Here is a 164089-nt window from a genome sequence, read left to right as displayed (position 1 = left end):
TTCCCGGGAGAGCTGTTTTTTCGTTCACACGAGCAGCAAAGTTTCATTTAGAACATTCCCGATTCGCTTCATGCCCTCAACAATTTTCTCTTCAGGCATATTTGAATAGTTCAATCGGAACGCGTTGATTCTCGCATCATTTGGAAAGAACGAATTGCCCGGCACGAAGGCAACCTTGTTGTCCAGGCACTTCTTAAATAAATCTTGGACATCAATGTCCTTAGGAAGCTCCACCCAAATGAACAGTCCGCCTTCGGGAGCACTGTGCTTGAGTTGTTTTGGAAAAAACGCATCAATACATTCCATCATTTTTTCTCGACGCGCGCGGTAGACATCCTTAATTTTTTGAATATGCTCCTCCAGATCAAAAAGATCCATATATTTTGCTGTGATTCTTTGCGCGAAGCTATCCGTATGCAAGTCGGTCGCCTGTTTAAATGCGACGTATTTGCTAAGGATGGATTCATCAGCGCAGAGCCAGCCAAGACGCAGGCCAGGAGTAAATATCTTGGAGAAGGTACTCAGATAGATCACTCTGCCCTCGGTATCAAAATGTTTTACAGGCGGCAGGTCCGCACCAGCAAAGCGAATTGCGCCGTACGGATTGTCTTCCAAAATCACAACATTGTATTGATTCGCCAGTTCGACCAGCTTTATTCGTCTCTCAAGCTTCATCGTCCGTCCGGTCGGATTCTGGAAGTCGGGGATCGTGTAGATGAATTTCGCATTGGGATTCGCTTGGAGTGCACGCTCAAGTTCACCCATTCTCATACCGTCATCGTCCATCGGCACTTCAACAAATCGAGGACTGTACGCCTTAAACGCATTGATCGCCGCGAGATAAGTGGGGCTCTCGCAGATGACAACATCTCCTTTGTCCAGAAACAGCTTACCAGTCAAATCAAGCCCTTGCTGCGATCCCGTGATGACAAGTAACTGATCGGAAGTCGTGTTTATACCAATGGCGCTCATCCGATCGGCAATCGCTTCGCGCAGTGGAAGAAAGCCTTCAGTCGTGCTGTATTGCAATGCTTGTTCACCCGTTTCATCGAGCACCGCCTCACATGCGGCTTTAATCCCGTCCACTGGAAATAGCTCAGGTGCCGGAAGCCCACCTGCAAAGGATATAATCTCAGGCTGCTCGGTTATTTTTAATATTTCTCGTGTTGCTGAATTGGCTACACTTCTCGCGCATTCTGAAAAATTAAGTTTCATTACCAGATCTCCCCTTCTCTTTTTAAACGATTGGACGTACTCCGGTTGCCTCATCCAGTGGCTCATTCTGCACACTTAGCCTCTTTATTGCCTTAATAAGCAGGTTCAGCCCTTCAGTCAATCGTTCCAACGTCTCATAGGTATAATTCAATCGCAGCCAGTGCTCCCCATCGCTTTCTTGAGGGAAAAATACGGTTCCCGGTGTATAAATGATTCCTTGATCCGCGCATAGTGCGAGCAATTTCTTTTGCGATACAGGGTAAGGAATTCGGCACCATAAGTAAAAACCGCCCTCAGGACGTTTAAAATGAACGAGCCCGTTTTCTTTACCCAGCACGTTAATCGCAGTATCCCTTTTCTTTTTGTAGATGGGCAAAATCTTTTTGAGCTGGGATTCATAAAGTCCTTTTCTGAGATATCGGTAAATCAAAATCTGACTATCCGTATTCACATGCAAATCAGTAATCTGCTTGAGCAGCATAAATTTTTTCATGACCGGCTCCGGAGCCACGACCCAACCGATTCTTAAGCCCGGAAAGAGAACCTTCGATAAGGTACTGAGATAGATCACATAACCATATGGATCCAGCGCTTTGAGCGGCGGCAATTTTTCTCTGCCAAACGTAATATCCCCATATGGATCATCCTCCAGAATGGGCACTTGAAATTGATAAGCAAGCTTAAGCAAGCCTTTTCTTCGTTCCATGCTCATCGTGATCCCTGTCGGATTATGGAAGTTGGGGATTGTATAGATAAATTTAGGCTTATATCGCGCCAACTGTGCCTCAAGAATGTCTAGCCGAATACCTCCCTCATCCATAGGAATGCCAATAATTCTTGCGCCTGTTGCTCTAAAGCATTGAATGGCCTGTAAAAAGGTGGGTTCTTCAACAATAACCGCGTCACCGGGAGACAAGAAGGTTCGCGCCGCGTAATCAATGCCCTGCATCGATCCGGTCAAGATCATGGTTTCTCTTGCAGTAACGGATAAGTTACGAAAACGCATCAATTGGGCAATGCTTTCGCGCAGCGGATAGTAGCCTTCAACAGAGCATAAATTCAAGTGATCACTGTCGATCGGCCGCTCATTTTGAATTTCTCGAAGCTCATCGACCGGATACAAACGCGGGTCGCCGATACCGGCAGCAAGAGAAATCATATTGCCCTGATTGCCAATGTACATGATCTCACTCACCGTATCGCTGACATTAGCGGTTTTTTTATCGAAGAGCGGGTACCAGGACATCGGGAAAATGGGTGGGTCCGATTCATTCGTTGCAGGAAGCTTGCGTTCTGTGACCACAGTTCCCTGCCCAACCCTGGACATCGCAAGTCCCAATGATTTGAGTTCTTCATAGGCCTTGATGACGGTTGTTCGACTGACATGATGGTCGTCCGCCATCTTTCGCTCAGGCGGTAAGACAAAGCCTTCTGGAAGAATCCCCGACAGTATTTGTTCCTTAATTCGATTAGCCATTTGCAAATAGACAGGCATTGCCTCTTCCCGGTTAATTTCCAGTCTCATAGCTGCCTCCTTCTCTATTCGTATGAAGATTGATTATCCTTATCATATCCATACCAATGTCTGCTGAAAAGATCCAATTGGATCTATCAATGTAAATCCAATTTCAAAATTGATGAGAACGACATCTTTTGACAACTCGGCTGAATTTTACTTTGTTACTATTTTGGGTTACAAAAATCACGCAGATTAATAGTCTGCGTGATGCGTTTTTCCTTATTAAATGGTATTTTAAACGATTCGATGAGCTGCTTTTCTGTAGATCTTGAAATTCTGTTTTCTATAAAACCGTTCCGCTGTTTCATTGTCCGACCAGTAATTAAGATCAATCTCTTTTATTCCTTTGTTTTTTGCAAATTGGCAGATGTCATTCATCAAAAAAGTTCCACAGCCTTTTCTGCGTGCCGCCTGCATAATGCTGAACTGATGAATTTCCAGCACCGTCCGAGCCTTTTTAAACGGATTTTCTTTTCGATTCAAAACCTGAATCCAAGCATAACCTGTAATTTGGTCTTCATCTTCAATTACTAAGAACGTTGAATCGGGATCACTGGCAATGACCCTTTCAAACCATTGACGAATCTCAGCAAAGCAGTAAGGCTTGAAGTACTCAGGGTAAAGTGCCGCATGCAATGCCTGAACCGGTTCATTCAATTTCGCGATCAGTGCGGCATCCATCGTCTGTTTGATTTCCATAAGCCGGCCTTCTTTTCAGTTTTCTACAGCTACTTGATTGACTTGATGCTCACTTCGACCTGTTTTCAAAATCGCAAGCACATCATTTAAGCTGATTTCAACCATGTTCTGAACGGCAAGGTTGGTGTAAAAACCGATGTGTGGTGTAATGAGCACGTTGGGCATCGCGCGAAGTGCCTTGAGCTGCTCGCTTGGGATATCCTTGCCGCGAAGATCCTGATTGAAGAAATGCTCTTCACCGTTTAATGTATCCAGCGCAGCTCCGGCAATCTCTTTATTCTGAAGCGCCGTGATCAATGCATCCGTATCAACGACCGGGCCCCGCGATGCGTTCACAAGGAACGCGTCGCGCTTCATCAATGCAAGCGCTTCGGCATCAATCAGATGGGTGGTTGCCTCCATTAGCGGAACATGCAAAGTGACCACATCCGCCGTCTTCAAAATTTCTTCTTTTGCCACATAGGTGAGTATCTCGCGCAAATCATCCCGCTCCACAATGTCGTTAGCGATCACCGTTGCGCCGAGCGCTTTAAACAGACGGGCAACCGTACCGCCGATTCGTCCGGCACCAATAACACCGACAGTCAGTGAACGGATTTCACGCGCCATCAAACCTGACCAGCGAAAGTCCTGTTGCCTGCCGCGTTCATCGAAAAGCGGCAGATTACGAATCAGCCGCATCGTCTGCGTCACTGCCAGTTCGGCAACAGAATTCGGTGAATAGGCCGGAACATTGGTTACTGCTAGGCCATGTGCCGTCGCTTGTTCGATATCGATCATATCAAAGCCGGCGGTTCGCGATGTAAGCTGCTTCAAACCGAACTTTTCCAACGTTTCATAAATCACTGGATCACTGATGCGATTGCGCTGCTGAATGACAATGCCGTCGTAACCCATGGCCTTCCGCACTGTCTCCGCATCAAGTTCCAGATTATTAATGTCTACTTGAACACCGATTTTCTTTTCCCACTCCCTAATCGCCGCTTCCTCATCATCTCGAACAGTGAACATAATAATCTTCATCGCCGCAGGCTCCCTTGTTCTTCTTTAAGCGATGCCGCATAGGCTGCAATCCGCCTCATTGCTTTCCTCAGCTGCTCCATGCTTGCCGCATAGCTGATTCGAATGTAGCCCTCTCCTCCGGGACCGAATGAGCCGCCGGGAATGGCAGCAACTTTAGCTTTATGCGCCAGATCCGTACAGAAATCAAGACTTTTCTGAATCATGTTTTCCGGAATTTTGGCGAACAGATAAAACGCGCCCTCTGGTTTCACGCAAGCAAATCCGGCCTTGCACATTTCTTCATAAACGAAATCACGCCGCCTCTCATATTCCACGCGCATATTTGCACCGTCGTCCATTCCGTTTTCAAAGGCTTCTTGAGCTGCATCCTGTGCCATCGTTGTCGTTGAAGTAATCGTGAATTGATGAATTTTACTCAGTTCCGTTGTAATCGCGGCCGGCGCGCAAATGAAGCCGATCCGCCAACCGGTCATCGCATGCGATTTGGATACGCCGTTAAGCAAGATCGTTTGCTCCGGCAGGTATTCAGCCATCGAGACATGGTGTTCACCATAGGTCAGTTCACTGTATATCTCATCACTAATGACAAAAAGATCATGTTTTTCCAAAATCGCGGCCAGCGCCTTCACATCTTCTCTGCGATAGGTCACGCCGGTTGGGTTGGTCGGAAAATTGAAGACAATCGCCTTAACCGACTCCCCGTGCTTTGCAAGTGTTTCTTCGAGTAATTCAGGCGAAAGGACAAAACCATTCGACGAGGTATCCATGAATACCGGTTCCGCCTTAGCCAAAATCGTATCCGGAATGTATAGAGGAAAAATCGGTGTCGGAATCAGCACCTTGTCGCCGGGATTCAAAATCGATGTGAGCACGGTGTAAATCGCTTCCGTCGCGCCCGCGGTCACGAGAATTTCGTGATCCGGATTGTAAAATAAATTGTATTTTTTCTTAAGAAAATTGCTGATCGCTTTCCTAAGGGCTAGTGTGCCGGCGGACGGCGCATAGTGACTGCAATTGTTGTCAATGCTGCGCTTCCCAGCTTCTTTAATGTGCTCAGGTGTGTTAAAATCCGGTTCGCCAAGTGTCAGTTTAATGATATCCGGAATGTCTGAAATGTCCTGATCGAATTTCAAAATGTCCGAAGGTTTGAGCAAGCTCAGCTCCGTTTTCATCTTGCCAACTAATGAATGTGCCATCGTTAAATTACCTGCCCTCTTTAAATTATTTTGGAAAAAAATCACCCACGGCTTCAATAACCGTGGGTGATCAGAATTTCTCGCGATATTAAAAACCACACGGATTATTGATTCTCAATCCATGTGGTTATTTTTCCAAGTCAAATCGTACCGCCTTGGCTTCCGCATGGATGCAACCTTCTGCTGAAGTGTTTGCACCCAGTTGAAGCGAATGCAAACACTAACGAAAGAAACCAAAGTAGTAATAAAAGTTATTCAATTGGAGTTTGCCTGTTTGTTTCATGATCAAGGACTCCTTTTGAACTGGTGATTACATTTATATCAGATTTTTTAAAAAGTGTCAACTTTATTTTGTACCGACTCAAAACATTTAATGCCGCATTTGTTTACTGAATTCCTATTGACCAAGCCTCTTTTAAAAATTGCCTCAACATGGGATTGATTTGAAAAAAGGCATCAAAAAGAATCATTTTCAAAAATAAAGAAATACTAGCAACAAAAAGGTTGTCGAGGTGTTTCCATGTTTGTTTTAGCAACTGTCTATAGTCGTTTCAGTGATAAAGCCATAGCATTGAATCAAGAAAAATTTGATATCTGGTATCAACATGCTTTTTTAAATTGGCGCTGGTGGCTCGGTGTTATTTTCATCATTGCTCCTATTCTCATTTGGTTCAGATGCCGAAATAAAAAAAGTGCTGATCGCTTGCAATACGCAGGTTTATTTGTCGCGCTTACCTCTTCCTATCTGGATTATGTCGGCATCTTTTTAGGGCTATGGAGATATGACTATGAGGTGATTCCTTTTACCGCTAATTATTTCCCCACCAGTTTCACGATTTTACCCATATCAATCATGCTTTTATTACAAACCAATCCGCACGCGAACCCTTTTATTAAAGCAGCGATTTTCTCTTTATTCTCACTCGCCGCACTTCTATTTATCCAATGGATCGGTCTCTACCAGCCGCTCCATTGGAACTATCTATACTCCATGATCATTCAATTCTTTTTATATCTGTTCGCCCATTTTATTTGTACACGAAGACATTTTGAGCCGCTGGGATAATTAGTGCTGTGCCCGCCTACAAGTCCATGAGATAAAATGCTGTCCGGTATGCATCTTCATGTCCGCCGGTAAATTCATTTCAATGCAACGAAAGTGGCCTCAATTGAATATGTAAGTATTCAGTGCCTTCTTATTTTTCTGCTGTGACCAATGTGCTTAACCAACAATACATGGTGAATCCTTCAAGTCTCTATTCTCCGGCGCGAGTACCGTACTTTTATTATATTTTACAAAAAATAGCTTCATTCTCATACACCATGTTACCATTTGAGGAAGTAATTCGGCCAAATAATCAGTCTGCAGGGAGGGCACCTATGAATCGGAAACACAGAAAATATCTTATTTTGTTGCCAGTCTGTTTAATTTTTTTAATTCCCTTGATCTTTTTTGTATCAAAAACAGCTAATGATCAGGAAAAGAATCGATTGTCTGAGAATGTCCGCTTTACAAGACATTACTATAATGGAGAACGTTTATTGCTTTATCCGCAAGTTTATGGAATAAGCAAAAAAGCCGCTGACAAAATTAATGCTGTATTAGAAAAAGCCGCTCAAAGTTCTTACAAGACAGCCTATAATTTAAAAAAAGCGGAACAGATTTGTAAAAAGAAGAACAAAAAATGCAACTACTCATACAATACTTCCTTTAGATTCATGTACCATAAAAACGGTAAACTAAGTCTGCTCTATAACGACTATCTCTATACCGGCGGACCAGGTGGGGCCCTATATGTGACCGCTTTTAATTTTGATCTTTCGACAGGCAAACAATATGAAATTAAGGACATCATTAAAACATCTTATAAAAAAGTACAAAAATACGCGTTTGACTATATGAGGACACATGAACCCTATTCTCACTATGTAACTCAATTAAGTGACGTTCCGGTTAATAAGGACACTCAATTTATGTTTTATGACGATTCAATATTTCTCGTATTTCAAGATGATGTCATTAAACCATACCCTGAGGGCGCCCCTGACGGTGATCCATTTATTAAAATTCCAAAATCTGTCTATGAATAAATGAAACCATTTCTATCTCCAATGTTGGATGATATTTTTCATCAAAAACGCTCCGGGTTATCAATTTTTATTATCGTATTTCAATAATCGAGCTTGAACCCTTTTATACTCAGGAATTCGAGCTTTTTTCATGTTTTTTTGGAGAAATGCCATATCACTCCGTTCTTTAAACGCCTGACTCTGCTCATGAACAATCACTTTTTGCTCAGATGATACGGCAGGCTTCCGGGTGAAGAGGTTCATCATGAACAGAACTTAAAGGAGGTTGCTCTTTTGCTCTTTCTTCGTCACCTTCTTGCCGAACAGATCTCTTGTCTGATCGTAGGCATTGCCTTTCCGGCCACTTCCACTGCGCGCCGTTTGTAGAAAGTCGGCCGCCCCGCTTATTTATCCACTAAGTAAAAAAACACCTTATAACAGTGCTTATATACTGCTTTATTCGCAAAAAAAAACATATTGCCATATTGAAGGTCCATTATCTATATTTTTAACTTCAAAGTTACCAAATGGAAAATTATGTAGCCCTATGCAGCAAATCCTATTTACGGAGAATGTGCAAAACATAAGGTTAATCAATCAAAAACACATTAAATAACCTAACTCTTCCATTAACCATTGTTTGTACAACATCCTTTTCCCAGAAAGGTGGTAAATTTTACTGTCATGATAAGCTTGCGCGTTGAAGCGCATCGGCTGCACGTCTGCACCTTGCCGCGTGGCGTTGATCAGCTCGCCATACAGCGACGCAATGTGCAGGTCTTCGTTCACTTGTCGGTATTCATTGGTCAGCTTCTGATCAAGGTCTTGAACGTCAAGCACCGTTTGCGCGCGCTTTTTATCAGCAGCATCCAGCGCCTGATCCACTTCCTGATTGGAGAAGACGTTGATTGGGAGCAAATCGGAAATGTTATAATGGATTTCCTATGAACATAAAAAAAGCATTCAACGACCGATTTCGATCATCAAATGTTTTTAAGATCATGCACAAAATCCAATTTGACAAAATACGTAAAGTCAACAACTAATTGGATTGGAAAAATGTTATCAGCTTAAAAATTCTAGTATTGTTTTATAAAAATAATTACAAGCCTCATCTTCTGAATTAAATTTCTTTAACTGTGATTTTAAACCACGCTCACTATAATATACTTCCCAAACATTATTTTCTTTATTGTTATTTAAACAAAATGCTTCGTTAGGCAAACCTCCATTTAATTTGTATAAATCTACAGGAATATTAGCAGCAGTTAACAATTTTTGTAATTCATCTTTTTTCATAATCATGTTCCTATCCTTCCAATTATTCCTTTATCTATTAAATTTTTCACTGATTGATTGAGCTCATATTGAGTGCCAAGACCTAATTCATCAAACCATGGAGTAATTTTTCCAACTTGCACTTCTATTGGTTTTTTAATTACATAAACATTATATGGTTTTAAATAAGTTTCAGGAGCTAACGAACGCATTTCATAGGGAACTCCATACGGTGAAACAAATGTTCCAGCCTCGTAACCAAATCTATCAATAATTGTACCAGGCTCTATTGTTTTAGTTTTGGAACTTCCAAGTACACCCTGATTAGGTGGCCAAATAATTTCACCCTTAGAATTATAATAATTAGGATTTGACTTGACATGTTCATAATTTTTCGTATTAATAATTGGTTTGGGGTAATTAGTTTTTATACGCCTTTCTCTATCCCAGCTCTTCCACTGTTCTCTTGTCATTGTTCGTTCACTAGAAGCGGGTTTATAACCTTTAGTTGCGGAACTTGTTAAACCTTCAATTGTATTTTTGACCAATTGATTTGCCTTGGCAACATCCGATTCACTTTTCGCCATACGATGTGTCTTCGCTATATCTTCGGAACCGTTGCTCACTTTTGCAAAGTCATTGGATCCTCCGGCCATTGCCGGTTCCCGTTTGCTTGAGTTGACCGCCTCTCTTGCATTGTGCACAATCTTAGTCACATGCTCTTTAAACGCCTGACTCTGCTCATGCACGATCGCTTTTTGCGCAGGTGAGGTGGCGAGCTTCCGGGTGAAGAGGTTCATCATGAACACGCCTTGCAGGAGGCTGTTTCTTTGCTCGTCCTTGGTCAGCTGTTTGCCGAACAGATCTCGACCGGTAGCGGCTTGGGTGATGCCATTTGCGGCGGACAGCGCGTTGATTCCTTTTTCACTCTGGCTGAGGACTTTGAGCGTTCGGTTTGCTTGGTCGTAGGCATTCAGCGCCTTCCCGGTCGCTTCCATACTGCGCGCCGTTTTGTAGAGAGCCGCGCCGCCCTTGGCAATCCGTCCACCCCAGCCGATGATCGGGATGAACGTCGAAGCGGCCATAGCTCCGGCGGTGATGCGTTCGCCGGCGCTCAGTTTTCGCCCGGTCTCCGGATCAATACCTTCGACCGCTCTAAGATAATCATAATAGCCGGAGAGCTCACCGGCAAATGTGGCAACAGCGGAACCCACCTTTTCGTACCAAGGCCGATTGACTTCCGCTTCTCTCTGCTTCTCCATCTCACGAACCGTTTCCTGCTGCTGCTTATAGTGGAGGTAGTTTTGTGTCTCCTTTTCCATCTCATCTTGAACCTGAACAATTTTACTGTCATGATAAGCTTGCGCGTTGAAGTGCATCGGCTGCACGTCTGCACCTTGCCGCGTGGCGTTGATCAGCTCGCCATACAGCGACGCAATGTACGGCAGGTCTTCGTTCACTTGTCGGTATTCGTTGGTCAGGTTCTGATCAAGGTCTTGAACGTCAAGCACCGTTTGCGCCCGCTTTTTATCGGCGGCATCCAGCGCCTGATCCACTTCCTGATTGGAGAAGACGTTGATCGGGACAAGATCGGAAATGCTGCTCAGGATTTTGGAAATGTCTGCGCGCTGCTCGCGTACCCTTTCCTTAGACCGCGCATACCCCATGGACAGATCTTCATTCAGAAAAGGTACCTGAATCTGCGTGTCTCCGCCTAATTTCTTATCGACAATCGTGCCGGCCACGCCCTGAAAATAGGCAATCTTCTTATCAATCAGACGCAGCCAGGCATCAATCACATTCACTTGCGCGGCATAGAACTGTTTGATCGCTTTGGCGCCGTTTCCCTGAAAGTCAGGGCCAAGTCCCTCGATTTGCCCGAACGCGTGACGCAGCGTCTGAAATTGACCGCGCAGCGTTTGATAGTGTCCAGCATGTGCTTTAGCGGCCGTGATCAGAGCCTCAGCTTCATACGTTTGTGTATCGGTGGCTGAACCGGAACCGCCGCTTAGATTTGCTCTCATTTAATCGCCTCATCCTGTCGTTGCAGAAGCGCAACGTTCGCCTGCGTATCGGCAATGTTTTTTTGTACACCGGCGAGGTAGGCGGATAAAAGCTGTTCCATCATCTGCTCGCCCTCCTGATAGGCGGCGGTCGCGGCGAGACGATTCCGTCCGCAGGAGACGGATTTGATTGGCGTCACCCCTTGGCGCGCCTGCTCTGCCGCCGCAATGCGTCCTTCTGTGACATGCGTCTTGAGTTCAATTTGACCCATTAGAACAACCGCCCTTTAATTTTAGATAACTGGTGTTCCAAAGCATCTGCTGCCTTCTCACCTTTATGAACGAGTGCGCCGGCCTCATGCGCCATCGCGCTCGTTCCGGCGAGAAAATCGCGCTTCAGCTGCAGCTCATGGATTTTCGCCTCGATGCGCTGCTGATAACCGTCCACACGTGTCGTGAGCTTCTCCCGCATGTTGTCCTGCGCAGCATCGCGTTTCTTTTGGAACGCGCGCGCCTTGGATCCGCTCCAATTGGCGCCAAGTTCCGGTTTCGTCAGGGTTTGCAGCACATGCATTCCTGCCGCCTGTTCTTGGCCGAGTTTGCGATTCGCTCGCTTCAACCGCTCAATTTGATCCTCAACCGCCGCCGACTGATGGGCCAGTGTACGGAAAATCGCGTTTAGTGTTGCCGATGCGCCCATGCGACGCGCCTCCTTTCTTGACTTTGAACCCTGGATTCACAGGGTACATAGGTGCCTCATTAAGTAACGCAAAATAAGCGTAAATTTTCCGTTTATATGCGTCATGGTGCTTGTTTCACAGGTAAATAAGGGTAATTTTTCCGCTTATGCCTTGCAAAACCCGCTATTTTCACGTTTTTTCGATTCGATAAGCGGAATTTCTCCGTCTATTTACGCTATTTTTTCGTTCATTTTCTAATTAAGCGGAATGTTTCCGTTTATTTCAGATTGGGCGCTTACCTGATCGCTCAATCGAATCCTATGACCTTATCGTGGCAAAACGAGAAACGTTCCTTACCTATATGAAAAAACCGGACTCTTCCTCGAGCCCGGTCCTTTTGCTTGCCTTGCGTTAGGCGTTAATCTGTCCGGCAATCTGGCTGTCGGTATCCTCAAGGATCGTCGCGCTCTTCGCTAACTGATGATTCACGTCTTCCAGAAGCTGCTGCATCTGTTGAAACGATGGGCGAAGCCGTTCATATTGATCCTTGAACGCGCGGCTGGACGCCCCTTCCCAAACCTGAGCCAGCTGATTAATCATTCCATCGAGCCTGCCGATCAGTTCGCCTGTGTTTGATGATTCCTGACCGTATTTCGCTGCGTAGCTGCGCAACTCTTCCGGAGTTAATCGAATTTGTCCTGCCATGAGTAAAAAACCTCCTTGTTTTGTCGCATGCTTTAGGCACGCATGGTGAACCTTCACCGAATCGAACGAAAAGAGCCTTCATGAATCGTCATTCGTCAATTATATGGAACCGCCTTAAGGCGGTTTTCCGCTTCGTCAGATTATGCTTGAAAGAAAAATGAAGAAAATCTTGAGGTGTTTCGTGTAATGGATCTCACCGGAGCTGTTTTTCTTGCTTGACCCTATCATACAAAATGTGACGGTTTCTTGAACACGGCCAAAACTCCTGAATTAGCAGTGAATTTTCATCAAGCAAAGCGTATTCGACCCATTTCGATAAAAAACACCGTGTCTTTTTTACTAGTCAAGAAAAAAATGTTTTATAATGATGCGCTATTTTGACCATCACTGAACATCCTATTAGACAGATTATCATTCTTATTGTTCATTTAAGACCATACTGAAAAACTCTATGAATTTCCTTTTGAATATTTATACCGATGTACTTTGAAAATGACATAGTCTGCAAAAAACAGACCTAAGCTGTGAAAATCATAGTTGCTATTGCTTATAAACAGAAAAGATTTTGCTTGTTCTTTTTTATCATTATTTTAAGATCGCGATCGACCTGCCATGTTAGCACGAGGCTGTCCCAAAAGATGCGCCAGAAAGAAGCGCAAAAGGCAAATTTTCCTCTGTACTTAATTTTCGAAGTATTTACGTGGTTATCTTCAAAAAGATACCTGCATTGCGGGGGTTGGGATTTTCTGATCTCATCAATCTGTTTCCAGATTTTATTAGTCTGTTTGATTCTCTAGCAATCACAGACGGATCGTCAGAAATTCAAGCGGCATTTTTAATTGAATACTCACAACGGTAAATCAAATATTTTCTGCCATTTAACAGTTTGATAGCCAATTTCATTGTAAAATCTATGTGCGCCCGTTCTGCTTTCTCCTGAGCGTACCCTGATCCTTGGATAATTATGTTCACGCGCCCATTGCGCACACTTCTCCATCAGCTTGCGGCCAATCCCCTGCTTTCTGAACTGACTGTCGACAACCAGGCCGCCGATCTCCGCGCAGATCCCTTCCAATGTATATCTGCCGAAAATATGTACCCAACCGCAAAGCTTCTTTTCGGAGTTCTCATAGACGAAAACCGCATGATCTGAATCGTTCATTATGTGCTGCAGGCGCTCGCCAATCTCCTGCTCAGTCGCCTCATAACCGAGTTGGCCGCATAGTTTGGCCAGTTTCCCTGCATCTTCACTTTTTGCCAATCGAATCATTTTCAATCGCTCCTCAATCCTTGACTTTTGTTCCTTGGTGAAAGTCCATCTGCCATTTCTGATTTTTATAAATCCAGATCGAACTGCGTAATGTCCGAGCTTTGCTCTCAACATTCAGTGCTTGGTAGGTTGCTAAAACAGCGTTGTCATCTAAACGCCGTATTTGGAAATCACTTATGCGCATCGTTACTTTTCCGATCCCAAACTCATTCAAGTAATCCGTTCTGTGCCAGACCGTTCCCGAACTGCCGAATTCAAAGAAGTCATCAGATAGTAGCTCAGACAGTCGATCCGCCGAACGGCGAACCTCATCTGACAGCAGACTTAATTCCAGCTTGCGTATATGCTCCTGCAATTCAGTTTTTTTCAATGACCTTCCTCTTCCCGCTGTTTACTCAGACGCTCGTCGTACATTTTAAATTTCCGCTCAATCACTTCAAGCGCTTGACTTAATTCGGCCTTTTCCTGCAGAATCCTTTTTTGATGGTCACGCAAAATGCTTTTTCGTTCGGGGATCGTCTCATCCCCACGTTCCATTAGGTCTGCATAATATTTGAGACTGTTTATCGGCATCCCGGTCTTCTTCACTTTAAGTAAAAAGGTGATCCATTCCAGATTCTTCTCACTATATTTTCTGTACCCGTGTTCATCACGAGCAATATTTTTAAGCAAATTCTCTTTTTCATAGTAGCGCAGTGTGTACTTAGACAAACCGGTCATTCTGCTGATTTCATCAATTGAATACGAACGGTTCAAATCATCACCAACTTTCCTCTTGCATTAGAGTATACTCTAAGATTTATACTCAATCCATTGTTAAAGGAGGCTTTCAAGTGACTAACAAACTCTATTTACACACCTTCATTTATTTCATGGCAAGTATCAGCATCGGAATCAGCATTTACGAAATGATTCCGCTCTATGCTTTCATTGCTGATTCATTTGGCACTGATCATGCGGTATGGGCAGGCAGCATTTTTTCACTTGGTTATGCGATCGGATTTCTGATGGTCGGTTGGTTGATGAGCAAAATTCCCCATAAACCGCTGCTGCTCACCGCGCTCGGCATGCTCATCCTTAATACTTTACTCATTGGCTTTACGCATTCCTTCTCTGCGTTGATTGTCATTCGTTTTTTCCAAGGCATCTTCGCAAGCGTCTTTGCACCGATTGTGTTCTCTATCATTATCCGATCCTTTCCAAAGAATCGCATTCCGCTTGCAAACAGCGCAGTCACCTCGGGATTCGTCATTGCGGGTGTCATTGGTCAACTTTTTGCCTCATTCTTGTTTCAATTCGGCGGATGGTTTTTCATCTATGGCGTTCAAGCGCTCATTTACTTCCTTATTGTTTTGCTGCTTTCTTTCACCGTACCAGGCACAACTCGTCTGTCAGAAATTCGCACTTCATTTCGTTCTGATTTGGCACAGATCGTTCGGAACAAGAGGCTGTGGCTGTGCTTCATTATAACGTTTACATTACTTTTTGCATTTGTCGGTATGTATACCGCGATGGGAACTTATTTTGCAGACGGTCATGCTGGGCGAGCAAATTTTTTGATGACATTTCGCAGTTTCGGATTAATTGGTATCCTTTTCGCTATTTTCCTGAGTACAAAAACAAGGACATGGTCGTTATCGCGTTTGCTGTCGCTCGGTCTCGCATGCGCATCTTTCGGTATTTTTCTCATGGCATTCGTTCAGTCGCTTGTGTTACTTACTTTTTTCAGTATTGTTTTTGCTTTTGGTATTGCTCTGACACTTCCAATGGTTGTTTCCATAATTGGCAGAGTTGGCGGAAGCCAAGCAAGCACGGCCATCACACTCTATACATTCATTCTTTTCATCGGTGCAACGATCGGGCCGCTTGTGATCAGTCCGTTGCTGGGACAAGCTCACTCATACACTATTCCTTTTTTAGTGATTGCTGGTGTGCTGCTTGTAAGCTTAATCTGTTCGTTCATTCTCGCAATCGATCACAAAAATGAATATTAATGAAGGTTAATAAATTTAGAAAGGGAGGTTTTACGACAGGTCATACCGGATAAGCAAATTTTCTGATGAAATTCCACAGTTTCGATTTAACTAGCATTCTTTTCACTATTTTCCGGTTCCTTCACTCTCAATAAATCAAAGCAACACCCGAACATAATGGGTGTTGTTTTTTTATAATCAGTCTACTGATCGGGTAGATCGTTGTCACAATGTTTGTCCATTGTCTACAGTAATCACTTGCCCTGTGAGTGACTTTTGCACAAGGGCGCAACAAATAGCTTCGGCAATATCTTCAGGAGTGGATATTCTTTTTAAAAGAATTCGCCCTGCCATGGCTTTCATTTTCTCTTCATTACCTTTCCACCATCTTGTATCCACGGCACCAGGTACAATACTATTGATTCTAACTTTCGGGGCTAGTGAAAATGCCAATGACTTGGTTAATCCATGAACCGCCGATTTTGTCACCGCATAGGGAACCGAGGATCCTAGTCCAGTAATACCGGCCACACTCCCGACGTTAACAATTGCAGCATCTGTGCTCTTCTTTAAATAAGGAACCGCTTCTTTAATGCAGTGAAACGTTCCTTTAACATTCACATCCCAAAGTTTATCCCAAACTTCGTCAGTTGCGCCCTCAAAATCATCCATGGCTAGTTGATGTGTAATCCCGGCATTGTTTACGAGATAATCGAGTTTCCCGAACTTTTCAATGCACGCATGAACCATTCCTTTAACCTGCATCTCATCGCTGATATCTGCCTGATACAAGAGTCCTTTATTGGTTAACTGATTGTACGTTTCTCGTGCACGTCCAGCAGTATTGGGTTTTAAAAGAAAATTGCTTCCTTTAAGAGTGCTTTCAATTCCTCCCTTTATGTCAAAACTGGGATTGAATGTTGACTTCCTACCGAATGTTGAGTTACTCCCATGTCTCATTAAAATATGCTCAGTATATACTTTGTCATCAAGATTATAATCATCAGCTATATCAAATACTTTCTGAAGCTGAGAATCAGGATTTTCTTTAGGTTCGCTAACTTTTTTACTTATGCTGTTAACTTCCTGACTGGTTGCCGCATTCTTATTGCTAGCGCTCCCACATCATCGGTCAGTTGGGAAACTTTCTCAGATTCTCCTGCCAGCGAAAGCTTTAACTTGCGCCGTTTTATGTTTTCATTTGTTTGCTGAATGAGGTGGTTTACGTCGTCTTTAAACGCTTTGGCCTGTTCGTCCACAGCGATTTTCGTTTCATTAGAAACAAGTTTGCCGCGGCTGACGGCATGCATCATCATGATCCCTTGCAGGAGACTGTTTTTACGTTGCTCTTCGGTCAATGGGTTTGCCAAACATGTCCCTGCCGGTTGAGGCCTCAATGACACCATTTCCAGCGAGGAGTGCATCGATACCCTTTTCGCTTGTGCTAAGCACTTTCAAGGTTCGGCTTGCTTGATCATATGCTTTTAATGATTGTCCCGCCGTTTCAAAACCTTTCGCCGTTTTATAAAGGGCCTCGCCGCCTTTGGCAATTCTGCCGCCCCAGCCAATAATCGGAATGAAGGTCGAAACCGCTAGGGCTCCGGCTTCCACACGTTCGAACCGCTCTAAGATAATCATAATAGCCGGAGAGCTCGCCCGCAAATGTGGCCACCGCAGACCCTGCCTTTTCATACCACGGTCGGTTCACTTCTGCTTTCCTTTGTTTCTCCATCTCTCGCACAGTTTCCTGCTGTTACTTATACTGCAAATAGCTTTGCGTCGTCTTCTTCATCTCATTCTGAACGTGATAGATCTCACTGTCATGATACGCTTGGGCATTGAAATGCATCGGCTGAATATCGGCACCTGCCTGGTGGCGTTGACTAGTTCTCCGTAAAGGGCAGTGATATACGGTAAATCTTCGTTAATCTGCTGGTATTCATTGGTTAAGCCTTGATCGAGATCCTGAACATCGAGCACCATTTTGGCTCGCTTTTCTTCAGCTGCATCGAGCGCTTGATCAACCTCATGAGTTGAGAACACGTTCATGGACACAAAGCGAAGAGACTGCAATAGCCTAGAGCGTGATATAATCAATGCATTGGTTCAGTTTACCTACCCGTTTGTAAAAAGGAGCAGATATATATTATGAACGAAACGATCAGAACTCTTTTGAATCACCGAAGTATTCGCAGTTTTACCGACGAACGGATTCCCCAAGAACGAGTCGATTTGCTCATCAGCGCCGCGCAGCACGCAGCAACAAGCAATTTTTTTCAGCAATATTCAATCATTGACGTGACCGACCCGGAAAAGAAAAAGACATTAGCCAAAATCGGCAACCAGTATTACATCGCGGAAGCGGATCGCCTTTTTGTACTTGTCATCGACATGCACCGCAACGCAAAAATTGCTGAAGCAAAGGAGCAGCCGACCGATGTTTTGAGTTCAACTGATTTCTTTTTCAGAGCATTCAGCGACACGGTCATCGCGGCACAAAATATCGTTGCTGCCGCTGAAAGTCTGGGCCTTGGCACCGTATACCTCGGCAGCATCCTGAATGATCCTCAAGCCGTGATCGATCTTTTAAAATTGCCAAAGTTTACCTTTCCAGCCTTCGGTATCGCCGTTGGCTACCCAAATCAATCGCCGCAGCTTAAGCCGCGTCTGCCAAAGGAAGCCGTCTATTTTGAAAATGAGTACCGGTCTGCGGAACAATCACTTGAAACTTTGAAGAATTATGACCATGACGTGAATCAATACTATGATCTGCGCGACGCCAATCGACGTGTCGACACCTTTACGAACCAAATTGCCAAAGCCGTTTCCGGAAAACAGTCGGAAGCAAAGAAAAAAATGTTGGAGACATTAAGAAGTCAGGGCCTTGTTCAGTATTGATTCAAGAAAGGGGTAACTATATGAGTTCAAAACCCGTCTACAAAACATGGATACGAAAACGGCTGTTAATCATATTTCTAGTCATTAGTGTTTGTTTGCTTGCGGTCGCGTTTACTCCCATAAACATGTATCTTCGAATTTTTTCAGGGCTGCTTGCGCTTCCGTTTTGCTACATTACCTTTATTGTTTCCCGTACGTCCTATCAGTTTTCGCCAATAGGAAACAATTTTCAATCAATGATCCATGATTTAATCATTGATCAATTAAAATGGGACGGAGACGGAAAGCTGCTTGATATCGGTACGGGAAGCGGCTCCCTGATCATCAAGGGGGCGAAGGCATTCCCCAAAGGACAATTTGTAGGAATTGATTATTGGGGCAGCAACTGGGAATATTCGCAAAAGTTATGTGAGCGTAACGCTGAAATCGAGGGCGTTTCAGATCGCGTTTCATTCATTAAAGCGAGTGCATCGAAGCTTCCGTTTTTAGATAATACGTTCCATGCAATGGTTAGCTGCTTGACGTTTCACGAAGTTAAGGATGAAAAAAATAAAATAAAGCTTTTAAAAGAGGCTTTTAGAGTATTAGATTCAGATGGTGTCTTCGTGTTAATGGATCTATTTATGGACAATAAAACATACGGAAATTACAGCGACTTTTTACCCGAAGTAAAAAAATTTGGAGTTTCCGAACTTGAGGCGATTCAGCTCAGTGATTTGATAAAATTGCCTCACGTCCTTCGAAGTAAAAAATCTTTGGGGAATGCAGTGCTTTTAATTGGGAGAAAAGGATCATCTTAATAATCACCGAACTAATAAATACTTTAGAAAGAGGCGCATGCAGATGTCGTTTGCGAAAACACCCGCCCCACCTTATTACGCAGTCATTTTCACCTCGAAGCGAACTGAGATTGAGGAAAAAGAATATGGCATTACCGCCGATCAAATGGTCACTCTCGCAAGTAAGCAGCAGGGCTTCCTTAGCGTGGAAAGTGCGCGTGACGAACAGGGTATCGGTATCACTGTCTCCTATTGGTCTTCACTCGATGCAATCAAGCAATGGAAAAGGAACGCCGAACACCAAATGGCTCAGAAAAAAGGCAAAGGTGACTGGTACGAATCATTCATCACACGAATTAGCAAGGTTGAGAAAGACTATTCATTTACCCGCTGATTAAAAACGCGCGCAGATTATACAAGGAGATGTTTTATTGATGTCTGAATGGAACACCCATTATCTGGATTTAAGTGAAGAAACACGTCAAGAATTATTGCTCTATCTTGGAAAACATGAGGATACCTATGAACGACGCTGGACACGGATGAGCGACAAAAAGCGCAGTTTTTCTTGGCATTGGCCGGCATTTTTCGTCTTTACTTACTGGGCCGCTCACCGAAAAATGTACATGATCGCTTACGGGTATTTAGTGATCTCGACGATTCTCGAACTGATTTTCAAAGATTTACCTAATAGTTTCGCTTGGAGCTTCAGTCTCGTAGTTGCTATTATCTGCGCGCTGTACAGCAACCATCTATGCTTCCTGTATTCCCTTAAAGAAATCCGAACATTAAAAGCGCAGATCCCTGACCGCGACGAACGTATCCATCATTTGAGAACTTGTCCCGGCTACAGCTGGCCGGCATTTTGGCTTTTCTTTGTGATTGATTTCGGTGTAACTATTATCCTGAACTTCATATAATTATTGATCAATCGATTTACTCGTGGTTTTTTCGCAACGAGCCTTTGGCGATCTGCGAACACAAGCAAATTGCTAACGATTCGTGCCAGCATTTACGTTGACTGCGTAGGCAACCGCTGCCCGCATGTTCATTGCTTTTTCTCGTCATACAAAACGAAGGGATCTCATTGTCCCTAACACTAGGCGTTCGTAAATTTTATTTTCTCATTTTTCCCAGTTTCTCCCTATCAGCATCGCAAGCTCACGCAGACGGTCATACTGCCATTTGCGCTCTTTTTCGACCGCTTCCGTTTCACCGCCCGAAGCATAAAATGCGCTTTTTGTCGCATAGGTCGATGCATGAATCGCGTGGTCAACGCTTCGCGCAATCGATGCAGCTTGGCCCGCCGCCTGCGCGGAAGCAATGGCGGCTTCTTCGGTTGCTTCGCGCGCCGCTGCATCTGCCGCAATTTCGGCTTTTCGCACTTTATCAGCCCTGATCCTTCCTCTTGCCCATAACCTAGTTGCCGCAATCGCTTGCCACGGCCGATCATCTTGGGGACGTTCCCGTTCAAAATATCGAATAACATGATCAGAACAGACAGCCGCCCACAAGGCAGCTATCTGTTGATTCACCAATTTAAGTTTTTCCTCGATCTCTTTCTTAATGGATTCGAAATCCACGAAGTTCATTGACACATCATTTCATCCTCTTCATAAAGGTCACGGTCTGTTTCAGTTTTTTAAGTATTGTTACCCATTTTTCCCTTACTAGTATATGCAACCGCATCCAGCTGCAGCAACGCAGGCAAGTGCAGATCAGGCAGCTCAATAGAGACCGATCCATTTCATTTTTTCAATCAGCTTATTGCGGCTGTCTGTGCAAGTCCTCGTCCGGAGCCGTTCTAAACCAATTTGTAAAATGAACGACAAAATCACTGCTTTTTGGTGCGCACAGGAACGGACCAGCATATATTTTTTTATCCGTATCAAAGGGGCAGACTCGCACCGTTCGCCACTCTTCCTCGCCTGCTCTCGCTCGCAGAATTAATGCATGATTGAAAAATGAGGCACGCACGGTGACTACCCCCTTATTTTTCCAGTCAGGGACCGGGGCTAAAGACCAGTCTGAATTCTTGTTGGTGACTACCGCACCTAAATGAGGGACACCATCGTTCATCTCAATGCCGCTTTTGACCCATTGATGATCATTCAGCCAAATCATCACTCCGGCCTGATCATAGAGATTATTGAACGTATTGAGAGAAAACGACACTTCAATGGCTTCCGACGGATACCATTCTTTTAACAAAGCATGTCCGTCTTGATGCCGGAAATTGTAAAATGTATGCGCCCAATAATCGCTTCCCTGTCTGGCTTTTACAGTTAATATACCTCGTTCAATCGTGACATGTTCCGGCTCATTGCTCCACGAACCCTCTCGCCAGTTCACTGACGTTCTTTTCATTGATCTGAACACTCCTCTGTGAAAAAATCAGGCAAAAAGCGCCCGATTCTTTTTTATTTAGAGATAATCTTTCTGTACTCCCGGCCATGTACCTATCCGGATACATTTCTCTGAAAACTTTAAGAAGAATCGCTTCACGCTCATGGCAAGTTATACAGATGAACGGTACGTTTTTCTTATTCCCATTCCGAATAATCTTCTTTATTTAACTGATTTTTTATGTCCATCGCTCGTATCATTTTATTAAATAATTAGCGAAAGCCAGCTAGAAGTTCTTTATTGATATGGACTCCGATCCTTTATATAAACTTCCGAAAACCTAAGCAAAATCCTTTGTCCGGCTGATCTTGGTATTTTAGCTGTCCTATTTGATTCAATAATGTCCAATACTGCCCATTTTCCGTGCTTTACGTGAGGCAACACTGAACAGTCGATACCAAGAGTACATGACCAGACAAAATATTTATTCCGATGAATCAACCATCTGCGCCAGTGCGTTGACTGTCTTGCCTTGTGTTTTCTTTCTTAATGAATTCGTATTGAAAACATCAAACAGTATACTGACAAAATCACTACACTTTTTCATAGTCTGCAAATAAACGAAAACGATTGTGCGGCTGCAAAAAATTAAGCGCCATTATTTGAATAATCCTTGAGTAACCGACAGATCATTTAGCCGTTGATTCTTCCTTTCAATTATTCGTCAAAAAGGATAAACTCGCGATACTTTCGCGCAATCACGTCGAGGATCACCTCTAAACCAATAAGTGAATGAATCGATTGATAATGCTCTTTACTCGGCAGTGGGGTGGCTTCGTAGAAAAATGAGTAATCGGCATTTTCACTCAAAAAATTGCTGCCGAATCGAGTAATCGTTGCCATCGGTATATTCCTCATTTTGAGTATGCGAACCGTATCCTTGATCCCCGGTGTTTCGCCACTGAATGAAGTAAATAGAATCAAATCCTCTTTCGTCAAGATCGAGCTGCTCATTGCCAAATTGGTCTCTCCGGAAATAACCATGTTTGCCCGTTTTGCCAGCATCAAATCCTTAGAAAATTCCTTCGTAAAGTTATTCTGGGAAAAACCGGTAGCGTACAAAAAAACCATCCGCGCGTCTTTTAATTTCTGCAAAAATGGTTGGAAATTCGTTTGTTCCACATAGCGAAACATCCAATCCAAATCCTGTTTTAACAGCTGTGTTAAGTCGGAGGGCTCTTGATTAGAAATCGTCATGGATTCTCGAATGACGTACTTTAAATCTGAAAATCCATGGTAGCCCAGCTTTTTAGCCAAACGAAGCACCGAGCTTTTAGAACTAAGCATCGCCTTGCCTAATTCAACAATATTCATATTAATCACGTCTTGTGGCCGATTCATCATAAATTTAACCATTTCTTTTTCAGAATCGGTCAGTTGATCATAATGCATCTTTACGCTTAACTCGAATTCCATACTGTTCCGCCTTGTGAAATCACTATTTTCAAATAAAGCAAAGAGATGACTTTTAATCACATAAATGACTCATTTGATTTTTTCATGCTTCAGCTTGCTGAAATGAATGCAGTTCTGTTCTTGTTCCCTCTCAGTATAACCCCAAAAAAAGACCGGTAAGAAAAGATTTCCCACCGGTTATGGATGCAGTTCATCCATCAATAAGGTAAATAACCGCTTCATACGGGCGAAGCGTTAAGTCGTCCAGTTTTTTCTTTGTATCATGATAGTTTGACAGCAGCAATTTTCCTGAAGATCTACTCAATTCTTCGGGCAACCTATAGTTCACTTTATGTTCCGAAAAAGAACAAATCACAACTAATTTTTGTTTTCCGAGCATGCGCATATAACCATAGACATCGGAATCCGTGGGATTAATGAGTGCATAGGTCCCGTCAACCACCACCGGCAGTTCCTTACGCAGACGAATCAGTTGCTTATAGTGATAGTAGACGGAGTCCTTATCTTCCAGACAGCTTTCCACATTGATCGTTCCATTATCCGGACTGAAATCGATCCACGGTGTTCCGGTCGTAAATCCGGATTTCTCACTCCCGTTCCAAGGCATCGGTGTCCGCGCGTTATCCCGAGACTTTAAAAAAATTGATTTTTTTATATAGGAATCCGGAAGCCCTTTCGCTTCAAAGTCATTCTTTACACCAATGGTTTCAATGTCCTTATAGTGATCAAGGGAATCAAAGCGAACATTGCGCATGCCTAGTTCCTCTCCTTGAAAAATATAGGGGGTGCCCTTCATCATATGAAGAAGTGTACCCAGCATTTTCGCCGATTCCGCGCGATACTTTGTGTCATTGCCAAAACGGGTGACTGCGCGCGGCTGGTCATGGTTGCTCCAATAAAGCGAGTTCCATCCGCGGCCCTCCAGCTTACTCTGCCATTCTGTCATCACGTCTCGCAAATCACTCAGCTTAAAACGAACATCGGAAAATTTTCCATACGGTCCATAATCCAAGTGCATGTGATCAAAATGAAAGACCATGTTTAATTCTTCGCGATCCGGGTGCGTATATAAAATGGCCTGATCACTATTTGTATTCGCCGTTTCACCTACGGTCATGATGTTGTATTTGCTTAACACTTCCTGATACATTTCATGGAGAAATTCATGAACACGCGGTCCATTGGATGCGCCAATATAATAAGATTTGCTATAAACCGCGTCATCCGGTGCATCCGGCCAATCCTGGCGTTTGCTGATCAGGCTAATGACATCCATCCGAAAACCGTCAATGCCCAGTTCAAACCAAAATTTCATCATATCATAAATGGTTTTACGAACCTTCGGATTCTCCCAGTTTAAATCAGGTTGCTCTTTTGCAAACAAATGAAGATAATATTGGCCGCGGCTTTCCACATAGGTCCAAGCGGGGCCGCCAAAGGTGGAGCCCCAATTCGTTGGCGCGCTTCCATCTTCTTTCGGATCTTTCCAAATGTAAAAATCAGAATACTCGTTATCTCGCGACTCAGATGATTTTTTAAACCATTCATGCCGGTCACTCGTGTGATTCACGACTAAATCCATAATAATCTTAATACCCAGTTGATGTGCTTCGTTCAAAAGTCGTTTGAAATCGTCCATCGTTCCATATTCAGGATTAATTTTAAAGTAGTCTGAAATGTCGTATCCGTTATCGACCAACGGCGACTGATAGATCGGATTCAGCCAAATGACATCAATCCCCAAGTCAGCTAAATAAGAGAGTTTTTCACTAATTCCGTTTAAATCGCCGATTCCGCTTCCCGTTGTGTCTTTAAAACTTTGCGGATAGATTTGATAAACGACGCTTTTCTTCCACCAGTCTTTTTCCATTGCTTCCTCCTTACTCATCATCTTCAGACATGTTGGTTGCAAGGTCATTCACATAAGTGAGTTGCTCTTTAGCTTCATTGAGTGCCGCGCGGATCTGATCCGCAGTTAAATAGGCGGAATCAGGATTCAAAACCAGAGCCATAATAATCGGTAAATTCATCCCCGTAATTACATGGACATGTGGACGAGTGATATATCTTGAAAAAGCTTGATTAACCGATCCGCCGAGTAGATCAGTAAAAATGATAACCTCGTCTTCCTCTTTTACCTCTTTGAACAGTTCGTCAATTTCTTCCTGAATTGGTGTGTTTTTCAGATAGGCAGACAGCGCGTAAACATTGCCTTGCCCGCCGGTTATATAATTGAGGGTATCCTTGACTCCCTCTGCCATTTTATGATGACTGGCAATGATAAATTTTCGCATGTGCGTACGTTTTCCTTTCTCTAACAGAATGAAACAAATGGCCTCACTCATCGTTTTTAAACACCTAAAATACCAAAGAACGAGCAAACAAGCGCTAACCCGATAACCATGAAAATAATTTGCGTTACGCTGAATTTCTTTGAAGCAAGCAGTTTATAGACGACAAAGGTCAGCACCGCCGGAAGTAATGCCGGCATAATTTTGTCCAGAATTTCTGTTTGAATCGGCAAGGACACCTTACCGGTTTTAAACGCAATTGGAATCGTCATTTTCACAACGGAAGGAATCAACGCGCCGATGACCGTCAGACCCATGATTGACGCCGCTTCTGTGAATACGTTTAGCTTGTCTCCTAGAGCTGTGATTAACTTCAATCCGGATGTGTGACCCAAATCGAATAATTCCACACGGAAAAAGAAGAAAAACACATTTAAGAGCAGCCAGATAATGGCACCAGTCGGGTTTCCTTGCAGCCCCATATACCCGGCAATCGATCCCATAATCGTCGGATAAAGCACCCAAACCAGTGTGTCACCGATGCCTGCCAGCGGTCCCATCATCCCCGTTTTAAATGCCTGGACGGCATCCTTTGACTTAATACCGTCCTTTTCTTCCATCGCCACCGATGCGCCTAAAAGTAAATTGGCCATCCATGTTGTCGTATTGAAATAGTTAAAATGATTATTTAATGAAGCTTTATAGTCTTCATCTTTTTTATGGATTTTTCGTAATACCTTGCTTAACCCATACACGACTGCAGGCGCCTGCTGATTTTCATAGTTAAAGGTGTTGCAGGCCATAAACATGTAGCGGATGGCTGCTTTTCGAACGTCTTTTTTCGTTACCGCATCGCTTGTCTTCTCACTCATCAAAGTCATCCCCTTCATCCAGTGCATCCGTACTTGCGGCCCCGGCTGTCGCCGCTGCCGGTGTCTTTTTCATATTTTGCGTAAAGTAGTAATAAGCAAAAGCGAAGCCCAGAATTGCAATGCCCAAGATTGGTAATTTAAGATACGCAGAAACCACAAAGCCGATTAAGAGCATGGTCAAATATTTTTTAACAGGCATGAACTGAAGTAATAGGGCAATACCAACGACCGGCAGCATCGATCCGGCAATGGATAAACCGTCGGTAAACCATTTCGGCACGACATCGAGAATCAGCCGAACGAGCTTATCGCCAAATAACACACAAAGTGCGGTCGGCAGCGCGGTCGTTAAGCCAAAGATTAGCGGCCCAAGCCAAAAAATACGCTCCATTTTCTTAAATTTTCCTAAATTTAACGCTTTTTGAGCCGCATGCGAAACATATGAATTCAACAATTTCCCTAAAACATCTAATTGAATGCCCAGCATGCCGACAGGTACGCCCACTGCTAAAGCAACAGCCTTTGCATGTTCCACATCGTGAGTCGTACGAATCGCCACATAAATGCCTACAAGCGTTGCAAGGCCATAGTTTGGTACGGATGAGCCGCCGATATTGGCTACCCCTAAAGCCATCAATTGGAAGGTTCCGGCAATAATCATTGCCGTGGTCATATCTCCCATAATAATGCCGGCAATCATCCCAATAATGGCCGGAAACCACGTTGTAATGACAAACCCTTGCTGGTCAAGAACCATCCAGAAGGCAAGCGCGATGATGAGTATTCCCTGAATAATTTCCATCTTTTCTCCTCTTCCCGGTCTTATTTCAATTCTCATAAAACGCATTCATAACGAATGAATCATTTAATATAGGTTTCTAATGGTTCCTCTGCTTCTCCAGGTACAAAATGGAACGTAACCGGAATTCCTTTTTTCTGTAGGACTTTTAAATCAGAAACTTCCTTTTCATTTACAGAAACCATTTTCTTCAGCGTTTTTTTGCCTTCACCATCAAAGATGATGCCTACGTTAACTTTTGGTATGTGAACGCCTCCATCGGCGAGTTTCAATAATGTTTCCGGTTCACGAACAATTAATAAAACATTGTGGCTGTCGTATTTCCCGCTCTTGAAGTTGGTGATAGCCGTAGGCGTGTCAATGATCGACATCCCCGTTCCTGCGGGCTTACTCATACGCATCGCTGCTTTTTGCGTCTCATCTTTGCTCACTTCATCATCAACGACCATCAGCCGTTTCGCTTTTGTGTGCGCCGCCCACTGTGTAACGACAATGCCGTGAATCAGACGCTGATCAATTCGTGCCAATACTAATCCCATTTTCAAGTCCCCTTTTTGAATGCGTTTTCTTTTGATACATAGAGATTATCATCATGTGAAAGCGCAAACAATAGATTCCAAAGGTATCGGGAAACGTATAGGGACAACGAGAAAAGCGTCAATCGAATGGGAAATTTCCCGAATCTTGGTTAAAGGTTGCTTTGCGAGTATAAATCCAGAATCAAAAAAAGCTCGGTAGTCAAAGTCCGATTATCGATCGAATTTCAACCATCGAGCAAGTGGCTTAAAAGGTAGCCAATTTAGGTGACATTATAGGGCATTTGATCTAAACATGTCTCTTTGGGTATCGGTTGGTGGTTCACAGTGTCGGCCTTCATTAATCGCCAGACATGATCTTTTCCAGTGGCTTTCTCAAGCCCCATGCAGTGGCCTTTTGTCCAAAAAATAAATCGTTACTTATGCCTTAAACAAACATTTATATGAAATTCATGTTTCCTTTTTTCTTTGCATAAACCTTAAATAGGTAGAAGTAGAGGGCCATGCTGATTATTGAAAAAAGCAGCAACATGCTGAAAACACCTATTGGAGGTACCCATGCCGATATAAAAACGGCGAGCGGCGCGAGAAAACGGCCAATTGTAAATTGCAGATTGGATGCGCCCATATATTGCGCACGCGCATCGGTTGGTGCGTAATGACTGACGAAGCTCTCTGTCACGGGTGAGCGTACGATCTCACCGAGTGTGAACACAACCGGAATCACAAACAACAGATACCAAAGGTTTGAATTCAACCCCACAGCGAACGTTCCAACGCCGGAAAGAAGACATGAAAGCAGCATGATGTCGCTCGCTCCAATTTTTTAACCGACGGCTGATCGGCAGAATGAGCAAAACAAACATGAGACCATTCAGTCCGAGCAGCCAGCCGAATACCTCTGAGCTTGATAGCATGAAACGCCAGTCATCCCAACTGATGAGCGGCTGCGCAGGAACGTAATTGATGACATAAACCGCTAAGTACAGGTCGAGCTGCATGATGGTGAAAATCGCAAACACTACTGCAAGAATATAGAGACCGAACACCTTGTCCGAAGCAATCAGTTTCATGCTGCCCCAAAGCGACCGGAACACCAGTTCAATAAGTTTCACGTTCCTCTTTTCACTTTTTTTCGGAGGCTTCGTTTCGTGAATCATAAAAAACATGGCCAGCAGATAGATAAAAATGATTAAGGCGCATGTCCATAAAAGCGCGCTTTGGTATTTGAAAAACAAAACTGCGCCAAGCGCCAGCGCGGCAAACATTACGGTTTGAACAGCCGCGCCAAGCAGCATAATCGGACGCCGGCCGACTCGATCCGCGAGTCCTCCGCTTCACCGAGTAAGCGAATTTGTAAATTATGATCCCATTTCTCGCATTTGCGTCCAAGCAAATGCATGTCATATCGGCCGGGTAAATTAAGAATAGAAGAATTCGTGGAGAAAATAGAGACTTATATTTTATGATAATTTATACTATTAGTATAAAAATTGAGGTATAGCCTCGTTAATTCAGATGTCACGCAATCCGAACATATATTCGATTATTTGTAAAATGGCTCACTCCATTATGGATATGAGTCATTTTTTGTTAAAAAAACAAAACCGTTCCTGTGTTTTCTCAGTCTAATAGATACAGAGCAAACAGAAAATTGGTGAACTTAATGTTTTCACACCCTTTAAGTGCCGCAAAAAAACGCGAAGAGCAATTTACAAAACTGCTGACCTCTTGTCATAGCGAACTCTACCGTACAGCCTGGCGCTATCTGAAAAATGAACAAGACGCGCTGGACGCATTGCAGGAAGTGGTTTGCCGCACCTACACACATTTTCACAAGATCAAAAAAACGAACTACGCGCGCACATGGATGATTCGTATCATGATCAATTATTGTTTGGATGAACTGCGGCGGCGAAAGCGTTTCATTCCCGTTGATTCCATTCCCGATCAAACCGGCGATGTTCGTGATCCGGCAGCTAGTCTTGATTTCGAAATATTGGTCCATCAGCTGTCAGTCAATGATCAAATCATTATCATTCTAAAATATAATCATCAATACACGTTGTCGGAAATCGCCGAAGGTCTTGATCTTCCGCTTGGGACAGTCAAAACAAGATTGAACCATGGGTTGACCCAGTTGCGGAGATATCTGGCCGGAGAGGAGAAACGTAATGCGCATATTAGAAAATGAATTGGAAAAAATGACAGAGCAGTTCAACCAGACATCGGATTCACCCAAGTCATTGGATGCCGCCCTCTCTGGCATCAGCAAAGCAAAACGAAGAATCAAAAAAAGGCGACGAATCATGCAAATCGTGAGCGCAGCAGCTGCGATTCTTCTACTCTTTTTATCGTTGGTTAAAATATCGCCCGCGTTCGCCAGCTATGTCTCCCATGTACCCGGCATGAAAGCGATCGTTAAGCTTCTGAACGGTGATCACGGACTCGAAGACGCGGTTGATCATCATGGCTTGCAAAAGCTCAATTTATCGCAAACAAAGAACGGAACAACAGTCACCATCAATAGCATGATTGCCGATTCACATCAAGTGATCTTTTTCTACACAATCAAGCAATCGGAGAAAAAAATTCAGCCCGAGTTGAAAAACTTCGATATTAAGAACAAATACAAACGTTCCGTCATGGGAGCAACTGAGTTTAACTATGGACTGATTGGAAAAACGAAGAAGCAACTAACGATCAGGCAATCAACTTTTCATGACCGGATCTCAATGTCGTTGAATGAAAAGAAATTAACCGATCCGCTCTATCTGTCGCTTACGTTTAAAATGGGAACTTGGATATTCAAAATTCCTTACAATATAACAAAGTATGAGAAGATGAAAATCAGCTATCCCTTAAATCGAACTGTTTCGCTGGAAGATCAAAAGCTGACGATCCAATCGGTCACCGTCTATCCGACACGAATTGCCGTCCATATTACCTACGATCCGAAAAACACCAAGCAAATCACACACTTAGATGATTTGCAGCTCAGTGACAAACAAGGGCGTGGTTGGACTCCGCCACAAGGATTCACCGCTACCGGCTCAAATGAAAATGATCAAACTTTTTACCTGCAAAGCAATTATTATGCGCATCCGCGCTCATTGTACCTAAGTCTGACCCGAGCGCGCGTCATCGATAAACGTGATCGTTATCTCACAGTCGATTTACAAAAGAAGAAATTGATTGGAAATCCCGTCGCTGATCGTATGACGCTCAAGTCCATTCGTACCGACAGTGAGCATAAATCGGATCTCATCTTAAAATTTGCTGTACACATACCGAAAATCGACCATCGTTCAGGATACGGAATTTTCGACTCAACGTTTACCGATCAAAGTGGCAAGCATTATCAAACGCGCTCAGAAGGATCGGCTGCCCTAAATTCAAGCATTCACGAGGAAATGCTGAGCATCCCGAATCGTCATTATAAAGAACCAATCAAATTGAAGATCATCGACTATCCCGAGCGCGTTCACGGCAATGTTCGGATGAAAATTAAATAAAAATCAGATCATACAAAATGCCCATTCTAAGGTGGGCGTTTTCATCTTTATTGGTACTCGAGCGGGTTCTTCATTTGCTGTTTCTCAGCTTTTTCCAAGCTTGACGTACTTCCCCAATTTTACGAGTTTTGTAACGCAGTCTCTGAAAGATTATGTTTGCTAAGAAATTGGTCGAGTATTTCATTAAATCGATCGGCATATTCCCAAAATAACAGATGATTGCCAAACGAATGCACTTCACTATTGGGGAGCTCTTTTTGTATATAAGGCTTGGCGGTATCTGCACGCGCCGATGAAGTAACTATTAACGAGGGCACTGCTTCATCAACCGTTTTTGCCGCTGCTTTTTTGTCTGTTAGCCAGCCATCGACATAAAGAGCATCGGCAATTTGATGCGGGAGACGCAGGCTCGGCGCTGTAAATCGACTTTTTTCCTCATCAGTAATCGCGTGGTCGAATAATAGATTTTCAGCAAATGAATCAATAAACTGACGATAATGTTCTGCAGAATCCAGAGAATGATTATGGACAGCGATGAGGTCTTCAAGTGTTCCGGCTACCCACTCATCAGAATCCGAGCTAAGAGTCCGCGGAGATACATCAATGGTAACAGCGGCTGAAATATTTTGAACGCCAAATTGCTCTACATAGGACCACAGCGTCAGACCGCCAAATGACCAACCGATCAATACGGCATCCTTTAGTTCAAGGTGATTGATTAGTTTTCCGAGATCCGCTCCTTGCACATCGTACGTATTTCTGTTTACACTGATCGTTGATTTCCCATGATTTCGCGGATCTACTGCAATCACGCGATAATGAGTGGAGAAGTAAGCAATCTGCTTTTCAAATACATCAATGCTGAATGTCCAACCCGGAATAAACACAAGCGGTCTTCCGCTCCCCACGTCACGATAGTGCAACTCAATACCTGGTTCTACTTCAAAATAACGTTCTGCCAAATTCATTCACCCTTTCTCGTTTTTTAATCATTTGCATTTTCTCAAGTTGGGTTTTGGCTCTTTATCCAATTATTCAGACAAACAAAAAAGAGATTTCCCATGTACAGAAAACCTCTTTGCAAGGTCCGCTGTTGAGGCCAGACCCTTTACCCTCTCTGGATAAACAAGTATATAGCCAAGTATTTAGATGTGATTTTAATGTATTATAGCATTATTTACATCTATGTCAATTGAAAAAATGACGTTCCCATGATCCTTTCGTTCCGTCTCATCGAAAAAAAGTGCACAAAATGAGGAACAGCATCAATGCTGTCCCTTATGCCTATTGCTAATCTGATTCATATCAACGATACTTGTCATGGATCGGGTGAAACAAATCCTCATCTGCGCTCCTGACAAGCGAAAAATGGTCGTCATTATCATATCCGTGCAACACTCGATTATGATGATTGATGATCTGCTCGGCTGACAAATCGGATGAATCCGAGGTACCGTGTGCATCGCCAACCAGCGTCGCATCGAATCCGTTGACCGTAGCCATTCGAACGGCTGTGTCAATACAATATTCGGTCTTGCATCCTGCAATCACTAGATGCTCAACACCGCGCTCTTGAAGATAGTTCAACAATGGTGTGTGATAAAAAGAGCTCGTCGCACTTTTATTAAATATCGTCGCGCCTTCCGGTATATGAATCGCCGGATGAATCTGGAATCCTTCTCCGTTCCCATCGGATACACTCGTATCGCGAATAAAGATTACGGTTATTTTGGCTTGTAGCGCTTTTTCAATCACAAAATTAATCTTTTGAAGCAGTTCTTCTTTATTGGGAACACCGGGTTCCTGAGCATCGCCATCGATTAACGCCTGCTGCGAATCAATGACAAGTAAGGCTTGGTTCACACGCAACGCCCCTTTCATTTTTTCCATTGTAACATGCCTGGTGCTCTTAACCAATATTATTCAGTTGTTTCATGTATTTACAGTAGCCAAGTTTATGAAAATGGTACCAGTCATCAGCCTCCGCTTTATTCTTAATGCCCAACGCCACTAAGACTTCTTTTGAAAATTCTAACGCGGCAGTGCCATTAGCGGTGATCCTGTTGCCATCTCGGACAGCTTGTTGATTGATGTACTCTTTTTCGCCGCTATAATTTTTCCCCGCAGCTTTCTTCAATTCCTCTAACTGATTGCTTGTATGCTTGCCTTCATTGAGAAATCCGTTCATTCCCAAAAATACCGTAGCATCACAAATAGCACCTAAGACAGCATTATTTTCTAATGCTTTTTTTATGAGCGGTATGACTTTTTTACTCGATTCCTTTCGCCATGAGTTTCCTCCGATAAGAATTAACCCATTGAAATGATTATCTACTGAATCGATAGCATAATCGGGTAGCGTAGTGAATCCGCCAATCGAATGAACCGGTTCCTTTATCAAGGATACGGTTTTAACACAGTAATTGTTTGATTCCTCATTTGAACTTCTCATAATTTCAGAGGCAAGATAGGCACCTTCCCAGTCAGCGTACTCTTCCAAAAGTACAAATAATATCCTCTTCTCCATCTCTACTCACTCTTTTCTGCTCGTCTTACCTGCGTGAAGTATATTAATCAAGAACGTATGTTCCCATAGTTAAAAGTATATCAGATTTATGTCCACTTCACAACTGCAATTGATCTCATATCCTTTTAAATTTCTTTTTTCATTGATTTTAAAAGAAACAGATATAAAGCCGTAATAAAGAGAACTGCTTTTGATAACAGTCCATTTATCTTCCGCACCATCCTTTAATCAAGTTGTCCGTTCTCTGAAATTGTGACCATTGCCATGTTCCGGAGCTGCACATCATAATATCCATAAATCAGCAGCATGAAATCGTCCGAGTCATCGGTCTCTCCATAAAATGGTTCAACATCACGCATCACCTTCTGTACTCATATTCCGGATACTGAGCAGAATGCAAAGTTCTGCCGATAACACATCTTGGCGCTCAACACTTATCGAGATCAATGTAAATTCTACCCCGACCGGCAGATTTGGCACGCCGCTCACGATACAAACGATTCAGCAAACGGCTGACCGTCTCCGGCGCCACCCCAATATACGCGGCCATATCCTGCTCAGTCATTAGATTCGGGATGAGTACCCAACCGTTCGATACGCGCATACCCGACTGTTGTGCCAATCGTTTAAGCAGGGAAACGAGCTGCACAAGTGCCGGTTCTAGAACCGAATCAGAGTATCGATTGATTAGTTCCTGACTTTTCATCGCCAAAAAGGCGGTAAACTGCTGCTGAATCACCGGATATCGGTGCAAGAGCTGTTGCATGACGGTTTGTTTGATCGAAAAAAGAGTCGTTGGTGCCAATGCTTCTGCACTGGCGGGATAAACGGCTGCATGATCTGCGAGTCCGACATGCGGGAACAAATCTCCTTGTGAAAACAGACTTACAATCCATTTTTTTCCTAATTTATTCTGATGAAAGGCACGGACAAGACCGTTTACAACAAAGAAATAGTGGGTCAGTACATCGTCCTGTAAAAAAATAATTTCTTTTTCTTGAAAAGTTCTGAACGTTCCGCTGCTTTTGATCTGATTCATTGCTTCTTGGGAAAGCCCTTGAAACCATCCGGTTGCCTTCAACTCAGTCAATTGTACCCCTCCTTTCCTAAAGATCGTTTCTGTATTTACAGCAACTTGATCTGAATCATGTTCGCTTTTTCTATTTATCTATAGTATAGATGATAGAATTTCTCAATTAAAGCAAAGGTATAGTCACTCATTTTTTATACATTAGGGAGCGATGATTCATGCAACTGTTTACGTGCGAAAATCGAACAACACTTAAGGAACGTCTTTATCAGGATGACTGCCAGACCGTCATGCACTTGTCTTTGCAAAAAGGACAGGAAATTCCCGAACATCATGGCGGTGACGCAGAAGTGACTGTGGTTCCCGTACGCGGTTCAATCATATTCACAGCATCCGGACAATCGGAACATCTTGTACCCGGCAAGCTTGTGCACCTGAATGCAAAGGAGCTTCATTCGGTACGAGCTGAAGAAGACAGCGATGTCATCTTGGTCAAATCGGCATGTGGCGACATCGTGCGCGGATGCTAAGAAACAACGTATGGGGAGATGATCTCTGTGAACACTCAGCCGAAAGAGAACAAGTATACACGTGTGGATAAGGAGACCTGTATTTCCTGCGGAGCATGCGAAGCAGCCGCACCAGATATCTTCAACTATGATGATCAAGGGCTTGCCTTTTCAATCATCGATGGAAATAAAGGGATTAAACCAATTCCTGATGAACTGCTCATGGATCTCGAAGATGCCTATGACGGATGTCCGACTGAATCAATCCTTGTATCTGACCATCCCTTTGACGAGCTCATTCAATCGGAGAATAATAAATAACGAAGATTGATTTAAAAGAAGGCATCACATTGACCATTCAGATAAAACAGATTTATGAACCCGTGCAGGATTCCGACGGTTTACGCATTCTCGTCGATCGTATGTGGCCGCGCGGGATATCAAAGGAACGTGCCCGGCTTGATGACTGGATGAAATCTGTCACACCAAGTCCTGAGCTGCGAAAATGGTTCAACCATGAACCAGCGAAATTCGCGCGTTTTCAAGAAGCTTATCAAAAGGAACTATCCGAGGATGAGGAGAAACAGCACGGTGTCGAGAAATTAATAAAACTGAGCCGCACTCAGACGGTAACCCTGCTTTATGCGGCAAAAAGTCCGACGTGCAATCACGCGTTGGTGCTGGTTGTTTTTATTAAAAGCAAGGAGAATCGCCATGACAATTAACGTGATCGGCATACTCGGCGCGTGAATCCTGATGGCCTGACGGCAAATGCTTACCGCCGTCTTGGAAGGTGCAAAAGAACAAGGATGCATCATTCAATGCATCGATCTGAATACCGATACTTTAGATCAAATCAAATTCGGGGGCGACGATGAGCTAGTCGCAGCCCTACGCGAAGCCGAATGCCTTGTTCTCGCCTCGCCAACCTATTGGGGCAATGTTTCTGGATCAATGAAACTGTTTCTGGACAATCTCCGTTCCGAATTGGTCCATTATTCTTCAAAAGGTGACCTGCTTCCCGGCAGCTATCAAGGCAAAGGGTATGTGCTGATCACAAGCTGTACGGCGAAAAAATGGACCAATCGACTCAGCGGCATCACCGATCAAACGTTTAAAGCCATGGACCTGCCGCTCAGCACCGCAGGGATGCATCGTCTCTTTGAAGCGGTCTGCGCCGACACATATGGCGTTCATACTTTGCCGCCTGCCAAATATGAAGCATGTAAAAAGATCGGCGCGCAAATTCCAAAACAAATGCAGAGAGGGGGATTTACATTGAAACGCTACATTCAGCTGTTTTTCATGCTTGCTGTGACCATACTGATCGTCATGGGTATCCAGCAAGGACTCAGTGCCCTGCACATCATTCAGCTGCATCAATTCTGGATCAATTATCTCTCGTTTGTTGTGCTGAGTTACCTGTTCCTATCCATAATGCTTCGTTATTTTGCCGTATTAAAACACCGACGTTCTTAACAACTGCAAAGGGCTGTTCTGCACATGATCGCCAGGGCAGGCTGTCTTATTGTTCCATTTTTTGCTCGCATCGCTGATCTACAATCCAGAACACCACACCGACCAGCATCATCAGTGTCATGAGTAGCGTGTAAAGAAGGATTGCTCCGTTTAGACCGATCCAATGCGCTACGATACCGAGGCCAAGGATCGGCAGACTGACGCCGAGATAGGTCAGCACATAGAACGAAGCAATGATATCCCCGCGTGATTCATCGGGTGAAATATGGTTGGTCAGCGCAAGACTTCCGGCAAAAGCAGGACCGTGACCAAAACCGACCAATACGGTAGTCAGGAACAAAAAGATCAGTGATTTTGTTTCCAATACGACAGCCAGTGATGCAAGACCGGCGGTCATCACGATAAAGCCGATAATCGACAGCTTTTGAAGTGCGATGCGTTTAAGAACAATTTGGCTGATCGTTGAAATACTGAGTACAAGGGCAACAATCGCGCCGGCCACCGCCAAGTTTGAGCTCCCTACTAGTTGATTCGTGTAGCTCGGAATGATCGACAGCATCAGGCTCATGATCGACCAGGCAATGAACGAGGTCATTCCGGAGAGATAGAAACGACCAATAATGGCACGCGGAACGGCCGGCCGATGCACACGAATAGCGGTGGAATGCTTTACCTTTTCGCTCATGTAAAACAAGCCGATGAAACATGGAATTGCCAGAAGCATATGCAAAAAATAAGCGAGCTGCATGGGAAAAGGGGCGTATTCACCCAGAACACCGGACAGGATGGGACCAAGTGCGTTACCCACAGTCACAGCCATTGAACCGACAAACGCTGCCTTAATCCGATTTTGTTTTACGTCCAGATCGGTTAATGCGGCGACTGCGACTCCATTCATCATACCAACCGATATGCCTTGAAAAATCCGCGAAATAAACAGCATTGTGAAATTTGTAGACAGGATAAATAATATTGAGCCGACTATAATGAAAAAAACTCCGGGAATCAGCAGCTTTTTTCGTCCCAATTGATCGGACATCTGGCCGGAAATAATAATCGTTGGGATGACGACAACTGCGTAAATCGCGAAAAGCAGCGTCACCATTCCCGGTGACAGATGCCACTGAACGCGATAAAGAGCGAGCAGTGGCGAAGGTATATTTGTTCCAAGAAGAGTGACGCACAGACTGTAAGCGACAAGCCAAAATGCGACCGAGCGTTTCGAAAAGAGTGCACTCAATTTTCCGCTCACTGAATCTCGTGACCGAACAGGCCGCGCGACATTGACCTGAAGAACATCAGCCAGATTATTAAGTTGGCTGATCACCCTTTCAAGAACCGTAGACTCGGATTTCAGCAGGATTTTCATTTTAGATGTATGCATTTCTTTATAAGTGCCGACTGTCATCGCATCGATATTCAAGCCGGATTGACTAAAAAGCTGGGAAACCTGTGCTAAGATGCCCGGCTGATTTTTAACAATGACTGAAATCTGTTGGGTCTTCATCTTCTTCCCCCTTTTTGACTTCCTACATTTTATGGTATCATTCGATTATCCATATAGAAAATATCCGTTTTGTTTGTTTATCATACTTTGTAGGTATACATAGGGAGGGACATCAATGGATATCCGCCAGCTTCGTTACTTTCTCGCTATTGCCCAGGAAGGACAGATCACGCGTGCCGCCAAGAAACTGAATATCGAGCAGCCGCCTCTGAGCCGGCAATTAAAACAGATTGAAGAAGAACTTGGTGTCATCCTGTTTGATCGTCAAGGAAAAGGTATGGCACTTACCGAGGCCGGTTCCGTTTTTCGCGTCAAAGCTGAAGCAATTCTTCAGCAATTGGATGAAACCATTACCGAGATTAAAGAACTCGATCTGGGCATTCAAGGCACACTGAAAATTGGTTCGGTTTTCTCCTGTGTTTCCCTGCTGCCGGAGAAAATCGCCTATTTTCGCGAACGCTACCCGCAGGTCACTTTTAAAATTTTAGAAGGCGATCATGTCGTCTTGGGGGATTACTTGGAGAATCGAAACATTGAACTGGTCGTCACAAGATTGCCTTTTGAATCCAATCAGGATCCAATCAAATACGAAACGCTAAGACTTCCCTCCGACCCGTTTGTCATGATTGTCCCTACAAGCGGGAACCTGCATGGAAAATCCACCTTTTTATTAAAGGACCTGGCCACAACCCCGCTTATCGCACTCAAGAGCGACAAAACAGTGCAGCTCAATAAGAAAATTGTCAATGAATGCCGCCGATTAGGCTTTGAACCGAATATTGTTTGCGAGTGTTCGAGTGTCTCGATTACGATTGCCTTAGTGACCGGCGGAATCGGTGTAACAATCCTTCCCAAGTCCGTGCTTTCCGCCTTTTCTGTCGCGGACATTAAAATGTTTGAACTTCCCGACATTACCATTCAGTCGGATGTCGGTATTATATGGCTGAGAGACCGCTACCTGACAAAAAAGGCGCGTCGATTTATTGACCTATTTAAAGACACAAAGTAAGAAAATGATCCTGAGAAATATATTCCGTCAAAGACACAGGGGAGTGAAACAGATCCCCAAAAACGATTATAGCCAAAGTTTAATTGAATCATTATTTCTGTTTTTCGTTTGGATCAATACGTACTTTAAATCCTTTTAGATTCACCTCGTCTCCTAAATAAAAAACGTTCTGCCTCTTCTTGATGAAGGCAGAACGTGTTCGATCATTTTTAAGAAATCAATAACTACTCAGAGCCGGAAGTAATTGATTTGCTTCCGGACTGCCAATTCCTGTAACCAGATCATAGCCTGATGCTGCAAGATAACCGCCATTGCTTCCTGAAATAATATCATGAAAGTCCGTTGTGTAACCCACGCTTCCGGATTGTCCCGCCGTTGCATATATTGCGTTTAATGCCTGCGTGCTGGACAACGGCTGCGTACGCAATTGATTTGACAATGCAATCATGGCACCCCACGCTGGTGCGCTGAAACTGGTTCCGCCAACTTGAAACCATCCTGATTGCCCTTGATCCGGGGTACTTGTGTAAACATAGACACCGGTGTTTGGATCCGCATCAAAAGCTATATCTGGTATCCCACGCTTTGTACCAACAATACTTGCCCAATTGGATTGAAAAGAAGGTCTGCTTTCATAAGAGCTCGTAGCGCCACCTGAACCCGACCAGGCACTTTCACCATTATAATTACCTGAAATGTCTGTACTTAGAGATGTTCCGCCAACTGAGACAATATAAGGAGAAGAAGCCGGCCACGAACTTCCCGAGCCGTTGTCACCGGAAGATGCCAGATAGGTTATCCCTGAATGATTAAAATGTGTGTTATAAGACGTTTCTCCTGAAAATTCCGAGCCTCCCCAACTATTCGAGACTATGGTCGCTCCATGGCTCGTTGCATAATCCTCAGCCTTTAATAGATTGGCAGTTGACGCAGACTTTGCCGCAACGACCATGATTTTAGCATCCGGTGCAAGGGCATGCGCCCATTCGACATCTAAGGCCGTTTCAAGTGCCCACCCTCCATCTGTCTTAGGCTTCCCACTTGGATAATCAACTTCAATGTTTGCATCAGGAAGACTGAATTGCTGATCAAAGGTATCAAGATCAGCTTGTATAGTCGGACTTCCATATGCCTCGATCAACGCAATTGTTTGCCCCGCTCCTGTTTGCCCCAGATGATCAATACCATATGCCTTTTTGATCTGTGTCGGTGAATAGACATTAGCCACTGCTTTTGGTTTAATCCCTTTAGAAATTGGTTTGTAGTGAATTGGGTTATGCGCCTTCCACCCTTTAGGCGGTGCAGCAAGGCTTTCTGACTTTGCACTGGCAAATGCATACGTGGCAAAAAAGGCAACAAACACAATGAGAACAGCGATAATGTTGCGAGTCGTTCGTTTGACTAGTTTATTCATAGATTTTCCCCCTGATTCATAGATTGTCTCTATACTAACAACTTGTTATTTATTTTTTTGTCAGATTTTGTTGGAAAATGAGTGAATAAAATGATGCAATATTGCATAATATTTTTCGATAGCAGGGGCGTATAATAGTCTAATAGATTGAACCATCTTCATTCCTTATGGAGGCGTTCTCGATGAAAAAAGCGTTGATTAAGTGCAGCTTGATCATGTGTCTCTTAACGTTAACTCTTTCTTTGACTGCTCTCCCGCAAGACAAGTCCGATCTGCCATTCGAAGATGTCCTATCGCCAAAATAAACTGGCAGATCAAAAAACAACCAAGCCGTCTGGTCACGATGGCCTGGTTGTTTTTGTTGCTTGGTTTGTAATTAATCTGCCGTGTTTATCCTATCGTTCAGGTAATTATATTTCTTATAAACGATAATTTGTCTATAAAAATCGAGGTGCAGCAGATCAAAAAAAACGTATGCTTTTTGATATAATGCCGCGATCTGATCATTTGAATCATTCAGCCTTTCCATACATTCTGCTTTTTGGTAGTACAGTTGACCTAACAGGGCCATGTGATCGAGACGAATCGAAAGCATGATGGCATGATCAATATGCTGAATGCTTAATACATACTCCTCGCGTTGAAAAAGCAGTTTGCTGAAATTATATAATGCCTTAATTTTTAGCTTAACAAATTTTTCCTCAAAAGAATCATACTGAATGATTTCTTTATAAAGGCGAGCACCTTCTCTGATCTTATTCTGTTCTGCAAAGATATTAGCAATAGAATTTTTTATGAAATAATCCAGATGGAGATAAATCACGGACGGTGTTTTATCCAATAATAACAACTTAAGCTCTGTGATACAGGTAAGGCCGTCAACCTTGTTCAATCGATACATCGCTAACCAATAGTGCCACGACAAAATTTTACTGTAATCACCGTATCCTGAACAATCATCTTGCTCATGAACAATACAGTTCAAAATTGCGTCATACTTCTTTCGCTTGCTCAGTTCAAAGAGCCTGTCCACAATTGTTTTCTTATTAGCAAAATCATCATAGATCAGCACTTTAAAAAAATAAGAGACAGGGACTTTTAATTTCGATGAAAATAATTGCAGCAAATCAATACTTGGATAAACTTCCCCATGTTCAATTCTGCTGATTTCAGATTGATGGCAAATGTCTTTTGATAGCTCATTTTGTGTCATTCCACGTTTTTTTCTCCATCTTTTGATTTCTTTCCCCAATCGATATTTATCCAAGCTGCTCACCTCTTTCGCACAATATTTCTTTACGGGATTCATTACTTTGAGCGTTTGATTGGCAAGTGAATTGCTGCATCGGTCAACTGCTCCCAACTTAGGAGCTCTAGTGTTCTTTCCACAGCGACTCTGCATTTTCCTTCCGCATAACCCTGTTATAATGGTTATAAACCGATTCGAAAGGAATCTTTGTTATGATCTTTAGACAAGTCCGTAAAGAGGATTTAGAGCCGCTCGTCATCCTTGAAAATAAAGCATTCACACCCGAAGAAGCAGCGACGAAGCAGGCATTCATCAATCGAATTGAGACAATACCCGACACCTTTATCATTGCAGAGGAAAAAAATCAAATTATTGGTTACGTGAATGGTCCGGTCCTATCTGCTCCCTTTATCACCGACGACCTTTTTGATCAAACGATGCCGAATCCGGTAAGCGGCAGTTATCAAAGCATTCTGGGTATTGTCGTCGCTCCTGATTATCAAAAAAAGGGTATTGCAGGTATGCTTCTCCGTGCCTTCGAAAAACAGGCACGCGCGAAAAATCGATTGACCGTCACGCTCACCTGTCGAGAATCACTTATTCCCTTCTATCAAAAGAATGGCTATGTCAATCACGGCATTGCAGAGTCCCAGCATGGAGGTATTGAGTGGTTTAATATGGATAAAATGCTGTAAACAGCAGATTTGTTCATTACTCTTTTGTAAAAAGCGGGCAGACCTGTGTCTACCCGCTCCTTCATTAATTTTTTCATTTTTCCGGTTTAAACGTCTTGCAATCTGTTTCCTCGACGTTTGAGGCCTGCTTGCCTTTATGACTAACGACATAAATAGCGTTCGCAGAACAATGGTTTCCTTCATCCCAAAACGTACAATTGTTTACCTCACAGAGCACATCTTTAGCCAAAGTCGCTCACCTCCTCAGGAACTAGTATGAGCAAGCTCCGGGGGATCAATACGACAACGAATCGGTTTCATTCACTGTTTGTTAAGGCACCATTACATGTTCAGGCTATGATGTTCCCGGTTCTGACTGCTCACTTGGCTATGATCAATATTCTGATGCTTAAGTGTCGGGAACACCGTTCTATCGAAGACACCAACCAACGAGCCCTGAAACAGGAGCGCGAAAATAGTGCCGACATTGATGGCATAAAGTTGGTGCAAATCGATCCAGCAAAAAAGGATGATCACAACCGGTGGTGAGAACGTAACAAGCTGAGCGACCGTCGCGTTGCCTTTAAAAAATTTAAAACGGATAATCTGCATCAAATCATCACATGGATGAAGCATCAGATTCACACGTTGATAAATTGAAATCGCCAGTGAGATAAAGCATACACCAACGATGTCCAATACCACACGCACAATAAGCGGCAGTTCATTAATCCCTACAGCAACGAGATAAGTACTGATAATCCCAATTAAATAGCTGAACGGAATCATGAAAATTATATTGCCGATAATGCGATGCCAGTCGACTTTACCAATAATCAGGGCATTGATGATTATGACCAGAACACCTGAGGCAAACAAAATTAAACTCAGTGGAATGCTTGTCAGCGCTGTAAAATTAACAGCCGACGCTGTCCAAAGTGCGCTTCCCAAATTCAGTGAAACGGTCAGCGCATTTCCAAATGCATTAAAAAAAATTGAAATCATGAAATACAGCAAATTCTCATTATGACTATGAGTGCGAGCGGGCAGTACATGCTTAGCGTACACGAACATTTCCTTCCTTTTCGTTCATTCTTTTTTAACTGATGAATACATAAAACACCGGTGAAGAATATTCAGTAAGACAGCACATTCTTCATTCAATTCGTTTCATTTTAACTCTTACTCAATATATATTCAATGAAAAATTAATGTCGAAATGTCCTCAAATCAAATAAAGTTCTGCCCATCATTTTCTTCTGTTCTTGTTCACGCCTCACCAATGGAAACAGCTTGTTCTTCTTGAACAAAAAGCGCCCGATTTTTACTCCCGCAGAATACGGTGGCTTTCACGTTGCATACAGGACATACTTTCACAGAATGTGATGGCTTTCGTGTCGCATACAGGACGTATGCGTATTTAGCGAAAGCTCCTTTACAGTTAGCGAAAGTTCTTTCGCTCCAAATACGGCGTTGATCGACTTCTTTTGTTGCATCATTTTCATTAAGAGTTCTGGTCCTTAATAAAATAAGCGGAATTTTTCCGTCTATTTATCCGATTTGACGCTTAACCTGCTCGTCCAACCAATAAGTGCAGATTGGTAATCAGCATCATATGAAGTTTATCGTCGTACCGACAAGCCAAAACACAAAAAAGGCTGCCGCTTATTTTTTGCGGCAGCCTTTTCATTACAGGTATACTTAATTATCAGAAATCGTCAACTTGTCATCCGGATAGATGAGATCCGAGGACAGATTGTTTGTTTTCATTAATTGCTCCACTGTTGTACCGTGTTTTTTGGCAATTGACCACAGCGAGTCACCTGACTTAATCGTATATTGCTCAGACGGATCCTGCAGGTTGATTTTCTGTCCCGGATAAAGCAGTGTATCCTCAAGTTTATTTATTTGTTGAATCTTCTGTACGGAAATTCCGCTCCTATTCGATATTGCCCACAAAGTATCCCCTGTCTGCACAATGTAAACACCGTTGTTAATTGTTGGCGATGAGCTTGTCTCATTTGAAACAGAACTTGAGTCATCCGTCTTAGGTGCAGTCGCCTGTGACGTTTGACTGTTATTTGCAGATGCCTGGTCATCACTTTGTGTTGATTTTGTCTGATCGGCTGTTGATGGTTGATTGCTCTGTACCTTATTTATCCTGTCGGTTGCTGATGACTGACTGCTTTCTGTTGCATTCGTCTGATCAGTTGTTGAAGATTGATCGGTCGACGCACCGGTTTGTGTTTGGCCGTTTGATGAATTCTGAGTTGTTGAAGACGATTGAGACACAGCTGATTCTTGTGTCGATTTTTGCGACTGCGCGGTCTGTTGCGTATTTGTTGTGATTCTTCGAGCAGTTACAAAACGCGGTTCCCAGTAACTTGAAGCGCCTCCGCCGAAAATTTGCGTTTCGCGAACGCCTGTTTTTTCCGTTTCCGCACTAATCATTCGATTATTGCCAACGTAAATCCCGACATGAGAAATACCTGAACCTGATGTGTTAAAAAAGACAAGATCGCCGGGTTGAAGATCAGAACGGTTAACCGCAGTACCATAACCGGCTTGAGCGGCCGAGCTATGAGGCAGTTGAATGCCTAAACGTGAAAACACGCGCATTGTAAATCCCGAACAGTCATTCTGTCCCCAAGAATAAGTGGAACCCATTCCCTGTTGCGCCAATGAAACCACCGATGATGCCGACGCCGCATCTGCCTGATGCACCCCGAGACCTGTTACCGTCAGTCCACCGATTAATGCAAGTGATACTATACTTTTTTTCATCATAATTCCCTCCATTGTGTGCTCCCAAAATTTCTCTTTTTCAGTCATTGTTCTATGTAACGTCTGCCAACACATCTCATCATAGGCCTCTGAGGTTGCATTCCAATAACATCCTATTGACAGCATCAATACATTCTGATGACAAAAAGTATCAATAATTTCATATTCAGACTATATATTAGTATCACTAGCATCTGAAAACAGTTATGGAATAATATGGGTAGAACATAAAGGCTCAAGAAGGTCATACTTGTCAATGTATCAGTCATAGCTTATAAGAAACGGCTGTTAAAAAATTGGGCTGTGAAGCATAGCATCACGCATATTAGGGAAGATACATTAAATAGAGTCAAAAATAGAGATAAGCGGATTCTGATGATCAGTAAAAGAGATGTAGATTCCGCTGCTAATCAGTCATTGAGCGGTTATCAATCTAACACGTGCGAGAAGGGGGTATTCACATGCTGCATGAACTTTCTGCATTAAATCCGGTGCTGCTGGCTTTGCTTGCCGGACTTTTCACGTGGGGCTGCACTGCAGCTGGTGCATCACTTGTTTTTTTCTTCAAGGATTTAGACCAGAAAATGGCGAACGTTATGTTTGGTTTTGCTGCAGGCGTCATGATTGCTGCCAGCTTTTGGTCGCTTTTGGCACCGGCCATTGAGATTAGTGCCGGTATGGGGAGATTCTCGTTTGTCCCTGCTCTTATCGGTTTTTTGCTAGGCGGCGCCTTTTTAAGACTCGTCGATCGTCTCATTCCTCACTTGCATTTCGGTTTTCCAATCGCACAAAAAGAAGGCCCGAAGACCAAGCTGCGTAAAATCATACTGCTTGTTCTTTCGATTACCATTCATAATATCCCGGAAGGTGCCGCTGTCGGGGTTGCTTTTGGTGCCATGGTTACTGGAGATACAGAATTGATGATCGCGGCACTTGCCCTTGCGTTCGGTATCGGTATTCAAAATTTTCCGGAAGGTGCCGCCGTATCTATTCCTTTACGTGGTGAAGGTCTTTCAAGACGCAAAAGCTTCTGGTATGGGCAGTTGTCTGCAGCTGTTGAACCGATTTTTGCTGTCATCGGCGCTTATCTAGTTGTTCATGTCTCCCCTATGCTTCCCTATGCCCTTGCGTTTGCGGCAGGAGCGATGATCTTCGTTGTTGTTGAAGAACTCATTCCGGAGTCGCAACGCACAGGTTCAACCGATTTAGCCACTGCTGCAACCATGTTTGGTTTTGCCGTAATGATGGTACTTGATGTCGCGCTCGGATAATTGACACTCAATGGCGAATCAACCGGTTAAACAAATGTTTGTTTTAAAACCTGAATGGAGCGCTTGCCACGAATTTTCTTAGTTTACTATGCTGGCAATCCGCTCGGCCGCCTCGGTCGCGGTCAAATCGCTGACATCAATTTTTACAGTATTCATTTCTTTATAGCATTGCATTCGAACAATACTCGCTTCGATTGAATCGGCCGTTCTCATTCCCTTCCGAACATCCTGCATGATACGGGATCTGAGCACATCTTCGGAACAGATAAGTGAGATTTTGTGTAGCTCATAGTCACCATGGAGGCGGCTCAAAATCTCTTCAATAATTTGTTCTTGGTGCATAACCCAGCAAAAAATAATGTAGCGAAAACCGGAATTGGAAAGATAGGCATTTAAAAGATAGGTGATGTTGCTGATCACCATTCTTTTATTTTCTTCTGTGAACGCCCATGGGTTCATCTTCCAGCACCAGTCTCCATCCAAGTAAACACTGGGCATGAGTCGGTCGGCTAATTTCTCAGATATGGTACTTTTGCCGACGCCCATTATGCCGTTGACCATAATCAATTTTTTCATCTTCCCTGCTCCTTTTGAGGATGAACTCTATTGCCAGTGAGACGGGCGATTGAACATGGAAGGCAGTTTGGTCGATGCACTACCCTTCGCCGAGTTCAGCTGCGCCTGCGTCAAAAAAATACTGCCGGTCAAATCAGCGCCGCGTAAATTGGTATCTCGCAGATCAGCGCCAATAAAATCGGCAGCCGTTAAGTCTGTTTCACTCAGGTCGGCAGCAATTAAGTAGGCGCCTCTAAAATTTGCCCCCACAAGATCCGCGTCGTTCAGCTTCTTCCCAATAAGATCGGCGCCTCGGTAATTTTTCCGCTTTCCCCGACCCGGCACATCATGTCGTTGCGTTTCCTGCCACACAAGTTCGCTCGTTCTCAAAAAAAGATCATTTAATTTCTCATGCTGTGATTGAAGATCCAGATCTATAATGGAATCCGCACTCAATTGCGTCAACTGCTCGATTTCGTTCAATGCCTGGGAAAGTTCGCTGTGAATTGATCGTGGCGCAATGCAGGACAGCGCCATCTGAAGATACCAAAGCAATTCATGAAGCATAATCATTTTTGGGAACACTGTAAACATTTTGCTCGCCACTTCCGCACGCACACGCCAGTCCACTCCATGAAAAGTAACTTGAGAAACCTTTTGTCCCGCTCCAAAGCATTCAAAAGCTGTGCAGCCTTTAAATCCTTTTTCCCTCAATCCGCTATGAATGCGACAGTGAAAATCTGATCGCAGATTTGGGCATGGTTTCCCCGCCTGTTTATTAAAGGCAAAATCCTCTGAATCTGAAAAGGGCAGCGCCACGCAGCAGAGACCGAAGCATTTCTCGCATTCCGGCCGAAGTTTCTTTCGAATCGCCTGAGTATTTCGCGGCTCACGCACAATCAGCACTTCCGTTCCTATCAATTAGTACAAGTATACACGATTCATCGTCCATTTGTTCATCAATCATGAGCAGAAAAAAAGATCCTCTCCAACTCTGGACGGATGAAATGGTCCACTTATTGGACTAAACTTTAATTAGCGAATATGAGGGGCTGTTCAGATGAGACACTGTGCATTCAAGAAATTTGGAAAAGGACAAGAAACGATCTTGTTTTTTCCCGCCGCCGGTTTTTCCGGAATGGAAGGCAAAGTCATTGCCGATTTTTTTCAAGAGGATTATCAAGTATACCTCTGCGACACACCTGGATATGGGAGAAGTACCGGATTTGACCACACGATTAAACCAAAAGATCTTGCCGATTGGATGATTGATTTTCTTAATAAAGAAAAAAAAGAAGCGGTTCATTTGATCGGGCATTCGGCCGGCGGCTTTGTCTGTCTCTGCGCTGCCTATTATTACCCGAGTCGGATAAAAAGTCTCATTTTGCTGGATACCTGCCACTTTAATTTGCCACGCTGCCTTCAGAAATGGGCAAGGCGGCCATCCTTATGCCTTTGTTTAGTCTGCTGTCCCATATTTTCAAGAAAAAAGTATACAGTTTTGCCGGGCATCATATTCTTCCGGCTATAGAGGACTCGGAGACAAGCACCACAGAAGCCGACTTCTCAGCTTTTTGCAAGTGGATGCGGCTTGATCCCTCAAACCAATATGTTGCCAAGTCCTTTTATCATGCCCTGCTCCCTTTAAAACAAGAAGCGCTTCCTTTCCATCTTTGCCATTATCAAACGAACGTGAAAAAGATGCTCGCTCAAACGCGGCTTCCTGTCTGTCTCTGCTACGCCTCTTATGAAGGCATTGATCAAAAAAGAGCGCATTTTGAGCAGAAAAACAGTGCATCGGCCGCCGCTCAATCAAACATTGACATTATAAAGGTTCCCGGCGCGCATTATGTACTGTGGGCAAAGGAATCACCGCTGTCGAAGATCGCCAAATTCATTAAGTCCGTTTCATTTATAAGTTCTTGATCCTATTAAAAACCTGCTATAATGACTATGCAAAGACCTCGAAACGTCTTGCACAATCAAAATTCTCTCTGTGAGGTATCCATGAAAACACTCTATGTATCGGATCTTGACGGTACACTGCTGAACAGTCAATCTAAGCTTTCCGAGTACAGTACGAAAACACTGAATCGGTTGACCGAGGACGGAACGGCCTTTACCTATGCAACGGCACGATCACTTATTTCAGCTTCCGTTGTTACAAAAAATCTGAGAACACCGATCCCGGTCATTATCTATAACGGCGCATCCATCGTCGACACGCGCTCCGGCAGGAGGCTCGACTCTGCCTCATTCAATAAGCAGGGTATACGCGAGGTCGCAGAGTGGCTAACGGAACGGCAAACCTATCCTCTCGTTTACGCCTTTATTGACGGCGTAGAACATGTAAGTTGGCTCAAAGGTTACGAAAATGACGGAATGCTTCATTACTTACACTCCAGAAAAGGTGACCCGCGATTGCGCTCTGTTACCAACATTCATGACCTGTATGCAGGAGATGTCTTTTACTTTACATGTATCGGTGATCAAGATCCCATGACTGAGATTCATCAACGGTTCAGCCGAAACGGCAGATATCAATGTATTGTTCAGCAGGAACTTTACCGTCAGGAATACTGGTGCGAACTAATGCCCGCGCAGGCAACGAAGGCCAATGCCATTGTCCGATTGAAAAAAATCATGGGCTTTGATCGCATCGTGTCCTTCGGCGACAGAGTGAATGATCTGTCGATGTTCTCAATATCGGATGAGGCCTATGCTGTCGAAAATGCGGTGGATGAGTTAAAAGAACGGGCAACCGGAATCATTAAGTCAAACGACGATGATGGTGTCGCCCGGTGGCTGGATCGGCACGTTCATTCAAATGATTGAATGCTTTTTCCAATCGTTTCAGCCAGTCCCCGCGGATTCTCCCATGCCATTGAATGCCCGGCATTTTCTACGATTTCAATGGATACACCGTGTTCCTTGAGTACCTGCGTGTCCGAGTCCGGCAATGACCGTTCACCAAAGATAAAAGTTTTGGGACAATCGAGTGCGTATAAAAGTTCTCTCCATGAAGGCTGTTGTCCTTCCGCGGCAGATTTAGAGATTAAATAAGCTGCCTTGGGCGACCATAGAGATAAGCATGCCGCCCACATTTGATTCCCGCTCTCCCGACTCTCCTCAACGAGTCTTCTAAATCCATTCGTCAAAAAATCATTTTGGTCAAAGTCCGCAATATATTTGCTGGCCGATCCTTCATCGCTTTTATCCAGATTTGCTTCGCTCAAAATGATTCGCTCGACATGTTCTCCGCATTGATCTGCTAAAGACAGAGCCACCGCGCCTCCTAAGCTATGCCCGAATAGGATAAACGACTTAAGTCCTAACGATTCAACAAAATCTTTAAGATACGCTGCATGGTCTTTAACTGTGTAAGTGAAGTCATTCGGCTTGTCACTATAGCCCGCGCCCAAAAGATCAACTAGCACGCAGCGATGATTTTTCAGTGACGCCTGAGCTGCCACTTGCGGATAATCAAAAGAACCTGCGCAACCAAGTCCATGAATAAACAGGATTGGTCGCTCTGGGCCTGGAAAATCGTTATAGCGAAGGACGGCATTCGCCTTTTTCACAAAATATTCGTTCATGAAATCACCCCTCTAATGTCAAAATTGCTAAAGCTTGTCTCCCTAAAAAAAACGGCTATAGCCAAAGTCCAATAATTTTTGCTTTTCATTTGGATCGATACGCACTTTAATTCTTTTTGGAAGTTCACATCTTTTCATAAAACAATCATAGCACATGTGTTCGCCATCGGCAAAAAACAACATTAGCTATTGATCCAAATTGATAATGAATAATCGAATTTTCTTGGGACTTCCTCTATAAACCTTCCACTTGAGAACCAAACCGTGCTCTCCATTTATTTCTGCGTATACTTCGTCTCAGTCACCTTCAGATTTTCCTGCTTTCATGCCCGGCTCAAATTTTCGGTTCTGATCAAGTGGCTTTTCTTTAGCCGTCAAAACTTCAGGATGCAAACAAAATACCGCAGTCGTGCTCCCCATAGACGAACGGTACTTTTTAACATGGTTTCGCGACAATGCTCGATTGTAGTAGCCGGGAACATACTTATCCAGCAATTTTTGCATGGCTTCCGTCGCTTCATTCCAATCCGTTAAATGCGTTACCTTGCCGAAAACGATAACACTCATATAAGCCGTATCCGTATGTGCGGGTACAGGATGGGCCATCGTCCCGTACTCTTCACAAACCGTAAAGCAAATGTTCGCATTCGTTTTCATTAAATCTGCCTTTTTGCCCGCATCCGCTCCATGAAAATAAATTTTATCGTTGTACCAAACAAAATTGAGTGGCACCACATAGGGATAGTCCTTATCCGACAAACCCAAGAATCCAATCCGTGCGTGTATCAGAAATTGATTGATTTTCCCCTGATCCTTGCATTCCAGCATTGATTTACGTAACGGTCTCATAATCTTTTCCGCCTTTTCTTTTATTTAGTGTTTATAATGTATTATAAGAATAATTGTATTGTTTAAAAGGCACAAATCATCAGATTTCAGCCAGTACAGAAGTGGGGAAAACACCATGGAAATTATTCCGAAACTCGATGAACGGTCAAAGGATTCATTGTATATTCAGTTGTATGGTTACTTCAAACAAGAGATTGAGGAAGCTGTCCTAAAAAAAGAAACACGTCTTCCTTCCATCCGCTATCTCGCTGATCGTTTAAAAGTAAGCAAAACAACGGTACAAATGGCTTATCAGCAGCTGGTTGCAGAGGGTTATATTGAGAGCAGATCGCGCAGCGGTTATTTTGTGGCAGAGCTGGACAGCACATTTGGTGAAGCATCGGTTACTGATTATCCGCCTCGCACGCATGAGGAACCCTCACTTCAGAAAAAAGGTTCGATTTCTTTCGACTTTTTTATGTCGGATATTGATACCACACATTTTCCACTGGATGCATGGCAGAAATGCGAGCGCAAACTGCTGAATCAAGGGCGGGATTTGCTTAAATATGGCGACTACCAAGGAGAGATGCGGCTGCGGAGAGCGTTGTCCGACTATCTGCATCGCTCTCGCGGTGTCCGTTGCACTCCTGAGCAGGTGGTGATTGCAGCTGGTACACAATCCATTTTGACCATTCTCTATCAGCTCATGAACTGGCGTTTTCATCGATTGGCAATGGAAGTGCCGGGTTATCAAGGCGTCCGCCGATCATTGCAGAAAACGAGCATTCAACTGGTACCTGTTTCTGTTGAAGAAGACGGACTGTCCGTAGATGAACTGAGCAGAATTCAAGCAGATGCGGCCTATATCACACCTTCACATCAATATCCGCTCGGCATGGTAATGCCGATTGCCAAACGAATGAGGCTGCTTTCATGGGCTTATGCGCATAACGGCTGGATTATTGAGGATGACTATGACGGCGAATTTCGTTACAGAGGAAAACCGATCCCTTCTTTGCAAGGGATTGATGAACACAATCGTGTTATTTATGTCGGGACCTTTTCGAAATCCCTTATGCCCGCAATTCGAGTGAGCTATATGGTCCTGCCTCCTGTTCTGCTTGAGACCTATCATCAGCTTGAATGGAGGCAAACTGCTTCGCGCCTGCATCAGCAAACTCTGGCACTTTTTATTGAGAACGGGCAATGGGAGCAGCACATTCGCAAAATGCGGACACTCTATAAGAAAAAACAGGGAGTACTTTTAGAAACAATTAAGGCTGAAATGGGAGATCATGTTCATATTGGCGGACAGGACGCGGGACTGCACATTGTCCTTCATGTAAAAAGCAGTAATTCGTCGGAAACACTGATTAAGCAAGCAAAGAAGGCGAGCATAAACGTGTATGAACCCGCCTCATCTCTTAAGAATATAAAAAATGCAGTAATTTTACTCGGGTTCGGAGGACTGTCACCGGAAGAAATTAAACAGGGAATAAAGCTTTTGCACAAAACCTGGCTGCCCTATTACTCATAATCCGATCCGCATCGTAAAATGAATGACCTTGTTTCTTTATTTGATAAGAAGTTAATGAACATGAAGTGATCTTTATTGGAGATTCATACGCACACCAGTATGACGGGTAAAAAGCCATAAATTTTATCTGGAGTGCTCATTAAACAGTTCCGAAATCGCCATAAATGCTTTCGGTGTTTTGTCTTGCGCGGCTTCAATCTTTGAGAGCCGGACATTGGTTTCAATTTGGGCTGTTTCCAAATTGCCGATGCGGTGATTCATGACCGACTGCTGCGCACTCAAATTATCCAAACGTTTGTCCACTGCGTCAAAACGCTGATCCATTGAGTCTAAGCACTTGTCCACCCCCTCCTTAAAATCCAGCATAATTTTTCTCGTGTCCGTGAGCGTCTCAAACAATTGATGAAATTCACTTTCCTTATTGGGCATTTTATCGCCTCCTTTCACGTGATTGTTTTCATTATACAATGGTTTTGGTCTAATCAAAAATATTTTCGGAATATTCCATAAATTTATAGACTAGGTGAAACTGCGGTCGAAAAAATCAAGGCTGCATACCTATAGATTAGGATTAATTATTAGTACTGCACGCCGGATAAGCCCGTCACTTGGGAACAAATACGGAACAATGTACAATTGAGACCGGAGGCGAGAATATGCATACGTTGAAGAAAAACCATACAGCTTTTATGGCAGCTGTTTTATCTGGCTCTGTTCTTAATCCACTAAACTCATCAATGATTGCACTCGCGCTGCATAGCATTCAGCGAGACTATCATCTCACATTTGCAACGGTATCCTGGCTCGTCTCCGCTTTTTATCTGGTCAGTGCTGTCGGTCAACCCGTTGCCGGAAAAGCGGGTGATCTCATCGAGCGTAGAAAGCTGTTCATCAGTGGCCTGTTGCTTTCCGCAGTTGCTTGCTTTTTTGCTCCGTTGGCACCAACTTTTCTCATGCTGCTCTTGATGCGTCTGCTTCAAGCAGTCGGCAACAGCACCATTTATCCATCTAGTGTCGCGCTGGTGCACCAGTCCGTCAGACAAGAGCGTCAAGGTTCAGCGCTTGCTGCTCTGGCAATCTGCGCATCGGTCATGACTGCGTTTGGGCCGACGGTCGGCAGCTTTTTAATCGTCTGGGGCGGCTGGCCAAGTATTTTTTACGTGAACTTTCCTTTTATCGTTATCAGTCTCATTCTTGGTCTGATTGTCTTTCCCAAAAACATCAAGAATCCTTCTTTTCATCTGAAAAACTTACTGAAACAATTGGATATTCCAGGAATCATCCTTTTTTCGGTCAGTATTGTCTGCTTGCTTTGGTTTTTACTTACGGTCAAAGAACATGCGAATGCTCGAGCAATCCTTGTGGGTCTGGTCGCATTTGTTCTTTTTATCCGGAGAGAAGGCAAAATCCGTGATCCCTTTATTAATTTACATCTACTGAAAACGAATCATCGGCTGACCTTAGTCTACCTGCTGTTTATTTTGTTGAACGTCACCAACTACTGTCTTTTTTATGGCATGCCGGCCTTTTTCCAAAGCGGCATGCACTTAGGTATCCGTTTAAGCGGAGCCATGATGCTGACCATGTCAATGGCCAGTGTCGCGGCATCACTGATCACCGGGCAGCGAATCGATCATTCGGGACCTGTCGCACCGCTCAAACTGGGCGCTCTGCTGACTACGAGCGGATCACTGCTGCTCATGATTGTCGCTTTTGACCGCTCACTCCTTCTCATCGGTCTTTTCCTGCTCTTAATCGGTTGCGGCTACGGCATCGGTAATGTTGCCTTGCAAACCATGATGCTACGCGAGTCGCCTGATAAGATGATCGGTACGAGTGCCGGTCTGTTTCAAACTTGTCGGTTCGTCGGTTCCATTGGCGCTTCAGCCGTGCTCGGCGTCATCTTTGCCAAAACGATTACATCAGTGGATTTCCTGATTCTGACCTGGGTACTCGGTGCGGTCAGCATCTCTGCATTTTTTATCAGTGTGCTTTCTTTCCGAGCAGACCGCGCAGCTTAAACCAATAGCGCAACACAGAGCTCAATTCAGCAATCGGGCGACATCACGAACCTTCCATTTTTTATGCAAATTCTCCCTCGTGTAAATTTTTTCAGGACTCGCGGATACTTCATCATAGGTGCCATCCTTATGTGTACCGACAACAAGTGTGGCATGATATCTGCTGTAAAAAACAATATCTCCGATTTTTGGCTTCGATGCCCGGCGAACAAGCATTCCATTGGCTTTTGCATAATCATACACATTGCGTACCCGACGATAAAAGTATGGTGTCGCAGGCGTATTGGTTCCATTTTGAGTCTGATAGTGATTGGGGTGCTGCGCGTAATCATTTTTGAGGAGCTGATCAAGTGAGATGCCCGCATCCGCATAAGCAATCCGCGGAACATCGATACAGACAATAAATCCCATCTTTCCGCCTATATTTCCATGACCACCTTTAAGCGGATCGTAGAGGACACCTGCGAGGCGTTTCGCTCCGGAAACAATATCCTGTTTATTGGATTTTCCGTTGTTGTTCGCATCCGTATCTTTTAAATTCACGTTTCCATCACCGTCTGTATCCGCATCAAATTCATTGCTGATGTGATCACGGTCCATATCGCCGGCAAAGATCTTTTGATCATGAAAACCGTGAAACTGATAGAGAAAATAACCGACCATTAGAAAAATAACAAAAAGTGCCGCAACAGATATAATCAAAATGTGAATCTTGCTCACCGTATCGCCCCTCACATGATTTTTTTGGATCGTATACATGAAACAAAAGCCAATCTATTTTTTAAAGAAAAATTTTCCTGTAAAATGCAATCATTTTGTCTATTTATTCGTCTACTATTTATAAGAACGCGGGGTGGGGACAAACGGTGGCAAACAAAAAAATGATCTCCGACTGGTTTTATCTTTATTGCGATGATCTGAAACACGATCTGATTTATTTTAACCATTGCGGAAACGGCAGAGATCTTAAACTGGAGCAAGAGTAAAATACGTTCCATCTGCCACCATGCTCGAACCGTATTGCAGAAGAGGTTGAAGGAGGCTAATTATGAATAAGCTTGATCACTTATTGAGACAGATGCCGAAGCTGACTATTTCGGATAAACGCAAACAAATAATGTACCAATCCGTCATCAACCATTGGTAAAAGAAAGGTGAAAAAGCACTGCGCCCTGCCTGGCACAGAACCTTAACCGTATTGATAAACAGCGTTGCCATTCTTGCACTTGTTTTCCTGATCGCAATCACTGCATTTAATATCCGGGCGGATCACGACAGCAGAAGTGTCAACAATGCTCATCCAAGCATCCCTAAGCAGCAGTCACATAAAAAACAAAGTAAAGTCGTGTCAAGGTGCCGATTGATCCGATTTAATGTCACGCTAAGGCTTCCAAATGAAAAAATCGTTACGGAAAGGCATCCGGGAAAGTGGAACGATCTGTTCATCCAGTTTACCGCTGCAGATATTCCAAAGGGCAGCTCCAATTCCGATGTGCACGCCTACACGATCAGTAATCATTCGTCGATTGTCAGTGATGAAACAATAGCTACTTCAGCAGGAAAAGCAGATCTGAGTCTCAGTAAACGCGAGCAACCGGCGGCCGCCCATTCTTCGGCTGCTGCTTATGAATTTTGGGTGATCATTTACGGACAGGAGCACGCCTATGCCATTGAGGCGGTATTTAGTGGCCGCCAATCAGCCGCTAAGAACTCGCTCTTAAACCTCTTGCAGAATTGGCATGTACCGAAGGACGGATTGAAGTAAACGAGTCGCCTGTTCATTTGAGTTTTCATTTTGTTCTGAATCCCGTTAAAATTGATATTCTGCTGTTTCTCAACATAAAAATACATAAAAAAAGAAGAGCCACCGCAAGGGAAGACTCTTCTCTAACTATTTTTCTCACACGCGCACTTCAGCAAAAAATTCATGATACAGTGCCTGGACAGCTTTCCTCTCAACAGCTTCCTTTACACTGAACATCATACTCGTTTCGGAGGAGCCCTGATTAATCATTTCAATGTTAATCTTTGCATCAGCGAGCGCCCGCGATGCTCTCGCCATTGTCCCAACCTTTTGACGCATTCCCTCACCAACCAGCATGATAAGGGCAAGATCATGCTCAACCCGAACCTCATCTGCATCAAGATCGGCCATAATCCTTTGCATAATCTTTTTTTCAACCTTTTCTTCCATTTGATTCTGCCGGACAATAACCGTCATATCGTCAATGCCTGATGGAATATGTTCAAAGGATAGGCCGAATTCCTCTAAAATCAATAGAATTTTCCGTCCGAATCCAATTTCTCTATTCATTAAATATTTTCCTACATAAATGCTGCAAAATTTATCATCGCTGGCAATCCCTACAACGGGACCGTCTGTATTCTTCCTTGCACTCACAATTCTTGTTCCCGGCGCCTCCGGGTTATTCGTGTTTTTCACATTGACCGGAATACCCGCGCGAAATGCCGGGATAAGCGCTTCGTCATGAAAAACAGAAAAGCCTCCATAAGAAAGTTCACGCATTTCACGGTAGGTCAGTTCGCGAATTTCCTTTGGATGATGCACAATATTCGGATTCACTGCATGCACCGCATCAACATCTGTGAAATTCTCATAAAGTTCGGCTTTAACCCCATTTGCCAGAATCGATCCGGTAATATCCGAACCACTGCGGGAAAAAGTTACGACATCACCGTTTGTGTTGTAACCGAAAAATCCTGGAAAAACGGTAATGCCCGGTCTGTTTCTTAACTCATAGAGCCGTTCATACGATTGAGACAGTACTCGAGCATTACCCGGATCATTGCTCACTAGAAGTCCGGCTTCCTTAGGTGAAACATAATGCGCATCCAAACCTTTATGTTTCAGGGCTGCCGCGATCAGTTTGGCGTTATTGTCCTCACCACTCGCCTTCACTGCTTCAATGAACGATGCGGGATTCGATTTGTCACCGCTCAGCAAGGTTAGAAGATCATCCGATATTTTTCTAATCACTTCATTTGAAAGATGCAGTTCTTGAGCGATGCTTTCATATCTGCTCAGTATCGCTTCAACCAACTGATGTGCATCCTGTCCTTTAAGATATTTTTCTGCACAGCCGATTAATAAATCGGTGACCTTAATATCATCCGAATAACGTTTTCCCGGTGCCGAAACAACCACGATTTTCCGCTCAGGATCAGCTGCGATAATATGATAGACTTTCTCAACTTGTGCTCCGGAAGCGAGTGAGCTTCCGCCAAATTTAACGACCTTCATTTTTCCGGCAACCCCTAATTTTAGTAAATGTCTGAAAATGTACCCCTAGTATTACTTATTTTAGAAAAAGAATCAAACCTTTTTTCATACTTTTTTAAAATTCACTTTCAATTTCCGAACGACCCGCCAATGCTTGGGCTGCTTCAAACGGCTATCGTAACACGACGGATGCTTTGAATTCCTGAAAAAGTTTATCATTGTCTGCGGATAAACGTTTCAATCCGATCCATTCCTTCGCTGATTTTCTCCATGGATGTAGCGTAGGAGATGCGGATGTATCCGGAAGCATTGCTGCCGAAGTTATCTCCAGGTACCACAGCAACATGCTGCTCGTCCAAAAGTCGGTCGCAGAATTCCTTCGCTGAAAGACCTGTATCCTTGATGTTTGCAAAAAGGTAAAACGCACCCATTGGTTTAATGCAGGAAATTTTATCCATCGTGTTTATTCGTTCATAGATATAATTACGCCTTCTTTCATATTCTTTAACCATCATTTCCCGATACTCCGCACCATTCGTAAAGGCCTCAATCGCCGCATACTGGGCAGAGGAATTAACACAGCTCCAGACATCCTCAGTAATTTTAGTCATTTCATCAATTAAATCAGCAGGTCCGGTGGCAAAACCTACTCGGAACCCGGTCATCGCATGCGTTTTCGAACAGCTGTCGACAATGAGTGTTCGCTTCTTCATACCAGGAAAAGAGGCAATGCTCGTATAGTCCTGACCATCGAAAAGGATGTGGCGGTACACCTCGTCGCTGATAACAAAAAGGTCTTGCTTCTTAGCAATTTCTGCGATCTCACGGAGCAAATCCCTATTCATCACGCTACCGGTCGGATTGCTTGGAGAATTAAGCAGAATCACTTTCGATTTTGGTGTGATTGCTCGACGCAAGTCATCCGCCGACATAACAAATTCATTTGCTTCCGATACATCGATACAAACCGGAGTGCCTCCGCAAAGAACAATTTGCTGACCATAATTGGTCCAGTACGGCGAGCTGAAGATGACCTCATCACCAGGATTCAGAAGTGAGGTCAGGCCGAGAAATAGCGCACCCATACCACCAGTTGTCACAAGGCAGTTTTCTATATCATAGGAAACGCCGATTGTCGCTTCTAAATAACGTACATAGACCTCTCTAAGCTTGGTCATGCCTGCTCCCGGTGCGTATTTTGTTTCACCCGCATCAAGAGATCGTTTCGCTGCCTCAATAATGTTTGGAGCAGAAAGAAAATCCGGTTCGCCGACTGCAAACGAAATCACATCGTTGATCTGTGCCGCACGCACCATCATCTCTCGAATCGGCGAAGACTGAATCGCCGCCACTTTATTTGAATACTTCAAAGTTATATCCTCCTCTAAGATGTACCTATTTATTTTGATAAAGTAAAAATAGCATAGAAACGTGTTCTGTAAAATAAAAAATTCCAGTAATGACATGAAATCCGCTGACAATTATTTGTTTCAGTTCAATCTTGTGTTAATTATTCCTTAAGCTATTATTATTATAATAAACTGATATTTGATTTGAGCCTTTATGTCGCTTCGCTTTTGCGCACCTCTTCAATCGGAGTGATCTAAAAAGCTTTCAAGTATACAAAAAATAATTTTTCTGCCATTATCTCATTCCTTGAGAATGGACGAACAAAAATAGGTGGGGAGTGAGACCATGAAAAAATACCGCTGGCTCATGTGGCGGAAAGTATTAATTTTCTTCATTGTTGCCGGGATTATTGTCACAGCGATTTGGGCGGGAGGACAGGTTGCTCAGAATATCGCTATGACAGCATTTAACCTGATTTTTCAATTGTTCTTTGCTGTCCTCTTTATGATCATTCAGTTTGTTGCTCTCTTTTGGTTCCTTGCAAGAGGCCGAACCTATTGGATCATGCCCGGCGAGACCGGATCAAACTGGAATGACTACCGAGGCAATCCGGAAATTGTCGAAAATGCCAAACGCATTGTTACCTTGCTCAGAGGGGTAAAAGATTTTAAAAAAATGGGCGGTCAGGCAATCCGCGGAATGCTGCTTTGCGGGCCACCGGGAACCGGAAAATCTTATCTCGCTCAGGTGATTGCAAATGAAGCTCAGGTTCCTTTCGCCTATGCTTCGGCGCCAAGCTTTCAAAATATGTTCTTCGGTATTGGCAACCTTAAAGTGATGAACCTCTATAAAAAAGCTCGCAAGCTCGCAAAAGCTTATGGTGCCTGCATCATTTTCATCGATGAAATTGACGCAATCGGCATGTCGCGGCAAGCAAACGGAGGCGGAGGAGGACTTGGCGCGATGTTCGGCATGGGCGGTTCCGGTCTGCTCAACGAACTTCTGCTGCAAATGGACCCACCGAATATTGATCATTCACGGTTTGCCAAACTGTTTCGCGCGCTGGGACTCCGGCACAAAAAGGCAGAACGCCGAGCTGTTCTGACCATCGGCGCAACCAACCTGCCGGATGTGCTGGATTCCGCTTTACTTCGCCCCGGCCGATTTGACCGCAAATTGTGGGTTTATCCGCCTGACTATGACGGCCGCGTCGATGTATTTGACTACTACCTCAAGAAAGTCAATCGCGACAGCACCCTGACTCCGCAAAAAGCGGCATTAGACACCATTGGCTACAGTCCGGCACAAATCAAACATATTGTGAACGAAGCGATTGTCCTTGCGCATCAGCGCGGCGCAAAAAGTGCCAACTATGATGATTTCAGAGCGGCCATGGAAACCTATGAGTGGGGGCTGAAACAGCCGCTCCGCTCAATGAATGACGATGAGAAACGAAACGTTGCCTATCACGAGGCGGGCCATGCGGTTGCCCAGTACTTACTGAAGCCTCATGAGCGCGTTTGGAAAGTCACTATCATTCGTCGCGGCAGCGCGCTCGGTTTAGCGGCTACAAAACCGACTCATGAGCGTTACAATCAAAGTGACAGCGAAATGCTGGCCGAGATTCAAGTGTGCCTGGCCTCGCGTGCTTCCGAAGAACTCTTTTTAGGGAAAAAATTAAACGGGGTTACCTCCGATCTGCAGCAGGCAACCCAGCTTGCTGGCGCCTATCTTGGAGCGGTAGGGATGGGCGATGAACTGTTCAGCTGGCTCTCAGTCGGCTCCCAGCAGGATGCGCTCAAGCAGCTGCGTCCAAAAATCAACAAACTGCTGAATGATCAGATGAGTCAAGTGAAGTTATTAATTGAAGACCACACTGAATTCGTTCATGCCATTTCCAGAGAACTATTAACACGCGGCGACCTCACCGGTGAAGAAATTAATGCCCTCTATGTTAATCTATATGGTCACGAACGACCTGCGGCACCTGAAATCAAAGCATTAGTAGAAACATCCGACGACACGAAAAAGCCGATTAATGAGAAAGAATAAACATCAAACACCGACGATTTCTCTCATTTAGGAGAACTCGTCGGCGTTTTTTATTTTAATTCAGATTGGAGGTTGTTCATTGATCCAGTTCCCTTTTCTTTCTCAGAAGCTGCTGAAATTCCTTTTCCAGTTCTTCTGACGGCTCGATACTTAAGCGGCCGATTACCGCTGCTATTTTCGTTTCGAGCACAAGGCGTTTGTCTTGCTCGGTGTCATGCCTTTTTCTAGGTTTGTTCTTTTTGAATTGACTGTAGCTTCCTTCAAACACCCGAATCTGTTGCTTGCGGATTTCCACTATGCGCGTGGCAATATTTTCAATAAAACGACGATCATGTGAAACGAAGATGACGCTTCCTTCATACTCTTTAAGCAGCGATTCCAACGCGGTAACCGTTCCCATGTCGAGGTAATTTGTCGGTTCATCAAGAATCAATGTATTCATATCGCTTAGAAAGAGCTTGGTCAGTGCCACTTTTACTCGCTCGCCGCCGCTCAATACTCCGACCGGCTTGTAAACATCGTCCTTGAAAAAATGCATTCTCGCGAGCACCGTTCGAATCAGTGTTTCTTCCTGTTTTGATGTCGAGCGGACGTTCTCGATGATCGGTTTCTCTTCGTCCAGGATATTGAGATTTTGACTGAAGTAGGCAATCCTCATAGATGGAGACAGCGTGATCCCCGGTTCCTGATTGATTATTTTCTTGAGCAATGTCGACTTCCCGCTGCCATTGGGACCAATTATGGCCAGTTTGTCGCCGCCCCGAACGAGAAAACGAGTTTTCTTCCAAAGAATACGGTCGCCAATCATCCCCGACACATCCTCCATGCGAAGAATAATTCGATTCTTGAACGTCTCTACATTGGGCAAGTTCATCTTAAGCAGCTGCGTTTCCTTAACCTTTTCTACCTTTTCCAGTTTTTCCAATCGTGTTTCAATTGCGTTCGCTGTTGTCTGCAATTTTTTTTGCTTTTTAGCGAAATAAGGCTTTGCTCCTGTAATCCTTGCTTCGGAGCCACTCAAATTTTTTGGCTTTTTCGTCGCCCGTTCCGCCTTTTCCTCTTTTAATTTCAACGCTTCTTCGAGCTGTCGCTTCTTTTTCTCATAATTCTCGTATGCATGTCGCTGCTCGGCATGCATCGCTTCTTTTTGCTTTTCGTATGAGCTGTAATTGCCGGTATATAGACTCAGCTTGCCATCTTCAATTTCCCATATTGTCGTGCACAACGCATCTAGAAAGGCACGATCATGCGAAACGATCACCAGAGCGCCTTGCCACGTCTTCAGTTTCTTTTCCAGCCATTCAATGTGATCCGTATCCAAATTCGTTGTCGGCTCATCCGCGAGCAACAGCTCTGGATTGCGTAGCAGCGCCTTTTGAATGTACTCCTGAGTGACTTCCCCGCCGCTTTTGGTCGTATCCGTCCGCTTTAACTGCGGCAACAGTTCACATGACACGTGTCGAATGACCGTTCCCTTTTCAGGTACGATTTCCTCTGCTAAGATATTGAGCAATGTTGTTTTCCCGCATCCGTTTCGTCCAACAAGTCCAATCCGATCCTTTTGTTGGATGCGCAGCTGATCAATATCGAGTAACAAACGGTCCTTAACGTAGTGTTTTATGCTGTGAGCTTCTAACAAGATCATCCAATCATCCCCATCTTTCCGTAATCAGAGGGACACAAAAAAGCCCTCTATCCACAATCAGAATAGGAGGCTGCACATATAGGCGAACACCAAAAAGACACTAGGATCTTTTCAAGCCGACTACGAATCACCAATCCTATTCCGAACTCCGTTTGAAGGCATAGTCGCAGTACGGTTTCCCTGCCGCTCATGACCTTCAATTGGCGGTTTCAAAAAATAGGATTAGTTTTTCATCGGCCCTTGGTTCACCCCTTCCGTTCATTCGATTACATTCAATGTAATCAAATTAAGCGCTGTTGTCAAACGGCAGAACATCCAATTAAAAAGCGATAGTCGCTGCTTCAATACTTTTTTCTTGAAAATGGATCGTTGGTTTTGTCGCTGTTCCAGACATACTCAATACCGTGAGCAATATCCGAAGCCTGTTCAGAGCCATATTGGTCGGCAATGAAGCCCAGCGTCATATCAATACCTGCAGAAATGCCAGAGGATGTATAATATTTTCCATCGGTAACCCACCGCGCGTGCTCTATCCAGTGTACCGCCGAGTTCACACTTTTCACCCAATCGAAAGCTATTTTATTGGAAGTCGCTTTCCGGCCATTGAGCAGCTCTGTCCGTGCTAAAAGGGCGGAACCGGTGCACACGGTTAAGCAATGGGCTGCTTGTTCAGCCGCATACTTCAATTTTCCTATAAAATCTTCATCCTGAACGAGCGGCCGTGTTCCTTGTCCGCCCGGGATCAGAAGAATTCCCGCTGCATTCGCTTGATCCATCGATTCGGTCATTATTGGCGTCTTCTGCCTGCTGGTCACTAAACCGCCACCCATTGATACAAAATGGAGCGCATAACCGCTGACCCTCCCAAGAACCTCAACCGGACCAAAAGCGTCCAGCGTTTCAAAATCAGGAAAAAGCAAAATGTTTATATCCATGCAGACTCCCCCCGTTCTTCCTTTTAACAGACATGAGTGGTAAAACAACGATTATAAAGGATAATCGTGATTAATGATATCGATCAGGCGTCCCGACTTTTCTGATGAAACAATTTCAGACAGTCTTGCCGCTGCTATGATCGGCGCCCATTGAAAAATGTCACACTCAGACCATCCACTTTGTTCGCAATAAAAATGCACATACATTTCTGCTAACTCAGTTGAAAATTGACAACATAAAAGATAGGTCCGATAGACATCGGCACGCATATCTCCTGAGCTGGCGTCCACCCAATCGATAACCCTATTTTTGTGGTCACCAACAATTATATTAAATGGATGATAATCCCCATGGCAAAGTCTATTTGCAAATGAGATTGAATCTAACTTTTGTAGTAAAGCAGTCTTAAGCCTTTCATCCAGATGATGTGCTGAACGAATTTGACGGCGTAGCTTTTTAGACATTGGTTCAAGATCATCTGCAATAATCTGATGAATGTTTTGTTGTACATCAACAAATACACTTATATACTCTTTTGCGTGCTTCACATCGTTCTTGATAAGTACGCCTAAAAGTCTTCCTTTGATATACTCCATTATAATTGTCTGTTTCCCATTGATTTTCGTGACATCGATTACTTTAGGAACAGAGAGTCCGCACGAGTAAGCATATCCTTGCTTATTTGCTTCATACGATGATTCCGTATTGGGCAAATAATCATTAAAAAGTTTATAAATCTTATTCTCGTGAAGGTAAATTTTCGCTGTATTTCCAATAGCTATAGGAGTTCCTAGTTCCACTGACTTGATCCCCCCAACCCTACAGATCGACACTTCGTTCGGCAGCGGATCAATCGAAAAATCACCGAAGCGGTACATCCAACCGGCAGTTGCCCAATTCGAGTGAATAACGCAGATCCTGATTGCCGCGTACGGTCATTCCAAAGTCTGTCGCGTACACAACCAGTCCCAACTGATGTCCGGCGGCTAATCGATGGAAGGTCGGCTGCAAATCTACATCAATACTATAAAATTGATCCGGTTTTAATTCGTCAACCTTCCAGGCATTTTCTCGATTCTGCAGGTTGATATGCCCCTTTGAAATCATTTTGAACGGTGTGGCAAACTTGGCCAAGGTAAATTCACGAAGCTGATCCTCACGCCAACGATAACCCAGACCTATTTTTCTCATAGGAATTGGCGTTGGAGATACGTTGAATCGTTTTGCTTCTCCGTAATCGACCAGCTGGAAGCTCAGCATACCAAAGGAATGGTTCGAGGACGCCTGAACATGAACGCGCACCCGTCCGTCAATGATCATGTCCTTATCTACAGGAACCGTTTTGAACAGCAGGCGATTTGCGCTCAAATCATTTGGTTCCTCAGCCAAGATATCGCGTTGCCATTGGTCAAGATGCTCCGCATAGCGCTTAAAGTGATCGAACGGAAGACTGTCTTTGAAGGTCACCACTTTGTAACCAGTTGAAGCAATGTCTAACTTTCCTTCAGAAAAGTGATAGGTTTCCCTCGCCATGCTCGGCTCAGACCAATCTTGATAGACCGTCCATGTCTCAGGAATCACATTGTCCTGCACAATCACGTTGGGTAAAAGCTCCTTCGCCCCGTTTTGGACACCGTAGAGTTCATGACTGATCCACAGGTTGATCATGTCTGTGTAATCAATCGAACGAAAAGCATTAATGTAGATGTGCTGCCCTTGGTGCAGAATGATTTTCTTCGTCACCGGCACGTCCCGCAGCGCCTGCCAAAGCTGTTCCACCTGACCCGGTTTCACATTCCAATCATTCAAACCGTGAACCATCAGCACGTCGCATTTAATGTTCTTCACCTTTTTAAGATAGTTGCGCGCGTCCCAGAACGTATTATAGTTGCCGGATTCACGCTCCATGTCGCGTGCCATCTTCTTCATCTGCATGTCAAAGTAATCTTTGATGTGCAAATGATAATCGGCAGCGGCCTTCATCCGGCTCATCGTTTCAATCGCCAGAACATCGGCATCTTCACCTGGATAACCATCCGGGGCGATCATTAGCCCGCCTTCGCGGTAATAGCCATACCATGAAGAGATCGCCGCTTCGGAAATGATCGTCTTTAATCCCTCAACTCCGGTTGTGGCGGCAGCAGTCGCTAAGGTTCCCAGATATGAGCGGCCAGTCATCGCCACAGAACCATTGCACCACCATGCGGTGATCGCGATGTGATCTGTTCGATTCGTATACGCGCACCGTTTGCCATTGAGCCATTCAATGACATTAATTGTGGCTTCTGTTTGCTGCGGATTGCCGCAGGTCTGAATCCCGTCCGAGTCTAGAGTGCCAATGCCCGCGGAATATACAGCCGCAAACCCTCGCGCCAGGAAATAATCGTTCAATGTATAGGAATATTCGCGGCTGAACGTCTCCGCTGCGTATTTTGTTTCTCCATTGATCGAGCGAGGATCAGGCAGCTCCATTTTTTCATCATGATACGCGATGTCTTTATAGCTGAGATTATTCGGCTGCTTTTCGGTCAAGGGGACATTAACTTTATGCATTGCTTTAGCTCCGGCTTCATCATTCGTATCCTGATTGTAAGGACTGGCCGTAAAAAGTGCCGGAACCTTCAATCCATTTTCCGTATCCGCCGGACGTATGATTTCAACCTTTAACAGATCCCTGTTGCCGTCATGATCCGAATCAACAGAAGACTCGACATAAACGACCTCACAAATCAGCTTGGATGTATCAAACACAGCTTGGGATTTACCATTGAAAAAAAGCGGCTTCTGCCGCGCGGACAGGTCATAAAACGGAACAAAATAGCCCTGATTCGTCAGCAAATCGAGAAATGTCTGCCCATCCTTGGTGTGCGTGGTCAGCAATAAATACCAGGCGTCCAATACCTGTGCCCTGGTCCATGCTCCGACGGCCTCAAGCATCGGCAGCTGCATCTCTTTCATCGCGGCAAGCGGTTCATCCATCGAAAAATCGTCCCCCGGCAAAAAACCGCACAGCTGCAGCACGACTAAATAGAAGACTTCTGCCGTAATCGGTTCGCCAGCATTCAAGTAGTCTTTGAGATCAGTATCGGGAGTCGCTAAATAGTTTCGCAGTTTCGTATCAAATCCATGTTCGCCCTGCACGTTTACACATGCTTTTCTGAGCAGCAAACGATAGGCTGCTGCCGATGTCGATGCCTCGTTAACTTCATTATCCATAAAATGAATCTGCTGTAATTCATCGATCACAGTCTGGTGATCGGCGCTTATCCGTGCAAATTGATTGTTTTTCATCAACAAAACTCCTCAGTAAGTAACTGCAATCATTATAGCACTCACTGAGGATGTATTTGATCTATTGAAACGGCAGCTATGAATCGTTCTACTGAATATTAATCCCTCTCCAGTTCAGTAATTGTCGGTTCATCATAGGAAACAATATCGATTATGTGATTTAAGCAAGGGATTTGATAGTGAGTAAACTGTTCGTCGGGAACTAATTCCTCAGCGATCGTTCCGCGTTTAACAAAATCCAAATATCTGGACTTGGAATAAATACGGAATATCTTTCCTTTGAATTGTTCATAGTCATCTATTACAGTAAATGATTCGTTAATAACGGAGTAGGATACATAGGTGTCAAAATACAGTTGCAAAATGGGCTGATGCGTATCAGCCTCAATAGCGAAAGTTTCAATCTGCTGATCGCCAAGGTCAGCCAATCCTTTTTTATCGTTAACCATGCATCGATCAATGCGTACACACAGTGCATTTTCTTCGGGTTCAAACAATTGATTTAAATAGATGTAACCCTCAATACCCATCAAATATCGATAATCCATTAACTACAACTCCTCGTCAGCAAAAGTATGTTTCATTCACTATAAAGCAAAGACAAACTTTTTAGTCGAATACATGAATCAATGTGCAGAAGCTGTTTCATGATTTCTCCAAATCGCATCACCTATTTTTGACGATTTTCAAACGATCTCCAGATAACTTGTATCATCCAATAATTTTACAGATATATGATGCTGTAGGGAGCTCATCGAAGTGCGTGCTGCTCATAAGCCCCGTTGGTCGGAATGTGACCAAATTCTAATCAAAGAGATGATCTGTATAAACCCGGATAACCGAACAGAAAGGATGATTGAAGCATGGAATCTAATGGAAGAACGCTGCGGTGCCAATCTGCAAACGTTATCTTATTTAATAATTTTAAGTATTTGGTACAGTCCAGCTTTCAAAACGCTCATAACCTCCACCGACATCCTTTGGAAAATGTGCATCAGATCCGAAAACAAGCGGAATATGTTTTTGAACGATTTTAATCATGCATTCATCAGAAGGGTAAGGCTCGCCACACCATTCTTTAAACATACCGGACGTGTTGTAATCGAGCATATATTCACCAATAAGTACCTCATTCAGAAAGCTATCAATAAGCCGTTCTGTTTCCGCAGAAAAGCCGGTATCTTCTTTTGTAAAATAATTTTTAAACTTTCGGCATAATGTCATATGACCAATTCGCTTTGGTTTATAAATGCCGAGATCTGCTTTTACCATATGACGCATCATCTCGAAATACGCCTCTTGGGCAAATTGAAAGCTGCCATAAAAGGCTGCGATTCCTTGCAGATAGTCTTCTGCGCTATAGTCAATGGCCCGATAACCTCCGCTTCCTTGAAGAAAATGCAGGGAAAGGATACTGTTGTCACTGTATTGACCATATTCATTTAAAAAGGCTCGCGTCCAATCTTCGTAATCACTGAGATAATCGATTTCAAAGCCAACATGAATATTCAGATGAGAACGATACTTCTGTTTTAAACGATTCATTTTCTTTAGGTAGGGCTCTACATCATGAATCGCTATACCCGCTGTATCAATTGCTCTTTGGGCACCAGCGCACCGAGCTAAGAAATCAGGCGGAAGCGGCGCGTGTTCCGTAATCGAATAATCGGTCATTCCCTGCTTTATTGCCGATCGGATGAATAGTTCTGTATCCTCGCCCGATCCATGTGGACAAAATTCACTGTGTGTATGCCCATCCCATTTCATAGCTGTCTTTCCCCTAACTCGGTCTAAAATTTTGGTGGTTGTTATTGATGCAGTGTCACGACATCCTCTTGACGAATAAAGAGCGTGACATCTTTTGATTCATCCAATTCTGCTTGTCCTTGATTTATCCGGTCAACCCAAAGTGTCCCATGCTGTGTTTGAACCGTGCAACGAACCACATTTCCAAGAATATGCCGCTCTATGATTTGTCCCACCACTGAAACAGCATGAGCCTGAGGTGTGAAGTCAATGGCCTCCGGACGCAAAACATACGTACTTCCATCCTTGTCCAGAGAGCCAAATAGTTGCTCAACCTGCATTTTATTTAGTTTGTTGTAATTACCGATAAAACCGGCAACAAATTCATTTTGCGGATGGAAATAAACCTCGCTTGGTGTACCTTCTTGAGCAATTTTTCCCTTGTGCATGACAAAGATACGATCGGATATCGTCATCGCTTCTTCCTGATCATGCGTAACAAAAATCATCGTGATGCCCAGCTTTCTTTGCAAGCGGCATAGTTCGAGCCGCAATTGCCTGCGGATCTGCGCATCGAGTGCACTGAGCGGTTCATCAAGAAGAAGAACCTTAGGCTCAACAACAATAGATCGTGCAAGAGCGACACGCTGCTGCTGCCCACCCGATAATTCACTCGGGTACGACTTAGCCTTATCTTCAAGTCCTACTAATTCTAAGATTTGAGCGACCTTCTTGTTCACCGCATCCTTCTTGACCCTTTTCATAGCTAGACCGAACGCTACGTTATCGGCTACAGTAAGGTTGGGAAACAGGGCGTAGGACTGGAAAACCATTCCTACTTCCCTTTTTTTAGGTGCGAGCTTCGTTATGTCCTGTCCATCGATCATAACTTTTCCGCTTTTAATTGAGTTAAGGCCGGAAATTCCCCGCAACAAGGTCGATTTCCCGCAACCGCTTGGACCGAGAAGCGAAATTAATTGACCCTTTTCAATCGATAGATTAAGATCCGTAAGAATCATTTTTCCGCCAAGCTCCAGATTCAAGTTTTCAATGGTTAAGTAGCTCATTTGCCGGGCTCCTTTTTACATTAGAATTTAAAGCAGCTTCATCGTGAGGTACAATGATACGTTTTCGGTTAATATTGGTCACTTTCACAATCAGCGCACTGACCATGATCAGCAGAATTAAGTAGGTCATGACCACGCTGCTCGACAGATGGCCATTAACTTTCATCACACGAAGCATATAAATACGAATGGTTTCAAAATCGCCGCCAAGAATCATATTCGTCAATTGAAATTCACCAAAAAATGCGGAAAAGGTCAGCAGGCTTCCGACCATGATGCCGATCTTGATGTTGGGGAGCAGAATGCGAATGAATGCGTAAACCTTTGAAGCGCCCAGCACTTCCGCTGCCTCCATTAAACGCGCGCCATCAATCTCCTGCAAACTACTGCGCACGCTTTGATACATAAAGGGCAGCGAATAAATAAAGAGTCCGCCGGATAAAACAGCAAACAGCGGAACAAAACCATTTGTATACGTCCGCATCAGACCCGTAGCCAGCACAACTCCGGGAATAGCATACGGCAACAGGACGGTTGGTTTAAAAAAACGATCATATTTAGGCAGATAGATCGCAACAAGTGCAATACTCGGGACGAGAATCACAAGTACGGCACCAAGTGTGACCACAGTCAACAGCAATGAACGTAAAATAGCTGCAATAAACTGGGGATCTTTATAGAGCTGGAGATACCATTTGAATGTATATCCTGAAGGGAAAATGGATTTACCCCATTCAGTGGCAAATGAATAGACGAGCGTAATCAAAATCGGCAGGCACATAAAGGCAACAAATAGGCTGATAATGAGCCGGTTCACATTTCTCATTTAAGATCCCTCCTAAAGAGACGCAGTAAATACTGATTCGCAATCAGAACAGCAATCATCAGTATCGAAAACAGAACGGCCATCGCACTGCCAATCTGAGGCTGGGCAAAAATATCACCGGATACCGAACTGGCAATGCGTGTGGTGACCAAGCTAACTGTGCCCCCAACCAAGGCATAGGCCGTTTCATAGGTCCCCATTCCATTCGCAAACAGAATAATGAACGTCCCAAGAACACTGGGCAAAATATGAGGGATGCCAATACGCGCCCAAAAGGAAAAACGGCTGGCTCCGAGCAATGAAGCTGCCTCAGCCCAACGCTGATCCATCCCTTTAAATGCAGGATACAAAAATAACACACCAAGAGGCACTTGAAAATAGACATACGTTAATGCAAGACCCTGCCATGAATACAAATTAAAAAAGCTCTGTAAAGAAATGCCCATATGCTGCAAAACCAACGTCACAAATCCTGCGTTGCCCAGCAAAATAATATAAGCAAAGGCAAGCGGTACACCGGCAAAGTTTGCCGTCATGTTAATAAATAAAATGATCCGTTCCTGTGCTTTCTCATTCATCCGGGCAAGTGCCGCAGCCACGAACAGTGCTAGAACAAGACCTGCAAGTGCAGAATAGATTGAAATAAAGAAGCTGTTGCGAAACGCGTCATAATAGAACGGCTGACTCAGGATCTGCATGAAATTCGCAAACGAGAATCCAGCACCGCTTTGATCACCGAAACTTTGCCGAATCATAATGACAAGCGGTACCGTAAGAAATAAAAGCAATACGGCCGCAAGCGGCAAAAGACAAGCTTGAGCTTGTCTCTTCCAATGCTGCTGCAAATTTCTTCACTCCTTTACTAAATAGATTCTGAAGATGTGCGCAATCCGGGAAATTCAAGACGTTCCATATCCCGTGTGGATTCAATGTTCATTAGATGACAAGCAAGCGGCGCGACCATCAGTTCCGGTATTTGTTCCTCAACAATTTGCGGAACTACTTTGTCTGATATTATGAACAGTGGTACTTGGCGAACACCGGTACGTGTTCCTCCGTGATGCCCGAATTCATCCATACCATGGTCGCTCGTGACGATGACTTGATAGCCTGCCCGTATCCATGCGGGCAGACATTCGGCAAGGATCAAATCCGCCTTATCAACAGCTGCGCGATATTCCTTGGAATCTGCCGTGAACTTGTGGCCCGTATCATCTATATTCATTGAATGAATGTAAAGAAAGTCAGGCTGGTAGTTTTCAAGCAGATAGTTTGCTTCTGCGAAAACATGCGAATCAGGATATTGGTCTTCAAAATAGAAGATCCCATGCTGAATCGGCAGTTCGCTGTTATGCTGAATACGATCCTTTTGAAAAGAAAACGGTGCGTGTTGATAAAGTTCACTCACCCAGTAATAGGCAGCTGCCGCGGTTACTCCCCCCGCTTCACGAACACGATGGAACAAGCTTTCCTGTCCGGACAAACGGACACTTAAATTGGAGACAATCCCACTCTTATACGGTGGGGTACCGGTCAAAAGAACTTGATACATCGGACGTGAATTACTCGGCAATTCGGAAAGTACCTGATACCGAGCCGCTTGACCTTTCTCAACGAGATGGCCCAAGAAACCAAGTTCCTCTACCGCCGTATCGTAACGACAGCCATCAAGTGTGATCATGACCAGCTTATTGCTTTGCATTGGCAAGAACCTCCTGCTGCCATAACTGCGGTAAGGTTTCCGCTGTCTTTGTCCATGTCGCAACATCTTGAAGTGGAACAACATTCTTGTATTCATCTTCAGGAAGCAGCTTATCCTTAATGGATGCAGGAAGTTTTACATCGGATCGGATCGGCTTTGCGTACCCCTTAGCCAAGTTCGCTTGTCCTTCATCAGAAAGAATGTATTCACGCGCGAGCTTTGCGGCATTCGGATGTGCAGCATTCTTATTAATTATTGATGAATAACCGAACATCAGTGACTTATCTTCAGGAATGCTAACCGCAAAACGGCTCTTGTAAATTTGATCGCGATAGCCTAGGCCGAGGAAGTCCCAAATAACGGCAACATCTACTTCACCTTTTTCCAAGTTCGGAATTGATGAATCAATTGTAGACAAACGGCCTTGTTTTGCAATTTTTTTGAAAAAATCAATACCCGGCTGAATGTCGCTTGCGCTTCCACCGTTTGCCAAAGCTGCCGCTAGTACCGTCATCTGTGACATTGCGCCCTTCGTCACATCACCAATCGATATCTTATAATCTCCATTCAACAGATCATCCCATGTCTTCGGAGGATTTTTCACATTTTTCGTATCCGTTAAGAAAGCGAGTGTTCCTGTATAACTGGCAGCGTAATAGCCGTCTTTATCCTTCGCCCATGATGGAATGCTTTTCCAAGTTGTCGTTTTATATGGAATCGTCAATTTTTTATCTTTTGCAAGTACTCCAAAATTCAGACCGACATCACCAATATCTGCTGAACTGTCTGACTTTGGTGTTTGAAACTTGGCCAATTCTTCAGCACTGGACATGTCTGTATCCGTATGCTTAATGCCGTACTTTTTGGTGATGTCATCCCATGTATCTTTCCAATTTGCCCATGCATCAGGCATACCGACGCTGGAAATCTTTCCTTCTTTCTTCGCCGCTTTTGTAATAGAAGAAAGAGATTGGTTATTATCCGTTGAAGCAGTTCCTGAAGATCCGCAAGCCGCTAAACTGGATACAAGCAGAACACTCGCCGTGCATCCGACAACACATTTACGCAGTTTTTTAAAGGAATTCTGATTAATCATTACCATGCTCCTTTTGTTTATTTATTTGTTTTATTTGTATTAGCACTTTAATCATACATACAAAATGTAAACAAACATCGTTACACAGATTAAAATGATGTAAATATCAAAGACAAGCATGGAAAATGATGTAATAATAAAAAACAGGTAGGAGATGAACATGATGAACTCGTCATTTGATTACAGAAAAGCGTTTATTTTAAATACCTTGGCAGCTTCCAAACGTGTCAGTGTCACTAAGCTTGCCGAAACACTTGCTGTAACCCCTGAAACCATACGCCGTGACTTATCTGCATTAGAAAAACAAAAACAGCTGCTCCGTGTACATGGAGGCGCGATCTGCTATGAAAAACAAGTTACTGAACCCCTATTCGTCAGGAAAACAAACATTAAGAAAAAAGAAAAACGGCGAATCGGTACGTTCGCCGCTAAATTAATAAAGAATGGAGACACCGTCGTCCTCGATTCGGGAACAACAACATTAGCATTATGTGAATGTCTTCAACAGGTTTTTGATGTCACCTTTTTGACTCATTCACTAGCCGCCGCCTGGTGTCTAAATAAAAAAATTGAGCAGAAACAGCTGATTGATTGCCAATTGATCGTTTTAGGCGGTGCTGTCTATCCCGAACAACGGTCAATTAAAGGGACATTAACCGAGCGTATGCTCTCATCATTTAAAGTTAATAAAGCATTTATCTCCTGTGGCGGTTTAAACGAGCAGGTAATCAGCGACTATGACTTAGAAGAATGTCAGATTTCGTCAATGATGATCGACGCGGCGGATGAGAGCTATTTACTTACCGATGCCACAAAGCTGAGGAAACAAAACTTCTGCACCATAAAACCTACCTCGAGCATCGATCACATTATCTGCGATGCCGAACCCGATGAAGGATGGAGAGCACTGTGTGAGGAAGAACGTATTTTTTGGCACCGTGTGTAAGTCAGATTATTCATTTCTAAACTGCATCGGATGAACCCTTGCCCCTTCGTATACTGCCTATTTTTTCTCGACCTGATAGCGAAGAACCGTCTTGACTTTTTCAGGCGCAGTTCGCCGCGGATCTGAAAGATAGATCTCACGATGTGTTTGGGTCGTTCTCAGATAGCCCTGTTCGCTGCAGAATTCAGCCATCCGTTCAAAACTGGCCGGCTCATCATCATAGCTTCCCTTATGAAGCATTTGGCAGCAGAGTCCTTCATCCATTGCAGAGAATCTCACTTTGTCTAAAAGAGGATTAGGCTTTTTCTTTTTTGTTTCAGACAAAAATCGCTCAAATAATTCATTGGTGAGAAAATCAGGCTGACGAATCATCAAAGTGTATTTAAAATTACTTTTTACGGTTGTCGGCACGGTTTTATCTACCAAATCCCAGATACCTTCAAGCGGAAAAACAATATATTCATAATAACCTTCAGGGACCAGCTTGCTCTTATAGGACATTTTAACCGCATAACTCAAACTGTAGAGAGCGGCTGTCGCCTGAGAAAATCGCTCACCATTAGGATCGCCGCTCCCCTCAATCATGGCAAAACGAATCTCAGGAACGCGTACAATAACCGGTTTTTGTTTGGGCAGATATAATTCTTTAAAATCTTTCTTATAGTCTACTTTATTCATGGGCTTCTCCCAGTTCATTTAGTGAGATGTACACATGTATTTCGGCATGATTCATATCGCTGTCCCCCTGATATTCCTCAAAGTCACAGCTGTATTTTCTGTCTAAATCCATAGACCAAAGCTCCGCCCAAAAGGCTCCGACAGCAGTTTGAACATTCCCACGCACAATGAACTTGGCGTATCTTCCCGCAGGAATGGTATGAACCTTAATGTTTTCAGTGAGTCCTTTTGTTTCTTCCACTTCACAGCACACCATGACATCGTATGTTCCATTCACGTCACTCTCATAATTTGTATAAAGACCTATTGTATTCTCATTTTTTTTCGTGGATATCGTTTGATAAACGCCGTCCCCAAGAAAATTTTCCCATAGCGCTCCGATGTCTCGCCCCATATTCGCATCATCATTACTTGTCCGGATTTTCAGACCGGCTACCGTTTTTTCTTCTAACTGCACAACTTCATAACTCATCATCTATACCTCGTTTCATTCAATAATGCACTCAGTATAGCAGTGTTAATATGACAGCTGTCTGTCATATTATAGATACCGATTTAAACCTTCTTTGAATCTTGTTTTTATGAATTTACGAATATGTTTTGGCTCTAAGACCTCGGCATGGCGGCCATAGGATAAGATGTAGCCATACACCCATTCACTTTCAGGAAAAGTCACGGTAACTGTAAAATTTCCATCTTCATGTTTTCGAATGCATGTCGGATCGAATTCATCATAGATTCTGTAAGCAACCGCTTCGTCAAATTCAATTTTGAGTGTGACCTTAGGGACTTGATCCGATTTGAACTTGCTCCAAATATCATTTGGAACTTCCCTTTCAAAGATTTGACCCAGCGTATTGAGATTTTTCATTCGCGTTATTTTAAACAGCCTAAAATCTTGTTTCAGCTGACAATAACCATACAGATACCAATTCTGTCCTTTAAAAATGATCTTTAGCGGTTCTGCTTTTCGCTGCGTTTTTTCACTATAGGAACTGAAGTAATCAAAAGTCACTAATTGGTGTTTTAAAATAGCAGCCTTTAATTCAGTAAATTTTCGCTGTTCATCATCACTGCTGCCCCATTGAGAAAAATCAATAGCAATCCAATTCGCGCTTTGCTTGTTAAAAAATGCGCTTAATTTATTCAGCACTCTATCTGTATTTGGAACGTTCAAGGCGCTTAGGCTCTGAAGGCTCATCAATACTTCATTCTGCTCCTGTTCGCTAAGCAATGATTTATTGAGCACAAAATTTTCGAGAAGCCGAATCCCGCCGCCCTTTCCTCGATCCGTATAAATCGGTATCCCGGACGCCGATAAAAGTTCAAGGTCACGATGGATTGTTCGAACAGATACCTCAAATTCAGAAGCCAGCTCCTTAGCTGTAACCTTCTTTTTATCAAGCAAACGATACACGATCGCAAACAGCCTGTTGATTTGCATGGCAATACCCCACGATTATTATATGTAAGCTGTCCATCCAACAGTTTTAATCAATAGAAAGGACCATTGAAATGGATTACTGCATCATTATCCTTAATTTTTCCTCAGTAGCTGTTTCCGGAACAGGTGTGTAAATACTCAGTCTCAAGTCATCGTTCCCCTGCACATCTAAAGAGGCTAGATTAAATTCCATTTTACCTGCTTTTGAATGCCGGAATTCAATTAATACCTCGGGTGCGGTATTCACGTCACTCTGCTGCCAAAGCGTTTGAAATTCAGGATAGACTAGATTCATATTGTCAATAAACTGTTTATACCAGTCGTCCTCGACATACCGCCCATAGTAAACACGAAAGATGGCCAGAAATCCTCTGACAAAATGTTCCCAATTTACAGCCAGCGATTTTAATTCCTTACGAGAAAAGAGCAAACGAATGAGGTTGCGCTGCTCAAACGGAATCTTTTCAAAATCGAGAAACACATAGGCAGCCGCACGATTCCAACCGACAATCTGGCAATAGCGATCTGTGACAACGGCGGGGCAATAATTCAATGATTCTAGAATTGCCCTTATGGATGGGGTCATTTTTGTTTGCACCGCTTTTGTCTGCGAAAGTTTGGCATTCACATTCAACGACAGATTGTAAAGATAAGTCCGCTCGTCTTCGGTCAATTGCAATGCGGAAGATATAGCATCGAGCACACTTGATGATACTTTAATATTCCTTCCCTGTTCCAGCCATGTATACCAGGTTGTGCTCACGTTGGCTAACTGAGCGACTTCCTCTCTCCTGAGCCCCGGCGTCCGGCGTCTGATCCCTCTTGGAAAGCCTACAGACTCCGGTGAAATTAATGCACGCTTCTTTTTTAAAAAACTTGAAAGCGCCTCATGCCTTGACTTCTCACTCATCTTTTATCCTCTTTTATCTTATTCTATTATTAATTATACCAGTATAAACAGCAACTTGTAATAGGATAAATAAGGAGTGAAAATGTAAGCAACAATCAAATTCGAGGGGGAATCTCAATGGAACGCGTTGTTGTTACCGGAATGGGCGTCATTTCACCACTAGGCAATGATGTGGCTACGTTTTGGAATCATTTAATTAACGGAAAATCAGGAATTCGAAAAATCGATACATTTGATACCGAACAATATAAAACAAAGATTGCCGGTCTTGTTAAGAACTTCAACGCAGCCGCGGTGATTGGCAGAAAAGACGCGAGAAGACTGGATCCCTTTTGCCATTATGCATTGGCCGCCGCTGCTCAGGCTTGGGACGATGCTAAACTTGAATTCGATAGGATTGATCCTGACCGTGTCGGTGTTTATGTCGGTTCAGGGATTGGCGGCATTCAAACGTTGCTTAATAACGCTGAAAAGCTGCGCGAGCGTGGCCCGCGACGAGTCAGCCCGATGCTTGTGCCTACAATGATCGCCAATATGGCGGCTGCCAAAATAAGCATCAAGTGGCATGCGTCGGGCCCGTCCATGGCTCCTGTAACCGCCTGCGCGATCGGCAATACATCCATCGGTGAAGCATTTAAATTGATTCGCAGTGGTGAAGCAGATGTCATGTTCGCCGGTGGAACTGAAGCCGCGGTCAACGAGCTCTCGCTGGCAGGGTTTGAGAATGCGACCGCACTCTCCGCAAGAAACGATGAACCGGAAAAAGCGAGCAGACCTTTTGACGCAAACCGAGATGGATTCGTCATGGCTGAGGGTGCAGGAATCATTATTTTAGAGTCACTCACCCATGCTTTAAAAAGAAACGCACCCATTTACGCTGAGATGATTGGGTATGGAGCAAGTTCAGATGCTTATAATATGGTAGCCCCTGACCCTGAAGGAAAAGGTGCATATTTGGCAATGAAAAACGCCCTTAACGATGCCAAACTATCGGCGGATGCAATCGATGTGATTAGCGCGCATGCAACCAGTACAAAACCGGGAGATTTGTCTGAGACATCGGCTATTAAACGTTTGTTCGGAAAAAAATCCTACGCTATTCCGATCATAGCGAACAAATCGATGACCGGACATATGCTTGGCGCAACCGGTGGTGTTGAAGCTGTAGCGCTTGTTAAAAGCCTTCAAGAAGAGATCATTCCTCCAACTATTAATTTGGAGACGGCGGATTCTGAGTGTGATCTGGATTACACAGCAAATGTCGCACGCAAACAACACCTCAACATTGGACTCTCTAACTCTTTTGGCTTCGGAGGACACAATGCGGTGCTGGTCATAAAAAAATATACCGCCGCGCGTGAATGAACCACTGATACCACGATTTTCCCAAATTTGATGCTGGACAACCCGATTCGAAAAAATCATAATTGTTGGTAATCAATGCTCTGCCACTGGATGCATGAAGACTGGAGGCTGTCAAACAGATGGAACAAATTAAGGATAAGGTTGTTGTCATTACCGGCGCTTCAAGCGGAATTGGCGAAGCCACTGCCCGAAAGCTTGCTCAAGAAGGAGCCAAGCTCGTTCTCGGCGCGCGCAGGACAGAAAAACTAGAAGCATTAGTTTCTGAAATCATCGGCAATGGCGGAGACGCCTGTTATCAAAAAACAGATGTTACAAATAAGGAAAACGTTCAATCACTGATTGATCTTGCTATTGAAAAATATGGCCGAATTGACGTGCTCTACAACAACGCCGGCCTGATGCCGCTGTCCCCGCTTCGCGATTTGAAGGTTGATGAGTGGGAACGGATGATTGATGTCAACATCAAAGGCGTGCTTTATGGCATTGCGGCCGCGCTTCCCATAATGCGTCGTCAAAAGTCAGGACACATCATCAATACCGATTCAGTTGCCGGTTTCGCTGTCAATCCGGGCGGATGGGCCGTTTACAGCGGTACGAAATTTGCCGTTCGGGCGATTGCCGAAGGCTTGCGGCTGGAGGAATCTCCGTACAGCGGTATTCGCGTCACCGACATTTCCCCCGGTGCCGTTCAGACGGAACTTCCTACGACAATTACCGACCCGGAACTCAAGAAACAAGTCGAGGAAAAGGAAAAATTCAACGGCATTAAGCCGGATGCGATTGCCAATGCGGTTGCCTATGCAATCAGCCAGCCGAGCGATGTATCGATCAACGAAGTGATCATACGCCCGACCGCGCAGAGAAATTGATTGAATGCAGAGTCATGCAAACAAAATCGAACATCAAAAGAATCGGAGAGGTATCCTTTATGGATTTCCTTCGATTCTTTTTTCAATGCTCGGCATTTCCAACATCATGATTATCTAAAGGTAAACGTCCGTTTTATATTCTTCCGGTTTAATATCGCTTTGATCAATTGTCTACCTGATGCCGCCGGCCATAAAATGATCTTTTGGGGACATCGCACGCATAAATTCCGTTCTTCAAGAAGCGAAAACACAGAGTTATCCGGTATACGGCTTGATCTGGATCATGGTATCTTACCTGCTCCCCGTCTATGATTAACAGAGGAACACCGGTGTTTTTCTCAATTCGGTCGCGTCAAACTTGCTTCATCGGCAGTGATACAGGATGAATCTAGAAAACCTTGAACTGGAGGAATGGACGATGGAAAGTACGATGTTTTGCTACCAATGTCAGGAAACAGCAAGAGGCAGGGGATGTACGTTAGTCGGTGTCTGCGGGAAAAAGCCTGAAGTAGCTGCCGCACAAGATTTACTCGTATACGCCACAAAAGGACTCTCTGCGGTAATCACGCGGCTGCGTGCTGAAGGCAAGACAATTCCCTCCGATATCAACCATTTAATCACAGAAAATCTTTTTACAACCATTACAAACGCTAACTTTGATGAACAAGCCATCCGTTCACAAGTCACGGCAACTTTGACAGTAAAAACGAAGCTGATTGACCAATTAGCAGATAAGAAGAATCTCCCGGATGCGGCGCTCTGGACGTCTTCCGATTATCAAAGTGTTAATCAAACGCATTTAGGCGTTCTCTCGACAAAAAATGAAGACATCCGCAGCTTACGCGAACTGATTACCTATGGCCTGAAAGGACTCTCCGCCTATATCAAACACGCGAACGTACTGCAAAAGGGCAGCGAGAAAATTAATGAATTTATACAATACGCATTGGCAGCAACTTTGAACGACCGTCTAGACGCAAAAGCGCTCACAAGTCTGCTACTTGAAACCGGACATTTTGGATTAAAGGGCATGGCTCTGCTCGATCAGGCAAATACGGATGCTTACGGACATCCAGAAATAACGGAAGTTAATCTTGGCGTGAGACATCATCCGGGAATTTTAATTTCAGGACATGATTTGCGCGATATTGAGATGCTGCTTGAGCAAACGCAGGAAACAGGTGTCGATGTCTACACACACTCTGAAATGCTTCCCGCGCATTATTACCCCGCATTTAAGAAGTATCCGAATTTTGTGGGAAACTATGGAAACGCATGGTGGAAACAGAAGGAAGAATTTGAACGTTTCAATGGCCCGATACTCATGACAACGAATTGTATCGTTCCGCCAAAAGCCAGCTATAAGGATCGATTATACACAACAGGTGCCGCAGGTTATCCGGGATGCACACATATAGCCGGAAAAATTGGCGAGCAAAAAGACTTCAGCAAACTGATCGCACACGCTAAAAAATGTTCGCCGCCTACTGAGATTGAAACCGGAAGAATTGTTGGCGGTTTTGCCCACGAGCAAGTCTTTGCACTCGCAGATAAAATTGTCGCTGCGGTCAAGTCCGGCCACATTAAAAAATTCGTTGTCATGGCCGGATGCGACGGGCGCACCAGATCACGAAACTACTATACCGACTTTGCCAAAGCACTACCTAAAGACACCGTGATCTTAACGGCAGGTTGTGCAAAATATAAATACAATAAACTCAACTTAGGCTCCATTGACGGCATTCCGCGCGTACTTGACGCCGGTCAATGCAGCGACTCCTATTCTTTGGCTCTGATTGCCCTTAAGCTAAAAGAGATTTTCAATTTAAATGACATCAATGACCTGCCAATCGTTTTTAATATTGCTTGGTATGAGCAAAAAGCAGTCATTGTACTCTTGGCCCTGCTGTACCTTGGCATTAAGAACATTCATCTCGGACCTACCCTGCCCGCTTTTCTCTCACCGGCCGTCGCCGACCTGCTAGCCGAACAATTCGGGATCACCGGTATAGGATCTGTTCAGGATGACTTGGAATTGTTAGTCAACTAATCAGCTTCGTTAAATAAAACCGCGATCCGCTTTATTGGATCGCGGCTTTTTATACGCCCGAACTTCGTTTACACATCAGCGTCCTGCTTCACTTGTTTGCCGCTTCAGAAAACCAAGCTGCATGCATGTTATCCATGTCACTAGGAATGTGCAGTCACCGCTGCCTGCCTGCTTCATGCGTTCCTAAGTAGATTTTATTAAACGGAGATTATCTCAACCGCTCAAGGTGCAGCGTCACCGGTTGATTGTTTCCCATCGTTGCACGATACAAACGGATCGTTCCAGTAGTCGGTTCGGAAGCATCCGAATGAACCTCAAAGTCTTTATTCAATGCCAGCGTCCAAACAGCTTGATCGTTTCTCTTTAGTACTACGGCCAGTGTGCCATACTGAACAATACGGTTCCACTCAAATAGTTCGTTTGCGCCATCTTCAGTCACCAAAATGCCTTTCGTACCGCTGATCACCAATGCGCTTCCACCCTGCCATTGTCCATGAATTTCCGCACCTACATAATAGTAGGATCTGCCTCCTCCGCGATCTCCATACGTACCGATGAACTGCTGAATTTTATCATCTGCATCCGTGTACGTCAGCGCGGCAATATCATTCGCTAACCACTTTACTTTATATCGGCCCTTTAAATCCTGTGGAAGAACTTTTTTGGGGCGGCAAAAAATACCATAGTAGCTCCGATAATAAACGGTCGCTCCAATCGCCGGATTTTCTTTAACAACGAACACATGCTTCCGATCCGGCGATATGCTGGTGATGTTGGTGACGTTCCGATCACTTTCAACAAGCAGAATTCCATTCACAATAAGAAACAAAATGGCCGCTCCGGAAAGCATCCATATCATTCTTCGTGTGAGTGCAAGTAAAAGCAAAAGAGACAGGGTTATGAAAAAAAAGCACAGACTATTGATGATGAAGAAGAGCTGATGATCAATATATTCGACTTGAAAAAAACGATGCATGAATAAATAGCCAATCTGCAAACAAAAAAAACCGATAGCAAGCAATAATGAGCACCAGCCCAAGACCGTCGTCCATTTATTCCTGTTCACTCTCATCCGGCTGCACCTCCTCAGAAAAAGCCCATGTTCTTCCATTATCTTTTGAAGTGAATTTTCCTTTCACTTTTCCGCCCTCATAGTCACCGTTTGGACCTTGATTCACAAAAACGGTTAAATGATTCCCATCTTTTGTCGGAATTTCCGCTGAAACAAAGATCTTCAAGTATTTATTGGGGAGCGTGAATACCGCCCTTGACCAGGACTTTCCTCCATCTTCTGTCACGTAAAGCTGCGGATGCTCCGGATTAATCGTTCCAAAGGACAAGAAGCCGATGGATTCATTAACAAAGCCGCCATCCGAAATTAACGCTGTAACCCCTGTAGAAGCAGTTTCCTTCCAGCTGCGCCCTCCGTCCTGTGTTAAAAAAACTCTTGAGATTTCCTGAGCCATCGTTCGATCGCCGGATAAAATAACATAGCCAAAGCGCTCATTCAGAAAACCTACTTTTCTAAAACGCAGGGAAGCAAAAGAGGTCGTTACTGTGGAATGGTGCCACGTTTTCCCTTGATCAAGGGAATAGGTGAGTGCAGTGCTTTTATTTTCCGAATCTGTACCGTCCAAATGCAGGAATGCCGCCCGATGTTTGGTAAGCAGATAACTGCCGTCAATTAATTCCCGTTTGTTTCCGCTATAGTCTCCGCCAAATAACTGATCCTGATCAACCGGAACCTTGACCCAGCTCTTCCCATGATCGTAAGTTATGTTCAACGCTTCTTTTTGTAACGAGTAGCTTATGGTGTCATTTGTGAAGGGGCTCAGCCGCTCAGACTGCGCGTGTCTAGGCTTGTTCTGTGCGCCAATGAACTGACTTTGACTGCGTGCCGGTATGAGGCGAATAAGATTTTCATAGTTAAATAGTGTCATAATCAGAGCGATTAGCATAAACCCGCATATGCTAAGCAATATTGGTTTCAAAGAAAGGACTCCTTCTATTGAATGTGGAAAAATTCCGGAGATTTTCTTCAACAATACCAAAGGCGCTCTTATTATTCAAATTCAAGGAGAAAATCATACTCTCCTCCGCTGCCTCTCGTGACGCATTTTTATTGACATCGCCAAAAGTTGTAACTATAATGATTACATCGTGTAGAAAGACTTCTATTGAAAATCTTTTATTATCTATTTGTTGTAACAAAAACAGTTATAAATAATCTTTTTAAATTGGAGGGATTTTTTATGAAATTGTTAGTGACCGGAGCCAGCGGAAAACTTGGTTCAAAGGTTGTTGCAACACTCTTGAGAACGGTCCCGGCAAACCAAATTGCTGTCAGCGTCCGTAACCCAGAGAAAGCAGACCATCTTCACACTCAAGGTGTGGATGTTCGTTACGGGGATTTTGACAAACCAGAAAGCTTGGATCGCGCTTTCGCAGGCATTGACCGGCTGCTGATCATTTCGACAACCGGCGACACTGAAACCCGCACTCGTCAACATGCAAATGCCGTATCAGCGGCAGAGCGTGCCGGCGTAAAATTTATTGCCTACACGAGCATTGTCAATGCTCAGAAAAGCACCAATGCGCTCGCACCAACCCATCAGGCAACAGAACAGGCCATTTTAAAAACCGGCATTCCATACGCCTTTCTGCGCAACAACTGGTATTTGGAAAATGAACTGTCGTCGATTCAGGGTGTGCTCGCCGGCGCCCCTTGGATAACCTCCGCAGGAGACGGCAAAGTCGGCTGGGCATTGCAGCAGGATTATGCGGATGCCGCAGTGGCAGTACTCACCGGCAGTGGCCATGAAAACACAATCTATGAGCTGTCGGGAAAACTGCGGACTCAAGAAGAACTGGCATCTGCGCTTGGTGACGTCATTGGCAAGAACATTTCGGTGCGGCACGTCGATGACAAGACCTACACGAAGCTCACGGAACAAGCCGGAGTGCCCGAATTTCTTTTACCCATGCTTGAAGGTATTCAAAAGGACATCCGCGAAGGCAGTCTTGAAGTAACAAGCAATGATTTTGAAAAGCTTCTCGGTCGTCCGCTTGTGCCGATCAAACAGGCCCTTACAACACTGATTCAAGAGCATTCACAAACAAAATAAATGCGTAGTTATACCGGCCGGTCTTTCTAAATGCTGAAAGACCGGCTTTTTTATGCGAAAATTGTCATCGTTTTCAGGAGCCGTGAATTTCATAAGTCAATTGATCCGACACGTTAGGCCGGCTAATCTGAATAGAGACATCCACTCGCTTCGTATCTTTAGGTACTTCAAATTGTGTCACATGCGAAAAATCCACCCCCGCTATATTGTGAAATAGTGCCGGCTGCTTCCAGTGAACAAGATAGGAATGAGATGCATGTGTAGCCGCACTGTCGTCCATGAACTTTTCTTCAGATCGATTGTCCGGCAAAGCAGATGGTGTGTAGGATTTGTTTCCAACGGAAAGCTGATGCAGGACAAATGCCGATGTGTTGGCCCATGTCTGCACGGCATCATTCGATATTTGATCGAATTCCTGCCGATACTGTATGGAGATCGCCGTCGGCTTCATGTTTGCGGGACTGTAGTCAATCCGCTCACTCCCCACAAAGGCAAAGGTTCGTTGTCCTTCATGAATGAGATTCAAGCTGACCCGCATGAATTTTACTCGTTGCGGTACTTTTGATTGCACCGCTTGAGACAATGCCTGAGCGTAATCCCTTTTTGAAAGTTTCTGCGAATCACTTGAGGTAACTTTCAGATACGTCATTGAGTGAGCAACAATCTCGCCTTTCAACTGTTCGAGGTGCCGCCGTTCTACATCGGACAGATGCGCAACCGCAAAATCCGATAGGCCGTATGTTTCCAAATTCACGGCGCTCCGACTCTAATTATCTGCGTTCAATGCTTGGTGTTTTGTCTGCAACGTTTCAGGATTTACAATAACGGAAGATTGATAAAGCTGATCGAGGAACGTATAGCAAGTATAAATGAGCAGCAAAACGATAATCGCTGTACAGGTCATTAATATTCTTTTATTAATCAGGTAACTCTCCCTTCAAGAACGGCTGATGTTTAAGTATAATAATACCAGCAATACGTAAAAAATCGAATGGATTGGGGATCTTTTCTGTGGGATTCAATCAAATAATCATAGGGTTTGTTTTTATCTTTTTCCATTTCACCATCAGTTCGATTGATATCCTGCCTGATTTCATTGGCTACCTCTTTATCTTTTACGGAACGCGCAGCTTATTATCTCATTTTCATAATGATCGGTTCATCAATGTAAAATGGTCGAGTCTGCTACTCATCGTTCTATCCGCTCTTGATCTCTTTATTCATCATTCTGCGGTTCTAAATGGCGTTATTGATAACAATCAGCTAAGCGGCAGGCTGTTTTCATTTATCTCGTTTATCGTCACAGCTACCCTGCTTGCTTTCAGTATTTATCATTTGTGCAAAGGCATTGAACTTGAAGCCCGGCGTATCGAAAATGCCGAGCTCACTTCAAAAGCAACGTGGACCTACAAGTTCTTTTTTTCCTACCAACTCGTAACAGTCATTTTCCATACAACAGCTCTTTTCATTGCAAAAAGATCACTGGAACTCAATCTTACCGGAACGACGGGAACGATACTCTTTATCGCACTCTTTTTTTCATGATTTCTGCTGCCGCTCAAATATTCCTTCTGTTAAATAATGCGAAGAAAGTGCTTGCAGAAACAATTGAAAACAAATCATGAGTATTAACTGAGTATATAAAATACTCAATGCAATCTTTTGTGTGAAACAGTGGCAATTTGCCTTATAATTGATACGCAATAGTAAGCGCTTACCACATTTTTTAAAGGAAGGCGGACTTAGTTATGGTGATCACGGAAATTATTAAAAATGAGAATCCGCATTGTCCTTTGACTGACGAAGAAGTAGCACAAAAATTGTTAATTTCTCGAGTGGCAGTCACGAAATTAAGAAAAAAGTTTCAGATTGCTGATTCACGAGCAAGAAAGAGAATGTACATGATTAACGACCTCAAAGCAATTCTTAACGAGAATAGCAGCCTCTCAGATCGACAGATTGCTAAACGTCTTCAGAAGCTGGGCTACGACACCACCCGTTACCTTGTCGCTCAGTTAAAAAAGAAAGTGCAACCAAAGAGCAAGATAGCTGCAATTTCTTCAAAGAATTCTGCGAATATTGAAGAAAACAATGTTTTTCACAGCTTGATCGGCCATGATGGCAGCTTAAAACTATGTGTCGACCAAGCAAAGGCAGCCCTGCTCTATCCACCGCATGGACTGCATACGTTATTAATTGGAAATTCAGGTGTTGGAAAAAGCTATTTAGCAGAAAAAATGTATCAATTCGCGCTAACAACCGATAATTTCAATGATGATGCTCCTTTTCTCGCTTTCAACTGTGCTGATTATGCCGATAATCCTCAACTGCTTTTGGGACAATTGTTTGGTTATCAAAAAGGAGCTTTTACAGGTGCTGTATCTGACAAAAAAGGAGTCGTCGAGCTTTGCAATGGCGGCATTCTGTTCTTAGATGAAATACACCGTCTTCCTGAAGAAGGGCAAGAAATTCTTTTTCAATTGCTCGATAAAGGTCACTTTAGACGAATGGGCGCAGCTGGCGATACAAGAACAAGTCGAATTATGCTGATCGGCGCGACAACAGAGAAGCCTGAGAATTCACTGCTGCTGACGTTCAGGCGACGAATCCCAATGTCAATCACAATTCCTTCATATACAGAACGCCCGATTCAAGAGCGAGAAGAACTCGTCCACTCCTTTTTCCAAAGAGAAGGTTTGCGTCTGAAAAGAAATCTAATCATCAGTCAAGATGTCTTTAATACATTTGTATCCTACAGCTACCCCGGAAATGTCGGTCAATTGAAAAATGACATCAAAGTATGTTGTGCTAAGGCACTGCTTCAGGCTGTTACACATCACGCCGACAGTGTACGTATAACTTTTCAACATATGACTGAACAGATCCGTAATGATGTACTTAATGGACAGATTGCTTTTGAAGAAAATTCGTGCGGCTCCGATTTGCAAATTCAATATAACAATCAAATGAAACCAAATGACGTAGCCTCCTCTCAGCAAGAAGATATCTATCAATATATTGAAAATATGCATATGAATTTGAAGTATGAAGGTTATGATGATGACCGAATTATTAAGCTATTGGGCGGCTTAGTCGAAAAGAAGCTTGCCTACATTGCACGGTCGACCAGAAGCAATCGCCCACAAATCAGTTCTCAAACCATTGCAGACATTGTTGGTAAACGATTTATGACTTTAGCTGATTATTGTTTTGAGCAAGCAAAAAAGAAACTGCCGTTATTGCGTCAAAGCGTCATCTATCCACTCGCATCACATATGAAATCAGCATATGAACGAATTATTGCTGGAAAACGCGTGAAGTACCCGGATTTTGATAAAGTGAAAAAGGAACATGAGAAAGAGTATTTCATTGCTAAAGAGCTTACACAAACATTAGCAAAAAAATTGGAAATTACTATTCCTGACGATGAAGCTGGTTTTATCGCCATTTATTTATGTCATTTTCAAATATCTTATCAAAAAAAACATGAAAAAAACATCGGAGTTGTCATTCTCAGTCATGGTCACGTCGCTTCAGGAATGGCGGAAGTCGTCAATCAGTTACTAGGAATTAAGCAGGCAATCGGTGTCGATATGGCACTGAGCGACTCGCCGAACTTTATGCTGGAGAAAACAATTATTGCAGTGAAAAAAGCCAACCAAGGCAAGGGCTGCATTCTTTTGGCCGATATGGGTTCATTGTTAAGCTTCGGTCCAATCATTCAAAGCCGCACGCAAATTCCGGTAAAAGTAATCGGTAGAGTCGATACGCTGATGGCAATGGAATGCGTACGAAAATCAATGATTCCTGAATACACATTGGAAAATTTATTATTGGATACTAAATTACAAAAAAATACAGAATCAGTATCCCTCTTACCACAGACAGCTGACAATCAAAAACAACCAGCTATTCTGACCCTCTGTTTAACAGGAAAACGCTCTGCGATTAAAATTAAAGATTATTTGCACTCCTTAAATTTTCCTGAGTTGAATGCAGTGCATGTTATTCCAGTTGGTCTCGTATCATGCAGTGGTATTGAAGCAATAGTCAAACACTATCAAATATCTTATTACGTGGCTGCAATTGTCGGTACCGTTAATCCACAGCTTGCAGATGTCGCCTTTTTATCTATGGAAGAACTAATGAGGCCCGCCGGAAAATTAAAATTGAAGCGACTTTTGCATATCGCATTACCAAATAATAATCAACTGCATGAAGTCATCGATGAACGTTTCATTCTTTTTGATTCGGATTCCATGACCAAAGAAGCAGTGATTGATCGGATGGTAGCAACCTTATTAAAAAACAAACGTGTATCGGAAGGATTCTCGCTCAGTGTTTATAAACGGGAAACTTATGGGGACACCCTTTTAAAAGGGGGAATTGCCATTCCTCACGGAAATCCGTCATTCGTTACAAAACCGACCATCGTTGTTACAAAATTAGACCACGATATTTCTTGGACGAATAATCAAACCTGTCATTTGGTCTTTTTGCTTGCATTGAATGAAGATTCAAGACCTTATTTTGAGCAGTTATATTCACTTATATCGGATCAAAGTAAGATGGAGAAGCTGCAGATATTAAATGATCGAGAAACTATAAAGCAACTGCTTTTAAATTAAAACAGGTTACAGAATTTAAAAGATCAAAACATTATTCGCCAACCGCAACAAAATAAAAGAGCATGCGCAATTTAAAGCAGCAAATAAAGCGATTACATTATTTGCCGCTGGGTTGGCATGCTTTTTGCTTATTAAAAAGTAAAGGAGGAACAAAAAATGAATGTAACTGATTATCCTGAAATCACAGTCATATTAAGAGGCTACTCTCAAGACCAAGCGGAGACAGTGATGAGCATACTTACATCAACTAAAAGACACTATGCAGTTGAAGTCACCATGAATACAGTCGGTGCAACTGAGATAATCCGCCACGGTGCAGCATCTTTCGGCGACAAGCTTCTTATTGGAGCAGGAACAGTGATGACCGTTCAAGATGCTAAACAAGCAATCGATGCTGGAGCCAGATTTGTGCTGTCACCGACATTATTGCCGAAGGAGGTCCTCTCACTCTGCAAATCAAACGGCCTAACTACAATTACCGGAGCTTACTCACCAAGCGAGGTTGTTGAAGCGTTTGACCGAGGAACAGACATCGTCAAAATTTTTCCCGCACATCTTAACGGACCAGGTTATTTCCAAGACATTCAAGCCCCGCTTGGCAAAAAGCCATTAATGGCAGTAGGTGGTATTAACAAACAGAATGCTCGTTCCTTTTTAAACGCTGGAGCCACTTACCTGGGTATCGGATCAGGCATTTTTGAAAAGAAAGATATCCTTTCAAAAAATACAGAGCACCTAAGCAAACAGCTTCTGGCATTTGAGAAAGAGTTAGAAGGTGAAAAACAATGAGGAAAGGCATGATCATTTCAAAACAGTGTGTTTTTAAAGGGGTTGATTGCAAGGATAAATCCGAAGCATTATCCTTTTTGGCTGATAAGCTTTACGTCGAAGGATTTGTTAATGAGAAGTACAAGGAAGCAATTCTTACACGGGAGCAAAACTATCCGACGGGGCTTCCCGGCAGTGAATGGAACATCGCTATCCCACATGCAGATTTTCATTTAGTTAACCGTACAACAATCGCCGCGGCAATTCTAAAACAACCGGTACTCTTCCATTCAATGGATAATATAAAAAAAGATATCCCGGTTCAAATTATCTTAATGCTGGCAATCAAGGAACCACACGGACAAATTCAAATGCTGCAAAACGTGATTCAATTCATTCGCAACCACGAACTTCTAAAGAAAATTGTTGATGAGTACACAGAGCAACAAATTGTGGCTGTTCTTCAAATGCAGCTAAATCAAAAAATGGGGGCTTAAAAAATGAAAAGAATATTGGTCGCTTGTGGTAACGGTATTGCAACATCAACGGTTGTGGCAACAAAAATCAGAGAGGCAGCGAGTGAACGGAATCTACCGGTAACGGTAAATCAGTGCAAATTGATGGAGGTTGAATCCATGGCTTCCGATTATGATCTGGTGGTCACATCCGGACAATTCGGCGGCACCGTCACTGTTCCGGTCGTTACGGCCATTTCGTTGTTAACCGGCATTGGTGAAGACGAAACGATTGAAGAAATTATGAATTTTGTCAAACAATGACGAGGAGGGAATCCTATGTTTATCTTTGATTTTTTCATTAAAGCAGGACCGATTGTAATGATTCCTGTTATTATCACAATTATTGGCTTGGTTTTTCGATTGCCCCTGACGAAAGCGTTTAAATCAGGGCTGATTATCGGAATTGGCTTTGCCGGAATCAACTTGGTCATCGGATTATTAACGTCAAATCTTGGACCCGCCGCCAAAGCCATGGTCAAAAATTTTGGTATTAAACTGGATGTACTTGATGTCGGCTGGGGATCAATTGCAGCCGTCACCTGGTCATCGCCAATCATTCCTATCTTAATTGGAACCATTTTTGTGGCGAACATCATTTTGTTAATCCTTAAAGCCACAAATACGCTGGATGTAGATATTTGGAATTATCACCATATGGCCATTGTCGGCGTCATGACTTATTTTGTAACCGAGAACATTCTTGTGAGCATATTAGCGGCTGCATCAATGGCCATAATCACCTTTAAACTTTCAGACTGGTCTCAGCCACTGGTCAGCAAGTATTTCGGCATACCTGGAGTGTCCTTGCCGACAGTTTCGGCGATGTCTTCTTTGATTATCGCAGTACCGCTCAATTGGCTGATCGATAAAATACCCGGTGTAAATAAAATCAACCTTGATATGAAAAATGCCAAGAAGTACCTTGGTTTCTTTGGTGAGCCAATGATCATGGGTTTATTACTCGGCTGCGCAATCGGAGCATTGGCAAAATATGATTTAACACGAATCTTTCAAGTTGGTGTGAACATGGCAGCGGTCATGGTCTTGATTCCAAAAATGGTTGCATTGTTTATGGAGGGGTTAATGCCGATCTCTGAAGCCGCGAAAAAGCTGACAAGCAAAAAATTCAAGGGACGGAAATTCTTTATTGGACTTGATGCGGCGGTTGTTGTCGGCAATCCTGAAGTCATCACGACAGCACTGATCCTAATTCCTCTAACCATTCTTTTAGCTATTGTGCTTCCCGGAAACCGTTTGCTGCCTTTTGCAGATCTGGCTGTTATTCCATTCCGTGTAGCACTTGTTGTCGCACTGACCAATGGAAATTTGTTTAAAAATATTATCATTGGTCTCGGAACGATGTCAGCAATCCTGCTTGCCGGAACTGCGACATCGCCCGTCCTTACTGCTTTGGCAAAAACAGTCGGCATCAACGTCGCGGGCGGCGGCCTGATCTCGTCCTTTGCATCGACAAGCTTGACTGCCAGCTTTCTAGTATTCAAGGTTTTCACGAGCAATTTATGGATTACACTGCCCGTTTTCATTGTTATCTTTGCCGTCGTGTGGATTTATATGGATGTTATTCGCCCGAAAAAGACGCATCAATCAGGAGATGAAGTTTCACTATGAAAATAAAAGATATTAAAGTCTATCAAGTCAAGCCGCGCTGGATTTTTGTACGACTATTTACAGATGAAGGCATTGAGGGCTGGGGGGAACTCATTTCAGGAACAAAAACCGATACGGTTGTCGCCGGAGCTTACGAAATGGGAAAACGTATTATCGGCCGCAATCCCTTTGAAATTGAGCGACTCTGGCAAGAAATTCATCGTTCGTTTTTCAGAGGTGGTCCGATCAACAGCACAATTCTTTCGGGAATCGAAATGGCCCTTTGGGATATTAAGGGTAAAGCTTTTAATTGTCCGGTCTACGAACTTCTAGGCGGAGCCGCACGTGATCGGATTATGGTTTATTCATGGATCGGTGGTGACCGGCCTTCCGACGTTGCTGCACAAGCAAAAGAACGACGAGAGCTTGGATTCAAAGCAATTAAAATGAACGCAACCTCTGAACTGCATTATATCGACTCATTCAAAAAAGTTCAGGAAGTTCTCGATCGAGTGGGATCTATTCGAGAAGCAGTCGGCGATGATTTGGAAATCGGTGTTGATTTTCACGGACGTGTTCATCGCCCGATGGCAAAGGTTCTCGCCAAGCAGTTGGAAGAATACCATCCGATGTTTTTGGAAGAAGTCGTCCTGCCCGAAAATCCGGAATCATTCCGCGAGGTTGCCAACCACACATCGATTCCGCTGGCGACAGGCGAACGGCTAAATACACGTTGGCAATTTAAGCAATTGTTCGATCAGAAAGCAGTCGATATTATTCAACCGGATCTGGCTCTTGCAGGAGGCATACTCGAATCACGCAAGATTGCTGCAATGGCCGAAGCCTACGATATGGCTGTTGCGCCTCATGCACCGTACGGACCGATATCACTTGCCGCCACGCTTCAGATGGATGCATGCACGCCAAATGTCTTTATTCAGGAACAGAGCCTTGGTATTCATTATAATAGAGGATTTGACCTGCTGGATTTTGTCAAGAATAAAGAGATTTTCCAGTACAAAGACAGCTATGTTGAACTGCCTAAAGGACCGGGTCTCGGTCTTGACCTTGATGTAGATAAGATTGAACAAATTTCTCAGGAAGGTCTATACTGGACCAATCCAAAATGGAAAAACTATGATGGCACCATTGCAGAATGGTGATAGCGATCAGCATTAGAAAAATAAAATCTACAATGTCTAAAAGTAAACCGAAGTGAGCTAATTCTGCTCACTTCGGTTTACTAATGTCATGTTGCTATATGATCCACCTATGAAATTCCCTCTGATGCCTTGATCATTCCCATCTTGGTGGAAAAAGTAATTCTCAATTGTCTTGTATACTATTCATCTGCCACAGCGTCATTGATTTGCTGCTGATCATAAGCCTGTAAGGTTAGAAACATAATGACGTACAGCACGAGCGGAATCCACACGTAGTTCACATTAATCATTGACAGCGTCGCCGCGTTTTGCGCGTGATTGGAGACATATCCGGACAGGTGGAACAGTCCGGCAGTAATCATGCCGCCGATTCCAAGTCCCATGTTGACACCGAAATCATCGGTTGAGGCGAGAATTCCTTCAGCCTGTACACCCATGGCCGCGCCGTAGCGAATCGTGTCGGCAATCATAATGGAAACAAGACCGATAATGATTCCATGGCCGACAGAATTAATAAAGGTCCCGGCAAACAAGGTCGCCAAAGAATGCGCATAAACGCCGACTGTCAGGATTGCCTGACCGACAAAAGCAGTCAGCATACCGATCAGCATCGTTTGCTTCTTACCAAGCTGTTTCACCAATTGTATAATCAGAATAACACCAATCAGGGCCGCCAAAGTAAAGCCATTTGCCAGCGGAACTAAATCCTCCCGACCGAGCGTATATTTGAAATAGTAAATCGTGGTTTGATTTTTCAATGCAGTGACCAGCCAATACAGGAAAATCACAACAGAAATGACCAGCCACGGCCGATTCCTGCGCAGCATGCGCATCACAACCTTAAACGGCTGGTGCGTAGCTTCAGGCTTGCTGACCCGCTCATGAACATTGAAAAATGTATTGAGAATCAACAGCAATGAAATCAAACCAAACGCGCAAATGGTGAACAGAAATCCCTTTTGCTGATCGCCCCGTCCGAAGAAGGCGACAAACGGCAATGTGAAGACTGCAACAATAATTTGGACCGAACTGCCGAAGAACTGCCGAATCACGCCAAGCAAAGTCAACTCCTGATCATTTTCCGACAATGACGGCAAAATAGACGTAATCGGCAGATTGACCGCGGTGTAAAAGAACCCTAATCCCAAGTAGGTCACGTAGGCCCATACCAGTTTGCCTGACTGCGAGAAATCGGGCGTCATAAATGTCAGAACGGCAAAAATAACATAGGGCAGAGCATACCAGAGAAAGAACGGCCGGCTTTTGCCCCACCGAGAGTGCGTATGGTCGATCATCACCCCAATGATAAAACTTTCTACAACATCAGCAATGCGCGCAACAATGAACAGAATCGCTACCGCACCGGGATTTAATCCATAAACATCCGTATAAAAGAACAACAGGTACGTGGTTAACATTTGAAAGACCAGATTGTCGGCCGCATCACTTAATCCGTAGCTGATGCGTTCCGGCCAATCCGTTTGCCATTTTCGTTCCATAAGCCATCTTCTTTCCAAAGATAAAGACAAACTTGGCTTGGATAAGTTTTGACACCAGCCAGGTCTTAGCTTTTCTTATACGAAGCTTCCGCTAAATTCCTTATCTTCTATGCTTTCTTTTTGTAGAACAAGAAGGCGCCAAATGGATCGGCGCCACCTGATACCTTTCATTTTATTGTATGTGCTTGATAAGCCGATGGTAAATTTCATCGCCTATAACATCATTGGTCCACATCCAGACGATGTGTCCCAATGCTTCGGAAATATGTTCTTCCATCGGCTGATCCTTCGCCGCCGGAACGGTTTTCATTGCCGGCATAATACCTAAGTGAAAAGCTGACCAAATAGTTAGACCAAATACCGATCCTCCGCCTGCTTTGATTTTCGGCTCATATTGAGCGAGCACCTGATAAAGTACAGCGAACGACGCAGAAAAACCGAAGTGGACTAAATAACTGACCCACGGCATGTCTTGTTCCGAATATCGATAGGCAGCGTGTGTGGCAGATTCAGAAACGCCCATTTGCTGCAGTAATTTCTGAGGTGGATTCGTTGCATCACGTTCCGGTGTTCGCGGAGGCAGAACATTCTCCCATCCAAACTTAACGAGCCCGGAAACGAGTCCGGCGACAAGGCCGGCTTTGACGGCAGCATTTAACTTGCTAGACTTTTTCTTTTTTAAAGCCATGTCTCCAGCTCCTTCACTGTTGCTTACTTATTGTTAGTCTATGAACTAGTATAATCAAATCTCTCATTTATGTGGTGCATAATGCTCATTAGGACATCGTGTCGTTCAAGTTCGTTATTTTTTAACTTTGCAACAGATAGCTGCAAAATAAATAGATTCCAATCGCGCAATTTATATTGCTTACATAAAATAAGGGCCTGACTATGATAATTGACCGTATAACGATCCATCAAATGACCGGCGGCATACCGGCAGTACCTTAACACCCGACAAAATATAGACGCAGTGTTTGTCATTCATGGATATGGCAGCTCAAAAAAGAGCAATTAGGATTGGTTTATCGTGTTAGTGAAATTGGCTTAAAAACCTTTGTGGTTGACTTACGCGGACATGGTGAAAACTCACATATGTTAACGATAAATACATTGAACGATATCAATGAATTGACTAAGTCATTAAGCGGTTATGGAAAGGTTACAGCCATCGGGCATCCTTTAGGGGCAGGTTTGCTTAATCAGTCCAACCGATGCTGCGATTGGCATTTCACCTGCTGCTAATCATCAGTTTGGCACGGAACAAACATTTCTGTTTCATAAAGCATTCTAGTCCTTCATTAAGTAACGAGCAAAATAAGCGGAATTTTTCCGGTTATTTCTCAGATTGGGCACTTACCTGATCGTACAGCCCGAATCTTATGACCTTATCGTCGTACCAACAAGCCAAAACGCTATACTTTTCTTGTAAGAAAACCGAGCGCTGTGTGATCTCGCTGACACCTGGTTCCGCAGGCGTTTCGCTCCTCCGCTTTGATTCTCAGCCAAGACTTGGTCTATTGGTTTGAAAACGTGGCGAAATAATAAACTTTCCTATCTTGTAAAAAAAGGCGACCCGAAATCGATCGGATCGCCCTTTTTATTCGCTTTATTCTTCAGATTACGGACTAACATTCAAGCGATTCGCCGCTTCGGAAACCCATCCGGCATGCGCATCATCCGTATCAAACGGAATACTGCAATCACCACTGAGAAGAATGCCTTGACGCCCATTTTCTTCAAGCAGACGTTTTGTTTCTGCCTGAATTTCTTCTTTTGTACCTTTGTAAAAGACGCCGTTCTCCGTATTTTCAAAGCCGCCCATTACTGCTCGGCCACCGAACAGTTTCTTTCCTTCTTTAAGAGAAACGCCTTCAACGTAAGACGCCCAGTGGAAGGCTTTGACCGGATAGTCTTTGTAATCACCGAGACGATTCCGTTTGCCCTCAAAACCGCAGATGTGAATCATATTGTAATCGTGAACCTCTTGAACCGCCTTTAGCAGCTTAACCTCGTTTGGCTGCACAAATTGTTGCCACGTATGAGTACTGATTACCGAATCCTGCGGCTGCTGCACGCACAAGTAGATACCGTCAATCCCTGATTCTTTAATCAATTTGCTGCTCAAAACAATTAAGTCGTCGGCAAGAACAGCAAAGGCATTGGCAACTGCCAGGGGGTCTTCCTTTAAAAAGCGATAAATCTTTTTGGTATCCTGTTCAAGGATTTCAAAACGCAGACGCAGCTGATACCATGGCGAAAAAATATTATAGAAGCTGCCGATTTCACCGTTATAGTGATCCACAATTGCCTTAATCGCCGCAACCTGACGCGTGATCCATGGATCATTCACGTCAATACGCTGAATCTTCTTCAGGTCTTCCGGCACTTCAAACGTGTTATCGACGACACTCGGATGCAGGAAGAATCCGTCGCTCATAATCTTTGTGAAATCAGGATGGTAGCGATTATAGAAACGTTGCTGACGAGAAACGACGTCATCAATCACAGCCTGATCTCGGTAGCCAAGTACCTGCATTTTCTCATCAGACAGATAGTGATGCCAAAATCCGGCCAGCACTTGTTCCGTCCGCTTATTATCTAATGTATCGAGTAAAATCTGATGTTTGTTTTCTGCCACAACAGCCACTCCCTGTAGTTTGCCTTATGCGAGACGCCAGCCGCCATTGACATGCAGACTCTGGCCTGTAATATAGCTTGAATCGTCCGAAATAAGGAAGACGATCGGCTTGGCGACTTCTGACGCTTGAGCCGCACATTGCATCGGCACTTTTTTACGGTACTTTTCGATGTTTTGCAGAAGCCGCTCATGCGTCATTTCCGTATCGGTAATCCCTGGAACAATCGCATTCACGCGCACATTTTTGGGTGCGCCCTCCAAAGCCAACGTCTTTGTCAAACTGGTTACCGCTCCTTTTGACGCGGCATAGGCATCGTAATTTAAGATTCCGTCAAAAGCATCGACAGATGTCACATTTACGATGCTGCCAAATCCTTGATTAATCAGCTTCGGTAGCAAGGCCAGAGTTGGATATAGCGTTCCATAGAAGTTGACGTCCATAATGTCCTTCCATGATTGATCATCATAGTCTGATAAATCCGTCGTGTAGAAAATACCTGCCGAATTCACTAACCCGTCAATGCGTCCGGTTTTGGCATAGATTTTATCAAACACTCGTTGGACAGCCGCTTTATCGGTCAATTCCAGTTGATAGATTTCGCTCTGAACACCTTCACGGCGTGTCTCGGCTTGTACCTTAGCGAGACGCTCAGCATTTCGTCCAATCAAATGCACGTTGTACCCTTGATCAGTTAGTGCAACCGCCGTCGCGCGACCAATCCCGCTGCTCGCTCCGGTAACAATCACATGTCGTTCATTGCTTGCCATGCTACGATCCATCTCCTTCTTTATTCAACTTAAATCACACGTTCGCCAAGATGTCCGTTAAGAACTTCTTCGTTCGTTCTTCAGAAGGGTTCTCAAATATCTTTCTTGGTTCTCCTTGCTCGACGATATAGCCGTCGGCCATAAAAATCACACGGTTGGAAACATCGCGGGCAAAACTCATCTGATGCGTGACCACAACCATTGTCGTTCCGGAATTTGCCAAATCTTTCATAACCTTCAGCACTTCCCCGACAAGTTCCGGGTCCAAAGCCGAAGTCGGCTCGTCAAAGAAAATAACCTCGGGATTCAGCGCAATCGCCCGGGCAATCCCGACGCGCTGCTGCTGTCCGCCGGAAAGCTGCGACGGATAGTGATCTTTACGATCTGTCAATCCAACACGTTCCAATGCTTTCAACGCAATATTCTCCGCCTCATTTTTCTTTACTCTGCGCGCAACGATTAAGCCTTCCGTGATGTTCTGCAAGGCTGTTTTGTTATTAAAAAGATTATAGTTTTGAAAAACAAACCCGACGTTGCGTCGAATGGTGTTGATTTCTTTGCCATTTAATTTTTGAAAGTCGTTGTCGACTCCGGCAAACGTGATACGTCCACCGTTCGCCTCTTCCAATGTGGTTATCGTCCGTAAAAGTGTTGTTTTTCCGGAACCGCTTGGTCCAATAATTGAAATGACATCGCCCTTGTTCACATTGATGCTGATCCCTTTGAGAATGTCATTACCTGCGTAGCTTTTCTTTAAGCCTTCAATCGTGAGCATGTTTGATCCTCCCACTTTCTGCTCGCTCTACTTTTGCTCTAGTTTGGGCTGCTTGATACTAAAAGGGAACCAGTTGAAACCGGTCCTGTTTTTTATTGGTCTTCGATATTTACTGAAATACCGTTCAAACAGATAGAATATGATTTCCGCACCGTAGCAGATAATCAGATAGTAAACCCACACAACCAAGTAGGCTTCCAGAAAATTATAATTAAAAGCCGCCTCCGTTTTCGCAATTGCAGTAATATCTTTAACCGACATGATAAAAGCCAAGGATGAATTCTTAATCAGATACAATGTTGCGTTGGCAATATTCGGCAAGGCTGAGATCAATGCCTGAGGCAGAATAATCCGCCAAAATGTCTGTCGTGGCTGCATGCCAACCATCAGACCCGCTTCCATCTGCCCTTTATCGACTGTCTGCAAAGCTGAGCGGAATACCTCCGTCAGCGTCGCAATACTGTTGAATGTAAAGACAATGTACGCATAATAAATCGGATTAATGCTGAATGCCGCCTTGCCGATGATCATATTTAGAAGACTCGGAAACGCGCTGTATACGATCAGAATCTGTGCAATAATCGGTGTTCCTCGAACCAGAGAAACATAAAATTGAACCAATCTTTGCAAACCTTTAACTCGATAGATTCTAATTAATGCAAATAAGACACCGATCGGCAAGGAGATCAGTAACGCGACCAAGACGATCTGCAGGGTAACGGGAACACCTTGAATGGCTGTTTGGGCAACTTTTACCATAAAATCTGTATTTAATGACATTTAGGCGTCCCCCTTAAACGGCAATGGTTTTTCGTTTTGCTTGATAGGATTTCTCAACCAGAGACAGGCCTTTGTCAATCGCCAGTGAAATAACCCAATAGATTAATGCTAGAGCGCAATACGTCTGCCAAGCAAATCCGCCCGAATTATTGGCGACAATCATTTGTGCCTTGGCAACCATGTCGACAACCCCGATAGTGAACGTCAATGCCCCTTCTTTAAGAAGATTAACGACCGAATTGGCAAAGTTTGGCAGCGCTACGACAAAAGCCTGCGGCAAAATAATTCGGTAAAAGGTTTGAAACGGCGTCATACCGACCATCAGTCCGGCCTCCATCTGCCCTTTCGCAATCGACTCATACGCTGATCGCATAATCTCCGATACCGGAGCGGAAAACAGGACGGTTAATGCAATAATGACAAAGTACATACGGTTCCAGCCGTCAATATTCGTATGAAACCAGCCGTTAAACACCATCGGCATGCCGTAATACACGACGAAAATCATGATGATCGCCGGCGTTGCCCGAATCACACTCACATATACACCGGCAAGCAATCGCAGGACAATTGATTCGCTTAATCGTGTCGCAGCAAGCAGCAAACCAAGCAGACTGCCTAAGACAATTGATGATAAAGAGACAATTAAGGTGATGTTAATGGCCGGCAGCAACTGACCTAAAAAATTGATGATTAATTTGATATTGTCCATTTACATGTCCTCAACTTTTTCGATTACTTAAATGGGTGATTGAGCAGTTTGAAATTATCCTGACCAAAGTATTTTTCTGAGAGCTCTGATGCTTTTCCGGAATCAATAATTTTCTTAATTGCTTTGTCATAGGCTGCAGCAAATTCTTTTTGATCCTTGTTAAACAGCGGATAGGTCTTGATGCCGCCTAACGTAACGTAGGTCAGCTTGTCTTTCAAATCAGCATTGGCGCCGTCTTTCTTTTCCACATTAGCTTCAAACATTGGCCGAATCGCAAAAAATGCATCATAACGACCTTCACTGACCCACTTCAAAGCATCGGAAACAACGAATGTATCGGCACTGCCTAAATCAATTTTAGGACTGTTCTTCTTGTTATAGTCCGCAATGACCGCATATTGTCCATTTTGTGGCGCAATTGGAACCAATTTTCCTTTATTCTGAGCCAGTTTCGCTAAGCCGCCGTATTTATCCTTATCTTTTGTCCGAACCACAAAGCCGGAATCACTTACTCCGAAGTAGTTCTTTGGAAACAGATACGTTTTCGCACGATCATCCGTGTAGAAAATGTTCTTAACACCCACTTGATATTTACCGCTCTTAACACCAATTAACACATCATCATCACTTGTGCCCACATACTCGAATTTATATTGAGGCAGTTGCTTATCAATTTCACGCATGATGGCAACGTCATAGCCATCGCCTTGCTTCTTGTCATTTTGATACGTGATCGGAAAATTGGTTGTTGCGTAGGCCACTTTAATCACTTTTGGTTTGTCTGCACTTGCTTTATCGGAAGATGCCGATTTGTTCGAACCGAGATTACCTAAAAAATAAATACCTCCAGCGACGATGACAACTGCCGCAATAACACCAATAATAATTTTGTCTAATTTCTTCATGTTGTTCCTCCTCATTTAAATGCGAATTTTATTTGGTCAAACACAAGTGTTTGTTGTTTTAATTGATCACCGGCACCGTCAAAATTAAGTTGAATGATGTGGTTTTCTAACCCCTGCTCAAAAATCAACTGTCGATCCTCAACGTGAACTTTGTATCCGGAATCCGTCTTTTCCGGATTATTTTCCAGTAGCTGTCCCCAAACACCGGCAGTCTTATACGGATCGGGTACATGGAATACAGCTTGTCTCACTAGTAAATCACCGGCAGGATGGGACATGATAAGCCCTTGATCCTTAAGTTTCTGCTCTCGCGTTTCATCGCTGCCTTGCCATTGAATAAAAAACGGATAAGGCAGACCGTCAATTGTGCCGTCGATAAAGAAAATCGACCAGGTAATCAGACGCCCCTGCTCATCAAGCCGCTTGCCAACCTCAATGTCACCGGCATTTATCCCTGCTTCCTTCAAGCGTGCATGCGTCGCTTCGATGTCTGATGTACGAATTGCAATTGTATTGGTGCGCTGCACCTTTTGTTCATAGTCCTGAACCGCATCATACACAGCGGAAGCTCCTGCACGTGGAAAGCTCTTGGCACGCGCCTCATCATACACAGAGATCAGTTCAATATAATTCAAACCAAAATAACCTAATGCATTTTCGGTTCCCCATTTTTCATGGCGTCCGCCTCGGGCAAACACGATGCCGCGTTCACCGAAGAATTGGGCTGCTCGGTCGACATCCTGAACATTGATCATCGTATGGTCCCAGTTTAAAACAGCCATGTTTATTCCCCTTTTCCTAATTCAGTTGTCCGTTTAATTGCCGCAAGCACTGCGTTTTGAACGCCTGCCGCGAAATCACTTGCATCCAGTTCATGCTGAGCCGTGATGCCTACGCCGCCGGCCGAGTTATTGATATCCAGCAATTCATAAGGGTGTTTGCCGGTAATCTCCAGCATTTTCGCCGCACCTTGCAGATTTTCCAGCGCAATTTGGTTGGCTTGCGCACGTGACAATCCGCCAAGCACACCGGCATTGGTCAGTGCGAGATAAAAGTTGTAAATGTAGTTCGGCCCGCACACCGCGTAGCCTGTATAGATATCAATTTGTTCTTCGGGAATGTAATCCACTTTTCCGAAACTCTTCAGAAATTCGTCAGCGTCCTCTTGATTTGCCGTCGCATTCAGCGCGGCACCGGTAACCCCGAATCCGGTATCCGTCAGTGTGTTGGGAATAATACGAACGATCGGATAATCAGCAGCTTCCAGCGCATCTTGCAATTGTTTGATCGTGACACCGGCAATAATTGAGATCAGTGGTTTCTTTTGACCGCTCGCCCCGATCTGCCTAGCAAGCTCCGCCCACTTGTCCTGAGGACGGACGCCCAATAAGATAATGTCCGCGTTTACTAATGCCTCAGTCTGAAATTCCGTGTCTGCGGTCACATGATACGTATCCTTTAAATAACGCACTCGTTCCGGACTAATGTCCACAACCTTCGTTGTATCCGCTGAAATCGCCTGATTTTTTAATGCAGCGCGGATAATCGCCTCTACCATTTGTCCGCCGCCTATGGCATACAAGGATTTTGTCATATTCCTTTTCCCCCATCATTAATTTATTTAAAATTCATTATTAAATTGAATAACATCCATGACGATCTTCTCTTGTAGTCCGCTCAACAGCGCTCTTTCTGCAAAGTTGATCTTCTCTAAACAAAAAGTAATCATCTCTTTTAGTCTTTATAAAACAAGCAAGTGTCATCAAAACAGCTCATTTTAATTTTAACATTATGAGTATTTAAAATTATTAAATTTCGATTACCATTTTATGCGTTGGTATAAAAAATCGTCTTAAAGCTGATTGGGCTTAAAGACGACGCATTATAATCCATCCTTTGTAATCGAAACTATTTTTTCACTCGCAAGGAGGGTAACGGTTAAGTGAAACTAGCTTCAGTCGATTCAACCTCAATGGATAAACGCCGTACAAAATTTAAATTCATATACATGGGTTCATCGCAACACATCGACATCATTTGCGCTGATTTCACTTTACGTTCGCCTCCAAATTGAAACAGGATAAACAGAAAAAACTATATAACCAATGGTAATAGTATGTTTTGAAGTTGTCAATTCATTTTTCTTTGGCAACTTTTACAAAACCGAAGAATCTCATGGTGAATATTTTAAAAATAAAGGGCTTGATGAGGAAACATTTCTTCGAGATTCGTCATCCTTGCTTTTCAACGCGTAAGCACCTAAACCTGCCGATTTTCTTGAGTATATGGAAAAGGCCGATCATCTCGCACATGAGACGACCGGCCTGAACCAAATAGGTAGGTCATTCTTATTCATTTTTCTTTACAAGCTCAGCCCGACCAATGATGTTGCTCCGCGTATTGCTCATAAATGCTCCAAATACCGTGAACGGTTTGGCATTTGTCTCTTATCATACAAGCATCAGCCACATGCTACTTGTTCGTTGTTGACGGGCCGATTGGATCATCTTTCACTGCGTGACGTACTCCTTCTTGTTTCAAACGCAGAATTTCCGGATCATAAAGCATGAGCGGAATTGGTTCCTCAACGACTTCACTAAATCTTAAACCATACCAAATTGCCGGAGAGGTCGTAATGTTTTGCAGGAAAATACGCCCGCCGATCAGAAAGCGATTGAACCGATTCATTTTTGGATCAGTTGCCAAATCCATCAGTTGTTCCGCTGTGACCACAAATTTAAAGTCGCCGACACGGCGATTCTTGAGCGTTGTGTATTTCGGATATTGCGTGTCGATAATCTTTTGATCAATTAAATCGTTGATGATCTGCCGGATATAGACATTCACATGCTGCGAATTTTTAAAGCCCAAGTAGAGTTGAACATTAATAATATTACGCGTTCCCAGCATATCGACGGTGTACTGACTCTTATACGGTGCATTCGTTTCATTAACGGTGACAAACCAATAGACCTTGGCCCGTTTCGGCCGTTTGTCCAAAATGGAGTACAGCACTTTTCGTTTGATGCTGTAGTGCGGCCCGACTTTGGCCAGATAGACTAAATTGGTTGCATATAGAGGCTCCGCATCATCCTTACTGAGCTGAATCAACTGCTTTCGATAGTCCATCAGCGAAACGTGTTCACTTGTGCGTTCATAATTTTCACGCTGCTTATTGCCAAAATACCAAACAACCATAACTGAAAGAATCAAAAAAGTAATAAGGAGTGTTAAATAGCCGCCATGGGTGAACTTGACGAGACTGGCGAGCAAAAATAGTGCCTCGATCGCACCAAAGAATACAGCCATGAAAAAGGCAGCAGTCTGATTGAAACGATCTTTTACAAAAGCAAACAAAAGGATCGTTGTCATTAACATCGTTATTGTGATTGATAGACCATAAGCCGCTTCCATATGATGCGATGTTTGAAACAGCCAGACAATAAAAAGTGTAATCACACATAAGAACCAGTTTACGGCTGGAATATAGATTTGACTACGCACAGTGCTTGGGTGTTTAATCACCATGCGCGGCAAAAATTTCAAACCAATCGCTTCATTAACTAATGTGTAACTTCCTGTAATCAATGCTTGGGAGGCAATGATAGCTGCCAACGTTGCAAGGACAATCGCTACCAAACGGAGCTGATTCGGGAGCATTTCATAAAATGGATTCACGTCAAGCAAATTTCGATAGGCCGGATTCTGGTAATGGCCGATCACCCATCCGCCTTGACCCATATAGCTCAGCATCAGCGTCAGCGATACAAAAGGCCAGCTTCCATAAATATTTTTTCTGCCCACATGACCCATATCCGAATAAAGAGCTTCCGCCCCGGTGGTCGCCAAAAAGACACTGCCGAGAATAAAAATACCCGCTTTATTTGCCGGACTGAAGAGAAATTGTACAGCATAGTACGGCGATATTGCTTTTAAGATTTCCAAATGGCTCAGCATATTCATAAAACCTATGACGCCAATGAATACAAACCATAGCAGCATGATCGGACCAAAAGAACGGCCGATTACCGCTGTTCCGAAGTGTTGAATTAAAAAAAGGCTCAACAAGATCGCCGACACAATAAGGACGACAACGAGTTGATGATCACTGAACTCAAGCGGACCAATACGCTGCCCCTTTAAACCTTCAATCGCTGAAGTTACAGACACAGCCGGGGTTAACGTTCCATCCGCTAAGAGCGCAGCACCACCTATAAGAGCGGGAAAAATCAGCCAACGGCCACGGTTACGAATTAATGCATATAATGCAAAAATACCACCTTCATGATTATTATCTGCGCGCATCGCAACAAGAACGTATTTTACGGTTGTAATGATCATCAGCGTCCAGAAAATCAATGAGACTGAGCCGATAATATACTCGGGTACAGCGTCATGCATTGCTCCGGCATCTGAAATAATCGCATTCATCACATACAGCGGCGAGGTACCTATATCACCATAGACAATCCCCAAAGTAACCAGCATTCCACCAAGTGACAAGCGCCGGTTCATTTCATTATCCATAACTGCATTTGATCTCCTTTAAAATTTTTTTGTAAAATAACGATCATTTAAGTAAAAATTGGATAACAAAAAGACCATAGAGGATCAACTCTATGGTCGAATTTTTATTCCGATCATTCGTTCACACATCCTCTCTCTTAACGCTTACGGGGTTAGCTGTCGGATTCGGACCATGAGAGTAGCCCGTCCTTACTTGAAGGATTCACCCCAAGTGATGCGCGGCATCACAAAGTTGGTTCCCCCGCTCCTAACGGATTCAGCGAATAAGAATGATTCAATTTTCGAAGTAATTATACGCTTGATCATTCACTATGTAAAGAAGAGCTGTGTCTGCTATGTACCTCTTTTAAAGAGATAACTAGCTATTTCACAAAGAAATTTTTCCACTGATAGAACAAATAGTAAATGGATACTTGTGGTGCTTAGCTGTTTCGCATTAGAAATATTTTCGACTTATGGACTATTTTGATCCTTAGCAATAGGCATCATTATTGGTCTCATTCCTTTATTGTGTGTGCTGAACATGGTTTTTTCAAAAAAGAATTGGAAATCAAAATGATCAGATCACCTTTTTCCATCTCATGATCAATTATTTGAAGAAGATCGTTCCAAAAAGTTCATAATCCTAATTTTTCGTTTCGCTCGTGCTATAATGACCAAGGAATAGAAGATCTTAATCGTTTGAATTGATGAGTGAGGTGCAGCCAGCCATGCAGACACGAAGAATACTCCTTTCCCGCACGGTGAATACGAGAGACTTAGGTGGTTATCCAACAAATGACGGCCAAATTACAGCATTTGGAAAAATCATCCGCAGTGATCTGCCGCAAGCATTCAGCCATGAAGATCTTGCGTTATTAAAAAACTTAGGCATTACAGCAGCACTCGATTTTCGCTCAAAGCCGGAAACGGAGCGAGTGCCAAGTGCCTTCGAGCAAGCCTCTGATTTTAATTATTTCCATTGTCCGTTTGCGTTTGGCAATCGCAATCCGTCATCAAAGGCAGAAGTACCCTTGTTGTACGCGGAGATGCTTGCTGATTTTCCGGCAATCAAGCACATTCTCGGCATCATCGCTCGACAGAAAGGGTCCGTTTTTATCCACTGCTACGTGGGTAAAGACCGCACCGGTGTTGTTGCCGCTTTGCTTCTACTCATCGCCGGCACCGAAACCAGCGACATTCTTGCCGACTATCAAATCTCCTATACTTATTTACGGTTCAGAATACGCGAATTACTGCATGAACATCCGGAACTTCCGGATTTCACCGGCCGATCCGACATGGCATATATGGAGAAGACGCTAGACAATTTTTATAAGACCTATGGCAATGTCCGAGACTATCTTCAGAAAGTCGGATTGCAGTCGGAAGAGATTTCAGCACTGAGAAATAAGTTGCTCTAAAGCTTGCTCCGTCTTGAATGAAAATACATTCAGTCCTCAACGAATAAGTCACAAAAGCGGTCAGGATTAACCAGATCAAATTGGGTAACTTCATTCTACCGAATTTGGATCCGGATTCTTTTTCATACGCGAGGTTTGCGCCGTTTTTAATGTTTTGCATTTTAATTGTTAACTATTCCCCTCCATTCACATAAATTTTGTCACGGTCAGGTGTGAGATACATTATTCCATATGCATAACTAATTGAATAATTATAAGACTTTTTTGGTTTAAAGCAGGGCAATTCTATAAATTGAATGACCTGTTTGTCCTTTACAAAAACGAGTAGATAAACATCGTCTTGGAAGGCAAGATCACTCGGATCTTTAAACTTAAATCCTAATTCCTTATTTATATATTCTTGGGATGTGTAGGGGCCAAACAAATAGGCTCGGTCCCATTTAAAGGTCGTATAGGAATTAATGTCAATGCTCTTTTTATGTTCGACAAGAGAGGAAACCTTTTTTTCTAATTCAGTATTATGTTGGGCGCCACTGCACGCGGTAAGCAACATTAGCTGCAAAATTAAGGCACACACAGCAATCCATTTCTTCAAATGAGTACCTCTTTTCCTTATTCATTGGAGGTAATACAAATTTTATTAACATAACCAAAGAGAAGAAACTCTAGAATTAGTATATTATAAAAGTTATAGCAAACGAACGAAGTTAACCAATAAGTTGAAAATTTTTAAAATAAAATGAGCAAGTCTCCGGTAATCATACTTAACAAGGTTAATTGGTTAAATCGACTTTTATACCGTTAACGATTCTTGTCGCAGCAAAGCTGAAATAAAAGTACGCGTACCTCTTGCTCATTTAATAATAGATTTTCTTTATTTAACGATGCAACGTTTTTAGTAGTTCGTTATACGCCCCAAGAGTTTATTTTCATGCTATGATCCGTAACACGTCGCGCTAATCCTTCCCGCCCCGGTTATCCGGATCTGCTAGGAAAGTCTTAATAACTAATAATCCCCACCATCTGAGCAGGCGGGGATTATTTGACCTTATGTAACAAAAGATCAACCAGATGATGACCTATTTGCTGCGTTTACTCGACCAATAAACCGGCATGCTCTTTAGGCAGCAAAATTTCATGAAGAACGACATCGTTCAAATGCGGCAGCCGGCTTCGCTCCAATTCCGTCAAACCATATTTTTCAGGATGCGCGTAGACTTCCTTAAATTTAAGAATACGGCAGTCATAGCTTCCATCTGACAGCTTTTCGTTTAGAATGTAAATTGGAAGCATCTTCAAATTAGTGATGCGGGTCTCTGTCGCCCCATTTACTCCAAATCTTCCTTTAACAATATCGAATTTGGTCATGTAAGCGATCTTGGAGTTTCTGCTCTCCGGGTGATAGCTGACAAAATCTCCATAACCATAAACGACTAAGCCATTCGGATAATCAAGAGACTTGTTCAATGGTGAGACATGCTCCATGGGTTGACTGACATGCGGATGATTACCTAATATAACGTCCACCCCGCTTGCGAGAATGCTTCGCGCCACATGGACGACATTGCGATGCGGATACATTTCAAACTCCCATCCCCAATGGCAACAGGCGATGATCATATCCGCTTTCCTTTCTTTGGCACGAGCGACATGCTTTTTCACCATTGACAGGTCGCATTCCTCATCGTTAAAACGAACTTCATTAACTAAATAAGATTTCCCATCCGGAAATTTGTTTCCATTTACATCAAAGGTGTAAGAAAGCATGGCTATTTTAATCCCACTTTTCTCAATAACCAGAACATCCTCCTGTTCCGTCAAATTATTATTGGTTCCGGAGTGATAGGCGCCGGATTGCTTCAGTACATTTAAAGTAGTTAACACGCCCTGTTCACCCCAGTCAAGCGCATGATTGTTCGCTGTGCTGAAATAGTTGATGCCTCCTTCTTCGCGAAACTTCCGAAACATTGCCTCACCGGTATTCATCCTTGCCGGCTGCCCTTTCTCCTGAGTTCTTCCAATCGGACGATTCTTGTCCACAGTCGATTCAAGGTTGGCACAGACTACATCTGCGGAATCGTAGAAATCCTGTATTCCGTCAAACAAATGCGGTGTATGCTCAGGAGTCAGCACATCGACAGCAAGAAGATCACCGGCAGACGTTAAGGAAACTCGGCTTTCCACACGGAAATCATGCAGTGTAAAGTCCAGACTTTGACTCCTGAAGTAGTCTTCTAATTCAGATCCTTTTTCCGCGACTTCCAATTGATTGAACCAATAACGGTACAACCATTTCAACTTTTCAAACTTGCTGCCTGCAATATCATACTCACCAACTTGTGGCTGTGGATAATGGAATTGGTCATAAAAGATATAGCTGCAAAACAGTACCACTGCCCTCATGATCTCCCGTTTATCTATGTCGCGATTCAGTTTCGGATCAAGATTTTCAATGCTTGACTTTTCTTTCCGGCTCTCCTCAAGAGCCGCTTTCAGTGTTTCTGCGATTACTTTTTTATCGAGATTTTCAAGTCGTTTAAGCAGATATTCCACAATTTTCTTTTCTTTAAGATTACCAGCATCAGGCAGTTTCCAGGTTCCATTATAGAAAGGCTCCAATGCCCTTTTAATTTTCTCTTCATCCATCTCCGTTAGCTCGTTAATTAAATTTTCCATAAATTTTATATTTTCAGTATTCATCATTGATTTTCCTTTCCAAATTTTACAGGTTCCATGTGCTTTTTAAAGTGTGGAAAAGTACGCGCCAAAATAGCTCCCGAAGCCACGCGTAACATGAAATGATCCCTTACTATTCCAGTGAATCACTTATTGCTTGCAATCCGGCAACCAATTTTTTTGACATCCCGATCGAAAGAATCAATGTCACCGTCATAACCGCGCCAAGCACAGACAGGATCATCCAACCAAGAGCATAAGCGCCCGTAGCATCGTAGATCGCGCCAAGCATGAGCGCACCAATCGCCACACCCAGCATTTCAATCGCTGTGACATAGCCTACTAAGGTGCCAAGACTTCTTTTTCCAAATTCATTAATCACCATCAAAGGGGGCGCGACCGTACCCAAACAGGTACCAAATCCGAAAAAGAGAGCGAATAAATACGGCGCGATCATCGTATGGCCAAACAGCAATGAGACGGTTGCAAGAATCGTGGTTATGCTGCCGACCATTGTTGCGGTAGTCAATCCAAAGCGATCATACAAAGCACCAAGAGCTATTTTCGCAATGATTAGCACGAGCATTTGCATGGAAACAATATTGGTCGCAAACGCCGTCGTATGACCGGCATCGATAAAGTTTGCCGACATATTCATGATGACTCCTCCGTTGATCAACCCCATTAAGAGGAACCCGATCATGAGCATCCAAAATGCGTTGCTGCGAACCGCCACGCTCTGATCAACACCCGTAACCGTTTGATCCGTTCGCTTTTGATCGGCGCCCTTCTCTTCCTCATCACTTGCTCCATACGACTTCAGACCGGTATCCGACGGATTGTTTCTGAATATCGTCGCTGTCAGCGGCATACTGCACAAAAATGTGATGACGGCTAAAATCAGAAAGGTAGGCCGCCAGCCATGTGCCGCGATCATAGCGGATACAATCTGGCTCATGACTGCGCCGCCGACACCGCTGCCGCTAAGCGCGATGGAAATGGCAAGTCCACGTTTGTGATCAAACCAGTTCGCGACAAGAATCGAAATTAATAAGCGCGTTCCCGACACAACGCTGAATCCGATCACCAAAGAAAGCAGATACATCTGCCACAGTTGCGTGACAAATGCCCAACAGACCATTACTATGACTGTGATCAAAACACAAAAGACACCGATAGAGCGAGCACTGTGTTTGTCGACAAGTTTTCCCACAACGAGTGAAGCAAGCACACCAACTAGCGCGGCAATGCTTGAGTTGGCATTGAATTGCGCTCTTGCAATGCCTAAATCTTGTGTGATGGGCACCAGAAAAAGGTTGAAGCAATTGACGAAAACTGCATAACAAGTTGCCATGATCAGAAATCCACCGACAACGATCAGCCAGCCGGGGAAAAATTTTTTTGAATGCATAGTCCTACCTCCAACAAGTTAAATTACCGTGGCTAACAACATCCGCCGGTGAATCATTTATAAAAACCATTCTCACCTGCTCCAAACATGTGAGTGAGGTGATCAAGCCGTCTCATTTTTAGCGATGCTCATTCCTTATGACTCCATCGAAAATCATATTTAACGCCTCATCAATTGCTTCTCTTGGTTTCAAGCGATTCTCTAGAAGAAATTCATAATCCATAAACATCGTGCTGGTTTTTTCAATCAGCTTTGATAATAGTGCCAGATTAATGTCGGGCTTAAAGATCCCCTCGTCAATGCCCCGCTCTAATAATGTCTGCGTTACATCCAACTTGAACTGCCTTAATTCTTCAATGGATGCCCATTCTTCGGGGTAAAAGTGTCTCGCTTCTTCCAATACGGCGATCGGAAGCCGGTATTGGTGACTGGCATAAACAATGTCATGAATTTTTTGAGGAATAGAGTGGTTTGTGCTCAGTGTTTCTTCCGTACTCTGCTTGTCACTTTCAATATAAGTCGCAAAATAAGCGTGAATGATTTCGTTTTTACTGTGAAAATGTTGATAAATCGTTTTCTTGCTCATCTTAAGTTCTGAAGCAATTTCATCGATCGTAAATTTCTTCAACCCATGTTTGGCGATAAGCTGTGCCGCCGTATCGACAATATTTTTCTTCATCGTATGACCTCACTTTTTTATGTTTCGTAATGAACACGTACCAGGATAATCATAAAATCGGGCAAAATAATTAAAAAACCAATTTAGTATTTATAGTTTCCACATTGTTAGAGTTATTATGCTATTATTTTTTATAGTTGTCAATCTATTCTAAATATAATAGAAATAAATTTATGGTTTCAATAGCTTCTGATCATCCGGATAAAATCATTCCAGTCCCGATCCGCCGATTATAAACTAAAGCTAGAACGATGACTCTTGAATAGCGACATCGATTATGCAACGAATGAGCTAAGAAACATCTTAACTTTCGTGCTGCAAGAACGTTTGTGAAAAATTCAAACCATTGATAATCTTGAATCGAATCCTCTGAATAATCAAACACGAAAATATAGCTGAGGTCTATTGTGAAGAATACCTTGATAAGAAAGAAGAACTCTTTCAAGAGCAGTATCGGTTGAAAATGAACGATAATCTTCTATCCACGATTGAAGCGTCAAAATTTACGTTTCAAACAATTTAGGGAATTAACGAATCTCTCACAGGAGTTTAGTCAGGAATCTGAAGCTCCTGTTTAATCAATGTAAGTAAGGTTTGACTTAAAGATGCCAGCGATGGGTCCTTCGAAGAAAGGAACCATAAGTAGGTGCGCAACACCTCAGAATCCGCCTCCATCGGAATCACCTTGACACGCCGATCATCGTGAAAGCTGTTAACAAGCGAGTAGTAGGGTCCAAATGTAATCGCCATGTTTTCATAGACAGACTCGATGATCGCATTCATTGTGTTCGTTTCGAATAACACACGAACCGATTGACGCGTTTTGTTTTCAATATGGCTGACATGGTTCAAAAGATAACTGTCTTGATAAAGAGCAAATGGGTAATGAACGACCTGTGCATAGGTCAATTGTTTGAATTGAGCCAGCGGCGATTGCTCACTCACCGCGAAAAAATAACCGTCATCCGTCAGCTTTGCCAAATCAAACGGCAGATGATAGTTGGGCAAAGCATCTGAAAAACCGAGTAAGGCAAAATCAAACTTACCTTCACGCAGCTGTTTGATTAAGTTTTGTGTATTCAGCTCAATCATTTGAATCTCTATGAATGGAAATTCATGTTGAAGCAATCCAAGCAAATGAACGAAACGGTCAATGATACCGGGAATCGCGCCGATTTTGATTTTTAACTTGACCTGATGGTGGTGATCCGCGGTATAGTCATAAATCTCTTGTTTCTTTTCGAGGATGATGTGCGCGATTCGAATAATATATTGACCGTCCGTTGTCGGAAAAGTGTTCTTTCGCGAACGTCGGAATAGTGTTGTTCCCAACTCTAATTCGAGTTTGGACACCGCTTGACTGACCGCTGAAGCTGTCAGATGCAGCCTGTTTGCCACTTTGGAAAACTGCCGTTCCTGAGCCAGTACGGTTAGAATTTTCAACTGTTCAAAGTTCATTTTTTATCCCTCAATCATTAAGTTATACTTAATCAAAAAGTAATTAAGATTAATTTTACTTAACAAAATCGGCCATGTAAACTATTTAGTAAGAGTACTGATTCAGATTCAAGGGAGCGATTAAAAATATGTGTACAAGCCTGACGCTTCAAACCAAGGACGGTCATCATTTATTTGGCAGAACAATGGATTTTGCGATGGATTTGAACCAGCGTGTGATCATAACACCTCGGCGTTATAAATGGGACAATATAACGCAAGAGACGATCACAGCAAAACTGGGAGTCGTTGGCATGGGAACCGATCAGCAAGGCAAGGTCACATTTGCCGATGGATTGAATGAATCGGGCTTGGCCTGTGCCACCCTTTATTTGCCGGGCTTTGCTTCCTACAACAAGGAGGCGGCTAGCGACAAAACAAATCTCCCTCCCCAGGATTTTGTGCTTTGGTGTCTGACACAATTCAATTCGGTCCAAGCGGTTAAAGAGGCCATGACTCGCGTTGCCTTTTTAGATGTTCCGCTGCCTGCATTAGGCGTCACCCCTCCTTTGCATTGGATCTTATCGGATAAATCCGGTGCATGCATTGTCATTGAAGCGACCGGTAAGGGGGTACAAATCTATGACAATCCGGTTGGCGTGATGACAAACAGCCCTGAATTTGACTGGCATCTGCAAAACTTAAGACAATATATCGGACTTCAATCGCAGCAGTTTGCTCCCACTCAGTGGATTGATTTAAAATTAAGCGCCTTTAGCCAAGGATCGGGTTCATTCGGACTGCCGGGCGACTTTACACCGCCCTCTCGATTTGTTCGGGCAGCCTTCTTAAAGCAGAATCTTACAGGTATCGACAATGAAGCGAATGGGATTACCGGTCTGCTTCATGTATTATCAAATTGTTCGCTCCCTAAAGGAGTGGTTGTCACTCCCGATAATGCCGAAGATTATACACTCTACACTTCGGCTATGTGTCTCGAATCGGGCACCTATTATTATCAAAGCTATGATTGTCAGCAAATTTCGGCGGTTCATTTGTTTAATGAGAATCTGGATTCGGACGAAGTTAAAGTCTATCCCTATCACCGTGTTCCGTCCATTCATGACGAAAACTAAAAGCAACGTGAACCAGTTTCTAGGAATTCTTTTTATTAGAAATATCTCGACTTCAGGTAAAAGAATCAGACCAAGCAGCCGACGTGTGTCCAACAATCGGCACGCAAAACCATATTCCACAATCAAGTGCATTTCAGAGGCAACCGATTCAAAAACAACTTTTTTAATGATTTTGGTACTAATGTCAAAAGGGATGTTTCCGATAATACAGTAACGTCCCGCCTTTGGAAAATGAAAAGCAAGATCATTAATAAATTAAGAAAAACTTTACATGAAACTGCCTGTATAACAAAAAAAAGAGCGAAACATTGAATGAATTGATGCTTTGCTCTTTTCACACAAATGTGAGTAAATCATATATTGACTTATGTTTCGCACTTAAATATAATGAATTCAGACAAATGGGTCTTGAATGGTATAAACCGTTCAGGGCCTCTTCTCTTTCTTAGGAGGAAGTATATGACAAAAGCAATGATTGGAATCGTGCCCCTTTGGGATCATGCAAAAGACAGCTTGTGGATGGTGCCGGGATACATGGACGGTATCCGGCAGGCCGGAGCCATCCCTGTCATGTTGCCCCTTACAGATGATCCGGCCATCATCAGAGAAATTTCAGAACATTTCGAAGGATTTCTTTTTACGGGAGGACATGATGTTTCGCCGAATTTATATGGAGAGCGGGAAAGCGTAAAATGCGGTGAAACTTGCCCACGGCGCGACCTTATGGAAACCATGCTGTTTCGTGAGGTATTGGATGCAGATAAACCCGCCTTTGGCATATGCCGAGGGATTCAGCTTTTTAACGCTGTGCTGGGGGGAACGCTGTATCAGGACATACCTTCCGAATTGCCTTCCGGCATTTGCCACAGCCAGAAACCGCCTTATGACAGACCAGCGCATACGGTGAGTATCAAGGGCCCTTTGCGGGATTTGCTTGGCAAAGATGAAGTCTCAGTTAACAGTTACCATCATCAGGGAATCAAGCGAATTGCGCCCCAGCTCACTCCAACAGCCGATGCCCAGGACGGCTTAGTGGAAGCCGTGTATATGCCGGAAAGAAGATTCGTTCAGGCGGTGCAATGGCATCCTGAGTTTGCGTTTTCAAGCATCGACAGCCAAAAACTGTTTTCTGCTTTTGTAAACGCCTGTATTTAGGTTGGAAAACTCTCAAAGCTTAACGAAGCGAGAGATACAAAGACCTATTGTAATAAAGCTCTTTAAATAAGATTTGTATAAAGGACTGCACCCGAAACACGGATCAAATCCGTAATTCGGTTTTTTTTAATTTTGCTCTAAAAATCAGATCGCTATATTTTATGGCAGAACCAGCACCGTTACATGAGCGGTAACTGTAAGATCTCTTGCGGAGTTCTCGCCTCCACAAGGGACTTTTTTGTTCCTCTCGTGTTTCATTCAGATAAACGCGACAAATAGCTCCCAATCCCACTCTTTTCACTGAATATACTTCATCGGATCGACAGCGCCGTTATGCGGCGGCGGATTCCATTGCCCGTCATATAATTCGAAGTGCAGATGTGAGCCAAACGATTCGCCCGTATTGCCCATCTTGCCAATGACTTGACCTTTAGTGACGCGTGCACCTGTTGCGACTTGATAACTGCTTAAGTGTGCGTAAACGGTCGTAAATAATTTTCCATTGAACTTATGTGATATCATCACTGTGTTTCCATAACTAGGCGATTGATACGCTCGAAAAACAACACCGTCCGCAGCGGCTTTCACCGGTGTTCCCTCGCTATTGGCAATATCAATCCCCGGATGAAAGTTGTTGTCAAAGGACCGTTTGCCGAATCCGGACGAGATATAGCCTTGCGCCGGCTTTATGAACGCTGCGTCACTGTCGGAAAGGTTTTCATCGTTTATGGTGTGCATTTGCGCTTTGGCGACTTCTCTTCTTTCGTCCTCATCCATTTCTTTTTCCTTTATTTTCTCGGCTTCTTTTTTCAACAACGCTAATTGGCTGCGCTGCTCCTCTTCCTTTTTAAGCAGCTCGGTTCTCAAATCCTTTAATTCTTCTAAGCCGTTCTTCAACTGACTTTGTTCTTTGATCAGAGCCTGCTGGTTTGCGGACCGGTTCGCCTTGTCGTTCTTTTGATCGTTCAGCATGTTCCGATCGTTTTCAGAGATTGTTTTTAACGCGAACAACCGATCAATGAAATTTCCAAAATTCTCCGAACCGAGCAAAACATCAAGATAATTCGCAGATCCTTCATTGACATACATGATTCGAATCCGCTCTTTCATTAACTTATCCCTGCTGTCGATCTGCTTGTCCAGCCGCTCGATTTCTTCCTTCATCCACTTCGATTTTTCGCGGTTTTCAGCGAGCTGATCCCGTTTAGCGTCCAACGCTGCCTTGATTTTTTTCACTTGATGATCCAAACTTTTAAGCTGTTTGATGACCACGTCTTGTTGCTGCTGATTCTCGGAAAACCGTTGATTTTGTGCTGCGTGTGCTTCAGGCGCGATGTAGCCCATAATCAAAGAAACCATCAGCCCGAGCGCCAGTGCTTTATGTATGTACTTCCGATCCATGATCCCTTTCCCCTCTAGTATTTTCTCTATATTTGATCGCTTCGGCCAATTGTCTCGGCGGAATCTTTATAAGCCTATCATAACAACTCATTGTGACACGCCAAGACATGATTCGATAACAATTTAATGACAAAATAATAACGCCTTTCTCATGGACAGTATTAAGCTATAATAAAATCATACTAGTAACGGAGGAAAAACCATTGGCTCGTGAAGATTTGGATAAGCTCATCAGCGCATATATAGAGGATCGGGAATCAGTCTATCATACTTGGTTTATGAATAACGAAGATCGTCTCAAGGCCTTCCGCACAATCAAAAAGGGACTTAAAAGGGTTATTAGTGAATTCGAGAAGCGTACCTTTGGCAACGATTTCAAAGGATCCAGTCTAGAGACCGTTGTTTCGGCGATATCGGAGCAAAAACAGATTTTCCAAGGCGCGGCACATCCGTTTTTCTGGAAACCAAAACTGCGTATCCCGGACATTTATGAGAATTCAGATAACCAGCTAGCTTTCGGAAGATTTCTTAATGCTTGTCTGCATGCAAAAAATGAAAAACAGATTTTTGATGAGATCGTGAAGCTCGACCAATTAAAGATTAAGGGCTTGGGTCCCGCAGTTGCCAATATCATTTACTTTCTTCATCCCACTCTATTTCCGCCTTTCAATACGGCAATCGTTCGCGGATTCAATACATTATTTCATAAAAGGCTTAAGCTCGGTTCCTGGACAGCTTATCTTGAAATGAGAGAGGAAATCCTGGCAACAAATCAACAGTCAGGCTTATCTAAAGACTTAGGCGCTTTTGCCGGTTTACTGTTTGAGATTGGCACAGGCCGACTTGTCCTACCCGAAAATAGTGACGGAATTCTGGTTGCGGAAAATGAAAAACGGTTAAAAGCATTGAAAAAAAGGCATGGCCAAGTTCTTGATGATCAAATTGAAGAAAATGCACATAGTGAAATGCAATACCATTTAGCAAGATTAGGATGGTCACTGGGGTATCATGTGTGGATCGCCCAAAACGATCATAAGCGCGAATATAACGGCAAAAAGCTAGGTGAATACTCGCTTCCCGCACTGCCGCTCACTGATCTGAGTAAAAGTGTTTTTGACACCGTATCCCTGATTGATGTGCTCTGGCTGAATCAGGATGATCAAATTATCAGCGGATTTGAAGTGGAGAAGAGCACCTCCATTTACTCAGGCATTCTCCGACTCTATGATTTATCACTGTCTGTTGGTCAAGCATGCAGACTTTTTCTTGTTGCTCCCGACAAACGCGAAAAAGAAATCAAAGCGCAATTAATGCGCCCATCTTTTGTTAAAGAGGAATCCTTAAAATCCGTTATGTCTTATCTATTATTTTCAGACTTACAATGTGATTGCGACGCCATGTGTAAATTCGGCACAGACATCAGCATCCTTAATCCGATTGCAAAATCGGTTTGATTTTTACTGGGTTTATATCATTGATCTCGCAGCCGACGCTCAATAAAATCAGTGACTTGATCATCCGAAACTCGATGCAAAAGCAAGTCGCTTTTGGAAAATAGTCTTGAAATATACTTTGATATGGGTATTGATTAATCTTATGATTTAGAACGATGGCAATTTATTTCTCGATTAATTTTAAGAAGATGTTGTTATAAAAGTATGGTGAGCTACAAATATTGTGTGGATTTCCGGTAGAATTTCTACCCTAAATCCTCCCAAATGTAATCTATAATGAGTTATTTATGAAAGTAAAGGACATCGGCCATTTTCATGATCAATTTTTCACTCTCCAATCGACGATTATTTTTAAAGTGAGAGTCAGAACTTTTCTTGATCCGTTGCACTGAGACTCACCTCTTTTGAATCGGCGCAAACACATCACACCGCAGTTCTCCTGCTGATCAGAACCATTCCCAATATGACTACGGCGCCGCCGACCCATTGCTCCCAGCTCGCGTGCTCACCGAGTACAACAACCGATAAAAGTAAAGCGGTAAAAGGCATGACTCCGGAAAAAGCAGCGGCTGTAGAAGCCTGACATCGTTTGATGCCCGCATACCAAAAGATAAACGCGATTACCGTAACAAACAGACCATACCAAACAAGCGCCATCCACTCTTTCCATCCGATCACTAACAGTGAGGTCCATGGCGATTCAAAAAGCGACGGAATCAGGCAAAGCACACATGCCACAGCGGAAACAATCGTTGTCTGAACCATAGGATGAATGGATGATCGTTCAGAAGATTGCGTTCGAACAGCCGTCGTGCGAGAAAATGTATTAAACAACGATTCGCTGAACATGGCCAAAAGTACCAATAAGTTACCAAGCATATGATCCATGGAAAATTTTTCTCCGGGAATCAGCACACCTTGAATCAACAAAATACCGACAACCGTACAGAAAATACCGATCATTTTCCCCTTATGTACCCTTTCTTTTAAAAGGATTCGAGCAATCAGTACAGTCAGCGCAGGAGTTGCGCCGGTTAACAATCCGGCTTCTCCGGCACTTGTATACAGCAGACCGGTTAAAAGAAAGAAGCGGAACAAAAAAACGCCAAAAACCGCTTGAACGCATAAAAGCAGCCATTCACCGGCCGATAAACGGCCAAGTGTCGCGATTACTTTTTTCCAGCACAGCGGTAAGAGACAGAAAAGCGCAATAAGCAAACTCACTGAAGTAATAGTAAATGTGCCTAGTTTCTCATTGAGCAATTGCGCCGAAATCACCGATGTTCCGGCCAGTGCAAACGCAACCAAAAAATAGACCATGCCTCGCAGTCGTTCCAAAATGATCAGCCTCCTAAAATAACCATGATTACTGACTCAATCGATGATATAATCATAATAAACAAACTGGCATGGCTAAAGGATCAGTTAAACTCGATTTGTTGGGGTCCAGTTAGGAGGTCCTATGTGGGGCATTGAGTTGAATCGGCAAAGCGAGCTTTCCTTGAGACGACAGATTTACAAAGCAATGACTGATCGCATGCTAAGCGGTCACGTGAAGGCAGGTGAAAAACTGCCCTCCACGCGAGAACTGGCTCACGCCTTATCCGTATCACGAAATACCGTAAACGAAGCCTATGATCTGCTCATTGCCGAAGGCTTCGTAATCAGTCATCAGGGAGCCGCTACCCGGGTCGCCGACGGATTGCACATAGAAAGAGACAGTCAGGTGAAACAGCCGGATCAAAAGACAAAGCCACAATCATTTATTGTCAATTTTCAAACTGGGCGGCCGGATCTAAACGCGTTTCCCCGCTATCTTTGGCAAAGAATGGCGCAAAAAGTGTTCCATGAATTTAAACCGGAGCAGCTTGGGTATACGGGAACTCAAGGATTACCCGAACTGAGAAGCGAAATTGCCGCATGGCTCTACCGAAGCAAGGGACTGCTTGTGAACACCAATGATCTTTTCATAACGGCCGGATCAACGCACGCGCTCCACATCATTGCCGACTTAGTCTGCCAAAAAGGGAAGCAGTTTTTGATTGAAGATCCTTGTCACAGTGGGATTTATCATATTCTTCAAAATAAGGGCTGCCCGATTGCCCCTGTGCCGGTCGATGCGAACGGTTTACAAACAGATGGCTTAGAAGGGACAAATGCATGCGCGATCTATGTGACGCCTTCGCATCAATTTCCACTCGGCGGCATTCTGCCAGCCGGACGCCGGGCTGAATTGATTCGGTTCGCCGGAAAAAGCGGAACCTATATTGTTGAGGATGATTATGACAGCGAATTTCGTTATCTCGGTGAACCGATTACACCGCTTTATGCCATGAATCCTGATCGTGTGATCCATGTCGGCACCTTCAGTAAATCTCTCTTTCCGGCTATTCGAATTGGGTACGCAGTTCTTCCGCCTACACTTCATCAACGCTGGCGCGATTTGCGCAAATATACGGATGTCCAAAATTCATTTTTTGATCAAGCCGTTTTAGCCGAATTTTTACACACAAGAAAGTTTGACAGGCATTTGCGTCAGATGCGCAAACGGTATGACCAGCGCAGACAGACGCTTCTCGCATCGTTAACCGCCTTTTTCGGCCGCCAATGGCGACCTTGGGGCGACGCATCCGGGCTGCATCTTGCAGCAGAATTCCCCGGCCTGCGTTTTGATGATTCGTTCATCAATACATGCAGGCAAAAGGGAATTTACTTAACTTCTGTCGCGAACCATTGTATTAGGGACAAGAAACGTCATATGAATAAACTGCTGCTTGGATATGGGCACCTGGAACAAGATGAGATTCACAGAGGCATTTCACTATTGCATGATCTGGTCACAAAAACGATCATACGAAAGGGCTGATCAATGCCGGGCAGAAATAAGATCGTTACGCTGCCGATCGTAGTAAAAGGTCGCGAAAATGTCTAAGTTGTTTCAATTTAATTAAGAATGTCCTTCCTTACCTGACAAGTCAGTCTACCCATATTACGGTAGGGTTTTACTTTCTTCAAAAACCATCCTTTTCGCTTAAAAAAGCTACTTCACTTTCGACAGCCTGTTGAAAAGAGTATACAGAATGAAAGCCCTGATTTCGAAGCTTTGAATCATCCCAAATACGGCTGACTGAAAATGTATGATACGCGTATCCATCTATTCCCTGTTCAGACAATTGAGCTGCATTTAGCCCCTTTGGAATAGAAACATAGTTCGTTTGCCTGCCTGTGACTTCATCCATCATGTTTTTTAATTGCATCCATGTTACATCGAATCCTTTCAACAAATAAGTGCCCACAATTTTTTTTGCACCAAGAAAAGTCATGGCCCGACCGATATCCCGCGTATCAATAAAAGAGGTTACCGCCTCTCCCTTCCCGATAATTGGAAAATGACCGGACTGATTCAATTTAAAGAACCTTGCAAAGGAAGAACGCTCACCACGAACACCGATCGTACCTGCCGGACGGACAATCGTTGTCAGCATCCCCGTCCTTTTCCCGATCTCTTTGACAATTCTCTCACGTTTTTGCTGAATCGTTTGTATGGAGTAGTGCATGATTGGCTCGTAGTTCTCATCAATCACCCCCTCCTTTTCAAAGCCATAAATAATGATGGAACTCAGCTGAACAAAGTGTCTCACATCGGTAGCCGCTGCTGATTCTGCCAACCGTTTTGTTAAAACGATTTCCACGGTTGGTTCAGTATTCGTTGCCTGCACGCCTTGTGAAGCTGTGCAATTATATGCTATGTCTTTTCCTTTCATTGCTAAATTGATCTGGGAGGGATTGCTGTAGTCGATGTTCACAACATTTACACCTAACTGTTCTAAAAAATTTGTGTCGCTCTTAAAACGAACAACGGCGGTTACCTCATGCCCCGCATGGTGAAGCTGTTCAACTACATGACTGCCGATAAATCCGTTGCCGCCGAATACGATCGCCTTCATCGTTTATCACCTCATTTTTATTTATTAACTATTATAAATGAAGTAATATAGATCATGTAGTACTGATTTATTTTTTAGGTACTATCTTAAACTAAAGTAATGGGGGCTAACCTGTGACTCTTGAACAATCCGAATATCCATGTCCGATTGAGCGAACGATTCAGACAATTGGCGGAAAATGGACCTTCTTAATTTTACGAAACATGTTTCAGGGGGAAAATCGCTTCAATCAGCTGCAAAGAAATTTAGATGGTATCAGCCCTCGGACCCTTTCACTGCGTTTAAAAGAACTGGAACAGGCAAACATCATCATACGCAATGTTTTTCCGGAAACGCCACCGCGTGTCGAATACCACTTAACGGAAAAGGGAGAAGAGCTGCGTCCGATCTTCGTGACAATGAAAACTTGGGGCAACAAATGGGAGATTATGAAACCGTGAACAGAGATTGATCTTGCACCCGTTAGGCGACAAAAAAGAAATTGCCTATGTCTCCACTATGAGTTTTCGGGGACGGAACTGGAAGCGAATTATCTGCTGCAGAAACTGATCCAAATCAATAATATTGAGTCCTCCTTCATTGGAACCTTAGACTGCTACGAATATGAAATTAAGAATGCGCCTTCATCTACTTATTTTGACTGTCAAACCATATTTTTCATTCTTACTCCGGATCTCGCCGTTAAACCAAACTACTTTTTGCCTGAAGGAGACTATTTATCATTAACGTACCGAGGTGATTACATAAAAACCAAACAGCTGGCTCACAAACTAACCGATTTTGCGGAAAAAAACGATCTCGAAATCGTCTCAAACCTTTTTGAGCTGTGCCTGCTCGGATGCTATGAGACAGATATTATCGATGAATACTTAACGGAACTTCAGGTTCAAGTAAAACCAAAACATTGCTAAATGGAATCGTGTCACATTTTTGATCCGATAGGCAATTTCGTTCTCTCCATTTGCAAGCAGTTTCCTAAGTAATACCCATTCTTTCTCGGTCATTTCTTTGCTAAGATTCGTAATCACATATTCTTTTTTTGTGGAAGTCTTTTCAGTTAAGCATGGTTGTATTCACCCTTTCTGCTGAAGGATATTGATCGCTCCATAAAGGTTCCCGCTCCAGGTTCCCCGCGTCACTCACACTCATACTCTTATCTTTTTCATCATTTCACCCATGCAGTGGAATATAGAGTGACAGCAAAATATAAAAAACTACTTCGTCAATACACCTCATTCGCTGCTTTCCGATATATGTGTCAACGTGAATACCCATTTAGAAATCAATGATGCAGAGATGCTGCTGCATCAAGATTGACTCATTGGGACATATCACGGATTTTCAGACGATGCGAAAATAATTTATAATAACTGAAAGCAAGAAGAAAGTACCTACTTTGAAAAGCGGGTGAATTCATGTTGTCCGATCAACTTTTTTTCCATATTCATTATTGCAACCATCGATCATTTGATGATAAGGAACATGTACCGCGAAGGATCAGTCGCACGCTTTCCCACCATGAACTGATTCTTTTTACCGGCGGCTCTGGAGCCGTCACGATTGACAGGCGACATTATTCAATTAAAAAGGGCCTGCTTTGCTACATCAGTCCCGGACTTCATCATACGTTCGCGGCTGAAGCGGGTCCCGGCGGTTTTTTATCGGTTCATTTCAGCTACGCAGAGGTGGAACGGAGTCAAACTCAATGGAAGATCCATGAAGGTAAGAAAAAATTGATGAAAAAAACGGGGAAAAAATTAACCGATTACTACGAGGTAGAAGCATTGTTTCGACGTTTGACCACTTGTTGGGACAAAAAAAGGCCCGGGTATCCCTTTGCAGCGCGAACACTTTTTCAACAACTGCTTACAGCAATTGCCGAGAATATCAGGAAACAAAATAGGAACGATGCAAGTGCGCTGAAGGTGGAGCATATTGTCGACCATATGCAAAGAAACTTGTCTAAACATGTTACCTTAGAGAAACTATCCGAAATTGTCCAATGGTCACCCACTTATCTTACAAGAGTCTTTAAAGAAAGCACGGGTTACTCAGTTATTTCCTATTTCAACAAGATGAAAATTGACAAAGCGAAGGAACTGATCCTTGACGGAAATCATAAGATCAAGGAAGTCGCCCATCTGCTTGGATTTGCCGATGAATTTTATTTCAGCCGATTATTTAAAAAATCTGAGGGCATAAGCCCAAGCGAATATTACAGCAGAAATGTCCATGGATAACAGAATCAGCTATGGATTGGCCGCTAATCTGCATTTAAACTGTTGGGTGTAATTATTCATCCTATACTCGGAGGCGCGGATCATGCCGATTTGGAAAAGAAATTTAATCGTATGCTGGTTTGGTATGTTTGCTACAGGAATTGGAATGAGCCAGATCGCACCGATACTGCCGCTATACATTAGACATCTAGGGGTTGATCATGAAGCAGCAATTGCTCAATTATCCGGCATTGCTTTCGGCAGTACCTTTATTTTGTCAGCGATCTTCTCGCCCATTTGGGGATCGGTGGCAGACAAATTCGGTCGAAAACCAATGCTGCTTCGAGCCAGTCTGGGTATGGCGATTGTAATCGGCTTCATGGGATTTGCCCCTAATGTTGCGGTGCTGATTGGGCTGCGCCTTCTGCAGGGTGTGATTACCGGTTACAGTACAGCCTGCACGACACTGATCGCAACCCAAACGGATCAGGAACATGCCGGGTGGGCGCTGGGCACCTTGTCAACTGCCAACATAGCCGGTTCGCTTCTTGGACCGCTCATCGGCGGATTTCTTAGTGAGCATTTTGGATTGCAAAATGTGTTTTTTATGACCGGTGCACTGATGATGGTTTCCTTTTTTACCACGCTTTTCTTTGTCAAGGAATCGTTCCAGCGAACAGATAAAAAAGTGCGTCACGCCAAAGACATCTGGAATCAAATTCCGGAAAAAGGGTTAACCGTTACCCTGTTTGTGACCGCATTTATCTTAACTATCGCTTTATATTCCGTTGAACCGATTGTGACGGTGTTCATGAGCCATTTAACAAACAGCAGCCATCTTGCACTGCTGTCCGGGCTGGCTTTTTCAGCTTCTGGACTTGCGAATATTATCGCCGCACCGTGCTTAGGAAAGCTGTCCGACCGGATTGGCGCACATAAGATCATGGTGATTGCGCTTTTTACGGCCGGCCTGCTTTTTATCCCGCAAGCTTTTGTCACTGAACCATGGCAACTGATCACGCTTCGCTTCCTGTTCGGTCTGACTGCCGGCGGGTTAATGCCTTCCGTGAATATTATGATTCGAAAAATCACTCCGGCTGCACTGACCGGTCGGGTATTTGGTTTTAGTATGTCCGCGATGTATTTAGGTGTTTTCGGTGGATCTGTTTTTGGTGGCCAGATTGCCGCTTGGTTAAGTATTCGTGCGGTCTTTTTTGTCACTGCTGCACTGCTGCTCGTGAATGGCTTGTGGGTTTATTGGCGCGTCTACCGACAAATCGCCGCGCAGCCCAGTCAAGCACAGCATATAGGATAAGGAGCGATGAAAATGGATAAAAATAAGACAGCTTTAGTGGTTATTGACCTGCAGAATGGGATTGTGAACAGCTCACGCATGCCATATACAAGTGCACAAGTTGTTGAAAAGACAACAAGACTGGTGAACGCGTTTACGAAAAATGGGGCCTTTGTTGCACTTGTCCGGGTCTCTTCTTTTGATGGGAAGGATTGGTTTGTTCCGCAAACCGATTCTAACCGATCCACATCGGGATTTTCTGATGGATGGGATCATTATGTACCTGAGCTGAATGCTTTCCAAAAAACTTATCGAATAACCAAACGGCAATGGGGCGCTTTTTATGGAACAGATCTGGATCTGCAGCTGCGTCGCCGCGGCATTGATACCGTGGTACTCTGCGGCATTTCAACCGGTATTGGCGTTGATACGACAGCGCGGGAAGCGTACGCGCACGGTTATCAGCAAATCTTCGTTGAAGATGCAATGACTGCGTCGACTAAGGAAGAACATGATCACTGCATCACACACATTTTCCCGCGAATCGGCAAAATACGAACAACTGAAGAAGTACTGGCGCTCCTGCAATAACTAAGGTTTAAACTTCACATCATCGAAGCATACAAAAAGAGTGAGAGATCTGACCAGATCGCTTCACTCTTTTTTTCTTAATCAATTTTATTAGAAAAACTGTACTTCGCCTTGACCACCGAAAAACCGTCGAGTAAAATAAGCGGAGATTTTTCGGTTATGTCTTAAAAAATCCGTCATCTTCATATTTTTCAAGTGGATAGGCGGAATTTCTCCGTCTATTTAAGCCCTTTCCTCGTTCATTTCCTCATTAAGAGAAAATCTTCCGCCTATTGATCAATCGTACCTACTTCCGCAGAATGTGATGGCTTGCGCTGAGAAATCCGCAACAATGTCCATGCTGATCCCTCCTCGTATTATTTGTGAAGATTGTATTGATCATTAATTAAGTCAGCCGTCTTTTTCAGACTCAGGTCGCTCTGGAGGCTGCTTGCTTTGATTATTTAGCTTTCATTTAAAAAATTGCTTGTTACTTCTTTAAATCGTTCAGGGTTTTCTAATCTTAGCATATGACCTTCATTCTCAAATTCAATGAATTGTGCATCAGGAATTAAGTCGGCAACTTCTCTTCCAAAACCAGGTGGATTTAAAATATCGAACTTCCCACTGATGACAAGTGCAGGCAATTTTATTTTTGAGAGTTCCGCTCGGAAATCAAATCTCGTGATCGATTTCGTTGCCGCTTTTTTTTGGATGGGAGTCAGGTGATCATACTGCAACGTTTGCGCTACAATAGGATCTACTCTTGAAGGTGTATGAATCACATAGCTCGATAAAATTCTGAATGCTTCTTCGCTTGTTTTACCAACTAATTCATGGGCATGTTCTCTTTGCAAGTTGCCAAATGATGAACCTTCACCATGCGCTGTCGGTACGACAAGAATCAGTTTTGATAACAAATCAGGTCGCCTAGTTGCAATCCCTTGCGCAACATAGCTTCCAAGAGACTCGCCTAGAAGTATGACATTTCGAAGACCTAATTGAGTGATTAATTCAATTCCGTCATGGATATGATCGTCAAGGGTATAATTTTCTGGCTTAGATGATTCACCATGTCCCCGTAAATCATAACGGATGACTAAGTGTTCTTTATTCATCCAAGCAAATTCCCGATCAAATGCAAAATGACTACTTGTTACACCATGTATTAATAAGATAGACGGATTTCCGTCTCCTCTTTCTTCATAGTAAATCTGAGTGCTTTCGTCGGTGGATAGAGTTGCCAAATCCATCATTCCTTTCAGTACGCAGTAATTTGATTGATACGAACTATGTTTTGAGGAACTGTAATACTTTTTATAACATTATAAATTCATTTATAAAAAGAGAAAAGGAATATGCTTGCTTAATGTTGGGCCAATTGTGAGGGCATTCATGGTAAAGTTAATATTCCTTTTTTGAACAACTGAAGAAGTACTGACGCTCCTGCAATAACTAGGGTCTAAATTTTTTACATCATCGAGGCATACAAAAAGAGTGAGCGGTCTGTACCAGATCGCTTCACTCTTTTTTCTTTAGATTAATACCCTTTTATTTATTTTATACGGTTATCTGGTTGCTAAATAGAATCCGGCCAATTGAACATATGATGTGTATCGACAGTCCCATTAGAATAATGATCACAATCAAATCTTTAATTCACTTAACGTTTCCATAATCCTTCTCACCGTCTTCGTCTTTCCATTTTCCTGATTGACAACAAAATGGATGCGAATTGAATTCATATCTTTCGGCAAGGAAACTTTACGCATTTTTGATGTGATGAGGGATTGGGGCAAAACAGCTACCGTATTTGTACTTTCAACATTCCTGCTCGATGATGTCCAGAGTATCCATTTTGTTCTCTAAGTAATGAGTACCGCCCTTTATAAGAACATTGTGGATTCTTATTTACGACAGAGATTCGGCCATTGCCATCATCCCCCTCTCATTTCTTTCATTCCCCAAGCAGATAGTTCATATAAAATAGGTAAGAAGCTCTTCCCTTTTTCCGTCAGTGAGTATTCCACTTTTACGGGCATTTCATTGTATTGGATGCGCAGGACAAAACCATCATTTTCCATTTCCCGCAATGAACTCGTAAGCATGGTACAACTATTGCTTATGTCGTAACCGGAGCCGCTATTTTAGTTGTTTACATGATTTATGCTGCTGTCAAAAAGGAACAGGCTATTCTCCCATTACACTTGTTTCATTCGAAAAATTTCAGCGCTGTCATGGTTGGTTTGTTCCTTGCAGGGATTGCCACCAACGGCCCCATGTTGCTATTGCCTTTGTTTTTCCAAAACATTAAGGGCTTCTCGGTTTTGAACACTGGACTGATCTTGATTCCGCAAGGCATCGCGATGTTAGTCGCTCGCCCATTGATCGGTAAACTAATTGATAAAGTCGGCGCACGCTATGTTGTCTTGGTAAGTTTAGCATTTGCCATCGTCGGCACGATTCCATTTGTATTCATCAATGAGACATCTTCACTCATCATTGTGAGTGTCGTCTTGTTTATTCGCGGTATAGGTATCGGCGGTGTCACCATTCCAATGATGACCGATGCATATACTGGTATGGTCAAACAAGAAATTGCCCAGGCCAGTGTCGGAACCCGGCTTATGCAAAATATTGGTGGTGCGTTTGGTTCAGCAGTCATTGCAACGGTTGTCAGCCTGCCAATCCAAGGTAAAACACCAACGATTCCACTCATGACTACTGCTTACCACAATGGTTTCAAGTTAGTCTTAATCCTTAGTTTGGTGTTGCTTATTCCAACTTTGTTCTTAACAAGCAAGAAATCCAAGATATGAACTTGCAAATGATCCACTAGAATCTATAGCTGATATATTTGTTCCAGAGAAAATCATTCGAAAATTGAATATTCAGCATCATGACTATTTGACCTATAAGGAAGACGGATTTTTAGAAAGGAATAAACCGCGCTATTCTTTCGCTATTGCAAAAAAGGATCCGAAGAAGAATTATCTGGCCGAATACAATATAATTTATGTCCGGTTGAACAAGAATCCTATAATTTTGTTGTTGAAAAGAGTTTGGAGACCCATAACGAGTATAAAATTTAACGAATCTTCTTTTTACCATCCGATTATCTCAAGAAGATATTTTAAGGACAATTCCAGTTCTCGTTTTCCTTTATGACTTTTTTTTCACCGCTTAATAAATCAAGGATCACTTGTTTGGCTAGCATAAGCTTTTTTTGCTTTTCGTTGATTTTTGCTAGTTTCTCTTTCAATATTCTGTCTCTCTTGCTGTCAGAAGAGAGACAATGAGGGTTATTTAGTAGTAGCTTTAATTCTGAAATAGAAAATCCCGAATCCAATAACAACCTTATGTCTTCAACATGACGTTTTGCATTCGCAGTATAGATTCGATAATTATGAAGATCGCGAGTGAGATATTTCTCTGGAATTAGTCCGTTTTTTTCATAGAATCTTAATGTGGAAACAGGTATTCCGGTTAATTCTGAAAACACTTTTGATTTCATATAAATTCTTGTCCTCCTCTCGCTTGCTATAAAGTACGGTTCATAGTGTACCATGAAAACAATCCACAAAGAAAGGATGATTTTTAATGAAGGGCATTATCACTCATAGAAGTCATGATACAAATTTTTCTTTTAAGGATTTTGCAGTCCCAACAGCTAAAACAGATGAAGCTATTATTGAAGTAACTTCTGTCTCCATTAACCCTGGAAACCTAAAGAATGCGCTGACTGAAAAAGACGGTTACACTCCCGGTTGGGATTTTTCAGGAATTATAGTAAAGGAAAGTTTAGATGGAAACAGCCCTAAAGTTGGTGATCCTGTTATTGGTATGCTTACTTCTGGTGCGTGGAAAGAACAAATTGTGGTTCCTAACAAACTTCTTTCAGTGGTTTCCGATGATACAGATCTCAAAACCGCTGCCGCTTTACCCATAGTTGGTCTAACCGCTCTTTATGCTTTACAAAAAGGAAACTTTCTGCTCAATAAAAATATTTTAATAACCGGTTCAACAGGAGGAGTGGGCTATTTCGCGCATCAACTCGCTCATTTAGCTGGCGCAAACCATTATGGCGTTGTGAGAAATCCGGATAAACAAAATAAAATTCTTAAAACCGGTGCCAAAAAAGTATACCTTTACTCTGATTTTGGCGAATCTCAAGATAAACAGAAGTTCGATCTGATTATCGACTCCCTCGGTGGTGATATGATCAATATTCTAATGCAAAAATTATACCCTTATGGAAAACTGATTTCAGTCGGAAATATGCTATCTGATAAAGTTGTCATAGACTACGGTAATTTGCTGAATACTGGAGGTCGGTCCTTCGAACGCTTTTATTTGGGTGAAGAAATAAAGCATAGAGCAATCAAGAAGGACTTAAAATATCTTTCCGAATTACTGGCACAAGAAAAAATCGACCTTGACACTTTACAATTTAACTGGAAAAATATCAACGAGATCACAAAAAAAATTTTGCATGGAAGTTTAAAAGGAAAAGTTATTCTAAATATTAAAGAATAGTACTTTGGAAAGTAGAGGTTTTAAACAGCCTGTCTATTGCCTAACACCTTTTACTAAATTATGTTGAAATGTATTTACTAATGGATCTTTTCCTCATACTTACTTGTTCTCAATCTATTTGCCTGCTTAACCAAATCAATATATTGTTGGTGAATTTATTTTAAAATGCAACTCTTAAAAAAAAGAGTTATTTATTCACAACCTCACTCAACGCATTTTTTCATCTTTTACGACAATAAAGTTCTTTACTAACATTAATCTCATATTCATTATTACAAGACTTATCGAACTATCCGCTTTTCCAGACCTCTACATAAGTAAATTTTCTACCATATTTTTTAGCACTATCAATTAATATTCCGACGCTGTATCTAGCACGAGTAATTGCAATGTAGTACTTAACCGGGCTATCAAATGTTATCCCTTGCCAAGTCCAAAATTAATTGCCTGATATTCGCCATATTTACACAATGATCGATGATCATAAAGCAACATCTGCAGATGATATACAGAACCGGAACAGTATGCGTGTAAATCCTTCGTATCAACCATCCCATTCTTGTTCCTTCATGTGCATATGTCCGAGTACTTTTCCAATGTGCTTTATTATTCCACAAAACGATAGCCGACACCCGGCTCTGTAAGGATCATTTTGGGCTGGGTTGGGGTTACTTCAATTTTTTTGCGGATATGCCCGATATAAACACGGAGATAATTACTGTCGGTGTTGATCATTTGTCCACCCCAGACCTGTTTGAGAAGTTGCCGGTGCGTCATGACACGTCCCGCATGAGTGGCAAGCAACCTGAGTAGCTCGTATTCTGTTGGCGTGAATTTGATCGGATTACCATTGACCAGAACCACACGGCGGGACAGGTCAATCAGGAGACGGCCAAAATCAAGAACAGATTTTTCTTCCGCTTTTGCCGTGTGCCTCAGAGCCACCCTGATGCGGGCAATTAATTCCCCCATGCCGAACGGCTTCGTCACATAGTCGTCGGCACCGCTTTCCAATGCCAGAATTTTATCCTCCTCACGTTCTTTGACCGTAAGAATAATTATGGGAACCTCAGACCATTCACGAATCAATTTTAATACATTAATTCCCGAGCCGTCTGGCAAGCCGAGATCCAGCACAATCAGATCCGGATGGTCTGTCGAAGCCATGAGGATGCCTTCCTCGCCGTTTGATGCCTCCAAAGTTTCAAAATGATGGGCATGAAGGGCAACACTTAATAATTTGCGAATTTGTGCTTCATCGTCAATGATTAATAATCGTGATTGTGAATTGTTCGTCACTCGTTAATATCTCCTTTCCGCATTCACACGTCTAGCCCTGCCTTTCATTTTCCTACAGGAAAGCTGATGAAAACGGTAATACCCTGATCCTGATTCTGATTTGCCCATATCGTTCCGCCATGAGCTTTAACAATTCCCTTGGCAATAGCCAACCCAAGTCCGGTTCCAGGCACACGTGCATCTGATTTTAGACGGTAAAATTTATCAAAAATATGATCCAGTTCATTCAATGGAACACCGATTCCCTTGTCCTGAACGCTGATTTCAATATGGTCACCCTTCTGATACGCTGACAATGTGATCCGGGTCTTATCGGCGGAATATTTGGCCGCATTACTCATAATGTTAACCAGCATCTGTTCCATCAGGAGCTCATCGACCTGAACAGGCGGGAGCGATTCGTCTATTTCAACCGTCAGCTGACGGTTTTCCAGAGAATCCTCAATCTGTCTGATGGATACGCCAATAATATCTTCAAGGTCGCACCAACTCTTTTTTAAGTGTAGCATACCACTTTCCAGACGTACTATGCCCAGCAGATTTGTGATCAGCCGATTCATTCTTGCGGCACCTTGGCGAATCGTCCCAAGTAGCTCCTTTCGGTCCTCCGAAGTGAACACATCATCCTGATCAGTCAATGCTGTAACTGAACCCGTGATGGCCGATAGTGGCGTCCGTAATTCATGAGAAATGGAATCGAGAAGCACGTTGCGCAATTTTTCCGATTCTGCTGCCATCTGCGCTTTCTTTGCTTCCTCCTGAAGATTCATCCGTGCCACGGCTGCGGCGACAAGCCCAGCGATGGCTTCAATCAATTTCTTGTGCTCCAGCGAATCCGGAATGCGATGAGCGCCATAATAGATAACCAGAACACCATGAATCAAATCCTCTGTACGCAGTGGTAAAAATAATCCCGAAGATTCACTCAACGTCTGTGTTCCATGACCGGCCATCTCACCATGGTCATATACCCACTTGGCAATAAGCCCGCCTGCTTTCACCTGTTCCCTGTTCGCGTCATTGGAGCAGGCGGCAATCTTAAGCTCACCGTCTTTATCCGGTAAATAAATGGCCGCCTGAAAACCAATTTTATCTGCAATTTGTAAAACAATCCGTTTCAGTGTCGCTGTTAATTCATCCACGACGGTCATTTCGCGGCTCAGTGTATAGAGAGTTAATGTAATTTTTTCATTTTCCTGCGCTTCTTTCAGCTGATTTCTTAATTTTGATGATAGGCTCGCTGTCAGCATCGCAACAATTAAGAACACTGCAAATGAAAGAATATAGCGCAGATCGGCAACCGTAAAGCTCCGCACCGGTGGAACAAAGAAAAAGTCAAACGAAAGAATGCTCACTAATGAAGCATAAAAGCCCGGTCCTATACCCCAGCGCGATGCGCCAATCAGAACGGGGATTAAAAATAAGAGCGCCACATTGACCAGATCATTCGCCATCCCGGTAAATTTCAGCAGCAAAGTCAGTACGATAATCATTCCGGTTACGACCAGATAGGGTGCCCATTTCACCGCATGCTCCGGAAAAATATAATTGATCATGTTCGCCCGGACTTCTGGTCGTCCCGGAATAACGTGAAAAGTGACGTTCTCCCCCTTTCGAATGATCTGATCGACAACTGAGGGCCTCACCCATTCAATCATTCTCGAATAGCTTGGTTTGCCGATGACGATATGCCGGACATTGTGTTCCCGCGCGAAGGATATAATTTCACCGGATATCTGAGTCCCTGAGATGACAAAGGTTTCGGCACCTAAATTTTCAGCGGCACGCAAATTTCGGGAAATTTCCATGCGTTCGTTCATGGTCTTCGGCGTGCGCCTCGGTGCATCCACATACAGGGCAATCCATTTGACGTTCAAATCGTCAGCTATTTGATCCGCTGAACGGATCAATTCTCTAGAAAATGGGCTTCCACTGACACAGACCATCAATTTTCCCGCGACCGGCCGCTGATCCTTCGTTTTTCCTTCAACTGTATCTTTACCGAAGCCTTCATTCTCCGGACGCTGTTCTTCTTTGGCCATTTTCACTGCACGTCACCTCTGTTCATTGGAAACTCTCCGTCCTTTATGAAATTCCATAAAAAAGAAGAAACATCAGTTGCCTGATGTTATCAATCGATTGATTCGTGTCAACCATTCCTATCGTTGATTCATACTATCATTTTCATTCATCTTTTTAAAGACTGTCGACGAGTTTAATATGATGCGTCTGGTTGACCCTATGAATAAAAGCAACAACCTCTTTCTGATTTTCACACACAGCTGTATGTACGAGCCATGTGGAAAGCAGTCTAACGTGAACCGCTGATATATAAAACGGAAAATGTTTCCTTGAGCGGACAATATACCAGCCGGGCTTCATCTTCTTCCAAGGTGATTCCCAAACCCGAAAAGTATGAATCTTCGACCGTTTATTCCAGTCCTCGTCACTTTGCCTATTTCGAATAGATGCATAGATTTCCTTCAAATGGGCATCATCTCGCCGGACAGATTCTCCGCCGCCACCAACTTTTTCCCTTGCCGTTTTCTCATCATCCGCAAAGGCATAGTTTAGAATGACCAGCTTTTCTTCTTCGACGGTCCATTCAGCGCTAAACCACCGATAATGTAATGAAAAAATGTCCAGATATTTCTGACCCGTTCCGTAGTACAGCAGTTCACTATCTCTCATCATAATACTCACCTCTTGAATTAGCCACAACATGCAGATTGACAAACTCCGCGTGCATTAGGACATAAATTACCGGATTGTGTTTTAACTTATCGAAGAAGCGCTGAGCCGGGAGTGGCTGACCGACGACAATTTGCTCCGCGTGCAGTTCTTCGGCCATTTTCGCGATCATCTCCCCCACTCGGTTTTCAGATGCCTCTTCACTGAGAAATGTTGCCCGAAGCTGTTCGCTGAGCTTTTTCATGGTTTCTAAATCTCTTTTTTCCCGTTCCTGCAGCGGTTTATCCGATACAACCGCGAGAACATACAGATCCGCATTGTACCGATCGGCAATGCGCCAGCCCCTCCGAATTAATTTCTCAGAATGCGGGCGATAGTTGACGCATGTCAGAATCCGGGGCGGTTCCCCGATAACGCGCTGCCGATCCAGACTCTGATCCACATTGTCCGCGACCTCGAACAGAGCCAGTTCCCGAAGGACTGATAGATTCCCCAGACGGAAAAAGTGATTCATCGCATGTTCAACCTTATCTTTGGAATACACCTTGCCCTGCGCCAGACGCGACTGAAGCACTTCCGGTGAGACATCAATCAGCTTGATTTCCTCTGCCCAATCCATAAACCAGTCCGGAATCCTCTCTTTAACTTTAACGCCGGTAATATGTTCCACTGTGTCGCGGAGACTTTCGAGATGCTGTATGTTGACAGCGGTAACCACGTCAATCCCCTGTCCCAGAATATACAGAATATCCTGAAACCGTTTCTCCCGTTCGCTACCAGGTACATTCGTATGCGCCAGTTCATCGACAAGGACCATTTCCGGATGACGCCGGATGATTTGTGCCACATCCAGTTCCCCGTATCGGCGCCCGTTATAGTGCACCACCCGCAGCGGAATCGTCTCCAGACGGCCAATCTGGCCTGCTGTTTCTTTTCTTCCATGCGTCTCAATAAACCCAATGACAACATCCGTACCTTTCGACAGCCGGTCATTAGCATCCTGAAGCATTTTATAGGTCTTCCCGACGCCCGGTGCCGAACCGACGCAGATCGTCAGTCGGCCCCGGCGAGTATTCGGATCAGGTAACGGACCGCTGCGATTACGTTTGGCCGTGTCCGTTAGCGAATAGGGCAGACCACCCTCTTTCCAGCCCATGATATGAAGATCGGCGTATTTCATATGCAGCAATAAATACCGAACAAGATTGGATTTCCAGAAAATCCAGGGCTGCGGCGCATGCGTCTGACCGACAACAATCTGCGTCACTCCCAGCTTTTCGGCGACATCCATCACCACTTTGCCGAGTACTCGATCAGCACGTTGTTCGGCGATATAGTCGGCGCCACAGAAATCCGCCAGGCTTCTAAGTTTATTAATCCTGTCCTTATTTTTTCCAGACAGATCATTTTCAGGCATCTCAAGTATGGTTAGGATGTACAAATCCGCCTTCATTCTCCGTGCCATTCGGTAACCCTTTCGGATCAGGACTGCCGAACGCGCCAGAAAACTGGTGCAAACAAGAATAACCTCTTTGGCTCCAACTGGCCCCGGAATGCTCTGGCGTTCAAACGATTTTTGAAACTGATTGTCGACCGTGTCAGCGACGATCCGCAGTGTCAGCTCACGCAGCGCGGACAGATTTTCCTTTTTGAAAAAGTGATCCAGCGCCTGATGAATTGTGCCTGCGTGAAAAATATTTCCGTCTCTCATTCTCTGCCGTAGTGTTTCCGGCGGGACATCGACCACTTCAATTTCATCGGCACTTTCGATAAAAGACTGGGGCACAATTTCACGGATCCGGACACCCGTTATTTTTTCTGCCTCACGATACGTTTCTTCGAGGTGCTGTACATTCACGGTTGTCAGCACGTCAATTCCTTGGTCCAGAATATAGTCAACATCCATGTACCGTTTGGAAAATCTGGAACCCTCCAGATTTGTATGGGCCAACTCATCGACCACAACAGCTGCCGGCTGCCGTTCAATGATGGCATCGACATCCATCTCTTCGAATGTCCTGTTCTGATACAGCACTTTTTTGCACGGGATGATTTCGAGATCACCCACTTGTTGCGCCGTCTCCGGCCGTTGATGCACCTCAACAAAACCGATGACAATATCCGTGCCTTTCTTCAAGAGATCATTGGCCTCTTTCAGCAGCTTATAAGTTTTCCCCGATCCTGGAGCAGCCCCGACAATGATTTTCAATTTTCCCTTTTTCTTGACCGAATGATTTCCTTCCCGTTCCTTTTCATTCAGATGTTTCGACTTTTTTCCCACATCCACTCACTCCTCAGTTATTCCGGGATCAGACGGAACAAGAGCAGACAAGAATCAGATTCCCCAACAATTTTACAAAGCGAAGGAACCATTTCGTTACTGGTCAAGCTTATTACGCACGACCAGATTCAAGTCCAATACATTCACGTGTGGATCGCCAAAAATACCAAGAAACCGATTCTGAGTCTCACGTGCCACGAGATCCTGTAAATACGATTCACTCAATCCGGTCGCCTTTGCCACACGCGGGATTTGCAGGCGAGCATTGGCGAGCGAGATGTCTGGATCCAACCCAGACCCGGAGGTTTCAACCATGTCGGCTGGTATTGACGCATTTGCGATTGCTCCGTTCTGCTTCTTCACCAATGCAATATTCCCGCTGATTTCTTTGATCAGGGCCGAATTGGTCGGCCCAAGGTTTGACCCTGCTGAACCATTGGCTGTGTAGTCTACCGCCGAAGGTCTTGCATGGAAATAACCGGCACTAGTGAATGACTGGGCAATCAATCGGGATCCGATAATTGTCCCATTATGCTTTTCCATACTTCCCTGCGCCTGGTAAGGGAACAGCAGGTTGCCAACCAGTCCGATCACAAGCGGATAGATCAAACCTAACAGAACTGCGAAAATGGCAGTTACTCTGAGTGAACGCAAGACATTAGTCATCCGAATACCCTCCTATATATTTGCTATGCCTAAGGCAGTAATTATAATATCGATCAGTTTAATACCGACAAACGGCACAAGGATGCCACCCAAACCGTAAATCATCAGGTTCCGCATTAATAAAGATGTAGCACCGATTGGCCGGTACTTGACACCCTTCATGGCCAGCGGAATCAGCGCAGGAATAATCAATGCATTAAAAATAATTGCCGACAGGATCGCGCTTCTTGGACTTGTCAGCCCCATGATATTCAATATTTGCAACTGCGGAATCATGGTTGCGAACATCGCCGGCAGGATGGCAAAATACTTGGCCACATCGTTTGCTATGGAAAATGTTGTAATCGACCCTCGTGTGATAAGCAACTGTTTTCCTATTGAAACGACTTCAATCAGCTTCGTTGGATCTGAATCCAGATCAACCATATTGCCCGCTTCTTTTGCGGCTGTAGTGCCAGTATTCATTACCAGCCCGACATCGGCCTGAGCAAGAGCCGGTGCATCGTTTGTACCGTCTCCAGACATAGCAACGAGTTTCCCCTGACTTTGTTCTTTCTTGATCAGGCGCATCTTATCTTCCGGTTTCGCTTCCTCAATGAAATCATCGACACCCGCCTCCAGCGCGATCGTCGATGCCGTCAGCGGATTATCGCCTGTACACATAACCGTTTTAATTCCCATTTTTCGCAATTCTTCAAAGCGCTGACGCATGCCTGATTTAATGATGTCTTTCAAATAAATTAATCCGAAAACTTCCTGGTCTTTGGTAACGGCGAGCGGCGTGCCGCCTTCTTTTGCAATGCGCTCTTTCTTCGCATCAAGATCTTCCGGGATTCGTCCACCTTTGTTTTTAATAAATTGTTTAATTGCGTCGACCGCTCCCTTGCGCACCACTGTTCCGTCTTGCAGATTCAGACCGCTCATGCGCGTGTCTGCGCTGAATTCCACATTCTCAGCATCGTTATAGTCTTCGAGTTGCAGACCGAACTCATATTCCTTATGAGCCAGGTCAATAACCGACCGTCCTTCCGGTGTTTCATCAAATAATGATGAAAGCACTGCCACATTGACTAACTCGCTCAAGCTGTGCGAGCCGACAGGAATGAACTGACTGGCCAGCCGGTTGCCGATGGTAATGGTACCTGTTTTATCCAGAATCAGCGTATTCACATCGCCGGCAGCTTCAACGGCCTTGCCGGATTTAGCTACGACATTGAAGCGGATAATTCGATCCATCCCGGCAATGCCAATCGCCGACAACAGCGCGCCAATCGTCGTTGGGATCAGGCAAACCAAGAGAGCGATCAATGAAACCGTATCAATTGAACCTTTGACATAATTGGCAAAGGGGCTCAGTGTCAGGACGACGATGAGAAAGATTAATGTCAACCCGGCAAGTAGAACGGTCAGTGCAATTTCATTCGGTGTCTTCTGCCGGCTCGCGCCTTCGACCAGCCCGATCATCTTATCCAGAAACGATTCTCCCGGGTTTACGGCTACTTCAATTACCAATTGATCAGACAGCAATTTTGTACCGCCAGTCACTGAACTGAAATCGCCGCCCGCCCCGCGGATAACCGGAGCGGATTCACCGGTGATCGCGGATTCATCCACACTTCCGAGCCCTTCTTTAACTTCACCGTCGGCCGGAATCATTTCTCCGGCCAGAACACGAATAATATCTCCCTTGCGCAGCGTAGATGCCGGAACGCTTTCATAGGAGTCATCTTTGCTGCGACGCTGGGCCATCAGATCCGTTTTGGTTCTGCGCAATGATTCAGCCTGTGCCTTTCCGCGTCCCTCTGCAATCGCTTCGGCAAAGTTTCCTAACAACACGGTGATTAACAGAATGAAACTAATAACGACATTAAAAGGAATCTGCTTCGCACCATAGTTACCGCCAAACAGATTAGGCATGAAACTGAGCAGCAGAGTCACAACAAATCCGATCTCAACAACGAACATGACAGGATTTCTGATCATTACACGAGGATCGAGCTTCTTAAACGCATCGACAACAGCAATCTTAAATATATCTTTAGTGACCGATTGTTTTTTATTTGACATCTGTTAGGTCTCCTCCTTATTCGTTCCTTTTTCTTGCGGCTACTTACTCAGTACTCCAGACCACATCTGCAAGTGCTCAGCGATTGGCCCAAGAGCCAAAGCCGGAAAGAACGTTAAAGCACCGACGATCAGTGCAATGGCTGCGAACACACCGCCGAAGGCGAAGGTGTCTGTCCTCAGTGTACCCGCCGACTCCGGAACCACCGGTTTACGGATCAGTGAACCAGCAATCGCAAACATGGCAACGATGCTGATATAGCGGCCAAGCAGCATAACAACCCCGAGCATAATATTATAAAAAGGCGTATTTCCGCTTAGTCCACCGAAGGCTGATCCATTATTCGCAGCCGCCGAGCTGAACGCATAAAGAATCTCCGAGAAACCATGCAGACCCGGATTGGCAATACTCGCTACACCTGTTTTCGTCACCAAAGCAATAGCGCTTGCAAAAAGGATTAGAAAGGGGTGAATCAATAGAGTCAGCGTCGCCAGCTTGATTTCCCTCGCCTCAATTTTCTTACCGAAAATTTCCGGTGTACGCCCAACCATCAGCCCGGCAATGAATACAGTAATGATCAGATACATGATAATATTCAGCAATCCGACACCCTTACCGCCAAATACCATATTCAGCATCATGAACAGCATCGGTACGAATCCGCCAAGCGGTGTCAGACTGTCATGCATCAAATTGACAGCACCCGTTGTGAACGCAGTTGTGGCTCCAACAAACAAACTGTCAAGCGGAAGTCCGAAGCGCACTTCCTTCCCCTCCATAGAGACATTCGAAATTCCAAGTACCTTGTGTAGAATCGGGTTGCCGGATGTTTCGCTCCAGTAAACGAGCAGTGTACCAAGAAGCATCATGGCCACAAGAAAGACGTAAAGAATAACAGCCTGACGGCGCTTTTTCAAAAATCTCCCAAATGTAAAAATTAATGCCGTCGGAATCACTGCCATGGCAATGATTTCAAGAATATTGGTAATTACGTTCGGATTTTCAAATGGATGAGCCGAATTCGCATTCATAAAACCGCCGCCGTTCGTTCCCAACTGCTTAATTGCCTCCAGCGAGGCAATTGGTCCGCGGGAAATCGTCTGAGATGCACCCTGCAGCGTATGCACCGTCTGCGCGCCGCTGAAAGTTTGCGGCAGACCAAGTCCCACAAAGACCAGTGCTAGGATAAAAGCAGCCGGAAGAAGCAGCCGGGTATGCACTTTGACAAAATCGACCCAAAAATTGCCGAACATCTTTGCTCGTTTGCCAACCAGACCTCGGAGAAACGCAATCACAGCGACAAGCCCGGTAGCCGCTGATGTAAATTGCAGATACGTAATGGCCATTGTCTGGCTCAGGTAGGAAAGTGTTGACTCTCCGGCGTAGTTCTGCCAATTTGTATTTGTGATAAATGAAGCCGCTGTATTAAATGCCAGATCCCACGGCATTGAAGGTATATGATCAGGATTCAGGGGTAAGTGCCCTTGCAGCCGCAAGATCAGATACACAAAAAGCATCATGATAAAATTCACCAGCAGCAGCGGTTTAATATAGGCCTTCCAGTCCATCTCCACTGTCGGGTTGATACCTGATAACTTGTACAGTACTTTTTCACATGGTGCATACACACGCTCAAGCCAGCTCCGTTGTCCGGAAAAGACTCTGTATAAATAGCCTCCTAGAGGAATAGCTACCAAGAGAACAATCCCAAGAACGAGCAGGATTTGGATAATTCCTAACCATGTCACAAAAATCCTCTCCTTTTCGCAAATAACATCATTGATCTGTCAGAACTTTTCCGGATAGAAAATGACATACGTTAGATAAATCATCAGTAAAATTGAGATAACTACTAGTACCCACATTTTCTTCACCTCTCATTAGGCTTTGTCGAATACACTGACGAACAAAAAAAACAGCAGAAAAGCGACAACAAAAATTCCCAGTGACACAAGATCGCCCATTCAGGTATTCCCCTTCCCTTGTCTCGTTTAGTTGTCTTATTGACTATTGCTCCATTATTTTAAAATGATTTTGCGTAAAAATAGTGTGAAGGATTCACGCCACCACATAAAAAAAACGTAAAAATGCAGCAATTGGCCCGTGAAAAGATTGGAACATTTATTCGGAACTGTTTTTAGTGGTACCCAATTGGGAGGGATATTATATAAGCCATTATGGGAATTCTATGGATATACAAAATTAAAGAGGTCAAAAAATACTTTAATATCAATAATTTTAATGATCTCGATATAAAAGCGCGGGAATGCGGGTCTTTAAGACACGAGTATGTTGATCAGTGAATAAAATTGTTTACTCGCATAGACCCCAAACCGCATTTTTCTGCTAGAAAACGATATAATAGTAAAAGTTAGTTGTTTACTCGTAATATGCATACAATGCTTTCTTCTCTTCAAAAGATGGAATAATAGGAGCGACTGGTAATGTTAACGGTTGTCCACTATTTGCCAATGCCTCTGGAGTAGCAAAACCAAATTTTGTGAAATTATTGCTTTCCATATCTTCTTCGTTGAACACATATTTCCCGTCAAAGTTAATTTTCAATTAATCGAAATCAACAGGTATCAGCTTCAAAGCAAAAGAAAACACACCTCCAGCTTATTAACTGAAGATGTGTTACTTTGGTTTTTATTCCACCGTAACTGATTTGGCCAGGTTACGTGGTTTATCAACGTCGCATTCGTTCTGCAGGGCTGCGTAGTACGCAATCAGCTGCAGAGGAACGGCGCAAACAAGTGGCGCGAGGGCATGGTGCACTTTCGGAAGCACGATGCGGTCGTCCGCATGATTCGTGACTCCGTCCATGCTGATGATGCACGTGTGGGCGCCGCGTGCGGCGACCTCCTCAACATTGCTGCGGATGTTGTTGTTGACCTTTTGCTGGGTTGCAAAGGCGAAGACCGGTGTGCCGTCTTCGATCAATGCGATCGTGCCGTGCTTGAGCTCGCCGCCGGCGAAGCCTTCTGCTTGGATGTAGGAGACTTCCTTCAGCTTCAGCGAGGCTTCCATGCAGACATAATAGTCGAGTCCGCGCCCGATGTAGAAGGCATTGCGCGTAATCGAGAGATATTCGCGTGCGACTTCCTTCAGCAGCGCTTTTTCGTCGATCATCTGCTCCATCCCTTGTGCAGCGATACTCATTTCATGGACAAGGTCGAGATCGAGTGTCTTGCCGGTCTTCTGAGCAGATGCAACCGCAATGAAGGCAAAGACGGCGATCATAGCCGTATACGCTTTGGTTGACGCGACAGCGATTTCCGGACCGGCAAACAGCAGCATCCTATAATCGGCTTCGCGGTACAGTGTCGAGCCTTCGACGTTCGTCATTGTCAGTGTCGGATAGCCGAGCTTCTTCACCTTGACGAGTACGGCGCGGCTGTCAGCCGTTTCGCCACTCTGCGAGATGAAGATGAACAGCGGCTTCTTCGAGAGAAGCGGCATATTATAGGAAAATTCACTTGAAATATGCACTTCGGTCGGAATTCCGGCAACAGTCTCAAGCAAATGCTTGCCGACGAGCCCTGCGTGGTAGCTCGTGCCGCAAGCGATGATATAGATTCGGTCTGCGGCATTGACCGCCTTAGTAATTGTCGAATCGAGTGTGACGACTCCATCCTTGCCGCTGTATTCCTGCAACAGACGGCGCATCACAGCCGGCTGCTCGTCGATTTCCTTCAACATATAATGCGCATACGCGCCTTTTTCCGTGTCATGCGCATCGAAGGAAACCGTATAAGGTGCGCGCGTCTTTTCATTGCCATCCAGATCCATGATCATATAACTGTCACGAGTTAGTTCGACAACTTCCTCATCTACCAGCTCAACATATCGCTTTGTTTTTTGGATCATAGCTGTCGCATCGCTGGCAACAACGTTGAAGCCATCTCCGAGTCCGATTAAAAGCGGACTTTTGTTCTTCGCCACATAGAGCGTGTCGCTGTCTTCTGCGTCAATCAGCGCAATTGCATACGACCCGTCAAGCAGCTTCAGCGTTTTCCGCAGAGCCGCTCCCGTGCTCAGACCTTCTTTTGCGAAAAGCTCGATCAACTGTACAACAACTTCGGTATCCGTCTCACTTTTCATCGTAACGTCGGACAGATACTCCGTCTTCAGCTGATTATAGTTTTCAATCACACCGTTGTGAACAAGAGTGAATCGTCCGGAAGCACTTTGATGCGGGTGCGCGTTGCACTTGTTCGGCTGGCCGTGTGTTGCCCAGCGTGTATGACCGATTCCAAGTGTTGCGTGAATATCCGGGTCCACGGATTCGCGAAGAACGGCGATCCGTCCTTTTTCTTTAAAAACGTGGATACCTTCCGCATTCAAAAGCGCGATGCCGGCTGAATCGTAGCCCCTGTACTCGAGATTGCTGAGTCCCTTAAGCAAAATATCACGTGCATCTTCGTTGCCAATATAGCCTACAATACCACACATAGGATATGTCCTCCTTGTGGAGCAAGGTGCGTCAAAGATGTTTGATTCATCAGATAGGGCAGTCTTGCCCCACTTGTTTTTTTATTTTTATTGCCTATGTGCTTGCAGCACGGGTTCTGTACAGAAAGTTGCCTTCCTGGTTTGTGTGCGTGCTAACGGTTACAAGCATTCCGAGAGGCATCCGCCGAATCCTTCGATAAACCTCTTCCTCGTCAACTGTTCCGACTTTCTCCGTTCTAAGGAACAGTCCGGGCGCTTAGTATTCAGTTATCCGACCCTCGCTTTCCTTCTCGAGTTACTCACATACTACTTTAATCTGATCTGTGCGTCAATCTTCTTTGAAGTGGGATTCTTTTACTTACTCAATATATCTATTCAGCAATGCCATGTCCGGCAACCATGGAATTAATTTTCCATGATTATCTAGTTACCGGAGCACTTAATGATTCACAGACATCTATAAATTTGTAGAGACAGCGATCAGAACTTCCACACAGGATGTGGTGACTTCAACGTTACTCACAGGGGCATGCTTCCGCATGACGCGGTAACTTTCGCGTTGTATACAGGACATATACGCACTTAGCGAAAGATCCTTTCCTCTCGAAAGTTCCTTTTTTCTAGAAAGAAACTGATTACTTTCCTAGAACATTTCGAACACCCTTTATTGAATCTCGCCGCCAACCGCTTCAACAACCTTTTGTGCAATTCGATCGACATAAGCATCGCATGCTTCCTCGGTCGGTGCTTCAGCCATCACCCGAATGAGTGATTCAGTGCCTGAAGGGCGAACCAGAACTCGTCCGTCGCCCGCCATATCGGTCTCAACATCCTTGATGGTTTGAGCGACCTGCGAATTTTCCGTTACATGGAACTTATCGGCAACATGAATGTTAACCAATTTCTGCGGATATGTTTTGACACCGGCCGCAAGCTCGGACAGTTTTTTGCCGCTGGCTTTCAGGATGCTGACCAGTTGAAGCGCTGTCAGCATTCCGTCTCCTGTTGTGGAGTGGTCGAGGAAGATGATGTGTCCCGATTGTTCGCCGCCAAGTACATAACCGCCGGCGCGCATTTCTTCCATAACATAACGGTCGCCGACCTGCGTCTTCTTTGTTTCAATTTGTTCGGCTTGAAGTGCCTTGTACAAGCCAAGATTACTCATGATAGTTGTAACCAGTGTATCTTTATTCAGCATTCCTTTTGATTTCAAATAAGTAGCACAAATGTACATGATTTTATCACCGTCAACAACATTTCCAAGTTCATCGACAGCAATCAGACGGTCACCGTCACCGTCAAAAGCGAGTCCACAATCGGCAGCCTTTTCCACAACAAGCGCAGATAAAGCATCCGGATGTGTGGATCCGACGCCTTCATTAATATTTTTACCGTTTGGCGATGTCCCGATTGTAACAATGTCTGCTTCCAGATCAGCGAACAAATGCGGGGCGAGCGAGCTCGTCGATCCATTGGCGCAATCAAGCGCGATCTTGAACGAGGAAAAATCATCCTCCTGTATCGTCTGTTTCAAAAATTGAAGATACTTTTGGCTGCCTTCAAAATAGTCGCTGGACGTGCCTAAGTCGCCGCCGATTGGCCTTGGCAAATCATCCTTTTCTTTAGACAGCAGTGCTTCAATGGTTTCCTCGACCTCGTCGCTCAGCTTAAATCCGTCACTGCCGAAAAACTTAATGCCATTATCAGCAACGGGATTATGCGACGCAGAGATCATCACACCGGCACTTGCGTCCATCGCTTTTGTCAAATAGGCAACGCCAGGCGTTGAGATAATGCCAAGACGCATCACTTCGACACCGATAGACAGTAGTCCGGAGATCAGTGCGCCTTCCAGCATATATCCAGAAATTCGCGTGTCCCGGCCGACCAGAACCTTCGGATGTTCAGTCGTCTTCGTTAATGCGTAACCGCCGGCCCGCCCCAATTTAAAAGCCAATTCGGGTGTCAAGCCAAGATTTGCAATACCTCTGACTCCATCCGTTCCAAAGTACTTTGCCATAATTTCGATCGCTCCTATCTTTCCTCGTCCAAATTCCGCCGCTTTATTGTAAACTCCGTACTGCATTCTGTCAAAGGGATGTTCTAACCCCTCAAAAAGTAACAGTCTGAAAATCGTTAACTGATGCTGACGCTCACCGTTTTCGGGTCTGCCTTCGCGGTTAATCCGTCTGAGGTGTTAACCGCAACCGTCACCTGATGTTCACCAGCATCCATTCCGCTCAAATCAACCTGTGCCTGAATATCACTTTCGGACAATTGATCAATCTCCTGAGAAGGGCCTGTTATCGAGACGTTTACATGATCTTCTTGGCTGAAAGTCGCTTTCAAGCCATCCTTAAGTCCGGTTACCTTTATTGGAATATTCGTTAGTTTTTTCGTTTGTTCGTCCGTACTACTTGAGCTTGAGCTTGAACTGAAATCTGAACTGCTGTTTTCGTCGCTTTCAGCCGTTGCTTCTTTAACAATATGAACCGTAACATCAATTTTCTCAGGAGTTACCTTACTTGCACCCGATGGGACAGGAATCGTTACCGAGAATGTCTTGTCCTTTTTTAAGCCATCCACGGACACGGACAAAGGGTCGAGTGCTGTAATCTGACTAAGTGCTGCCGCATCCTGCGCGGTTACAGTCACATCTTTGGCGGAAGTCTCAATCGATGAGACACTGTAGCCCTTAGCCGGCGTTCCTGTTGATACTGCCTTAATACTCAATTGTTTCGACACTTTACCAATCGGCACGCGGACATGAACCGATGAAGGATGAACCGTTACGTTTACTTGGTCGCCGTTGCTGTTAAACGCGTGCAGCGTGACCATTTTATCCACCGTTGTATTCGCATCTTTGACATTAATGACACCTTTAATAAAAGCAATGGAGTCAACAGAGTCTTCGCCGCCGGTAACCGTAACATTCTGCGTGTCGATAACCGGATCGCCGACCGAATAACCGTCCGCAACAGAATTTTTGTTGATAATGTCAATGGCAACTGGGAGCTCTTTACTCGTTTTTTTCTGAATCGTTACGCGTACGGTCTTCGGAGTCGGGCGGACAGTCAGCCCTGAGGGAAAGCCGCGTGTCTGTACACGAGCGTCGTAGGTCCCCGGCTTCATATCTCTCAGATCCAGATAGGCACTCTTCGTGCTCGGCAGTTTTGCCTTTAGAATTGACTCATTGGATCCGGTCAGACGGATACTGATCGTCTGAGGCGCTCCACTGACCACATACTTGTTCTGATTGTATTGTATCGTCAGCTTTTGTGTCACTACTGCCGACTGCTGTGACGGGTTCACGGCCACGTTGGAAGGGCTGCCCGACGATGTACCGTCGCCCGACGATACAATGGCATACAGCATAAGCGCCATGACAAAGGATACAATTTTGACAAACCAATTGTTATTCAAAAGTTTATCCATTGTGCTTACCTCTCCAATTCCAGCGAATGGTCGGCTGATTCTCCGATTCATCCAGTTCATGCTGGAGCATTTCTCTCAAGCGATCCTCACTAATCTCACGAAACATTTCACCGTTCTTTGTTACCGTAATTCCGCCGGTTTCTTCAGAAACGACAACGGTTAAAGAATCCGTTACTTCGCTGACACCCATGGCCGCTCGATGCCTTGTCCCAAGTTCCTTCGAAATAAACGGGCTTTCTGAGAGCGGCAGATAACACGCTGCCGCAACGACTTCGTTGCCGCGAATAATGACTGCGCCGTCATGCAGCGGCGTGTTCGGAATAAAAATATTGATCAGCAGCTGAGATGTCAGATTTCCATTAAGCTGAATGCCTGTTTCAATATAGTCATTAAGTCCTGTTTTACGTTCAATGGACATCAGCGCGCCGATTCTGCGCTTCGCCATATACGAGGAAGCTTTGACAATTGCTTCCGCCATTTGTTTATGTTCTTCCTCAAGCACAACACCTCTGGAGAACAGACGGCCGCGACCAAGCTGTTCCAGCACACGGCGCAATTCCGGCTGAAAAATGACGATGATTGCGAACAATCCATAAGTAATGGCATTGTTCAAAATCCACTCCAGCGTTCGCAACTGTAAAAGGCTGCTCAGAAACCACACTGCGATAATAACAAGAATACCCTTCGCCAGCTGAACTGCCTTTGTGCCTCGAATAATCATGATCACTTTGTAAATCACGTAAGTGACAATCAAAATGTCAATGATATCTGTCAAGTAGTTTAGAATATTGAAATGAGTCCACAAAGACATGACTTTTCATCCTCCAAATCAGCCGTAATTCTCTACCTGCGCCGACAATCTTAGTGTTGCTGTATCTCTCTTAAGTAAACTTGGTTTATAAAAAAATTTTGCCAAAAGAGAATGCTGTTTGACTCTGTTCATTGGTCCATTCGTTTATGAGTCCGTGCGGACCTGTCCTCATTCCAGCATTCACTAAATTGATGAATTCATAAACAACATCATCATTTAAACGCCAAAAACATCTCTACGCATTAGCTTGTCTTTTTTATCCTATGACTTGCAATCTGAAAAAATGAACAGACAGTCTCATGTCTGATCGCCCGACACCTTCACAAGTGCATAACCGTTTCTGTTTCTCGTCTGACGTCTTGAACCGATCACGACCAGCGACATCGGCAGCGCACAGATTGCAACAGTGGTCAGAACAGGATGGCGGCTCCCCCATTTGTGAATCGCATTCCGCTTATCCGGCGGCAGCTGATTTAAAACACTTTCTGTAAAAGCAGCCGGCAATTGCGGGTGGGTGAGCCTGCGCAGCAATTCCGTCGACTCCTTCAATTCGTTGAAATGAACGCGGCACTCAGCGCAGGTCGCAAGATGTTCAAACAGTACCTGTTTCTCCTGTTCGGTTGCTTCCTGATCCAGAACCTTATTCATCAAAGACACATATTTCTTACTGACACAGTTCATGCTCGCCCTCCCCCTTCGGTAATCATATTTTTCCTCAACATTTCTCGGCCACGATGAATGCGCGTCTTTACCGTACCCACCGGTATTTCCATTATTTCACTAATTTCTTTTAAACTTAAATCCTCAATATATTTTAAGACAATTGCCGATCGATATTTATCGGGCAGTCTCTTAATTTGTTCCTGCACCATTTCTTCAGTCTCTTTGCGTACCATCTGATCTTCCGGCTGTTCGCCTTCATCAGGCAGCATTGTATTCAGCGAAAGACCTTCCGTACCCGGAACCACCGCATCAAGCGAAACATTATTTTTCCTGCGCCGCAGAAAGTCTATCGACAAATTTGTCGCAATTCGGAACAACCATGTTGAAAATTTTCGATCATGGTCATATTGGTCAATACGGTTATAGGCACGTATAAACGCCTCTTGGGATAGGTCCTCGGCTTCCTGAGCATTGCCGACCATGCGCAGACAAATGGCGAACACGCTGTTTTTGTACCGTTCCACAAGTTCGGCAAACGCCTGCTGATCCCCTTTTCTGATTTTTTTAATCAGCCGCTTCTCACTTTGATCCATTTTAACCTCTCATTTGAAGCATTATTTACTACGTGTTTGATTCGTATCAAGTTTCATTGATGTCATGAGGCTTTTTCACAAACAGTCTGTTCTTGAACCTATACAGTTATTCGTTGGACACTCTCTATTTATCGCTTTATTCATGAGCTGTTATTCGTCTGAAAAACGAAGAATTCGGCCATCAGTCCGCCAAAAAGGCGCTCGTTTGAAAAACTTCTGTTGGGGTAACCTATAGTTAAGCAAATACTAAGCCTGGAGGTGGGACATATGGATAAGCAAGAGCTCATCGGAAAAATCGAAGCATTGCGCAGCGTGATGTCACAAGTCGCTCGTTATCAACCGCTTACCTCACCGGAGATCCAGCATATGAGCCATCATCTTGATCAATTATTGAATCAGTATGACCGCCTCGCCCAATGATATTCCCTAAAGACATTAAAATTATAACATAATTCATGCCTTCAAAAACAAACAAGCGGCTTGTTCCTCTTGACAGGGGCAAGTTTTTATTTAACAATAAAAGTAAACCATTAGTTTACTTTTATTAGGAGCGATCTCTTGCCATCAAAAAGAATATTGCAGAAAGAGAAAAAAAGGGCAGCCATAATCGACGCCGCCGAACATCTGTTTTTTTCCAAGGGTTATGAACGTACGACAATGGACGATCTGTGCCACGAAGCGCATTTCAGCAAGCGCACACTTTACATGTATTTTAATAGTAAGGAACAGATTCATTTTGAAATCATGATTCGCGGTTATAAACAACTGATTTCGATGCTGGATCAAGAAAGTCATTTATCAAATATCATTGAGCGTCTCAAACAAATGACAGGAACCTTTTACCAATTCAGCGTGGATTTTCCGGAGTATTTTGCAGCCATCTTTTCATATGAAAACAATGCGGATGATTTTCAAAAAGGTGTGCCTGATTCCTCAAAAGAAGAATGCTATGCGCTTGGTGAGGTCGTTTTTCACAGATTGGCGATCTTAATTCAGGAAGGACAGGAAGAAGGTGTGTTCCGAAGCGATTTGGACTCGAAACACACGGCCCTCATCTTATGGTCTTGTATGAACGGGGTTCTGAATACCGCAAAATTAAAAACGAATTACTTGGCAAACTATCATTATCTGTCGCCCAAAACACTCATTGACAATGCTTTTGACCTGATCATCCATTCCATTTGCAAGAACCATGGAGGTGCCCTTAAGTGAAAAGAAAAGGCGTGAAAAAAGTGATTATCATTAGTATTGCGAGCTTCATCACTCTCATTTTTCTGGCACTCGCCGCCATCCTTCTGACCGGCGGCTTGTTTCAGAGCCAAACGTATCTGCAGCCATGGGACAAAAGTTATGCGAACCGTTTCAAAGACCCGCGTATTCGGCTGGCGGCCTATGGACTTCTCGCTGCCAACGGACATAATATGCAGCCATGGATCATTAAACTTGACAAAAATGATCCCAACACATTCTACCTTTTTGCCGACGCGAACCGAATGTCTCCGCAGGCTGATCCTGAGGCGCGACAGTTGATGGTAACCCAAGGCACCTTTTTGGACTACGTTGCGGTCGCAGGCCGATCAATCGGTTATCCTGCAACAATCTCCCTGTTTCCAGGCGGCACGTACAACGAACAGCAGCTTGCACAAAGCATGTCTGCCAAGCCTGTTGCAAAAATAACCTTGAAACGAGCGAAACCGCAACAGAGCCCGCTTTTTAACGCGATCTATATTCCCGACACAAACCGAGAAACCTACAAATCGGCAAAACTAACCGCTGCGCAGATCGACGCATTGGAAACTCTCAGCGAAAATAAATTTGAAACAAAAATTTACCAAGACAAGGCCGATGTGAAAAAACTTGGAAAATTCGCCTTGAACAGCGTAAAGATTGAGGCCGGCACGCGGCGTGTCATGGACGAAGCAGAAGCCATTTTCCGCGCAAATGAGTCGCAAAAAAACAAAAAACGTTACGGATTCTCCTTTGAAGGTCAAGGCACATCGGGATTCAGACTCTACTTCATGCAAGGTCTGATCACGCTTTTTCCTTCCCTTAACAATACCAAAGCTTCATCTGATCTCATGATTCAATCAACGCAGGCGGCAATCGATCACACACCCGCATATGCTATGATTTCATCCGATGACAACAGCCGTGCCAGTCAGGTTAAAAGCGGCATGATTTACAGCAGATTGACACTGACCGCCGCAAGTCTCGGTCTCGCCGTGCAGCCCGTCAGCCAAGCGCTGGAAGAATATCCTGAGATGAACAAGCAGTATACAGGCATTCATCGAAGCTACGCGCCAAAAGGACAAACCATTCAAATGCTCGTCCGGATCGGCACACCAACGAAAACAGTCCCACAGAGCATGCGGCGGGATGTTATGGAGCTGGTTCATAACTAACAATGAAAGAGTTAGAAAGATTTGTGAATCACAGCCGAATTTATAGTAAAACTTATTAAAAACGCAGCAAGAGAAGAAACAGTGAAAAAGTCACAGTTGGCACCCTCAATACAAAAAAGCCAAGGAAGTTCTTCGACTTCATATTATCTATTTATGGAGGCCAAGGTGACTGAACCCTTGGCCTCCTGCTCATAACCATGCTAAATTCGTTTCAGTTCAAAAACGGAATCTCTCCATGTAACCTCACCATCAGTATTCTATAGACAACCATGCCTTTATTACACAGCATTCATGCCTTTTAAGGTCTCACTTCGGATTAATTCAACCGCCCGTGCTTTATAATTAAGGAATTTTTCCGATGTTTTCACGTGGTAATCTCTTGGACGCGGGAAATCAATTGGAATAATCTCTTTAATTTTACCCGGCCGCGATTCCATGATGACCACACGATCAGCCATAAAAATAGCTTCATCAATGTCATGAGTCACCAATATAACGGTCTTTTGTGATTTTTGCCAAACATCTAGCAGCAGTTCTTGCATCAGACTGCGTGTCTGCATATCCAGCGCACCGAATGGTTCATCGAGTAAAATCAATTCGGGGTCGTTTGCCAGAGCACGCGCAATCGCTACGCGCTGTTTCATTCCGCCGGACAGAGCTTTGGGATATGCATGCTCAAATCCTTTTAATCCGACAATTTCAATATATTCCTTGGCAATTTTTTCACGTTTTGCTGCGGTCACTCCTTTTTCACGCAGGCCGAATTCGATATTTTTCTGAACCGTCAGCCAGGGAAAAAGCGTATAGGACTGAAAAACCATTCCGCGATCCGCACCCGGCTCTGTAATCGCGCCTCCATTAATCAATACGGTTCCCTCAGAAGGTGTTTCGAGTCCGCCGATAATTCTCAGCAAGGTCGATTTCCCGCATCCTGATGCGCCAAGAATCGCAACAAATTCTTTGTCCTTCACGTCAAGATTAATGTTGTTCAGCGCCTGAATCTTGCGTTCCTTCTGCATGAATGTCTTCGACAGATTTGAGATCTCGAGTTTTTGAACGATCTTACTCATGTAGATTCATCCTCCTTAGCTCCATGGGAATAATCGTTTTGACAGGAATTTAAATAAATAATCAAAGATAAGGCCAATCAAACCGATAATCAGAATACCGACAAAAATATTAGATGTTTTCAGCATTCGCTGTGATTGAATAATCATGTATCCGATCCCGGACGATGCACCGACGAGTTCAGCAACAATAATATAGGTCCAGGCCCAGCCAAGTACCATACGCAAAGAGTCCATAATCCGAGGCATGCTTGCTGGTAAAATTACTCGCCATAAAACCGCTGCCCGCGATGTACCAAGCGTATAGGACACATCAATAAGATCTGTTTGTACACTTTTTGTAGCAGCCGCAACCATTAGGATTAACTGTGGAAAACTGCCCATAAAAATGACAGCTATTTTTTGCGACTCGCTGACCCCAATCCACAGAATAAAGAGGGGAATAAAAGCAGACGCCGGCAAATAACGAATGAAAGACATGAGCGGCTCCAAGAAACCTTCAATTGGTTTATAGGTGCCCAGCATGATTCCTAACGGAACTGCTACCACTGCCGCCAATAGGAAACCAATAATGACCCGAATAATCGTCACCCATATATCATGAGTAAAATTTAATTGCGTGAACAGATCAACAGCAGCTCTAAAAGTATCGGTCGGCGTAGGAAGAAATATAGGGTCAACCATCCCGCCATATGTCAGTGCGCTCCAAGCCGCAAGTACAACTACGAAACCAACTACTCCTAAAGTCAAATACAAACTGTGCTTGATGTTTACCATCGGTGTAAATAATCGTTTCAGCGATGTGCTTGATTTTTTCACATTTTTACTGATTTGGATATCACGTTCCATCTAATGACCTCCTTCCAGAAATCGTTCCATTCAGAACGCATCTTGTCCGTTCTTAATTACTCTATTGACACAGTTTGTTGCCGTATTGTATATAAGAAATTTATAGCTTGGGTAATTGAGCAGAACTAGGTCAGCCCTTTTTCCGGGTTCAATGCTGCCTATGATACCGGAACGATTCAGTGCCGCCGCCCCATTGAGTGTAAACGCGGTCAGCACTTCCTCACTGGTCATCCGCATATGAATCCCTGCAAGTGCAAAAATGAGCGGTGCGGAATAGGTAAAACAACTTCCGGGGTTAAAGTCGCTGCCCAAAGCAATCGCACAACCTGCATCAATCATCTTGCGTGCATCAGCATACGGTTTATTCAAACAGAACGCGGTTGCCGGAAGCAATGTTGTAACAATTCTCTGTTCAGCAAGCATTCGAATCCCTTGCTCAGAGGCTTCTAATAAATGATCGGCGGAAACGGTGCCAACTTCAGCGGCCAACTCAGCTCCACCCATTGATTCAATTTCATCCGCATGAATCTTTAGCAAAAAACCATGGTCTTTTGCCGCATTCAGCAACCGGCGCGATTCAGCAATGGAAAAAACCCCTTCTTCACAGAAGACATCACAGAAGTCGGCCAAATGCCCCTTAGCCACTTCGGGAATGACTTTATCAATCATAAATTGAATGTATGCCTGATGATTCGCTTTAAATTCACGAGGTATCGCATGCGCCCCCAGATATGTCGGCACAACATCAACCAAATGATCGGTATTTAATTTTTTCATCACGCGAAGCATACGCAGCTCGGTTTCCATATCCAAGCCGTATCCGCTTTTTCCCTCAACGGTTGTGATGCCTAAACGAACCATGCCGTCCAGCCGCTGACGCCCACTGCTATAGAGTGAATCAAAAGAATCTGCACGTGTTGCCCGAACCGTATTTTCAATCCCTCCTCCGGCTTTCATAATTTCCATATAAGATTTGCCGGACAACCGCATTAAAAATTCATCAGGTCTGAACCCACCAAAAACGAAATGAGTATGAGAATCGATGAATCCCGGAACAATACTCTTTCCTGAAGCATCAGTTACAGTGTATTGTTCAAGGTCAAATTCAGACGCTATGGATGAACTTGTATCAACGGCAATAATCAGTCCATCTTCAATGACGATAGCACCGTCTTGAATGATTTTGATCTCAGACATTTCTTTTCCTGCTCGCGCTTTTATCCCCATTGGCGTTGCAATCTCCGATGCATGGAGGATGACTCGTTTATTCATTGCTTCCGCCTTCAGATCCGCACAACTCTGTGAGCAGTTCTTCATTAACCAAGTGAGGAATTGTCAAATAGTTTTCACCTTGGTATTTCTGATTAAATGCAACGGCTGTTTCCATTGAGTGTTCGTTTCGCGCCCAGTTTCTCCGTGCAACGCCGCCCATGACATCCCAAAGGATTGCCTGCTTAATAATCTCATCCACGCGCGTGCTGCCGTCGAGCACTAAACCAAAACCGCCGTTGATTGATTTGCCGATGCCCACACCGCCGCCATTGTGAAGCGCAACCAGACTCATGCCACGGGCCGCATTCCCTGCAAAACATTGAACAGCCATGTCCGCCATCACGTTGCTCCCGTCTTTGATGTTGGCCGTTTCTCGAAACGGGGAATCCGTACCGCTGACATCGTGATGATCACGCCCGATCATCACCGGTCCGATCTCATGATTTCTGACCATCTGATTGAATTTCAATGCAATCGCAATTCGTCCTTCCGCATCCTGATACAGGATTCGCGCTTTTGTTCCGACAACAAGCTGATTTTTCTCCGCATCGCGAATCCAATTGTAATTATCTCGATCCTGATACCGTCTGTTCGGATCAATACAAGCCATCGCTGCCTGATCCGTTTTTTGCAAATCCCCGTCCTTACCGCTCAGACAAACCCAGCGAAAGGGACCGTAACCATAATCAAACAGTTGAGGACCCATAATGTCTTCCACGTAAGAAGGAAGTGTAAAGCCGTCTTTATCATCGCGCCCGTTCTTCGAAATTTCAGTCACTCCCGCATCATAAACGGCTTTTAAAAAGGAATTGCCATAATCAAAAAAGTAAGTGCCTTGGTTAACGAGTGCTTTAATGCATGCATAATGATGCTTTAGTGATTGATCAACAAATTGATTAAAATGTTCTCGATTCTCACTGAGCATTTTCGTTCGTTCGTCGAAGGTAAGCCCCTGCGGACAATAACCCCCTTCATAAACCGCATGACAAGATGTTTGATCAGATAACAGGTCTACCTTTATGTCATGCGCAACCACATAATCCAGCAGATCGACAATGTTTCCGTGATAAGCAATAGACACAGTTGTTTTATCGTCCAAATGTTTCTGAGCAATCGCGAAAATCTTATCGAGATTATCCGAAGATACATTGACCCACCCTTGACGAAGACGTGTGTCGATTCGCGACTGGTCGACCTCGGCAATAATTCCAACTCCATGAGCAATTTCCACCGCTTTCGGCTGGGCGCCGCTCATTCCGCCGAGGCCTGAACTGATAAACAGATAACCGGAAAGGTCTGCCTCATTTGGAATGCCTAACTTTTCACGTCCGGCATTGAGCAACGTGTTATATGTGCCATGAACAATTCCTTGTGGACCGATATACATCCACCCGCCTGCCGTCATCTGACCGTAATTGGCCACACCCATCTGTTCAGCAATCTCCCAATCTTTCAAATTATCAAATTCACCAACCATCAGCGCATTGGTCAAAATGACGCGCGGGGCTTCGGGCTTCGTCTTAAAAACGCCAAGCGGATGCCCTGATTCAAGCACTAAAGTCTGATCCTCCTCCAAATTTTCGAGATACTTTTTTATCAAACGATACTGCATCCAATTTTGACAAACACTTCCTGTTTCGCCATAGGTAACCAGCTCGTATGGATAAAGCGCGACATCGAAATCAAGGTTATTGTCGATCATGACCTGAAATGCTTTGCCCTCAGTACACTTCCCTTTATAGGTATCAATTGGTTTTCCATAGATGTGACCTACAGGTCTGAAGCGATAACCATAAATACGGCCGCGTGTCTTTAATTCGTTAAGAAATTCAGAGATCAATTGTTCATGATACTTCTCCGGAATGTAGCGCAAGGCATTCTTTAACGCGACACGAGTCTGTTGCGGACTCAGCGTATACCCCCTGTCAGGCGCGCGTCGAATGTCTTCAACAAATTCAGGATAGTCAGGCAGCGGCTTTCCTTCTTCTAAAATTGATAAAGAATACTGTGAATCAGGTCGAACAGTCATTGCAAAAGCCTCCTTTTTTTATTCAAGAAAAAGTGCCCTCACTGAGACGGTAAGGTGCAATCAACCAGATGCCTTATTTACCGACAAAATCACCATTAATCAGGTCTGATGCCTTCGGCTGTTTACTGATCAGCTTGACCTTCTTCCAAAAAGTTGCTGCTTTGTCCGTCACGTCATAAATCAGTCCCGGATCACTCTTTGTACCAAAATATTTAATATTGCCCGCTTTATCATAGAAAGTTACATCCGGTTCGGTAGCTTTAAAATCGTTTACAGTCTGACCCATACTTTTCGCCATAATTTTATTTGCTTCATCAGGATTCTCTTTTGCATAATCAAGCGCATCATACCATGCATCAACAATACCCTGTACAAGCTTCGGATTCTCATCGACAAAGTCTTTACGCAGGCCAAGGGAATCAACAATTAATCCGGGAGTCTTGTCACTGGAGAGGAGGACATGGCCAAAGGATGTCTTTTCAGCTTTGGTCAGCCAAGGCTGCCAGGTCACCGCGGCATCTACTTTGCCGCCGACAAAAGCCGCTCCGGCATCTCCGGCACTCATGTTGACAATCTGTACATCATCCATCGTCATTTTGTTTTGATCAAGCATGTACATAAACCAGAAATAGCTGGCACCGCCGCTCGTATCAATAGCGACTTTTTTCCCTTTCAGATCCGCAAACGATTTGATGTTCTTTTTGGCAACAATGCCATCGCCGCCGCTCGATGTGTCAAGCGCCAATACTTGATAAACGGGAATGTCAGCAGCCGCTGTCATGACATGAGTATCAACAGTCGTGAAGAAGCCCTGAATACGGTTCGCCGCCATTGCTGTGCGTCGGTCGCTTGCACTTTGAATCGTCTGCAGTTTTACTTTCACACCGTTTTTCTCGAAAAATCCCTTTTCCTCTGCAAGATACATAGGCGCAAAACCAATCCAAGATGAAATACCTAGTTTTACGGTTCCCTTAAACTGATTCTTACTGCTTTTGCTTTCACTGCTCCCGCTTTTTGACGACGAGGAGCAGCCGGAGAGCAATAGAGCTGCGGACATAAGACCGACGAGAATGAGCACAACGATTTTTTTCATGAAATTTCCTCCTATTAATAAATGATTTAAATTTAGAGAACTGCGTCTTTTGAACGTCTGCCATTTAGCACAGTGATCACATTAGCAACTGCTCGCTCTTTGAGCGTGCGCAATGATTCAACCGATAAATAGGAAACATGCGGTGTGACATAAATGTTCGGGCAGGAGAAAACTGCTTCGTTTCCTGTCGGCGGCTCATTTGCAATCACATCCAGCATGGCACCGGAGATAAGTTTATTTTTTACCGCTTCAATTAAATCCTGTTCATTCATGACACGTCCGCGTGATGTATTAATAATATGCGCCGTCGGCTTCATCAGCTTAAATTCAGGCATAGACAGCAGTCCGTCGGTCTCAGGTGTGTATGCCGTATGCAATGTCACATAATCTGCTTCCGACAATCCATCTTGCAGCGTGACTTTGCTCACTCCATGATCAAGTGCATCCGAATCATTCAAACGCGGATCATGCACGAGTACGCGCATATGGGCAGCTTTAGCCTTTTCCGCTACCTTTTGACCAATTCGGCCAAAGCCAATGATCAGCAGCGTCGATGAAGCAATGCGCGGAGTGAGCACGGATGCAGCCTGCGCTCCCCAAGCTCCGTCATTCGCAATTTTTAAATAATAAGGCAAGTTCTTGTTAAAGAAATAAATAGAAGAAATGACATAATCAGAAACATCCTCAACGCAGTAACCAGGAACATAGGTAACCGTTATCCCTTTGAATTTTGCCGTCTCAATAGCTACTCGATCATATCCTCCTCCATAGATAGCAATAATCCGACAGTTTTCCAGTTTCTCAATGGTCTCTTCTCCAATGGTGACATAAACCTGGCAAAGGATGGCGTCGGCGAATCGTCCGAAATCTTCAAGATCTTTTTGATAATCATTTCCCGAATGCTTTATGACACAGTTCGGAAAGGCCTGTTTCAAACGTTCCTGTTCAATGATGTAATCCGACCATTCCTCATCAATAATCCAAATCAACGGTTTCAAGATATCACCTCCCATATTCAATAGTTTTTTAATTCTGTTATTTTTCATTAAACGCGTTTACACGAACGGACACAGATTCTCTATGAGCATGCAATCCTTCAACTTGCGCCAGCTGCATACAAGCTTCGGATAAGTTCTGACAGCCTTCTTCTGTAATTTCTTGATAGAATGAGGTCTTAATAAAAGTACCTACCCAAACGCCATTAGAATATTTTGCAGTACCCATCGTCGGCAAAATATGATTCGTACCTGAGACGTAGTCACCAAATGCGACCGGAGCATGTTCACCGATAAAGAGCGAACCGAAATGATTCAGTCGGGTGCTTACCGCTTTAGGATTCTTGGTTTGCACCTCCAGATGTTCCGGAGCAATGCGATTAGCGATTTCAATTGCTTCTTCTAAGTGATCCGCCAGAATAATCTGACCATTATCCTTCCATGACTGGTCGGCAATCTTATTGGTGGACAGTTCTTTTGAGTATTTTTCAAGTGATTGCTGTACTGCCTCAATCATTTTTCGATCTGTGCAGATGAGAATGGTCTTTGTATTCGGGTCATGCTCAGCCTGAGCGAGCAAATCAATGGCGACAAAATTTGGATTTGATGTTTCGTCTGCCAGAATCAGCACTTCACTCGGACCGGCAAGACTGTCTATGCCCACATCGCCCAGTACTTGCCGTTTCGCTTCGGTTACAAAACGGTTCCCGGGACCGACAATCAAATTGACCTTTGGTACGGTTTCTGTTCCATAAGCTAAGGCGGCAATGGCTTGAGCACCGCCAACTGCATAAATTTCATCCGCTCCGGCAATATCCATCGCTACGAGCACAGCCGGATGAATGGTACCATAGTTCGTTGCCGGCGGACAGCAGGCGGCTACACTTTTAACACCGGCAATTTTCGCAGTAATGATGGACATTAATGCCGAGCTCGGCAGCGGATAACGCCCGCCTGGAATATACGCACCGCATCGATCAACCGGTATGAGCCGGTGACCAAGTGTGACACCGGGAATCGGGCTGCTGATCTCCAGTGCTTTTAAACATTGGTATTGACTCTCAGCATAAAAACTTATATTTTCTGCTGCGAATTTCAAAGCATCGATGGTCTTGCCGTCAATCTTTTCATAGGCTTCTTTTACAGTACTTTTACTTACTTTTACCGACTCAAGAGTGACATGGTCGAACTGCCCAGCCAGTTTAATCAATTCTTGATCTCCGTTCAAACGAACGTTATTGATAATTCCGGAAACCAATTCCGTCAATTGCCGGTCGCGTTCATAGGTTTTCTCAACCGCTTTCTTGATCCATTCCATTAAGATCCAGCCCTCCTTGTATCTTTTTATAGTCAAAAAAATCGTTTGCTCTAATCAGTCGCCGCCGCTCATCCCGCCGTCCAGCCTCCGTCGACACTGATTGACTGACCGGTCATATAATCAGAAGCAGGCGCAGCAAGAAACAGCAATGCCCCAACCAGATCATCGAAAGTACCGACTCGTCCAAGCGGAATTTTATCTTCAATCCACGTCTTGTGTACAGGATCATCAAAGAAAGGCTTCGTCATTTCCGTTAGAAAATAACCTGGAAAAATAGCGTTCACCTGAATGCCTTCTGACGCCAGCTCCAAAGCAGCTGTCTTGGTCAACTGTGTAATGGCACCTTTAGAAGAACAGTAGACAGATGATCCGGCCAGGCCGATGACACTTCCCAGTGAACCGATATTAATAATCTTTCCTCGTTTTCTTGCCTTCATCTTTTCTGCAACTGCCTGAGTCAAAAAGAAAACGGCTTTTATATTGACGTCCATGATCATATCGTAATGAGCTTCAGTAACTTTCAGAAACGGCTCAGCAATCTCGGTTCCGGCATTGTTCACTAGGATATCAATTGGACCGAACCGCTCCTCAATTTGATCAACAGCTTCCTTTAGTTGGTTAAACTGTGTAATATCAAAAACAATTGTTTCTGCCTCTCCTTGTTCCTGCTCAATCATCCGTTTGGTTTCAGCAAGGTCTTCGAGCGTCCGGCCAATGCAAATGCATTTGCAGCCTGCTCGTCCCAAAGCGATCGCATACCCTCTGCCCAGCCCTCTGCCGGCACCGGTAATCAGCGCAATTTTCCCTTTTATTTGAAAAATCGTCGGTTCAGACATGTGCTCATCTCCGTTCAGGATTGAATGATTAATATGCCCTGATCAGCATCAACGCGGAGCTTGTCACCATTTTTAACCTGCTCATAAAAATCTTTCGGCACGCGATCGACAACAGGCAGCTCCATGATAATCGAACTGGCTACGAGCACCGTATCCGGGTATTTGATAATTAAAGCCCTCGGTCCCTTACCCGTCATTTTCAATTGATACATTCCGTCCGCCTGAACAACAGAACTGCCCTTCCCACTCGGAAAAACAAGGATCTTATCTGCGATTGACTGGCCTTCCAGGCAATGGTTCTTTTCAATAACAACACCCGTTTTCGGATCAACGAGATAAAAACAGAAATCATCTGTCGAGATCAGAACTTCACCCTCAATGACACCTTCAGATACTTTATGACATCCGTAAGTTTCACTCATGACACTTCACCTCTCATCGCAGCTTCAATGCAATCTTCTACTTTTCGAATGACAAACTGCATATTCCGTCTTTTTGTGTAATAAGCGCATTTCGGAGAGTCCGTAACGCCCTTCTTCCCATAGAGAAATTCCCAGCACGGCTGATCCATGCAGGTATCATCAACAATATCTCCACCTGCTGCCTGCAGCGTCTCAAGATAGCCCATTCGCGTTGCAAGTTCTTTCGTCAGAGATGAAGTCATAATCCAAAGCTTTACCTTAAGTTCCTTCCCCTTTACAAGATCTGCCACCTGTGCCACTTGATTCAGGTTGAAGTGCGGACATCCAAATAAGGCAAAATCAATTTTTCCAACCGGATCAGTAATTTCCGAATGTACTTGATCCAAGTCTTCTTGTGTAATCGTGATGATTCGCTCAGGTTCATCTCCTTGAAAAGCCTCTTCGACTGTTCGTGCTTCAGGCGTAACTCCGACAATATGATACATGGGCACATTACCTGCCGTGTTGAGTTGAGCACCAAGATTCATCAATGCTGCGGGAGAGGGATCTGTAGGCAGATTGACAAAAACCGGCGTTTTGAATTGAAGTTTCTTTGGCACTGCATAGCCAAGCAACTGATAATCGAAATCGTTTTTCACATCGGCTTGGACATCAATAAGTACCTGCCCTTTCCGGTTCTCGTCAAGCAAGAATCCATAGAGCGGTGTTCTGCCTGTAATCGCCGCACACAGCGCACTTTGTGCCGATTCGCGATTCGTTCTT

General features: G+C 43.9%; 163 protein-coding genes, 2 pseudogenes and 1 riboswitch (1 of these 166 running past the window's edge). Of the genes and pseudogenes, 51 read left to right on the top strand and 114 right to left on the bottom strand.

Translation table 11 applies throughout. The annotated features are described in order from the left end of the window. Nucleotides 1-24: 24 nt before the first annotated feature. The 5 genes from NIE88_RS06645 to NIE88_RS06625 form a co-directional block, all read right to left on the bottom strand. The gene (locus NIE88_RS06645; RefSeq protein ID WP_253060541.1) at nt 25-1215 is read right to left on the bottom strand and encodes an aminotransferase-like domain-containing protein; all 1191 of its coding nucleotides are present in this window, start codon (nt 1213-1215) and stop codon (nt 25-27) included. A 22-nt stretch (nt 1216-1237) separates the two neighbouring features. Further along, nucleotides 1238-2740 (bottom strand): aminotransferase-like domain-containing protein, encoded by a 1503-nt coding sequence (locus NIE88_RS06640; protein WP_253060540.1) that lies wholly within the window; start codon nt 2738-2740, stop codon nt 1238-1240. Nucleotides 2741-2968: 228 nt separating this feature from the next. Then, entirely contained in the window at nt 2969-3433 is a 465-nt protein-coding gene (locus NIE88_RS06635; protein ID WP_253060539.1) for a GNAT family N-acetyltransferase, read from the bottom strand. A 15-nt stretch (nt 3434-3448) separates the two neighbouring features. After that, complete coding sequence (locus NIE88_RS06630; RefSeq protein WP_253060538.1) at nt 3449-4456, bottom strand: D-2-hydroxyacid dehydrogenase; 1008 nt, start codon at nt 4454-4456, stop codon at nt 3449-3451. After that, nucleotides 4453-5652, bottom strand: a complete 1200-nt coding sequence (locus tag NIE88_RS06625) for a pyridoxal phosphate-dependent aminotransferase (RefSeq protein WP_253060537.1) — start codon at nt 5650-5652, stop codon at nt 4453-4455. Before NIE88_RS06625 ends, NIE88_RS06630 begins: the two co-directional genes overlap by 4 nt. A gap of 520 nt (nt 5653-6172) precedes the next feature. Between NIE88_RS06625 and NIE88_RS06620 the strand changes: the two genes are divergently transcribed. Together NIE88_RS06620 and NIE88_RS06615 are read left to right on the top strand one after the other, a co-directional pair. Beyond that, nucleotides 6173-6718, top strand: coding sequence for a CBO0543 family protein (locus NIE88_RS06620; protein ID WP_253060536.1), 546 nt, complete (start codon nt 6173-6175; stop codon nt 6716-6718). 314 nt (nt 6719-7032) lie between these two features. Next, nucleotides 7033-7743 (top strand): PdaC/SigV domain-containing protein, encoded by a 711-nt coding sequence (locus NIE88_RS06615; protein ID WP_253060535.1) that lies wholly within the window; start codon nt 7033-7035, stop codon nt 7741-7743. Nucleotides 7744-8319: 576 nt separating this feature from the next. Here NIE88_RS06615 and NIE88_RS06610 read toward each other — a convergent pair. The 9 genes from NIE88_RS06610 to NIE88_RS06570 all read right to left on the bottom strand — a co-directional run bounded on the left by NIE88_RS06610 (nt 8320) and on the right by NIE88_RS06570 (nt 14414). After that, nucleotides 8320-8649 (bottom strand): T7SS effector LXG polymorphic toxin, encoded by a 330-nt coding sequence (locus NIE88_RS06610; RefSeq protein WP_309247021.1) that lies wholly within the window; start codon nt 8647-8649, stop codon nt 8320-8322. A 138-nt stretch (nt 8650-8787) separates the two neighbouring features. Next, nucleotides 8788-9027, bottom strand: a complete 240-nt coding sequence (locus tag NIE88_RS06605) for a hypothetical protein (protein ID WP_253060533.1) — start codon at nt 9025-9027, stop codon at nt 8788-8790. After that, nucleotides 9024-11024 (bottom strand): T7SS effector LXG polymorphic toxin, encoded by a 2001-nt coding sequence (locus NIE88_RS06600; RefSeq protein WP_253060532.1) that lies wholly within the window; start codon nt 11022-11024, stop codon nt 9024-9026. The genes NIE88_RS06605 and NIE88_RS06600 overlap by 4 nt, the downstream gene beginning before the upstream one ends. Then, nucleotides 11021-11275, bottom strand: coding sequence for a DUF5344 family protein (locus NIE88_RS06595; protein ID WP_253060531.1), 255 nt, complete (start codon nt 11273-11275; stop codon nt 11021-11023). Before NIE88_RS06595 ends, NIE88_RS06600 begins: the two co-directional genes overlap by 4 nt. Next, nucleotides 11275-11703, bottom strand: a complete 429-nt coding sequence (locus NIE88_RS06590) for a DUF5082 family protein (RefSeq protein WP_253060530.1) — start codon at nt 11701-11703, stop codon at nt 11275-11277. The genes NIE88_RS06595 and NIE88_RS06590 overlap by 1 nt, the downstream gene beginning before the upstream one ends. A gap of 391 nt (nt 11704-12094) precedes the next feature. After that, entirely contained in the window at nt 12095-12388 is a 294-nt protein-coding gene (locus NIE88_RS06585) for a WXG100 family type VII secretion target (protein ID WP_253060529.1), read from the bottom strand. An 847-nt stretch (nt 12389-13235) separates the two neighbouring features. Further along, the gene (locus NIE88_RS06580) at nt 13236-13658 is read right to left on the bottom strand and encodes a GNAT family N-acetyltransferase (RefSeq protein ID WP_253060528.1); all 423 of its coding nucleotides are present in this window, start codon (nt 13656-13658) and stop codon (nt 13236-13238) included. A gap of 13 nt (nt 13659-13671) precedes the next feature. Continuing rightward, nucleotides 13672-14028, bottom strand: coding sequence for a nuclear transport factor 2 family protein (locus NIE88_RS06575; protein ID WP_253060527.1), 357 nt, complete (start codon nt 14026-14028; stop codon nt 13672-13674). Beyond that, nucleotides 14025-14414 (bottom strand): MerR family transcriptional regulator, encoded by a 390-nt coding sequence (locus tag NIE88_RS06570; RefSeq protein ID WP_253060526.1) that lies wholly within the window; start codon nt 14412-14414, stop codon nt 14025-14027. The genes NIE88_RS06575 and NIE88_RS06570 overlap by 4 nt, the downstream gene beginning before the upstream one ends. Before the next feature lie 77 nt (nt 14415-14491). Between NIE88_RS06570 and NIE88_RS06565 the strand changes: the two genes are divergently transcribed. Then, nucleotides 14492-15652 carry an MFS transporter gene (locus tag NIE88_RS06565; RefSeq protein WP_253060525.1) on the top strand — a complete coding sequence of 387 codons (1161 nt, stop codon included), beginning with the start codon at nt 14492-14494 and terminating at the stop codon, nt 15650-15652. A 204-nt stretch (nt 15653-15856) separates the two neighbouring features. Here NIE88_RS06565 and NIE88_RS06560 read toward each other — a convergent pair whose 3' ends face one another. The 4 genes from NIE88_RS06560 to NIE88_RS22760 form a co-directional block, all read right to left on the bottom strand. Continuing rightward, nucleotides 15857-16591, bottom strand: coding sequence for an SDR family NAD(P)-dependent oxidoreductase (locus NIE88_RS06560; RefSeq protein WP_253060524.1), 735 nt, complete (start codon nt 16589-16591; stop codon nt 15857-15859). A 110-nt stretch (nt 16592-16701) separates the two neighbouring features. After that, on the bottom strand, nt 16702-17001 hold the full coding sequence (locus NIE88_RS06555) for a hypothetical protein (RefSeq protein ID WP_253060523.1): 300 nt from the start codon (nt 16999-17001) through the stop codon (nt 16702-16704). Next, complete coding sequence (locus tag NIE88_RS06550) at nt 16970-17269, bottom strand: hypothetical protein (RefSeq protein ID WP_253060522.1); 300 nt, start codon at nt 17267-17269, stop codon at nt 16970-16972. The genes NIE88_RS06555 and NIE88_RS06550 overlap by 32 nt, the downstream gene beginning before the upstream one ends. A gap of 150 nt (nt 17270-17419) precedes the next feature. Continuing rightward, a complete protein-coding gene (locus NIE88_RS22760) occupies nt 17420-17680 on the bottom strand; it encodes a hypothetical protein (protein ID WP_373689410.1) in 261 nt (86 codons plus the stop codon). 99 nt (nt 17681-17779) lie between these two features. Between NIE88_RS22760 and NIE88_RS06545 the strand changes: the two genes are divergently transcribed. Genes NIE88_RS06545 through NIE88_RS06530 form a run of 4 tightly spaced genes read left to right on the top strand, consistent with a single transcriptional unit; the run spans nt 17780 to nt 20228 of the window. Further along, entirely contained in the window at nt 17780-18529 is a 750-nt protein-coding gene (locus NIE88_RS06545; protein ID WP_253060521.1) for an NADPH-dependent oxidoreductase, read from the top strand. 20 nt (nt 18530-18549) lie between these two features. Then, nucleotides 18550-19329, top strand: a complete 780-nt coding sequence (locus tag NIE88_RS06540; RefSeq protein ID WP_253060520.1) for a class I SAM-dependent methyltransferase — start codon at nt 18550-18552, stop codon at nt 19327-19329. A 43-nt stretch (nt 19330-19372) separates the two neighbouring features. Beyond that, entirely contained in the window at nt 19373-19702 is a 330-nt protein-coding gene (locus NIE88_RS06535) for an antibiotic biosynthesis monooxygenase family protein (RefSeq protein ID WP_253060519.1), read from the top strand. Between the two features lie 40 nt (nt 19703-19742). After that, nucleotides 19743-20228, top strand: coding sequence for a DUF2628 domain-containing protein (locus NIE88_RS06530; protein WP_253060518.1), 486 nt, complete (start codon nt 19743-19745; stop codon nt 20226-20228). A 204-nt stretch (nt 20229-20432) separates the two neighbouring features. Here the strand turns inward: NIE88_RS06530 and NIE88_RS06525 are convergent, their stop codons facing one another. The 10 genes and pseudogenes from NIE88_RS06525 to NIE88_RS06480 all read right to left on the bottom strand — a co-directional run. Then, nucleotides 20433-20900: a putative immunity protein gene (locus NIE88_RS06525; protein ID WP_253060544.1), complete on the bottom strand. Its 468-nt coding sequence runs from the start codon at nt 20898-20900 to the stop codon at nt 20433-20435. A gap of 172 nt (nt 20901-21072) precedes the next feature. Next, nucleotides 21073-21675 carry a DUF1349 domain-containing protein gene (locus NIE88_RS06520; RefSeq protein ID WP_253060517.1) on the bottom strand — a complete coding sequence of 201 codons (603 nt, stop codon included), beginning with the start codon at nt 21673-21675 and terminating at the stop codon, nt 21073-21075. Between the two features lie 696 nt (nt 21676-22371). Further along, nucleotides 22372-23130: a MurR/RpiR family transcriptional regulator gene (locus NIE88_RS06515; RefSeq protein ID WP_253060516.1), complete on the bottom strand. Its 759-nt coding sequence runs from the start codon at nt 23128-23130 to the stop codon at nt 22372-22374. 190 nt (nt 23131-23320) lie between these two features. Beyond that, the gene (locus tag NIE88_RS06510) at nt 23321-25000 is read right to left on the bottom strand and encodes a glycoside hydrolase family 13 protein (RefSeq protein ID WP_253060515.1); all 1680 of its coding nucleotides are present in this window, start codon (nt 24998-25000) and stop codon (nt 23321-23323) included. A gap of 10 nt (nt 25001-25010) precedes the next feature. After that, entirely contained in the window at nt 25011-25475 is a 465-nt protein-coding gene (locus NIE88_RS06505) for a PTS sugar transporter subunit IIA (RefSeq protein WP_253060514.1), read from the bottom strand. 5 nt (nt 25476-25480) lie between these two features. Next, a complete protein-coding gene (locus NIE88_RS06500) occupies nt 25481-26293 on the bottom strand; it encodes a PTS system mannose/fructose/sorbose family transporter subunit IID (protein ID WP_253060513.1) in 813 nt (270 codons plus the stop codon). Beyond that, nucleotides 26286-27095, bottom strand: a complete 810-nt coding sequence (locus tag NIE88_RS06495) for a PTS mannose/fructose/sorbose/N-acetylgalactosamine transporter subunit IIC (RefSeq protein ID WP_253060512.1) — start codon at nt 27093-27095, stop codon at nt 26286-26288. The genes NIE88_RS06500 and NIE88_RS06495 overlap by 8 nt, the downstream gene beginning before the upstream one ends. A 59-nt stretch (nt 27096-27154) precedes the next feature. Then, a complete protein-coding gene (locus NIE88_RS06490) occupies nt 27155-27631 on the bottom strand; it encodes a PTS sugar transporter subunit IIB (RefSeq protein WP_253060511.1) in 477 nt (158 codons plus the stop codon). 436 nt (nt 27632-28067) lie between these two features. Then, nucleotides 28068-28433 carry an MFS transporter gene (locus tag NIE88_RS22755; RefSeq protein WP_373689408.1) on the bottom strand — a complete coding sequence of 122 codons (366 nt, stop codon included), beginning with the start codon at nt 28431-28433 and terminating at the stop codon, nt 28068-28070. Beyond that, nucleotides 28327-28962 (bottom strand): annotated as a pseudogene (locus tag NIE88_RS06480) (MFS transporter); the annotation flags it as partial. The gene NIE88_RS22755 and the pseudogene NIE88_RS06480, both read right to left, overlap by 107 nt. Before the next feature lie 332 nt (nt 28963-29294). Between NIE88_RS06480 and NIE88_RS06475 the strand changes: the two are divergent. Together NIE88_RS06475 and NIE88_RS06470 are read left to right on the top strand one after the other, a co-directional pair. After that, complete coding sequence (locus NIE88_RS06475) at nt 29295-29822, top strand: sigma-70 family RNA polymerase sigma factor (protein WP_253060508.1); 528 nt, start codon at nt 29295-29297, stop codon at nt 29820-29822. After that, complete coding sequence (locus NIE88_RS06470; protein WP_253060507.1) at nt 29803-31143, top strand: DUF4179 domain-containing protein; 1341 nt, start codon at nt 29803-29805, stop codon at nt 31141-31143. The genes NIE88_RS06475 and NIE88_RS06470 overlap by 20 nt, the downstream gene beginning before the upstream one ends. Before the next feature lie 119 nt (nt 31144-31262). On the opposite strand, the gene NIE88_RS06465 is transcribed toward NIE88_RS06470, so the two are convergent. From NIE88_RS06465 to NIE88_RS06450, 5 genes are all read right to left on the bottom strand, one after another. Next, entirely contained in the window at nt 31263-32105 is an 843-nt protein-coding gene (locus NIE88_RS06465; protein WP_253060506.1) for an alpha/beta fold hydrolase, read from the bottom strand. Nucleotides 32106-32448: 343 nt separating this feature from the next. Further along, complete coding sequence (locus tag NIE88_RS06460; protein ID WP_253060543.1) at nt 32449-33006, bottom strand: cysteine hydrolase family protein; 558 nt, start codon at nt 33004-33006, stop codon at nt 32449-32451. A 46-nt stretch (nt 33007-33052) separates the two neighbouring features. Next, on the bottom strand, nt 33053-33670 hold the full coding sequence (locus NIE88_RS06455; protein WP_253060505.1) for a type 1 glutamine amidotransferase family protein: 618 nt from the start codon (nt 33668-33670) through the stop codon (nt 33053-33055). 224 nt (nt 33671-33894) lie between these two features. Then, complete coding sequence (locus tag NIE88_RS22370) at nt 33895-34029, bottom strand: hypothetical protein (protein WP_290446332.1); 135 nt, start codon at nt 34027-34029, stop codon at nt 33895-33897. A gap of 68 nt (nt 34030-34097) precedes the next feature. After that, the gene (locus NIE88_RS06450) at nt 34098-34760 is read right to left on the bottom strand and encodes a Crp/Fnr family transcriptional regulator (RefSeq protein WP_253060504.1); all 663 of its coding nucleotides are present in this window, start codon (nt 34758-34760) and stop codon (nt 34098-34100) included. Between the two features lie 158 nt (nt 34761-34918). Between NIE88_RS06450 and NIE88_RS06445 the strand changes: the two genes are divergently transcribed. From NIE88_RS06445 to NIE88_RS06430, 4 genes are read left to right on the top strand one after another with little or no spacing between them, the layout of a single operon-like run. Beyond that, a complete protein-coding gene (locus tag NIE88_RS06445) occupies nt 34919-35230 on the top strand; it encodes a cupin domain-containing protein (RefSeq protein ID WP_253060503.1) in 312 nt (103 codons plus the stop codon). Nucleotides 35231-35248: 18 nt separating this feature from the next. Then, the gene (locus NIE88_RS06440; RefSeq protein ID WP_373689407.1) at nt 35249-35530 is read left to right on the top strand and encodes a ferredoxin; all 282 of its coding nucleotides are present in this window, start codon (nt 35249-35251) and stop codon (nt 35528-35530) included. A gap of 29 nt (nt 35531-35559) precedes the next feature. After that, entirely contained in the window at nt 35560-35934 is a 375-nt protein-coding gene (locus tag NIE88_RS06435) for a DUF488 domain-containing protein (protein ID WP_253060501.1), read from the top strand. A gap of 46 nt (nt 35935-35980) precedes the next feature. Then, entirely contained in the window at nt 35981-36688 is a 708-nt protein-coding gene (locus NIE88_RS06430; protein WP_253060500.1) for a flavodoxin family protein, read from the top strand. Nucleotides 36689-36734: 46 nt separating this feature from the next. Here NIE88_RS06430 and NIE88_RS06425 read toward each other — a convergent pair whose 3' ends face one another. After that, complete coding sequence (locus tag NIE88_RS06425) at nt 36735-38195, bottom strand: MFS transporter (protein WP_253060499.1); 1461 nt, start codon at nt 38193-38195, stop codon at nt 36735-36737. A 115-nt stretch (nt 38196-38310) separates the two neighbouring features. Between NIE88_RS06425 and NIE88_RS06420 the strand changes: the two genes are divergently transcribed. Further along, nucleotides 38311-39204 carry a LysR family transcriptional regulator gene (locus tag NIE88_RS06420; RefSeq protein ID WP_253060498.1) on the top strand — a complete coding sequence of 298 codons (894 nt, stop codon included), beginning with the start codon at nt 38311-38313 and terminating at the stop codon, nt 39202-39204. Nucleotides 39205-39421: 217 nt separating this feature from the next. Here the strand turns inward: NIE88_RS06420 and NIE88_RS06415 are convergent, their stop codons facing one another. After that, nucleotides 39422-40618, bottom strand: coding sequence for a S53 family peptidase (locus NIE88_RS06415; RefSeq protein ID WP_253060497.1), 1197 nt, complete (start codon nt 40616-40618; stop codon nt 39422-39424). A gap of 182 nt (nt 40619-40800) precedes the next feature. Here NIE88_RS06415 and NIE88_RS22365 point away from each other — a divergent pair, with 182 nt between their 5' ends. Continuing rightward, the gene (locus NIE88_RS22365; RefSeq protein WP_290446331.1) at nt 40801-40923 is read left to right on the top strand and encodes a hypothetical protein; all 123 of its coding nucleotides are present in this window, start codon (nt 40801-40803) and stop codon (nt 40921-40923) included. Nucleotides 40924-40994: 71 nt separating this feature from the next. Here NIE88_RS22365 and NIE88_RS06410 read toward each other — a convergent pair whose 3' ends face one another. Further along, nucleotides 40995-42020 (bottom strand): helix-turn-helix domain-containing protein, encoded by a 1026-nt coding sequence (locus NIE88_RS06410; RefSeq protein ID WP_253060496.1) that lies wholly within the window; start codon nt 42018-42020, stop codon nt 40995-40997. Between the two features lie 59 nt (nt 42021-42079). Here NIE88_RS06410 and NIE88_RS06405 point away from each other — a divergent pair, with 59 nt between their 5' ends. Continuing rightward, the gene (locus tag NIE88_RS06405; protein WP_253060495.1) at nt 42080-42562 is read left to right on the top strand and encodes a GNAT family N-acetyltransferase; all 483 of its coding nucleotides are present in this window, start codon (nt 42080-42082) and stop codon (nt 42560-42562) included. A 73-nt stretch (nt 42563-42635) separates the two neighbouring features. Here NIE88_RS06405 and NIE88_RS06400 read toward each other — a convergent pair whose 3' ends face one another. The 3 genes from NIE88_RS06400 to NIE88_RS06390 form a co-directional block, all read right to left on the bottom strand. Beyond that, entirely contained in the window at nt 42636-42791 is a 156-nt protein-coding gene (locus tag NIE88_RS06400) for a DUF1540 domain-containing protein (RefSeq protein WP_253060494.1), read from the bottom strand. 92 nt (nt 42792-42883) lie between these two features. After that, nucleotides 42884-43609: a YczE/YyaS/YitT family protein gene (locus NIE88_RS06395; RefSeq protein ID WP_253060493.1), complete on the bottom strand. Its 726-nt coding sequence runs from the start codon at nt 43607-43609 to the stop codon at nt 42884-42886. 633 nt (nt 43610-44242) lie between these two features. Beyond that, nucleotides 44243-45325 carry a C40 family peptidase gene (locus NIE88_RS06390; RefSeq protein WP_253060492.1) on the bottom strand — a complete coding sequence of 361 codons (1083 nt, stop codon included), beginning with the start codon at nt 45323-45325 and terminating at the stop codon, nt 44243-44245. Nucleotides 45326-45786: 461 nt separating this feature from the next. Here NIE88_RS06390 and NIE88_RS06385 point away from each other — a divergent pair, with 461 nt between their 5' ends. Beyond that, nucleotides 45787-46596 carry a ZIP family metal transporter gene (locus NIE88_RS06385; protein ID WP_253060491.1) on the top strand — a complete coding sequence of 270 codons (810 nt, stop codon included), beginning with the start codon at nt 45787-45789 and terminating at the stop codon, nt 46594-46596. Between the two features lie 78 nt (nt 46597-46674). Here NIE88_RS06385 and NIE88_RS06380 read toward each other — a convergent pair whose 3' ends face one another. Further along, nucleotides 46675-47172: an ATP-binding protein gene (locus NIE88_RS06380; protein ID WP_253060490.1), complete on the bottom strand. Its 498-nt coding sequence runs from the start codon at nt 47170-47172 to the stop codon at nt 46675-46677. A gap of 27 nt (nt 47173-47199) precedes the next feature. Beyond that, nucleotides 47200-48048: a pentapeptide repeat-containing protein gene (locus tag NIE88_RS06375; RefSeq protein ID WP_253060489.1), complete on the bottom strand. Its 849-nt coding sequence runs from the start codon at nt 48046-48048 to the stop codon at nt 47200-47202. 163 nt (nt 48049-48211) lie between these two features. Between NIE88_RS06375 and NIE88_RS06370 the strand changes: the two genes are divergently transcribed. The 3 genes from NIE88_RS06370 to NIE88_RS06360 all read left to right on the top strand — a co-directional run bounded on the left by NIE88_RS06370 (nt 48212) and on the right by NIE88_RS06360 (nt 49986). After that, nucleotides 48212-48682 carry an alpha/beta fold hydrolase gene (locus NIE88_RS06370; RefSeq protein ID WP_253060488.1) on the top strand — a complete coding sequence of 157 codons (471 nt, stop codon included), beginning with the start codon at nt 48212-48214 and terminating at the stop codon, nt 48680-48682. Beyond that, on the top strand, nt 48601-49077 hold the full coding sequence (locus tag NIE88_RS06365; RefSeq protein WP_253060487.1) for a hypothetical protein: 477 nt from the start codon (nt 48601-48603) through the stop codon (nt 49075-49077). Before NIE88_RS06370 ends, NIE88_RS06365 begins: the two co-directional genes overlap by 82 nt. Nucleotides 49078-49158: 81 nt before the next feature. Beyond that, a complete protein-coding gene (locus NIE88_RS06360) occupies nt 49159-49986 on the top strand; it encodes an HAD-IIB family hydrolase (protein ID WP_253060486.1) in 828 nt (275 codons plus the stop codon). Here NIE88_RS06360 and NIE88_RS06355 read toward each other — a convergent pair. After that, a complete protein-coding gene (locus NIE88_RS06355) occupies nt 49971-50747 on the bottom strand; it encodes an alpha/beta fold hydrolase (protein ID WP_253060484.1) in 777 nt (258 codons plus the stop codon). The two genes, NIE88_RS06360 and NIE88_RS06355, sit on opposite strands and share 16 nt — an antisense overlap. Nucleotides 50748-51044: 297 nt before the next feature. Further along, nucleotides 51045-51596: a pyridoxamine 5'-phosphate oxidase family protein gene (locus tag NIE88_RS06350; protein ID WP_253060483.1), complete on the bottom strand. Its 552-nt coding sequence runs from the start codon at nt 51594-51596 to the stop codon at nt 51045-51047. Between the two features lie 115 nt (nt 51597-51711). On the opposite strand from NIE88_RS06350, the gene pdxR (NIE88_RS06345) reads away from it, so the two are divergent. After that, entirely contained in the window at nt 51712-53115 is a 1404-nt protein-coding gene (gene pdxR / locus NIE88_RS06345) for a MocR-like pyridoxine biosynthesis transcription factor PdxR (protein WP_253060482.1), read from the top strand. A 123-nt stretch (nt 53116-53238) separates the two neighbouring features. On the opposite strand, the gene NIE88_RS06340 is transcribed toward pdxR (NIE88_RS06345), so the two are convergent. Then, nucleotides 53239-53544, bottom strand: coding sequence for a hypothetical protein (locus NIE88_RS06340; RefSeq protein WP_253060481.1), 306 nt, complete (start codon nt 53542-53544; stop codon nt 53239-53241). 227 nt (nt 53545-53771) lie between these two features. Between NIE88_RS06340 and NIE88_RS06335 the strand changes: the two genes are divergently transcribed. After that, nucleotides 53772-55136 carry an MFS transporter gene (locus tag NIE88_RS06335; protein WP_253060480.1) on the top strand — a complete coding sequence of 455 codons (1365 nt, stop codon included), beginning with the start codon at nt 53772-53774 and terminating at the stop codon, nt 55134-55136. A 21-nt stretch (nt 55137-55157) separates the two neighbouring features. Here NIE88_RS06335 and NIE88_RS22590 read toward each other — a convergent pair whose 3' ends face one another. After that, on the bottom strand, nt 55158-55856 hold the full coding sequence (locus NIE88_RS22590) for a DUF1287 domain-containing protein (RefSeq protein WP_253060479.1): 699 nt from the start codon (nt 55854-55856) through the stop codon (nt 55158-55160). 478 nt (nt 55857-56334) lie between these two features. Here NIE88_RS22590 and NIE88_RS06325 point away from each other — a divergent pair, with 478 nt between their 5' ends. After that, nucleotides 56335-56901, top strand: a complete 567-nt coding sequence (locus NIE88_RS06325; RefSeq protein WP_253060478.1) for a hypothetical protein — start codon at nt 56335-56337, stop codon at nt 56899-56901. Nucleotides 56902-57036: 135 nt separating this feature from the next. Here the strand turns inward: NIE88_RS06325 and NIE88_RS06320 are convergent, their stop codons facing one another. Continuing rightward, nucleotides 57037-58398, bottom strand: coding sequence for an aspartate kinase (locus tag NIE88_RS06320; RefSeq protein ID WP_253060477.1), 1362 nt, complete (start codon nt 58396-58398; stop codon nt 57037-57039). 194 nt (nt 58399-58592) lie between these two features. Then, complete coding sequence (locus tag NIE88_RS06315) at nt 58593-59747, bottom strand: pyridoxal phosphate-dependent aminotransferase (protein WP_253060476.1); 1155 nt, start codon at nt 59745-59747, stop codon at nt 58593-58595. A gap of 325 nt (nt 59748-60072) precedes the next feature. Here NIE88_RS06315 and NIE88_RS06310 point away from each other — a divergent pair, with 325 nt between their 5' ends. Then, nucleotides 60073-61779, top strand: coding sequence for an AAA family ATPase (locus NIE88_RS06310; RefSeq protein ID WP_253060475.1), 1707 nt, complete (start codon nt 60073-60075; stop codon nt 61777-61779). Nucleotides 61780-61855: 76 nt separating this feature from the next. Here NIE88_RS06310 and NIE88_RS06305 read toward each other — a convergent pair whose 3' ends face one another. The 11 genes from NIE88_RS06305 to NIE88_RS06255 all read right to left on the bottom strand — a co-directional run bounded on the left by NIE88_RS06305 (nt 61856) and on the right by NIE88_RS06255 (nt 74088). Continuing rightward, entirely contained in the window at nt 61856-63424 is a 1569-nt protein-coding gene (locus NIE88_RS06305; RefSeq protein ID WP_253060457.1) for a Vga family ABC-F type ribosomal protection protein, read from the bottom strand. A 341-nt stretch (nt 63425-63765) separates the two neighbouring features. After that, nucleotides 63766-64359 carry a DJ-1/PfpI family protein gene (locus tag NIE88_RS06300; RefSeq protein WP_253060455.1) on the bottom strand — a complete coding sequence of 198 codons (594 nt, stop codon included), beginning with the start codon at nt 64357-64359 and terminating at the stop codon, nt 63766-63768. Nucleotides 64360-64410: 51 nt separating this feature from the next. Further along, complete coding sequence (locus NIE88_RS06295; protein WP_253060445.1) at nt 64411-65160, bottom strand: aminoglycoside phosphotransferase family protein; 750 nt, start codon at nt 65158-65160, stop codon at nt 64411-64413. Between the two features lie 61 nt (nt 65161-65221). Beyond that, nucleotides 65222-67651, bottom strand: coding sequence for a Xaa-Pro dipeptidyl-peptidase (locus NIE88_RS06290; RefSeq protein WP_253060436.1), 2430 nt, complete (start codon nt 67649-67651; stop codon nt 65222-65224). Nucleotides 67652-67749: 98 nt separating this feature from the next. Further along, the gene (locus tag NIE88_RS06285) at nt 67750-68199 is read right to left on the bottom strand and encodes a hypothetical protein (protein WP_253060434.1); all 450 of its coding nucleotides are present in this window, start codon (nt 68197-68199) and stop codon (nt 67750-67752) included. 376 nt (nt 68200-68575) lie between these two features. Next, entirely contained in the window at nt 68576-69418 is an 843-nt protein-coding gene (gene hisJ, locus NIE88_RS06280; protein WP_253060428.1) for a histidinol-phosphatase HisJ, read from the bottom strand. A 41-nt stretch (nt 69419-69459) separates the two neighbouring features. After that, nucleotides 69460-70464 carry an ABC transporter ATP-binding protein gene (locus NIE88_RS06275; protein ID WP_253060426.1) on the bottom strand — a complete coding sequence of 335 codons (1005 nt, stop codon included), beginning with the start codon at nt 70462-70464 and terminating at the stop codon, nt 69460-69462. After that, a complete protein-coding gene (locus NIE88_RS06270; protein ID WP_253060424.1) occupies nt 70445-71290 on the bottom strand; it encodes an ABC transporter permease in 846 nt (281 codons plus the stop codon). Before NIE88_RS06270 ends, NIE88_RS06275 begins: the two co-directional genes overlap by 20 nt. Then, nucleotides 71287-72135 (bottom strand): ABC transporter permease, encoded by an 849-nt coding sequence (locus NIE88_RS06265; RefSeq protein WP_253060422.1) that lies wholly within the window; start codon nt 72133-72135, stop codon nt 71287-71289. Before NIE88_RS06265 ends, NIE88_RS06270 begins: the two co-directional genes overlap by 4 nt. Nucleotides 72136-72152: 17 nt before the next feature. Further along, on the bottom strand, nt 72153-72992 hold the full coding sequence (locus tag NIE88_RS06260; protein WP_253060420.1) for an alkaline phosphatase family protein: 840 nt from the start codon (nt 72990-72992) through the stop codon (nt 72153-72155). Next, the gene (locus NIE88_RS06255) at nt 72979-74088 is read right to left on the bottom strand and encodes an ABC transporter substrate-binding protein (protein WP_253060418.1); all 1110 of its coding nucleotides are present in this window, start codon (nt 74086-74088) and stop codon (nt 72979-72981) included. The genes NIE88_RS06260 and NIE88_RS06255 overlap by 14 nt, the downstream gene beginning before the upstream one ends. 163 nt (nt 74089-74251) lie before the next feature. On the opposite strand from NIE88_RS06255, the gene NIE88_RS06250 reads away from it, so the two are divergent. Continuing rightward, nucleotides 74252-75034 carry a DeoR/GlpR family DNA-binding transcription regulator gene (locus tag NIE88_RS06250; RefSeq protein WP_253060416.1) on the top strand — a complete coding sequence of 261 codons (783 nt, stop codon included), beginning with the start codon at nt 74252-74254 and terminating at the stop codon, nt 75032-75034. A 57-nt stretch (nt 75035-75091) separates the two neighbouring features. Here the strand turns inward: NIE88_RS06250 and NIE88_RS06245 are convergent, their stop codons facing one another. The 4 genes from NIE88_RS06245 to NIE88_RS06230 form a co-directional block, all read right to left on the bottom strand. Next, the gene (locus NIE88_RS06245) at nt 75092-75712 is read right to left on the bottom strand and encodes a GyrI-like domain-containing protein (protein WP_253060414.1); all 621 of its coding nucleotides are present in this window, start codon (nt 75710-75712) and stop codon (nt 75092-75094) included. Continuing rightward, entirely contained in the window at nt 75705-76184 is a 480-nt protein-coding gene (locus NIE88_RS06240; protein ID WP_253060407.1) for a GyrI-like domain-containing protein, read from the bottom strand. The genes NIE88_RS06245 and NIE88_RS06240 overlap by 8 nt, the downstream gene beginning before the upstream one ends. A 69-nt stretch (nt 76185-76253) precedes the next feature. Beyond that, on the bottom strand, nt 76254-77156 hold the full coding sequence (locus NIE88_RS06235) for a helix-turn-helix transcriptional regulator (protein ID WP_253060405.1): 903 nt from the start codon (nt 77154-77156) through the stop codon (nt 76254-76256). Nucleotides 77157-77232: 76 nt separating this feature from the next. Continuing rightward, nucleotides 77233-78066, bottom strand: coding sequence for a helix-turn-helix transcriptional regulator (locus tag NIE88_RS06230; protein ID WP_253060403.1), 834 nt, complete (start codon nt 78064-78066; stop codon nt 77233-77235). 117 nt (nt 78067-78183) lie between these two features. Here NIE88_RS06230 and fabF point away from each other — a divergent pair, with 117 nt between their 5' ends. The 3 genes from fabF (at nt 78184) to hcp (ending at nt 82350) form a co-directional block, all read left to right on the top strand. Next, nucleotides 78184-79431, top strand: a complete 1248-nt coding sequence (gene fabF, locus NIE88_RS06225) for a beta-ketoacyl-ACP synthase II (RefSeq protein ID WP_253060401.1) — start codon at nt 78184-78186, stop codon at nt 79429-79431. A 119-nt stretch (nt 79432-79550) separates the two neighbouring features. Next, nucleotides 79551-80300: an SDR family oxidoreductase gene (locus NIE88_RS06220; protein WP_253060389.1), complete on the top strand. Its 750-nt coding sequence runs from the start codon at nt 79551-79553 to the stop codon at nt 80298-80300. A 418-nt stretch (nt 80301-80718) separates the two neighbouring features. Then, nucleotides 80719-82350 (top strand): hydroxylamine reductase, encoded by a 1632-nt coding sequence (hcp, locus tag NIE88_RS06215; protein WP_253060387.1) that lies wholly within the window; start codon nt 80719-80721, stop codon nt 82348-82350. Nucleotides 82351-82558: 208 nt separating this feature from the next. On the opposite strand, the gene NIE88_RS06210 is transcribed toward hcp, so the two are convergent. After that, nucleotides 82559-83422, bottom strand: a complete 864-nt coding sequence (locus NIE88_RS06210; protein WP_253060385.1) for a hypothetical protein — start codon at nt 83420-83422, stop codon at nt 82559-82561. Continuing rightward, on the bottom strand, nt 83403-84341 hold the full coding sequence (locus NIE88_RS06205) for a WD40/YVTN/BNR-like repeat-containing protein (protein ID WP_253060383.1): 939 nt from the start codon (nt 84339-84341) through the stop codon (nt 83403-83405). The genes NIE88_RS06210 and NIE88_RS06205 overlap by 20 nt, the downstream gene beginning before the upstream one ends. A gap of 261 nt (nt 84342-84602) precedes the next feature. Here NIE88_RS06205 and NIE88_RS06200 point away from each other — a divergent pair, with 261 nt between their 5' ends. Beyond that, nucleotides 84603-85475 (top strand): SDR family oxidoreductase, encoded by an 873-nt coding sequence (locus NIE88_RS06200; RefSeq protein WP_253060381.1) that lies wholly within the window; start codon nt 84603-84605, stop codon nt 85473-85475. A 73-nt stretch (nt 85476-85548) separates the two neighbouring features. Here the strand turns inward: NIE88_RS06200 and NIE88_RS06195 are convergent, their stop codons facing one another. Then, a complete protein-coding gene (locus tag NIE88_RS06195; protein WP_253060379.1) occupies nt 85549-86223 on the bottom strand; it encodes a hypothetical protein in 675 nt (224 codons plus the stop codon). A 263-nt stretch (nt 86224-86486) separates the two neighbouring features. Between NIE88_RS06195 and NIE88_RS06190 the strand changes: the two genes are divergently transcribed. The 7 genes from NIE88_RS06190 to dgoD all read left to right on the top strand — a co-directional run bounded on the left by NIE88_RS06190 (nt 86487) and on the right by dgoD (nt 94160). Beyond that, a complete protein-coding gene (locus NIE88_RS06190) occupies nt 86487-87020 on the top strand; it encodes a hypothetical protein (protein WP_253060377.1) in 534 nt (177 codons plus the stop codon). A 203-nt stretch (nt 87021-87223) separates the two neighbouring features. Continuing rightward, a complete protein-coding gene (locus tag NIE88_RS06185; RefSeq protein ID WP_253060375.1) occupies nt 87224-90103 on the top strand; it encodes a sigma 54-interacting transcriptional regulator in 2880 nt (959 codons plus the stop codon). 156 nt (nt 90104-90259) lie between these two features. After that, nucleotides 90260-90892: a bifunctional 4-hydroxy-2-oxoglutarate aldolase/2-dehydro-3-deoxy-phosphogluconate aldolase gene (locus tag NIE88_RS06180; RefSeq protein ID WP_253060362.1), complete on the top strand. Its 633-nt coding sequence runs from the start codon at nt 90260-90262 to the stop codon at nt 90890-90892. Nucleotides 90893-90900: 8 nt separating this feature from the next. Next, nucleotides 90901-91368 carry a PTS sugar transporter subunit IIA gene (locus NIE88_RS06175; RefSeq protein WP_253060360.1) on the top strand — a complete coding sequence of 156 codons (468 nt, stop codon included), beginning with the start codon at nt 90901-90903 and terminating at the stop codon, nt 91366-91368. Nucleotides 91369-91371: 3 nt separating this feature from the next. After that, a complete protein-coding gene (locus tag NIE88_RS06170; protein ID WP_253060358.1) occupies nt 91372-91650 on the top strand; it encodes a PTS sugar transporter subunit IIB in 279 nt (92 codons plus the stop codon). Between the two features lie 15 nt (nt 91651-91665). Next, the gene (locus NIE88_RS06165; protein ID WP_253060355.1) at nt 91666-93018 is read left to right on the top strand and encodes a PTS galactitol transporter subunit IIC; all 1353 of its coding nucleotides are present in this window, start codon (nt 91666-91668) and stop codon (nt 93016-93018) included. After that, complete coding sequence (gene dgoD / locus NIE88_RS06160) at nt 93015-94160, top strand: galactonate dehydratase (protein ID WP_253060353.1); 1146 nt, start codon at nt 93015-93017, stop codon at nt 94158-94160. Before NIE88_RS06165 ends, dgoD begins: the two co-directional genes overlap by 4 nt. Nucleotides 94161-94339: 179 nt before the next feature. Here the strand turns inward: dgoD and NIE88_RS06155 are convergent, their stop codons facing one another. Continuing rightward, the gene (locus NIE88_RS06155) at nt 94340-95659 is read right to left on the bottom strand and encodes an MFS transporter (RefSeq protein ID WP_253060351.1); all 1320 of its coding nucleotides are present in this window, start codon (nt 95657-95659) and stop codon (nt 94340-94342) included. A gap of 172 nt (nt 95660-95831) precedes the next feature. Continuing rightward, on the bottom strand, nt 95832-96347 hold the full coding sequence (locus NIE88_RS06150; RefSeq protein WP_253060345.1) for a DUF1440 domain-containing protein: 516 nt from the start codon (nt 96345-96347) through the stop codon (nt 95832-95834). Between the two features lie 332 nt (nt 96348-96679). Between NIE88_RS06150 and NIE88_RS06145 the strand changes: the two genes are divergently transcribed. Next, nucleotides 96680-96904 (top strand): alpha/beta hydrolase, encoded by a 225-nt coding sequence (locus NIE88_RS06145; RefSeq protein WP_253060343.1) that lies wholly within the window; start codon nt 96680-96682, stop codon nt 96902-96904. A gap of 376 nt (nt 96905-97280) precedes the next feature. Here NIE88_RS06145 and NIE88_RS06140 read toward each other — a convergent pair whose 3' ends face one another. The 9 genes from NIE88_RS06140 to NIE88_RS06100 form a co-directional block, all read right to left on the bottom strand. Next, nucleotides 97281-98300, bottom strand: a complete 1020-nt coding sequence (locus NIE88_RS06140; RefSeq protein WP_253060341.1) for a uroporphyrinogen decarboxylase family protein — start codon at nt 98298-98300, stop codon at nt 97281-97283. A gap of 24 nt (nt 98301-98324) precedes the next feature. Further along, nucleotides 98325-99068, bottom strand: coding sequence for an SDR family NAD(P)-dependent oxidoreductase (locus tag NIE88_RS06135; protein ID WP_253060339.1), 744 nt, complete (start codon nt 99066-99068; stop codon nt 98325-98327). Nucleotides 99069-99102: 34 nt separating this feature from the next. Further along, nucleotides 99103-99843: an amino acid ABC transporter ATP-binding protein gene (locus NIE88_RS06130; protein ID WP_253060337.1), complete on the bottom strand. Its 741-nt coding sequence runs from the start codon at nt 99841-99843 to the stop codon at nt 99103-99105. Nucleotides 99844-99870: 27 nt separating this feature from the next. Further along, the gene (locus tag NIE88_RS06125) at nt 99871-100623 is read right to left on the bottom strand and encodes an amino acid ABC transporter permease (protein ID WP_253060335.1); all 753 of its coding nucleotides are present in this window, start codon (nt 100621-100623) and stop codon (nt 99871-99873) included. A 13-nt stretch (nt 100624-100636) separates the two neighbouring features. After that, entirely contained in the window at nt 100637-101335 is a 699-nt protein-coding gene (locus NIE88_RS06120) for an amino acid ABC transporter permease (protein WP_253060333.1), read from the bottom strand. A gap of 23 nt (nt 101336-101358) precedes the next feature. Beyond that, entirely contained in the window at nt 101359-102240 is an 882-nt protein-coding gene (locus NIE88_RS06115) for a transporter substrate-binding domain-containing protein (RefSeq protein WP_253060331.1), read from the bottom strand. Nucleotides 102241-102251: 11 nt separating this feature from the next. Beyond that, on the bottom strand, nt 102252-103022 hold the full coding sequence (locus NIE88_RS06110) for a VOC family protein (RefSeq protein WP_253060329.1): 771 nt from the start codon (nt 103020-103022) through the stop codon (nt 102252-102254). Between the two features lie 2 nt (nt 103023-103024). Continuing rightward, nucleotides 103025-103834, bottom strand: a complete 810-nt coding sequence (locus NIE88_RS06105; RefSeq protein WP_253060327.1) for a pyrroline-5-carboxylate reductase family protein — start codon at nt 103832-103834, stop codon at nt 103025-103027. Nucleotides 103835-104712: 878 nt separating this feature from the next. Next, on the bottom strand, nt 104713-106767 hold the full coding sequence (locus NIE88_RS06100; RefSeq protein WP_253060325.1) for a KUP/HAK/KT family potassium transporter: 2055 nt from the start codon (nt 106765-106767) through the stop codon (nt 104713-104715). A 125-nt stretch (nt 106768-106892) separates the two neighbouring features. Then, nucleotides 106893-107039, bottom strand: a riboswitch (cyclic di-AMP (ydaO/yuaA leader). Nucleotides 107040-107477: 438 nt separating this feature from the next. Here NIE88_RS06100 and NIE88_RS06095 point away from each other — a divergent pair. After that, the gene (locus NIE88_RS06095; RefSeq protein WP_253060323.1) at nt 107478-108170 is read left to right on the top strand and encodes a tyrosine-protein phosphatase; all 693 of its coding nucleotides are present in this window, start codon (nt 107478-107480) and stop codon (nt 108168-108170) included. 172 nt (nt 108171-108342) lie between these two features. Here the strand turns inward: NIE88_RS06095 and NIE88_RS06090 are convergent, their stop codons facing one another. From NIE88_RS06090 to NIE88_RS06070, 5 genes are all read right to left on the bottom strand, one after another. After that, nucleotides 108343-108765 carry a hypothetical protein gene (locus NIE88_RS06090; RefSeq protein ID WP_253060321.1) on the bottom strand — a complete coding sequence of 141 codons (423 nt, stop codon included), beginning with the start codon at nt 108763-108765 and terminating at the stop codon, nt 108343-108345. A gap of 497 nt (nt 108766-109262) precedes the next feature. Then, nucleotides 109263-110870 carry a CapA family protein gene (locus NIE88_RS06085; protein WP_253060319.1) on the bottom strand — a complete coding sequence of 536 codons (1608 nt, stop codon included), beginning with the start codon at nt 110868-110870 and terminating at the stop codon, nt 109263-109265. A 109-nt stretch (nt 110871-110979) separates the two neighbouring features. Continuing rightward, complete coding sequence (locus NIE88_RS06080) at nt 110980-112257, bottom strand: MFS transporter (RefSeq protein ID WP_253060317.1); 1278 nt, start codon at nt 112255-112257, stop codon at nt 110980-110982. A gap of 118 nt (nt 112258-112375) precedes the next feature. Then, nucleotides 112376-112936, bottom strand: coding sequence for a TetR/AcrR family transcriptional regulator (locus NIE88_RS06075; RefSeq protein ID WP_253060315.1), 561 nt, complete (start codon nt 112934-112936; stop codon nt 112376-112378). Nucleotides 112937-113485: 549 nt separating this feature from the next. Further along, nucleotides 113486-114394 (bottom strand): LysR family transcriptional regulator, encoded by a 909-nt coding sequence (locus NIE88_RS06070; RefSeq protein WP_253060313.1) that lies wholly within the window; start codon nt 114392-114394, stop codon nt 113486-113488. 128 nt (nt 114395-114522) lie between these two features. Between NIE88_RS06070 and NIE88_RS06065 the strand changes: the two genes are divergently transcribed. Beyond that, the gene (locus tag NIE88_RS06065; protein ID WP_253060311.1) at nt 114523-115509 is read left to right on the top strand and encodes a choloylglycine hydrolase family protein; all 987 of its coding nucleotides are present in this window, start codon (nt 114523-114525) and stop codon (nt 115507-115509) included. Between the two features lie 18 nt (nt 115510-115527). Here the strand turns inward: NIE88_RS06065 and NIE88_RS22750 are convergent. Beyond that, nucleotides 115528-115761, bottom strand: a pseudogene (locus NIE88_RS22750) (rRNA adenine N-6-methyltransferase family protein); the annotation flags it as partial. 207 nt (nt 115762-115968) lie between these two features. Between NIE88_RS22750 and NIE88_RS06060 the strand changes: the two are divergent. Then, nucleotides 115969-116664: a gamma-glutamyl-gamma-aminobutyrate hydrolase family protein gene (locus NIE88_RS06060; protein WP_253060305.1), complete on the top strand. Its 696-nt coding sequence runs from the start codon at nt 115969-115971 to the stop codon at nt 116662-116664. A gap of 297 nt (nt 116665-116961) precedes the next feature. On the opposite strand, the gene NIE88_RS06055 is transcribed toward NIE88_RS06060, so the two are convergent. After that, nucleotides 116962-118065 (bottom strand): murein hydrolase activator EnvC family protein, encoded by a 1104-nt coding sequence (locus NIE88_RS06055; protein ID WP_253060303.1) that lies wholly within the window; start codon nt 118063-118065, stop codon nt 116962-116964. A 203-nt stretch (nt 118066-118268) separates the two neighbouring features. Here NIE88_RS06055 and NIE88_RS06050 point away from each other — a divergent pair, with 203 nt between their 5' ends. Then, nucleotides 118269-119519, top strand: a complete 1251-nt coding sequence (locus NIE88_RS06050) for a type II restriction enzyme NmeDI-related protein (RefSeq protein WP_253060301.1) — start codon at nt 118269-118271, stop codon at nt 119517-119519. A 423-nt stretch (nt 119520-119942) separates the two neighbouring features. On the opposite strand, the gene NIE88_RS06045 is transcribed toward NIE88_RS06050, so the two are convergent. Beyond that, on the bottom strand, nt 119943-120857 hold the full coding sequence (locus NIE88_RS06045; RefSeq protein ID WP_253060299.1) for a DMT family transporter: 915 nt from the start codon (nt 120855-120857) through the stop codon (nt 119943-119945). Nucleotides 120858-120981: 124 nt separating this feature from the next. On the opposite strand from NIE88_RS06045, the gene pdxR (NIE88_RS06040) reads away from it, so the two are divergent. Then, a complete protein-coding gene (pdxR, locus tag NIE88_RS06040) occupies nt 120982-122385 on the top strand; it encodes a MocR-like pyridoxine biosynthesis transcription factor PdxR (protein ID WP_253060297.1) in 1404 nt (467 codons plus the stop codon). 145 nt (nt 122386-122530) lie between these two features. Here the strand turns inward: pdxR (NIE88_RS06040) and NIE88_RS06035 are convergent, their stop codons facing one another. Beyond that, nucleotides 122531-123466 (bottom strand): NAD-dependent epimerase/dehydratase family protein, encoded by a 936-nt coding sequence (locus NIE88_RS06035; protein WP_253060273.1) that lies wholly within the window; start codon nt 123464-123466, stop codon nt 122531-122533. 113 nt (nt 123467-123579) lie between these two features. Here NIE88_RS06035 and NIE88_RS06030 point away from each other — a divergent pair, with 113 nt between their 5' ends. The 4 genes from NIE88_RS06030 to NIE88_RS06015 all read left to right on the top strand — a co-directional run bounded on the left by NIE88_RS06030 (nt 123580) and on the right by NIE88_RS06015 (nt 127570). Beyond that, complete coding sequence (locus NIE88_RS06030) at nt 123580-123906, top strand: winged helix-turn-helix transcriptional regulator (protein WP_253060271.1); 327 nt, start codon at nt 123580-123582, stop codon at nt 123904-123906. A 975-nt stretch (nt 123907-124881) separates the two neighbouring features. Beyond that, nucleotides 124882-125706, top strand: a complete 825-nt coding sequence (locus NIE88_RS06025) for a helix-turn-helix transcriptional regulator (RefSeq protein WP_253060269.1) — start codon at nt 124882-124884, stop codon at nt 125704-125706. A gap of 82 nt (nt 125707-125788) precedes the next feature. Then, nucleotides 125789-127000, top strand: coding sequence for a multidrug efflux MFS transporter (locus NIE88_RS06020; RefSeq protein ID WP_253060267.1), 1212 nt, complete (start codon nt 125789-125791; stop codon nt 126998-127000). 12 nt (nt 127001-127012) lie between these two features. Then, nucleotides 127013-127570 (top strand): hydrolase, encoded by a 558-nt coding sequence (locus NIE88_RS06015; RefSeq protein ID WP_373689406.1) that lies wholly within the window; start codon nt 127013-127015, stop codon nt 127568-127570. Between the two features lie 443 nt (nt 127571-128013). Here NIE88_RS06015 and NIE88_RS06010 read toward each other — a convergent pair whose 3' ends face one another. Then, nucleotides 128014-128796 carry an alpha/beta fold hydrolase gene (locus NIE88_RS06010; protein WP_253060263.1) on the bottom strand — a complete coding sequence of 261 codons (783 nt, stop codon included), beginning with the start codon at nt 128794-128796 and terminating at the stop codon, nt 128014-128016. Nucleotides 128797-129486: 690 nt separating this feature from the next. Then, nucleotides 129487-129657, bottom strand: coding sequence for a winged helix-turn-helix transcriptional regulator (locus tag NIE88_RS06005; protein ID WP_290446330.1), 171 nt, complete (start codon nt 129655-129657; stop codon nt 129487-129489). 51 nt (nt 129658-129708) lie between these two features. Here NIE88_RS06005 and NIE88_RS06000 point away from each other — a divergent pair, with 51 nt between their 5' ends. Next, complete coding sequence (locus NIE88_RS06000; RefSeq protein WP_253060259.1) at nt 129709-130368, top strand: MFS transporter; 660 nt, start codon at nt 129709-129711, stop codon at nt 130366-130368. A gap of 314 nt (nt 130369-130682) precedes the next feature. Here the strand turns inward: NIE88_RS06000 and NIE88_RS05995 are convergent, their stop codons facing one another. Next, nucleotides 130683-131063 carry a helix-turn-helix domain-containing protein gene (locus NIE88_RS05995; RefSeq protein ID WP_253060256.1) on the bottom strand — a complete coding sequence of 127 codons (381 nt, stop codon included), beginning with the start codon at nt 131061-131063 and terminating at the stop codon, nt 130683-130685. 86 nt (nt 131064-131149) lie between these two features. On the opposite strand from NIE88_RS05995, the gene NIE88_RS05990 reads away from it, so the two are divergent. Continuing rightward, the gene (locus NIE88_RS05990; protein ID WP_253060245.1) at nt 131150-132085 is read left to right on the top strand and encodes a zinc-binding dehydrogenase; all 936 of its coding nucleotides are present in this window, start codon (nt 131150-131152) and stop codon (nt 132083-132085) included. A gap of 417 nt (nt 132086-132502) precedes the next feature. Here NIE88_RS05990 and NIE88_RS22355 read toward each other — a convergent pair whose 3' ends face one another. The 16 genes from NIE88_RS22355 to sigW all read right to left on the bottom strand — a co-directional run bounded on the left by NIE88_RS22355 (nt 132503) and on the right by sigW (nt 151044). Further along, nucleotides 132503-132637 carry a hypothetical protein gene (locus tag NIE88_RS22355; protein WP_290446329.1) on the bottom strand — a complete coding sequence of 45 codons (135 nt, stop codon included), beginning with the start codon at nt 132635-132637 and terminating at the stop codon, nt 132503-132505. A gap of 54 nt (nt 132638-132691) precedes the next feature. Next, complete coding sequence (locus NIE88_RS05985; protein WP_253060243.1) at nt 132692-133384, bottom strand: response regulator; 693 nt, start codon at nt 133382-133384, stop codon at nt 132692-132694. Nucleotides 133385-133428: 44 nt separating this feature from the next. Then, on the bottom strand, nt 133429-135426 hold the full coding sequence (locus NIE88_RS05980; RefSeq protein WP_253060241.1) for a DUF4118 domain-containing protein: 1998 nt from the start codon (nt 135424-135426) through the stop codon (nt 133429-133431). Nucleotides 135427-135580: 154 nt separating this feature from the next. Then, nucleotides 135581-136078, bottom strand: coding sequence for a hypothetical protein (locus tag NIE88_RS05975; protein ID WP_253060239.1), 498 nt, complete (start codon nt 136076-136078; stop codon nt 135581-135583). After that, nucleotides 136065-138356, bottom strand: coding sequence for a universal stress protein (locus NIE88_RS05970; protein WP_253060237.1), 2292 nt, complete (start codon nt 138354-138356; stop codon nt 136065-136067). The genes NIE88_RS05975 and NIE88_RS05970 overlap by 14 nt, the downstream gene beginning before the upstream one ends. A gap of 96 nt (nt 138357-138452) precedes the next feature. Beyond that, nucleotides 138453-139022, bottom strand: a complete 570-nt coding sequence (gene kdpC, locus NIE88_RS05965) for a potassium-transporting ATPase subunit KdpC (RefSeq protein ID WP_253060226.1) — start codon at nt 139020-139022, stop codon at nt 138453-138455. A gap of 12 nt (nt 139023-139034) precedes the next feature. Next, nucleotides 139035-141089, bottom strand: a complete 2055-nt coding sequence (gene kdpB, locus NIE88_RS05960; RefSeq protein ID WP_253060224.1) for a potassium-transporting ATPase subunit KdpB — start codon at nt 141087-141089, stop codon at nt 139035-139037. 39 nt (nt 141090-141128) lie between these two features. After that, entirely contained in the window at nt 141129-142835 is a 1707-nt protein-coding gene (gene kdpA / locus NIE88_RS05955; protein ID WP_253060213.1) for a potassium-transporting ATPase subunit KdpA, read from the bottom strand. Between the two features lie 39 nt (nt 142836-142874). Further along, nucleotides 142875-142952 carry a K(+)-transporting ATPase subunit F gene (gene kdpF / locus NIE88_RS22745; protein WP_373689409.1) on the bottom strand — a complete coding sequence of 26 codons (78 nt, stop codon included), beginning with the start codon at nt 142950-142952 and terminating at the stop codon, nt 142875-142877. A 514-nt stretch (nt 142953-143466) separates the two neighbouring features. After that, nucleotides 143467-143625 carry a hypothetical protein gene (locus tag NIE88_RS05950; protein WP_253060211.1) on the bottom strand — a complete coding sequence of 53 codons (159 nt, stop codon included), beginning with the start codon at nt 143623-143625 and terminating at the stop codon, nt 143467-143469. Nucleotides 143626-143736: 111 nt separating this feature from the next. After that, entirely contained in the window at nt 143737-145542 is a 1806-nt protein-coding gene (gene glmS / locus NIE88_RS05945) for a glutamine--fructose-6-phosphate transaminase (isomerizing) (RefSeq protein ID WP_253060209.1), read from the bottom strand. A gap of 664 nt (nt 145543-146206) precedes the next feature. Next, nucleotides 146207-147562 carry a phosphoglucosamine mutase gene (gene glmM, locus NIE88_RS05940; RefSeq protein ID WP_253060199.1) on the bottom strand — a complete coding sequence of 452 codons (1356 nt, stop codon included), beginning with the start codon at nt 147560-147562 and terminating at the stop codon, nt 146207-146209. A 116-nt stretch (nt 147563-147678) separates the two neighbouring features. Continuing rightward, a complete protein-coding gene (locus NIE88_RS05935) occupies nt 147679-148977 on the bottom strand; it encodes a CdaR family protein (protein WP_253060197.1) in 1299 nt (432 codons plus the stop codon). After that, a complete protein-coding gene (gene cdaA, locus NIE88_RS05930; RefSeq protein WP_253060194.1) occupies nt 148970-149788 on the bottom strand; it encodes a diadenylate cyclase CdaA in 819 nt (272 codons plus the stop codon). Before cdaA ends, NIE88_RS05935 begins: the two co-directional genes overlap by 8 nt. 297 nt (nt 149789-150085) lie before the next feature. Continuing rightward, nucleotides 150086-150469, bottom strand: a complete 384-nt coding sequence (locus NIE88_RS05925; protein WP_253060192.1) for an anti-sigma factor family protein — start codon at nt 150467-150469, stop codon at nt 150086-150088. Then, nucleotides 150466-151044, bottom strand: a complete 579-nt coding sequence (sigW, locus tag NIE88_RS05920) for an RNA polymerase sigma factor SigW (RefSeq protein ID WP_253060190.1) — start codon at nt 151042-151044, stop codon at nt 150466-150468. Before sigW ends, NIE88_RS05925 begins: the two co-directional genes overlap by 4 nt. 267 nt (nt 151045-151311) lie before the next feature. Between sigW and NIE88_RS05915 the strand changes: the two genes are divergently transcribed. The 3 genes from NIE88_RS05915 to NIE88_RS05905 all read left to right on the top strand — a co-directional run bounded on the left by NIE88_RS05915 (nt 151312) and on the right by NIE88_RS05905 (nt 153446). Then, on the top strand, nt 151312-151464 hold the full coding sequence (locus NIE88_RS05915; protein ID WP_253060188.1) for an aspartyl-phosphate phosphatase Spo0E family protein: 153 nt from the start codon (nt 151312-151314) through the stop codon (nt 151462-151464). A gap of 138 nt (nt 151465-151602) precedes the next feature. Continuing rightward, nucleotides 151603-152256, top strand: a complete 654-nt coding sequence (locus NIE88_RS05910) for a TetR/AcrR family transcriptional regulator (RefSeq protein ID WP_253060186.1) — start codon at nt 151603-151605, stop codon at nt 152254-152256. Continuing rightward, the gene (locus NIE88_RS05905; protein ID WP_253060166.1) at nt 152253-153446 is read left to right on the top strand and encodes an Acg family FMN-binding oxidoreductase; all 1194 of its coding nucleotides are present in this window, start codon (nt 152253-152255) and stop codon (nt 153444-153446) included. Before NIE88_RS05910 ends, NIE88_RS05905 begins: the two co-directional genes overlap by 4 nt. A 278-nt stretch (nt 153447-153724) precedes the next feature. Here the strand turns inward: NIE88_RS05905 and NIE88_RS05900 are convergent, their stop codons facing one another. From NIE88_RS05900 to NIE88_RS05855, 10 genes are all read right to left on the bottom strand, one after another. Continuing rightward, nucleotides 153725-154516 (bottom strand): ABC transporter ATP-binding protein, encoded by a 792-nt coding sequence (locus NIE88_RS05900; protein WP_253060164.1) that lies wholly within the window; start codon nt 154514-154516, stop codon nt 153725-153727. 15 nt (nt 154517-154531) lie between these two features. Continuing rightward, a complete protein-coding gene (locus NIE88_RS05895) occupies nt 154532-155362 on the bottom strand; it encodes an ABC transporter permease (RefSeq protein ID WP_253060162.1) in 831 nt (276 codons plus the stop codon). A 30-nt stretch (nt 155363-155392) separates the two neighbouring features. Then, a complete protein-coding gene (hutI, locus tag NIE88_RS05890; protein WP_253060158.1) occupies nt 155393-156634 on the bottom strand; it encodes an imidazolonepropionase in 1242 nt (413 codons plus the stop codon). Continuing rightward, nucleotides 156627-158663, bottom strand: a complete 2037-nt coding sequence (gene hutU, locus NIE88_RS05885; protein ID WP_253060156.1) for a urocanate hydratase — start codon at nt 158661-158663, stop codon at nt 156627-156629. Before hutU ends, hutI begins: the two co-directional genes overlap by 8 nt. A 73-nt stretch (nt 158664-158736) precedes the next feature. Next, nucleotides 158737-159756, bottom strand: a complete 1020-nt coding sequence (locus tag NIE88_RS05880; protein WP_253060153.1) for an ABC transporter substrate-binding protein — start codon at nt 159754-159756, stop codon at nt 158737-158739. Nucleotides 159757-159788: 32 nt separating this feature from the next. After that, the gene (locus NIE88_RS05875; protein WP_253060151.1) at nt 159789-160754 is read right to left on the bottom strand and encodes a C-terminal binding protein; all 966 of its coding nucleotides are present in this window, start codon (nt 160752-160754) and stop codon (nt 159789-159791) included. A gap of 37 nt (nt 160755-160791) precedes the next feature. Further along, on the bottom strand, nt 160792-162069 hold the full coding sequence (gene hisD / locus NIE88_RS05870; RefSeq protein WP_253060149.1) for a histidinol dehydrogenase: 1278 nt from the start codon (nt 162067-162069) through the stop codon (nt 160792-160794). A gap of 68 nt (nt 162070-162137) precedes the next feature. Next, nucleotides 162138-162905 (bottom strand): SDR family NAD(P)-dependent oxidoreductase, encoded by a 768-nt coding sequence (locus NIE88_RS05865; protein ID WP_253060147.1) that lies wholly within the window; start codon nt 162903-162905, stop codon nt 162138-162140. A gap of 14 nt (nt 162906-162919) precedes the next feature. After that, nucleotides 162920-163327 carry an aconitase X swivel domain-containing protein gene (locus tag NIE88_RS05860; protein ID WP_253060145.1) on the bottom strand — a complete coding sequence of 136 codons (408 nt, stop codon included), beginning with the start codon at nt 163325-163327 and terminating at the stop codon, nt 162920-162922. Beyond that, nucleotides 163324-164089, bottom strand: the 3' portion of a protein-coding gene (locus NIE88_RS05855) for an aconitase X catalytic domain-containing protein (RefSeq protein WP_253060143.1). It continues 440 nt past the right edge of the window; only the last 766 of its 1206 coding nucleotides appear in the window; the start codon falls outside the window, past its right edge — the gene reads right to left on this strand; it ends in the stop codon at nt 163324-163326. The genes NIE88_RS05860 and NIE88_RS05855 overlap by 4 nt, the downstream gene beginning before the upstream one ends.

Origin of the sequence: Sporolactobacillus shoreicorticis (assembly GCF_024125445.1) — a bacterium.
Classification (GTDB): domain Bacteria; phylum Bacillota; class Bacilli; order Bacillales; family Sporolactobacillaceae; genus Sporolactobacillus; species Sporolactobacillus shoreicorticis.
Note: the sequence above shows the minus strand (reverse complement) of the source record. Positions and strands in the feature narration are given on the sequence as shown.

What these genes read in the sequence shown, in the direction of transcription:
- kdpC (WP_253060226.1), bottom strand. Translation starts at nt 139,022, where the DNA reads ATGACTAATGTCTTGCGTTCACTCAGAGTAACTGCCATTTTCGCAGTT.
- pdxR (WP_253060482.1), top strand. Translation starts at nt 51,712, where the DNA reads ATGGAAATTATTCCGAAACTCGATGAACGGTCAAAGGATTCATTGTAT.
- NIE88_RS06350 (WP_253060483.1), bottom strand. Translation starts at nt 51,596, where the DNA reads ATGAGACCGTTACGTAAATCAATGCTGGAATGCAAGGATCAGGGGAAA.
- NIE88_RS22370 (WP_290446332.1), bottom strand. Translation starts at nt 34,029, where the DNA reads ATGCGTGATGTTGAACCATTTTATGGAGAGACCGATGACTCGGACGAT.
- NIE88_RS06230 (WP_253060403.1), bottom strand. Translation starts at nt 78,066, where the DNA reads ATGAGTGAGAAGTCAAGGCATGAGGCGCTTTCAAGTTTTTTAAAAAAG.
- fabF (WP_253060401.1), top strand. Translation starts at nt 78,184, where the DNA reads ATGGAACGCGTTGTTGTTACCGGAATGGGCGTCATTTCACCACTAGGC.
- NIE88_RS05990 (WP_253060245.1), top strand. Translation starts at nt 131,150, where the DNA reads ATGAAGGGCATTATCACTCATAGAAGTCATGATACAAATTTTTCTTTT.
- NIE88_RS06260 (WP_253060420.1), bottom strand. Translation starts at nt 72,992, where the DNA reads ATGCAAAGCAATAAGCTGGTCATGATCACACTTGATGGCTGTCGTTAC.
- NIE88_RS05925 (WP_253060192.1), bottom strand. Translation starts at nt 150,469, where the DNA reads ATGAACTGTGTCAGTAAGAAATATGTGTCTTTGATGAATAAGGTTCTG.
- glmS (WP_253060209.1), bottom strand. Translation starts at nt 145,542, where the DNA reads ATGTGTGGTATTGTAGGCTATATTGGCAACGAAGATGCACGTGATATT.
- NIE88_RS06305 (WP_253060457.1), bottom strand. Translation starts at nt 63,424, where the DNA reads ATGATCTTGTTAGAAGCTCACAGCATAAAACACTACGTTAAGGACCGT.
- NIE88_RS06270 (WP_253060424.1), bottom strand. Translation starts at nt 71,290, where the DNA reads ATGAGAAATGTGAACCGGCTCATTATCAGCCTATTTGTTGCCTTTATG.
- NIE88_RS06240 (WP_253060407.1), bottom strand. Translation starts at nt 76,184, where the DNA reads ATGAGTTATGAAGTTGTGCAGTTAGAAGAAAAAACGGTAGCCGGTCTG.
- NIE88_RS06420 (WP_253060498.1), top strand. Translation starts at nt 38,311, where the DNA reads ATGGATATCCGCCAGCTTCGTTACTTTCTCGCTATTGCCCAGGAAGGA.
- NIE88_RS05865 (WP_253060147.1), bottom strand. Translation starts at nt 162,905, where the DNA reads ATGTCTGAACCGACGATTTTTCAAATAAAAGGGAAAATTGCGCTGATT.
- NIE88_RS06025 (WP_253060269.1), top strand. Translation starts at nt 124,882, where the DNA reads ATGTTGTCCGATCAACTTTTTTTCCATATTCATTATTGCAACCATCGA.
- NIE88_RS06520 (WP_253060517.1), bottom strand. Translation starts at nt 21,675, where the DNA reads ATGAAAAGAACGTCAGTGAACTGGCGAGAGGGTTCGTGGAGCAATGAG.
- NIE88_RS06000 (WP_253060259.1), top strand. Translation starts at nt 129,709, where the DNA reads ATGATTTATGCTGCTGTCAAAAAGGAACAGGCTATTCTCCCATTACAC.
- NIE88_RS06430 (WP_253060500.1), top strand. Translation starts at nt 35,981, where the DNA reads ATGCTTACCGCCGTCTTGGAAGGTGCAAAAGAACAAGGATGCATCATT.
- NIE88_RS06515 (WP_253060516.1), bottom strand. Translation starts at nt 23,130, where the DNA reads ATGGAATTCGAGTTAAGCGTAAAGATGCATTATGATCAACTGACCGAT.
- NIE88_RS06175 (WP_253060360.1), top strand. Translation starts at nt 90,901, where the DNA reads ATGATCATTTCAAAACAGTGTGTTTTTAAAGGGGTTGATTGCAAGGAT.
- glmM (WP_253060199.1), bottom strand. Translation starts at nt 147,562, where the DNA reads ATGGCAAAGTACTTTGGAACGGATGGAGTCAGAGGTATTGCAAATCTT.
- NIE88_RS06065 (WP_253060311.1), top strand. Translation starts at nt 114,523, where the DNA reads ATGTGTACAAGCCTGACGCTTCAAACCAAGGACGGTCATCATTTATTT.
- NIE88_RS06410 (WP_253060496.1), bottom strand. Translation starts at nt 42,020, where the DNA reads ATGCAGAGTCGCTGTGGAAAGAACACTAGAGCTCCTAAGTTGGGAGCA.
- NIE88_RS06155 (WP_253060351.1), bottom strand. Translation starts at nt 95,659, where the DNA reads ATGGAACGAAAATGGCAAACGGATTGGCCGGAACGCATCAGCTACGGA.
- NIE88_RS06595 (WP_253060531.1), bottom strand. Translation starts at nt 11,275, where the DNA reads ATGGGTCAAATTGAACTCAAGACGCATGTCACAGAAGGACGCATTGCG.
- NIE88_RS06125 (WP_253060335.1), bottom strand. Translation starts at nt 100,623, where the DNA reads ATGTCATTAAATACAGATTTTATGGTAAAAGTTGCCCAAACAGCCATT.
- NIE88_RS06285 (WP_253060434.1), bottom strand. Translation starts at nt 68,199, where the DNA reads ATGGATTATCGATATTTGATGGGTATTGAGGGTTACATCTATTTAAAT.
- NIE88_RS06095 (WP_253060323.1), top strand. Translation starts at nt 107,478, where the DNA reads ATGCAGACACGAAGAATACTCCTTTCCCGCACGGTGAATACGAGAGAC.
- NIE88_RS06560 (WP_253060524.1), bottom strand. Translation starts at nt 16,591, where the DNA reads ATGAGACATGGGAGTAACTCAACATTCGGTAGGAAGTCAACATTCAAT.
- NIE88_RS06300 (WP_253060455.1), bottom strand. Translation starts at nt 64,359, where the DNA reads ATGGATATAAACATTTTGCTTTTTCCTGATTTTGAAACGCTGGACGCT.
- NIE88_RS06250 (WP_253060416.1), top strand. Translation starts at nt 74,252, where the DNA reads ATGAACTCGTCATTTGATTACAGAAAAGCGTTTATTTTAAATACCTTG.
- NIE88_RS06135 (WP_253060339.1), bottom strand. Translation starts at nt 99,068, where the DNA reads ATGGCAAGCAATGAACGACATGTGATTGTTACCGGAGCGAGCAGCGGG.
- NIE88_RS06405 (WP_253060495.1), top strand. Translation starts at nt 42,080, where the DNA reads ATGATCTTTAGACAAGTCCGTAAAGAGGATTTAGAGCCGCTCGTCATC.
- NIE88_RS05895 (WP_253060162.1), bottom strand. Translation starts at nt 155,362, where the DNA reads ATGGAACGTGATATCCAAATCAGTAAAAATGTGAAAAAATCAAGCACA.
- NIE88_RS05980 (WP_253060241.1), bottom strand. Translation starts at nt 135,426, where the DNA reads ATGGCCAAAGAAGAACAGCGTCCGGAGAATGAAGGCTTCGGTAAAGAT.
- kdpF (WP_373689409.1), bottom strand. Translation starts at nt 142,952, where the DNA reads ATGTGGGTACTAGTAGTTATCTCAATTTTACTGATGATTTATCTAACG.
- NIE88_RS06490 (WP_253060511.1), bottom strand. Translation starts at nt 27,631, where the DNA reads ATGGGATTAGTATTGGCACGAATTGATCAGCGTCTGATTCACGGCATT.
- NIE88_RS06640 (WP_253060540.1), bottom strand. Translation starts at nt 2,740, where the DNA reads ATGAGACTGGAAATTAACCGGGAAGAGGCAATGCCTGTCTATTTGCAA.
- NIE88_RS05975 (WP_253060239.1), bottom strand. Translation starts at nt 136,078, where the DNA reads ATGATGAGAGATAGTGAACTGCTGTACTACGGAACGGGTCAGAAATAT.
- NIE88_RS05915 (WP_253060188.1), top strand. Translation starts at nt 151,312, where the DNA reads ATGGATAAGCAAGAGCTCATCGGAAAAATCGAAGCATTGCGCAGCGTG.
- sigW (WP_253060190.1), bottom strand. Translation starts at nt 151,044, where the DNA reads ATGGATCAAAGTGAGAAGCGGCTGATTAAAAAAATCAGAAAAGGGGAT.
- NIE88_RS06100 (WP_253060325.1), bottom strand. Translation starts at nt 106,767, where the DNA reads ATGGATAATGAAATGAACCGGCGCTTGTCACTTGGTGGAATGCTGGTT.
- NIE88_RS06070 (WP_253060313.1), bottom strand. Translation starts at nt 114,394, where the DNA reads ATGAACTTTGAACAGTTGAAAATTCTAACCGTACTGGCTCAGGAACGG.
- NIE88_RS06340 (WP_253060481.1), bottom strand. Translation starts at nt 53,544, where the DNA reads ATGCCCAATAAGGAAAGTGAATTTCATCAATTGTTTGAGACGCTCACG.
- NIE88_RS06440 (WP_373689407.1), top strand. Translation starts at nt 35,249, where the DNA reads ATGATCTCTGTGAACACTCAGCCGAAAGAGAACAAGTATACACGTGTG.
- hisJ (WP_253060428.1), bottom strand. Translation starts at nt 69,418, where the DNA reads ATGAAATGGGATGGGCATACACACAGTGAATTTTGTCCACATGGATCG.
- NIE88_RS06385 (WP_253060491.1), top strand. Translation starts at nt 45,787, where the DNA reads ATGCTGCATGAACTTTCTGCATTAAATCCGGTGCTGCTGGCTTTGCTT.
- NIE88_RS06360 (WP_253060486.1), top strand. Translation starts at nt 49,159, where the DNA reads ATGAAAACACTCTATGTATCGGATCTTGACGGTACACTGCTGAACAGT.
- NIE88_RS06380 (WP_253060490.1), bottom strand. Translation starts at nt 47,172, where the DNA reads ATGAAAAAATTGATTATGGTCAACGGCATAATGGGCGTCGGCAAAAGT.
- cdaA (WP_253060194.1), bottom strand. Translation starts at nt 149,788, where the DNA reads ATGTCTTTGTGGACTCATTTCAATATTCTAAACTACTTGACAGATATC.
- NIE88_RS06220 (WP_253060389.1), top strand. Translation starts at nt 79,551, where the DNA reads ATGGAACAAATTAAGGATAAGGTTGTTGTCATTACCGGCGCTTCAAGC.
- NIE88_RS06630 (WP_253060538.1), bottom strand. Translation starts at nt 4,456, where the DNA reads ATGAAGATTATTATGTTCACTGTTCGAGATGATGAGGAAGCGGCGATT.
- NIE88_RS06470 (WP_253060507.1), top strand. Translation starts at nt 29,803, where the DNA reads ATGCGCATATTAGAAAATGAATTGGAAAAAATGACAGAGCAGTTCAAC.
- NIE88_RS06185 (WP_253060375.1), top strand. Translation starts at nt 87,224, where the DNA reads ATGGTGATCACGGAAATTATTAAAAATGAGAATCCGCATTGTCCTTTG.
- NIE88_RS06020 (WP_253060267.1), top strand. Translation starts at nt 125,789, where the DNA reads ATGCCGATTTGGAAAAGAAATTTAATCGTATGCTGGTTTGGTATGTTT.
- NIE88_RS06500 (WP_253060513.1), bottom strand. Translation starts at nt 26,293, where the DNA reads ATGAGTGAGAAGACAAGCGATGCGGTAACGAAAAAAGACGTTCGAAAA.
- NIE88_RS06080 (WP_253060317.1), bottom strand. Translation starts at nt 112,257, where the DNA reads ATGCATTCAAAAAAATTTTTCCCCGGCTGGCTGATCGTTGTCGGTGGA.
- NIE88_RS05995 (WP_253060256.1), bottom strand. Translation starts at nt 131,063, where the DNA reads ATGAAATCAAAAGTGTTTTCAGAATTAACCGGAATACCTGTTTCCACA.
- NIE88_RS06365 (WP_253060487.1), top strand. Translation starts at nt 48,601, where the DNA reads ATGCCTTTGTTTAGTCTGCTGTCCCATATTTTCAAGAAAAAAGTATAC.
- NIE88_RS06130 (WP_253060337.1), bottom strand. Translation starts at nt 99,843, where the DNA reads ATGCTCACGATTGAAGGCTTAAAGAAAAGCTACGCAGGTAATGACATT.
- NIE88_RS06355 (WP_253060484.1), bottom strand. Translation starts at nt 50,747, where the DNA reads ATGAACGAATATTTTGTGAAAAAGGCGAATGCCGTCCTTCGCTATAAC.
- NIE88_RS06475 (WP_253060508.1), top strand. Translation starts at nt 29,295, where the DNA reads ATGTTTTCACACCCTTTAAGTGCCGCAAAAAAACGCGAAGAGCAATTT.
- NIE88_RS06510 (WP_253060515.1), bottom strand. Translation starts at nt 25,000, where the DNA reads ATGGAAAAAGACTGGTGGAAGAAAAGCGTCGTTTATCAAATCTATCCG.
- NIE88_RS06310 (WP_253060475.1), top strand. Translation starts at nt 60,073, where the DNA reads ATGAAAAAATACCGCTGGCTCATGTGGCGGAAAGTATTAATTTTCTTC.
- NIE88_RS06235 (WP_253060405.1), bottom strand. Translation starts at nt 77,156, where the DNA reads ATGCAAATCAACAGGCTGTTTGCGATCGTGTATCGTTTGCTTGATAAA.
- NIE88_RS06035 (WP_253060273.1), bottom strand. Translation starts at nt 123,466, where the DNA reads ATGAAGGCGATCGTATTCGGCGGCAACGGATTTATCGGCAGTCATGTA.
- hcp (WP_253060387.1), top strand. Translation starts at nt 80,719, where the DNA reads ATGGAAAGTACGATGTTTTGCTACCAATGTCAGGAAACAGCAAGAGGC.
- NIE88_RS06055 (WP_253060303.1), bottom strand. Translation starts at nt 118,065, where the DNA reads ATGGATCGGAAGTACATACATAAAGCACTGGCGCTCGGGCTGATGGTT.
- NIE88_RS06005 (WP_290446330.1), bottom strand. Translation starts at nt 129,657, where the DNA reads ATGCTTACGAGTTCATTGCGGGAAATGGAAAATGATGGTTTTGTCCTG.
- NIE88_RS06015 (WP_373689406.1), top strand. Translation starts at nt 127,013, where the DNA reads ATGGATAAAAATAAGACAGCTTTAGTGGTTATTGACCTGCAGAATGGG.
- dgoD (WP_253060353.1), top strand. Translation starts at nt 93,015, where the DNA reads ATGAAAATAAAAGATATTAAAGTCTATCAAGTCAAGCCGCGCTGGATT.
- NIE88_RS06645 (WP_253060541.1), bottom strand. Translation starts at nt 1,215, where the DNA reads ATGAAACTTAATTTTTCAGAATGCGCGAGAAGTGTAGCCAATTCAGCA.
- hutU (WP_253060156.1), bottom strand. Translation starts at nt 158,663, where the DNA reads ATGACTGTTCGACCTGATTCACAGTATTCTTTATCAATTTTAGAAGAA.
- NIE88_RS06115 (WP_253060331.1), bottom strand. Translation starts at nt 102,240, where the DNA reads ATGAAGAAATTAGACAAAATTATTATTGGTGTTATTGCGGCAGTTGTC.
- NIE88_RS06105 (WP_253060327.1), bottom strand. Translation starts at nt 103,834, where the DNA reads ATGACAAAATCCTTGTATGCCATAGGCGGCGGACAAATGGTAGAGGCG.
- NIE88_RS05880 (WP_253060153.1), bottom strand. Translation starts at nt 159,756, where the DNA reads ATGAAAAAAATCGTTGTGCTCATTCTCGTCGGTCTTATGTCCGCAGCT.
- NIE88_RS06455 (WP_253060505.1), bottom strand. Translation starts at nt 33,670, where the DNA reads ATGGAGAAGAGGATATTATTTGTACTTTTGGAAGAGTACGCTGACTGG.
- NIE88_RS06200 (WP_253060381.1), top strand. Translation starts at nt 84,603, where the DNA reads ATGAAATTGTTAGTGACCGGAGCCAGCGGAAAACTTGGTTCAAAGGTT.
- NIE88_RS06180 (WP_253060362.1), top strand. Translation starts at nt 90,260, where the DNA reads ATGAATGTAACTGATTATCCTGAAATCACAGTCATATTAAGAGGCTAC.
- NIE88_RS06605 (WP_253060533.1), bottom strand. Translation starts at nt 9,027, where the DNA reads ATGATTATGAAAAAAGATGAATTACAAAAATTGTTAACTGCTGCTAAT.
- NIE88_RS05900 (WP_253060164.1), bottom strand. Translation starts at nt 154,516, where the DNA reads ATGAGTAAGATCGTTCAAAAACTCGAGATCTCAAATCTGTCGAAGACA.
- NIE88_RS06545 (WP_253060521.1), top strand. Translation starts at nt 17,780, where the DNA reads ATGAACGAAACGATCAGAACTCTTTTGAATCACCGAAGTATTCGCAGT.
- NIE88_RS22355 (WP_290446329.1), bottom strand. Translation starts at nt 132,637, where the DNA reads ATGGTTGATACGAAGGATTTACACGCATACTGTTCCGGTTCTGTATAT.
- NIE88_RS06525 (WP_253060544.1), bottom strand. Translation starts at nt 20,900, where the DNA reads ATGAACTTCGTGGATTTCGAATCCATTAAGAAAGAGATCGAGGAAAAA.
- hisD (WP_253060149.1), bottom strand. Translation starts at nt 162,069, where the DNA reads ATGGAATGGATCAAGAAAGCGGTTGAGAAAACCTATGAACGCGACCGG.
- pdxR (WP_253060297.1), top strand. Translation starts at nt 120,982, where the DNA reads ATGTGGGGCATTGAGTTGAATCGGCAAAGCGAGCTTTCCTTGAGACGA.
- NIE88_RS06425 (WP_253060499.1), bottom strand. Translation starts at nt 38,195, where the DNA reads ATGAAGACCCAACAGATTTCAGTCATTGTTAAAAATCAGCCGGGCATC.
- NIE88_RS22755 (WP_373689408.1), bottom strand. Translation starts at nt 28,433, where the DNA reads ATGCTGCTTTCATGTCTTCTTTCCGGCGTTGGAACGTTCGCTGTGGGG.
- NIE88_RS06075 (WP_253060315.1), bottom strand. Translation starts at nt 112,936, where the DNA reads ATGAAGAAAAATATTGTCGATACGGCGGCACAGCTTATCGCCAAACAT.
- NIE88_RS05860 (WP_253060145.1), bottom strand. Translation starts at nt 163,327, where the DNA reads ATGAGTGAAACTTACGGATGTCATAAAGTATCTGAAGGTGTCATTGAG.
- NIE88_RS22365 (WP_290446331.1), top strand. Translation starts at nt 40,801, where the DNA reads ATGAAAAAAGCGTTGATTAAGTGCAGCTTGATCATGTGTCTCTTAACG.
- NIE88_RS06320 (WP_253060477.1), bottom strand. Translation starts at nt 58,398, where the DNA reads ATGAAGGTCGTTAAATTTGGCGGAAGCTCACTCGCTTCCGGAGCACAA.
- NIE88_RS22760 (WP_373689410.1), bottom strand. Translation starts at nt 17,680, where the DNA reads ATGAACGTGTTCTCAACTCATGAGGTTGATCAAGCGCTCGATGCAGCT.
- NIE88_RS05935 (WP_253060197.1), bottom strand. Translation starts at nt 148,977, where the DNA reads ATGGATAAACTTTTGAATAACAATTGGTTTGTCAAAATTGTATCCTTT.
- NIE88_RS06550 (WP_253060522.1), bottom strand. Translation starts at nt 17,269, where the DNA reads ATGATTATCTTAGAGCGGTTCGAACGTGTGGAAGCCGGAGCCCTAGCG.
- NIE88_RS06275 (WP_253060426.1), bottom strand. Translation starts at nt 70,464, where the DNA reads ATGAGCTACTTAACCATTGAAAACTTGAATCTGGAGCTTGGCGGAAAA.
- NIE88_RS06390 (WP_253060492.1), bottom strand. Translation starts at nt 45,325, where the DNA reads ATGAAAAAAAGTATAGTATCACTTGCATTAATCGGTGGACTGACGGTA.
- NIE88_RS06615 (WP_253060535.1), top strand. Translation starts at nt 7,033, where the DNA reads ATGAATCGGAAACACAGAAAATATCTTATTTTGTTGCCAGTCTGTTTA.
- NIE88_RS06415 (WP_253060497.1), bottom strand. Translation starts at nt 40,618, where the DNA reads ATGAATAAACTAGTCAAACGAACGACTCGCAACATTATCGCTGTTCTC.
- NIE88_RS06625 (WP_253060537.1), bottom strand. Translation starts at nt 5,652, where the DNA reads ATGGCACATTCATTAGTTGGCAAGATGAAAACGGAGCTGAGCTTGCTC.
- NIE88_RS06590 (WP_253060530.1), bottom strand. Translation starts at nt 11,703, where the DNA reads ATGGGCGCATCGGCAACACTAAACGCGATTTTCCGTACACTGGCCCAT.
- NIE88_RS06530 (WP_253060518.1), top strand. Translation starts at nt 19,743, where the DNA reads ATGTCTGAATGGAACACCCATTATCTGGATTTAAGTGAAGAAACACGT.
- kdpB (WP_253060224.1), bottom strand. Translation starts at nt 141,089, where the DNA reads ATGTCAAATAAAAAACAATCGGTCACTAAAGATATATTTAAGATTGCT.
- NIE88_RS06150 (WP_253060345.1), bottom strand. Translation starts at nt 96,347, where the DNA reads ATGGCTTTAAAAAAGAAAAAGTCTAGCAAGTTAAATGCTGCCGTCAAA.
- NIE88_RS06060 (WP_253060305.1), top strand. Translation starts at nt 115,969, where the DNA reads ATGACAAAAGCAATGATTGGAATCGTGCCCCTTTGGGATCATGCAAAA.
- NIE88_RS06120 (WP_253060333.1), bottom strand. Translation starts at nt 101,335, where the DNA reads ATGGACAATATCAAATTAATCATCAATTTTTTAGGTCAGTTGCTGCCG.
- NIE88_RS06600 (WP_253060532.1), bottom strand. Translation starts at nt 11,024, where the DNA reads ATGAGAGCAAATCTAAGCGGCGGTTCCGGTTCAGCCACCGATACACAA.
- NIE88_RS06540 (WP_253060520.1), top strand. Translation starts at nt 18,550, where the DNA reads ATGAGTTCAAAACCCGTCTACAAAACATGGATACGAAAACGGCTGTTA.
- NIE88_RS06335 (WP_253060480.1), top strand. Translation starts at nt 53,772, where the DNA reads ATGCATACGTTGAAGAAAAACCATACAGCTTTTATGGCAGCTGTTTTA.
- NIE88_RS06370 (WP_253060488.1), top strand. Translation starts at nt 48,212, where the DNA reads ATGAGACACTGTGCATTCAAGAAATTTGGAAAAGGACAAGAAACGATC.
- hutI (WP_253060158.1), bottom strand. Translation starts at nt 156,634, where the DNA reads ATGAATAAACGAGTCATCCTCCATGCATCGGAGATTGCAACGCCAATG.
- NIE88_RS06110 (WP_253060329.1), bottom strand. Translation starts at nt 103,022, where the DNA reads ATGGCTGTTTTAAACTGGGACCATACGATGATCAATGTTCAGGATGTC.
- NIE88_RS06505 (WP_253060514.1), bottom strand. Translation starts at nt 25,475, where the DNA reads ATGAGTGAGGCCATTTGTTTCATTCTGTTAGAGAAAGGAAAACGTACG.
- NIE88_RS06085 (WP_253060319.1), bottom strand. Translation starts at nt 110,870, where the DNA reads ATGAATACTGAAAATATAAAATTTATGGAAAATTTAATTAACGAGCTA.
- NIE88_RS06255 (WP_253060418.1), bottom strand. Translation starts at nt 74,088, where the DNA reads ATGATTAATCAGAATTCCTTTAAAAAACTGCGTAAATGTGTTGTCGGA.
- NIE88_RS06170 (WP_253060358.1), top strand. Translation starts at nt 91,372, where the DNA reads ATGAAAAGAATATTGGTCGCTTGTGGTAACGGTATTGCAACATCAACG.
- NIE88_RS06495 (WP_253060512.1), bottom strand. Translation starts at nt 27,095, where the DNA reads ATGGAAATTATTCAGGGAATACTCATCATCGCGCTTGCCTTCTGGATG.
- NIE88_RS06245 (WP_253060414.1), bottom strand. Translation starts at nt 75,712, where the DNA reads ATGAATAAAGTAGACTATAAGAAAGATTTTAAAGAATTATATCTGCCC.
- NIE88_RS06165 (WP_253060355.1), top strand. Translation starts at nt 91,666, where the DNA reads ATGTTTATCTTTGATTTTTTCATTAAAGCAGGACCGATTGTAATGATT.
- NIE88_RS06210 (WP_253060385.1), bottom strand. Translation starts at nt 83,422, where the DNA reads ATGAGAGTGAACAGGAATAAATGGACGACGGTCTTGGGCTGGTGCTCA.
- NIE88_RS06580 (WP_253060528.1), bottom strand. Translation starts at nt 13,658, where the DNA reads ATGATTCGATTGGCAAAAAGTGAAGATGCAGGGAAACTGGCCAAACTA.
- NIE88_RS06535 (WP_253060519.1), top strand. Translation starts at nt 19,373, where the DNA reads ATGTCGTTTGCGAAAACACCCGCCCCACCTTATTACGCAGTCATTTTC.
- NIE88_RS06585 (WP_253060529.1), bottom strand. Translation starts at nt 12,388, where the DNA reads ATGGCAGGACAAATTCGATTAACTCCGGAAGAGTTGCGCAGCTACGCA.
- NIE88_RS06620 (WP_253060536.1), top strand. Translation starts at nt 6,173, where the DNA reads ATGTTTGTTTTAGCAACTGTCTATAGTCGTTTCAGTGATAAAGCCATA.
- NIE88_RS06635 (WP_253060539.1), bottom strand. Translation starts at nt 3,433, where the DNA reads ATGGAAATCAAACAGACGATGGATGCCGCACTGATCGCGAAATTGAAT.
- NIE88_RS06290 (WP_253060436.1), bottom strand. Translation starts at nt 67,651, where the DNA reads ATGAAAAACAATCAATTTGCACGGATAAGCGCCGATCACCAGACTGTG.
- NIE88_RS06445 (WP_253060503.1), top strand. Translation starts at nt 34,919, where the DNA reads ATGCAACTGTTTACGTGCGAAAATCGAACAACACTTAAGGAACGTCTT.